This window comes from Cyanobium sp. WKJ7-Wakatipu (genome assembly GCF_024345355.1).
Classification (GTDB): Bacteria; Cyanobacteriota; Cyanobacteriia; order PCC-6307; family Cyanobiaceae; genus Cyanobium_A; species Cyanobium_A usitatum.
In genome coordinates, this window is sequence record NZ_JAGQAY010000005.1 from 1 (window position 1) to 186,482 (window position 186,482).

Here is a 186,482-nt window from a genome sequence, read left to right on the forward strand (position 1 = left end):
TGAGTTGGAGGCCACCGGTACCCGTGACGGCAAGCCCTTCTGTGCCACTCATCTGTTTCTCACGAGCCTGCGCACCACCCCAGAAGCCCTGATGCAACTGGTAAGAGATCGCTGGAGCATTGAGTGTTGGCACTGGGTCCGAGACACCCAACTCCATGAAGACGCCCACCGCTACCGAGGTAATGGCGCAGGGGCGATGGCCACATTGCGAACCGCAGCGCTCAACCTGTTGCGGCTGGCAGGCTTTCAATCGATCCGCACCGGGATGCAGTCGGTGATGCACGACATCACGGCGCTGATGGCGATGGTCATGCGCAGGACACAGCCCAACCCTTGCTAAGACTTTGAATCAGCCCTGCCTGGGGACTGGCCTTGAAGGTGTGGCTGGTGCCGTCCTCCCAGGCCGCAGTCCAGTTGATGCCACGGGCAATGAGGAGGGCTGGGCGGTAGCCCCGTGAACGGAGAGGGATGAACTCGTCATGGCGGAGTCCGGCGTGGGCAGTCATCTCCGGGCTGCACCAGAGCCAGACCGTCCCCTTATCGGTTTCGGCAAAGGACTTCCAGTAGACGATGTAGTTGTTCACTTCCCCTCCTCCCCCAGTGCAGGCAAGGCAAGCTGAACGGATTTGATCGTCACCTCTTGCCTCCCTCGTTTTGAACGCACCTAGGATGGGACTCGGAGAACATCGGAGTGCATAACCCATGGCCGCTGATAGTCCGCCGCTTCCGCGCCCACGTTCTGCCAGTGCACTGGGAAGCAAGGCCCTGGGATCCAATTTCCTGGGCTATTTCGGCGCAACGCTTCCTTTGGCCGCGGCTGTTGCTTCGGTACTTGGAGTTGCTTCGGTAGTTGGAGTTGCTTCTGTAGCTGGAGTTGGAGCTGCCAGGGCCCAGGAAAAGGGCTACGGCCAAACGATCAGCAGCCCCCAGCAGGAGCGGGAGCTCGATTACGGCACCGGAACCAATAAAGGTGGTTCGGCGCTCGATTCCGCCAACCCAATCGACTTGATGAACAAGCTGCGCAAGGCCACCTCCATGGATAACGCCACCAACCCTGGCGATGCGGTGGACGCGGCCCTCAGGGATTTCCACTCTCCGCCTGCAGCGCCGGCGTCGGCTGCCCCGGCGGCAACGGTGAAGGGTCCCTGAGCGGCGCCAATCCCCAGGCGGCGGCAACCTGATCCAGGCGCGGGTCGCTTGGGCCAGGTTTACGGGAGCGCGCTAACGCCAGCGACTCCTGGGCGCCTTTGATATCGCCGCGCTCCTGCTGCAGCATCGCCCGCGCCAGCAGGGGGCGTTGGTCGGTGGGGAATTCTGCGGCCAATTTGAGCAGCAGGGACTCGGCCTGGCCCGCCTGACCTCGCTTCTGCAGCAGGTTGGCAAGCAGCAGGCCGATCGGCAGGGCCTCCGGTTTCAGCTGGCGTTTGCTAGCCCTCTGCAGCGCCGCCTCCAGCTGGCTCTGGGCCTGGTCTCCACGCCCCATTTCCAGTTGCAGCAGGGCCATCAGCTGCAGGCCCTCGATCTGGTCGGGCCGCAGGTTGAGCAGTTGGCGCACCTCCCGCTCAGCGCCGCTGCGGTCCTGCTGGTCGCGGCGCAGCTCGGCCAGCAGCAGCCGCAGCGACCACTGCTGGGGTTGCTGGTCGGCAAGGCGCTCCAGCAGCGCTGTGGCCTCCGCTTTGCGATCTAGAGCTACCAGTAGCTCCAGCAGCCGCTGCTGTTCGGCCTGGCTGGCCTCGCCCTGGTTGAGCCGCCGCTGCAGGGAGGAGGCCTGACGCTCCAGGGCCGTGCGGGAGGGATCGGATCCAGCCGAACCGGCCTGCATCTGTGCCAGCCACCAGCCAGCGGCAATGCACAGCGCTCCTGCCCCCGCAATGGCGAGCCCAGTCCAGATCCCGGAACGGTTGGGAGCGGCGGGCATTGGCAAGCGGCCTGCGATGGGATGCCAGTCTGCCCTTTGTGCCTTTGCCCTGGGGCACTTAAAGTTCAGCCCATGCGCCAACACCCGATTTCTCCGGTAACCGAACCCACGCAATACCGGGCCATTGGCGTGGTGCGTGGTGTTTATGTGCCCACCGATGCCGAGCAGCTCACCCGGGGGGTGATTCGCACGGCTGATGGCACCGAGCTGGAGGCCGTGGTGCTGGGCCGGCTGCTCACTTTGATGCGCCGCCACATCAACCTCGAGGAGCCCCATCTCTGGGTGGTTTACCCCCGCTCGAGGGAGGAGGAGGGGTTGCACATGCAGATGGTGGGTGTGTGGGAGCCCAGCACCCTGGCTGCGGGCGAGGAAGCTGAATCTCCTGCTGCTGAATCACCTGCTACCGAGAGTCCTGCTGCCGATAGCCCTCAAGACGCATTGCCTGAGGGCGACGACTACTTCTCGGTGCGCGGTGAATTGATTTACACCCGCCCTGAAACCGGCGATCTGGTGGTGAAGGTGCGGGTGATGCCCCGCCCGGATGGCAGCCGGCCCGTGCCCTTCAAGCTGCAGCTGAAGGGTGATTTGCCCCTCGAGCATTTGCGCCACTTCGTGGCGCTCAACCTGCGCCGCCAGGCCCAGCAGCTGCAGTTGGAGAGCTTTGAAGTGATCGGTCCGGTGGCCCAGCGGGGTAACCGGGGCGGTAAGGGTCGACGCGATGGTGCCGCAAGCAAGGGCGGTAAGGGCGGCAAGGCACGGCCGGCGGCGGCTGGTCAGGGCGGCCCGCGCCGGCCATGACCCAACCCCTGGCGGCTGGCCTGGCCGTGGGCTTGATCAGCCTGGCGGCGATTCTTGGCCCCGCCCTGGGCCTTTCGCCTTGGATTGTGACCCTGATAGCGGGCCTGGGCTTGGGCGGCCTCACCTTGGATGCGGCCCGCTTCGGTGGCCGCGGCGGCCATGTGCTGGCCGAAGCCCTGCCCGGTGGCCGCGCCCGCCTGCGGCGGATTGCTATTCATGAGGCGGGCCACCTGCTGGTGGCGCGTCAGGAGGAGATGGCGGTGCGCCAGGTGCTGGTGGGTTCCCTGGCCTGCCTGCGGGCCGGCCTCAACACCAGCGGCAGCACCGAACTGGAGCCGCCGGCCCATGCCAAGTTGCCGGCCGAGGAGCTGCGGCGCTGGAGCCGGGTATTGCAGGCGGGCATGGTGGCCGAGCAGCTGATCTATGGCCAGAGCGTGGGCGGCAACGACGACCGGGCCCTGCTGGGGCGGCTATGGGGCCTGTCCGGCCAAGACGTTGACACCGCCCAGCGCGAACAGCGCCGGGCCCGCCGGGAGGTGGAGGTCCAGTTGCGCGCCAGTCAACAGCAATTACAGAGCGAGGCCGATGCCCTGCTGGCCTTGGCGCCAAGGCTCGGGCGCCCCCTGGCTGGGGAGGCCTGAGGCGGTGCTGGCGCTGCTGGACGCGCCCACGGGCCTAGCCGGCAACATGCTTTTGGCAGCACTGCTGGATCTGGGGCTACCGCAGGCGGAGATCGATAGCCCCCTGGCCGCCCTCGGCCTGGCCGGGACCTACCGCTTGGAGCTTGAAGAGCGCCGCAGCGGTGGCCTGCGCGGCCTGCATTTGGAGGTGGTGAGCCTGGAGCGCCAGCCGGCCCATCGGCTCTGGGGCAGCCTGCGCGGCCAACTGCAAGAAGCCGCTTGGCCCGAGCCCTTGCGGCAGCGGGTGCTGGAGGTGTTTGGCCTGCTGGCGGCGGCTGAGGCGGCAGTGCACGGCCACAGCCCCGAGCAAGTGCACTTCCACGAGGTGGGCGCCCTCGATGCCCTGGTGGACGTGGTGGGGGTGTGCGCCGGGCTGCTGCACTTCGGGGTGGAGCAACTGGTGTGCAGCCCGCCGCCGGCGGGTCATGGCCTGGTGGCAACGGCCCACGGCACCCTGCCCCTGCCGGCGCCTGCCGTATTGGAGCTGGCCCGCTTGCGGGCGATTCCCCTGGCCTCAGCCGAGGGCTTCCCCCCCGGCGAACTCACCACCCCCACCGGTCTGGCATTAGCGGCCTGCTGGGCGACGCGCTTTGGCCATCCCCCCACCCACGTGCCTAAGCGGGTGGGCGTGGGGCTGGGCTCCCGCAGCCTGGATCGCCCCAACCTGCTGCGACTCACCCTGACCGATTGCGGCGGCTCCGGTCCTGCCCAGCTCGAAACCGTGCAGCAAGAAACCGTGCTGGTGCAGCAGGCCCAGATCGACGACGCCACGGCGGAGGATCTGGCTTTTCTGGCTGAGGAGCTGCGCCAGGGCGGGGCCCTGGAGGTGTTCAGCCAGGCGATCGCCATGAAGAAAGGACGCACCGCCCAGCTGCTTACGGCCCTTGTCGCCCCCGAGCAGGCCGAGAGGTTGCGCCGGGTGTGGTGGCGGCAGAGCACCACCCTGGGGTTGCGCGAACATTCCCAGACCCGCTGGGTGCTGCCGCGCCGCAGCCTGGAGCTGGCCACTCCCTTGGGGCCCGTGCGGCTCAAGCAGGCCCAGCTGCCCGACGGCCGCTGGCGCAGCAAGCCTGAACACGACGACCTGGCAGCTCTTGCGCGCCAGCACACACTGGGGATCGATCAGGTGCGGTTGGTTGTGCAGCAGGCCCTCGAGGCCCAGCCTGACGCCAACTTGCCCAGCGAGCCCTAAGCCAACCAGCCCTAAGCATGCCGCCCTTTGCCCTCGCTCTGCTTCAGCGCTGCCGCCGCGGGCTGACTCGTTTGGTCGCCTGGTGGGAGGGCTTGCCGCCCCTGCCCGGCGGCTTGAAGCTGTGGATCAGCTTGCTGAGTTTCGGTTTTCTGTTGGCTGCCCTAGTGGGCCACGGGCGCCAGCTGCTGCAGCTCAGCCTCGATCGCCAGGGCTGGCTGTGGTTGCTGCTGGGGGTGGGCGTGAGTTTGCTGAGCCTGGTGGCCAACGGCCTGGCCTTCGGCGTGGTGTTGCGCTGGCTCGGGCTGCGCCCCCGCTGGGGCGAGCTGGTGCGGGTCTACCTCGATACCAACCTGCGCAAATTCCTGCCCGGTGGCATCTGGCACCTCAGCAGTCGCGTGCAGCTGTTGCGCAGCGCTGAGGCCCCCTTGGCGGCCCCTGCCCCGGGCGCTCTGGCCCTGGTGGCGGTGCTGCTGGACCCCTTGGTGGCAGCGGTGGCGGCCCTGGCGCTGATGTCTGCGGGCGGCTGGCAACAGGGCCTGGCTTTGTTGGGGTTGTTGCCCTTGGCCTTGCTCTGGCCCCGTTGGCTCAACCCCCTGCTCAATCGCCTGGAGCGCCGCAAGGTCTCGGCGCTGGGCATGGACATCGAGGCGGCCGCCACTGCGCCGATTCGCTCCTATCCCTGGCCGCCGCTGCTGGTGCAGTTTGGATTTGTGCTGCTGCGCTTTGGCGGCTTCGCCTGCTGCGTGCACGCCTTTGACCTCTCCTACAGCCTCAGCTGGGGCGGCTGGCTGGCGGGCTTCGCCCTGGCCTGGACCGCTGGCCTGGTGGTGCCCGGCGCCCCCGGCGGCCTGGGCGTGTTCGAGTCGGTGCTGCTGCTGCGCCTCGGCTTCGCCATCCCCGAGGCGCCGCTGCTGGCGATCGCCATCAGCTACCGGCTGGTGGTGACCATCGCCGATCTGCTGGCCGCGCTCACGGCGAGGTTGGATGGGCAGCGCCAGCCCCAGGCGTCGGCCTAGGGAGATGGGCTTGCTGCTGGCTGGATCGTTGGTAGAGCCGGTGGCCCGGGGCCTGCTGGGATCCATCTCCTGCAGCGGTGGCCCCACCGTGGAGCAGCGGCGTCTATTGCAGGCACTGCTCAACCACCTTTGGGAGCGCCCAGATCTACGCGTTTCAGCGCTGGAGCCGATCGCTCCCGAGGAACTGGCGGCAGCGCTGGATGATCTGCCGACGCGGCGGGTGGCCCATCTGCTGCAGATGACCCTCGAGTTTTGCCGCCATCCCCAGACGGATGCCCAGCTCGCGTTGGGCTGGGCCTATGCCGAGGCGCTGGGGGTCGACCAGGCGGCGGCGGATGTGGGCAGGATCTTCACCACCTTCCTGCCCTTGCGCAGTGAGCCCGGTCTGGCGGATCCTCTGGCTTCCGCTGACCAGCCAGAACCGGAGCTGGTGGCGCGGATTGAGGGCTTCGCCCAGCTCCCGGAGGCCAGCCTGGGTAGGGCGTTGCTCGGGTATTACGAGCGCTTCGGTTTCCCCCTGCCCGGGCGGGATGCCTGCGCCCTCAATCACCTCTACCTGGCCCACGACATGACCCACGTGATTGCCGGGATTGCGGCGACTAGTGCCGGCGAGATCGCTCTCAGCGCCTTTCAGTGGGCGATGCAGGACAACCCCATTAATGAGAGCGCCCTGCTGGCGTCCCTGGTGACCCACGAGGCGGGGTTTGTGAGCGCAAATCCCACCCTGGCGCCAGACCACTCCAGTCTGGACAGCCCCTCCGCGGCCTATCTGCTGGCTTCAGAACTCAAGCGTGGCAGTGCCTGCAGCGCTGATTTCTCCCTGGTGGACCATTTGGTTCTGGCACCCTTGCCATTAACGGAGGTGCGGCAGCAGTTCAACGTGTGCCGGCCCCATCGGCTCAGCTCGGTGGATCACTTGTTCTGGGAGGCCGAGGCGTCAGCAGCAGCTCCCTGAGTCGACTAGGCCTGTGGTTTCTTTGGTTGCGGCGACGCCAGTGAAGGGCAGGCTGCTGCCACAGCCGGGGAACAGGCCGAAGTGGCTGCTGAAGTCGCCGATGAAGGAGAAATGGGGCGCAAACCGCGTGGCCTGCAGCATGCGGAAGGTGTTGCCGCACACCGGAAACACCCGCCCGGTTTCGATGGCGTGGTGGCCATCGAGGTCGAAGCGGTGGGGGTGGTGGGGGATCGTGCCGCGGTAAATCACGGCCTGGCCATGGTCTTCGCAGGCATCCTCGAGTTCGGCGATGTGGAACAGGCGGTAGGTGGCGGCATAGAAGCGGGCCTCGCCCACCAGCGGCGCCAGGGCTGGCTCAGTGATCCGGAGCTCGCGGTCGCTCACCAGCCGCGGGTCGGGGAAGCCGGCGCCCTTGGCGAGGCGCAGGAAATCGTTCCAGTAGAGGGCTCCGCCTAGGCATTCGCCATAGAGCACCGGCTCGCGACGCACCGCCTCCGGCAGGCGCCGATCGACGTACACATCGGAGAAGTACATCTCGCCGCCCGGCTTGAGCAGCCGTTTCACCCCCTGCAGCACCGCCGCTTTGTCGGTGGAGAGGTTGAGAACGCAGTTGCTCACCACCACATCGAAACTGCCGGGCTCCAGGGGCAGCGCCTCGAGGGCTTCGATCGTGCCTTCCAGGAAAGTCACGTTGGCGTAGCCGAACTGCTCGGCATGGAAGGCCAGGTGCTCGCGGGCCACCGCTAGCTGCTCAGGCGTCATGTCGACCCCCACCACCGAGCCGCTGGGCCCCACCAGCTGGGCCAGGGCGTACACGTCCCTGCCCGTGCCGCAACCCAGATCAAGGATGCGGCAGCCCTCCAGCAGGGGCGGGCACACCAGGCCGCATCCGTAGTAGCGAGCCAGCACATCGGGGTGGATCCGGGCCAGCAGCGGGCGCAGCCAAGCCGGCACCGCATCGGCATCGCAGCAGGCGCTGGTCTTGAGGTCGGCCGTGCCGGTGAGCTCCTGGCCGTAATAGGCCTGAACGGCGGCTTGGGTGGGCATGGCAGCGCGCGGCCTGGGGAGATGGGTTCAGTTTGCCTTCGGCGCCGCGGGCACTGCGGCCGTGCAGGAGCGATCCAGGGTCTGCAGGTACCGATCCAGGGCTTCGCGGGCCATCAGGCGTGCCTCCGCCTCCCGCGGCCATTGGTCGGGCAGATAGAGCAGCTGCAGCTCGCGGCGATCCCGACGCCCCAGCTGGTGAAGCAGGGCATCGCTGCCCAGCAGGGGGGTGCCGCGCAGGCATAGCGACTGCACCGCATGCCAACCCTCGTGCAGCAGGGTTTCCAGCTGGTTACCCCTGGGGCAGACCACCACCTCGCGCCGGCCGCGCACGTACAACCCAAAGAGCTGCAGCTTGTCGCCCCTGGCGTTGGCCCCCAAGGGCTGCAGGAGCACCACTCCCAGCAGGGTGGCGCGGAACATCCCTGTACCCAGACTCCACCCTCGGCACGACATCTCAGTAGGTGTCGAACCGCATCGGCTTCAGCTGCCAGCTCGCCTCGCCCGGCACGAGCTTGTAGCTGATCTGCCGGGTGCCCCCAGTGGGCTTGGCATTGCTATCGCCAGGGCGGTAAATCGGGAATCGGCGGGCCAGGGTGAGCTCCACCACCGCGAATTCATCGTGGCCCTGGTAGCCCTGGGCCGCCTGCCCGCTGAGCTCCGGCATGTGAATCGTGGAGAGTGAGCGCCGCCCCTTGTTCAGGGCCCAACCCTCCACCGAGCCGTAGCTGCCACTGCCGGCACTGGTGATGAACACATACACCTCGGGCAGTCCGTTGGCATCGAGGTCGGCCACCTCCACACCGCTGACGCTGCCGAGAATCTCCTGCCGAATCGGGGCAATGGCCTGGGGGGTGCCGCTGGTAGCGATGGTGAGTTGGCGCACCGAGCCCTCCCCCTTGCTGCTCACTGTGAAGGTGACTCCTTGAAGGGAGGCCCGGGTGGGGTTGGCGGGTGCTGCCAGGGCAGCGGCTGGGCTGCCGATGGCCAGCACCGCGGCGATTGCGTAACCGAGCAGGCGCGGATGGGCGTGGGTCGTGGCAGGGATGCCGACTCCCTGCAGTGTTGTCGAGCCCTTGCGACCTTTCCTTCCTTGTGGGGCGTCAGGATCAGATTTGGCACCTCTTCGCAACTGCATCTATTGTTGAGAAGCCTGGGATCATGCTGTGACCGCCCGACTCAGCCCTGGAGCCCAGCCCGCGCCTGCAACCCTTACCGCTGGTGGAGATGGTCTGCGCTCCAGCCTGCACGATCGCGGCCAGAGGCTGACGCCTCAGCGCCAGCGGGTGTTGGCCCTGTTTGAGCGCATTGGTGAAGGCAGCCACCTGGGCGCTGAAGAGGTGCACCAGCGCCTGCTGCGTAGCGAGGAGCGGGTGTCGCTCGCCACCGTGTATCGCACCCTGCGGCTGCTGAGCTCCATGGGGCTGCTGCAGGAGCTGGAGCTCCCGGAGGGTGGTCGCCGCTTTGAGCTGGCCAGTGACGCCCACCGCGACCATCACCATCTGGTGTGTGTGCGTTGCGGCCGCACTGAGGAATTTGAAAATTCTGCGGTGCTCCAAGCTGGCGAGCGGGCCGCGGGCGGCTATGGCTTCCGCTTGCTTGAGTGCGTGCTCAACGTGAGGGCTCTCTGCCCCAGCTGTGCGGCGGCGGAGTAGTTCCCGCATACATCTGAAGGCAACCCCGAAGCGCAGCGTTTTGCAAATGCGTCAGCGCTGCAGACGTCAGCGGCAGTGCTCCTTAGCTTTGGGGTAGCGAATGCACCGATGCTTGCCAGTTGCCTTCGATGCCTAGCTCCGAGCCCAGCTTGATGTCTGTTTTTGATCAGGGACTGGCAACCCTGGCCATGGCCCTGCGCAGCGTGCTTGAGGCCCTCTCCCTGGGCACGGTGCTGCTCGGTTTGTTGATCACCCTGCGCCAAGCCTGGCAGGGCTGGCGTGTCCGGCGGCGCGGCCCCAGTGCCTTTCAGGCGGTGAGGCTCACCTTCGGCAGCTGGTTGGCGATGGCCCTGGAGTTTCAGCTCGGGGCAGATATCGTCGCCACCTCCACTTCCCCCACCGGTGCACATCTGGTGCAATTGGGCGTGGTGGCCGTGATCCGCACCTTGCTCAATGTGTTCTTGGCCCGTGATTTGGAGGCTGAAGCATCCCATCGATCCCTGAGCCCGGAGGGGCGCCCATGAATCTCACCAACGAACTTGCCAAGCAACGCAACCGTGATGCGGCCGAACGCACCCTCATGGCTTGGATCCGCACCTGTCTCTCGCTGATCAGCTTTGGCTTCGGCTTAGACAAGATCGTGGGAGCTATTGATCGTGCTGTCGGTGGCCAAGGTGCCCAGGTGGAGTGGGGAGTGCAGCTAGTGGCGGCGGCCTTCACGATCACGGGGATTCTCGCCATGGCGGGAGCCACGGTCCAATACCGCAAAGAGCTGCGCCGTCTCCATCAAGACGACTACACATACCGAGATAAGCCCCAAATAGCTGCCGCTACAGCTGTGATGCTCACTTTGATCGGTGTGCTGGCGCTGGGGCTGATTGCTGCCCGCGCCGGCAGCTAGGCCCTAGCCCGCTTGCTCCTTTTGATCTCCTGTTCCGCGTCTTGCTCCGATGGCTCAATCCCCGCCCCTGTTGGTTTCTGCCACCCTGTTTGCGATCATGTTTGCCCTGGGGGTGGGCTTGCCCCTCGATGGCTTAGGTCGCTGGCAGCAGCACCGGCTGCTGCTGTTGCGTGGTCTCATCGGCACCTGCCTGCTCGTGCCTGTGGCAGCTGCGCTGTTGCTGTTGCTGCCGCCCACCATGGCCCTCTCCCAGCCGGCTCGATTTTCTATCGCCCTGATGGCTGTTTGCCCTAGTGCCCCCCTGCTGATGCGCAAGGCAGGCAAGCAGGGGGGGGATCGGATCCTGGCCGCCCTGCTCCAAGTGGCCGCAGCACTGGCGGCGATCATCACCATTCCCCTGCTGGCGAGCGGCTTCACCCGCATCTTTGGAGTCGAGGGTTGGCAGGTTCAGTCGCACCATGTAGCCGCGCAGGTGGCCCTGGTTCAGCTGCTCCCCCTGTTGCTGGGCTTGTTAGTGAGGCGCTTCGCGCCCAGCTGGGCAAGCCGACTGGAGAACCCCCTCGATCGCCTCGCTAATGGGTTGCTGCTGCTGCTCGTGTTGGTGGTGTTGTGGAAAACGGCTCCGCTTTTGGTTACCTATGCGAGCGCCAATCTGATTGCCCTGCCGGTGATGGCGGCTCTGGTGTTGATCAGCCTGGCTTTGGGCTATGGCCTCGCTAACCGAGATCCCTGCCTGGGGGTCACCTTGGCATTAGTAACATCAATGCGTAACCCAGGTCTTGCGTTGTTGCTGGCTGGCATTTATGCCCCGGAAATGCCAGCCGTCAAACTTGGCATTCTGGTGTATCTATTGATAACTGTGCTGCTATCGATTCCATTTCTGAGATGGCAGCGCAGTCTTCAGTCCTGAAAAATGTTGGATTGCAATCCAACTGGCAAATTCGCTCCTAGCATTGATTCATTGCTTTTGCGCCAATATTTGCATTTGCGCAAATAAATTCTGGCCTGAATATCTTGGTGTGAAGAAGTGCATACGTTTCCAGCGATGTTCTGCAGCCATTCCATCCTTTAAGCAGGCGTATTCGTCTTCTTGCTTCCCATGCCAAACGGAAAACCCAACGTTCTCATCCTCTGGGGTGACGACATCGGCCAAAGCAATCTGAGTTGCTACAGCGATGGCTTGATGGGCTATCAGACCCCCAACATTGACCGCGTAGCAAAGGAGGGTGGTCGCTTCATCCACTACTACGCCGAACAGAGCTGCACCGCTGGTCGTGCGGCTTTCATCTCCGGTCAGAGCGTCTTCCGCACCGGTCTCAGTAAGGTGGGGCTGCCTGGCGCCGAAGCTGGCTTTAAAGCGGAAGATCCCACCATCGCTGAGCTGCTCAAGCCCCAGGGCTATCGCACCGGCCAGTTTGGCAAGAACCACTTCGGCGATCGCGATGAGCATCTGCCGACCATGCATGGTTTTGACGAGTTTTTCGGCAACCTCTATCACCTCAACGCCGAGGAGGAGCCGGAGCTGCGCGACTATCCCAAGCCTGAGGATTTCCCGAACTTCAAGGAGCGTTTCGGCCCCCGCGGTGTTTTGCATTGCTGGGCAAATGGTGATGGCAGCCAACGGATTGAAAACACCGGCCCCCTAACCCGTAAGCGGATGGAGACGGCCGATGATGAATTCATGGCTGAGGCAAAGCGTTTCATTCGCGATGCCGTTGCCTCTGGCGAGCCCTTCTTCGTCTGGTTCAACACCACCCACATGCACTTCCGCACCTATGCGCGTGCCCAGGATGTGGGCCGCAGCGGTCGCTGGCAGTCGGAGTATCACGACGTGATGATCTATCACGACGAGTGCATTGGTGAAATGCTCAACCTGCTCGACGAGTTGGGTGTCACCGACGACACCATCGTGATGTACGGCACCGATAACGGTCCCCACATGAACAGCTGGCCTGATGCCGGCATGACACCCTTCCGCAGCGAGAAGAACACCAATTGGGAAGGGGCTTATCGGGTGCCGGCCCTAGTGCGCTGGCCGGGGCACATCGCTCCAGGCACCATCTTCTCGGGTATCTGTAGCCACCTCGACTGGCTGCCCACTATCCTTGCGGCGGCGGGTGAGCCTGAGATCAAGGAGAAGCTCAAGGCGGGTTATCAGGTGGGTAACAAGACCTTTAAGGTGCACCTTGATGGTTACAACATGCTCGACTACTGGACCGGCCAGGCGGATAAGAGTCCCCGGGTTGAGTTCTTCTACTTCTCCGACGACGGTGACCTCACAGGCCTGCGTTACGACAACTGGAAGTTTGTGTTCATGGAGCAGCGCTCCCAGGGCACTTGCCAGATCTGGGCTGAACCGTTTACTGCCCTGCGGGTACCCAAGATCTTCAACCTGCTCACCGACCCCTATGAGCGGGCTGATGTGACATCAAACACCTATTGGGACTGGATGTTTGATCACATTTTCCTTCTGGTACCAGCCCAGACCTACGTGGCCCAGTTCCTCGCCACCTTCGCCGAATACCCACCTCGCCAAAAGGCTGCCAGCTTCTCGCTGCAGCAGGTGATGGAGAAGATGGTGAATACTGTCGGCGGACCCTGATCCTGCCGCCATGTCAGCCGGCACCGCCCGATCCCCCGGTCGTCCCCCATTCCCTGGAATGGTGTGGATACCGGCGGGCGGCTTCCGAATGGGGTCAGACCACCACTACCCCGAGGAGGCTCCGGCCCATGATGTCGAGGTGGCTGGCTTCTGGATCGATCGCACTCCCGTAACTAACGCCCAGTTTCGGAACTTTGTGAAGGCCACCGGCTACCGCACGCTGGCGGAGCAGCCAGCAAATCCCGCTCACTATCCCGGCGCCAATCAGGAACGATTGGCGCCGGCATCAATAGTTTTTGTGCCGCCCCCGGGCCCGCTTGGGCCTGGAAGCCACTACCGCTGGTGGCAATATCTCGCCGGAGCAAACTGGCGTCATCCGGAGGGACCGGGCAGCTCGATTAAGCGCCGCGAGCAGCATCCGGTGGTCCATGTCGCCTGGGAAGATGTTTTGGCCTACGCCAGCTGGTGCGGCAAACAGCTGCCTACGGAGGAGGAATGGGAGCGGGCTGCTTGGGGCGGCCTGTGCAATACCGAGTTTGCCTGGGGTGAAGAGCTCTATCCCGGTGGAGTGCCCCTAGCTAATACCTTTCAGGGTGATTTCCCCCACCACAACAGTCGCTTAGATGGCTACGAGCGCACCTCCCCTGTAGGTTCTTTTCCTGCCAACGGCTATGGGTTAGTTGACATGATCGGCAATGTGTGGGAGTGGACTAATAGCTGGTATGGCCAGCACCAGCAGAGCACGGGAGCCTGTTGCGCCGATGCCGCCCTAGCCAAAGCGCGTGAAGCAAGCATCGATAGCCACTCCCAGCACGGCGAGCAACCACGCAAAGTGGTTAAGGGTGGTTCTTATTTATGTGCACCTAGCTATTGCCGTCGTTACCGACCAGCAGCCCGCATGGCCCAGGGGCTTGATACCTCCACGGGCCATATGGGTTTTCGCTGTGTGGTGAGGCCCTCAGAGCTGGCGACGCTCTAAAGCTTCTGCCAGGTGGGTAGCGGCAGCAGCAAGTTGAGCCTGGGGGGATCGGGAGCGGGAGCGGAGATCGGTCGTTCGCCACGCTTCATGGCTTCAATGCCGCGCACGATCAGGAACACCACGAAGGCGATCACGATGAAATTGATCAGGGCCACGATTACAGCTCCTGCTGGCCAGGCGCTAATAGCGGATACATTGGCAGCTTTCAGGGCAGGAGCGAGCAGTGAGGTCATCACAAGACTGACGACCGCATCGACTACTTTGCCAAAAGCTCCACCGATAATCACGGCAACAGCGAGATCTACAACATTGCCTTTGTTGACGAAGTCCTTGAAGTCTGAGAGAAAAGTGCTGCGGCGTTTCAACGAATTAGAAGAAGAATTTCAGACCAATTTCAAAGCCATTTCGATAGCTGCTGTAGCCACTATCGGGAATGTCGCCAGTATTGTAGTTGATCCCCGCATACCGCCAGGAAATATTTAGATCTGTGTTGTTGCCCACAGCATAGCCAAGGCCAACTTGGGCGTTTCCGGAAAGATCTTCTGATCCACTCAGCCCAAAGCCACCGATGTCGGCGCGGGCAAATGCCCGTAAGCGGGGAGACATGAAAATCGTAGCCTGGGTTCCCAAAAGAGGTTGAACCCAGGTGCGTCCAAAGTTGCCTTGTCGTTGGAAACTGACTCGACCTCCGCTGCCTTGAATCTGGGCTCCAACATCCAACTGGGCATCGATTATGCGTATGCCGGCATAGGGGATTAGGCTGAATTGCCCCGGCTTGCCCACCGCAGCTTCTCGATCCCCAAAGCGATAGCGCAGGGCAAGGTCGTAAATACCCTGAGTAGCTGTGACGTCAGCACTCCCCGTGAAGATCCCACGCCGGCCGGTCGTTGATTCGTATTGACCAAGTTTGACGTAATCGAGATCGACCAAAAGACCAAGGCGATCCTTTTCGATGCTGCCGCGTAGGGAAGTGGCCCACTTCAGCTTTGATAGAACCTCATTAAGATTTAGATCGGTTTCGGCACTGAAGTTTCTTGTCCCATTTGAGACAGTAGTTGTTCCAGTAGTGCTGATCGGCGCAAAGCCATATAGCTCGATAGTGCCCGCCCAAGGCGAGGTGGGTTGCGCTGGCTGGTTGGTGGAGGCAGCGGGAGACTCTTCGGTAGGTCGATCACCAGGAGCGGGCTCAGGCTGCTGTGCGCGCAGCTCACTTGTGAGGCCACCCGTCAGGGTGAGGCCTATCAAGATGGGTATGGCTTTGGCCCGGTGCATGGCTTGCATTTTTGCCATCAAAATAATTGGATCTGCCGCTGCTAGAGCGACAGATCCATGGGTTGTTAGCCGCTTAAACCGATCCGTATGCCACTTGGCAGGCGGCATTTAGTAGTTCGGCTTCTTCGGCGTTGCTGGGCTCTTGACCATTTATTGTGCCCTGGTTGCAGTTGGCAGTCAGTTGGTAGTTGCTGCCATTGGCCTGCATTACAAAACTAACTGAATTACTGCCGGATGGTTGAACCGTTCCATATAGCAACTGGTAGTTTGTGTTGGGTACCACAATGTAAGTGGCATTGCTGCTAACAGCATTGTCAACGGCGTTGTTGATGACTGCTGCAGTGGCGAGAGTTGCCACGCCCCAGGCCGCTGCCCGAGCACCCCACCAGCCCCAAGTTGGGACGGGCCAGCCGCCGTACCAGCCGTGGTTCCAGGGCCGCGCTACTCCCCATCCTGCCCTTGCCCAGCCGGGACGAACGTTGACATTATTGATATTGACGTTGCGGTTCCAGTTGCGATTTACATCCCGGTTTACGTTCCGGTTTACATTCCGGTTTACGTCGCGATTTACATCGCGGTTGAGGTTGCGATTGCCATCGCGGTTGGCCATCCGGTCACCTCCCTGGCCAGCGCCTGGTAGCTGACGTGTGCCTGCCGCCGGTCGGTTAACGGTCGCTGGTCGGTTCAAGGAAGGTCCCCCGGCCCCACCTGCGCCAGCACCAACTCTTGCGTTGTTGCTCCAGCCACCTGCTGGTTTGGTCGAACCGCGGTTAAGGCCCGCTCCGGCATTGCTGAAGCCGCTGTTGCCACCGGCGCGCATGCCACTGCCACCGCCACGGGAGCCCCCGCCGCCAAGGGACCCGCCGCCACCGCCACGGGATCCACCACCGCCACGGGATCCACCACCACCTCCGCGCGCAAGCAGTTGGGCTGTGCCGCTATCCGGCATGGCGTTATTCATCATGGGCCTATCAATGGCCAATGCAGTGCCGATCGGTAGGGCCAACACTCCCGCCAGCGCCAGTCCGAGGCCGCTCCACGGTGTGTTCAGAGCACGGGTCATTTGCCCACCCCCTTGCAGCCGTCGTCGTAGCAGGTGAGATCTATGCGGCCATCAGCGCCGAACTGCACCTTGATCAGGTCGCGGCCCGCCATTGCGTCAGGGCGATCTTCCCTAACACTGTTGAGGTAATTGGGGTTGATCACGCACAGGTCACGCCCGTTGAAGCAGATCGTGTTTGTAGAGAAGCGGGCCGCGGCTGATTCGAGATTTTTCCAGGTTTTGGTGCTGTCAACCCAGACACTCATGCGTACTGGGCTATCGGTTACTCGAATTGTTTCGACGTTTTTGCCGATGCTGTGTCGGTAGAGGGTTGCCTTGCCCTCGTTTACTGCTTCCACTACGCAGGCCTGCGGTTCACCGCCTTTGATGCTGCACTTGGTGTCGAGTTTGTAGAGGGTTTCTGTTTGGGCTAGGGCTGGAGCTGCAGCCAGCAGGCTCGCGGCAGCGGCCAGCAGGCCGATGCGGCTGCACATGGGGTTGCGGTTCAACATGAAGGGAAAATCCCCAACGTCGGTGGGAAGCAGTTCCAGGATGCCTATGGCTGAGGATTTTGGCTGCAAGTTGTAGCCCACAGCTACAAATGCTGACTTTGCTTGCGCTACGGGATGCAATAGGTGAAAAAGTAGACAAAAAGCGCAATTGCAAGTGCGCTGGCCTGGGGCGCGCCCTGAGCTCGCTTGCAATTGCTAGTTGTTATTGAGAATCGCTTGCAAAAGGCGGCGTTCTTGTTTAGGTTGCGAGTCATTCGCAATAAGCCTTCTGCTGCGGCCATGAGTTTTCGCTTCCTGCCCGCCGATTCCCTTGCCGCCGTGCGCATGCCGGTTGGGCAAACCGTGCTGCTAAACCCCGCCCTGCTCCCCTCTGGCAGCTGCATTGAGGTGCTGTACGGTGTGGCTCGCGTCTATTGCCCCTGCGAGGAAACCGAGGGGATGACCTTGGCTTTCCTGCAGGCGGGGGATCAGCTGTGCACCGAGCGCCTCTGCAGTGAGGGCGTCTGCGTTGAGGCGCTCACGCCTTTGAGTTTCCGCAGTGACGCCGCGCTCCGTCAGGGCGATGGCTTTGATGCCGTCAATGAATGGACCTTGCAGCTGCTGCGCATCCGTCACTTAGGCAGCGCTGACCAACGGCTACACGCATTGTTTGGTCTGCTGGTGCGCCGACTCGGTCGTCGCTGCGGTAGTTGGTGTGATCTGCCGTTTCGTCTCACCCATGAACGGATCGGTGAATTGATCGGCACCACCCGGGTTACCACCACTCGGCTGATTTCACGGATTCGCCAGGCCCAGCTGCTCGAGGCTCCCATGGGCGAGGTCGGCATGCGCCTGGCACCGGAATTGGTTGATTCCGCCCCTTTGGCTGCCGCCTGATTTAGTCGCGCTGCTCCAGGGTGGGCACTAGGGCAAATGCCGCTAGCAAGCCAAACGCCATGATCATGACGGCGGGTGCCATTGCGGCACCCACCCGTTCGTCACTGGCGTATTGGAATACACGCACCGCCAGGGTGTCGAAATCGAAGGGCCGCAGGGCCAGGGTGATTGGCAGTTCTTTCACCACATCTACAAACACCAGCAGGGATCCCACCAGCAGCGGCCCCCGCAGCAGGGGCAGGTGAATCCGCCGCAATACCGCCAGCCAGTCGCAGCCCAGGCTGGTCGCCGTTTCGTCGATGCTGGGGGGTATGCGCTCAAGCGCAGCATCAAGCCCCTGTTTTGAAACAGCTATGAAGCGGTCGCCGTAGCCCCAGAGCAACAGCAGCACTGGGCTGAAGCCGAGGGGGCCGCCCAGCACGATCAGCCCGAGGGCCAGCACACTGCCGGGAATGGCGTATCCCAAGCCGGCGATAAAGCTGAGCTGTTGCACCAGCGGCTGGGGGCTCCAGCGCCGGCAGATGGCCAGCAGCAGCGAACCCAGGCAGGTCACCGCAGTGGCAAGCAGGGCAAGACCGAGGCTGCGGCTTGCCAGCTGGCCCAGTTCTGCGAACGATTCGCTCTGCAGCCCTTGCCAGCCCTGCTGAATCCAGAGGGCGGGAATGGCCACAGCGATAAGGGGTGGCAGCACACAGAACAACTGGGCTAGGGCGGCGCGCCAGCCCGCCAGATGCCAAACGTGGGCGCTGCCCGTTCCGCCTTCCAGGTTCCAGCGCCGACTGCGTTGGCGCAATTGACGTTCGCTGGCGATCAACACCGCCACGATCGCCAGAGCCACCAGTGATAGCAGCGCCGCACCCTGGGGATCGCCATCCACCTGCCAGCGATCGAGGATGCCGGCCGAGAGGCTGGGCACGCCGAGCAGTCGCACCGCGCCGAGATCGTTCACCACCTCCATGGCGCTGAGGGCAATGCCGGCGCCGATCGAGGGCAGGGCAATTGGCAGGGCGACGCGAAAAAAACTTCTCCAAGGGCCCACGCCGAGGCTGCGGCTGGCCTCCAGTAGCCGCCTGCCACTGACAGAGAAACTCTCGGTGCTCAGCAGAAATACATAGCTGTAGTTAGCCAGGGTGAGCAGCACGATGGCCCAGCCCAGGCCATGGATGCGCAGTCCCCGGTAGCTGCCCCAGTCGATCAGGCTGGCGGCCAGCAGGTAGGCAGGGAAGGCCATAGGCACCAGTTGGGCGATGCGCAGCCAGCGGCGGCCTGGGAAGCGGCAAACCGCGGTGAGCCAGCCGATGGCAGTGCCCACAACGGCACCTAAGAGCCCCTCCCCAGCAACCAGCAGCAAGGTGCCCCGCACCTGTCTGAGTCCGTCAAGTCCCAGCTCCAGCCTGCTTTCGCCCCTGTTGATCAACACGTCTTTCACCAGGGCGAGCAGGGGCAATAGGGCGAGCCCACTTGCCAAAATCACAACCAGTAAGAGCCAGGTCCGGCTGCTGGAGCGGCCCGGTCCCTGCCTTGGGGCGCCTTGTCCCTGCGCAGGGACGCCTTGGATCGTGGAGGGCGTCAACGCGATGCCAAGTCGTTACTCCCAGCCAGCCTGCGTCATCAGTTGCACCGCTTCGCGGTTGCGGCGTCCCAGCTGCTCCATGGACACCGGTGAAGCCTTAAAAGTGCCGAATGCCTTCAGGGTCGGATTGTTGCCCCAGCCCTTGAGTGGGTATTCGTTGTTGGCGGCGGCGTAGCCCGCCCCGGATTGGGGGGAAACCAGGAACTCCAGCAGACGTTGCGCGCCTTCGGGGTTGCGGGAGCTGCGGGTGACGCCACCGGCCGAAATATTGATGTGGGTGGGGTTGGGCCACACAACTTTCAGCTTCGAAGCGGTGCTGCGCTCAGTGCTGTTCTTGTCTTGCAGCATGCGCGCTAGGTAGTACTGATTGGCCACAGCAGCGCCGCACTGTCCCTGTCCCACGGCCCGCAGCATGGGGGTGTCGGAGGTAAAGAAGGGCCTTTTGGTGTTGGCGAGCATGCCCTGCAGCCATTGCTGGGTGGCAGGTTTGCCGCGCCGCACCAGCTCATCGGCCGTGAGCGACTGGTTGTAGACGCTGGCGCGGTTGCGTAGGCAGAGCTTGCCTTTGAGCTCCGGACGGCTGAGGTCGGCGTAGCTGCGGATCAGGCCGGGCTTCACGATTGCTGGGTTGACCATTACGGGGCGGGCCCGGCGGGTCAGGGCAAACCACTGGCCTTTGGGGTCCCGCAGGTTGGCCGGCACGTCCTTGTTGAGTTCAGCGGAGCGAATCGACCTAAACAGATTGGCCTCCTGGGCTCGGTAAATCCGGGCCGCATCCACCAGTACCAGCAGGTCGGCTTTGCTGTTGTTGCCCTCGCTCTTCAGACGCTGGATCAGCTCGTCATCTTTACCCTCCAGCAGGTTCACCTTGATGCCGGTGCGTCTGGTGAACTCGCTATAGAGCTGTTTATCAGTGTTGTAGTGGCGCCCGGAATAGACATTCACTTCCTCGGGGCGGTTCTGGGCCATGCCCGCTACCCCGATGGCACCAGCAAGGGTGGTAGCGGCCAAGGCACAAAAGCCAAGGTGTTGGCCCCAGGGGCGGGAGCCTAGGCGGCTAGCGCTGGGTGGGTGAGTCAAGTTGGAAATGGATCTGGCGTCGACAATGCACTCAGGCTACGAACGCTCACGCCTGCCCCCTGTGATCAATGCAAGCCTTGGACGTAACTATTGCTACGCCCAAGGTGGATTTGCTTCTAAATCAGAAGCGGAACTGGGTTTGAATCACTCCACCCCAGAGATCTTTGTTATTCACCTGGTTAGAACTGTTGGTGATGTAGAAGAGCCCTGGAGTGATTGAGATGTTGTCAGTTACCTGGAACTTGTAGAAGAGCTCAAGAGAGAGGGGATCGTCTACGCCGCTTCCAGCACTGGGGTTCTGGCCAATTGCCACGCCGGCGATGTTGCCCCTAACGAAGGCGTCATCCCACTGCAAGCCGACGTACCAGGACTGGGAATCGGCGGCTCCAGCTACGCCCCCTGATATATCAGTGAAGCCATAACCAGCGCTGATGGAGGGGATGATGCCGCTTTCAAGGGGCTGCCAGTAGCCAGCTACGGAGAAACTGTTGGAGCTCTGGCCAGAGCTCAGGTTGCTGTTTGCTGTGCCGTTGGCATTGATGGTGCGGGTGCCGGTGGTGCCGTTGCGGTACGCGATGGCTGCTCCCCAGTTGGGGGCCTTGTAGCCGATCTGGGCCGTGGTGTTGAGGCTGCCATCGCTGTCGAAGATGCCCTCGTTTGAAATCTCACCATCCTGGGCGATGTAGTTGAGCGAGGCGTTCCAGAAGCCCTGCCCTTTCGCTACCTGTTGCTTCCAAACAGCGCCAAATCCCTGGCCGGTCACTTTGTTGTAAGCACCAGGGGTGCCAGCCACTGCGAAGAAGTCGAGCAGCTGGGAGCGGTAGGCACTGGGAATAAAAGCGAGAATTTCAGTGTTGCGCACCAGGGCGCCGGCGGTAAGCGTGAATTGCTTGCCCACCGGGAACTGGTAATAGAGGCGATCGATCGACACCGTATCGATGCCACCAACGCCTGATGCTCCCGCATTAGTGCTGGAGGCCTTGTCCAACTTGAACAGACTGTCTCCAGCGTTGAAGGGGCTGAAGGCCGTGAAATTACCCGAGCGCAGGCGGGTTCTGAGCAGGTCCTTGCCGGTGAAGCTGGTATCCAGATTCAGGCGCAGGTCATAATTGAAGGTGGTGCGATCCTGGCTACCAACAGCAACGGGAGGAGTTCCCACCCTCGAGTCCGAGTTGTAGTCGGGTACTCCACCCAGGATGAAGTTCACCTCGCCTTTGAGCTTGGTGGTGGTGGAAAACTGCTGGGCTTCCAGGCTGCCCACCTTGGCCTCAAGTCCGTCGACGCGGCCCTTCAGCACAGCTAGTTCCTTCTTGAATTCATCCATCAACCTCTGCAGCTCGTCGGTCACTTCGGTGACACGGTCGAGGCAGGCATTCAAAAGGGCCGCCGCTTCAAAGCGGGTCATGGCCTGGCCGCCTTTGTAGGTGCCGTTGGGATAGCCGGCCACGCAGCCGTACTTTTCCACCAAGTTTGTCAGTGCTTGGTAAGCCCAGTCTGTGGGTCTTACGTCGGAAAACTGGTTGACGCTGGTGACTTGGTTGCGAGAGCGCCAAGCCTTGAGCTCGTCAATTTCTTGTTGCTCCATGTAGTCGTTGATTGCCTCTGCCTCCCGGCCATTCAGGGACGAGATTTCATTGGCAAAGGCGGTCTCTGGGGCGGCCAAGGCTGGCAAAACTACGCCAAAAATTGAAGGGGCCAGCAATAGGCGATGGAACTGATTCATGGACTCTTCACAACATAGTTTGTTGATGTCCACTGGGGACTCAACAAGCCATACTTCTATTGGATTGAGTCGATGGGCGTGGAGACTATTGATTCAGAATGATGTAATCAATGTCACCGGTTGTGCCTGACGCGCACTGGGACCAGCACGGGCTGCATCAGGCCGCCACCACCGTTGTCATCATCGGAATCAGTGGCGAGCCAAAAAGCCAAGCCAAACAAGGCGACAACGCCGGAGAAAAGGATTAGCTCGGCCATGGCGTTTTATTTCGCTTTGCTAAGCGTAGCCAGCTCAGCAAGGTGCTTGTGTAACAAAAGTGTCCGCTTAGGACGGTTCTCACGCCAACTGCGCAAGTGCTAGCAGCGCTCCGCCGATGCTGAGAGCACCTGCCAAGCGCCGTCCCCAACTGGGAGCCAGTTGGCGGATCACGGTGAAACTTGCACCCACCACGGCAGCTGAGCAGAGGCTTGCCCCTAGCCACCAGCCCAACAGGTCTGCGCTGCTGCCTGTTGCTTCCTGGCCATGCAGCATGGCGTGAATAGCCACTCCTCCTGCCAGCACTAAGGCCAGCACCTTGCCTTGGCGTGCAGCCAGAGCTAAGCCAAGACCAGACACCATCAAGGCTGCTAACACCTCGGCGCCTGGCAGGTTGCCCCCTAAGGCCCCATACAAGCCGCCAGAAATCGCAGCGGCTAGGGCCACAAGTAATAGGGATGGGCCTGCCACGGCCGCAGCACCGCCAACGCCAAGCAGCAACAGCAAGTGATCTAGCCCAAGCAGCGGGTGGCTTGCTCCTGCGGCCAGGCCAGCGCCTGCCAAGCCATGGGCACTTGCTGGCAGGGTCGACAACAGGCTGAGGGCCAGGCCAGCGGCGGCGGCCGGGGCCAGTTGGCGCAGGGTGGTGGAAGTCATGAAATTGGCTGGATCCGCTAAGTCAGTATCCCGTTCAAGCGAAGCCCTTGCCGGAATCTTTGGCAACACACACCTGCAGTTGCCGGCGCAACTGGGAGTGGTCGAGGTTTTTACCGATCAGCACGATCTGGTTCTTGCGTCCTGAGCCCTCTGGCCAGTCGGAATCGTCGATCGAGAAGCGCTTGCCAGCCAGGTGGAACACATGGCGGCGCTCACTTTCGTTGAACCAGAGGATCCCCTTGGCGCGAAACACTTCGGCGGGCAGCTGGTTGTCGAGAAAGTTCTGAAATTTGCGTAGGGCGAAGGGCCCCTCAGCCGCAAACGACAACGAGGTGAATCCCTCGATGGCGGCGTGGTCGGGGTGAGCGGCGTGATCGTGATTGTGGTGATCGTGCTCTTGGTGCTCGTGCTTGTGATCACCGTGATCGTGGTGCTCGTGTTCGCAGTGGCCGTGGTCGTGATCGCAGGAGCTGTGGTCTGGCTCGGCGCTGAGCTGTTGCTGGGCAACAATTTTGTCGCTTTCGAACAGTCCCACGCTGAGCAGTAGCGGCAGGGGCACGTCTCCCTTCACCGAGCGCAGGATGCGGGCATCGGTCTTGATCTCCCGCAACTGGGCCTCCAGGGCAGCCAGCCGCTCCTCAGCTACCAAGTCGCATTTGTTTAGCAACAGCATGTCGCTGTAAACGATCTGGGCCCGAGCCACCTCGCCTTCCAGCAGCTCGTCGCTGAAGTTCTCGGCGTCTACCAGGGTGATGATCGAGTCGAGCCTGGTGGCATCTCGCAGGTCGCTGCCGAGGAAGGTCATGGCCACCGGCAGGGGATCGGCCAGGCCGGTGGTCTCCACCACCAGATAGTCCACCGGATCGGGGCGCTCCAGGATGCGGTACACCGCCTCGAGCAGTTCGCCGTTGATTGAGCAGCAGATACAGCCGTTGCTCAGCTCCACCATGTCTTCGCCGGTGGCAACAATCAGGTCGTTGTCGATGCCGATTTCACCGAATTCATTTACCAGCACGGCGGTTTTGACCCCCTGCTGATTGCTGAGAATGTGGTTGAGCAGGGTGGTCTTGCCCGCCCCCAGAAAGCCGGTGAGGATTGTCACGGGCAGCCCCGTGGGGGTGGCACTGGCGGTCATGGAGTGGGGCATGGCTTGGCTGTGATGACACTAGGAACCCTTTGCCGCAATCCATTGGGGCAGGGGTTGGCTTGGCTCAGAACTGGAAGCTGGTTTTGATCAGGGCACCGAATTGATTGGCCCCACCCCCATTCCCTCCAGGATTGTTGAGCACGAAGATCGCCGGGGTCACGGAGATGGCATCGGTGACCTGCCACTGATACCACCACTCCCAAGCCCACACGCCGGATTCGCTGGCAGCCCCATTGCGGGTGGCGGTTGCAAAGGCGGGTTGGCCCACTCCCATGCCAAAGCTGTTGCCCTCAGCCAGCACATCGCTCCATTGCAGGCCCACCATCCACGACTGGCTGGTGCGCAGGTCTGAGCCGGAGCTGCAGTTGACGCCGTAACCAGCGCTGAGCGAGGGGATCCAGCCACTCTTGGCCGGCTGCCAGAAGCCGCTGATGCCAAAGGCATTGGTGTTGACGTCGTTCTCTTCGATCTGGGTGGTGATGAAGGGGGTGGCACCCGGCACACCCACGCCTGCCCCTACATAGGAGTAGATCGCTGCGAGGCCCCAGTTTTCCTGGCCGTAGCCCAACTGCACGGTGCTGGTGCCTGCTGAAGTGCTGCTGAACAGGCCCTGGGAGGAATCGGCCCCGTTGGCCGCCACGTAGTTAGCGCTCACACTCCAGCCGTTGTCTTGCCACCAGAGGCCAAAACCGGGGCCGAGGTTTTTGTTGTAGGCCAGCGGTGCACCGTTGAGGGTGAGCACGTTGAGGATGGTGTCGCTGGGGTAGGCGCTGGGCCAGAGGGCGAGCATGTCCTCCTGGCCCACCCGGCCGCCGAGGGTGGCGGTGAACTGGCTGCCAAGCGGGAACTGGTAGAAGAGCTTGTCGATGCCCACCACGTCGGGGCCGCCCTCCTCCTGGAAGGCGATCTCCAGGGTGGAGAGGCCGCCACCGAAGGCATTGCGATCGCCATCGAAGTTGCCAGCCCGCAGCACCGTGCGCAGCAGATCCTTGCCGCTGAAGCTGGTGTCGAGGTTGAGCTGCAGGTCGTAGTTGAACGTGACCTGCTCACCAGCGGGGTTGTTGCTCACCCCACCCACCACAAAGGTGGCCAGGCCGGAGAGCTTGGTGGTGGTGGAGAACTGACTGGCTTCCAGTTCCCCAGCCTTGGCCTCGAGGCCATCGACGCGGCCCTTGAGGATGGCGAGTTCCTTCTCGAACTCCGCCATCAGGCGCTTGAGCTCGTCGGTGACTTCAGTGACGCGATCAAGGCAGGCGTTGAGCAGGGCGGCGGCCTCAAAGCGGGCCATGGCCTGCCCACCTCTGAAGGTGCCGTTGGGGTAGCCGGCCACGCAGCCGTAACGCTCGACCAGGTTGCTGAGGGCCTGGTACGCCCAGTCGCTGGGGCGCAGATCGGTGAATTGGCTGATGCTGGTGACTTGCTCCTGACTGCGCGCTTGACGGCTATAGCGCTCGAGTTCGGCGTAGGCCCCATCTGCGGCACTGGCCGCCGTGGGCGTCAGTAGGGCCAAAAGGGAGAGCCCACAACAACCGGATGACCGGATTCGATCCATAGCCGAGCCCTCAATTGGCATGATTGCCGTAAAAATGATAATCCTTATCAGCGCAGGCACGGCGTTTGGCGCCTGTACTCCTGGTGGCTTCTATCCTCCTCGGCTTACAGCTGCTTTTGCAGCTGTTGCAGCTGGGCCACGCCCATCACGGCAGTGCCCGGTGGGATCGCTGTTGGGAAGGCCTGCAGCATGGCGGCGATGGTGCGTTGCTGTCCGCTCAGTTGGGCGGCGGCAGCCGGTTGGTTGGCCACGTTCTGGTCCAGCAGCCGCTGGGCCTCCAGCAGGAAGCCCCGGGCGTCCTGGTATTCGATTGCTTCAACCACGCGATCTCCCACTACTGCGGCTCCGTATTCGTCCACGGCTATCTCCGCCAGCTGTCGCACCACTGCCATCACCATTTGGGTGTCTGCGGCCTCGCCACCAGGCAGGGCCCTGGCTGCGGCGGCGATGGACTGCTGGGCCTTGGCTAGCTTCGAACCGGTGGAAGCGGCCTTGGGATTGAGCCGCACCTGCTGGCGCAGATCTTCCAGGATGGCGAGGAAGGGTGGGATCCTTTGGCGTTGCAGGGCTGGCTCCAGGGCGCCGTAGAGCTCATCGACGGGATGGCCCACATGGGGTTCCGCTGCGCTGAACTGCTGTTGTGTCAGCAGCTCCTGCGCCACCAGCAGATGGCCCTGCATCTGGGCCAGCACCACCAGCGCATCGAGGTCGGTCTGGGCAACCGCGGCATGGCCCGCTTCGCCTCCTTCGCCGCCCTCACCGCCCTGGGCGTGAAGGGCGCTGGTAGAGGAGTGATGTTCCTGCGAGAAGGCCGGATGGGCAGAGATCACTGAGGCGAGTACTCCAGCTGTAGCTCCCGCGTTGAGGAAGATCTCAAGGGCTCTGCGGGGGCGAGGCATCGGGCAAGGGATCGTTCAGTCCATGTTGGTTGACACTCGGCCTTGGGTGCGAATGGTTTGCGGCGGTGCGGGGTGATCAATGGCACAGGGGCGGGTGCCTCAGGCCGGTACCACCTCAAAGAAACCCATGCAGCCCCTTTCGGCGATCTGGTCCTGGTGGGGGTGAACCATGTAGCGGCCGGTGAAGGGGAAAGACCACTCCAGGATCTGTCGTTCGGCCACCCCCAGCGTCACCACATCGGTGGTGTCGATCCAACCCGGGCGGATCACCCGGAATTCGTTGGCATGGAGATGGAAGGTGAGCGGTGCCTCCAACTCAGTCATGTTGAGTAGGTAGAGCCGCACCAGCTGGTGCTGCCGGATGCGGATCGGTTGGTGCATGTAGGCATCAGGGATGCCATTGAAGGCATAGAGCTCGTTGCGACCGTCGTTGTTGAGGTCGTAGCCACCCAGCACCAGCACCAGCTCATCGGCGGGCGGCCGGGGCGTGATCGGATCCACCACCAGCAGCCCGAACATCCCTTTGCCCACATGCCGCGCCACCGGCCCCACATGGCAGTGGTAGGGATACAGGCCGGCCCGCGGCACCTCGAACTCATACACAGCGGTGCGCCCCTTGAGCACCGGCTCGATGCCATCCATGGCAGCGGGGTGAACGCCGTGAAAGTGCAGGCTGTGGGAGGTGCTGTCGCCGTTGCGGAAAAGCACGCGGATGCGCTCCCCCTCCTTGGCACGCAGTGTCGGTCCTGGCACTCGTCCGTTGAGGGTCCAGGCCTTGAACAGCACCTCACCGCCAAGGGGAAGGGTGATGCTGCGGGCTTCCACCTCAAAAACTCGAATCGGCTGGCCGTTCTCCTCCATCAGCCTGCCTCGCTCAAAGCTGCGCAGGCACTCCTGGGGATCGAAAGGCAAGGCCGGTGATTTCGCTGGCGATGCCATGGGCGATTCCATTGCCCGACCCCGGGCCCCCAAGCCTGCCCATAGCAGGCCGGCACTGGCCATGAGCCATCCCCCGGCCTGGAGCAGCTGACGTCGATGAAGAGTGTTGTGGATCGGCAGCACGCTGTTAATCCTCAGCCTTCGCCGCCTTCACCCCCTTCACCACCCTTTTCCGCTTGGCGATCTTTGGGCTGGTTGGGACTTTGCAGTTCCTGGCTGTCGGAGCCACCCTTCTCACCTGCCTCCGGTGTCTGGCCGCAGGCCACGGTGCCGCCGGCCAGGGCCAAAGTGCTTAAAAACAGGGCGATGCTGGAGCGATTCATCAGGCTGGATCCGATTAGATACTTCTTAGATCCTGAAGGGATTGCGGCCCATATGCATGGGTTCTCCAACCTGGTCACAGCTCTCCGTCGCAATCGTCACATCCCATGCGCTTTCTGATTGAGCCGCTGTTGAGTGCGGCGCAATGTCTGGCTATGGCCGAGCGGCTGCGGCGGGCTGGAGATGCCTGGCGGCCTGGCACTGAGACCGCCGGCTGGCATGCCCGGGAGGTGAAGGCCAACCACCAGCTCGATCGCCAATGCCCTCTGCATCAGGCCCTGGCCGCGGAGCTGCAGGATCAGCTGCGTCGCCATCCGCTGATGCATGCAGCGGCGTTTCCGCGCCAGATCCACAGCCTCCTGTTCAGCCGCAGCGGCGCGGGAGAGGGCTATGGGCGGCATGTCGACAATGCCTGGATGGCGGGGGGCCGCAGCGATCTCTCATTCACCCTCGCCTTGACGGATCCCGATGGCTACCAGGGGGGTGCCCTGGTGCTCGAATCGCCGAGCGGGGAGGAGGCATTTCGCCTACCTGCCGGACATGCCCTTGTGTATCCCAGCACCCTGCTGCACCGAGTGGAGCCGGTGACCTCTGGCGAGCGGCTGGTGGCGGTGGGCTGGATCGAGAGCCGCATCCGCCATGGCGACCAGCGGGAGTTGCTTTTTGAACTAGATACTGCGCGCCGGGCCCTGTTTGAGCGCAGTGGCAAAGATGAGGTGTTCGACCTGATCAGCCGCAGCTACACAAACCTGCTGCGCCGCTGGGAGTGTTAGCGGCCGATCGCCTGCCACCGATTTACCAGGGCCTGTTGGCTGGCCCGGTCGCAACTGCCCTCGAGACCGTTGACGATCAGGCAAGTGTTATCCGTGAGGGTTGCCACCAGGCTGCCGGCCCCATCGCTGGATGGGGCCAGGCCATCGGCCACCAGGGGGGCCGGGGCCAGGGGCACCCCGCTCAGAGCGCTGATGCGTTGCAGGGCCTTACTAGCCGGCAGCTGTTCCGCGAACAGCATCGGCACTTGATCTCGCTTCAGTTGGGCCACCACCGCCTGAAAGGCCTGGGGCCGCAGGGTGTCGCTGCTGCTACTGGCATCCACCAAAGGCAGCTCCTCGAGCTTGTAGGCCCGGGCCAGGCTGGCAAAGGCCCGGTGTCCGGTGGCCAGGGGCCTGGCGGTGGGAATGGTGGCAAATTGCAGGCGGTTCCAGTCGTCCAGCTGCTGCAGAGTCGCCGTCATCGCCTGGGCTCGGGCGGCAATGGGGGCTTGGGCGGCAGGCTTTAGCTCCTGAAGTTGTTGGGCCACCAGCAGCACCAGGGCGGCCGCCTGGGTTGGGTTGTGCCACACGTGGGGATCCCGGTCGCCATGGGCATGGTCCTCCTCCTGGGGCTGGCCATCCTCGTCGTGGTGCTGATGTGAATCGGCGCTTTTGGGCGGAGCAGCTTCTAGGACGGGGCTGTTGGGTACGGCCAGCTCAGCTAGGGCCACGGTTTTGGTCTGGCTTGTTCCCGGCTTGGTCAGTTCGGCGAGGGCAGGCGTGAGGCCGAAGCCGTTGATCAGTACCAGCTGGGCCTGGCTTAGCTCGCGGCTCTGCTGGGGCGTTAGCCGGAATTGATGGGGGTCGTCGCCCGGCTGCACAAGGCAGCTCACCCTTAGGTCGCTGGCGGCCAGGCGTTGTGTCAGGTCGCAAAGGACTCCGTCGGCGGCGATCACGTCGGCCGGCGGGGGAGTGCGGCAAGCCTGCAGTCCTGCGGCGGCTGCCAATGCCAGAGCTAAAGAGGCAGCGGCGGGAGCGGGGATGCGGGGCATAACTGGCGCGCCTGGTTCCGCGAATGATAATGGTTCTCAAAGAGTTGCTACGGGGGGGTGGCTCGTTCTGCCGCCCTCCAGGTGGGATTGTTGGAGTTGATGCCGCTGATCCAGGGCGTGGATCGTTCTGCTTTGACCAGGCCTCACGCCCTGCTGATGGCGGGTGTGCTGCTGTTTTTCTATCTCGATGCCTTCGTGCTGGGGGCTCCGGGCGGGATGGCGTTGGCGCTGCTGCTGCTGGCGCTGGTGGTTCTGCTGGGCTTTTTGCGGCATGCGGGTCATGGCCCCCCTGCAGCTATCCAGCCCGTGCCCGTGCTGCTGGCAGCTTTCGCTGCTCTGGTCGTGCTGGCGCTGAGCCGCGGAGCGCATGTCTCGGTGCCACTAGCTGCGGCGCTGGTGGGTGCTGCCGGCGGGCTGGTAGAGGCCATTGGCCATTCCAGCCGTCGTTGCCAGGGGGTGGCAGCCCCGGTGTATTGCGGTGCTTTTGCTGGGATGACCTCTGAGTTGGTGCTCGGTCATCCGGGCTGGGTGGTGCTGGCCGGGGTGCTGGCCGGACTGGCGTTGTCGCTCCTGACGAACAGCTGGAGTGGGATCGGCGGCAAGCTTGGAACCATCGCCTTTCTGGGGGGGCTCGGCGCCACGGGTCTGGCCCTGGTCTCCGGTGCGATCGGTGCCGGCGCCCCTCTGCATGCCTTTACCGGGGTAGAGCGCTGGTTGGTGCTGATCGCCTCCCTGCTCTCTCCGCTACTTACCCATAGGCTCAGCTACTACTGGGGCTTCGGGGTGGTGCTGGGCTCCGCCCTGCCCTCCCTGCTGGTGGCCCTGCTCCTGGCCCTGCTGCCCCCTTCTTTGGAGCTGGCGCCGGGGCCCTTGGCGGCCATGTGGCTGGGTGCCAGTTTCGTCGGTATGACAACTCCAGAGCGGCTCGCCCCGCGCCCGCTGCCCCTGCTGCTGGCGATGGGCCTGCTGTTCGCCCTGCTGAGCTTCAGCTTCGCTCCGCGATTGGCGGGGATCGGCGGTGACCTCGGGGCCACGGCGGCGGTGTCGGTGTTTGCCGTGCTGGGAGCGCGGGTGCTGGTGCGCGACCGTCGTTAGGTTTGCGGTTGCACTGACGGTGTTGCGTGTCGCTTGAGGTGAGTGAGCTGCGGGTGCGCCGCGGCGGCGAGCTGGCTCTCGACGGTGTGACTTTTGAGCTCGAGCCCGGCACGCTCACCGCCCTGGTGGGCCCCAACGGCGCTGGCAAAAGCACCCTGCTGCAGGCCATTGAGGGTCAGCTGCCAATCGAGAGCGGTTCGATCCGGCTCGATGGGGTGCCCCTCACCTTGGCCCTGGCGCGGCAGCAGTTGGCCCTGATGCCCCAGCGGGGGGAGATCGCCTGGCACTTTCCGATCAATGTGCGGGAGTTGGTGGCCCTGGGGCGGATGGCAGCCAAGCGTCCTGGCTGCTGCGATGTGGAAGCCGCCCTGCAGCGGGTGGGCTTGGCTGGGTTGGCGGGCCGGCGCCTGGATCAGTTGTCCGGTGGCCAGCAGCAGCGAGCCCTGCTGGCCCGCACCCTGGTGCAGCCAGCCAGGTTGCTGCTGCTGGATGAGCCCTGCGCTGCCATCGACCCCCCTTCACGCACCCAGCTGCTCAAGGTGATGGGCCAGCTGCGCGATGCCGGGCTCACCCTGCTGGTGAGCAGCCACGACTGGGGCCGCGACCTCGATGCCTACGACCGGGTGCTGGTGCTCGATCGCTCCCTGCTCGCCGACGGCAACCCCCAGCAGGTGCGCCAGGCCCTCGGCGACCTGCGGGTAGGCAACCACTGCTGCGGTTGATGGGCTGGCGCTAGCTGGCCTGGCGCTGTTGACAGCTTCCGCAGAGCCCGAAAAATTCCAGGGTGTGAAATAGCAGCTGGAAGCCTGCGCTCTGGCCGCCGTCTAGGTGCACGTCGTGCATGGGGCAGTTATTAAGAACCACCGTGGCGCCGCAGTCGACACAGGTGAGGTGGTGTTCGTCGCGCTCTGTGGGGGCGAACAGAGCCTCGCCGCTGGGCAGGTGGCGGCAGCGGATCCAGCCCCGCTGCTGTAGCTGGCGCAGGTGGCGATAAACCGTAGCCAGCCCCATGGGCTGGGAGCCTTGGCGCAGCAGGGCGTGCAGGTCCTGGCCGGAGAGTTCCCGGTCGGCTTGGCGCAACGCCGTAAGCAGCAGCTGCTGGCGGTCGCTTGACGCTGCAACCTGGGATGACATGGCCAGAGTGGCTGGGGCGTAGTTCGCTGATCCTATGGAGACTCTTTGGTGGCTGCTGCCCCTGGTGCTGGCGCTGGTGATCGGCGGCCTCTGCCCATTGGCCGGCACCTTGCTGCTGGTGCAGCGGCGCCTGTTCCTGGCCAATCTCGTGTCGCACGCGGTGTTGCCGGGTTTGGCGCTGGCGCTGGCCCTGCGGCTTGATCCGGGCCTCGGTGGGGTGATCAGCGGCCTGGCCGGTGCCCTTTTGGCGGAGCGGCTCAGCCGCGGTGATCGTTCTGGTGAAGGGGGCGATGAGGCGGTGCTCAACACCGTGCTGGCTGGCTTTCTCGGTTTAGGGGTGCTGTTGATTCCCCTGCTGCACATTCGGGTCGATCTGGAGGCGGTGCTGTTTGGCGATCTGCTGGCCGCCGCTCCTGCCGACCTGCTGCGCAGCCTGCTGGCCCTGGTGGCGGTGCTGCTGCTGCTCGCCTGGCGCTATCACCACTACGTGTATCTGGGGGTGGATCCCCTCGGCGCCGCCAGTGCTGGTTTGCCGGTGCAGCGGCTGCGGCTACTGCTCACCCTGGTGACGGCCTTCACGGTGGTGAGCGCCATGACCGCCGTGGGGGTGGTGCTGGTGATTGCCTTGATGGGTGCTCCGGCCCTAGTGGCCTTGGCTGGAGCCGCCAGCCTGCGCCAAGCCCTGGGGCGCTCAGCCCTGGTGGGTATGGGGATCAGCGGTGGCGGCTTTCTGTTGGCGATCCAGCCAGCTGTGAACCTGCCGCCCGGTCCCTTGATCGGGGTGCTGTGCATGGGCCTGCTGCCCCTGGCCTCCCTGCAGCACCGGCGCCCATCAGCCAGCGGGTAGCCACAGCGCCAGGCGCACCGGCTTGGCCAGGGGTTGCAGGCTAAGGCTGCTGCCATCCACCAGCACCGGCTTGGCGTGGCTGCCTGAGCGCAGGGTGAGCAGCAGCTGCTGGCGGGTGGGATCAAACAACATCGGCGCTCCCGGCTCCACCTCCCAGCCCTTCAAGGAGCGTTGCTTGAGCAGTTGGCCGCGGCGATCGAGGGCCAGCATCAGGGGCTGGGATCCCTGCGCCCAGTTGCTCACTACCAGCCAGACCCGATCCCCACCCCGGTCGCAGGCGCTGGCCAGGACGGCTTCGCTGCCGATCCAAAGCTGCCGCGGCGGTTGACCCGGCTCCACCAGCTCTAGGGAGCGCCGGTAGTCGGGCCAGTGCCTCACCAGCAGGGCGCGGCCGCTCACGGGGCAGAAACTGCTGAGCTCCCTACTGCCAGGCAGCAGCTGGCGCCGGAGGGGTTGGCCCGGCAGGTTGTGCAGGGTGAGGCCTTCAAGCTCAGGCACCACCACTCCGCCTCCCTCGGGGAGCAGCTGCATGGGGCCAGAAGCAGAGTGGTGCAGGGGCCATTGGCGCCCCTGGGCGGTACGCACACTGGTGCTCCCCGGATCCAGGGCGGTGGTGGACGATTGCACCAGCAGGTCGCCGCGTCGGTTGCTGCTCAGGTGGGCAAACAGCAGGGCTGCGTCGTCTAGGGGTTGAAGCCCACCCGCCACCGGTTCGGAGAGGCGCTGCGGTTCGCGCACCAGGTTGTGTTGCTGCAGCGGCAGCAGCCAGAGACGGTGGCTGCCCATGCCATCACCACTGAGCACGGCCACACCGGCCCCGTTGCCGAGGGGCTGCACTTGGGCCAGCTGCGGCCACACCGGGGTTAGCGCCTGCCAGCTGCCATCGCTTCGTTGCAGCTGCAGCTGTTCGCCGCCGGCCACGGGCACCACCGCCAGCAAGCGCGGCCGGGGGTCCCAGAGCCACTGCTGGCGGCCCAGGGGCAGGTTGCGGCGGTCGACCCCTGCCAGCAGCAATCGCAATGGTCCGGGGATGGTTTGGCCTGGAAGCAGCAGCAGGCGCAGGGGGTTGCTTTCCCCCAGCCACGTCCAGGCCAGCTGGGGTTGCAGGCTGCTGGAGCCCACCAGGCTGGATCTGCGCATCGGTCGGCTGAAGCGCAGGTCCAGGGCTGCTGGACCGGAGCTGGCGCTGCTTGACTCCAGTTCCAGCAGTCGTGGGGGGCGTCGTAGCAGTAGTTGTTGCTGCAGCAAGGCCAGGGCGACTCCTGCCGCCAGCACCAACGTGATCCGTTGCCCCGTTGCCGTCATGGTTCCAGGGGTCGCTTGGGCCGGGCAATCGGAGTAATTCGCTGCGCTACCACCACGCTGCGGTCCTGGCCGTTGCGTTCTTCAATAGCCATGGTGCCTTCCACCGCCAGCCATTGATCCGCCCGGGGCTGCCGGCCCGCCGGCCAGCGCACCGGCAGGCCCACCGGGGTGGCATCGGCGAGGCAACAGCGCACCAGCAGCCTGGCCAGCTGGGGGGGCTCACCCGGCTGGGGCAAGACAAAGCCGCTGATCCGCACGGGATCACCCGCGTAGAGGCTGGGGTCGGGTTGGCTGCGTAGCAAGCGCACCCAATCGGTGAGGCTGCGCTGGGCTGGCGGCAGCACGAAGCTCAGCTCAGTCTCATCGCCCAGCTCGGCGGGCCGGTTGGCGGCCAGGGTGCTGAAGGAGGGGTTGGGGGGAATCGCCAACACCAGCAAAGCCACTGCGGCGCTCAGCCACCAGGTTTTGGGGATGGCTTGGCGTCGCGATGGAGCTGGGCTTTCCTGGCGCCTTAGCGCCGGTTCAGCCAGCAGCAGGCCCGCCAGCAGCAGCAATGCCACACCGCTCAGCGCCACCAGTGGGTGGAAAACGCCGCTGAGCAAGAGATCCAGCCTGCCGCTGAGGCTGCTTTGCAGCAGCGCGGCTCCCCACAGCCCCAGAGCGAAGGCGCGCATCACAGCAGCAGCAAATTGACCCATTGCCCCAGCACCAGCACGGCCACCGCTGCGGCGGCACTGGTGAGGGCGATGGCCTTGGGCTTAAACAGCACCCGGAACAGTCCCAGCAGCTTCAGGTCGACCACCGGGCCCAGCACCAGAAAGGCCAGCAGCGCTCCCGGGGAGACCTGGGCAGCGAAGCCCAGGGCGAGGAAGGCATCAACGCTGGAGCAAACCGAAACCACCACCGCCAGCAGCATCAGGCTCAGCACAGAGATGGTTGGTGCTCCCCCCACCGCCAGCAGCCAGTTGCGCGGCAGCAAGGTTTGCACTGTGGCGGCGATGGCACAACCCAGCACCAGCAGGGCGGCCAGATCGAGAAATTCGCTGCTGCCGTGCTGGAGCACCTCCTGCAAGGAAGGCCGCGCCACCTGGACGGGCTGCACCTTGGCGCCGATGGCACCCACAAGCCCGCTGCGACGCTCCAGCAGCCCAACCTGGGCCAAGGGCTGGCTCAGCCGCCGTTCTTCGAGCAGCACTGGATCTAGTAATTCGGCCTCGGGCAGCAGGCGCAGCACCGTGGCCAGCAGCACCGCCAGCAGCAGGGCTGCTCCGGGGCGGGCCGCCAGCAGCCAGGGCTGGTTGGGGAAGGCGGCCCAGGTGCTGGCCAGCACGATTGGATTCAGCACCGGCGCGGCAAACAAAAAGCCCAGCGCCGTGCCAACCGGGGCACCACCGGCCAGCAGCCGCCGTGCCACCGGCACGTTGCCGCATTCACAAGCGGGTAGGGCAAAGCCAAGGGCGGCACCGGTGAGGGGCCCGAGCAGGGGGTGGGCGGGCAACTGCCGCAGCCAGGCACCTCCAGGCGCCAGCCAGCGGGCCAGGCTGGCGATACCGACGCCAATCAGCAGAAACGGCAGGGCTTCGAGCAGCAGACCCTGAAAAATCGCCCAGGCGGTGGCCAGCTGTGCCAAGAGCAATCCGCAGGGATCGACATCATGAATGCTGATTCAGGGTCTTCGGCTTTGCGCAGCTGGGGGTGGCTCGAGCTCGGGATGGGTGGCGCAGGGCATCCACAGCGAACCCATCGCATGGACGCCGTTGCAGCCCAGCTGTTTGGCTTTGATCAGGGCTTCCTGCTTGCTTGGGTAGGCGTAGAGGTTTGGGGAATGGGTCCCGGTTGCCGCTTGGTGGTGCTGGTGGGGGGAGCTAGTTCCGGCGTTCCAGATGCCCATCACGTTGACGCCAGCCACCACGATGCCCATGCCCACCACGCAGATATTGATCACCCCCATGCCCACGGCACCGAGGCTCAGCACGCCCATCGGCACCACCCCAATGCTCACTACCCCCATTGGCACGATGCCGATCGAGATGATGCCCAGGGGGGCGATGCCGATGGCCAGCAGTTTGGGTTTGTCGCCGCACTTCGCCATCAGTGGGCCGGCGTATGGCTGCCAGAGCCATCGGCGTGTTTGGCGCAGGGCATCCATTGATCGCCCATCTGGTGCGCTCCAGTGCAGTGGAAATGCTTGGCTGCTTTTTCGGCCGCGGCTTTAGTGGGGTACAGCGCCTGCACTCCACCACTACTCCCTGTGGGCTCAGCCAGGGCAGTAGTGGGCAGCAACAGGGCAGCGGTTAGTAGGAGGAGGGATCGGTCCATCGGGCGGTGCTAATGCATAGAGGGCCAATTTTGAAGCCTCACGCCCCGGGCCCACTCATTACTTGTCAGATATCAGGTTTTGAACCACCCCGGCAGGGCTTCAAAACAAGCGGCATTCTTCTCGTTTTCCCTCGCCTCCACCTTCCAGCAGCAGCTGCGGCCACTGTCGCGGCCGTGCAGCAGTTCGTTGGCCCAGCCCCAAACCAGCTCGGCGCTGGCCTCCATGCCCACATTGGCCATCACCCTCAGGTCGAGGGCGCCCTGGTCGTGCAGCTGGCGCCAGGTGGAGAGGAGGGGGTCATCGGCATTGGCCAGAAAGGTGTGGTCGAATTGATCTGCCAGCCGGGCTTCGAGCTGTTTCAGGCTGGAGAAATCCACCACAAAGCCACAGTCGTCGAGTTCAGTGGCCCGAAACCAGAAGCTAAAACTGCGGCTGTAGCCATGCACGAAGCGGCAGTGGCCCTGGTGGCGCCATTGGCGATGGCAACAGGGATAACCGCTGAAAGTTTTACTGCAGCTGTAGGCCGGAGTGGGCATGGGTGAGGATCGGGACAGCAGCAGCGCAAGGGCCTTGTCAGCAGTATTTCAGCCCCCAGACCCTCAATTCATTGGGGCATTGCGCTTCAACGAAGCTGGTTTGATCCCCGCGGTCGCCCAGGACTGGCTCGATGGCGCCGTGTTGATGGTGGCCTGGATGAACCGCGAGGCCATCGAGCACACCCTGGCCAGCGGCGAGGTGCACTACTGGAGCCGCTCGCGCCAGGAGCTATGGCACAAGGGGGCCACCAGCGGCCATATCCAGCAGCTCAAGGGCCTGCGCTACGACTGTGACGCCGACGTGCTGCTGCTCAGCATTGAGCAGAGCGGCGATGTGGCCTGCCACACCGGTGCCCGCAGCTGCTTCTACGACAACGGTCCCGAGCCCACGGCCGGGGGGGCATCGGCCGCTCAGCCGCCGGCAGATGTCTGCACCGAACTGATGCGGGTGATCGAAGGGCGCCGCGACCTTCCCGAGCCCGGCAGCTACACCAACAAATTGTTGGAGGGGGGCGACAACCGCATCCTCAAGAAGATCGGGGAGGAGAGCGCCGAATTCGTGATGGCCTGCAAGGACGACAACGGCGAGGAGATCGCAGGCGAAGCCGCCGACATCGTTTTCCACTTGCAGGTGGCGCTTGCTCACCACGGAGTCAGCTGGCGACAGGTGCAGCAGGTACTGGCCGCCCGCCGCGGCGCGCCCCGGCGGGACTGAGGGCCGCCTCAGCCTGTGCTGAGCATGGCCGCAGCAATCCAGATCACCAGGCCGGTGAGCACGAAGCCTCCAGTTGCCACGGTGTATTGCCAGACAGCTTGGACCCTTGGTGTGGGCTGGCCTTCCAGCCAGGCTGGGCGGGCCCAGCCGCCGCCGTCTGTCCAGGGATTTAATCCTCCAGCGGGTGCGCGCCTGGCCATCGCCTCACGCCAGTAGGAGTCGTAGCGGGGGGCTTGCTGGTTGAAGGGCATGGTGCCTACGGCCTGGCCGGGAAGTACCCGCGAGCGCTGAAAAGGCACCAGGTTGTCGCCGAAGTTGTCGCGGTATTCGTCTGAATTCAGTAGCGCGTCAACAAACTTGGGCAGCCCCTGCTCGGCGATCACGATCGACCAGGCGATCTGTTCAGCTTGGCCATGCACCGGTCGGCCAAATACCCGACCCACCACCTGTTCCACCACCCTGTAATTGCTATTGCAGCGGTAAAAATCCCTCTGAAACTTCTCCGAGAGCAGGAGTTGGCGGATGAAGTCGCGGGTGCTGATCTGGCCTGAGCGCAGCTGGGATTCCAGCACCGCATCACGGTCCACTTTGAAGGCGTGAAAGTAGATCTGACGGTAGGCCTGCTCAATCACAGCATCGGTGGCTGCCGGATCCCGCACCAGGCAAGTGGTGTCGATCTGGCGGGGGCTTTCCTCACCGGCGGCCAGAAAGCTGCTGACACGAGCGCTGTTGGTGAGTGGCTTGGTGGCCAGAACGGGCAAGGGCACAGGGGTGAAAAATCCTCAAGGCGAGCAACGTATAAGTTTTTTCAAGCGCTCTTTAAAAGATTCGTTGGATCATCAGACAACTTGACAATGCGCAACATTGCGCAATTAATGGCAGCCGACCTGGTCCCCGGCTGCAGTTGCGTCACTGCCCGGTAGGCCGGGCTGCTGTTGCAGCCACATAAAAGTGGCCCGATCCCGGGCCGTGAGTTGCAGCACGGGGGTTGGCCCGGGCACGCCCGCCATGGCGTCTTGGGGCTGATCACTGTGTCCCCACATTCCGAAGGCGTGGCCAAGTTCGTGCAGGGCCGTGGCCTGGATGGCGTCCGGTCGCTGCCCAGGGCTGATGCTCACCAGTACTCGCGGTTCGATTTTGGGGGGGTCGCCTGGCTTGTTCGTCGCCAGAGCTAGCTCGGCTCGGCCATGGCTGGCCCGGCCCCGCTGCAGAGGTGGCCGGCGCCTCAATATCTGTACTTGGGCCGATTCCCTGCTTTCGCTGCGGTGAATCGTGACCAATTCAGCCCAGCTTGCCAGCGCCGCTTCCACGGCTTGCAGCCAAAGCTGATCCCAGCGCGCGGCAGGCCCGTCGGCTGCGGCGGGCTCGATCCACACGCACCAGCTTTGACGCTTGGGCCAGCCGTGGGGTGTGGGAACCAGCCGCTGGCGGTAATCACCCCCAGCTGCTTCGGCTGTTAATGCCCTGGCTGGAAAAAGGGCCAGAGCAAGCACCAGGCCGCAAGCCGGCAAACTCGCTCGATTTAATCGCCGGCTTAATCGCCGCAGCATCAGGCAGGCAGGCCGACGCCGCGGGCCATCAAGGTGGCTAGTAGGGGCACAAGGGCAAAGCCCACCAACTCGATATTGAGAATCCAGCCCAGACGGGTGGCGAGAGCTTCGCTTACTTGGGGCAGCTCGCCCTTGCGCAGCGGGATAGCCCAGAGGATGTAGGTGATGGTGGGGTACAGCGACAGCCCTCCCACCCCTAGATAGAGCCCAACCTTCCACCAGAACAGGGGGTTCTCCGTATAAAACTCGCTTCCCTGGCCGAAGTACAGAACCCGCAGAATCCCGCTCACCAGCAGGGCAAGGGCTGCCAGTCCATACACCACATCGGTGATCACCATCAAGGTGGCATCGGCCTTGTTTGGATTTGGCTTGATCAAGCGCCGCTCCAGCACCAAGGCGCCAAAACAGAGCATGAAGCTCACGTAGTGCACGTAGGCCACCCCAGCGCGGGAGAGCACTTCAGGGGGGATGGCAGCCAAGCCAGGCATTTGTAGTAGGCAAATCTTGGCAACCGTAACCGGCCAGTCAGCTGGCCTGCTGCCCTGCTCAACAGGGAGCTGAAATCAGCAGCCATTGTGAAAGTTGAACAAGCACGGGAATTGCGATGGAATTTTGAAAGTCGGAAGCTTTTCTGTTAGTCCGTTTGTGCTTGCTGATTGCCCTTAGGTTCAATTCACTGCTTGGGTGATCCATGGCGAGCTCCTTGAGCGTCTTTTTAGGTGAAATTGGCCGTCATCAGTTGTTGACACCCGAGCAGGAGCTCACCTTGGGTCGCAAGGTGCAGGCCATGGCCCTTTTGCAGGAGCGCTGCCGTGATGCCGGTGGCTCGGGACCTGCTTGCGACTTCAATGATCTGGAGCGCTGCACCCTCAAGACCGGTGAGCAGGCCAAAAATCAAATGATCACGGCCAACCTGCGGCTGGTGGTCAACCTGGCCAAGCGCTACCAGAACAAGGGCCTAGAGCTGCTGGACCTAATCCAGGAGGGCACCCTTGGTCTCACTCGCGCCGTGGAGAAATACGATCCCAGCCGCGGGCATCGCTTTAGTACTTACGCCTATTGGTGGATTCGACAGGGTCTAACCCGCGCCCTATCCACCCAGAGCCGCACCATTCGCATTCCCGTCAATGTGAATGAAAAGCTCACAAAATTGCGGGCTGCCAAAGCTCGCTATCTCCAGGCCAACGGAGTTGCACCTAGGCCAGCCCAGTTGGCCCAGATGATGCATCTGCCCCAGGCGGCAGTGGATGATTTGCTGGGCTGCGAACTACGCAGCATCACCGTGAGCCTGCAGGGGGTGGTGAAATCGAAGTCTGATCCCTTTGAGCTGGTTGATGTGTTGCCCAGCCCGGAGCTGCCCCCGATGGAGCGCGTTGAGCTTGCCGAGCGCACGGCCGCGGTGTGGACCCTGCTCGAATGCGCCAACCTCACCCCCAAGGAGCTCACGGTGGTGATGCAGCGCTTCGGTCTCGATAGCAGCCACGAATGGCGGACCCTGGCTGAAGTGGCCCGCCAGCTCGATTGCAGTAGGGAATATTGCCGCCAGGTGCTGCAGCGGGCCCTGCGCAAATTGCGGAAAACCGGCATCGATAGCGGTTTGGTGGAAGCCGAGTAGCTGTCGTTTGCTCCTTGAATAAGCAGGTTGGCTGCAGTGCTGCCGTGACCGTGTTTGTAGATCCGACCTCAGTGGATGCTTCCGCAACGGATGCTCCCGTCGTTGATGCCCAGGTGCTGGAGAGCACCGAGGTGAATGAGGTGGTGTTGCTCAAGTTGTTGCGCCGAGCTGGCCGCACCCTGGCCAGGCCGGCCCTGGAATGTCTGGAGCTGTTGCTTGACCCCCAGACCCCTGCACCAGCCAAGCTCACCGTGCTGGCCGCGCTCACCTACCTGCTGGTGCCCCTAGATCTGATTCCAGATTTCATTCCGGCGGCGGGCTTCAGCGACGATCTTGTGGCCGTTACGGCGTTGCTTGGTTTGTGCAGTCGCCATCGCACTCCGGCGGTGCAGTTGCGGGCCCAGCGCAGACTGGATCAATGGTTTCCCCTGAACCGCTGATAGCGATGGCCAGCCTCACAGATGCAGAGCTCGATGATCTGCAGAGCTTTCTCAAAGACTGGCTGCGCCACACCGGACGCACCCAGGCGGATCTCAGGCGCGCTCTGCAAGCTGCTTCGATTCGGATGCCCGTCCTGCTTGAGGTGCTGCAACGCACTCACAACCGCGACGGGTTGCCTGGCCTCGCCCAGCAGCTGTGTGGCGTTGAGGAGCTCTGGCAAAACGAAGATGGAGCGGGCCAGAGCGAGGGTGCGGGTCGGCTGGGGTTGGAGGCTTCGCTGGGGCAGCTAGATCTGCTGTTGCAGGAAATTCGCCAAGACCAGCAAACCTGAGCTTGGCCGTTCAGAGTGGGGAAATAACAGCTATTGCTTCGATGCAGCTCCCAGGCGTTTCTTTGGCAATCCTTGCCGCCAGCACCTTGCTCACCGTGGCTCCGGTCTTTGCCCAGGCGGAAAGTTTTCTTTTGGGCCCTGGCAGCTCCGTGGGGCCATCCACCAAGGTCAAGCCCAAAAATTGCGTCACAGCAGCGGATGGATCCATCACTTGTGACACCCAGCTGGAAACCCCCCCCAGCGACACCCAAGCCCGACCTATCTATGAGCAGTTCAAGAATTAATTGGCGACTGTGATCAAAAAACTGCGCCGGCTCTGGCAAGACGCCACCTATCTCCAGCTGATCGATCGCAGCGAGCAATCTCTGGCCAAGCTGCTTGGCCTCGTGTTGCTGGTGGTGTTGGTAGCTGGCACCGTGCAGTTAATGATCGGTGTAACCGCGGCTGTGCTCCAGCCCGATACGCCCTGGCTCAGTAGCAAGATCAATGCGGTCTTGGGCGATCTGCTCACCCTGCTAATTGCGGTGGAGGTGCTCCAAAACGTGACCTCCTATCTGCGCCGTCATGTGGTGCAGATCGAGCTGGTGTTGCTAACAGCCATGACCGCTGTAGCTCGCAAGGTGATCGTGCTGCCCCCCGGGGCCGAAAACAAACCCGAGCTTCTCGGCGGGCTAGGTATTGCGGTGCTCGCCCTAGCGGCGGCGTTCTGGCTGGTTCGCGGCGTCAACATTCGCCAGCCTCCCGCCAGAACAGGGCCAGCCATACGGTCCCCGGAGCAGGATCCGTAGCGAGCAGCCTGTGCCGCCGGTGGGCTGGAATCAGCAGGCTGTCACCTCGGCAGAGATCTACAGGCACCGTCTCACCGTCGAGCTCAAGTACGGCGCTGCCCTGGAGCAGGGTTACCCACTCGTGTTCCTCTTGGTCGTACCAAAAACCCTCAGGACTGGCTGCTAGGCAGGAGTGGATCCGCTCAAGTCGCCAGTTTTTTTGATCCATTAAAACGACACTGATTTCCTGTCCCTTAAGAGGGCAGGGAGTAGCTAGGAGATTGGTTTCAGGTTGGCGGGGGGAATCGGTTTCACCCCAGCGCCGACCGATCTCGAAGCCCCGGCTGCGGGCTAGTTCCACCACCCCGTGGTGATTGCTGCAGTCCCGCAGGGCCTGGCGCAGGGATGGCTCGGCCTCGCTGAGGGCCACGAAGGCATTCAGCTGGCGTACCTTCTCGAGAAATTGCTGCAATTGGGCTTCAGCCATCGCGGCCCCTTTCGTTTTGCTGGCTCAGGTCTTTGATCATCCGCCATCGCTGGAAGGATTCCCCAGCAAATATCACCTTCTCTTCGGCCTCGATCTGCCAGCCGAGCTGGAGCAAAAGCGGCTTGGAAAGCTGGCTCGCCTCGGTGTGCAACTGGCGGCCCCCCTGTTGCCAGGCGTGGCTTTCAAGGGACTGCAGGATTAGGCGGCCCCTTCCCTGCCGGGAGGCCCTGCCGCGGCAATATAGAAGCGATAGCCGTTGCGGCGGATCAAGCACCCCAAAAGCTTCAATAATATTTTGGTTGTTGGCTGCGCAGCTGGCTAGGCCATAGCCCCTATGCAGGGCTTCGCGAACAGCATTGCTGGTGTGGGCATGGCTGGCCCATGCCGCAATCTGAGCTTGGCTATAAAGGCCTTTGGCCTGGCTGATCACGGCGTCGTGATACACCGCTGCTACTTGATCGAGATCGACGGGATGCAGCACCCGCAGGTTTTCCATCCCGTTGCTGGGTTCAGCCTGCTTTCTATCACCGCTGCCAGCCAGCATCGAAATGGGCTGAATGTTTAGGCATTGAATTGCCTGGCAAAGCTTGGCAGCTGCAGTTAATGGTGTAAATTCTGAATGTAATTCCCAGGGGCAAACCTCTTAAGCCCCGCCAATTCACCCACCAATCCCCTAAATCGATGCTCACAGGATCAGAACTGCTTGCCAAGGTCAAAGAGCTTGGCGATGTGGGTAAGTCGGAGATCGTCCGGGCCTGCGGCTATGTCTCCAATAAGAAGGACGGCGGCGAGCGCCTTAATTTCACTGCCTTCTATGAGGCCCTGCTTGAAGCCAAGGGCGTTGAGCTTGGCGGTGCTGGCAAGGTTGGCAAGGGCGGCCGCAAACTCAGCTACATCGCTACCGTGCAAGGCAATGGCAACCTGCTGATCGGCAAGGCCTACACGGCACTGCTTGATCTCAAGCCCGGCGATGAGTTCGAGATCAAGCTCGGCCGCAAGCAGATTCGTCTGATTCCCGCCGGTGCCACCGACGAAGACGAAGAGTGATAGCCGCGTCCCCATTTGACGCTGCTTAAGCATCTGTTAATTGTTTCCCCCGGCTGGTCCGGGGTTTTTTTTGTCTTGCCGCCCACGACTCTCTGGTCAGGCGGCTAGGGCGATTTCACTGCCAAGCTCGGCAGCCAGCGCCTGATAGTCATTCGGGTTGCAGGACAGCAGGATCAGTTGCATGCCGTGGTTGGCCCCTCGGCGCAGCATCTGCTGCAGCGCTTGCAGGCGCTGTTGATCGCTGTTGGCAAAGGCGTCGTCGAATATCAACGGCAGGCAATCGTCGTAGGCGGGTTGGAGCACCTCCGCTATGGCCAAGCGCAGGGCGGCGGCTAATTGTTCGCGCATGCCTCCACTTAGCTGCTCGAAGCCAAAGCGGTGTTGGCCCTGCTGAAGTTCGAAATTGCCAAACCCACTTTTGGGGTCAAAGTCCAGGCTTGCCTGGTGCCTGCCGCTTTGCAGGTAGTGGAGGTAGGGCCCAATGGCCTGCTCCAGCGGTTCGCTGTAGCGCTGGGAGAAATCCTGGCGGGTCTGGTGAAACAGGTTCTGCAACATCTGCAATGCCTGGGTTTGGAGCTCCAGCGCCTCCATATCTGCCTGGGCCGACTCCCAGGCGGCCTGGCGATGTTCCACTAATGCCGCTGGATCATCCGAGCTAAGAGTGAGGCAGCGTTGCTCGTTTTGGCCGCGGCTGGTGAGCAGGGCGTCTTTCTCGCTATCTAGCAGGCGTAGGCGCTGCTCGATGGCGCCGCCAGCTGGCAGCTTGTCGAGCAGTTCGTTATCCAGGGCAGACAACTCCGCCTCTTGGATGAGCAGGGCCTGGCGGCTGCTGTTCACCGCATCAGTTAGTTGCTGCGCATCACCGTGACTGGCTTGTAGGGCTAGTTGGCGTTCCGCCAAGGTGCTCAGGGAGCCCGTGAGTTGCTCGAGGTTTCGCTCCAGCTCCTGGCTGCTTCCGTGCTGCTGCTCCAGCTGCTGGCGCCAGCTTGTGCGCTCGGCTTCGGCCTGCTGCTGCTTTTGACTGAGCTCATTGGCTTGTCGCCGCAGCTCCTCGATCCAGGCCTCGAGCTCCGCGCGCCCCTGGGGCAGCTCGCCGCTTTCGGCCAGGCTCTGGCGCTGCAATTGATGGTGTGCCAGCCGGCTGAGCAGGCGCTGACGCCTCGGCTCAAGGGCGGCGATCTGCTCTTCCAATCGACTCCAGGGGATGGCGCTGGCCGCTTGGCGCAGGTTGGCCAGCTCGAGCTCCAGGGCCTGGCGCTGCTGGGCAATCACTTCTGCCGCTTCGCTGTTGGCCACGCCAATTGAGCTCTGCAGCTCGCGCAGGGCCGCACCGCTGTGCTGCAGGGCAGCCGCAGCTTGGGCGGTCGCCTCCCCTCCCCCAGGGCTGATTCGCAGCCTTACCCCGCAGCCCACCGCCAGCTCGGCGCTGCCATTGAGCTGAACCGTTTCTCCAGGGGTTAGGGGCTGGCCGGCGAGGCTTACGGGCTTATCCGCCTCAATCAAACAGATCGCTGTCGCCATGGCCTGGCTGCGGGCTTCGGCCTGGGCCCATTGCTGTTCGGCCTGCCGCAGGGCCTTCACAGCGGCGGCATCGATCGGGGCCAGCTGGGCAAGGCTCTGCTTGCACTGTTCCGCCTGGAGCTGGAGCCGCTGAAATTGCTGTTGATGCTCTAGGAGCTGCTGACCTTCCCGCTCGAGGTTGGCTAGATCGAGCAGTTGCTGGGCCAGCTCTAGACGCTCGACCTGTTGCTGCTGCTTGTTTTTCAGCTTCTGGCAGGCCTGCTCTGAGCTTTGGCAATTGGCTTCCAAGCTGCGGTTTTGCTGTTGCCGGCTGGCGCGTTGCAGCTGCCAGTCCTGCTGCTGCGCTCCTAGTTCGCCCAGCTGCTGCTGTACCGCTTGCAGCTGCGATAGGCCCTGTTCAAGATTGCTCAGTTGCTGGCGCTGGGGTTCGATCTGGGCTCGCCGCAGCCGCACCTGGGCCTCCAGCTGGAGAGCTCGCTGCAGCTGCGGTCGCTCCTGGGCTTCGATCAGCTGCAACCTTTGACCTATTTGGCGCAGCTGCTCCATGGCCGCTTCCAGCTCAGCTTGGAGCGATTGGGCCTGCTCCAGGTTCAGTAGGGCGCTTGAGCAGCGCTGGCGGGCCGCGGCCAGGGGGGAGCCGGCTTTCACCTTGCCTGTGGCCGTGAACTGCTGGTCGAGCCGCGCCTGCAGCTGCTCGCTTACCAGGCGGTCGAGGGGGGATTCCAGGGCTGCGGCCGCCGCGCCCCGCTGCTGCAGTTGCTGTACCAGCTGTTCAACGTCGTAGGCCTCGCTGGGGCTGCCCAGCAGGTTGGTGCCGGCCTCCCCCTGGCGCACCCAGAGGTGGGCCCAGCGCAGCGGCAACTGACTGTGGCGCCTGCCCTCGATTGGCCCATCCACTCCCAGTAGACGGGCCAGCTGCTCCTCCGCCGCCGCCCCCCGCAGGGCCAGGCCAGCATCGCTGCTGAGCTGGCAGGTGCCACTTGCCCCGGAAAAGCGCTTGCGTAGCTCCCAACGGGCGCCGGCCGCCTCAAAGCCCAGCTCCACCTCCGGCAGGCCGCTGTGCAGGCGGGAGCGCATTTCGTCTACCGCCCGGCCCGTGGCAGTGGCCTTCAGGAACAGCACCTTGTGCAGGGCCTCCACGACCGTGCTCTTGCCCGCCTCATTGGGGCCGCCCAGCAGGGTGAAGCGGGGATCGAACTGGAGCTCGAGCTGCTGGTGCAGGCGCACCTGGCGCAGGGTGGTGTGGAGCAGGCGCATGTTTACCCCTGCAACTGGGCCACGGTTTGGTGCAGCTCGCTGAGGGCTAGACGCACCACCGTGGGGTCGGCGTCGCCAGGGGCCTTAAGACAGCGATGCAGCTCTTGGGCAACCCGGGCAACCAGGGGATCGCCGGGGCGCTGGGTGAGCTCGGCTAGTTCGGCATCTCCGGGCGCCGCTTCACAGCGTCCACGCAGCTTCAGGCGCAGCAGCTGGGCATCCAGGCGCTCCAGCAGTTCCACGTAGCGGCGATGGCCAGCCAGGCTGAGGCTGCCGCCCATCTCCAGCAGCAGCAGGTCGCTGCCGATGCGCCCGCCAAGCAGGCGTTCCAGCTGGGCCTCGAGTCGCTCAAGGTCGCTGTCTTGCTGCAGTTGGATGCGCAGGGGATGCCAGCTAAGCGCTCCGGTGGCCAAGGGGCTCACCTGGGGCACCACGCCCCGCCCAAGCTGCACCTGCAACACCTGGCCGCAGCGGTAGTCGGCGCTGCGGGGAAAGCGATCTGCTTCGGGGGTGCCGCTATACCAAACCTTCTCTGATACCCGTTTGAGGCCGTGCCAGTCGCCTAAGGCCACATAGTCAACATGCTCCAACCAGGCCCCCTCCAGCCGCAGCCGGTTGCTGGCATCGCCGGGGTTGTCGTCGTCTGGCTCGCCAGCGGCATCAAGGTCGGTGGCACCAAAGCCGTGAACCGAGCCATGGGCGAGCACCAACCTGGGCTTGTTTTTAGGCAGCTCAGTCCAGTTGAGGCCGTTGAGCCAGCCGCAGGGATCGCTTGCATCAGTGCGACGCAGGAGCGGACAGGGCAGCACTACCACTCTCTCCAGTTCGATGGGTGTGGCCTCCAGCAACACCTGCAGGTTGGCGGCGCGGCGCCCCTGCTCCGCCTGGAAATAGGGCGTATGCCACACGCTGCCTGGGGCACCGTGGTCGTGGTTGCCGGGGATCACCAGCACGGCACAAGGGATCGTGCCGATGGCGGCACACACGGCACTCACATCCGCTGCACCAGGCGTGGGTGAGTCGAACAGATCCCCAGCTACCACTACCAAGTCAGCTGCTGTGACGGCGGCGTGGGTTGCGATACGGCCGATTGCCTGGAGCCGCACCTGGCGCAGCAGGGCGCGTTTGTCTGGATCGCTGACCCGGGCATAGGGCTTGCCGATCTGCCAGTCGGCGCTGTGCAGCAGGGTGACGGGTGGCAAGGGGTTAGCCAGGACCCAGGTGGCGGCGTAGGACCCTGTTTAGCGCCTGCAGGCGCACACTGGAATCATCGGCACACTGGAATCATCAATAGCAAGATTGCCAAGATGCTGCAGAAGTTGTTGCGGGGGTTGGGGTTGGCCAGGTTGAGATGGTTTGCCGTTGTGATGGCGGCGCTGGTAATAAGTGCTGGCCCGGTTTGGGCTGCCCCTGCGGCCGATGGGGCTGAGCTGTTTGACAACCATTGCGCTGGCTGCCACGTAAATGGTGGCAACATCATTCGCCGCGGCAAAAACTTGCACCTGGCTGCCCTGGAGCGAAATGGCATCGATGGTCCGGAGCGGATCGCCGTAATTGCCGCCGCCGGCCAGGGCCAGATGTCTGGTTATGCAGCCGTGCTTGGGGAAGGGGGAGCAGAGGCGGTGGCGGGCTACGTGTGGCAGCAGGCCCAGCTGGATTGGCCCAAGGTCTGAACTTGCTTCAGAAGGCCTGGATCCAGGGATACACCTGCACCTCAGTCCAGATGCCATTGCGCCAGTAGACATCTGCCTTAACCAGGGCTTCAACCTTCTCTTTGCTGTCGGCCTCGTAGATCCCGAACACATGGGTGCTGCCTTCGGTGGGTCCCAGGGTGATCAGGGTGCCGGCGTCCTTAAGGTCCTGCAGTCCGGCCAGGTGCTCTTCCCGATAGGGGCCGCGCTTTTCGAGGGCGTCATCGCAGTAGGTACCCCAGAGCACGAAGCGCATGGTGTTGGGAGTGATCGGGGCCTGACATTACGGGGTTACCGGCTTTCTGGGTGCCGATCAATGGTGTTAAGAAGGGTTCGACAAGTTTCCAAATAAACGTGCTTCGCTCCTGTCTCGTTCTTGCTAGCGCTGCCTTTTTCGCGGCTCCTGCCCAAGCCAACATGATCAAGCAGATCATCGTTGGCAAATGCTCCACTGCGATGCAGGATGAATTCAAGAAGGCAGGCAAAACACCACCTGCTGGCATGGTCAACGAGACCTGTGGCTGCATTGCCGACGGCTACGGCAAAGGCCAAAGCTTGGATCAGGCCAAGGCGACCTGCGTTAAGCAGTCAACTGCCAAATACAACCCTTGACCATTAGGGCAGTGAGCGATCCCGCTTACCCCTTGCCGGGCCCAAGCCAGAGGTTGGCGAAGGTATTAAGTCCAATCATTCCTGAGCTGGCTGCCCTGGTGCATCAGACCCCAGGCACCCTGTCGCTGGCCCAGGGAATGGTGGGCTGGGATCCGCCACCGGGCGTAGCCCTTGCCGTCGCCGAGGCTCTGGCTGCCGGGGGGCCAGCCCTGCACCGTTATGGGCCACTCCTGGGTGATCCAGAGCTGTTGGCGGCAATCACCGCCAAGCTCACCAACCAGAACGACCTCGATCTCATAGGGGCTGAGCTGCTGGTCACAGCCGGCAGCAACATGGCTTTCAACGCGGTAGCACAAGTGATCGCAGCGGGTCCCCCAGGGGAACCCAGCGAGGTGATCCTGCCTGTGCCCTTTTATTTCAACCACGTGATGGCGGTGCAGCTGGCCGGTGCGGTGCCAGTCCCGGTGCAGGCGGGCCTGATACCCGATCCAGAGCGGCTGGCGGCGGCAATCACCCCGCGCACCAGGGCCATCGTCACCGTGTCGCCAAATAACCCCAGTGGCGTGGTGATTCCGGCCCAGGTGTTGGCGGCGATCAACCAGCTCTGTGCGTTGCACGGCCTGTTTCACATCAGCGATGAGGCCTACGAGCAGTTCGTTTACGGCGAGGAGCCCCACTGGAGCGCCGGTTCCCTGCCGGGCAGCGCCGCCCACACCGTGTCGCTGCACTCGCTCTCGAAGGCCTATGGCCTGGCGGGCTGGCGGTTGGGCTACATGGCCGTACCGCAGGCGCTGCTGCCTTCCTTGTTGAAGGTGCAGGACACGGTGCTGATCTGTCCGCCCCGACTCACCCAGCACGCCGCCCGTGCCGCTCTAGCTGCCGGTCCGGCCTGGTGCGCGCCCCGGATCGCAGCCCTGGCGAAGCTGCGCCTGCAGCTGCTGGCTGCCGTGGCAGAGCAGCAGGCCCAGGGCTTGCCGGTGCGCTTGCTGGCCAAGCCCGATGGGGCCTTCTACGCCCTGCTGCAAGTTGCTGTGCCGTTGCCGTTCGATGCGGACACGCTGATGCGGCGGCTGGTGCTCGAGCACCGGGTGGCGACCCTGAGCGGCGGCAGCTTCGGGCTGGATTCAAGCGACGCTGGGCCGGTGTTGCGGCTCAGCTACGGCCTGCTCGACGCTGCGGATCTAGCTGAGGCCCTCGATCGGCTGTTCAGCGGCCTGAGCCGCCTACTGGCTACAGCTGGCGGGCTTAGGACGCTCCAGCACCAGCATTCGGTTGTTGGCCGGCAGGGGCAGATCGGCTAGGAGGTCGAGACCGAGGTTTTGGGCTTGCTGCACCAGCTCAATGGCATCACGCACCCCCATGGCTGGATCGAGACTGCGCAGGTGCTGGTCGAAGGCGGCGTTGCTGGCGGCAGTGTGTATGCCGCCGTCGTGGAAGGGGCCGTAGAGCAGCAGCAGCCCGCTAGGCCGCAACACCCGCGAGGCTCCGGCTAATAGATGGGTTACGGCCGCGGCCGACATGATGTGAGCCGTATTGGCACTAAATACAGCATCGAAGCTCTGGCATGGCCACTGCCCAGCGTCCGTGACATCCAGGGCGATGGCGGCTGGCAGCGTGGGGCTCAGGGCCTCCAGCTGGGCCTGCAGATCCGTGAGGCTCTCTTGGCGTTCACTGGTCTGCCAGGTAAGGCCTGCGATCTGCTGGCAGAAGAAAGCTGCGTGCTGGCCGCTGCCTGAGCCGATCTCAAGTACTTGGGCGTGAGCCGGCAACCACTCTTTAAGCACAGCCAGGATCGGCCCTTTGTTGCGCTCGCAGGCGGGGGAAAAGAGCATGAGGGGCTTAAGCGTAAGCGTCGAGTCCGGCCCGCAACTCGGCGCAGAAGCGCCCGGCTGCTGCGGCAACGTCGCCCTGCTGGCCATGGGCGGCCGCCATCACTTTCACTAGGGCACTACCCACAATTGCTCCATCGGCGCCCCAGTCGCGCACCTGACGGGCTTGCTCGGGGCCGGAAATGCCAAAGCCCACGGCGATTGGCGTATCTCCCAGGGTCTTGAGCTGGCCCACCAGATCGCCCACCCGGGATTCAAGGTTTGTGCGCACCCCGGTCACGCCGGTGACGCTCACCAGGTAGGTGAAGCCGCGGCTGGCCTGATGGATTCTTCCCATGCGCTCGGCTGGTGTGGTGGGTGCCACTAGCAGCACCAGATCGAGGCCGGCAGCTGCTGCGATTACTGAGAGTTTCTCGGCCTCCTCAAGGGGTAGGTCGGGCACCACCAAGCCGGCGGCTCCGGCGGCGGCGGCGGCGGCACAGAAGGCCTCCATGCCGCGGTTGAGCAAGGGGTTGCTGTAGGTGAACAGCACCACGGGCATGGTCAGTTCACCCTTGAGGGAGCTGAGCATCTCAAGCACCCCGGCAGGGGTGGTGCCAGCTTTCAGGGCTCGGCTGGCGGCGGCCTGGATCACCGGTCCATCGGCCAAGGGATCGCTGTAGGGAATGCCGAGCTCCACCAGGTCGGCGCCATTGGCCTGCAGGGCCAGCAGGCTGGCCCGGGTGTGGGCCAGATCCGGATCGCCCGCCATCAAAAACGGCATCAGGGCGCAACGTCCCTGTTGGCGAAGGGAGATGAAACGCTGCTGGATTTGGGTGGGGGCGGCAGACACAGCAGCGATAAGGGCTTCGGCCAGTGAGCCTATGTCTCGCCCTGGGGAGCTTCTGGCAGCTGGCCCGTTTCCCGCAGGAGTCGCTCCTGCTCTTCGGGGCTGAGGGCGTCAAACTTGCGCTGCAGAGCCTCAGTGGTGAAGGCGTCGTAGGCCTCGCGGTATTGGCGCCGCTGCTGGATAAAGGTCATTTTGCCTGTGACCACCCGAAACAGGTAGCTGCCCGTCCAGGCGATTACCAGCACCATCAGCAGGGCAGAGGCGGCGATACCAGCAGAAAAACCCTCAAAGCCCCCGGCCTGAAAAATCCAATAACCGCCGCCGCCCAAGCCAAATACTCCTAGGGCCAGCAGCAGGGCCCGACCGTTGGTCATGAGAGCACGTTGCCCTGACCTGCCATGCGCAGGTTGATGAAGGGAGCAAACAAGATCAGCCCAGGGAAAAACAGGAACACCAGCCCGTAGACCCCGAAGCGCTCGAGCTTGCCCATCACCGTCCAACGCTTGATCATCCAGGCGTAGAGAAGCAGGGGCACGGCCACTAGATAGGCGCCTGCGATCAGGGCATAGGCAACCAGTACCAGCAAAAGATCTGGCGATACGGATTGTAGAAACCCGGGCAGCTGCACGGCAAACCTTCTTGTTGCCACCAATTTAGGATGGCCAGGAAGGGGGCATGGCGGAATTGGTAGACGCAGCGGACTTAAAATCCGCAGACGGCAACGTTGTGGGGGTTCAAGTCCCCCTGCCCCCATTGATTTTGGTTGGATTTGCCCGGTGCTGATTTGAGAAGTTTTGAGTGGTCGCTGGAAGCTGCTGCTGCTGGTGAGTGCAGTGGCGATTGTGGTGCCGCCTGAGGCGGCGGGCCCTTTCAAGCTCCCCTATTTCCTGCTTTGCGGCCTCGCCCTGATCCCCCTAGCCCAGATCACAGCTGAGCTGGTCGATCGCCCTGACGGCCTTGAAAAGCGGCCTTTACGACCTGGTGGTGTTGAGCATTGCCGGTGCCGTGATCACCAACAGTCTGTTGGTGCTCGGAATCAGCACGATCGTGGCTGGGAGGCGGGAGTTGGTGGTGGATCTCAATCGCCACAGTCGTGGCCTAAGCACCCGCCAGTTGCTGATAAGTGTGATTTTGATGTCGGTCCCCTCGATCTTTTTCTGGGACTCGATGCACCCGATCACCGAGGGCAGCAAAGTATTTGATCTGTTTGCCGTCTACTCCCTGGTCGTAGCGGTGATTGTAATGCTGGCTTATCTGCTTTCCTACCTATATCAACTGGGTACCCATCGGCGGCTATTTGCTGTTGAGAGGGAGCTGGCAGAAGCTAGTGCTACCAGCGAGTCCCAGGCGTCCCTGCTGGCAATTGTGGGGGTGCTGGTTTTGGTGGCCCTGGCCATTGCCGGGGTTTCGGAACATTTGGTGGCTGGGCTCGAAGAACTGGTCAAAGGCAGTGCGGTCACCCCCCTATTTGTGGGCATGTTGTTGTTGCCGTTGTTTTCTGCAATTCCAGAAGCGCTGGTCGCCTTTCGGGCGGCCAGTCGAGGTCGCATGGCCCTGGCGATGGCCAGCACCGTCGAATCCAGTGTCCAGTTGATGTTGTTCGTATTGCCCGTACTGGTGCTGCTCGGACCGCTAATGGGGCGTTTCCTACACCTCACCTTCCCGCCCCAGGCCCTTGCCTGCCTTGGGGCCACCGCCTTTGCCGTGCACTGGGTGACGGAAGGGGATTCCCTGACCTGGTACCAGGGTTTGCTGCTGCTCAGCATCTATACGGCCCTATTCGTGGGTGCTTTGTTGCTCAAACCCATCATTTGAATTGCTCAAGCGAAGGGGTGCCTGCTCTCGGGCTATGTTGGAAGGGTCTGGCGGAAGCCGGCTAGCTCTAAGAGCTTGCGCAGGCCAGAACAAGCACCATGCATCCCCTGCGCTTCCTGGGGAAGGCCGATCAGTCTGCCAAGTCAGATCTGTTGGCCAAGTCAGCTCAGTCCAGTTTGATTGTTCTGCTTAGCGATTGCTCCGTGTGAATTCCCCATAGGGGAATGGCAATCCTTCGGTGCGAGATCCATATCGATTCACTTTTCCATGTTTATTGTTTCACCGTCCCCATCCCGCTCAAGCCGCACCAGCTATCCCAGCTGCCCGCTGCACTCCCGTCCCCAAGGACGTCCCCCCTCCCAACCGCTCACTTGGGAGGAGTTGCTAGGCCAGCGCTGAGCAGGGCCGCAAAGTGGCTGCCCTCGTCTCCAGGGGTGTCAGAGGTGTTTAACAGCACATCCAGATGCTCGCCCCAGCGCAGCGTCAACTCATGTAGTACGGCGTCTTGGTCAGAACCAGCCAGCCAGCTGGTGTTGAGAAATACCGTTTGGCTGCTTTCTGAAAAATGGCTGCGGGCCCCTGGCAATTCGTCGTCTGCCATCAACTCCACCGTTGGCAGACCACTGAAATCGCCCTGGGCTAATGCCTCAGCCAAAGCGGTCAGAGCCAATGGCTCCTTACCTAATCCCAGGGCATGGACAGCGGCGCTCACAAGTTCGCCGTTCTGGGCCCATGCCTTGACCTGCTGCTGCCAGAGACCAAGCAGAGCTTGGCGTTTGGTTGCGGTCATGGGGCCTGCAGGCGCTGCCGCTGCAGGTAGACACGAATCAACTTTTCGTCCATCAGCCCCTGGCGCGCCAGAGGCGCTTCATTGCAGCGCTCGAACAGTCCCAGCAATGTGGAGGCCTGGAAGTTGAAGCCCTGATTGGCGGCTATGGCCACCACATCGGGAGCTGATATCACATCGTTGAGCAGGTCGCGCAGGGCACCATCCTGCTGAATCTGGCCCAGAAAGCTAAAGAGGCTTTCGAGCTCATCGGACTGGGCCGAGGCAGCTGCGGCAATTGTGACGTCCGGATCAATCACTCGAAATGTCTGCCTAAGTTCTAGAGAAATCGTAGGTCGCAGTCCCCGGCTTGGCCCCTGTCGGCGGCTGGACCGTACAGAATCCCTATATCGATTCTTCGGCAGCCCCCACAGAGGCCACTTTGGCCAGTGGCGAGTTGTTTGTGAGCGGGTGGCTCCTCTGCCTTGCCCTTTTGTTGAGGACTTACAAGATTGTGATCGCCCCCACGGTGGTGTTTCTAGGCACCACCGTGCCAGGGCTATTTGAGAGTTTGATCTCCACGATTCAAGACTACGGCGATATCGCCATCAGCAAAATTCTGGGTAAAAATATTTTTAACGTCTTGGTGGTGGTCGGTCTTTGCGGTGTGGCCTCTGCTGGCGAGGGCCTCATGGTGGTTCCGTTAATAGTTAACCGCGATTTCCCGATTACGATGATCATTGTCCTAGCCCGGCTCGGTGGGCGTTGGGTGCCCCTGGATCGGATCCTCGAAGGGTGGGAGAGCAGCCAACTCGATTCAAGTAACGGTCTCTGACAATGGATCTCACACCGCAGCAGCGGCGCGCCGCCACCCTGGCCGCCCTGCTCGGCAATGCGCTCGAGTGGTTTGACTTTGCCGTTTACGGCTATGTGGCCACCCCACTTGGCCATGCCTTTTTCCCTGCCGAGGATCCGGGTCTTCAGGCCTTAGCCGCCTTCGGCGTGTTTGCGGTGGGTTACCTAATGCGGCCAGTGGGCAGCCTGGTGCTCGGCCCGATCGGCGACCTGCTCGGCCGCCGCAACATGCTCAGCCTCAGCATCGTGCTGATGGGTGCCGCCAGCCTGTTAATCGCCATCTTGCCCACTCATGCCCAGTGGGGTGCGGGGGCTGGGCTGGCTCTGCTGGGCCTACGCATGGTGCAAGGGTTTTCGGTGGGTGGTGAATTCACCGGTTCGATGACCTACGCCACCGAAGCGGCCCCCCCTGGTCAGCAGGGCTTGCTGGCCAGCCTGGCTACCGCCGGTGGCCTGGTGGGGTTCAGCCTGGGATCCCTCACCGTGGCCTTGCTGGCCCGCTCCCTCGGCGATGCCGCCATGGATGCCTGGGGCTGGCGGCTCCCCTTCGCCCTGGGTGGGCTGGTGGCTTTCCTGGGCCTGTGGATGCGGCGGCGCATGCCAGAAACCTTGGAGCCCCATCACAGCGATCCGCAACCTGCTGGTGCGGTTGGCTTGCTGCGGGCGATGGGGGGGCGGCTGGCGGAGGTGCGTCAGCAGGGTCCGCTGGTGCTGCGCATCATTGCGTTGGTTTCCTTCGCCAACGTCGTCTTTTATGTGCTGTTTGTCTACCTGGTCGACTACAGCGCTCACCAGCCCGGCTCAAGCTTGGCCCAGGCCAATACCACCTCTACCGTGATACAGACCATTGGCCTGCCCCTGGTGCTGCTGGGCGGCGTGCTGGCGGATCGCTGGGGCAAGTTGCAGGTCAACCGGCTCGGCACACTTCTGCTGGCCCTAGTTACTCCGATCGCCTTGCCTGTGGTGCAGTTGGCCGGCCCCAGCGGCCTAGTTATGGGTCAGCTGCTCGGGGTGTTGCCCGTGATGATGTCCATGGGCGGGCAGGGGGTGCTGGCGGTGGAGTGGGTGCCAGTGCGACAGCGGTGCACAGTTTTTTCGATCGCCTACAGCCTGGCTATGGCCCTATTTGCTGGCACCGCTCCAGTGATATGCAGCTGGCTGCTGGAGGAGCAGGGCTGGCAGTGGGGGCCGGCCCTCTATTGCTGTCTGTTTGCCCTGCCAGCTTGGTGGGCGCTGAAAGGGTCCAGCTCCAAGGGCCAAGGACCAAGAACCAAGGCCCTCACCTAGGAGTGGGGGGCTTTTTTGCCGCCAGCCACCAGCCAGGCGCTTAGGGCCAACAACAACACACTGCCGCTGAATACCAGCAGGTTGGTGGTGCTGTTATGGATTGGGAAGATCAACATGGCCTTGAAGGCGGACACGATCAACGCCACCACGATCACCTTCACCAACTTTTCCTTGAGGTCTTCGAGGCTGCGAATGTCGAGCAGGCCGCTGCCGCCGTCTTTGCCGTCCTCGTGTGCCGCTTCAATGTTGGAGATCAGCAGCTCATACACCCCGTAGCCAAAGATCATCAGGGCGATGCCGATCAAGTAGAGGTCGACTCCGCCCACCAACTTGCCCAGCTGCACGGCGATTGCGTAGCTGCTGTCGCCTGAGCCGTTGAGCAGCACTTTCAGGGCCCCAAGCACCTCCAGGGTGCCGGCAAGGTAAGCAGCTGCAGCACTTAGCAGGCTCATAACCACCGGCACAATCGCGATCAGCCGGAAGCGCCACAGCCAACGCTCAAATATCCACTCGAGGCGTTGTTGACGGTGAGCCATGGCTTTGATCAAGAGCCTGAGGCCGTCACACTAACCTTCCTGCAATACTGCGCCGATATCGGAATTATCCATGGTCCTGCTTCACCGGTTCACTGCCGCCGTCCCCCTGATCGCGTCCCTGGCCCTGGTGGGCTGCGCCAGTGATGGAGGTGGAGTTCAAAGTCAGAAAATGGCCGCAATTAAGGCTCGGGGTAGCTTGATCTGTGGTGTGGACGGCAAGCTGCCGGGTTTCAGTTTTGTGAGTCCTGACGGTAGCTACAGCGGCCTGGACGTAGACATTTGTAAGGCAACAGCGGCTGCGGTTTTATCGGATCCTGCCAAGGTCACTTACCGCGACCTCAGTGCCACCGAACGCTTTGCGGCTCTGAGCAGCGGTGAAGTTGACCTGCTTTCCCGCAACACCACCATGACCCTCAGTCGCGATGCGCCTGGCGGTAATGCTCTCGCCTTTGCCCCCACCACCTTCTTTGATGGCCAGGCCGTGATGGTGCCCGCCACCAGCGGCATTCGATCCCTTAAGGAAGTTGCCGGCAAGCCGATCTGCGTGGAGACCGGAACGGCATCAGAGCTCAACCTGGCCGACCGTATGCGGGAGCTCAATGCCACCTACACCCCACTCAAATTTCAGTCGGGAGATCAGACCTACGCGGCCTACCTGCAGGGCCGCTGCGTTGCCGTCACCACCGATCGCTCCCAGCTAGCAGCAAAGCGAACCGGTTTCCCGAAGCCCTCTGAACACATCCTGCTTCCAGATGTATTGAGCAAGGAGCCCCTCAACCCTGCCACTGTTAATGCCGATCCGGCCTGGGCTGATGCCGTGCGCTGGGTCGTCTACAGCCTCATTCAGGCTGAGGAGATGGGCATCACTGCCGCCAACATCGACGCAAAGGTGGCTGAGGCCAAGGCAAACAAAAACCTTGCCCAGCTTCGCCGCTTTTTTGGAGTGGAGGGCGATCTTGGCAAGCAGCTGGGGTTGCCTGCCGATTTCGTGGTTCGGACCGTGAAGGCTGTGGGTAACTACGGCGAGGTGTTCGAGCGCAATGTGGGCACGGGATCTCCCCTCAAGCTGGAGCGAGGTGTTAATCAGCAATGGCGTCAAGGGGGCTTGATGTATTCGCCGCCCTTCCTGTGAGGTCCATTAGCGCCGGCACACTGCCATGACGAGCCGATCTGAAGTCACCCCCTGGTGGCGCAACCGCCGCTACCTACCCTGGCTTGTTCAGGGGGCGGTGGCTCTGGTAATTGGGGTGGTGGTGGCATTTCTGCTCACCAACCTGCTGCTCAACCTCACCGCCCGGGGCCTGCTGCTCAGCTGGAGCTGGCTGGGGCAACCAGCGGGATTTGATCTGGCTGAAACAATCCTGCCGTTTGATGCCAGCCTTCCCTATTGGCGAGCCATGCTGGCGGGATTGGTCAACACCCTGCGGGTGGTGATCGCAGGCTTGGTGGGTGCGACTGTCCTAGGCACCCTTATCGGCACTGCTTCTTTCAGCAGCAATGGGCTGCTGCGGAGACTGGCTCGGGTGTATGTGGAGGTGATTCGCAATATTCCCCTGCTGCTGCAACTGATCTTCTGGTATTTCGTGGTTTTTCTGGCCTTGCCGAATGGCCGCGACGCTCTGCAACTGCCAGGGCTAGTGCTCGCTAAATCAGGACTGTTTTTAGGCTCCCCCGAATTGGTAGATGGGGTTTGGCAGGCCCCACTGCGCTTCACCGTTGAATTTGGGGCTCTGCTCACCGGGCTGGTGGTTTATACCGCTGCCTTTATCGCCGAGGTGGTGCGCGGCGGTATTGCCTCTGTGCCTAAGGGACAGTGGGAGGCAGCCACCTCATTGGGTTTTCCGCCCCTGCTGACCCTGCGGCGAATCGTTTTGCCCCAAGCCTTGCGCGTGATTGTGCCGGGGCTCAACAGCCAATACATTTCACTGGCCAAGAATTCCTCACTGGCAGTGGCCTGTGGCTTCACCGACCTCTATTCAGTTTCGGAAACCACACTCAATCAAACCGGCCGCGCCATTGAGGTGATGTTAATCCTGTTGGGTTCATATTTAGTGATCGACCTTGTGATTTCTGCACTGATGAACGGGCTCAATGGCCTGGTGCAGCTAAGAGAACGCTGAAATGGCAACTACTCCCCCTCTGGTGGTGCGAGCGAGTCCTTTGCGCAGATTGCAAAAGGAGCTCTTTGGCAGCCGACTCGATGGTCTGATTTCGATCGCCTTGCTGGCAGCCCTGCTGGCGGCGGGTTTGGGCTTTTTCCGCTGGGCGCTATTCCAGGCCCAATGGGCCGTGCTCAGTGCCAACAGCACCCTATTTGCTGTAGGTCGCTACCCAGTGGAGCAGCAGTGGCGCCTATGGCTGCTAACTACCTTGCTGGCCCTGGTAACTGGGTTTAGTTGGGGTTTGTTGAGGGCTTTTCCCGGCTCCGGCGCTGTTCGTGCTCTTTGGCCCCGCAACGACCGCTGGGCCGCCGCAATCCTGGCGGTGCTGGCCCTCTGGCGGCCCATGGCGCTACAGCTAACCCTTGCCATTCAGGTGCGCTGGTGGGGGATTGCGGGTCTGTTGCTGCTGGCCCGCTGGGCTGCGGGGCGCTATGGGCCAGCCATTCCGCAGGCTTGCCGCCGGCTGATTCCCCTGCTCTGGCCCCTGCTTTACCTGGTGGGCATGGTGCTGATTAGTGGCGGCCTGGGGCTGGTGCAGGTGCCGCCTTCCGAGTGGGGTGGCTTGCTGCTCACGGTGTTGATGGCCACCTTTGCCATCCTGTTGTGCTTTCCCCTGGGGGTGCTGCTTGCCCTTGGTCGCCGCAGCGAGCTGCCGCTGCTGCGCTGGGGCTCGGTGATTTACATCGAGTTCATCCGCGGGGCACCACTTATTACCCTGCTGTTTCTGGGGCAGAACATCCTCGGCTTCCTGCTGCCAGGCGGCCTGGCTCCCGATCGGGTTTGGCGGGCTGCCTGGGTGCTCACCTTCTTTGCTGCCGCCTATGTGGCTGAGGCGGTGCGATCAGGTTTGGTAGCGGTGCCAGCGGGTCAGTTGGAGGCGGCCCGTTCCCTGGGCCTGCCGGTGCCTCTGGCTCTGGTGCATGTGGTGCTTCCCCAGGCCCTGCGAGTTGCTCTGCCAGCCACGGTGGGCCAATTCATCACCCTGCTGCAAGACACCACCTTGCTCTCCTTGATCGGCCTGCTTGACCTACTCGGCACCGCCCGTACGGTGATGGCCAACCCAATGTTTCTCGGTAAGAACGCGGAGGTGTATTTAGTACTCGCCATTTTGTTTTGGAGTTGCTGCGCCGCCCTTGGGCTGGGCAGTCGCGCCTTAGAAACTCGTCTTAATCCCCATTCCCCCTCTGCGCCGCAGGCATGACCAGCTCCCCCGCCGTGATGATCGAGGCCCGTGGGGTCGAGAAGTGGTATCCCAACGGCTTCCATGCCCTGCGGGGAGTTGATCTTTGCGTCCACCAGGGCGAGGTGGTCGTGATCATGGGTCCGTCGGGCTCGGGTAAGAGCACCTTCTTGCGCACCTTCAACGCGATGGAGGATTTTCAGAAGGGCTCAATCGTGGTGGATGGCATTGAAATCAGCGACGATTTGCGCCGCATAGATGCGATCCGCCGGGAGGTTGGCATGGTGTTTCAGCAGTTCAATTTGTTTCCCCACCTCACGGTGCTCGACAACCTCACCTTGGCGCCGGTGAAGGTGCGCAAGCGCCCTAAAGCTGAGGTGGAGCACCAGGCCCTGGAGTTGTTGGAGCGGGTTGGGATCGCCGAGCAGGCCCACAAATTTCCAGGCCAGCTTTCCGGCGGCCAGCAGCAGCGGGTGGCGATTGCTCGCTCGCTTTGCATGGAGCCCCGCATCATGTTGTTTGACGAGCCCACCAGCGCCCTAGATCCCGAGATGGTGCAGGAGGTGCTGGCAGTTATGCAGGAGCTGGCCCGCGACGGCATGACCATGGTGGTGGTAAGCCATGAGGTGCGCTTTGCACGTAAGGTTGCAAGCCGAGTCGTGCTTATGGCTGATGGCGAGGTGGTGGAGGTGGCGCCGCCGCAGCAATTTTTTACTAACCCGCGCCATGAGCGCAGTAAGCAGTTCCTCAGCCAGATCAGCTGAGTCCTCCCTAATCATCAATTCCAACTACTTCTGATTTCATGACAACTCCCATGCCCCAGAACTGGCATGCCATCGATGGGCAATCCTGCCTGCAGGAGCTGCAGTGTGGGGAGGCTGGGCTGAGCACGGCAGAGGTAAGCCGGCGTCTGGCCGCTAATGGCCCCAACCGGCTTGAACTTGCAGCTGGTCGCAGCAACTTGCTGATCCTGTGGGACCAGTTCAGCAACGTGATGTTGATCATGTTGCTGGCGGTTGCTGCTGTTTCCGCCGGCGTGGCCTATGTGGAGCAGAAGTTCCCTAAGGATGCGATCGCGATTGTGGTGATCGTTGCTCTCAATGGCCTACTGGGCTATCTGCAGGAGAGCCGGGCCCAGAAGGCGCTGCTGGCACTGCGCGATATGTCCCAACCCCAAGTGCAGGTGCGCCGCGACGGCCAGTGGCAAAAGTTGTCGAGTGAGGAGCTGGTGCCGGGCGACCTGATCCGCCTCGAGGCCGGCGATCGGGTGCCGGCTGATGGGCGCCTACTCGAGACGGCTGATCTGGGAGTGAGAGAAGCCGCCCTCACTGGTGAGTCGGAGGCCGTGTTTAAGCGAGCCGAGCTGGTGCTGGATTCAGCCACACCGATGCTGGAGCGCCAGAACTGCATGTTCCAGGGCACCGAGGTGGTGCGGGGAAGGGGGGTTGCGGTAGTGACCTCTACCGGCATGGCCACTGAGCTGGGTCAGATAGCCACCCTGATCAACACCGCTGGCGGCGAGAGCACCCCCCTGCAGGAGCGGCTCGATGGTCTAGCCAAGGTGCTGGTTGGCACAGCCCTGGCCCTGGTGGCAATTGTTGTGGGCCTTGGGTTGCTGCTGGGTCAAGACCCGTTCGACCTGCTCGAAGTTTCCCTGTCGATGGCGGTGGCGATTGTCCCCGAGGGCTTGCCGGCCGTGATCACCGTCACCCTGGCGATCGGCACCCAGCGCATGGTGCGGCGTGCTGCCCTGATTCGGCGTCTGCCGGCGGTGGAGGCTTTGGGCTCTGTCACCGTGATCTGCTCAGACAAAACCGGTACCCTCACCCAAAATCGCCAGGTTGTTCAGGAGCTGCGCTTCGGCAATCAATCGGTGCTGGTGGGTGGCCAGGGCTACGAGCCCACCGGCGAATTCACGACAGCGCTCCTGGCAGCACCTGAGGCTCCCTTGGCCGGGGCCCATTCTGGTTTGCAGAATCTGCTGCTGCAGGCCGGTGTGCTCTGCAGTGATGCCGAGTTGCGCCAAGGAGAAGAGGGGGCCTGGGAGGTGCTTGGCGACCCCACGGAAGGAGCCTTGGCCGTGGTGGCTGGTAAGGCTGGTTTCGACGATTTCGAGCTCAGGCAGCGCTATGCCCGCAAGGCCGAGATTCCTTTCAGCTCAGAGCGTCAGTTGATGGCGGTATGGGTGAATGATCCGGATGGCAGCCTCCAGGCTCCCCTCGGGGCAGCGGCAGAAGGCTCCCATCAGCTGATGATCAGCAAGGGTGCCCCTGAAGTGATCCTGGCTAGCTGCAGCAGCTGGCTGGATGGTTCCGGGGTAGTGGCGCTCAGCCCCAATCAGCTCCAGTGGTGGATCGATCAGGCCCGCGACCTGGCGGCCTCTGGTTTGCGGGTGCTGGCCTTTGCCTGTGCTCCCCACCATTCCAGTCCGCAGCAAGACCTCTCTGGTTTGGTGTTGATTGGCCTGATGGCCCAGCTGGATCCGGCACGGCCCGAGGTCACTGAGGCGGTGGCGATCTGCCGCGGTGCTGGCATTCGGCCGGTGATGATCACCGGCGATCACCCGCTTACTGCCAGGGCCATTGGTTCAAAAATTGGTCTAACCACCATTGATGGTGAGGTGGTGCTGGGGCGGGAACTGGAAGCTTGCAGTGATGAGGAGCTGCGCGCGGTGGTAGCTCGCTGCAGTGTCTATGCCCGGGTGCCGCCTGAGCAGAAGCTGCGCATCGTTAAGGCCCTGCAGGCCAATGGCCAGGTGGTAGCGATGACGGGAGATGGGGTCAACGACGCCCCTGCCCTTAAGCAAGCCCATATCGGTGTAGCCATGGGCATCACTGGCACGGAGGTGAGCAAGGAGGCATCCGACATGGTGCTGCTGGATGACAACTTCGCCACGATTGTTAGCGCGGTTGAGGAGGGGCGACTGGTGTACGCCAATATTCGCCGCTTCGTTAAATACATTTTGGGTAGCAATGTCGGCGAGTTGGTCACGATTTCGGCGGCTCCCCTGGTTGGACTGATTGGCGTTCCTCTAACTCCTTTGCAGATCCTTTGGATGAATCTGGTCACAGACGGGGTGCCTGCCCTAGCGCTGGCCCTCGAGCCGGCGGAGGCCGGCCTGATGGACCGGGACCCTGCTCGGCCGGGTGAATCGATCTTTGCCAGGGGCATTGGTCGCTACATCGTGCGAGTTGGTCTGGTGTTCGGCTTAATGACGATTGCCATGATGGTGTGGTTTTACCGCACCCAAGGCGTTGATGGCCCCTGGAAAACCATGGTGTTCACCACCTTGTGCCTGGCCCAAATGGGTCATGCCCTTTCGGCTCGCAGTGAGCGCCCCTTGTTGCAAGTGAACCCCTTCAGTAATCCCTGGTTGCTCTGGGCTGTGGTATTCACCAGTGGCCTCCAGTTGCTGCTGCTTTATGTGCCCTGGCTCTCCCGTTTCTTTGGTACAGAGCCCCTGGCCCTTGTCGATCTGATGGTGTGCGTTGGGGTGAGCCTGTTGTTCTTCACCTACCTCGAGGCTGAGAAGGTTTTCCGGCAGTGGTGGAACCGCCGCCGGGCTAACACCCCTGCCGCAATGGGTTGATGGCCGAGCTGTCCGCCTTGATGGAGAAGCTTCCCCAGCTTCTCCTGGCGGCGGTGGACGCCAACCCGCTTCTGGGATATGGGGCAATTGCCCTGGTGATGTTGCTGGAAAATCTGGTGCCACCTATTCCTTCGGAGGTGGTGATGCCGCTGGCAGGCTTTCTGATCCAGCAGGGAAGGCTTCAGCTATTTCCTGTAGTGCTTGCAGGCCTGTTGGGCACGGTGCTGGGGGCTTGGTTTTGGTATGGAATCGGCCGTCTAATCAACGAGGAGCAGCTGGAGCAGTGGTTGGCAAACCATGGCCGCTGGTTTGGTTTGAGGCCTGCGGACCTGGCCCGCAGCCGCCGCTGGTTCAATCGCCACGGAGTAGCGGTGGTGTTTTGGGGGCGGATTATCCCCGGGGTCCGCACGCTGGTGTCGTTGCCAGCTGGCATCGAGATGATGCCCCAGCCTTTGTTTCTGATTTGGACTACGGCAGGCAGCCTGATTTGGATCCTGCTGCTAACCGTTGCCGGCAAGACGCTTGGCGCTGGTTACGAGGGTGTTGCAGCTGCTCTTAAACCATTTACCAGCGTTCTAGTTGGGATCCTTTTTGGGGCGGTAGTTGGCGGATTGCTGTGGCTGCTGTTGAGGTGGATTTGCAAGAAATTCCGCTGGCGCTAGTAGTTGCTGAATTAAGTGTTGGATCTAATTTCGCTTAGATCCCAAATTTGCGGCAGATCAGCCAGGGAACCACGATCGCCAGTCCGATGGTGAGTGGCGCCCCGTAGCGCGTCATGTCCAGAAAGCGATAGCGCCCAGGCCCGAACACCATCAGGTTGGTTTGGTATCCGATCGGGGTAAGGAAGCTCTGGCTGGCCGCGAAGGTAATGGCAAAGATGAACGCCATCGGTGGCAGCGAAAGCCCCTGGGCTATGGCGGTGGCGATTGGCATCAGCAATACAACGGTGGTGCCGTTGCTGAGGGCTTCGGTGAAGAGTTGGGCGATCACGAAGACCACGAACAGGACCCCGTAAGCCGACCACCCCTGAAGGCCATGCAGCAGATCCTGCGCCAGAGCCTCGGCCAGGCCGGTTTTCTGCATCGCTTCGCTGAAGCAGGAGAGCGAACCCAGCAGCAAGATCACGTCCCAACGGATGGATCGCTGCAGTTCCCCGGGTCGCAGGCAGCCGGTGGCCACCATCACCACCACTGCCAGAAGAACAGCGGCCATCAGGTTGAGCACTTTGAACAGAGGCAGGATGATCACCAGGGATGCAACCAGAACCGCCACCCATTTGCGGTTGGTGGTGGGCATGTCCTTTTCCAGTTCGTCCAGCAGCACCAGATCGTTGTTGGCCTGCAGGCCGCGAATGGCATCGAGGGGCGCCTGCAGTAGCAACACATCGCCGGCTTGAAGCACGACTTGACCGAGCAATTCACGCAGCACCTGATTGCCGCGACGTACCGCCAGCAGGGTGGCGTTGTAGCGCTGACGGAAGCGAAGGTCTCGCACGCTGGTGCCGGTGATCGTGGAGCCGTTCGGAAGAAGCACTTCCACCATGCGCATGCTGGTGACCGCGGGATGCTTCATTTCCTCAAGGGCCTCCTCTTGCTCCGCCGGCGGTGACAGCACCACCGTGTGCTCCTGCTGGAGACGCAGCAGGGTTTCCCGGTTGCAACGCAGCACAAGACGATCGCCTACCTGGAGGGTGCGGTCGGCCAAGGGGGCGCTGAAGATCTCGCTACCGCGCTGCATTTCGAGCACGTCTACGTCGTAGCGGCGCTGCAGACGGCTGTTGTGCAGCGAATGGCCCGCGAGCTCGGAGCCCTCCGGCACCAGTACCTCGGTGAGATAGCCCTCCCGGGCGAGGGATCCCAGCAAATCGCCGTCGTCGAGGCCGCGATCCGGCAGGAGCCGGTCGGAAGCCCACAACATGTAGAGCCCCCCCAGCAGCCAGACGGGGATACCGATGGCTGTGAAGCTAAACAGCTCGAGGGGACCAAAGCCGAGTTGGCTACTCACATCGCTGGCCAGCAGGTTGGTGGAGGTGCCCAGCAGGGAGATGGTGCCGCCCAACACCGTGGCAAACGACAGCGGCAGCAATACCTTCGAAGGGGATACGCCGCGCCTGTGGCACCAGCCCTCAACTACTGGCAGCAGGGTCGCCACGATCGGGGTGTTGGGGATAAATCCGGAGATCGGCGCCACCACCCCCACCATCAGGGCGATCATTCGTTTGGGACTCCGGATGGCATCGCTAGCGATCAGGGCCCTCAGCCGATCCAGGCCACCGCTGCGGAACAGGCCCGCCGACACGGCGAAGAGGCCCATCAAGGTGATCAGGGCGGGGCTGCCGAATCCCTGCACGGCCTCATCGGGCTTGAGCACTCGGAAGGTCACAAGCAGGGCTGCCGCCAGCAACCCAGTGACTTCAGGGGCTAGCCAGCCGGTCACGAACAGCAGGATCGCCAGGGCAAACACCGCCAGGGTGATGGCCCCAGAGGGCTCCATGGCGGCGGTAAGAAAAGCATTCATAAGGCACGACCCCAACACTCGAAAATATACATCGGTTACTAGATGGGATTTAGGGAGATTGAGGTCGGTTGGCCGGCCTCGGGCGTTTTTGCTCGCTTTCAGGCCCCGACAATTGATGTCATCGGCCAGCCAGCGGGTCTATGAGGCTTCAAGCTCATAGGGTTTGGGTACATCCATGGGCCGCCTGCTGCGCTATGTGCGTTTCCCGCTGCTGTGCTGTGCCGTGGGCCTGGTGGCAGTTTTCGTCAGCCATGGTGGTCTGAGCCCTGCGGGTCTTGAGTCCACCTGGCTCACCCTGGTGCTGCTGGCGCTGGAGATCAGCCTCTCCTTTGATAACGCGGTGGTGAATGCGCGGGTGCTGGAGCACCTCACCCCAGGCCAGCAGCGTTTTTTCCTCAGTTGGGGTCTGGTGATCCCGGTGTTTGGAGTGCGTTTTCTGGGGCCTTTGCTGCTGGTGAGCCTGGCTGGGGGGATCGGTCTGGGGCAAGCCCTCGACGCGGCTCTGCATCACCCCGAGGAATACCACGCGCTGCTGGAGTTGGCTGAACCGAGGATCCTCGCCTTCGGGGGGATGTTCCTGTTGATGGTGTTTCTGCGCTATTTCATCGATGAGGCCAAAACGCTGCACTGGGTGGAGGTGCTTGAGGTGCGTCTGAGCAGCGCCGGAAGGGTTCCCTCCCTGGAGGTTGCTCTGGCGTTGATCATTTTGATGGGTGTGGCCTTTGTCCTTCCTGGCAGTTTGCGCAGCGATGTTCTTTTTGCCGGTCTGATCGGCCTGGTGCTGCAGATCCTGAGCACTTCCCTGGCGGAATTCTTCGGCGGCGGAGATCCGGCGGCGGGAAGTATGGCTGCCAAGAGCGGTGTTGCCAGCCTGATCTACCTCGAGTTGCTTGATGCCTCCTTCAGCCTCGATGGCGCTATCGGCGCCTTTGCGATCACCACCGATCTGGCGCTGATCATCACGGGCCTTGGCCTCGGAGCGCTCTTTATTCGCTCGCTCACGGTGATGCTGAGCCGGGAGAAGGCCCTCGACCAGTTGATCTATCTGGAGCACGGCGCCCACTACGCCATCGGCGCGCTGGGGTTGTTGATGCTGGCCGGGATTCCCTTGGCCCAGCACAACGTGCAGGTACCCGAATGGTGCGCCGGGCTTATAGGCATCGGCCTGCTCGTCGTAGCTTTCTGGGATTCCATGCGTCAGAGGCAGCGGGCCTGAGACCGCTCGCTCAGGCGCTCACCACCTCATCGGGTGCAGGACTTCGAGCTACCAGAAGGATGTTGATCGGGCTGAAGGAAATTCCCAGACCCAGGGCAATCGTCTCGGTGAGCAAGTAGTGGCAAGTAAGCATCAACCGCCACGATCGCTGGAATGCAGTTAGAGATAAAAGCCGACTGTGGTGACCACTCGGGTGCCCTGGGCCCGCAGAGCAGTGCGCAGGGCAATCGTGCTCTGGTTGTGGAGCAGGTTCTCCCAGCGATGCCGGGTCACGAACACAGGCAGCACCACTGTGCAGAAGCGGTCGCGATCTTTTTGGTGCTGGATCTCAAACTGCTGCACAAACTGCACAACTGGATCGATCAGGGAGCGATAAGGAGAATCGAGCACCACCAGAGGGATCTCGGGCAACTGGCGCTGCCACTGCTCCTGGAAGGCCTGCGCTTTGCCAAGCCCGAGATCCACGTGAACGGCCACTAGATCCCTGGAGATGCTGCGGGCGTAGCGCACGGCCTCAAAACTGCCGCGGTGCAGCTGACCCACCAGCACCACCACCGGCGCTCCCCCACCGGCCGGAGCCGGAGGAAGGGTGAGCTTTTTATCCGTGGCCAGACGCAGCCGTTTGGACACGCTGCGGTAGTGGCTGTGGATGGTGAGGAACAGGCACACCAGCAGCGGCACGGCTACTACAACCAGCCAGGCCCCTTGGCTGAATTTGCTGTAGAGCAACACGCCGGTAACCACCGCCGTGACGGCACTGCCAAACCCGTTCACCAGGGCCTTGCTCAGCCAACCGCGGGTGTGTTCCTTCCACCAATGCACCACCATTCCGGCCTGGGACAGGGTGAAGCTGAGAAACACCCCAACTGCATAGAGAGGGATCAGCCGCGTCACGCTGCCGCCAAAAGCCAGCAGCAACACCCCCGCCAACCCACTGAGAGCCAAAATGCCGTTGCTGAAGACGAGACGGTCCCCCAGGGAGGTGAACTGGCGGGGCAAGTAGCCATCCTGGGCCAGGAAATTCACCAGTCGGGGAAAATCTGCGTAGGCGGTGTTGGCGGCCAGTAGCAGGATCAACAAAGTGGAGAGCTGCAGGATCAGCAGCAACGGTCCATTGCCGAACACCTGCTGTCCGAGCTGGTAGAGCAGGGTTGGTCCGTGCTCCACATACACCGCCCCTAGGTGATGGGCCAGCAGGCTGATGCCTCCAAACATCGTGGCTAACAGCAGCACCATCACGGTGAGTACGCGGCGGGCGTTCTTCCACTCGGTGGGGCGAAAAGCCATCACCGAATCGCTGATGGCTTCAATGCCGGTGAGAGCCGCACAACCGGAGCTGAAGGCCCGCATCAGCAACACCCCCCCCACGGCGATCAGCGCACCGCCGTGCTCCTTGGCCATTAGCAGGTTCTGCTCGTCCGCGGCCATGGAGGGCAACTCCCCGGCCCACACCTTCACGCCCCCGGCTAGCAGCAGGGTGAACACCGCGGCGATGAAGACATAGGTGGGCAGGCTGAGGATCTGGGCACTGGAGCGCACGCCCCGCAGGTTGGCCACCATCAGCACCACCACGGCCGCCAGACAGAGGGGCACGCGCAGGCTGTCTAGGCCAGGGAAATAGGAGGTGAGTGCGGCGATGCCGGCGGCTGTGCTCACCGCCACGGTGAGCACGTAGTCGATCGAGAGCGAGGCACCGGCCACCAGTCCGGCCAGGTCGCCAAGGTTTTCGTGGGACACCCGGTAGGAGCCTCCCCCCTGGGGATAGGCCTTGATGGTCTGCCGGTAGCTGATGGCCACGATCACCATCAGGGCGATGATCAGGCCTGTGACCGGCAGGGTGAAGCCCAGCCCCACCGCGCCAGCCATCCCTAGCACCAGCACGATCTCCTGGGTGGCGTAAGCCACGGAGGAGAGGGCATCGGAACTCAGGATCGCCAGGGCCTCTGCATTGGTGAGGCGCTCTTCGGCGTAGGCACTCGTGGGAAGAGGCTTCCCCACTAGGGCTGCCTTGAGCTGATCAAAAAGCAGACGCTTTTTCAATCCGACGACCTGCAAGTGACAGAAAACCTAGACAGGGATCCGAGCCAGCACCACAGTCCGGTCCAGGCCAGGAGGATGCCCGTTTTCAGCTGCCCGGCAGTTTGGCCAAGGCTTCACTGGCGCCCATCACCACCAGCAGCTCGCCCGCCTCGAGCACGTGGGAGGCGGGCGGGTTCACCGTGAGCTGGTTGTCAGGCCCGGCGGCAAGCACGCTCACATTGAAGTTCTTGCGCAAATTGATCTCGCGCAACGACTGGCCAATGAAGGCTTCGGGCACCCGAATCTCCTCGATGCTGTTGCGGTCGTCGAGGCGCAGGCGCTCCAACATGTTGGGCCGCACCAGTTCTATTCCTAAGCGTTGACCCTGCATCTTTGAGGGAAAAACCACCCGATCGGCGCCCACCCGCTGCAGCATTTTCACGTGTAGATCACTGGTCGCCCGCGCGACTACCTGCTTTACCTGGCTGCCGGGGCTGTCCTTAACGATCAAAGCAGCCGTAACGCTGGCCTCGATCGGCTCTCTCATGGCTATCACCACGGTGGTCATGTCGAGCACGCCGGCGGCCCTCAGGGCTTCTTCATCTGTGCAGTCCACAATCCGCGCCTCGATGGCTGGCTCGATTTGACGCAGCTCATCAATGGCCCGCTCGCTGAGATCGATCGCCAGCACTTCAGCCCCGGCCTTGATCAGTTCGCTGCATACGGCGGAGCCAAAGCGCCCCACTCCGATCACAGCGAAGCCACCTTTGATGGCGCCCTCAGACGGATTCCAACGCCACCAGTTCGTCATGGAGTCAACCTGTTCAGGGGATTCAGATGTAGATCTCTTCGCGGGGGTAGCCCACGCGGGGTTGGGGCCGGCTGCCGTAGATCGCCGAAAGGAGCAGCAGGATGCCCAGTCTGCCTACAAACATGCCCACCATCAGCACCAGCTGGCCCCAACGGTTGAGCTGGGCGGTAACCCCCAGATCCAGGCCCACGGTGCCGAAGGCCGACATGCAGGTGAACAGCTTTTCGAGGAAGTTGAAGGTGGTGCGGGTGGGCTCCCCGGAGGTTGTTGGGCCAATCCCCAGCAGCAGGGCCATCAGAATCACGAAGATTGCTGATGCCATGACGACCCCCACGGCACGCAGCACCACGGTGTCAGGGATCTGGCGCCGATGGATCACCACCTCCTCACGCCCTTGCAGGGTGGAGCGGGTAGCCCCCATCAAGGTGGCGAAGGTGGTGGTCTTGATGCCACCGCCGGTGCCGCCCGGGCTGGCACCAATAAACATCAGCACGATCAGCAGCAGCAGGCCCGCATCCGAGAAGGTCTTAACCGAGAGCGGCACGGTGTTGAACCCTGCCGTGCGCGCCGAGATCGACTGGAACAGCGTGACTTGAATATCCTGCCACCACTCCAGATTTTCGATTACGCCACCGGCGGCGAATTGTTCGGTGAACATCAGTCCCAGGGCCCCAAACACGATTAACAAGGCCGTGCTGCGCAGCACCAGCCGGGTATGCAGGCTGAGCCGGCGCAGCCCTTGCAGGCGGGCGCGATTGGTCCAGAGGTCGTTGATCACCCGCCAGCCGATGCCGCCCACCACGATCATCGAGGCGATCACGCCATTCACCACCGGGTTGTCCCGGTAGCGCACCAGATTGTCGCCCCAGAGGCCAAAGCCGGCGTTGTTGTAAGCGCTAATGCAGTGAAAAAGAGAAGCCCAGAAGCGCTCAAGCGGATTGGCGATGTCGGTGAAGCCAAAGGCGTAGAGCACCACCGTGCCGATCCCCATCACACAGAAGCCCGTGATCAGGATGCTGTTGAAGGTGGGGCCGATGCCGCCTACCCCGAATTCATCCAGGGCCCGGCCCTTGTCTAGCCGGTGGCGCAGCCCTGAATTTCCCTGCACGAAGCCCTGCAAAAATGTGGTGATCGCCATTAGGCCAAGGCCGCCGGTGATGATCAATCCCGCCAGTGTCAGTTGGCCTAAGGGCGTCAGATCGCGGCTCACATCGATGATCGAAAGACCAGTCACCGTGATTGCCGAGGTCACGGTGAACAGGGCTTGCCATAGCCCCACGTCATCGGTGGAGCAAAGCGGGCTTGCCAGCAGCACCGTGCCGACGGCGATCACCAGAGCACCGGTGACCACGGTGAATTGGGGCACCGTGAGGCGCTGGCGCCACGTCTTAATAGCGTTCCAGGGTGTGCTGGTCAGGCTGATGTTGCGTTGGTGATGCCTACCCTAAACACAGTCCTGTGCCGGGATTGCTCATTTGATTAAGCAGTTGATCGACGGGCTGCCAGACCTGATCAGCGCCGCGGTAGAGACCAACCCCCTGCTCGGTTATGGAGCGGTTGCTTTGGTGATGCTGCTGGAAAATCTCATTCCGCCCATTCCCTCAGAAGTTTTGATGCCCTACACGGGTTATCTGGTGCATGCGGGCCGGCTGCAATTTCTCCCCACGGTGGCTGCCGGACTGGTGGGCACCGTGCTGGGGGCCTGGTTTTGGTATGGCATCGGCCGCTGGATAAATGAGGAGCGGATCGCTGGCTAGCCAGGAGCCGTCGCTGGTTCAACCGCCATGGTTCGGCGGTGGTGTTCTGGGGACGACTGATCCCAGGGGTGCGGACCCTGGTGTCCGTGCCGGCTGGCATTGAATTAATGCCCCAGGCGAAGTTTCTCGCCTGGACAACCGCGGGCAGCCTGATCTGGACCACCTTGCTCACCCTGGCGGGCAGGGAGATGGGCCAGGCCTACGGCCAGGTGGAGGGGCTGCTGGCCCCCTGGGCCGGAGGGATCAAGCTGGTGTTGGAGATTGCGCTCGTCTGTGGAGTGCTGGCGCTGCTGCGGGTGTGGCAGCTGCGCAGCCGGGCCGCTGGCAGTGAGAGTTAGGGCCAAAACTCCGATGGACCTGGCTAGTTGATCTTTTCTATTTGAGATTCCCTACTTAGTGGTGTGGACGTGGAGCTAACCATGCCTGAAACCAGGGTGTGAAACACAGGCACTCCAGCCACCATCAACACAAACATAAGCGTGAAGAGATGGCGCCACTGGGAGGCAAGCTGATCAGATGATGGTTCGAGTGGGTGGCTGCAATCGCTGCAGATCAGCATCTGCTTGGAGCGCCCCACCTTGGTGAGTAGGCGGCAGCCGCACTTTGGGCAGGCCATAGTTTTTGCAAAGTGGAGAAGTTTTTACAGAGTGGAGGAGTATGGAGCTGAGAGGGACTCCGAGTGATCTCGACGATTGATAAGCACTTCTACTGACACCGATTGGATTTGATCTACTTTTGCCGCCCCAAGCCGATGCGTCTGTTTCTATCGTTACCGATCCGAAGACGTATTCGTCATCTTTCACATGCCTGAGCCGTTGAGATTTCTATTGCCTGGTTGACACGATGACTGTTGCTCTGCTTCAAACCGCCTGGTTGGTTCCTTTCTATCCCTTGCTGGCGGCCCTTTTGTCGCTGGCCTGGTCGCCGGGGTTGATCTCCCGCACCGGCCCGCGCCCCTGCGGCTACCTCAACTTGGCCATGGTGGCCGTGGCCTTCAGCCACAGCTTGCTAGCGCTAACGGCCTTGCACACCAATGCCGCTGCTGGGGCCCAGGCCCTCTATAGGCCCGTGAGCTTCAGCTGGACCTGGCTCGAGACGGCAGGGCTAAGGGTCGGCTTCGACGGGCTGGTGACCGAGCCAGTGCTGATCGCCATGACCGTGATCACCGGGTTGCACCTGCTGGTTCAGATCTACGCCATCGGCTACATGGAAATGGACTGGGGTTGGCCCCGCTTCTTTGGCTGCCTGAGCTTCTTTGAGGCGGGCCTGTGTGGTCTGGTGCTCACAGATTCGGTGTTTTTCAGCTATGTAATTCTCGAGTTGCTAACCCTGGGCACCTACCTGATCGTGGGCACCTGGTACAACCAACCCCTGGTGGTGAAAGGGGCTCGAGACGCCTTTCTCACCAAGCGCATCGGCGACCTGATCTTGTTAGCGGGGGTAATTGCCCTGTTGCCGGTGAGCGGCACCTGGAATTTTCATGGCCTGCAGGGATGGGCCGCCGATCTCACCAACAACGGCCAACCCCTGCCGGCTGGATTCACGTTGATCCTGCTAGCCCTGATCGCCGGCCCCATGGGCAAGTGCGCCCAAATTCCTCTGCACCTCTGGCTGGATGAGGCCATGGAGAGCCCCCTGCCCTCCACCGTGCTGCGCAATTCGGTAGTGGTGGTTGGTGGCGCCTGGGTGCTGCTGCGCCTGGAACCCCTCATCGAACTCAGCCCGCTGGTGCAGGCCGTGCTGGTTGCCGTTGGCGGCACCACGGCGGTGGTGGCCTCGCTGATTGCCCTGGCTCAGGTGGATGTCAAGCGAGCCCTCTCCTTCTTGGTGAGCAGCTGGCTTGGTTTGCTGTTTGTGGCGGTGGGTTTGGGTGGCACAGCGGTGGCCGATCACCTGCTGCTCGTTTACCCGCTGCCGATGGCCCTGATCCTGATGGCCATTGGCACCATCGTGATCAGCAACGTGACCCAGGACCTCACCCAGCTGGGTGGGCTTTGGAGCCGGCGGCCGCTGATGGGCCTGGCCTTCCTCACCGGGGCTGCTGGCCTGATGGGATTACCTCCCTTCGCCAGTTTTGCCGCCTTGCGCGAGCTGCTCGCTCTCACCGCAGCCAGCGGCCACCCCTGGTTGCTGGGCGGCTTGGTGCTGCTCACCAATTGCCTGATCAGCGCAGGCTTGATTCGTGTATTCGGCCAAATCTGGGGCGGTCGCCCCACACCCTTCACCCAGCGCTCCGCCGAGGTGTTGTGGTTGATGGTGTTGCCCACCACCGTGTTGATGGGTATGGAGCTGCACCTGCCTCAATTGTTGGTGCGCAATGGCGTCTTCAGCCTCACTCCCCTGCCCGGTTGGGGGCCGCTGGCCTGGCCTCTGCTGGTATCGACCCTGGTGGGAGGGGGCTTCTCCGCTGCCTTCTACCTGCGGCCCCACGGCCTGGCCCGGCTGCCCCAGGCCCTATCAGGCCTGCAGGAGTGGCTCGCCCACGACATGCAAACCGAGCGCTTTTATCACCGCACCGTGGTGGCCCTGGTGCTGGCTCTAGCCCGCTTTGGCGCCTGGAGTGATAGCCGCCTGGTGGATGGTTTCAGCGGTGGCACCGGGGCCGCAGCCATGGCTGGAGCCCGCCGGCTAAGCCTCACCACCTCCGGCCGCTCCCAGGCTTACGCCCTCAGCCTGGTGCTGGGGGTGCTGCTGATGGCTGCCTGGCTGCTGGCCAGCCCCGCACCCTTACCCCTGCCCTTGCTGCCGTGAACTCTTCCCCGCTGCTGCTACTGCTGCTGATCCCCGGGGTTGCGGGTTTGCTGCTTTCCCGATTGCCGGAGGGGCGTCCCGCCCTGGTGCGCTCCCTGGCCGCCCTGGCCGCCCTGGCCCAATTTTTGGTTGGGGTGTACTGCTGGCTGCATACCCCCGCAGATCTCAGCCTTACCTGGTTGCCTCGTCTGGGCCTTGCCCTGGAGCTCGGTCTTGATGGCATCTCCCTGCCCCTGGTGCTGCTCACTGCGCTGCTTACTGCCATGGCGGTGTTGGCCTCTCCTGCCGACCAGGGCCGCTCGCGCCTCTACTTCTCATTAATGCTGGCCACCAACTTCGGGGTGGTGGGGGCCTTCCTCGCCCGCAATGCCTTGTTGTTTGTGCTGGCATTTGAACTGGTGTTGATCCCCACCACGCTGCTGTTGGCTATCTGGGGAGGTGAGCGACGAGCAGGAGCTGCCACGCGCTTCCTGCTTTATGGCGCCGTTTCTGGCCTCAGCCTGCTTGCTGGGGTACTGGCCTTCGGTTGGTTGGGTCAGGGCGCGGCGAGCAGAACCGTGAGCTTCAGTTTTGAGGCCCTGGCGGCAACGCCCCTCGCTCCAGCTGCCCAGGCCTGGGTGCTGGCCCTGCTGCTGCTTGCTTTTGGCCTGAAGTTGCCCGTGGTGCCGCTGCACGGTTGGCAACCTTTTAGCTACAGCCAGGCACCGGCTCCGGTGGTGATGTTGCTGGGTGGGGCCGTTTCCAAACTTGGTGCCTACGGCCTGCTGCGCTTCGGTGTGGGCTTATTGCCAGACGCGTGGACCGCTTTTTCCCCCTGGATCGCTGCTGCTGGTGCCGTTAGCGCCGTGTATGGCGCCCTTAACGCCGTTGCGGCTACAGATATGCGCCGCCTGATGGCCTACAGCTCGCTTGGCCATATGGGCTTGCTGGTATTGGCTCTGGCTGCCGCCACCCCCTTGAGCCTGCAGGGGGTGATGGCTCAGGTGCTTGCTCACGGCTCAATAGTGGCCCTGCTATTTGCCTGCGTTGAGCTAATCCAGCGCAAGACCGGCACCACCGTTATTGCCGAGCTATCCGGCCTGCTCAATCCGATTCGGGGCCTGCCCTTCACGATGGGTTTGTTGTTGCTTGCCCTGATGGCCGCCGCTGGCATTCCTGGACTGGCTGGCTTCCCTGCAGAACTTCTGGTGTTTGAAGGCAGCTGGACCGTCTTTCCCAGGGCAACCTTGGTGTGCCTGGTGGCCTCTGGTTTTACTGCTGTTTATGCGGTGCGGCTATTCAATCGGGTTGGTTTTGGCCGGCTCGATAATTCCCGAGCTGACTGGCAGGGCACCAGCCTGGGCGAGAGATTGCCGGCTGTTGTGCTCACCCTGCTGGTGCTGCTCACCGGCCTATGGCCCCTAGGACTCACCGGCTGGAGTGAAACCGCCACCGCTGCCCTTGCCCTCCGCACCCAACTGCCCGTATGACACCCATCGTTTCGACCCCGGGTGTCCGCACACCCCTGATTCCTCCCTCAACCCATCCCTACGCAGAGGTGATCCACCGGCTTGAGGCGGGAGGATCAATGCTGCCTGATACCCCCGAGAACCTGCAGCAGATCATCGGTATCTATAAGGCCTACGCCGTGCCGATGGATTTTTATTGGCGCGATCTTTTATATATCGCTGAGCGGGTATTTCTCAATCCGCTTCCCGCATTTAAGTATTTTATTTCTAAGGAGTATCTCGATCTCCCCAATAGCTACGCCGGTGATCAATCCAAGCTGCGTATCTGGCGCGGCGGTGAAAAGGCCCATCCGGAGCTACTGGAGTTTATGGAGCGGGGTGAGACCCGCCGCATGCCCAAGCTGCTGCATCACCTTTGGCACGACCGGGTGAACATGGAATTCGCCGAGGCCTGCATGCAGGCCATGTTCTGGCACCAGGGCATGGGCGGCCGCTTCAACGACTTCCTGGAGAGCGATGTCTATAAGGCCAATGCGGATCGGGCGATCAAGGCCTACTTCAATGGCAATTTGGTGATGCTGGGGCTCTATAAGCTGTTCCCGGATATGTTTATGGAGCAGGTCAAGCAACTCTCCTTCTACGCCAACCTCGGCCTGTTTTGGGAGGTGATGGCACCGGTGTTCTTCGAGATGAGCGACCTCTACGACGAGGGGAAGCTCACCTCCGTTCCCGAGGCGATGGACTTCCTCGTCAACGGCATCTTCGCGGTGGCGGGGCGGCCGATCTACCACCATGTGTTCATCCGGGGCGAGTGCTTCGAGATCATTCCCAAGAGCGAGGGCTTCACCTGGCTCTATGAGGCTGCGTTGCCCTATGTGGAGGCGGTGTTTTACCGCACCTCACCGTTCCGCGGTACCAAGAGCTACAACGCCCAGGCCTATCAGGTGCCTGCCGATCAAGCCGACTTCCACTACGGCATCCTCTACGCCGATGTGTTCCCGGTGGGATCCGCCGGCATTCCACCCACCCTGCTGATGCAGGATATGCTTCATTTCCTGCCCCCCTATCTGCAGGAGCTCTACAAGCAGCATCGCCGCGGCGAAGAAGATCAACTGATCCAGTTGGGCATCACCTTCCAGCGCTCGATGTACAACGTCACCTCGGCGGTGATTCAGGCCCTGCGCTGTGCCCTGCTCTATCCCTTAGACGACACCGACCCGAAGCATCTTGCGGCCAACCGTCGCTTCTTTGAGGCCCAGATGGATCGCTTCCTGCGGCCCGAAGCGCGGCTTGCCGACATTCAAACCCAGGACTACCGCTAGGAGAGCTGCCATGGCCACGATTCTGGAAACCGCCCTCGCTGCCGGTTGCTTCAACACCCTGCTGGCGGCCGTCGATGCTGCCGGCCTGCGCGGCGCCCTGGAGGGCCCGGGCCCCTTCACGGTGTTCGCGCCGGTGGATGACGCCTTTGCGGCCCTGCCTCCCGGCACGGTGCAAACGTTGGTAGACAACCCACCCCAGTTGGCCCGGATCCTCAAATACCACGTGCTGGCTGGCGCCCATGGCCGCACCGACCTGGTGGCTCAGTCGGAGTGGCCGAGCCTGGAGGGGGCTCCGATCCCGATCCGTTGCAGCGAGCCGTTTGAGGTGAAAAACGCCACAGTGGTAACCGCAGACATTGCCTGCGACAACGGCATTGTGCACGTGATTGATCGCGTGATCCTGCCGGGCTGATCCACCTTCGCCACCCTCGCCCCGCTGGCTCCCTTGGGTTCCTCCCTGCTCACCACCCTGCTGTTGTTGTTGGTGGGTGCCCTGCTGGCCCGGTTGACGGCCACCCGGCTCGTCCGCTGGGCGGTGCCGGCGATCGTTCTGGAGCTGGGAGTGGGCTTTGCCCTGGGCAACACCGTGCTGCCATTCGAGCAGATCCGCTCCCTCTCCGGTCTGCTGGAGCTGGGGGTGCTCACTCTGTTTTTTCAGGTGGGTCTGGAGGTTCGCGGCGGCTTGTTGGGCTCCCGGCCGGCGGCAGTGCTGCGCACGGTGTTGCTCTCGGCGCTGACGCCGCTGCTGGCCTGGTGGCCGCTGCAGCAGGGCTTCGGTCTCTCCACGGCCACCACCTTGCTTTGTGTGGCCGTGCTCAGTGCCACCGGCACCGGGGTGACCCTGCGGGCCCTCCGCCAGCTCGGTGCCTTGAAAACCCCCTCCGGTCGCCTGCTGGTGGGTGTTTCGGTGCTAGACGATCTGCCTGCCATCGCCCTACTCACCGGCTCCATGCTCTTGGCGGGGGCCGGTAAGGGTGGTAGTACCGGTTTGGCCGGGTCAGGTTGGCTGGTGCTGCTCGGCCCGGTCCTGGCCCTGCTGAGCGTGCCGCTGTCGAGCTGGTGGTTGCGGCGCCACGGGCCCTGGCAGCCGGGGCCCCTAGGAATGTTGCTGCTGTTGATCGGCTGCAGCTGGATCGGTGAGGTCACCGGGGTGACCAGCCTGCTTGGGGCGCTCTGGGGTGGGGTGCTGTTCAATCGCCTGGCGCCGATGGGGGAAGGGAGCACCGAGGCCCGCGAGCTGCGGGGCAACCTGGCCCTGCTGTCGGAGGTGTTTCTGCCCCTCTATTTCCTAGGGGTGGGGATGCGCATCCAGGCGGGCACCCTGCTGCAGCCCTCGGCCTGGTGGCTGGCCCTGGTGCTGTTGCTGCTGGCGATTGGCTGCAAGTTGATCTGCGGGCTTGGCATCAGCGGCCGGGATCAGGCGGCCGGGGTGGATCGCTGGGTGGTGGTGTTTGGCCTTATCCCCCGGGGCCTGCCTGGTCTGGTGTTTGCCTCCACGGCCCTGGCCAGTGGGGTAATCACCGCCGCCCAGTTCTCCGCCCTGGTGCTCATGGTGAGTGGTACCACCGTGCTGGGCCTGCTGTTGCTGGGCCGGCGTCTGTCGACCCTGCAGGCTGGATAGCTAGGGGGTTCAGACCGGCATCAGCGCGTCCATTGCCTGCTTCACCACTGCGTAGCAGCGATCTAGCTGGTCTTCGTTGATGCCCAGGGGCGGCAGCAGATACACCACGTTGCCAAGGGGGCGTAGGTACACGCCCTGTTGTAGGCAGTGGCGCTGGATCTGCTTGCCCACGGGATTGAGGTAGCTGGCTTCGCCGGCGTCCACATCCCAGGCCGCCATGGTGCCGACGCAGCGGGGGCGCCGCACCAGCGGGTGTCGGGACAGAACTTCCAGCAGGGGCGTGTGGCGCACCTCGAACTGCTGGAAGCGCTCGGGGTTGGCCTGGAGCAGATCCAGGCTGGCCAGGGCCGCTGCACATCCCAGGGGATTGGCGGTGAAGCTGTGGCCGTGGAAGAAGGTGGCCTCCGGCCGTTCGCTGATGAACCCCTGGTAGAGGCGCTCGCTGGCCATCGTTGCCCCCATTGGCAGGAAGCCACCGGTGAGGCCTTTGGAGAGGGCCATCAGGTCGGGCTGAATACCGGCCCGCCGGCAGGCGAACAGGTCGCCGGTGCGGCCGAAGCCTGTGAACACCTCATCGGCAATCAGCAGGGCTCCGGCAGCCTGGACCCGCTCGGCCACCGCCCGCAAGAAGGCCGGCCGCACCACCCGCATGCCGCTGGCCCCCTGGATCAAGGGTTCGAGGATCACTGCCGCGGTGGGCGTCTCTAGGGCCTGTTCCAGCTGGCGAAGGGCGACCTGTTCTCTTTGCTCCACCGCGTCGTCGCCCCAGTGGCTGTGGGGCCAGGCCACCCGGGCTACGGCAAATAGCAGCGGCTCGTAGGGGTCGGTGAACAGAGAGCGCTCCCCCAGAGCCATCGCTCCGAAGGTGTCGCCGTGGTAGGCCCCCTCAAAGGCGATCACCTGGCGGCGTTCGCTGCCCTGGTTGCGCCACCACTGCCAGGCGATCTTGAGGGCCACTTCCACGGCGGTGGAGCCGTTGTCGGAGAAGAACAGCCGCTCGAGGCCCGTGAGCGCACTGAGTCGGGTGGCGAGCTGCTCGGCGGGTTCGTGGCTGAAGTTGGAGAAGATCACCTGCTCCAACTGCTGGGCCTGACGGGCGATAGCCGCCGCAATGGCTGGCTCGGCGTGGCCGTGCAGGGTGACCCACCAGCTGCTGATCGCATCAATCAGGCGGCGGCCATCGCTGAGCTCCAGCTCACTGCCCCGGGCCGCGCGCACTTGCAGCGGCTCTGGGCTGCTGGCCACCTGGGTGGTGGGGTGCCAGAGGTGGGGGTGCCAGGTCACAGGGTCAGGCTTCAAGGTGATCAATGAAGCGCACCGAAAGTCGCCGGATCGAGGCATTGGCTCGTCTCTCCCGCCCACGGGCCGTGTCTCGTGTGTCGCCCATCTGCCGGGCCGTGGAGCTCACGCTCAAAGGTTCGCCTGCTGCGATTCCGCAGCGCAATCGCAGCAGCTCGGCTTCCTGTTCTGGCAGTTCATCGAGCAGCTGAAGCCGCCAGGGCATTGTTGATGGCGTCGCGAATCAACCAGGTGGCGTAGGTGGAAAAACGGTAGCCCCGGCTGGGATCGAATCGTTCAGGTGGGGCGACCACGCCGAGATGGACTCTCCGCAGCTGATCCGCAGCCCTGCCCGTGGTGCAATCCCTGAGGAATGTCAGCCGTTGCTGGAGTGACCCGGTGCCCATTGCTGGATCAGCTGTTCGAGGCGTACCAGCTGGTAGCGGGTCTGCTCGTTGGGCTGATGGATGTAGGCGCTGCGCAGGTGATCCAGCTCGGCGTCGAGCGAGAGCAGCACGGGGTGGTTCTCGTTCACGGAGCAAATCCAGGACCTACCAGCAAATGCTAAGCCTTTATTAAATTTCGGGGATGGCCGGTCAGGCCCCGATTGGCTCAGGCTCCGATTGGCAGTGGGCCGTCCCGGTCGGAGCGGAAGGTGAGAGGCATGGATGGCACATGCCGCTGAATCAACTCCAGCAGCAGCTTGAAAACCTCGCGGGTGTGGGGGGCGGTAGTGCCCATGGCTTCGCGACTCAGGAGCACCAGCTCCAGCACCTTGCCATCTGCTTTTGATTGCACATCGGCGAAAAGCTGCATGCGCTGGGTTTCACCGCCGCCGCGGATCATGGCGCTGAGGTGGGCTGGTGTGCGGTGCTCGATCTCCGCTCTGAGCCCCTCTAGTACAGGCTGGAGGGCCTCCAGCATGGCGGCGGCGTCGAGCGGCACGCCGGGTTTGAGCACCACTAAAAATCGCGCCACGGCCACTCCCTTATCAATTCACGCTACCTGTTGCAGCCTGCCCAGCTGGTTGGTCCGGATCCAGAGGTAATCCCTGCATGGCCAGGGTGAGGCGCCGGGCCAGCAGCAGCACCGGGTAAAGGCGCTTTGCTCTTCCCGGTGTGGCGAGGAGCGGGCCGAGCAGCTGCAGCAGGGTGGCGCTGGGCTCCAGCCGGCTGCAAATCCACTGAATCGCCTCGGCTCCATGCAGCACCCGGCCCTCTGCCAACACCACGGCACCCCGGCTCAGGTCCCAGCCCTGCTGCCGCAGCTGCCGCCGCAGTTCGTGGTCGCTGCGGCCATCGCGGATCGCCAAGTTCGGGATGCCACTGCGCAGTTCCACCAGCTCAGCGAAATGGCGGCAGAAGGGACAGCCGCCGTCAAACACCAGTACCGGATGGTCAAGTGCCGTCATCGGCTGCAGCCTTGGAGATCGCTGTCATCCTGAAGGCCTAGCGGTTTAGTTGTTGTGTATGCCCAGCTCGGGCCCGGAATCCATCGCCGTGGTCGGGGCCGGGGTATCGGGCTGCGCTTTCGTTGCCCAGCTGCGCCGCTTGGGTTACACCGGAGCCCTCAGCCTTTGGGAGACAGGGCGAGGCCCGGGCGGACGGGCCAGCACCCGGCGCTCCCGCCAGGATCATGGGCTGCGCATCGATCACGGCGCGCCCCTGCTCAACATCACCGGCGCAACGGAGCCGCTGTTGTTGCAGCCCCTGCTGGCGGGGGGCTGGATTGAGCCTTGGCCTGGTTTGATCGCCCAGCTCCAGGGGGAAGCGACCCTGCGGCCAGGCCAGGCTGATGCCCTGGGGCTCGGCCAGCTCTACCGGGGTCGGGGTGGCATGGATCATCTCTGCAAAGGACTCTTGAGCCTGGCCGGCGAGGCTGGCGAAGCGTGGCAGCCCCACTACGGCACCCTGGTGCGCCACCTCGATTGGAAGGATGGTCTCTGGCAGCTGCTGGATCGGGAGGGGGAGTTACTGGGGCAGGCCCATTGGCTTGTGCTGAGCAGCACCCTGCTGGCCCATCCGCGCAGCAGGCAGATCTTTGGCTGGGAGGAGGTACCCCTCAAGCAGGCCGCAGAACGGCTGGGCGACCTCCGGCTGGAGCATGCCCTCACTGTGATCGCCGGCATCCGCGCTGAGGCCCGCAGCAATCTGCTGGTGCTGCTTGAGGCAGCCGCGGCAGGACCTTGGGCCAGTCTTCCTTTCAGCCTGCTCCATTTCGATGCGGCAGCCCAGCAGCGCTGGGGGCTGCAGCGGATCACCGTTCAGCCCTTGTCCGACGGTCGCTGCGCCGTGGTGGCCCATTCCAGCCACTCCTTTGCCGCCGATCACCTTGATGTCTATGGCACCCATTCCGCCGTGGCACGCATGCTTCAGCTGCCCCCCGATGAGGGCCGCGAAGATACGGTGATCGCTGCCCTCACCACCGCTCTTGAGCAGGTGATGGCCCCCTGGTTGCCTGGCCTAAACCTTGCCACGGCTGATCGCCAGCTGATGCGCTGGGGTGCCGCTTTTCCCCTGGCGCCCGGGCTGCCCTCCGAACTCAGTTGCTGCCCAAGCAGCCGGGTGGGATTCTGCGGCGACTTCATTGCGGGGGTGGGATTTGGGCGGATTGAGGGTGCCCTGCGCAGCGGCGAACAGCTGGCCCACGAGCTTTGTGCACTTGCCTAAAGCTCGGTGCTGCCGATCATTGCGATAGGTGCAGCCTTGCTACAGATCGCCCAAACGGTGTTGATTGCGATTGCAGTCATTGCTGCGGTGGGGCTATCAGTTGGGGGGTGAGACGTCTTGGATGTCTTGCAGGTGATCACCTTCCCGGACTGCGATGCGGCCCCTTTCACCACAAGCGGCACTCAGCAGTGCTGTTCACGGCCCGCCGCGCCGCTGCCGCTGCCTTCCTGTGGTTCCTGCCCAGCAACTTGAAGTGGTAACTCGGGCTGCCCACTACTTCGCCCATCATTTTTCCGAGCAGATCGAGCTGGAGGTGGTGGCTGATTCGATCGGGGTGAGTGCTGAGTGGCTCGATCTCTGCTTTGACCACTGCCGCGGTAAGACACCGTTTCAGACGCTCCAGCACATTCGACTCAGCCGGCTATTTGAGGGCATCGCAGCCCAACCGCAAACCACCCTTGAGCAGCAGGTGCACCGCTGTGGCCTGGCTTCGGTGATGGCAGCCAATCGGCTGTTTGAGGAGTTGTTCGGCATTGGCCTTGCACCCTTTCGTCGGGTTTGTCGTCGAGCCGAGGCTGATCGCTTGCTACGACAGCGGAGCTGCTGAATCCTGGGACCTTCCGCCTCCATATGGATTGTGCTGGCCAGTGGCTGGGGGCTGGTTTCTTGCCTTGGTCTGGCGGTGATGCTGGTCCTACTGGAGCGCAGCTTCAATGCGGCACCAGCTCTACAACCAGCTGCATCAGGAAGCTCCCTTGCCCCTACCTCCTGCACCGTGGTGGTGCCGGCTTACAACGAAGCGGACAACATCAGCGACTGCGTGCGGGCAATCCTCGCCAGCGAGGCGCCATGTGAGCACTGGTCACTGCTGGTGGTCGATGACGACTCAAGCGACACCACTGCGGCCCTAGCCCTGCAGGCGGGCGCAGGCGATCCACGCTTTGGCCTGCTGTCGGCGGGTGCCCGTCCCCCGGCAGAGCGCTGGGTGGGTAAAAACTGGGCCTGTTTTCGTGCCAGCAGCGAGCTCGAAAGCGACTGGTTGGTTTTCATCGATGCGGATGTGCGCGTCGCTCCGGGAGCGCTGCGGGCCGCCTTGACAGACGCGATTGCCCAAGGGGCAGATTTGCTCACCCTGGCGCCGCGACTCACCTGTGGCTGCCTGGCCGAGTGGCTGGTGCAGCCGATCATCGCCAGCTTGCTGGGACTGGGTTTTCCAATTGAGCGCGCTAATGATCCCCGCCATCCCCTGGCCTTTGCGGCGGGTCCGTTTCTGCTCTTCCGCAGCCAGGCCTACAGAGCCATTGGCGGCCACGCTGCCGTGGCCGGCGAGGTGGTGGAGGATCTTGCCCTGGCTCGGGCGATCAAAGGCCAGGGCTTCAGGCTGCGCTATCTGCTGGGGCTCGACTGGTTGACCCTGCGCATGTACCGATACTTGGCCTCTCTCTGGGAAGGCTGGACCAAAAACTGGCTGCTGGGCCTCGATGGTGATGTGGCGAAGGCCTTGGCGGCTGGTGCGGTGGTGGTGCAGCTCTACGCCATTCCCTGGTTGTTGCTGCCCCCAGCCCTTCTGTTGGCCTGGCGATCGCCCCTGCCCCTGTCCTGGTTGCCGGCCCTGGCGGCCCTGCTGGCCATCGCGCTGCAATTGGCGATCCGGCTCTGGAGTCGTCGCCATTTCGGCACTCCCCTCAACTGGTGGTGGTTGGCGGGTCTGGGTGGGCTGTTGATCGGCGCCATGGCCCCGGTGTCGGTGATCAAGACCCTCAGCGGCCGGGGCTGGACCTGGCGGGGTCGCTCCTTGCACATGTAGCAATAGCCCCATACGTTGAGTGCCCACCGCCAGCGGGGTTTCCCCAGGCATGCCCAGCCCATTCAACGAATGGATGCCCGAAGTGGTGGTGTTTCACCCCACCCGCTTCGAGGAGGCGCAGTGGATCGTGCACCACCTGCGCGAGCGCAAGACCGTGCTGGTGCACGCCGGGGCGATGGAGCGCAGCGAGGCCCAGCGGTTGATTGATTTCGTGGCGGGTGGTGTCAGCGCTATCGATGGACAGGCCGAATGCCTCGACGAGCTCACCTTCGTTTTCGTCCCAGAGATGGTGGCCCTGCGGCGGGATCCCGCACCGCCTTGATCCAGGCTGCACCGCTCTGCCTCCTAGGCTCAAAACCATTCTGGGAGTGGGCTGAGTGCCCCGTCTACGTCGCTTTCTGTACTCCCTCGGGCCCGTCCTGACGATTGCGGCCCACCTCGGCTGCCTGCTGCTCTTTTGGACCGGTCTCAGCCTCGGTGCGGCCCTTTGGGCTTTGGGGCTCTACATGGTGCGCATGCTGGCCACCACAGCCATCTATCACCGCCTGATCACCCATTCCAGCTACAAGGCGCCCCGTCCCGTTGCCTGGATCGGTGCCTTTGTGGGGGCTTCGGCAGGTCAGATGGGCCCTAGCTGGTGGAAGGCCCACCACCAAATCCATCACCGCCACGTCGACACTTGCTCCGACCCCCACACCCCCCTTGCTCCTTCAGCGGGATGGCGGGGCCTGTGGCGCTCCCAGGTTGGTTGGTTGTTGTCTTCAAGTTTTTTCCCCACAACCCTGCCGGCCGATGTGGAGGCCGATCCGGTGTTGCGCCTGATCGACAGGCTCCATTTTGTGCCCGTGCTGCTGCTGGCCGGCCTGTCTTGGCAGCTGGGGGGGCTGCCGTGGCTGGCGGCCTTCTGCCTAAGCACAACTGTGCTCTATCACGGGGTGGCCAGCGTTAATTCCCTGGCCCATCTGCAAGGCGATCAGCCCTTCGCCACCGGAGATGCCAGCCGCAACAACCTGTTTGTGGCCGTGATCACCCTGGGCGAGGGCTGGCACAATCTTCACCACGCTTTCCAAGCTTCGGTGCGTCAGGGAATCACCCTGCGGCAAGGGCGAGTGCGTCTTTTGCCGGATCCCACCTACCGCTTTATCCGCCTGCTGGAGCGTTGCGGCTGGGCCTGGGATCTAAGGATCCCCAGTAATCACGCCCTGCTTGCCCGCGGCGCTGAGAGCTAAAAAGCCCAGGCCACAAGGCTCAACTGCAGCCAGCAACCTCCTGGAGCCAGTTTTTCCACAACCACATTCTGGTGCCGATCGTGGGCTACCAAATGGGCGAAGGTTTCTGCGTCGTCTCTGGTGTTGAAGCGAGCTGCTTGCACCTGCAGCGGCACGCTTTGCTCGCGCTCTACGGCAGCGCGTACGCGATAACGACCCGAAGCGATGGGATCAGCCATAGGCGGATTCTGAATCCAATTGCTGGAAATTGCTCCAGCCTTCAGAGTTTCAGAGCAATTGATGGCTGGGGTGAGTAAGCCAGGGTGTGTAAGCCAGTTCAGGGGCGCAGCAATTCGGCAACCAGTGGCTCCAGCGCCGCGGGATGTTGCAGCAGCTGCTGGTGGGTGCGCACGGGCAAGGGCTGCCGCGGGCCCAGCGGTAATACGGCGCGCCAACCAGGCAGCACCATCAGGTCGGCAGCGCAGTAGAAGCTGCAGCACTCCACGCCGTCTAGCCCCTCGAGATTTGTGTTGAGCTGGCGCAGCAGCGGGCTGCCCCATTTCATGTCGGCAATGCCAGCCAGCAGCCAGCTTGGCCAGGGCTGAGCGGTGAGAGTGCCCTGCTGGGGGCTACCGACGCTGATGAAGCGGCGGGTGCGCGATCGGCCGCCCTGAAGTTGGATCCAGGTACGGCCGATCACGCCACCCATTGAGAAGCCCAGCAGGTCGATTTGGGTGTGGGGACCAAAGGTTGCTTCGATTTGGCGGCCCAGCCGGTGAGCTAACTCCAGGATCGGAGTGGCACCGAGGCGATTGGGTAGGTAGGGGATAAGCAGTGGAGATCGCCGCTCATCCAGCTGGATTTTGAGGCGATCAAACAGACGTGGCGTGTCCCACAGACCGTGCACCAGCACCAAGGGAGGAAGGCTTGCCATGGGCTCAGGCTAAGAAGCTGGTTGGTTTGCATCAAAAAGCCGCCCCCGAAGGGACGGCCAATGGATCACCGGAGTGACCAGGAAATCAGCTTTTGCGAGCGGGGCTCAGTAGCGGCTGCCGCCACCGCCGTAGCCACCACCGTTGTAGCCACCGCCACCGCCGAAGTCGCGGCGACCGCCGCCACCACCGCCGCCGCCGCCACCGCCGCCGCTGCCGCGGGGCTCAGCTTTGTTGACGCGGATGGCGCGACCCATCCACTCAACATCCTGGAGATCTTCAATTGCCTTGGTCTCTTCGGCCTCGTTGGCCATTTCGACAAAGGCGAAACCGCGCTTGCGGCCAGTGTCGCGGTCGAGGGGGAGGCTGCACTTGCTCACCTGTCCGTACTGGCTGAACAGATGCTGGACATCTTCCGCTTCCGCATCGAAGGAAAGATTGCCGACGTAAATGGTCATGAACTCAGAAACTATGAATTGATCCTTCGACGGCCCAACAGAAAGTGGTCAGCTCGCTAGAGAGAAATCTTTGAATCACTTTTACCATACACGGCCGCCTAACGCTTCGGTCGAAACTGCCCCTCATAGGATGTGCCTTGCCCAGCGGTGTGATGCCAAATCATCAAACCCTGGCTAGGGATGGGGTGTTCCAAGCCTTGCATTGCCATGTCGAAAGCCCAGCTCACAGCCTTCATGGTCAAGGTTGATGCCGATACGGCCCTAAGGGCCCGGGTTGATGCCGCCGACAGTGTCGACGCGGTCGTTGCGATTGCCCTGGAGCAGGGCCATGCCTTTTCTCCTGCTTCCTGGTCCCGCGCCCAGCGTCCCTGAGCGCAGTCGCGCCTGCTTAGGGCCAGGGCGTGAAGGTGGCGGGCTGGTATTTGACGATGCCGATCCGCCAGCGCCGCTGGGCCAGTTGCTTCAGGCTGGCTAGCAACTCTTCAGTTGTGCCACCGGCGATCCAGTCGGCCTTGATCAGTGGCAACCGCTCGCTCATCACTTCGAGCGGCATCTCCAACAGCAACAGGCTGTCTTCAGCAGCGGCCCGCCGCAGGGCACCCTCGTCACTGCGCTGCCACAGCCTCAGCAGCAGCTCCAGGGCAAGGGTGCGGCCTGCTTCGCCGGGTTCGCCGCCGCTGGCTTCCCTCTGGGACTTGCCGGTTAGGGGCAGGGCACGCTTGCCATCGAGTTCGACTAGGGCCAGGGCCACCAGGTATGGAGCGTCTGCCACGGAAATTTTTGTGAGTCGCCACACCATGGCGAGGGGCGCGGATTCAGTGTGGAAACTGACACGCATTAGGTCTTCTGTTGCCGTTGGCGGATGGGGCTGCCCCACAAGCATCTGCCGGGACTAAGTTTTCAGCCGTTCGCTCACAACTCCTTTCCAGGGAGCCAGCGCCATGTCGAGCATTGTTGACCAGTTGGTGACCTATCGCTCAGCTCTGGCGGAGGCCACGGAGCGGGGAGATCAGGCCGTTGCCCGCAAGATCGAGCAGCAGATCAAGGAGCTGCAGGATTTTCAGGTGCGCCATCCGGAGGAAACCGAGGCTCCAACGCCGTTTGAGGTGTTCTGTGACCTCAACCCATCGGATGTCAATTGCCTCGTCTACGACGATTGAGCCCTGGCTCAGTTGTTCGTTTTTGTTGATCTAACGGTTAGGTAGACATCACGTCCACACTTTTAAGAGCGGTGCCAAGCAGCCGGGTGAATAGGTCCAGCTGCTCCTGACTGCCCATCACAACAAGCATCTGGCCCGGGGCCAGGCGAGTGTCGCTACCGGGATTTGCCAGCAACTCCGGCCGCTGTTGGGAGTACTGGGAGCCCCGGTACTGCCTCTGCACATCGTTGGCTGCAGGCTGGGGCGGCACGATCGCCAGCACGAGGGCACCAGAGCGCGAGCCGAGCTGGAGCTCAGCCAGGGATGCCCCATTGAGGCTGCCCAGGTCGGCTGGGTCGCTACTCAGCAGAAATTCCTCCACCTCGCAACCAGAGCCAGCCAAAAGATCCATGAAGGTCACCGCCAGGGGGCGTAGGGCGGTGGCGGCCATGGTGCGGCCCCCACTGACGTACGGGCTCACCACTTGATCGGCGCCCGCTAGGCGCAGCTTGCGTTCCGCTTCTTCACTGTCGGAACGGGCTATGAGCCGGCAGTTGGGCGCCATCCCCCGGGCGCTCAGCACCACGTAGAGGTTGGATGCGTTGTTGGGCAGGGCCGCCACCAGGGCCCGGCAGCGGTGGATGCCTGCATCCAGCAGGGTTTCGTCGAGGGTGGCGTCGGCCATCAGCACGGCCAGCCCCCGCTCTTCGGCGGCCTCCCGCCGTTCCACATCCATCTCCACCACCAGCAGGGGAACGTTTTCCCTGGTGAGTTGTTCGGCGATTTCACGGCCGATGCGGCCATAGCCGCAAAGGATCACATGGTTGTGCATGGTGGATAGCCAACTGCGGAATCGGCGCTCGCGCAGGCGCCGGAAGTACCCGGATTCAGACAGACCCAGCACCGCTTGGATACTGATCTGCACCACCACCAGTCCGCCAAGTATCAGCAGGGTGGTGACGACACGCCCGCTGGCGCTAAGGGTCTGGGTGTCCCCATCACTGAACCCCAGGGTGCTGAGCGTGATCAGCACCATCCAGTAGGAATCCCCCCAGTCCCAACCCTCACTGAGGTGGTAGCCGATGGCGCCAGCATTCACCAGCATTGCCAGCGACAGGGGAGCTCGCCAGGATTTGCGCGCTCGCCGAGAGGGTGGTCGTCTGGGGACTATTGACCGGAAGGGCTTAGGCATGGGACCTGGACCCGGTGCTCCAGATCACGAATCCCAGATTATCGGCTGCAATTAGTTACGGCCTGTGGGCTGATCCCGAACATTTGTAGTCGTTGTCGACAGTTGGCCTGCCAGCTCCGTTAACCCTTAAAGGTTCTTTCCGCAGGGGTCGCCTGGATGGGCGCGTCTTCGGTGATTGGTGACATGACAACTGGTTTGGCTGAGCAGCCGCCCCTACAGCTGTTTAAGGAGAGCGGTCAGCGGGAGGTGTTCTGCGGACTCACCTCGATTGTCTGGCTGCACCGGCGCATGCCGGATGCCTTTTTTCTAGTGGTGGGCTCCCGCACCTGCGCCCACCTAGTTCAGAGCGCCGCCGGCGTGATGATCTTTGCCGAACCCCGCTTCGGCACTGCGATTCTGGGGGAGCGTGATCTGGCCGGCCTGGCCGATGCCAATGATGAGCTCGACCGGCTGGTGAAGGATCTGCTGGAGCGGCGCCCCGAAATCCGTACCTTGTTTCTGGTGGGCTCCTGCCCCAGCGAGGTGATCAAGCTGGATCTCGCTAAGGCTGCCGAGCGGCTCAATACCCAGCTAGCTGGCCGGGTGATGGTGCTGAACTACAGCGGCAGCGGCATCGAAACCACCTTCACCCAGGGTGAGGACCAAGCCCTGCTGGCGATGGTTCCCCTAATGCCCAGCAGCGAGGTGGATCAGCTGTTGATCGTCGGCACCTTGGCCGATGCGGTGGAAGACCGGCTGGTGCAGCTTTTTGGTCGACTGGGTATTCCGGTGGTCACGAGCCTGCCGCCGCGGCGCTCCACCGAGCTGCCCCCGATTGGTCCCGGCACCCGGGTGCTGCTGGCCCAGCCCTTCCTCTCGGCCACGGCAAGGGCCCTGGTGAGCCGCGGCGGCCAGCTGCTTACGGCTCCCTATCCGTTTGGGGTGGAGGGCAGTCGGGCCTGGATGGCGGCGGGCGCCGCTGCCTTCGGGGTGGCGCCGGCCCTGGTGGCCGAGGTGCTCGATCCGCTGGTGGAGCGGGGCCAGCGTGCCATCGCTCCCCACCGGGAGCTGCTGGCTGGTAAACGGCTTTTTCTGCTGCCCGATTCCCAGCTGGAGCTCTCCTTGGCGAGGTTCCTGCAGCGCGAGTGCGGCATGGAGCTGGTGGAGGTGGGCACTCCCTACCTCGATCGCCAGCTGCTCGATGCGGAGCTGGCCCTGTTGCCACCTGGCACCCGTATTACCGAGGGGCAAGACGTGGAACGCCAGCTGGAGCGGGTCCGCGCTGAGCGGCCAGATCTTGTGGTGTGTGGCCTCGGCCTGGCCAATCCCCTGGAGGCCGAGGGCATCGCCACCAAGTGGTCGATTGAGCTGGTATTCAGCCCCATCCACGGTTGCGACCAGGCCGGCGATCTGGCCGAATTGTTTGCCCGCTCCCTGCGCCGCCGCGCCGCACTCTCCTTTTCCTGACCACCCGTCTCACTAATCAGTCATGGAACTCACCCTCTGGACCTACGAAGGCCCCCCTCACGTGGGTGCCATGCGCATAGCCGCCTCGATGGAGGGGGTGCACTACGTGCTGCACGCCCCCCAAGGCGACACCTATGCCGATCTGCTGTTCACGATGATTGAACGGCGGGACCGGCGCCCGCCCGTTACCTACACCACCTTCCAGGCCCGGGACCTGGGTGGCGACACCGCCGAGCTGGTGAAGAGTTCGATCGCTGCAGCCGTGGAGCGCTTCCAGCCCGAGGCGCTGCTGGTGGGCGAGAGCTGCACGGCCGAACTTATCCAGGACCAACCTGGCTCCCTGGCGGCGACCATGGACCTGGGCGGCATCCCGGTGGTGAGCCTGGAACTGCCGGCCTACTCCAAGAAGGAAAACTGGGGTGGCGCTGAAACTCTCTATCAACTGGTGCGAGGCCTGCTCAAGGCCCAGGTGCCGCCGCCCGGCGAGCCCAAGCCCGATCCGACTCGCTGGCGTGCCGAGGGCCGGCGGCCCCGGGTGAATCTGCTGGGACCAAGCCTGCTGGGTTTCCGCTGCCGCGACGATGTGCGCGAGATCAGCCAGTTGCTGGCTGGCTACGGCATTGATGTGGCTGTGGTGGCGCCCCTGGGGGCCCGTCCGGCCGACCTCATGCGTATCCCCACGGCTGATGCCAATGTGAGCCTCTATCCCGAGCTGGCGGGCCCGGTATGCAGCTGGCTGGAGCGCAGCTTCGGCATGCAGACGGTGAAGACAGTGCCGATCGGTATCGGCGCTACGGCCGCCTTTTTGCGGGAGCTGCACGGGGTGCTGGGTTTGGAGCTGCCCGCTGAGCTTGAAACCGCAGCCGACGGCACCTGCGCCGCTGAACGGCGCTCGCGGTTGCCTTGGTATTCGCGCTCGGTGGATTCCACCTATCTCACCGGTAAGCGGGTGTTCATTTTTGGCGATGCCACCCACGCCATCGCTGCAGCCCGCATCGCCAGCCGCGAGCTTGGCTTCAAGGTGGTCGGCCTGGGGAGCTACAGCCGCGAGCAGGCAAGGGAGGTGCGGGCGGCCGCCCAGGAGCTTGGGCTGGAGGCGTTGATTTCAGACGACTACCTGGCCGTGGAGGCGGCGATGGCGGAGGCGGCTCCGGAGCTGGTGCTGGGCACCCAGATGGAGCGCCACAGCGCCAAGCGCCTCGGCATCCCCTGTGCCGTGATCAGCTCACCGCTGCATGTTCAGGATGTGCCAGCGCGCACCTCGCCCCAGATGGGCTGGGAGGGTGCAAACGTGATCTTCGACAGCTGGGTGCATCCGCTGATGATGGGTCTGGAGGAGCACCTGATCGGCATGTTCCGCCACGATTTTGAATTCGTGGATGGACACCTCAGCCACCTAGAGGGTGCCAGTGCCCCCGCCAAGCACCCCACTGCCACGGCCACTGCCACTGCCACGGCCACTGCCACTGCCCCTGCGCCAGCCAGCATTCCCGGCGATGGGGTGATCGTTTGGAGCCCGGATGGTGAAGCTGAGCTGGCCAAGATCCCCTTCTTTGTGCGGGGCAAGGTGCGTAAAAACACGGAGGCCTACGCCCGCGAGCAGGGCCTAGCTCTGATCGACAGTGAAGCCCTTTATGAGGCCAAGGCCCATTTCGCTCCATGATGGGTTGCATGGCAATAGCAGGCCCGCGCTGCGGGGGTGACTCTGACGCTCCTTCACTGATTCCAAAAGCCCAGGGCTAAGTCTTACGATCCTTAATTATTTAGCTAAGAGTTTCAGTTCCGATCTTTCCTGTTTCCCCAACTTCAATGACCACAACACTCAATCCTCCAGCCACTTCCAAGCCCGATGGCGAGGGCAGCGTGCAGGTACACCTTGATCCCACCATGGCTATAGAGGAGGGTGCCTTGGTGCTGGCGGTTTATGGCAAAGGTGGGATCGGTAAATCCACTACCTCTTCCAATCTTTCGGCGGCCTTCTCGAAGCTGGGCAAGCGGGTGCTGCAGATCGGTTGCGATCCAAAGCACGACAGCACTTTCACCCTCACCAAGAGGATGGTGCCCACCGTGATCGATATTCTCGAAACGGTTGATTTTCATACTGAAGAATTGCGGCCCGAAGACTTTGTGTTTGAGGGTTACAACGGCGTGATGTGTGTGGAGTCTGGTGGTCCGCCGGCGGGTACTGGTTGCGGTGGCTACGTCACTGGTCAGACTGTGAAATTGCTCAAGGAGCACCATCTGCTCGAAGAAACCGATGTGGTGATCTTTGATGTGTTGGGAGATGTGGTGTGTGGTGGCTTTGCTGCACCGCTTCAGCACGCCCACTACTGCCTGATCGTTACTGCCAATGATTTCGATTCGATCTTCGCGATGAATCGGATCATGCAGGCCATCAATGCCAAGGCCAAGAATTACAAGGTGCGTCTCGGTGGTGTGATTGCCAACCGCTCTGAGGAGACCGACGAAATCGACAAGTTCAATGCCCGTACGGGTCTGCGCACCATGGCCCATTTCAAGACCGTGGACGCGATTCGTAAATCCCGTCTCAAGAAGTGCACCATCTTCGAGATGGAAAGCACACCGGAAGTGGATGCCGTCCAGCAGGAATACCTCAATCTGGCCCGCCGGATGCTCGATGACGTCGAGCCCTTGGAGGCCGAATCCCTCAAGGATCGCGAGATTTTCGACCTGCTCGGCTTCGATTGATGGATGGGGGATCTACCCCACGCCAGCAGAGCTACGGCCATCTGCTGAGTATCTGCCTGCTGTTGCTGGTCACTTTCACCCTGCCCGAGCCATGGAATAACTTTTCCTCGCTGGGCTATCTGCTCTTGGCTCTGGTGATGATCCGGGGCCTGGGCAATCCCACCGGCAGCCTGCAGTTCGGCACCGTGCCGCGCCGGCTGTTCAAGGGGCTAGGGGTGGCGGCCATTGCAGTGGGCGTGCTCTGGTATCTCACCCCGCTCGAACTGCGTAGCACCGGCATCCCAGTGATTGCCCTCTGGGCCCTGTTCAGTGGTTGGAGTGCCATTCGCCTGATCCGGGGCCTGGCCCAGGAGCGGCGCGTGTCGGATGTGGTGTTGCGGGGCGCGCTGGCGGGCTACCTGATGTTGGGGCTGGCGGCTGGCTTGCTCTGTTGTGCCCTGGAGACCATCGATCCGGCCAGCTTTAGCAACGTAAACCTGTCGGCGCAGGATCTGGGCCATAGCAGCCCTGTGTGGGGCCTCAATTTCGTGCGACTCAATTACTTCGCCTTTGTGAGTCTCACCACGATGGGCTACGGCGATGTGATTCCCGAGAGCCCCCAGGCCCAGATGGTGAGCGTGGCCATCGCCATAGCGGGCACGTTTTATGTGGCCGCAGTGATGGGGGTGTTGATCAGCCGCCTTACGGTGCAAGAAAGCCAGCAGCCTTAGGGTTGCCCCGCTCCCAGCCCTTGATGATGCGATACATCACGGGAACAACAAATAGGCCCAGGAAGGTAGATACAAGCAACCCAAAGAACACCACCGTGCCGATGCTCACCCTGCCGCCTGAGCCGAAGCCATTGGCGAAGAGTAGGGGTATGCCTCCTGCAAGGGCGGCGAGGGCGGTGAGCAAGATCGGCCGCAGGCGGGCGATCGCCGCTCCGCGGATAGCCGTGTCCAGGTCGAGGCCTTCGGCCATGCGCTGGTTGGCGAATTCCACTATCAGGATGGCGTTCTTGGCGGTAAGGCTCACCAGCATCAGCAGGCCCATCTGGCCGTACACGTCCAGCGGCAGGCCCCGCAGCATTAGGCCGCCGACCGCTCCCAACATGGCCAGAGGCACTGTCACCAGAATGATGAAGGGGTCGGCGAAGTTTTCGTAGAGGGCTGCTAGCACCAGCACCATCACCAGGATTGCCAAGGCAAACACCCGAATGTTGCCGCCACCGGCGCGCGATTCTTCCCGAGCCAGGCCGGCCCATTCCAATTCGGTGCCGCCGCCGACCTGCCGCTGCACTTCCATCAGGCTGGCCATGGCTTGGCCACTGCTCACGCCAGGGCGGGGCAGGGCCCGGATGCTGATCGAACGCACTAGCCGGGTGTGGTTGATTGTGGTTGGGCCAGTGTTTTGTTCGATCCGCACCAATTGGGCCAGGGGGATCAGCTGGCCGTCGCGGGTTTTCACCTGCAGAGCGAGTACGTCATCGGCGCTGCGGCGCGAGGCGCCGTCAAGTTGCACGATTACCTTGCGCACCTGGTCGCTTTCAAAGCTGTCATTGACGTAGTCACTGCCGAAGCTGGCTCCGAGGGTGTCGACCACGGTGCTGAGATCCACCCCAAGGGAGGCCATCTGCAGCCGATCTGGCACCAGCTGCACCAGGGGGGCACCGGCGGTGAAGCGGGTTGAAACCCGTTCAAAGAGATTGGTGGCTTGAGCGGCGCGGATGAATGCTTGGGCTTGCTGCTCGAAGTCAGGCAGGCTGAGTTGCCCGTTGCTGTTGTCCAGTAGTTCAAGCTCGAGCCCCCCTTCTGAACTGAACCCCCGCACGGAGGGGGCCTCGCTTAACTGCACCACTGCACCGGTGATGCGACGGCGCAACTTGCTCTTGAGGCGCTCTCCCACGGCTCGAGTAGATGCTTCGGAGCTGCGGCGCTGCTCGATTGGCGCCAGGCGCAGGAAGAAGTTGCCCTTGTTGGGGCTGCTATCGCCAAAGGAGCGCCCCGCATAGAAATTGGCGCGGGTGATCAGGGGTTCTTCAGCCACCACCTGGCGCACCTGGTTAAGCACCCGTTGGGTCTGCTGCAGCCCCAGGCCATCGGCGAGGATGACAACCCCCCGCAGCTGACCGTTGTCTTCCTGGGGGATGAAGGCTTTGGGCAGGGCTTGCAGGGCGAATCCTGTGATCAGTAGGCCGGCCAGCAGTAGGGACACCACCAGGCGCCGTCGCTCCATAGTCCAGGCCAGCCAGCGCCCGTAGGGCACCTCCAGCCCCTCGAGCCAGCGCCGCGGCGGGTCGATCCAACGCAGCAACCAGGCCGGTTCGCGTTGCTGGGGTTTTAGTAGTCGGCTGCCGGCCACCGGCGTGAAGCTCAGGGCATTGAGGGTGGAGAAGGCAATGGCGCCGCTGATCGTGATTGCGATCGGGGCGTACAGCCGGCCCAAGCTGCCTCCCAGGCTGAGCACCGGGATGAACACCACCACCAGGGCTATTGAGGTGGACACCACGGCCCCGCCGAGCTCGGCCATGGCTTCGCGGGCGGCCTGCAGGGGTGGCTTGCCAGCCTCCAGGCGGCGGCCAATGTCCTCGCTCACCACGATGGCGTCGTCCACCACCAGCCCAGAGGCCAGCACCAAGCCAAACAGGGTGAGGGTGTTCAGCGATTGGCCGGCAAGCTTCAGCACGCTCAACGAGCCGATCAAGGCCACTGGCACTGCGGCAGCTGTGATCAGGGCCAGGCGGCTGTTGCCAAGGCCAAAAAGAAGCACCAAGAACACCAGCAACACCGCATCGCGCAGGCTGTCGAGGGTGCCCTGGATGCTGCCGCGCACAAAGTCGGCCTCATCAACAATCAGCTGCTGATCCACCCCCGGCGGAAATTGGGGTGCGAGCTCATCTAGGGCTGCATTCACCGCTTTACTCACGGTGATGGCGTTGCTGCCGTCGCGCTGGTATATCACTACTGCTACCGCTGGCCTGCCTTGCAGGTTGGTGGCGATCGTGTCGTAGCTCTCGCTGCCCAGGCTCACCCGGCCCACATCCCGCAGCAGGGTGACGCCGCCATTAGGGCTGCGGGCCACCACCAGCTGTTCAAATTCCGCCGGACTGCGCAGGCGCCCCTCCATGCGCAGCGGCAGGGTGAGCTCCTGGCCGCTGGGGCTGGGGGCTTCGCCCGTTTGCCCCAAGGCAGCCAGCACGTTTTGCTGCTGCAGGGCCGCGCGCACCTCGGCGATGGTGAGGCCGCGCTCCTCGAGTTGGGCCGGGTTGAGCCAGAGCCTGAAGGCCAGGCTGTTGCCACCTGAAAGGGTGACGTTGCCCACTCCAGGCACCCGCTGCAGCCTCTCTTTCACCACCTGATCGAGCCAACCGCTCAAAAAGGTTTCGCCATAGAGCTTGGGATCAGCACTGAAGCTCAGCACCATCAGCAGGTCGTCGGAGCTGCGCCGCACCTGCACCCCGAAGCGCGCCACCGGTGCCGGCAGCTGGCGGGTTATCACCGCCACTTCGTTCTGGGTGTTGATCTGGTTGAGCTCGGGGTCGCCGCCCTCGAATCCCAGGGTGATGGAGCTGCCGTTGGCGGAGCTGGTGGAGCGGATGCTGTCGAGCCGCTCGAGGCCATTTAGCTGTTGTTCCAGCAGGGCGGTGACCCCCTGCTCCACCACCTCTGGGCCGGCGCCTGGGTAGGTGGCCCGCACCGTGACTCGGCCGGGGGCAATCGGTGGCAGGTTTTCCACCTGCAGCAGCGGTAAACACACCAGCCCTATCAACAGCATCAGCAGGCTCACCACCAGGGTGAGCACGGGCCGGCGCAGAAAGGGATCTGAGATCGATTTCATGGGAGCCTTTGCGTTGCGCTGCTCGGGCCGGGATGAATGATCAGCCGAGATCGCGCTTCAGCACAACGCATAGATAGTCAGGTGCTTTATAGCGACTAGGCAGGCAGATATGAAGTTGCTCCAAGCGGCTCCAGCAGACGGTGCGTTGAATGGCGGCTACGGTTTTTCCTTCCTTTAGGAGCAGCCTTAGGGCCTTGCAATAAAGCGAATAATTGGCTTCGAGTTCCCCGATGGTGAGTCCCTGACTGCTGCTCATCGCACGGGTGGGCGTCCAAGAGTTGCAAAGACGCACTTATTACCCTACGGCTTCAGGTGGCGCCGAGATCAGGTTGAGCCGCCGGCAGAGCCGCGGCAGGGTGAGGCCTTGGGCTAGCAGGTTGATCAGCACTACAACGAACACGATGCTTTGGGCGTTGTGCGCTAGGGCAACGACGGAGCCTGGGTCGACACCGCGTAGGTGACTGATCTGATCGACCGCGCTGTAAGAGAGGGCCAAAGGCACTGCCCCCCTTAGGCCACACCAAGACACCAGCACGCTGTCTTTCCAGCGGAAGGGAGAGAGGGGTTGAAACACCAAGACGCTTATTGGCCGCACCACCAGCATCAACACCGCCGCGGTTATCAAGCCAACAGGCAGGGCGGGAAGCAGACTGCTTGGATTCACCAGTAGACCAAATATTAAAAAGATACAAATCTCGGCCATGGTATTGAAAGGCAGCAGCACCTCCTGAATCGATTCATGGTTGATATCGGCTTGGCGGTAGATCATGTTGGTCATCATCACTCCAGTGATGTACACCGAAATCAATCCGGATCCGCCTAGAAAGTAGCTGCAGCCATAGTCTACAAAGGCAATAGACATGGCCACAATCAGTAGCTGGGATCTGTCGTGGGCCAGCTCATTGATCACGAATTTGGCCACATAGCCAAACAGTGCCCCTATGACTAGGCCGCCGCCCACCTGTTGCACGAAGTTTCGCAGGCCGTTGAGCATCACCCCAACAGGTGCTGCTTGCTCGAGGCTGGCGCCGGCGCTGGAGGTGCTGAACAGCCCCACGATCAAGCCGAATAGCAGCAGGGCCGTTGGGTCATTGACCGAGGATTCGAATTCGAGCAGGTGCTTGAGCCGTTCTGGCACCAGGTGCCGCACCGAACTCAGCACGTTGATGGTGGCTCCGGCATCGGTGGAGCCCAGGCAGGCGGCAATCAGCAGGGCAGCCCCCAGGGGCATGGCGTCGCTGAGTCCCGGCGCTAGTTGGTTTCCACCAGCGGAAGAAAGCAGCCAGATCAGGGCGGCCAGCAGACCCGTGGCAATCGCCACCCCCCCTACCGCCAGGGCCAGGCCATATTCCAAAAAACCTCGGATAGTTTTGATATCCGTTTTCAGCCCCGCATAAAAAAGCAGCAGGGCCAGGGCGAATACATGCAGGCTTTCGGCCTGTTCATGGGTGACGTTGAGGCTTTGGATGTTGATCGCTAGGCCCAGCAGCAGCACCCCTAGAATCGCCGGGATCCCGATCTGGACCGAGAACCGGCTGATCGCCAACGTGCCTAAAAACAGCAGGCCGATGAACAGCAGCTGGCCCTCCAAGGGCACCCCATTAAGACCTGGTGCCTGAGCAAAGAGGGGTGCCTGAGCAAAGAGGGGTGCGATCACGACTGGACTGAGTCGTCGTGACTCGATCCGAGGCTCGCGGCCTGGGCTTCGCTGAGGCGGCCGGCCCCCTGCAGCACAGCGGTGATCTGGGCGATGTCCAACACGGAATGGCAGCTGTAGCCCGCCGCCGCCAGCCGCTCCCGGGCGCGGCGGTCATGGTCGCCGCCATGGTCGATGAACACCACCACGTCCTGCACCGTCAGGCCCGAGCTCTCCAGCTTGCCGATGCCCTCCAGGACGCTGCCGCCTGTGATCAAGATGTCGTCTACCACCACCACCCGGTCGCCCTCCTCAAAGTCGCCCTCGATCAGGCGCCGGGCGCCATGGGCCTTCACCTCCTTGCGGGGATAGATCAGCGGCTTGTGCAGTTGCAGTGAAAGCCCAGTGGCGGTGGGTAGGGAGCCGTAGGGGATGCCGGCGATGCGGTCAAATTCGAGGCCCTGCAGCTTGCCGGCATAGGCGTGGAGCACTCGGTGGAACAGGTTTGGGTCGGAGATGATCTGGCGCAGATCGACGTAGTAGTTGAAGACCGCACCCGAGGCTTGTACGTAATCGCCGAATAGCAGGCAGCCGATGTCGAATAGATCAACAATCAGGCTCTCGAGCGGGTCGGCTCTTGGTTGCTTCTCAGGTAGCCAGAGAGCACAGGTATCCGGGTTGCCCTTGTCGTGATTTTCCAACCACTGTTGCCGCTTGGCCGTGATCTGCTGCTTGAGCGCCTCGGCTCGGCTGGCCATGTCGTCCTCTACCAGCAGGTTTTGAGGTAGGGGCAGCAGCAGCCCATCGGCGGCGGCCCCCAGGCCGGCCTGCAGCATGGCGTCGAGCTTTTCCTCTTCCCCCCAGAGGCTGCGCAGGATCAAGAAGCGCTCCGGTGCTGCGGCCCGCACCCGCGCCAGGATTTGCGGATCACTGGTTCCCACCTCCAGCAACAGCTGGTCGGGGGTGGCCCACAGCTGGGTCTCGCGCACAATCTGCAGGTATAGGGGTGTCTCCTCATTTGGGTAGTGCTGGATCTGGCGCGCCGCCTGGTTTGAGCTGTGGCAGGTCATCACCACGGCCTTGTCTGGATAGAGCAGGAAGGGGGCTGCGATGTCCTGGCCAGCCAGGGGGGAGAGGGTCACCGCATCGGCGCCCAGATCTTTGAACAGGTAGTGGGCCAGGGCCGAGGAGGAGTTGAGATCGCCGTGTTTGGCGTCGATGATCAGGGGGAGATCGCGGGGCACCAGGTCCCGCACCTCCAGCAGCAGCTCCAGTCCCACCGGCCCAAGGGCCTGATAAAAACCAAGGCTGGGCTTGTAGGCGCAGACATGGGGCGCTGTGGCCTCGATCACCGCCTTGATCCAGTGGCGGGCCTGGCTGAGGAAGGAGCGGCCCGCCAGGCCCCGCCGCGCTGCCCAGCTCTGCAGCATCTCCGGGTTGGGATCAAGCCCGGTCACCAGCAGCGACTGTCGGTCGGCGATGGCGTCGGTGAGTTTGACGAAGAAGCCCATCGCCCGCAGGCTGTTAGGGCTCGTTGCTAAGTCAGCCGTTGGCCTGTCCGCCGGCTGGTGACACAGCTCTTTGCAATCAGCCGCACCATCAACCCTTCCTCATCGGCGGCCACCCGCAGCCAGCGCAGCCCCGGCAACCAGGCCAGGGCCTGCTCCAGTTCGGTGGCGAGGGCGTCGTCGTGTTCGCCGATGCCGCCGCTGAGGGCAATGGCCTCCACTCCACCCAGGCTGGCTGCCATGGCCCCAATCCCTTGCAGTAGCCGGTGGCGGAACACCGCGATTGCCAGCTGGGCGCCGCGGTGCCCCTCGCCAGCCTGGAGGCGCAGCTCCCGCATATCTCCGCTGAGCTCGGATAGGCCCAGCAGGCCGCTCTGGCGGTTAAGGCCCGTATCCAGTTCGGAGACGCCAATTCCCTGGCGCATTAGGTGCAACAGCAGCCCTGGATCGACGCTGCCGCTGCGGCTGGCCATCACCAGTCCCTCGAGCGGCGTGAAGCCCATCGTGGTGTCGACGCTGCGCGGCTGGCCCTGGGGATCGATTTCGATCGCGCAGAGGGAGCAGCCGGCGCCGAGCTGACAGCTGATCAGGCGGCGGATGTCTGGATCTCGGGCCGCGACCGTTTCGCCCACGTGCTGGTGGTTGAGGCCGTGGAAGCCAAAGCGGCGCAGGCCCTGCTGGCGCCAGCTTGCCGGGATGGCGTAAGTGGAGGCGGCTTCGCTGAGACTGGCGTGGAAAGCGGTGTCGAAGCAGGCCCACTGCTGGATGGCGCTGCCCTCTAGCTGGCCCTGCAGCTGGTCTTGCAGCCAGTTGATTGCCTCCAGCGCTGGGCCGTTGTGCAGTGGGGCCAGGGGCACCAGGTTTGCTAGCTCCGCCAGCACTTGCGGGCTCAGCAGGGTGGGAGCGCTGAAGTGGGCACCACCGTGCACGATCCGGTGAATTACAAGCTGGGGTAGGGGCTCAAGGGCAGCGAGCAGGGGGGAGAGCCACTGCTCCAGCAGTTCAGCTAGTTGCTGGCTGCCCGAATCGGCCTGGGAAAGCCCCCAGCTGCGCTGCTCTTGCCAGAGCCGTCGGCCGCTCGAATCGCAGAGGGCCAGCTTGACGCTGGAGCTGCCCGTGTTCACCACCAGGGCGTGGGTCATGCGATCGGGTGCAGGCCTGTATTGGCCATAGCGTTGCAAGTCTTGCCCAAACACTGCCGGCAGCTGCTCGGCCTCCAGTTTGTCCTGGGCACCATCTTCGGCGCCAACAAAGCCTCACTAAAGCCGGATTCTCAGGGCTGCAACAATCGCCAGGGCAGGGTTTCTCCAGCATGGAAGGGCACCAGTTCGACGGCGGTGCCGGCCGCATCATTGAGGTGGAGCCGGCTGGGCACCTCCAGGGGCTGCCGCTCCAGGGTGACCGTGGCCTCGTTGAGCGGTAGCCCGTAAAACCGGGGCCCAAACTCCGAGGCGAAGGCCTCTAGCTTCTCCAGGGCATTCTCCTGCTCAAACACCGCCGCGTAGCTCTCCAACGCAAATGGGGCATTGAAAATGCCAGCGCAGCCGCAGGCGGCTTCCTTGGCAGTGCGGGCGTGGGGTGCGGAATCGGTGCCCAGGAAGAACTTCGGGTTGCCGGAGGTGGCGGCGCCCCGCAGGGCGATGCGGTGCAATTCCCGCTTGGCCACAGGCAGGCAGTAGAAGTCGGGCCGCAGGCCGCCGGCAAACATGGCGTTGCGGTTGATGTGCAGGTGGTGGGGCGTGATCGAGGCCGCCAGGTTGGCCGGGCCGCTGCGCACAAAATCAACCGCATCACTGGTGGTGATGTGCTCAAGCACCACCTTCAGGCCGGGGTGGCGCCCCAGTAGGGGTTCCAGGTGGCGCTCGATAAATACCGCCTCCCGATCAAAAATGTCGATATCGGCGCTGGTTGCTTCGCCGTGGATCAGCAGGGGCATGCCGATGCGCTCCATGGTCTCAAAGACGGGCGTGATTGCCTCGATTGAGCTGACGCCAGCGGCCGAATTGGTGGTGGCATGGGCCGGGTAGAGCTTGCAGGCCACCCAGGCCCCCTGGCGGAAGCCCCGTTCGATTTCGGCGGGATCGATGGCATCGGTGAGGTACGCCGTCAGCAGTGGTTCGAAGCGACTGCCGTCGGGCAAGGCTTCGCGGATGCGGCGGCGATAGGCCTCGGCTGCCGCCGCCGTGGTTACCGGCGGGCTCAGATTTGGCATCACGATCGCCCGGGCGAACTGGCGGGCCGTAGCCAGGGCGACGGCCTGGAGCATGGAGCCATCGCGCAGATGCACATGCCAGTCATCGGGTTGACGCAGGCTCAGCTGCTGGCTTGGCATGGCGCGGGATCGGTTGGGGGCAGAACTGGTAAGGATTCGTGTCTTGACGGCATTTCTTGACGGCATTGTTGCCGCGGGCACACAGCCTTCTGTTTAGCGTTGTATTTAGCTCGCCGGCGGGCTTCCTTCCGAACTTTCCCAGCATGACCGTTGCCCCCAAGCCCACGATCGGAGAATTGGAAGCTGGTTACTCCGGCTGCTGCAAGGCCCTGCGGCTACTGATCCGGGAAGGGCGCAGCTTGGAGGCGATCAAGCGCACCGTGGCCTGGGACCGACTCAGCCTGCTCCACTCCTGCCTACCCACCCGCTACAAGGCACCCGACTATCTCTACGCCCTGCTCAAACGTGAGGTGACCGAAGCGGTGTGAATCCTTAGAGGTTTAAAAACATAGAGGTGTGAATCCTTCGGGCTTGTCCATTTGACGCTTCCCGTCTAGAGCGGGAGGAATGGCATCCAGCCGCTGCTCCACCAGCGGCCCTTTTTATGGCCCATCACCAAGTTTTGATTGTCGGCGGCGGCGCCGCCGGCATCACCGCCGCCGCCCAGCTGAAACGGGCCCGTCCGGCCCTTGCGGTGACGATTCTCGAGCCCTCCAGCGATCACTACTACCAACCGGGCTGGACCCTGGTGGGTGCAGGTGTGTTCAGCCTTGAGGAGACTCGCCGCGCTGAGGCCGATCTCATCCCAGCGGGGGTGACCTGGATCCGCGATGTGGTTGCTGGTTTCGATCCGGATCGCAACCTGGTGAGCACGGCCAGCGGCCAGAGCCTCAGCTACGACGTGCTGGTGGTGGCCACCGGCCTGCAGCTCTGCTGGCACAAGATCAAGGGCCTGCCCGAGGCCCTTGGCCGGGGCGGGGTGTGCAGCAACTACAGCCAGCACCACGCCGCTTACACCTGGGACACGCTCCAGGCCTTCAAGGGCGGCCAGGGGGCGGCCGGCAACGCCGTGTTTACTTGTGCGCCGATGCCGATAAAGTGTCCGGGGGCGCCCCAGAAGATTGCCTATCTGGCTGCCGATGTTGTTGCCAAGAAGCGACTGGCGGCAAAGGTGATCTATGCCACCGCCACGCCTGGCATCTTCGGGGTGCCCGTATATGCCGCACCGCTGCGGGAGGTGGTGAAGCGCAAGGGTATTGATGCCCGCTACAACCACGTGCTTACGGAGGTGCGTCCCCAGAGCCGGGAGGCGGTGTTCAAGGTGACTGAGGGCGAAACCAGCCGCGAAGAAGTGATCGGTTACGGGATGCTGCACGTGACGCCGCCGATGGCTGCCCCCCGGGTGGTGGCAGATAGCCCCCTGGCAGCGGCGAGCGGCTTCGTCGAGGTCGACAAGTTCAGCCTGCAGCACACCCGCTACGCCAACGTGTTTTCGCTCGGCGATGTCAGTGGCATGCCGAACTCCAAGACGGCCGCGGCGGTGCGCGGCCAGGCGCCGGTGCTGGTGGCCAACCTGCTTGCCCTGCTTGATGGCCAGCCCTTAGCGGCGGCCTACGACGGTTACAGCTGCTGCCCCCTGATTACCGGCTATGGCAAGGCGATCATGGCTGAGTTCAATTATGAGCAGCAGCCGGTCCCCTCCTTCCCGCTCGACCCCACTAAGGAGCGCTGGAGCATGTGGTGGATCAAGCGCAAGCTGTTGCCGGGGCTTTATTGGAATCGCATGCTCACCGGTGCCCAGCACGAGCGGCGTTTTATCCCCGGGCTGAAGGGCTAGCCGTGTAGGCGCCGCCCTTCACGCAACATCTCTGAGGGGCGAATGCCATAGGTGTTGTGGAAGTCTCTGCTGAAGGCGGAGAGGTTGCTAAAGCCCAGTTTTGAGGAGATGCCGGCCACGCTGTCGCTCGGCGAGGGGTTGAGCAGGTGCTGGCGGGCCAGGCCAAGGCGCTGACGGCGGACCCATTGGATTGGTCCGCAACCGAAGCGTTGGCTGAAGGCGAGCTGCAGGTTGCGCCTCGAGTAGCCGCTGCGCTGCTCCAGCTGCGTGAGGTTGATTGGTGATTGCAGATTGGCCCCAATCCACTCCAGCAATTCTTCGAAGATCAGCTCCCTGGAGAGCCCCTCGCCATGCCAGCTACCCCGCTGCTCGAGTTGGGGGCAAAGGGCTAGGGCCAGGATGCGATAAATGAGGTCGTCGAGCTGCAGCACCTCCAGATCGCCACGGGCTTGCAGCTCCGGCGCATCGAGCAGGGCAAAGGCCCGGCGCATGGTGAGCAGCAATTTGGCCTGCCGCTCCTCGGTCGTTGAGAGCACCTGGGGACGCTGCAGATCGGGGGCAAAGCGTCGACCGGAGAGCCCCATGCCGCCGATGGCAGCGGCCGTGTCCTGCAATCGCTGTAGATCTACGTGCAGCACCAGCCCGTTGTAGTGCCCACTTGCGTAGGTGTAAGAGAAGCCTGGGTTGAAATAGAGGGGTGCTTCAGCGTGAATTTGGAAGATGTTCCCATCCACTCCGTAGGAAGATTCCCCCTGATAGCAGATGTTGATTGCGCCTACGCCTGGGTTATCACTGATGCAGCCATGGATAGGGCTTGTATATCCACAGGTGAGGGTGAGGTCTCCCGCTACGGCAGTGCTGGCCCGGTGCCGAAACGGGTTGAGCAAGGGGTTGCGAGGGGCAAAATCCTGGAGAGGAAAGTGCTGGGCCAGCTTGGTCGCCAGGGCCTGGGGATCTAAATCCACCACCGCTTGCTGGTCGTGGAACACCAGGGGGAACTGGGAGACAGGATCCAAGCCAGGCCAAAATCGATGCTCACACCCTATGGAAAGCCGGCTGCAGCGCCAGTAGCTGGGAAGCAGTATTAATGCTTAGTGGTTTAGGGCTCAGCCCTGCTCCGGGAGATTGAGCAGGGTGTCCTTGCTTTCCTTGAGATCGTTCCAGATGCGGCGGATTTCGTCGTAGGCCTGCTCCTGACTCATCTTGCCATTGCTTTGCAGGCCCACCACAAGCCCGACCCTCTCGGCAAATGATTCGAGGTTTTGGTGGAACATCAAACGCTCGGGAGTCCAATCGGAGCCCCGGTAGGCGGAATGGGATTCAAAAGGCGAGCTAATGCCGTTGGCTATGCCTTGCGGATCGGATGGGGTGGGCCTGGGCTCCGCACTGGACACTGAGAGCATTCATATCTCAGCCAACTTAGAAGAATTGGATTAAGGGGCGTTGAAGGGCGCTTCGGTGTCGTCAGGAGCACCGGCGGTATTAGGTCGGCGGCCGCAACATGCCAAACCATTAGATCTGCGCTCTCATGGATCAGTCCACGGGTAGTAGGTGGCTACAGGTTGTGATGTGTCTGCTGATCCAGGCCAGCATCATTGCCGGTGGTCAACTCTTGATCCGCTGGCAGGCTCCTGAACTGAACCCAACGTGCTGCGCCCCACCCCTGGTGCTCTGAATTCCCACCTCCTGGAGGAGCGGCCGGCCAATTTGCCAGCCCACCTATACGTCTCTGGCGGGCGGCACCGCAGTTGTTTCAGTGCCGTGTTGTTTGAGCCAGACGGCCCCCGGCTGATATTCCTGCACGATCCTGCTGAACTTTTGCCTCTGCAGGCGCTTGGCTATCCCATCTGGCTGAGGGTGATGGGCCTGGGGGATCCAGGGGCAGTTGAGGCCATGCTCGACATAGTCAAGGTGCCTCGCATGTTGCTGCCTCCCCTGCTGGAGGTACCCCAGCGCTCACGGGTCGACGGGCTAGGGGAAGCCGTGATTGTGGTGCTGCACCGGCTTAGCTTTGCCCGTGATCCATTTCACCTGCTCAGCTCCCAGGTGGGTCTGCTGCTGCTGCCCAACCTGCTGGTCACCTTTGAGGAGGCGCCGGCGGGGGAGTCGTTTCCGGAGCTCACCGCTTGGCTGGAATCCAGGGTGGGTGAGGTGGAACATCGCGACCTTGATGACATTCTCCACTTCCTGGTGGATGAGTTGCTCGATGCCCTCTTCCCCATGCTTGAGCAGATCGCCAATCGCCTCGACGATCTGGAAGAAGCTGCCTTGCGGGACCCCAAACCGAAGTTATTGGCCCGGGCTTTTGTGTATCGCAGCAACCTGCGCACGATTCGCAACCAGGTGTGGCCCCTGCGCCACCAGATCCGGGTGCTGCTGCGCCAAAGGCAGCAGCTACTAGGCCCCGAAGCCCTGGTTGGCTTTCAGGAGATGGCAGATCTGGTGGAGTTGCTGTTTGAAAACTGTGAGTTGTTGCGCCACCAATGTGATGCCATCACCCAGGCCTATGCGGCCAGTGTGGGCAACAGGATGAACCAGGTGATGAAAACCCTCACCATCCTCACCAGCATCTTCGCGCCGCTCACCTTCATCGCCGGGATCTACGGAATGAACTTCGAGAATATGCCGGAGCTGCGTTGGCATCTGGGCTATCTCTACTGTCTGTTGTTGATGTCAATCGTGGCGGTGATACAGGCCTACTGGCTGTGGCGCCGTGGTTGGTTTGCGGATTGGACGGCACCGCGCTGAAGCCACAACCTGGCCTTAACCCCCAGAAGCCCTCCGATCACCCAAAGTTCCGTTGTGGTTGTGATCGTTATGCGCCCTACCTTGCGCTTTGCCTGGCTTGCCCCGATGGTGTCCCTCCTGCCGGTGGGCGCGCTGGCAGCACCGGAGCCGATCCGCATCGGCGGTTCGAGCACGGTGTTCCCTGTGATGCAGGCGGCGATCGCGGGCTATCAGAAGGGCGGTGCCAATAGCCAGGTGCGCTTTGAGCTCAAGGAAACCGGCACCTCGGCGGGATTTCGGCAGTTTTGCAGCGGTAAGTTGCCCCTGGCCAACGCCTCGCGTCCGATCAATGCCAAGGAGCTCAAGGCCTGCGCGGCCAACGGGGTGACCTTCCTGGAGCTGCCGATTGGCTTTGATGCGATCACTGTGGTGGTGAACCCCGGCAACACCTGGGCTTCCAGCATCACCACCCGGGAGCTCGCGCGTATCTGGAGTGCGCGGGCGGCTGGATCGGTGAAAACCTGGAGTCAGGTCAACCTAGATTGGCCCAACCGGCCGATTCGACTGTGTGGTCCTGGTAAGGACTCTGGTACTTATGATTATTTCAATAAGGCCATAAATGGCGATGAAGACAATTCGAGGTCGGATTATTTTTCCAGTGAAAAAGATAATGAACTGGTTGCCTGCGTAGCCAACAATCCAGATGCCCTGGGATATTTTGGATTTGCTTACTACCAGGCCAACGCCAAGCGGTTGAAAGCCCTCAGTGTTGTTGGGCCAAAGGGCGCTGTGCTTCCTTCGCTGGCAACGGTTCAAAAGGAAGCCTATGTTCCTCTGTCTAGACCCCTGTTTATTTACGTTAACGACAAGGCCCTGCGGCAACGCCCGGAGCTGCAGAAATTTGTGAACTACACCATCAATAATGGCCTCACTCTGGTGAAGCAGGCTGGGTCTGTGCCCATCCCCTCCAGTACCTATAGGTTGGTGGAAAATAAGTTGCATCAAAAGGTGATAGGCACCGCTTTCGGCGGCGATATCCCCGTAGGACTCACCACCAGCCAGGCGCTGCAGCGCAGTCTCGACAGCATCAAGAAACCGGAATTCCGCTGAGCTCGCCATAGTGTTTGTGCCTGCCTCCCACCCCCTCAGCAATGGCCGGTTTGCCCGGGATCTGCTGCAGGGGCAGGTCGCCAAGCTGGTGCAGTTGCAGACACCGGTTTCCGAGGGCAAGGGTGCCGAGCCGTTGCATCAGATGAGGGTCACCATGAGGCGGCTGCGCACCACCGTGCTCCAGTTCGAACCAGCCCTGCAGCTGCCCTCGGCCATCAATGACCAGCGCCTGGCTAAATGGGTGCGGCGACTGGGTCTGGCCCGGGATCTCGATGTGCTGCGGGAGCGACTAGAAGAGGGCTTCCTGCCCCAGCTGCCGCAGGCCGAGGTGAAGGCCCTCCGGCCCGTGCTCAAGCAACTGCGCCGGGAGCGGCAGTTGGCCTACGGCCATGTGGTGGAGGTGCTGCAGAGCCGCTCCTATCTGGAGGGATTGGCCCAGTTGCAGCTCTGGTTGAAGCAGCCGCAATACACGCTGTTGGGGGATCAGCCGGTAAGGGAGTGGTTGATCGAATGGCAGGGGCCCTGCCTGGCCAGCGTGTTTCTCCATCCGGGCTGGCAGGTCAGTAGTGCTGAGGGCGAGGTGGAGGTGCTGCACGAGCTGCGGCGGCAGATCAAGCAGGCTCGCTATCGCCTGGAAAATCTCTCCGCGCTGGAGGGCGTTCAAACTGCCGCCTGCATCGACAGCCTCAAGCAGGGGCAGGAGCTGCTTGGTGAATTCAACGATCTGCAGGTGCTGCAGTGCGCCATCAACGATCAGGTGCCAGGTCGGTTGGAGGAGGTGCTGCCCCAGCTGGAGTGGCTGCTGGTGCAGCATCAACGCCATTGCTGGGAGCAGTGGCGCGAGCTGGTCTGCGATGTGCTGCCGAGCAGGCGGCGGCAATCTCTCTGGCGGGCGTTGCTGCCGCGACCGCGGATGTGGCGCCCCTGGTGTTTACTGAAGGACAGGTAAAAGCGGGCTGTCGCCGCTTCCTCTAAGGGTTGAAGAGCTGGCATTGACTCGACCCAGCACATGAGCATCAGACATGCCGCATGCGCTGTGTCCTGGAACACCCAACGCATGTAGTCTGCTTGCTCGTAGTTGCCAAGCACCCTCGATAGGTTGCCCGCGACTTCCTTTGTGAAGTCACCCCTATCGGTGTGAGGACCCGATGAATCTTTCCAAAAAACTGCTGCTGGCTCTTGCCGGCGCCAGCATTTCAGCCCCCCTAGCCGCTCCTGCCCAAGAAGTGGCCTCGTTGAACGGCTCGGCCGCCATCAACGACTACATGCAGCAGCAAGACGTTGATCGCTTCCGCGCCTGGGAATCGAAAAACCAGGTGACCAGCGTCAATCAATTCTCTGATGTGCAGCCCACCGACTGGGCCTATCAGGCACTGAGCAACTTGGTGGAGAAGTACGGCTGTGTGGCCGGCTACCCCAACGGCAAGTTCAAGGGCGGCAACGCCATGACCCGTTTCGAAGCGGCTGCCCTGCTTAACGCCTGTCTCGATCGCGTCTCCGAGGTGACCGACGAGCTGCAAAAGTTGCTCAACGAGTTTGACTCCGAGCTCACCGTGCTCACCTCCCGGGTGGATGGCCTCGAGTCGAAGGTGGGCCAGCTGCAGGCCCAGCAGTTCTCCACCACCACCAAGCTGCGTGGTGAAGCGAGCTTCGTGATCGCGGGAACTCCCAACTTTGACACAAGAGCTGTAATCACCACCGCCGAGGTTAAAGAAGTCAAAGGCACACAACTTAACGCAGCAGGTGCTGTAGTATTTGATAAGGGCAAAATTAAAACTTGTACGCCTGGCAGTACAAACTGCTTGGGTGGAACTGCCGCCGCTGCTGCCAAGGGATCTAGCCCTAATAACACCACCTTTAATTACGACGTTCGCCTAGCCTTTGATACCAGCTTCACCGGCAAGGATCTGCTGCGCACACGGCTGAGAAGCGGTAACTTCAGCAACTTGCCCTTCGGTAGCGGCAGTCAGGTCTTCAAGCTTGATAAGGCTGAATCCCAAGGCACTGGCACAAACTCCGTTTGGATCGATCGCCTCTTCTACACCTTCCCTGTGGGCGATGAGATCAAGCTTACCGCCGGTGCTCTGGTGCGTAACACTGAGATCCTTACCTTCATCCCCAGCGCCTACAAGGCCGACATTCTCGACTTCTTTAATCTGGCTGGTGTCTCCGGTACCTATAACAAGGCAACCGGTGCTGGCTTCGGCTTTAACTGGAAGCAGAAAGTAGCCAAGGGCAAGCCCTTCTTCGCCTTTGATGCTAACTACGTTTCTCAAACTAGCTACGAAAATTCCACTATTGGCGCCTTCGATTCCGATGGCGGTATCAACGTTTTAACCCAGTTTGGTGTGCGCGGCCCCAACTACGGTGCTGCGATTGCCTATCGATATGGTTCGGTTAACTCCAGCCTGAGGGATGCCAACCTGGCATATTCCAGAGTGGTTTCAAACAACAGCCTTAATGGTGTCTCCATTGCTGGCTTCTGGGAGCCAATGGATTCCGGCTGGATTCCTTCGATCAGCGCTGGCTACGGTTATTACGATGGTGGCACCGGTATCAAGGATGCTAACTCCACTCAAACTCTCACCACCCAGTCCTGGATGGTGGGCTTGCAGTGGAAGGATGTCTTGCTGAAGGGCAACAACGCGGGCTTTGCCTTCGGCCAAGCACCGTTCTCGACTGACAGCGGCTTGGGAGTGTCAAGCTCCCAGTCCATGATGTACGAGTTCTTCTACAAGTATCAAGTCTCCGACAATATCTCCGTTACTCCGGCCATTTTCTGGGTTAACGATTATCAGCAAAACGCAGGCTCTTACACCTGGGGTGGCGTGATTCAAACCACGTTCCGCTTCTGATCCCTGGTTAGCTTCTTCAGCTCCTCACGCAGTCCTCGGCTGCCCATCACACACTTCCAAAGCCTCCCCATTTCGGGGAGGTTTTTTTGTAGTTTCCGTTTGCCTATTCAAGGCGATCATCACCCATTGCTTTGCCGCCTCTTAATGGCCTCATAACGTTGAGCAGAGAGGTGGGTTGCTATTATTTTTTTGGAACTGTCTTCTACTTAATGACTTTCCTGAAGCGATCTTTTACTGCTCTGGTTTTTGCTGGGCTCATCGGTGGAGCAGCTTCCCAGGCTGCCGTGCGCTTGGCTGGTGCCGGTGCAACATTCCCTGATGCGATTTATACCCGCTGGTTTTCCATGCTGGCCAAATCGGGTGGCCCTAAAGTGAATTATCAGGCCATTGGCTCTGGTGGTGGCCGCAAGGCATTCATCAACGAAACCGTTGCTTTCGGTGCCAGTGATGACCCGATCAGCGAAAAGGATATCAAGAGCGTGTCACGCGGTGTGGTTCAGATCCCCACCGTGGGCGGCTCAATCGCTGTGGCCTACAACAAGTCTGGTTGCTCCCTGAAGCTCACCCAGAAGCAGGTTGTTTCGATCTTCATGGGGTCGATCAACAACTGGAAGCAGCTCGGTTGCGCTGATGGCAAGATCACCGTGGTGCACCGTTCCGACGGCTCTGGCACCACCGCGGCTTTCACCGAATCCCTGCAGTCATTCTCGAAAGAATGGACTCTCGGTAACGGCAAATCCGTGAACTGGAAAGTGGGCGTGGGTGGCAAGGGTAACGATGGTGTTGCCGGTACGCTCAACACCACACAAGGGTCTATTGGTTATGTGAACCAGGCTTTTGTTAAGGGTAGTCTTAAGGCCGCTGCCGTGCAGAACAAGGCTGGTGAGTTCGTGCTCCCCACTGCCGCTGCCGGTGCCAAGGCTCTGTCCAGCATCAAGCTCGATAAGAACCTGGCTGGTGGCAATCCCAACCCGTCCACCCCTGGCGCTTACCCGATCGCCACGCTCACCTATCTCCTCTTCTATGCCAAGGGGAATGGTGCCAAAGCAGAGTCCCTGCGTGAAATGGCGACCTTCATCCTGAGTGAAAAGGCCCAAGCCATTGCCGACGACCTCGGCTACGTGCCCCTGCGCGATTCGATCCAGGCTTCAGCTCAGAAGGCTGTCGCACGGATTAAGGAGTGATCGTCTGGATCTTGTGATCCATTTTCTAAGGGGGCTCAATGAGCCCCCTTTTTTAATGGGCTGCGATCGGCGTGGAAGCGCCATTTTGCCCAGATTCCGCCGCGGTCAGCCCTGGTGTGTATTTATGCTGTGCCAGCGAAGGGCATCGACGGCTGGATTAATTCCCCGTCAGCGCAGGAGTCAAAAGTTCTAGCAACTGGGATTTGCTATCCCTATCACTTGACTGGCTATTGCTTAAAACCAGCCTAAGTATCAATTGCAATCGATGCATATTCTGTTGCGCGAATTATGCTTTGGCAATGCTTCGTCGGCCAACTCCCGTTTCGCTGCTGTCCTTGCCACAATATGTCCAATAAGGGACAATGGATCTTAATTGCGACTACATATGCCCTGGTCGTCTTCCGCTATCGGGCAGAGAGCAAGTGCTGTATTTATTCTTCTGAATATAAGAGTTGCATCCTTGTCTCCAAATTGTTGGCCCTGGTTGGATATTTGTGCCGAAAAAAAGGAGCGTGGCCAATCCGCTGGATTTTGGCGAAAAATCATTAACTCAGCTCGGTAGATTTCAGAATTAGCTGGTTTCTATAAGTTGCCGCGGCGGCGTTGGCAGGCGAGTGCTCACTAAGGCAGCTACCGCTACCATTATGGCCGAGCTCCACAGGCAAGTCTGAAGCCCTCCCAGCATAAATAGGGTTCCAGAAAGCACGGTGCCGAGTAGGCGGCCTGCTGCGTTTGCCATGTAATAGAAGCCCACATTTAGGCTCACAGATTCAGTGTCGGTGTAAGCCAGCACCATGTAGCTGTGGATTGATGAATTCATCGCAAAAACTACGCCAAATACAGCTAATCCCCCCACTACTGCTACCCCAGGCTGGCCAACCTCCCGCCACAACGCAATTGCAATCAGAGCTGGAATAGCGGTGAGGACCGCACTCCAAAACTGCACTGCTGCTACTCCTGGAGGTGCGCTCTGGCCCCAGGCCCTGCGCAGGGCTGGTGCCGACCCCTGCACGATTCCGTAGCCGATCACCCACAGGCCCATGAAGCCGCCTACTCCCCAGGAGCGCCAGCCCAGGGTGCTCTGCAGAAATACGGGTAGGGCCACCACAAACCAAACGTCGCGAGCTCCAAATAGGAAGAAGCGTGCCAGCGACAACACGTTGATGCCGCGGCTCTTGGAAAACAGCGCTGTGAAGCCCGGCTTCTGTTTCATCTTGCCGATTTCTGCTGGCAGCACCAGGGTCACCAGGAAAGCTAAAAACAATCCGGCCGCCATCGCTGCCACCGCAAGGTTGAAGCCGATTGTGGTGAGCAACACTCCGCCAAGAAAGAAGCCCACACCCTTGAGGGCATTTTTGGAGCCGGTGAGAATCGCTACCCACTTAAAAAGTTGACCCTCTCCCTTGCTGTGGTCTTCCGGAGTTTCAGGCACCACGGTTTTAATGGCGCTCTTGGCACTCATTTTGTTGAGATCTTTGGCTATGCCGCTGATCGCCTGGGCCATCATCACATAGGCCACGCTCCACCATTTGGGCCAGTCTTCAGCCACTGGGATCAGCATCAGCAGTGCTGCCACCTGCATTAAGGTGCCGCTCCAGAGGGTTAGCCGCAGACCAAAGCGAGCTCCCAGCCAGCCGCCATAGAGGTTGGTGATGATGCCAAAAAACTCATAAAAAAGAAACAGAAAGGCGATCTCAAGGGTGCTGTAGCCAAGCTCGTGGAAGTGGAACACCACGAGCATGCGCAGGGCGCCATCGGTGAGGGTGAAGGCCCAGTAATTGGCCGTCACGATCATGTATTGCTGCAGGGCTGAAAGGGCGCGGCTCATGGCTCTGGCTCAGCGCTCGTCGATCAGGGCCACATGGCTCACCAGATCGGCCATGCGAGAGCTGTAGCCCCACTCATTGTCATACCAGGCGTACACCTTGAGCTGGGTGCCATTAACGACCATGGTCGAGGCGGCATCGACGATGGCGCTGCGATCATCATTTACATAATCAACTGAGACCAGCGGCCTGGTTTCGTAGCCAAGAATGCCGCGCAGTGTTCCGTTGGCAGCGACTTCAAAGGCGCTGTTTACCTCCTCCACTGTCACCTCGCGCCTTAGTTCAAATACCGCATCGGTGAGTGAGGCATTTAGCAGTGGCACCCGCACGGCATGGCCGTTTAGTTTTCCTTGCAGTTCTGGAAAGATCATTCCAATCGCCTTGGCTGATCCCGTGGTGGTGGGGATCAGGCTCTGCATGCAGGAGCGGGCCCGGCGCAGGTCACTTTTGAAGCCATCCACCACTACCTGGGTGTTGGTGACGTCGTGGAGGGTGGTGATCGAGCCGTGCTTGATGCCAAAGCCCTCGTGAATCACCTTCACGACAGGTGCCAGGCAGTTGGTCGTGCAGGAGGCGGCCGTGAGCAGACGGTGCTGCTCCGGGTCGTAGAGCTGGTGATTGATGCCGAATACAACGTTGAGGGCCTCGGCCCCGGCGATCTCACCCTTCACTGGGCAGGCCACCACCACTCGCTTGAGGCCCACCTGGTCGAAGTAGGGCTGGAGTGTTTCCGGTGTTTTGAACTTGCCGCTGCACTCCAGCACCATCTCCACGCCAGCTTCCTTCCAGGGCACGGCGGTGGGATCGCTCTGGCGGGTGTAGCTCACCGCCTGGCTACCCACGAAGAAGCCGCGCGTATTTCCTTGCACCGCCTGTTGCCAGCGGCCATGAACGGAGTCGAAGGCGAGCAGGTGGGCGGCGGTTTGAGCATCACCGCCGCAATCGTTGACGTGGACAAGCTCAATGCCGGGACGGCCCCACAGGGCCCTAAACACCAGGCGGCCGATGCGGCCAAAGCCGTTGATGCCGATTTTCATGGCGCAGAGCCGACAATGGCGGTATGGATCGTCAGACCTTAAATCAACATCAGTTGATTGATCAACTAAAATTGGTGCATGAGTGTTCTAGGTCACCCTGTGGCGCTTGATCCCACCAAGGCTCGGGCCCTGCTTAAGGCCATGGCAGATCCCCTCAGGCTCCAGGTGCTTGAAGCCTTGGGGGTTGGTGAGCGCTGTGTTTGTGAGCTCACCAGTGAGCTGGGCCTGGCCCAATCCAAGCTCTCTTTCCATCTCAAGGTGCTGCGAGAGGCTGGTTTGATTGAGGCCCGAGATGAGGGCCGCTGGGTGTACTACAGCCTGCGCACCGATGCGATTGAGCAGCTGCGCGGCTGGCTAGGGGATTTGGCTGCCAAATGCTCAACTCCTGCCCCCTCTTGCCGATGACCTCCCCTGCTCAAGAGCCCGTTTTGGCTCGACTTTCTTTACTTGATCGGCTTTTGCCGTTGTGGATCCTTTTGGCAATGGCGAGCGGCCTGTTGCTTGGTCGTCTGTTGCCTGGTCTTCAGTTGCTACTTGGCACCGTGCAGGTAGGCCACACCTCCCTGCCGATTGCGCTGGGGCTATTGATGATGCTGTATCCGGTGCTGGCTAAGGTTCGCTACGGGGAGCTCGCGCGGGTGGCCAGCGACCGCAAGCTGCTGGGACTGGCGCTTGGCTTGGTTTGGGGTTTGGGACCCTTGCTGATGTTCTGCCTGGCTTGGTTGTTTTTACCTGATCAGCCCGAATTTCGCACCGGTTTGATCCTGATCGGCATTGCCCCGTGTATTGCGATGGTGTTGATCTGGATTGATCTGGCTGGGGGCGATCGGGAAGCGGCTGCTTTGCTTGTGGCTATTAATTCCGTTATTCAGGTGCTCGCTTACGCCCTGCTTGGCAGCTTTTACCTTCAGATCCTGCCTGGCTGGCTTGGTCTTAATAGTGAGGCGGTGAATTTTTCGCTTTGGGAGATCGCCAAGGCGGTGATGATTTTTTTGGGAGTTCCTTTGCTTGCGGGCTTTCTCACCCGACGCATTGGCTTGCGAACTAAGGGTGTGCGCTGGTACGAAAAAACCTTTTTGCCACGGCTCGCTCCCTGGGCCCTTTATGGCCTGCTGTTCACGATTGTAGTGATGTTCGCCTTGCAGGGTCAGGCAATTACATCTGATCCGGTTCAAGTGTTGTGGATAGCCATGCCACTGTTCATTTATTTCGTTCTGATGTGGAGCCTGGCCTTTGTTATTGGCCGCTGTAGTGGCCTCGACTATCGCCGCACCTCGTCGCTCGCTTTCACTGCCGCTGGCAACAACTTTGAGCTGGCAATTGCCGTCAGTATCAGTGTTTGGGGTGTCACTTCCCAGCAGGCTCTGGCCGGGGTCGTTGGCCCCCTGATCGAGGTACCCGTTTTGGTGGGCCTGGTTTATGTCGCGCGGGCTTTGAGGCGCTGGTTCCCTGTGGTTTATAAGAATTGAGCGCTTTCCCCTTCTCAGGATCTTCACCGCACTGCTTCGGCTTTTGTGGCAACCACAAGCAACGGTCCTGGCGGGGGAACGGTACCGGCAGGGGACCGCTCACGGCGGGGCGGCTGGCGCGCCAGACTGTTAGGTAACGAACCATCACAGTGATGCCAAAGCCTCTTTGGCTGGTGCGTCCCCGCCCAGACGGGGGCTGCGATTACGTGAGTTTCCTGCCCTCCCAGGGACCTATTGGTGCGACCACTGTTGAGATGCGGGAAGGTAGCCACTTGCCACCCCAGCTTCCCCTTCTCAAACACCGCAAGCGACTCGGGGCTGAGGAAGCAGAGAGCTGCAGCCGCCGACTGCAACTTGAGTCTGGATTTCTCTCCTGTGAGCCCCTGTTTTAGTCACGCCTCGATACCCTGTTTCCAGGGAATGATTTGTGATCCCCTCTGTGCCGTTCCGCGGCTTGTCATGACCCAACGCTCCGACCAGCCATCACCTGCTGCTGACCCCTCTGGCCCTTACGAGCTGCTGGGCGTGCCTGCTGATGCTGGCTTCGACGAGGTGCAGGCGGCCAAATTGGCCCGGCTCGACGAGGTGGGTGACGACACCATGGCGCGCTCGCGGATTGAGGCTGCCTACGACGCTGTCTTGATGGAGCGACTCAAAGAGCGTCAGCAGGGTCGCGTCAGTAGTGCGGCTAAGTCCGCCTCCCAGCGGGAGCAACTAGCGCCGCCGCCGCCCAAGCTGGCAGTGCCGGCCCTGCCTCAGCTTCAGTTGCCCAGGGTTTCCGCTCCCCAGCTCAGGCTTCCTGGCTTGGCACTAGCCACTGGTCGGGAGCTCTGGTTTCCCTTGGCTACATCTGGGGCTTTACTGCTCCTGCTGCTGCTTGCTCCAGGCTTCCCCCCGGATCTGGTGCTGGCCTTTGCTACCGCAATGGCAGTTATCAACCTGCAGTGGCGTAACCGCCGCTTCCTGGCTGCGGTGGGCTGGGGCTTCGCCCTTCTCTGCGCCGGGTTGCTGGTGGGCGCGATTTTGGCCGGTGCTCTCTCTAGCACCTTGCCGCTGGGGTTGCCACTGAGCCTTACCCAGGTGCAAAGCCTGCCGGCTCTGCTGCTGTTGTTGCTTGGCGCCCTGCTTATTGGTTGATTGGGTTAATCATTTAACCAGCTAATATATTGAACGATGGAGCAGGTCAGGGCTTGTTATCTATAGAGAAGAACCAAACTCTGCGATTAGCTCGCTAAGCTCTGCTGCCCCAACCGTGTAGATCTCATTACAGAAGTGGCAGGTAAGTTCGGCATGGCCGTCTTCCACTAAAATTGAATTCAGTTCGGCGTGGCCAAGCAGTTTCAGGGCGCTGACGCTGCGCTCCCGGCTGCATGGGCAGTGGAACCGCACCGGCGTACAGGCCTCAGCATCTTCCAGGGGCTGGGGATCGAGGTCTGGGAAAATATCTTCGAGCAGGTTTTGTAGCTGGCCTTCGCACTTGGCTAGTCGTTGGCTGAAGTGCTGCACCTCGCGGCAGCGCTCCTCGAGAAGGGCCACTAGGGCTGGTTCGCGGGCGGCCTTTGGCATCACCTGCACAAGCACGCCGCCACTGCAAACCACACCACTGTTGTCGAGCTGCTCGCCCACGAATACCGCTGAAGGGGTCTGCTCGGAGTGCAGCAGATAGGAGGCCAGGTCTTCGCCGATGCCGCCGCTTACCAGCTCCACCGTTGAGCTGAAGGGCTCGCCTTCACCCAGATCTCGCACCACGTGCAGATAGCCGGTGCCGCAGGCGGTTTTGAAGTCAAAGTGGGCCAGGCCTTCTGGATCTTTCAGCAGCTCCAGCTCCAAACCCGGATAGCCCACATGGCCGCGCACGGTGCCGTTGCGGCCCGCATCCACCATCAGGCCCTTCAGGGGGCCATCGGAGGCAATGCGCAGGTTGACGCGGCCATGGGCCACCTTCATCGAGCTGGCCAGCAGCAGCCCAGCCGTCATGGCTCGGCCCAGCAGTGCACTGGCGAGAAAAGAGAGCTGGTGGCGCTCCCTGGCGGTGCGGCTGGCCTGGGTGGTGCTGACCGCCACCATGCGGATGCCGCCGCCGGCGGCCGTGGCCCGGAGAAGTTGGTCGCTCAAGGCTGGTTTCCCTGGGGTGTGGCAATCGTTGGGGCCATCGTAGGCAGCGCGCCGAGGGGTTCCAGCTGGCCCCGCTCCAGCCGCCAGCCGCCATCGATCACGCCGCCAAATAGCTCCGGCTCGTGGGTGACCACCAGCACGGCCCGCTCTTGGGAGAGGACCGCTAACAGCTCCAGGATTTCGCCACGAACGGCCCAGTCGAGGCCTGCGGTGGGTTCATCCAGCAGCAGCACCCGGGGGTTGCGCAGTAGCTGCACTGCCAGGGCCAGGCGCCTTTGCTGGCCGCCGCTGAGCTGCTCCGGCGCCTGCTGCAATGACAACCCCTCCATACCCACCAGCTGCAGGGCTGCCTGGGCCTCTTCTGCTGTGAGCCGGCGGTGACCGAGCTTCAGCTCCTGTCCCACGCTGAGGCCGAGGAAATGGCGCTCCGGAAACTGAAACACCAGGCCGCATAGCCAGCGCAGCTGGCGACCATTGAGCCGCTCACCCTCCCACAGCACCTGGCCGCTAGAGGGCTCGGCCAAGCCGCTGATCACCTCCAGCAGGGTGGTTTTGCCACTGCCACTGCGGCCGGCCACCAGGGAAGCGCGGCCCACGGCCAGGGTGAGGCTGACGCCGCAGAGCACCGGTGCCACCGCCGTGGCCGGTTGGTAGCTGACGTTGCGGAGCTCAAGCATCCCCCCAGCATGCCGGCGGGCGTGTTTGATTGAGCCAGTTCTCTGTTGCAGCCAATCCGCCATGGAGGTGCGTTTCCGCGAATTCAATCCCTTCAACTGCTGGATCTGGATGCGTTTCCCCCACCCGGTGGGTTCGGGTGAGCGCGGCTACTTGGAAACCGCCTTCGATAGTTGGTTTTACCTGGGCAAGTTGGGGGGCTTCAATGCCGAAAACCTCCAGGCCCATGAGGAGGGCGCGGAGCTGGGCTGGATGGCCTACAGCCACGAAGCTGCTGCAGGCTCCCTGCCAGCCCTGATGCACAACATGGGCCCTATGGAATATCAGGAGGAGTGGGCGCGCTGCTGGGTGGATCTCGGCACAAGTGATGCCTTCGCCCTCGACGTGTTGATCAATGCCCTGGGCCAGCTCAACAACGACGTGCTCGAAATTGAGGAGTTGCTGATTGGTGGCCTCAACGACGACTGGCCGATCGAGGAGCAACCCGATGCCCTGTTCCCTGGCCTCGATGAGCTTGAGGATGAAGACAACGACGAAGACGACGAAGACGAAGACGACGAAGACGATGGTGAAGCTGGCGAAGATTACGCAGACCCCCAGTCCCGCGACTAGGAAGCAGCGTGACTCGGGATCTGCGCCGTCTGCTAATTACCCCCGGTCGCTTGCCCGCCGGCCCCTCTGCTGGCGCTGAGCTGGAGCTGGATCGTCAGGAGCTCCACTACCTCACCCGGGTGCTGCGCTTGCGCCCCGGTGATCGCTTTGCGGTGGTGGATGGGGCAGGCAGTCTCTGGACTGCCCTGTTGGGTCCTGCCGATCAGGCTCTGCTGGAGCAGCCCCCCAGCTCCCCCCTGGCGTTTGAGCCTTCACCGGCGCCGCCACTGCAGCTGGCGGTGGCCCTGCCAAAGCGCGATGCCGACGTGTTGTTGCGCATGGCCTGTGAACTTGGTGTGGATCGGTTCACCCCTCTACAGGCCCAGCGCAGCGTTGCCGCCGACTCCCTGAAGCCGGAGCGAGCAGAGGCGATCCTGCGGGAGGCGGTGGAGCAGTGTGAGCGCCTGTGGCAACCCCAGCTGGAGTCGCTGCGGCCAGCCGCCGAGCTGCTGGGGGCCCGGCCGCCCGGTGGTTCAGGCCGGGGGCTGCTGTGCACCGCCAGACGGCCGGGCCTGGCCCTGCTTGCCCAGGCGCTGGAGCGCTTGGGAGGGCCGCCTGGGGCCAGCGAGCTCACTGTGGCTATTGGCCCGGAGGGGGGCTGGACTCCAGGGGAGGAAGCCTTGGCGCTGGCCCACGGCTGGCAAGCCGTGAGCTTGGGCACCACGATCTTGCGTTGCAGCACCGCTGCAGTGTCGGCAGCAGGGCTGCTCAGCCACTGGCGTGCCCAGCAGATTGGCGCGCCCAGCTGAGTTAGTTGCGGAACATGCCAGAGGCCATCGCCTTATAACCAGCCAGGTTTGCGCCGGCTAGGCGACGGCGGCTTGGCAGGGCGTTGGCAGGGTTGAGGCAGTCGGGGGCGAAGGTGATGTTGCTGGGTGGGGGCAGGGCCTCCTGGGCGGCCCGCAATTCGGCAGCGATCGCTTCTGCAGTGGTGGCTGCCGTGCCTGCTGGAGCTGGGCTCGCTGGCGTTGCTGCAGCAGCAGCATCTGGAGTGGACGAGCCAATTCCTATTTGGAAAGTTGCCGCTTGGCTGGCTTCCGGTTCGCTGGGATCGGGCTTGGCCTCGGCGATCGCCACCTGCGCTGGTGTGGCCCCTTCGCTGCCTAGATCTAAGAAGAAGGAGGCCTTGCGGTTGAACACCATCACGGCAGCAGCGTCGTAATGGGGATTATCCGTTGCTGCGCTGCCCTCTGACGCTGCTGCCACGCTGTGCAACACACTTTGTTGGCGCCGCTGCTGCCCTGTGCTGATGTCTGCCGCCGCACTCGTCGCCCCCCAGACCTGGAGCCACTGGCTCCTGGCCGTGGCCCTCAATGCGGTGCTGATCTTCCTTGCCCAGCGCCTGCCCCTGCTCACCCGCGCTGGCTGGGTGCATGCCGGCATCCTTGGCAGCTTGCTGTGGGGTTGCCTCGGCCTGCGGGGCTGGCTGGCGGTGGTGATCTATCTGGCTCTGGGCTCCCTGGTGACGCGCCTGGGCTTTCGCACCAAGCAGGCGCGGGGATTGGCGGAGGCGCGGGGCGGGTTGCGAGGGCCGGAGAACGTTTGGGGTTCGGCCGCTACTGGTGCCCTACTGGCTGGCGCCGCCGCCCTGGCGCCGGCAGCGGCGCCGCTGTTGCTGGTTGGTTTTGCTGCCAGCTTCGCCGCCAAGTTGGCCGACACATTCGGCAGTGAAATCGGCAAGCGCTGGGGGCGCCACACGCTGCTGATCACCACCTTGCGTCCGGTGCCCCCCGGCACGGAAGGGGCGATCAGCTTGGAGGGCACCGCCGCCAGCCTGGCGGGCAGTGCGCTGATGGCGGCCCTGATGCTGGCCCTGGGGCTGCTGACTGGCAGCGGCGCCTGGCTGCTTGTGACCCTGGTGGGACTGGGGGCCACCTTGATCGAAAGCCTGATCGGAGCCAGCTTCCAACAGCGTTGGGGCTGGCTCAGCAACGAGCTGGTGAACGGGCTTCAGACGGCGATCGCGGCGTTGCTGGCGATGGCGTTCTCCTGAAGACAGGCCAGCAGAGCCTCGCCACGCTGCCGGGCTTGGCGGCTGCTGAGCTTGTGCTCAAGGGCCAGCTCGCACCAGCCCAGACCCTCGATCCAGTGACCCAGCAGCAACCGCTGCTCGATGCCGCCCAGCCGGCTTAGCTGAGCCTGCAACCAGTGGGCCTCTAAAACCCTTTCGCCAGCCGTCAGATCTTCGCTCGGATCGTCGCCTGCGCTGGTTGCGGCTGTTGACCGTGCTGCCAGCTGGTCGAGCAGGGTGCCCGCCTGCTCGCCTTCGCCGCTGAGCGGGGCATCGAGACTGCGCACCTGCAGGGCCCGCTGCACCGCGCTGGCCTCCTCAAGTTGGGCGGTGTTGCAACCGAGCTCTAAGGCCAGATCTGCGGCGGCAAGCGGTGCAAGGCCCTGGCTGCGGCGCTGCTCCTGCCGCCGCCGGGCCCGTTGCTGCAGCTCCCGCAGCCGCCGGGGGGTATGCAGCGGCTGGCCGTGGTCGCGGACGTCGTGAAGCATGGCGCCGCGGATGAAGGGCACCGCATAGCTGCTGAGATTGCAGGTTTGGCGCAGGTCGAAGGCCTCCACGGCCCGGATCAGCCCCAGGCAGCCTGCGGACACCAGATCATCAAAAGGTTGACCCGTGCGCTGGCTCTGGCGCTGGGCCACCATGCGCACCAGGGCCAGGTTGTGCTCCACCAGTGCGTTGCGCCACCAGAGCTTGGTTGCGGCGTCCGGGCTGGCGGCCATGGCCTCAAGCCAGCTGCGGTTGCGGGTGTGCAGCTGGGAGGGGCCCAGCTCGGCCTGGGCTGGATTGGCTTGGCCGCTGCGGCGCTGGCGGGCAGATGTTTTCGAGTGGGCAGATGCCATGGGGTGGAGGCGTCGGTGTTTTTACCTTCGCCGCGGTGCCCATGGGGCTGGCTCCCCCAGGGCGGTGAAGCGCTATTACCCGAATGGGTGATATGTAATTGCTGCTTAGTAGCCCAAGCGGGTGGGCTCTTGGCGCAACTGCAGATCGGCCCAGTCCAGAAGGGCCGGCCAGGAGCGCACCCGCTCAAATACCCGGCGATGCCCCTCACTGTTGAGGTGCAGGCCGTCGTTGCTCAGCCATAGGGGCCAGTCGGAATCGGCCAGCAGCCCCTCCAGTAGAGGCAGGAACGGCACATTCGCCTCCAGGCAGGCCTCTTCCAGCAGGGCCTCGTAGCGACGGATGTCTGCCAGGGAATACCAGAGCGCCCCGGCATAGGGCATGGCGCTCTCCTCCACCGGGGTGAGGCCGATCACATGCACCGCAGCGATCTCCTTGGCCTTGTGCAGCAGCTGCTGCAAGCCAAACAAAAAGCCTTCGGCATCCAGTTGGGGTCGCCCATCAGGTCGCCCCACCCGGGCGGTGTCGTTGAGGCCTATACCGAGCAGGATCCCTTGCGGCAGCTGGCGTCGTAGCTCACCGCGGCAGCCAACCTCAGCGCTGAGGCGAGCCGCCAGTCGCTCCAGGCCATCGCCACGCACGCCGAGGTTGTAGAGCACCGGGCCGCCCGGCAGTTCCATCCAGTGGCGCCGTAGCCGCTCGCACCAGCCCCCCTCAAGGGGATCACCCCAGCCAAAAACGCCGCTATCGCCAAGTGCCACCAGCTTCCTGGGGATGGCCATCACCATGGGGGGTCTCCAGCAGCCACTGGCGTGCGCGGTCGCTGAGATCTTCCCCCAGCAAGGTCAGCAGCGCATAGGCCAGCACAAGGGCCAGCAGTTGGTCGCCGGCAAACGAACTCAGGGCTTCCAGCAGCTGGCAGCCCAGGCCCGTGGCCCCAACCAGCCCGACTACCACCGATTCGCGCAAAATCACATCAGCCCGGTAGGCGCCATAGGCCAAGTAGGGACGGGCCAGGCCGCTGAAGCGGCCGTAGAGCAGGGCCAGTCGCGGACCCACCCCTGCGGCCAGCAGGGCTTGCTCCTTGTTGCCGCCACTGGTTTCGGCGGCTTCTAGTAGCAGGCGTCCGAGAATGCCCAGGTTGTGGAAGCCCAGGGCTAGGGCACCTGTAAGCACCCCGGGCTGGAGCACAAACAGAAGCAACAGCGCCGTTAGCGGTGGCGGCCATAGCCGGCCCAGGGCCCAAAGCCCCCGCACTAGTGCGCCCGCCGCCGGCCAGGGCGTCGCAAGCAGCAGTAGCAGCGGCGCCAGCCCCACAGCTAGGGCCGCTGCCACCAGGGTGAGCACCAGGGTGTTGCCTATCAGTCTCGGCCAGGGCAGGGCGGCCACGGCTCCCCAGTCGGCGGCGCCCAGCGGTGGCAGGCCTTGCCACTGCAACAGGGTGGCGGGCTGCACCTCCAGGCGCCATGCCACCAGCACCAGCACGGGCAGCATGGCCATTGCCACAGCCACCATCTCCTGGCCCTGGCTGCCCACCCCCCGCTGGCTCAGCCCCAGCCGTGCCGGCATGGCCCAGCGACGCCGCAGCCAGCCCATCAATGCCTCCAGCACCAGCATCACCGCCAGTAGTAGCCAAAGGCCGCTCCAAAGCTCGTTGAAGGCCAGCGATTGCAGGGTGAGGCGCAGCTCGGTGCCCAGCCCGCCCAGGCCAAATACTCCCAGCAGGGTGGCGCTGCGCAAGGCGCATTCGAGCCGGTAGCCGCTGTAGCTGATCACCTGGGGCAGCAGGGGCGGCCCTAGGGCCGTTAAAAGGGCGGTTGGGGCGGGGCTGCCGCCGCAGCGCAGGGCCTCCAGGCTGGCGGTGGGCAGGGCATCCAGCAGGTCGCTGACCACCCGGGCTACTAGCGCTCCAAATGGAATGGCGATTGCCACTACCGCCACCACTGGTTGCAGCCCGACCACCTGCAGCAACAGCAGCCCCCAGAGCAGCTCGTGAATCGAGCGCGGTAGGGCTAGTAGGCGGCGTATCCAGCTAGCTGGAGCGGCGCTGCCGTAGCAGGTGCGCCACACCACCCTTGAACTAGCGATTCCCAGCACCAAGCCCAGCACCAGGCTGCCGGCCCAGCCCAATAGGGCCATGCCGGCTGTTACGGCTAGGCCGCCTACCAACGATCCCAGCACTATGGGATCAAGGGAGGGCCGCAGGGCTGCGGCAGCAAATTGCCCCACCAGCTCCCAGCCACCGCCATGGCTGATTCCCGGCAGCAACGCCAGCAGCGGCAGCACGATTAGGGCGGGCAGCAACACCCACAACGGCGCCGCTGGTCTCATGCCCCTGGGGTCCCGGCGTAAAGCTCCTCGAGCTGGCCTGGCTCAAGGCTGGCCATGGGTTGGTCAAAGACAAGGCGCCCGGCCCGCAGCCCCAGCACCCGATCGAAACCAGCCAGCAAATCGGGACGGTGCAGGCTCAGCAGCAAGGCCCGAGGCGGGTTGGCGAGCTCCAGCAGCAGGTTTAACAGTTCGCTGGCCAGGCGGGGATCAAGGCTGGCTACGGGTTCATCGGCTAGTAGCAGTTCGGGCTCCTGTCGCAGTAGTCGAGCTAGGGCCACCCGCTGGCGCTGGCCGCCGGAGAGGGCGGAGACGGGCTGGTTGAGCAGGGCTGGATCGAGATCAAGCCGTTGCAACATCGTTGTGCAGGCCTTGGTCTCTAGGGGCATCAGCAGGTTGAGCAGGGCCCGCGGCCAGCCCCAGACCGCTAGCCGGGCGGCGTTGAGGTTTTGCTGCACGGTGAGCTCCTCGATCAGGCGCAGGTCTTGCCAAAGGGTGCCGATCCGGGCTTGCTGCCGTCGTAGGGCCCGTCCGCTGCGGGCCCGTGCCTCCCCCTGCCAAAACACCCTGCCCTGCTGCGGGGTCAGCAAGCCATTGGCCACGGCCAGCAAGGTGCTTTTGCCAGCTCCGCTGGGACCCAGCAGGGCGATCCGTTCACCGGCATCAACCTGCAGCGACACCCGATCAAGGCGAGGCTGGCTGCGGCCCTTGACGGTGATGTCTTGAAGTTTGAGCAGTGCAGACATGCCCCCCTTCAGACCAGGGTGAGGCGGTAAACGATCAGCGCCAGGATCAGAGCCACTAGGGACACCTCAATTAGATCAGGGCCGCGGGGATTCATTGACGTTTAAGGTGCGCCGCCGGTCCAGGCTGGCCGCTGAGGGCAGGGCCAGGGCTAGGGCGAGGGCGGGAATCTCAATCAGCAGTTGGCCGTTGCCGAAGGTGATGAAGGCCAGATCAAGAAAGGCGATGCTGCGCAGAAACAGGGACCAAGCCTCATCGCCTTCATTATTGGCGCGGCTCCAAAGCACAAAGCCGGCCAGCAGCAACACCAAATCAATCAACCAGACCACGGATCTGAGGCGCTGGAGAGAGTTGATTCTGAATGCTGCTGGACCCAAACGCCGGCCTGTGTCAGCGGATCTTGCCGATTTGCCGCCCCACCTGCTCGATCTGCTTGTATTCGCCCGGTTTCACCGTGGTGAATTGCTGGGCACCAAACAGGCTCAAGATCTGCTTTTGCTCTGGGTCAGTGGGTCGCCAGCTGATGATCGACTGGCGCAGCTTGGCGCTGAAGCCCTTGCCGAAGCGCTGGTCGAGGTTGGGCTGGCCCAGCCAGAGGTAGTCGGGGTAGCTGGGGGTGCGCCAGATCTGCACCACCTTGCTCCGGTTGGCCTTGCCGCTGCGCAGGTTGCTCTTCCACACCTGCTCATTGACGGCGCCAGCGTCGTAGGTGCCGCTCTGTACCAGGGCGATGGTGGCGTCGTGGCTGCCACTGAAGCCGGGGGCTCCGCCTGCGAAATCAGCCAACTTGACGCCGGCCTGTCCGAGGAAGTACTGGGGCATCAGCCGGCCGGAGGTGGAGCTTTCCGAGCCAAAGGTGAAGCGCTTGCCTTTAAGGGCCACTAGCCCCTTCTGGTTCTGGATCGGCTTGATGCCGCTGCGGGCATTGGCGATAAACACGGTGTAAAACTGCGCATCGATGTCTCGCTGGGCAAGCATCTGGGCACCGGGTTTCTGCAGGCTTGCCTGCACACCGGTGAGCCCGCCAAACCAGACCAGATCAAGACTGCCGGTGCGGAAGGCACTGACAGCAGCTGCGTAATCGGTGACGGGTACATAGCTGACCTTGACACCCAGTTGCTGACTGAGCTCATCGGCCACCAGGCCGTAAAGGCGATTCAGCTTTTCAGGGTTCTGGTCGGGGATTGCACCGATGCGCAGCACCTGCTGGGCTTCGGCCGCCGGCAGCAGGGAGGCGGGCACTGGGGGGAGGACCGCCGGTAGCAGGGCCAGGCAAAGCCCCGCAAAAGCGGCGGTCCAACGTTCTCGGGTAGGCATGGTCGGGGTGGGAATCAGAGGGCGGCCAGAAAGCGCTGCAGGCGCTCGAGACCATCCTCGATCGTGGCAGGTGACGCGGCACAGGAGAGACGAATGCAGCGATCGTCGCCGAAGGCAACTCCAGGCACCACCGCTAGGCCCACCTCATCGAGCAGGCGGTTGCACAGGGTCATGGAATCGAGGCCGAAGCCGCTTACATCGGGGAAGGCATAGAACGCCCCCTCCGGCGGCAGCAGTTTCAATCCTTCGATTGCCATCAGCCCCGCACTGAGCAGGCTGCGGCGCTCGTTGAACTGGGCCGCCATGGCGTGCACGCAGTCGCGGGGCGCTTCGATCGCAGCCAGGGCTCCGAACTGGGCAAAGCTGCAAACGTTGCTGGTGCTCTGGCTCTGCAGGGCGCTGGCGGCGGCCACCACTGGCTGGGGGCCGGCCAGCCAGCCGATGCGCCAGCCGGTCATGGCCCAGCCCTTGGCGAAGCCATTCACCGTGAAGACGCGATCGGCCAGGTCTGGTGCCACGGCGGCAAAGCTGTGGTGGGTGTGGCCTGGGGCTAGCAGGAATTCATAGATCTCATCGCACACCACGGCCACCTGGGGATGGCGGCGCAGCACGGCGGCGATCGCGTCCAGCTCAGGCCTGCTCAGCACCATGCCGGTGGGATTGCCGGGGCTGTTGAGCACAAGCAACTTGCTGGCTGGAGTGATGGCTGCCTCCAGTTGGGCCGGATCGAGGCGGAAGCCTTGGGCCGCTGAGCTGGGCAGCATGGTCACCGTGGCGCCGGCCAGCTTGGCGATCTCTGGATAGCTGAGCCAGTAGGGCGCCGGCAGCAGCAGCTCGTCGCCCGGCTCGAGCAGCACCTGGAACAGGTTGTAGAGCGCCTGCTTGCCGCCGTTGGTGACCACCACCTGCCGGGCGGTGGTGGGTATGCCGTTTTCAGTGCTGAGCTTGGCGGCTATCGCATCGCGCAGGGCAGGCTCGCCGGCGGCCGGGCCGTAGCGGGTGTGGCCTGCCTCCAGAGCAGCCGTGGCGGCCTGGCGGATGAAGGCCGGGGTGTCGAAATCAGGCTCGCCGGCGCTGAGGCTGCAGATGTCCTGACCATCGGCCTTGAGGGCCTTGGCTCGGGCGGCAATGGCCAGGGTGAGGGAGGGCTGGAGGGCCCGGGCCCGGGCAGAGAGGGCCGGAGTGGTGGTGGGCGCGGCGTTCATCCCTGTGTCCGGCATCAGGACGCGCGGCTTCAGCACTAACTGTCATCCTGCCTTACGGATTTGCCGCGTACGGTTCAAAGGGGCACGAAATGGCCAGCTAGTTACACGTTGATGGTTTTGCCGTGACGACGTCTACCCCTGCAGCGCCCGATCCCCTGGGGCAGTTGCTGCTCGATTGCGCAGCCTGTCGCCGCTGTGATCTGGTGGCGGAGAGGCAGCAGGTGGTGGTGAGTCGGGGCAATCCCGCCGCCCGGCTGATGCTGATCGGCGAGGGACCAGGCGCTCAGGAAGACAGCGCTGGCTTGCCTTTTGTGGGTCGCTCCGGCCAGCTGCTCGATCAGCTGCTGGCGGCCGCTGGCATCGACAGCAACCGAGATGCCTACGTGGCCAACGTGGTGAAGTGCCGCCCCCCCGGCAACCGCAAGCCCACGGCGGCGGAGATGGCCGCCTGTCGCCCCTGGCTAAATCGCCAGATCGATTTAGTGAATCCGGCCGTGATCCTGCTGCTGGGGGCTACGGCGCTGGAGGGGGTGCTGGGTATTAAGGGCGGTATCACCAGCCTGCGGGGCCAGTGGCGCGCCAGCGAGATAGAAATTTTGCGTGGCCGCCGCCTGATGCCGGTCCTGCATCCCTCCTATCTGCTGCGCTTCAACTCGCAGGCCCCGGGATCGCCCCGCGCGCTCACGGCAGCCGACTTCCAGGAGGTACGCCGATCCTTGCTGGCCCTCTAAGGGAGTGATGGCGAAGCCCCGAGGCCTTAGAGGCGGCTGGCAGGGATCCAGCCCTCTCCTTCATCTGCAGAGGCATCAGCGTTCCATCCGAATTCGTGTCGCGCGCCAACCCCACCCGTCTTGCTGAACTGCTCAATGCGTTTGACGCCCTCGTCGCTTGAGCGGCTTTTGTGACAGGCTTTGCCCTTCCCGGCCCCCCGCTTCACCCAGCCATGACCGGCACCTCGGCTTCCTACGACAGCGTGGCTCGCTACGACACCTTGATTCACCGGCGCCAGACCCGCAGCGTGCGGGTGGGAGATATCTGGATCGGCAGCGATCACCCGGTGGCGGTGCAGTCGATGATCAACGAGGACACCCTTGATATCGAAGGGGCTACGGCCGGTATCCGGCGGCTGCACGAAGTCGGTTGCGAAATCGTGCGACTTACGGTGCCTTCCCTGGCCCACGCCAAGGCGGTAAAAGAAATTCGCCAGCGGCTTGAAGACACCTACCAGCCGGTGCCATTGGTGGCCGACGTGCACCACAACGGCATGAAGATTGCCCTGGAGGTTGCCCAGCACGTCGACAAGGTGCGGATCAACCCGGGTCTGTTCGTGTTTGACAAGCCCGACCCAAATCGCACCGAATTCAGCCCCGAGGAGGTATCCGCCATCGGTGAGCGCATCGCCGTAACATTTGAACCGTTGGTTCAATTGCTCAAGCAGGAGGACAAGGCCCTGCGCATCGGGGTCAACCATGGCTCCCTGGCTGAGCGGATGCTGTTCAGCTACGGTGACACGCCCCTGGGCATGGTGGAGAGCGCCATGGAATTCATCCGCATCTGCGACCGGCTCGACTTCCACAACATCTTGGTGTCAATGAAGGCCTCGCGGGCGCCGGTGATGATGGCCGCCTACCGCATGATGGCTGACCGCATGGATGCGGAAGGCTTCCCCTACCCCCTGCATTTGGGAGTCACCGAGGCAGGCGATGGCGACTACGGGCGAATTAAAAGTACCGCCGGCATTGCGCCCTTGCTGGCTGAGGGTCTAGGCGACACGATCCGGGTGTCCCTCACTGAGGCCCCCGAGAAGGAAATTCCTGTTTGCTACTCGATCTTGCAAGCCTTGGGGCTGCGCAAGACGATGGTGGAATACGTGGCCTGCCCCAGTTGCGGCCGCACCCTGTTCAACCTGGAGGAGGTGCTGCATCAGGTACGCAACGCCACCTCCCATCTCACTGGCCTCGATATTGCCGTGATGGGTTGCATCGTTAATGGCCCGGGCGAAATGGCCGACGCCGACTACGGCTATGTGGGTAAAATCCCCGGCACCATCTCTCTCTATCGGGGTCGGGACGAGATCCGGCGGGTGCCGGAGGCCGAGGGAGTGGCAGCCCTGATCGCCCTGATTAAGGAGGACGGTCGCTGGGTTGATCCCTGAGTGCCTGCTCACTTCCGGTAACCCGCCCCGGTTGAGGTTGGATAACGGCGCTAGCTTGAGAGGACCTTTCCCGGGCCCTGAAGGCTCTTCCAGATGCCCAGCTCCCGCGCCAGCATGCTTGTGCTGGTTGGCATAGGCGCTTGTGCGGCCACGGCGGTGGTGGCTAGGGAAGTGGTGACCCCTCCCGGGGGCTCATCCCTCATCAGCGACAGTCCCAAGGAAGTAATCGACCAGACCTGGCAGATCGTCTTCCGCGACTATCTGGATATCAACGGCAAGTACAAGCCAGAGCAATGGCGCAGCCTGCGGCGTGACGTGCTCGCCAAGAGTTACGGCAGCCCTAAGGAGGCCTATGAAGCGATCCGGGGCATGCTCGGCAGCCTTGATGACCCCTACACCCGTTTTCTCGATCCAAGGGAATTCAAGGAGATGCAGATCGACACTTCCGGAGAACTCTCCGGGGTGGGAATTCAGCTGAGCCTGGATAAGGAAACAAAAAATCTGGTGGTGGTTTCACCGATTGAAGGTTCGCCCGCTTCGCGAGCTGGCGTTCAGCCCAAGGATGTGATTGTGGCGATCGACGGCAAGTCGACCAAGGGCATGAGCACCGAGGATGCCGTCAAGCTGATCCGTGGTCAGGCCGGCACCAAGGTGACCCTCACCCTCAAGCGCAAGGCTCAGACCCTGGAGTTGCCCCTTACTCGGGAGAGCATCGAACTCCATGCCGTCGACCACCAGATCAACACCAGTGCTGATGGCGTCAAGGTGGGTTATATCCGCCTCAAGCAATTCAATGCCACCGCCACCAAGGACATGCGCCAGGCGGTGAAGGACCTAGAAGAAAAGGGGGCCCAAGGTTATGTGCTCGATCTGCGCAGCAACCCAGGCGGCCTGCTGATGGCAAGCGTGGAGATTGCCCGCCAGTGGCTAAACGAAGGCACGATCGTTTCCACCAAAACCCGTGACGGCATCCGGGATGTCAAGCGCGCCAACGGCCGTGCCCTCACCACCAAGCCCATGGTGGTGCTGGTCAATGAGGGTTCAGCTAGCGCCAGTGAAATTCTCTCCGGCGCCCTGCAGGACAACAACCGGGCGGTGCTGGTGGGCCAGAAAACCTTCGGTAAGGGCTTGGTGCAGTCGGTGCGGGGTCTATCCGATGGCTCCGGGATGACTGTGACCATCGCCAAATACCTCACCCCCAGTGGCCGCGACATCCACAAGCACGGCATCGACCCTGATGTGACGGCAAAAATGACTGAGCTCGAGGCCCAGCGCCTCAAGCTCGAGGATCTCGGCACCAAGAAGGACAGCCAATACCGGGTGGCGGAATCCACGCTGGTGAAACGACTTCGCAATGCAAATAGCGTGGAGAAGGCCTACAACCCACGCAGCGCCAATGTGCCGGCGGCTTTGGCCCCTCAGGACTCCAGCGCGCCATAGGCGCTGTAGCGCCTGCGAATTTCCAGATGAATACCCGGTTCGGGCTGCCAGCACAGGGCTACCTCTTCTGGCACCCCAGACTGCCGGCGATCCGCCGTTTGGAGGGTTACGCCTAAAGCTGCCGGCAGGCCCCAGGTCAAGCCTGGGCCAGTGGGGGCCGAGCAAGCTAGGGCCTGAAGCGGCGCGGGAGGTAATGGTTCCTCCATCCCTGGCCTCGCCTCGCTTACAACCACCAGCGATTCGAGCCGTTCGCTGCCATGGCGAATCACGGCGCGGCGGCGGCGCTCGCCCCACACCAAGCAGAGCTCGCTCAACCAGGGCCAGGCACCGATGCGATCGGGGCCCAGGCTCCAGTGCCCCTCTGGGCTGATTTGCATTTCCGCCGGAGGCTCAGCAAAATCCATTGAGCGCACCTGGCCATTGCTGACGTTGGTTAACGCAGCCACTACTTTGCCGCCCTGGTGTTGCACTGAGAGCTGGCTTTTGAAGCGCTCCTGCTCCAGGCCACGGCCATCACAGCGAATGAAGCAGCCCTGCCAATCGCCAGAGTTGCGGGAGAGCAAGGTTTCACGCCGCATCTGGGCAGTAAGCGGCGAGAATGGCGTGTTCATATAGAAATTTGGTGGCTGTGCCGCTTGATTCGCCCCCAGCTCAAATGATCCACCCTGCATCTATTTGGGAGATCAAGCCATGGTGGTGCCAGCCCTGGAGCATCTTGCTCACCGGTGCAGTTGTGGTGGCAGGAAGCTGGTTGCTACTTCAGCGCTGGTGGATCACCGCGCCTATAGCCATTGGGGTGCTGGCTTGGTGGCTGCTTTTTCTGGTTGTGGTGCCGGCTGGTTATCAGGCCGAACTCCGGGCTGCTGAAGAACCTGAAAAGACTTGAAATCCGCTTGATTTAAAGCGCCTAACTAGGCGAAGTCAGGCCACCGGCTGCATCAGTCCACCGCCTGGGCCGGAATCGTCGTCATCGTTGTTGTTGCCGGGACCCGGTTGAAGCAGGGCATACATGCCGATCGCCAGGAGGCTCACCACCCCAGAAACGAGGCTGAACCCGCCCCCTAAGCCCGAACCTGCCCCGATCACTTCGCCCATGGATCGCCGTTACACAACTTCTCATGAATGTAACGGATTTTTGCGGGACCCGGTCGGATTAAGGGGCCTTGGGCCTTAGAGCAGCTCGCTTGCGGCGCCTACACCGCCAGCACCTCTTCATTGCGGGCCTTGAGCTGCTCGCGCCGCTGGGCTTCGGTGAGGCCATCGCTGCCTGGGATCTGCTCCGCCATTTGGTTGAGCCAGCCCATCAGCTCCTCGAGCTGCTTCTCAGCAGGCAGCACCCCCAGGCCCCGGGCCAGCACCTTGGCAGTGGCGCCCGATCCGGGCTGAAACACCAGGCGGCCATGGAGGTGCTGGGGCAGGCCTTGGCGCAGTAGGCGGAAGGCGGGCTCCTCCATGGGGGTTTCCAGGGCGATGTTGGGTTTTTCCGGCTTGATGCGGGAGAAGCCGCAGCGCTTGGCCACCAGCTTCAGCTCCATCAGCTGCAACAGCGAGATCACCGGCGCCGGAATGGCGCCATAGCGATCCACCCAGCCGGTGGCCAACTCCAGCAACTCCTCCTTGCCGCCGCATTCGGCGGCGGCCCGGTAGGCGGCGATCTTCTCGTCGTTTTCCGTGATCCAATCGCCTGGGATGAAGGCGGTCACAGGCAGGTCGATCTGGGTGTCTTCCACCACTGGGATGTCCTGGCCTTGGATTTCAGCCAGCGACTCCTGCAGCATCTCCATATAAAGGTCGAAGCCGATGGTTTCCATCTGGCCGCTCTGCTCCACCCCCAGCAGGTTGCCGACGCCACGGATCTCCATATCGCGCATGGCCAGCTGGTAACCAGATCCCAGCTGGGCGAATTCCTGAATCGCCCGCAGCCGTTGCCGTGCCGCTTCGCTCAGGGAGGCATTGCCGGGATAAAACAGCCAGGCATGGGCCTGGATACCGCTGCGGCCCACCCGGCCCCGCAGCTGATAAAGCTGGGCCAGGCCGAACTTGTGGGCGTCCTCGATCAGGATCGTGTTCACCCGGGGGATGTCAAGGCCGCTCTCCACGATCGTGGTGCAGAGCATCAGGTCTGCTTCGCCGGCGTTGAAGGCCACCATGGCGCTCTCCAGCTCGCCTTCGGCCATCTGGCCGTGGGCGACCAGCAGCCGCAGGCCCGGGATCATTAGCCGCAGGCCGGAGGCCACGTCTTCGATACCCTCCACCCTCGGCACCACGTAAAAGATCTGGCCGCCGCGGTCGAGCTCCTGGCGGATGGCGCTGCGCACCGCCTCCTCGTCGAGGGCGGCCAGGTGGGTCTTGATTGGCCGGCGCAGCGGTGGTGGTGTGGTGATCAGGCTCATCTCCCGCACACCGGAAAGGCTCATGTAGAGGGTGCGGGGGATCGGCGTGGCTGAAAGGGTCAGCACGTCTACGTCTTTTCTCAGCGCCTTGATCTTTTCTTTCTGGTTGACGCCAAAGCGCTGCTCCTCATCCACCACCAGCAGACCCAGCTGCTTGAAGCCAGTGCTTTTGGACAGCAGCTGGTGGGTGCCCACCACCACATCGACCGTGCCTTCGCCCAATCCTTCCAGGATTGTTTTGCGTTCGGCGGTGGTGCGGAAGCGGTTTAGCAGGCTCACCTTCATCGGGTAGGGCGCAAAGCGCTCCGAAAGGGAGCGCCAGTGCTGCTGCGCCAGCACCGTGGTGGGGGCCAGCATCGCCACCTGTTTGCCCGCCGTGACGGCCTTGAAGATGGCCCGGATCGCCACCTCGGTTTTGCCGAAGCCCACGTCGCCGCACACCAGCCGGTCCATCGGTTGGGGCTGCTCCATATCCCGCTTGACATCGGCGATGGCCTTCACCTGGTCGGGGGTGGGCTCGTAGGGGAAGGAGTCTTCGAGTTCGTGCTGCCAGGGGCCGTCGGCGGGGAAGGCGAAGCCCGGTGCCTGGTGGCGCTCGGCGTAGAGCTTGACCAGATCCACCGCCACCTTGCGCACGGCCTTTTTGGCGCGCTCCTTGGCCTTGGCCCAGGCCGTGCCGCCCATGCGGTTGAGCTCTGGAGGCGCATCGGTGCTGGCGCGGTACCGGCCGAGGCTGCCCAGCTGGTCGGCGGCAACCCGCAATAGGCCGTCGGCGTATTGCACCACCAGGTAGTCGCGGGATTCGCCGCCGATCGCCAGCTTTTCCAGCTTCAGAAACTTGCCGACGCCGTGGTTGCGATGCACCACGAAATCGCCCGGCTGCATCTTGCCCGGATCCACGGTGCGGCTAGCAGCCTTGCGGCGCCGGCGCACGTAGCCGCTGGCGGCCAGGGCGTGCTGGCCAAAGAACTCCCGGTCGGTGATCAGCACCAGCCGCCAGGCCGGTAGCTGCAGCCCTTCGAGCTCGGCGGTGCCCTTGGTTTTCAGGGCCACCGGCGTGGCCTGCTCCACCAGTCGGTCGATGGCCGGAAAGTCGGCGGGATTGGGCACGAAGCGGGTGACGCAGTCGTGTTCCTCCAGCAGGGCTACCGCTCGGCTGGGCTGGGCCGACAGCAGCCAGACCGTGGCTTTCTCGGCCACAAAGCCCTTCACCAGGCCGGCCAGCTTGCCGAAGGCGTTGGGGTAGGCCGGCACCGAGCGGGAGGCCAGGTCAAAGCTGTTGGGGTGCTGGTCGGTTTCGTGTAGCTCGGCCAGATCGAAACCGGCAAACACCTCCGCCTGCTCCAGGGCGTCTGCCGCCGGGCGATGCAGGAGTGGCGGCAGGATGGTTGGCGCCGCGCTGGCATCTAGTCCCAGCTCCTTCACTACGTCGGCGTAGTGGTCGCAGGCATGGTCAAACCACTGCTGGCCATGGGAGAGGCAGTGGCGCCGCTCATCGATGGCGATCAGGGTGTGGGCCGGCAAATAATCCAGCAGGGAGGCCGGCTGCTGCCAGGCCAGGCCCATCAGCCGCCGCATGCCCTCCGGGGTGCCCCCTTCGAGTAGCTGCTCAAGGGCTTCTGGGCTGAGCATTTGCTCGAGCCCATCGGGCATCGACTCGCGCAGGGCATCGGCGATCAGGGGGCCGTAGCCGGTGGGTGTGAGGCGCACCACTTCGATGGCGTCTAGGGAGCGCTGGGAGGCGGGATCGAATTCCCGCAGTTTCTCCAGTTCTTCGCCAAACAGCTCCAGCCGCACGGGCAGCTCGGCACTCACTGGAAACACATCAACGATGTCGCCGCGCCGGCTCCAGCTGCCCTCCTGCTCGATGGTGGGCACCCGTTCGTAGCCGAGCCGGCTGAGGGTGGTGGCGAGCTGTTCAAGGTCGATCGTGTCGCCCTTACGCAGGCTCAGGCATTGATCCCGCAGGCTTTCGGGAGGCGGCAGGTGCGGCTGCAGGGCCCTTTCCGTTGCCACGATTGCCAAGCGGCGGGGGGCATCCAGCAGTTCGCTGAGCACCTGCAACTGGCCCCAGGTGATTTCGCTGGTGGGGTCAAAGGGCTCGTAGGGGCTGCCCTCGCTGGTGGGGTAGAGCTGGCAGCTGTTCCACCCCATCAGCTCCAGCAGCGCTGCCCAGCGGCCCGCTTCCTCCAGGGTCGGAACCAGAACAAGCAAGGGCGCCTCTGCAGCCCCGGCCAGGGCGCTGCTCACCAGGGCCCGCGCACTGCGCCCCGCCCCATTGAGCCGCAGGCGGTCGGCCCGCTGCAGACGCAGCAAAACCTCGCCGGTGAGGGGCACCTGCTGCAGCTGGCGCACCAGGGCGGTGAGGGGCATGGGGTCAGGGAATCTCAGAAGGCTCCGATCTTCGCAACTGGTACCAGAGTGGTGTTGGTTGCCACCAACTTCTGCTTCGACTTCACTGTCTGTCCAAGCCCAACAGCCTGTCCAACCCCAACAGCCTGCGCAAGGCGCCAGCCGTGTTGGCGCTGGTTGGCTTGCTGGCTCTGCTGGGGGCTTGCTTGGCAAGCGAGCCTGCGCGCCCAACGGCCCAGGCGGCAGGCCTGCTGCCTGAACAGGAGGCGGCTTTGCTGCAGCGACTGGCTACAGCTGATCGTCAGTGGCTGCCGCGGGCTGAAACCCTACCCAGTGGTGCAATGCGTTACCACTACCGGCGCCGGGCAAACGAACCCAGGCTGTCTGTGGCGGAGCTGCGGGCCCTGATCGCCAACCCGCCCAGCTTTGGGGCCGAGCGCCTGGCGATCGGTGAGCTGCTCATGGTGCTGGCCAAAGCAGGGGTGCGTCTGGAGCTGGGTAAGCCCCGCAAGCCTGGGGCGGCGGGGGAATGGGACCCGGCAGCACGCACCATGCGCATTCAGCCCCGGGTGGTGGCGAAGGGCAGTGTGGAGTTTGCCCGGGTGCTCAACCATGAGGCGATTCACGTTGCCCAGAGCTGCAGCAACCGGGGATTGCGTTCCCGCCCCCGGCCCCTGGGTCTGCCCTCGGCCTTGCCCGATCACCTAACTGGGGTGCTCAATGAATCCGTCTACAGCCAGGCATCGGAGCAGGAGCGGCAACTGGAGCGGGAGGCCTATGCCAATCAAACCCGCTTGGGCTTGGGGGCCCAGTTGGTACGCCGCCATTGCTAATTCGAGCGTCGTCTCTTTCAAGGTGACGTCCCTGGCGCATCATTACGGGCGAGCCACTCACTTTCCAGCAACATATTAAATTGCAGTAGTTGGCTGTCGCTAAGTAGTTGGCGGCTGGCTAACGCAAAGTGTTCCTCAAGGAAGGCACGACCCTGGCCCGGATCCCACTGCAACTGGCTAAGCAGCTCCTCACACTGGCTGAGCAGCTCCTTGCGCCGTAAGGGGGGTGGTGCGCTGGCGGGTTCGCTGCCATCGGCAAAGCCTTCTAGGGCTTGTAGGTAGGCCAGCAGGTCCCCATAGCTGGTGAGTCGGTTGCGGTTGGGGTGGCCGAATACCCGCTCGAGATAGACGGCCTCCTGCTCGCGATTCCAGCCGAGCCGCTGCAGCTGTAAATCCAGTCTTGCCAACTCGCTGCTCCAATCCTCCGGGTCGGCCGGCGGTTCTTCGATCGCCTGGGCCGGCGGGGGGCTTGGCGCCGCTGGGTGCTCGGCTTGGGGTTTGGGCTGAACCTGGGGGGGCGGACTACTTATCCGGACGGGCGTGGGTGCGCTCGCAGTGGGTGGTGCGGCCACTGGAAGGTGTTCACCCAGGCGTTGGCGGGCTCGGTCTTCTGCAGCCTCGGCGGTCGCTGCTTCGCCCAGGGCCGCGTCGATTACCTGGCCAGCACGGCTTATTTGCACCAGCACCACTCGGCTGCCTGGTTCGGCATGGAGCAGCTGGACGTTTAAATGCAGTTCGCCTAACGGATGCTCCAACCAAGCTTTCTAGAGTGGATCCCATCTTGACCCGCTGCAGCCCGTGGAAGCGGAGTCGATCCAATCCCTCACCCCCCTGCTGAACCAGGCAGACCAGTGGCGTGAGGTGCTGTTGTTGCTGCCCCTGTTGGTGGCCTTAGAGGCGGTGCTCTCCGCTGACAACGCGATTGCCCTGGCGGCGATCGCCCGGGGCTTGGAGGATCCGGCCCGTCAGCGCCAGGCCCTCAACATCGGCCTGGCCTTGGCCCTGGTTTTTCGGCTTGGTTTGATCGTTGCTGCCCGCTGGGTGCTCAATTTCTGGCCGCTGCAACTGGCGGCGGCGGCCTATTTGCTGTGGCTTTGCGGGCGCCACCTGCTGCTGGTGTGGTCTGAGCCCGAAGAGGGGGCCGGCGCGGCTGGTGCTGCTGATGGTGCAGCCACCGCAGGAGCCAAGCCCGGCTCGCTGCACCACGCCGGGCTTGGCTCAATTGTGGCCACCCTGGCCCTTACCGATCTGGCTTTTTCGCTTGATAGCGTTGCCGCAGCGGTGGCGGTGAGTGATCGGCTGTGGCTGGTGATGGCCGGTGGGGTGATCGGCGTTATCGCCCTGCGACTCACCGCAGAGCTGTTTATTCGTTGGCTTGAGGTCTACAAGCATCTGGAAACGGCCGGCTACCTGGCGGTGGGGCTGGTGGGTATGAAGCTGCTGCTGCGCCTGGGCCTGCCCCAGGTGGTGCCGCCGGAGTGGCTGCTGCTGCTGCTGGTGGCTGCTTTGTTTACTTGGGGCTTTTCGGTGCGCCTGCCTCTGGCGCCGAAACCGCTGGAGCCATGAGGGTGGAGCTGCGCCAGATCGGCAGCGATCGCCTGCTCGATTGGCTTGAGGTGCCAGAGCTGGCTGAGGTGCCCCATCCGGGCCGTTGGCTTGAGGCTGGCGGCCGCAGTTTTTTGGTGCTGCAGCGGCGCCACCGCTATCAATTGCGCAATGGGTGCTACGAACTTGCCAGTGTGGCTCTGCAGGTGAAGCCCCAGCGCCAGCCCACCGATGCCCGCTGGTGGCAAAACCAGTGGGTGATCGGGAACCCCGATTGCCGTTTCAACGCCCGCAGCCCGCTGCTGCGCTGTGCCGTGCTTCCCGATGGCCCATGCGAGCGCTGTAGCCACTTCGCTGGTCCCTAGGGTGGGGGATCACGCAACACCTGCAATCCGTCAGCCCTCTCCACGATCCGGCACAGAGGTTGCCGATTCCAGTCCGGCGGCGGTGGACGCTGCTGCGCTCAGCAGCGATGCTCCCGAGCTGCTTGACTTTGCATCGTTTGGGCTGGGTGAGCCGATCTTGAAGGCGGTAACCGAAAAGGGTTACACCAAGCCCTCACCGATCCAGGGCCAGTGCATCCCGGCGGTGCTGGCGGGTCACGACGTGATGGCGGCGGCCCAGACCGGCACGGGCAAGACCGCCGGTTTCACCCTGCCGATGCTGGAGCGCCTGCGCCACGGCCCCCCCGCCCGCGCCGGCATTGTGCGCTCCCTGGTTCTCACCCCCACCCGCGAGCTGGCTGCCCAAGTTGGCGAAAGCGTGCGGGCCTACGGCCGCTACCTCGATTTGCGCAGCGACGTGGTGTTCGGCGGGGTCAAGGTGAATCCCCAGATCTCCAGGTTGCAGCGCGGCACTGACGTGCTGGTAGCCACCCCGGGCCGGCTGATGGACCTTTATCAGCAGAAAGCCCTGCGGCTCGACCGGGTCGAGATCCTGGTGCTCGATGAGGCCGACCGGATGCTGGATATGGGCTTCATCCGCGATATCCAGAAAATCCTGGCCCTGCTGCCGCCCAAGCGTCAAAACCTGCTGTTCTCAGCCACCTTCTCTGGGGATATTCGCCGCCTTGCCACCGGCCTGCTGCACAATCCCGTGCAGCTCCAGGCCACTCCTGAAAACCGCACCGCTCCCACGGTGGAGCACCTGCTCCATCCCTGCGACATGGATCGCAAGGGTGATCTGCTCAGCCACTTGATCAGCAGCAACAACTGGCAGCAGGTCCTGGTGTTTTCACGCACCAAGCACGGCGCCAACCGCATGGCCGAGCGACTCACCCGCGAGGGGATGTCGGCTTCGGCTATCCATGGCAACAAGAGTCAGGGAGCTCGCACCCGAGCCCTGGCCGACTTCAAGGCTGGTTCTTTGCGGGTGCTGGTGGCAACAGACCTGGCTGCCCGTGGCATTGACATTCACCAGCTGCCCCACGTGGTCAACCTGGACCTGCCGAACCAGGCGGAGGACTACGTACACCGGATCGGCCGCACCGGCCGGGCCGGCCACAACGGCCACGCAATTTCCCTGGTGGCAGCTGAGGAAAGTGAGCTGCTGCGGGCCATTGAGCGCATGATCGGCACCCGTCTGCCGCGGCAGGAGGTGCCCGGTTTTGAGCCCAAGGTGCTCTCTGCTCCACCCCTGGATCTCAGCGGTGGTCGGGGTAAGGGCAGGGGCGGTGGTGCCCGCAGGGGTGGCCCCCCAGCCGGACCCTCCCGCAGCGGCAGCGATGGGGGCCGCCGGGGTCGCTACAGCTCTGGGCGTTGATCAAAGCCCTAACGGCAGCAATCGACACACCGGCTAAGGGTTGTCTCCGCTCGGATGGGGACGTTGATATCTCCCTCAATGCCCTACGAGCCCGGATCCCCTGAATGCCGCGTCCTGATCGACTGCAAGGTTCAGATCGAGTCGATGCTGCTGGCCCTGGGGCGCATCGACAACAGCCAGCACATCCTCGACCAGCTGTTGTCTGTGCATAACCAACTTGAGGGGCTGCACGCAATCCACCGCAAGGCAGTTGCCGCTCCCCTGGCTGCGGGCGAGCCTTGAGGATCAACCAGCTGCCTGGGCAGCTAGGAGCCCGCTGTTCTGTCGCCCCATTTCAAAACCGTGACAGGTGGCATAGGCGCTGGCCAGGTTTGCTACCCGGTGGTGCAAGTGGGGCTGTTGCTCATGGCTGACCACGTAGCGGCCTGTCGTTTCCCTGTAGATCAAGCAACCATTGCCGGTTTCGCCGACATAGGACAGTTCGTCTCCCATGGTTGCCGAGCAAGGTCTCCTTCCTCTCTAGCTGCGGTTACTAGCGCCGAAAAGTGAGGGAGACCTAGCAACACAGAACTTAAGTTGGGTCTAGGTGATCCCAAGCTGATCACCTGCGCTGCAGCCCAGTTGTTGCAGCAAGCTCTGGCCTTGGGCAGGTGACTTGCCCTCCAGTTGGGCTGCTCTTACCAGCAATGGGCAGCCAGCAGTGCCAACCACGAGGCCCGCATCGGCAGCGAGCGCCAGCACGGTTCCTGGTGCCGCTGCTGCCGACAACGATCCCTTCGACAACACTCCTGGCTCCGCTAGTAAGTAGCGGGCTTCTGGGCTCAGTTGAGAAGCGAGCCTGGCGACCAGAGGTTCGGTGGCTAGAAGTTTCAGCCGCTTGCCCTGCCACTGGGTGACGGCGCCGGGGTACAGGCCCATCACCCGACGATGAATTTCCAGAGCCGACTGGTTCCAGTCGACTAACAAGTCGTCTTTGGTGAGCATCCGGGCGTAGCTAAGGCCCACTTCTCCCTGGACACGAACCCCGAGCCGGGCTAGCCGTTCGGTTTCTGGTCCCGTTCCGGCGGTTTCGATGCGCGGCAGGGCCTCTACCAGCAGCTCGGCGCTGAGCTGGGCGAGCCGCTGCCCCAGCTGCTGGGCGTTCTCCAGCAGGCCAATGGAGATAGAGCGCTCCAGCAGCACCGGCCCGGTATCGAGGCCCTCCTCCATGGCCATAATCCCGACGCCGGTGCTGCTGTCGCCCTGCAGTAGGCACCACTGGATCGGTCCGGCGCCACGCCAGCGGGGCAGTAGGGAGCCGTGGGCGTTCCAGCAGCCCAGGGGGGGCTGGGCCAGCACCTCTGGCGGCAGGATCTGGCCAAATGCCACCACAATGGACACATCGGCGCCGAGGGCGCCAAGCCTGGCCTGGAGCTCGGGCTCGCGGCGGATCCGCTCCGGCGTGAATATCGGCAGGCTTAGCTCAAGGGCGCGTGCCTTGACAGGACTTGGCAGTAAGTCCTTGCCCCGCCCCCGCCGCCGATCAGGCTGGGTAACCACCCCCACCACCTCGTGCCCTGCCGCTACCAGCCCATCAAGGCTGGGCACCGCGTAGGCGGGGGTGCCCCAAAACAGAATCTTCAAGGACAAGGATCTTCAACGACAGATGATCAGGCCTCGCCGGTGATCGAGAGCCCTTCCACCCAGACGTAGGGGCAGAGGCCATCTGGGGTGATCTTGGCTAGGCCTTCAAAGCCGACGATCGCCTTCATCACGGTGCGGATGTCGCCGGCGACGGTGGCGGCTTCGATCGAGCGGCTGACCCCACCCTCAACCAACCAGCCGTCAAAAGGCAAGGAGAAGGAACCCTGGCTGGCTTTAACTCCAGCATGCAGGGCTGATAGGGAGTCGATCACCACAACGGGGCCGGAATGGTTTAAGCGATCTAGACCCTGCTGGCCGCCGTCGCTGCCAGGGGTAGCCCCAATCTCGAACCAATCGGCCCCCACAGACACCTTTGCTCCCATGCCGGCATGGCCGGTGGGCGCCACCCCAAATGCTCGGGCCGTGGCCTCCGAGTGCAGGAAGTTTTTCAGCACGCCCCCAGCCACTAGGTCTAGGGGCGCGGTGGGGGTGCCCTCGCCATCGAAGGCAGAGGCGCCCACATTGCCGGGGTGCAGGCCGTTATCGCGGATGCTCAGAAAGGGCACGGCAACGCTGTCGCCGAGGGAGTCGCGGTGGCTGAGGCTCACCCCATCGAGCACGGCCCGGGCATTGAACAGGCTGCTGAAGGCCCCGATCAAGTCGAGGAAGGCTTCCGGGCTGAAAACACAGGTGTAGTAGCCAGTTTCGATCGGTGCGTAGTCAAGGTGGGCGATCGTGCGCTCGGCGGCCTCTTCGATGCAGCCGGCGATGTCGAGTTCGGTGGTGCCGTAGGCCAGGCGCACGGCACCGGAACTGCGTGGTTTGCGACCGGCTTCCTCTGCCCTGGCGTAGAGGTAGAGGCTGGCGGTGGTCAGGGTCTGGTGGCGGCAAGCCCCCTCGCTGTTGAGATAGAGGCGCTCGCTGCTGCGCTGGGCCAGGCCGTTGTAGGGAACTGTGCCGATGGCTATGTGGCGATCAAGCAGTTGCCGTTCGGCCTGTTTGAGGGTGTCCAGCAGGCTGAGGATCGGCTGGGGTTGATGCAGCGGTTGATCTAGTGGGGCCAGGGGTGCGGTGGCCAGGGTCGAGAACGCCGGGGTTTCCTCCGCATTGCCAAAGGCGCTGGCGTCGCGGGCGCCGCTCAAGGCCCGGGCCAGGCCGGAATCGCTGAGGTCTGAGGTGCTGGTAATGCCAACTAGGCCGTCGCCGTTCCACACCCGCAAGGTGATGGCGCTGCGTTGGGCCCCTTTCATCTGTTTGGCTTCGCCGCGGTCTACCTGCACGGAGGTGTCGGTGCTGCAGGAGGCGCCGAGATCCCATTGCTGGATGCCGGCGCCTTGGGCGAGTTGCTGGAGCCGGCCGCTGAGGGCCTCGGCGTTCAGGGTCTGGATGGTGGGCTGGGTCATGGTCAGCGTCCTCCCACGGTGATTGAATCCACCTTGATGTGGGGCTGGCCGACGGTCACGAAGATGCTGCCGCTCACGGAGCCACAGAAGCCCGCTGCTAGTTCCAGGTCGTTGGCGCACATCGAAATGCGCGGCATCACCTCCTTGGCTTCGCCAATCAGGGTGGCCCCCTTTACCGGTTTGGTGAGCTGGCCGTTTTCAATCAAGTAGCCCTCCTCCACGGCGAAGTTGAACTGGCCGGTGGGGCCGACGCTGCCGCCGCCCATCGATTTGCAATAGAGCCCCTTGTCGACGGAGCCGATCAGCTGCTCGGGGGTGTGGGGGCCGGCGGCGATGAAGGTGTTGCGCATGCGGCTGGCAGCAGCAAAGGTATGGCCCTGGCGCCGGCCGCTGCCCGTGCGGCTGTGGCCGGTGCGCAGCTCGCCGGCTCGATCGCTGAGGAAGCGCTTGAGAACCCCGTTTTCGATCAGCACGGTGCGCTGGGGCTCCATGCCTTCGTCGTCCATGGAAAGGGAGCCGAAGGCGCCGTCGCTGAGGCCTTCATCGATGGCCGTGACGGCTTCGTGGGCAATGGATTGGCCGACCATTTCGGCAAAGGGGGTGGTGCCCCGCTCCACCTGGGTGGTTTCCAGCAGGTGGCCGCAGGCCTCATGAAAAATCACGCCGCCGAAGCGGTTGGCCAGCACCGCAGGCATCTGACCGGCTTCGACGTAATCGGCGTAGAGCATGGTGCCCACACTCGAGCACACCTCCTGGGCGGCGGCGTCCGCGTCCCATTGGCGCAGGTCATCGGGGCGATCGGAGGTGCCGTAGCGGCGGCCGAGGCCGGCGCGGTGGTCGCCGTCGGCGGCAAGCACGTTTAAACCGAGGGACTGGTGCAGGCGGATATCGCGGGCAAAGGTGCCATCACTGGCAGCAACCAGCACCGACTGCCAGTCGCGGGAGTAGCTGCCGCGCCTGGCCTGTAGGTGGCTGCCGTGGTGATCGAGGCGGCAGGTGCCCTCCAGCAGCTTCAAGGTGGCTTCAGCCAGGCAAGGGCAGCTATCAAGCCAGTCCAGCTTGGCGGCGGCGAAATCGCGCATCACCTGCAGACCTTCGAAGGGGCTGGAGTTGCTGCTGCTGTGGCTCAATCCGAGCATGCCGAGGGCTTGCTCAAGGGCCTGCATCAGGCCGCGTTCACTCAGGTCGTTGGTGCTAACAAAGCCATCGCGGTCGCCCAGGAACACCCGAATACCAGCGCCCATGCCGAAGGCAGGGCTGACGCTGGTTATGGTGTCCTGCTCAGCCAAGATGCCGAGGTGGTCGGTGCGCTCTAAGAAAATCTCAACTAAATCGGCACCTGCTGCCCTGCCGCTCGCCAGTAAGGCCTCCAGCCGCAGCATCCAGCTTTGATCAAATGCATCTGCCGCTACCACTGCCGGCTGGGCTGCAGCCGACTGGAGAACAACTGGTTTGGAGGCAACCAAAAGAACTCAGCGAAGGAATGATGTAACTGCAGGCCAGGCAAAGGCAGGCCAGGCCCAAGAAAAAAATCAGCGCACTTGCTCAGCGAACTTGCTCAGCGAACTTGCTCAGCGCACTGAGGGCTGGAATTGCTCGCTGCGGATAGCAGGGGTGAAATAAAGCTTGGCCATTTCTGCGCCATTGGCGATCCAATAAGGCAGCTTGCGCAATACTTTTATTGCTCCAGGAGCACCGCTTGCGTCGGCCTCGCTGAGCTTGGCGTTGTTGCTAACCAGACGTTCTAGGCGGGTGTAGAACTTGGGATGGTCAACATTCAGCACCACGGGGAACACTCTGGCGGAGGTCTCGTTGGTTTTAGCAATCACGACCTTGTCGTATTCGCGAGCATCGAGGCCCAGGGCTTCGTAGAACTCTTTGCGAGCAACGTCTCGGACATACATGGTGGCAAATACTGCCAGCAGGAAGAAGCGGCACCAAAGCCTGGCAGTGAAGCCGCGCACGGTGTCTGGCTGAGCCTTCATCAAGGCATCAAAGAAATCGCCGTGGCGGTTCTCGTCTTGGCACCAATTCTCGAAGAAGTTAAAAATCGGGAAGATCTTGCTTTCTGGATTTTTCTCTAGGTGGCGATAGATGGCGATGTAGCGCCAGTAGCCAATCTTCTCGCTCAAGTAGGTAGCGTAGAAGATGAATTTAGGCTTGAAGAAGGTATACGACTTGCTGGCGGTCAAGAAGCCCAGGTCCAGTTGCAGCCCAAAATCTCCCATGGCTTTATTGAGGAAGCCGGCATGGCGGGCCTCATCGCGCGCCATGTGTGCAAAGCACTCGGCAAGCAGCGGATTTTTGGTTTTGATGCGGCGGCTGAGCTCCTTGTAGAGCAGGAAGCCAGAAAATTCAGAGGTGCAGCTCTGCTCAAGAAACTCAACGAAAACCCTGCGGGTGTCAGGATCTAGCTTCTCGGCTGCCCCCTCAAACTCGCCGTTGCGCACGAAGTGGTGACGGTTGTAATCCTTGCGGAACTCCTCGCATATGGCCTCAAGCTCCACCTCATTTGGCCGCAGATCCATCGCCGCCATGGCGTCGAAATCTGTGGTGTAGAAGCGGGGCGTCAGGATCGTGTCTTTGGCCGGATCTTTGACGGCTGGTGCACCGGACGAGCCCGCAGAGGCTTGACTGGGGCTGGTGGTAGCGCTGGCAGTTGCGGCTGGAGGCACCATCGAGGCTTGCGGCTTACGGCAGTTCCTGCATCGTAGAGGGCGTGGCAGTCAGTTCGGGCCGAGCCATTTCTGACCGTTGAGCCGCTGCACCAGCCGCGATACCAGCAGCGCCAGGCTCATCTTCTTCTCGTCGATCAGAAACGACTCCAGCAGGCTTGGCTGGCCGCCTGCCTCTGCCAAAGCCACCGTTTTGGCTGAACTGATATCTGGTTTGGTGAAGCACAGCCAGAAGCGACGCCGACCCGGCAGCTCCCCTTGAATCATCCAGCACTCCGACCCCACCACGGGCATGGCTCCTTGAACAAAGGCCAGTTCGGCAGCAGCTCCTCCGTAGCCCTGGATCTCTTTGGCCAGGGCCGGGATCAGTAGCTGAGGCACAAAGATCTCAAACGGCTGGTCTTCCACTGCAGGCGGTTTGGCCTTTGCGGGTTGATCTTTGGCGGCTGGCTGGGCGGATTCGCTCACCGTTGCAGGCCCCTTTCGGCATCGTCCTTGGACTTTACGCAGGTTGCCAGGCAGTTAGCTCACCAGTCGTCACTGCTGGGGATGTCCCAGCCATCACCCACGGCAGCGGCCTGGGCCACCACCGGTTCGCCTTCTGAAGCTGGATTGCTGCCTTTGCGAATCACCCGGAAGGGCACGGCAACGGTTGGGGCTGGTTCGCCAGGGGGTCTCTGCGGCCCGGCTGCGGCTCGAGGGGCTGGCCTTGCTGGCTCGCTTTGGTTTTGCTGCTGCGGCTGCCTCCAGTTCTCCTCGGGGGCACTGGCGCCGCCGCGCACTTGACGGCGCAGGGTGAGCGGCCCAGTGCGCAGGGCTAGGGCGGCTCCGGCGGCGCTCAGCCCGGCTCCCGCGCTGGCGGCCAGGGCTATCCAGGCTCCGATTGGCAGGGCCGGGCTGGTCCAAACCAGCAGGCGCAGGGCCGCATTGGGTCGGGGGTTTAGGGCGCCTACCAGCAGCACCAGCAGCAGGGGAGCCAGCAGGGGGAGCAGCAGCAGGCGTTGCAGCAGGGCCAATGGATCGACTGGGGTGAGGAGGGCGGCCTAGGGGGAAGTAGACCCGGCGGCTGGTGCCCCAGGGGATCCTGGCTGGTGCGGCGGCCCCTGCCAACGGCGCAGGTTGCCGAGCTCGTAGCCGAGCACGTCAAAGACGCGGATCACCAGAAAATCCACCATGTCTTCGATCGATTGGGGTTGGTGATACCAGGCAGGCACCGGCGGGGCGATGCGGGCACCAGCCTCGGCCAAGGCCGTGAGGTTGCGGAGGTGCACCAGGCTCCAGGGGGTTTCCCTCGGGCAGATCACAAGGGGGCGACCCTCCTTGAGGTGAACATCGGCGGCCCGCTCCACGAGATCCAGTGCTACCCCAGAAGCGATGCGCCCCACGGTTCCCATGGAGGCCGGCAGGATCACCATGCCGCGGGTTTTGAAGCTGCCACTGGCAATGCCAGCGGCCTGGTCGTTCCAGCGGTGGCAGCGCAGCTGCCCGGTGCTGACAGCGGTGCGTTCCCGCCAAAAGGCTTCCTGGGCATCAGGTTCTGAGGGCACCCTCAGTCCCAGTTCGGCCTGCCAGACGCCAATGGCTCCTCGCGAGGTGACCAGCTCCACCGCTTCTCCGGCCTCCAGCAGCAATTGCAGGGCCCGCTGGGCGAGGGGCTGGGCAGAGGCGCCAGAAACGGCCAGCACCACCGGCCCCGTTCCGGAGCTGGTTCCGGATGGCCGAACCATGGCTCAGACCTCGCTCAGCACCGCGATGGGCGCGAAGGGGTCGATCTCGTCATGGTCCTGGTTTTGGTACTGGTTTTGGTCCTGGTTTTGGGGATAGGAGTCGGCCGTCTCGCTCTCGTAGCCCTCGGGCAGCACCACGGCCAGGTCGATCTGGTGGCGCAGGGCATCCACCTTCTGGATCTCCACCTGCACCTGGTCACCCAGCATGTATGTGCGACGGTTTTTGCGTCCCACCAGCCGGTTTTGGCGGGAGCGGTACTCGTACCAGTCGTCCTTAAGGGAGCTGACGTGCACCAGGCCTTCCACCTGGGAAGGGGGCACCTCCACGAAGAAGCCGTAGCTCTGCACACCGCTGATTACCCCAGGAAGCACCTGCCCCACTAAGGGCTCGGCTTGGCGGGCCTGCAGCATGGCCAGCAGGTCGGCCTGTAGTTCAGATAAAAAGCGGCGCCGGCCATTGAGACGCTGCACCAGCCCATGCTCCTGCACTTCCAGGTAGGGAGTGAGCTGGCTAGGGGCCAGCAGCGGCCAGTCGATGGCGCCGTGGCAGGCATCCGATGCCAGATCGACGGTGGTTTTGTGGCGCACACTGGGGCGGTCCTTGCCCTCGGTGAGCAGCAGTACCAGCAGTTGCTGGTTCCAGAGGTCGGCGTAGTGCAGGGTTGGGCAGCACCAGGGGGCTAGGGCCGCCCCCTCTTCCAGCAGGCCGGCCAGGGCATGGGGTCCGGGGCTGGTGCTGAGCTGGATCGGTTTGAGGATGGCCTGCAGTTGCTGCTGCAGGGCCCGGCTGCGGTCGGTGCCAGCGAAGGCGGCGGCCAATTCAGCCGCACTGGCATTGCCCTCTTCGCTCAGCTCCAGCGGGATGTCGAGGGCCAGAGCAGCCCGGGCAACGTCGTTGAGGTCGCTGGGGTCCGCCAGGGCATTGGTGGCATATATCGCCGGCAGTTCCAAAGTTGCCAGGTGCTGGCCTAGGGCCTGATCGGCTAGCAGCACCGCTTCGCGCATCAGGGCCAAGGGATGGTGGGGCTCCAGGCTCACAAGCCAGCCAGCTAGGGCGCTGTCGGGGCCGGGCACAGCCAGATCTCCCAGGCTGTCGATGGCGGGCAGGGGCAGGTTGAGGTCGAGGGATCCTGCCGCTTGCCGCCTTTGGCGCAGCAGGCCAGTGACAGCGATGAGCTGCTCCAGCAGGCCCAGCTGCTCCTTCAGCCCCTTGAGCGCTGCTGGCACGGTGCGGCTCTTGGGTTTGCGCTCCGCCAGGGCATTTAGTGCTTCCAAACCGACTGCCGCCACGGGATTGATCTGGCTGCGGCTAAAGCGGTAGTGCTCAAGGCTGCCGTCAGCGCCCAGCTCCAGGGCCACCGACAGGGCTTCCTGCACCTCTCCGACCTTGAAGGAACTGGCCTTGGCCAGGGCTGGACTCAGCAGCGGTAGCCACTGGTTTCCGGTGCAGTAAGCGTCAGCCTGGTTGCGAAGCCAGGTGTCCAGGGTGCTGCCGGCGCTGAAGCGCTCTGCGATGGCCGGGGTGTGCACCCACAGGGTCCAGCCGCCGTCGCGCTCCTCAATGCCCAGGGCTGGCAGAGCGGGGGCTTCCTTGCCGCTCCATGGTTCAAGCAGCAGGGTGGCTTGGGCCGTGAGGTCGATGCGCTCCTTGGCGGCCAGGGTTTTGAGGGTTGCCCGTGGTGGCTGGGGGCGGCTGTGGAGCCGGTGCTTGGTCAGCAGCAGGTCTAGGTCGGCTGCTTCCCCCCCGTTTACAGGCAGGCTGCGCGCCACGTGACCCTGAGGGGCAAATTGCCCCACCGGATAGCGGTCCACCAGCACTTCCACCACCGATGCCTGTTCGCCATCGAGATGGGCGGCGTCGCCAGCCGGCAGCTCCACCGCCGTTAGCAGGCGGTCGTCTAGGGGGGTGGCCACCAGACGCTCATCCTGCTGCTCGACCTGGGCCAGCAGCGAGGTGGTGTGGCGCTCAAGAACGCACTGCACCCCGCCCTCGGGTGAGCGGCGACGGCCGCCTTCGCGGGTCACCTTGACCAGCACTCGGTCGCCATTCCAGGCGTGGTTGAGCTGGTGATCGCGGATGTAGATGTCTTCGCCGCCGTCTTCGCGCAGGGCAAAGCAAAAGCCTTTGCTGGAGCAACGCAGCCGTGCTGCGATCAGTTCAGGGTCTTCGCGGCGGGCGACGCCGTCCTCACTGACCTCCAGCAGGCCAAGGCGGCTGAGCCCGTCGAGGCCGATCTGAAGCTGCTGCTTTTCAGCTTTTTGGCTGATGCCCAGGGCTTTTTCCAGCTTTGTCAGCGGCAGGGCTTCCTGGGCGGGCAGCTGGTCGAGCAGGTCGGCGACCGTGAACTTCATCGATGGGAGGGCTGGTTGGCAGGGGGCCGCCCCGGAGAACCCGGGGTGCAGGGGCGGTGGCTGGACTGAAGCCGGTTGATGGCGGACTGGACTCGGAGCGATGCCCACGGCCGCCAAGGCCTTCATTTGCTGATATTAATCAGCTGACGATTCTTCGGCTTCCGGGCTGCTCGATCGCTGGATCAGGCGTGCGCCGATCACCAGAAAGCCAACCGAGGCTGCCAGCTGCAGGGCATTGGTGGGGATCACGGCGGATAGGGAGCCGCCTGCGGCTGCGCCCAGCAGGCTGGCCAGCACCAGGGCAGCGGAACTGCCAGCAAACACCGCTCCAGGGCGGGTTGAGGTGCCACTGATGGTCACGATGGCCAGCTGGGTTTTGTCTCCCAGCTCAGCCAAAAACACTGTGGCGAAGGTGGAAGCGAGCAGGGCGAAGGGCATGGCGTAGCGCTGCGGTTAGGAGAGGGGAAGGTCGGAGGGGCTGGGAACCAGGCCCAATACGGCTTGCCGGCCCAGCCACAGGCCCAGGGCCACCATCAGGATTCCCGCCAGGCGCTCCAACTGCTGTGGCGGCATCACCTTGGCCAGCCAGCGGCCCAGTAACACCCCCACCAGGCTGGAGCTAATGAGGGCCAGGGAGGCGCCAACAAACACGACAACTGGCCTGCCTGATTGGGCAGAGAGCAGGAGGGCGGCGAGCTGGGTCTTGTCCCCAAGCTCAGCCAGGAAGACCGTGGTGAAGGTGGTCAGGAAGGCGGCACCCCAACTGCCTGCCCGGTTGGCGCTTGGATCGGGTTCGCTGCTCATAAACGCTTCCGTATGGCACGCCTAAAGCGCTTCATTACCCTGCCACGGCCTCCGTATTCACTGCGGATCTGTTGCAGGCAGCAGCCAATAGCCAGGCGGTCGCCGGCGCCTGGATCGTCAACCGTGCCAAACAGCTGCACCAGGTTGGCCACGTTGCAGAAGTCAGGTCGGTCCGCATAGATGCGGCAAATACGCGCGCCGGTGTTGAAGTTGATGCACCAGCCATCGGGGCCAACCATGGCCAGATACTGCTCCTGCTGCTCTGGGCTAAGCGCCTCGATTGCTTCCTGACGCAGACTGGGATCCAGCCGACAGCAGGCTCCGCAGCCGCTGATGCATCCCCAATGGGCCCGATCGTCCCTGGCCATCCCCCTGCAGCGATTAACTCCATTCAGCCACAGCTCAAGGCTTTACTGCCGCTGTGACAAGCCGTCACAGAGCCTGCCGGCAGTCATGGGCCGCTGGGATCGACCCCTAACCTGTGTCCACAGCGACTACTGCTCTGCGGCAGCAATCTCCATGGGTATCGACTTCCACCTGATCGCCAATTTTGCCGCCCTGGCGCTGATCACCCTGGCTGGTCCTGCCGTGATCTTCGTGCTCTTCTACCGCCGCGGCGCACTCTGATCGCCACTTCGGCCGAGGTTCCAGAGGGCGTGATAAATCGGCTCAGGCTGGATCTGGCGGCCCACATAGGCACCCACCACGGCGCTCAGCAGGATGCCGAAGAGCCACTGCTGATCCCCTGCCATGCGCAGGGCAAACAGCACCGTCATCAGGGGCAACTGGGTAGCCCCGGCTAGGGCTGCCGCCATACCTAGGGCTAGGCCAAGCTCGCTGCTGTCCCCAAGCAGCTCCAGGCTGCCGCTGCCAAACAGGGCCCCAATGGCGAAGGCTGGATCAATCAGGCCCCCGGGTATTCCCGCTGCCAAGGCCAAAATCGGTGCCACCAATCGGGCTGCCACCACCAGCAGCCAGCCGATCACGCTGAGGGGCGAGCCGGGCACCGGCAAGCTGCCGCGACCTTCAAGCAGCTGAGCCATCAGGGCTTCGCCATCACCACCGCTCCAGCCACCGCTGGCCACGGCGATCAGGCCAAGGGCCACTCCCAGCCCCAGCCCCCAGGCCAGGGGCCGTTGTCGTACTCGCTGCCGCAGCAGGGCCGAACTCCGCCAGAGGATGCGGCTGAACAGGCCGCCCAGCAGGCCGCCACCCACCCCGACCGGCAGGGCCCATAGCAGTTGCTGCCATTCCGGCTGGGTGGTCTGAACCATGCCCAGGGTGAAAAGTGGTGTGCCAGCGAGATTGCTCACCAGGGCTGCTGCTGAGCAGACCACTACTGCCGGCCACAGCACGGCTGTTTGGAAGCGTCCGGTGAGTTCTTCCACCACAAACACAGCTCCCATCAGCGGGCTGTTAAAGCCCCCCGCTAGGCCGGCGCCGGCGCCGATTGCCATCAGACTCTGGGTGCTGAGTTTGGCCAGCAAGCGGGGGAAGCGTTGCCGCAGGGCGTAGGCCACTGCCGCTCCCAACTGCACCACGGGCCCCTCGCGGCCGAGGGGCATCAGGGCCAGGCTGGCCGCCGTCCAGAGGCAGAGCCGCGCCACGGTGGCGAAGGGTGCCATCAAAGCAGCGGCCTGCTCGGGATTCTCGAGGCTCTCGATTGTTTGGGGTATGCCCGAGCCCGAACCCCGGCCCCAGGGGCCGGCCTGAAGCCAAAGCAGGGCTGGCATCACCAGCACCGGCGCCAGGGCTATCGCCAGGCCCTGCAGCGTCCAGGCCCCGCCGGCAAAGTTGGGCAAGCGCTGCAGCAGCAGCTCCTGGGCGTGGTCCACCAGATTCAGGGGCCAGCAAGCCAAGCCCACCAGCAGCCCTAAAAGCAGGAGCTGCAACAGGAAGTGGAGCTGGCCGCGGTTTAGGGGTAAGGACATCTCAGGCGACCAGGCCCAAGGCCAGGGCAGCATCCTGCATCAGGCCTCGTACGTAGGGGTGGTCGTGGCTGGCGCCCTCGGCGCTTGTGAGTTCGTCGCCGGCCGCATTGCGCACCACCAGCCCAGCCCCCTCGCGGCGACACCAGTAGGTGCGGTTGTGGTGCTGCAACACCACCTCACCACCATCAACGGCTCCACCAGCACTGGCTCGCAAGCCCACCAGCTCCAGCTGTAGCCGCTCCTCCCCCTGCCAGGAGTCGAGCCGCAGGCGGTAGGCCACATCCAGCAAGGCCGGCAGGTTGGTTTCACCCTGCCAGCGCCAGCCCATGGCGCGCAGGCTCGCCTCGCCCTGGCGCAGCTCCAGTTGCAGGTGGCCGCCGCGCAACAGCTTCTGGGTCGCAACCTGGCAGCCCTGGCTCCAGAACACGGGCTGGGGGTGGCCGATGCCGAAGGGCTCGAGCCGTTGCAGCTGGCGGTAAAAGCTGCGGTTGATCTGCTCGAAGCTGAGCAGGGCTTCCGGTTCTACCGGGGTGCCATGGCCTGCCTGCTGCAGCCAGGTTTGGGCCAGTTGGTTGAGTTGCTCGTGCAGGGCTGCCACCTGCTCGGCGCGCACGGTGAAGCCCCCGGCGGCGGGGTGGCCGCCGAAGCGCTCCAGCAGGGACGCGCACTGCTGCAGGGCCCCGTCCACCGCAAAGCCCCGGGGAGCCCGCACAGAGGCCCGCAGGCGGCCGTTGCCCTCGCCAGCGAGCAGGGCGGCGGGCAGGCCGAAGCGCTCCACCAGCCGGGCGGCCACGATGCCGATCACGCCGTGGTGCCAGTGGTTCTGGGCCAGCAGCAGGAAGGCCGGGCGCTGGGGACCATCGGCCTCGAGCAGGGCCAGGGCCTCCGCTTCGATGGCGGTGCAGAGGTCGCGGCGTTGGCGGTTGAGCGCCTCGCAATCGCGGGCCAGGGCAAGCGCCCGGCTTGGATCTTCGGTGGTGAGCAACTCCACCACCAGCTGGGGATCACCAAGCCGGCCGACGGCGTTGATCCGCGGCGCGATCTGGAAGCCCACCGCCTGGGCATCGAGGGGCGTCTCGTCGAGGCCAGCTAGCTGTTGCAGGGCCTGGAGCCCCACCAGGGGGCTGCGGCCCAGCTCGGGCAGGCCATCGATCAGCCAGCGCCGGTTTACCCCCACCAGCGGAGCCATGTCGGCGATCGTGCCGATACAAAACAGATTGAGAGCAATCTGCTGGCCGTCGGTGTGCCGCAGGCTTTGGCAGAGCGCCGCCGCCAGCACATAGGCCAGTCCAACCCCCGCCAGGCCCCGATAGGGGGATCCGGGCGGGGTGCGCTGGGGATGGAGCAGGGCCAGGTGCGGTGGCAGCGGATCGGGAATCGTGTGGTGGTCCGTGAGGATCGCTTCGACGCCAAGGGCTTTGGCCCGCTCCAGGGCCTCAAGGGCAGACACCCCGTTGTCGACGGTCACCAGCAGGGCGACCCCCTGCTCCGCCAGCTTCTCCACCATGGCGGCGTTGAGGCCGTAGCCTTCATCCATGCGGCTGGGGATCGCCGCGATCGGCCTGGCGCCAAGGCGCTGCAGCACCCCCACCAGCAAGGCCGTGCTGGTCATCCCGTCGGCGTCGTAGTCGCCGCAGATCGCCACCGCTTCCCCCTGGCTGCAGGCGCGCTTCAGCCGCGCGACGGCCTTGGCCAGGTCGGGGAAGTGACGCCCGGCAGCCGGTGCCGCCTCCGGATCCAGCAGGGCGGCGATGGCCTCCGGGCTAGTGAAGCCCCGGCGGCTGAGCAGTGCCAGCAGTGGTTCGGGCAGGGGATCGCTGGCCGGCGCTGCCTGCAGGGCGCCAGGCGCCAATGGAGCGGGCAGGTGCCAGCGTTGCTCTTGGAGGGCTGGCAGCAACTACTTAACAACCGGTACCAAGTCATTGTGCGGGACCTGCTGCTAGGCCGCATCCCCCAGAAGCGATGAGCCCTAGCCTGATAAGTCCTGGTGCGAGCAGCTGATGGCCCTGCAAGCCCTGCTCTGGGATGTCGACGGCACCCTGGCGGAGACCGAGCGGGATGGCCATCGCTTGGCCTTCAACCGGGCCTTTGCCGACGTTGGTGTGCCCCTGCATTGGGATGCCGCCCGCTATGGCGAGCTGCTGGCCATCAGCGGTGGCGGGGAGCGGATCACTGCTGCTCTCGCGGAGCTGCTGGGGGAGCCGCCGCCGCCCGAGATGGTCGCTGAGCTGCAGGCCCGCAAGCAACACCATTACGGAGCTCTGGTGGCCGCCGGCGAGCTGCGGCTACGCCCCGGGGTGGCCGAGCTGATCGCTGCTGCTGGAGCAGCTGGCCTGAGCCAGGTGATCGTGACCACCAGCGCTCGCGCCGCGGTGGCGGCCCTGGCGGAGCACTTGCTGGGGGGGCTCTGCCAGCATTTCGCCTTCTGGGTGTGCGGTGAAGATGTGGCCCGCAAGAAGCCCGATCCGGAGGCCTACCGGCTGGCCCTGCAGCAGCTGGGCTGCCCCGCCAGCACGGCTCTGGCCCTGGAAGATTCCGGCAACGGACTTGCGGCCGCCGCCAGCGCCGGACTGGCCTGCCTGCTCACCCTTAGTCACTATGGCAGTGCGGAACCGCCGCAGCGCTTTGCGCGGGCGCGGGCGGTGGTGGATCAGTTGGGCGCCGGGGCGGCCGTGCTGCGGGGGCCCGCTTGTCAAGGCGGGCAGATCACGCTCTCCTATGTCCAGGCTTTGCTGGAGGATTCGCCAACGTGACGCGTTCGAACCTGCAGCCCACCCGCTTCAATCGGGCTATCGAGCGGCTAGGAGCCCAGCTGCTGGGCAATCTGCGAGGCAATTGGCGCCTCCGCAGCAGCGTGGTTTTGGCCCTGCTGCTGGGCTTCTACGCCGGCAGCAACCTCACGGCATACGTGCTGCTGGAGATGCCCGGTGGGCGCCCGATGGCGGTGCTCACAATGGTGCTGCTGGTGGAGCTGGTCGTGCGCTTGCGCGGCCGTTTGGTTCGAGCCACGCCCGGACTCGGCTGGGTGCTGGTCGACAACCTGCGCATTGGCATGGTGTACGCAGTGGTTATTGAGGCCTTCAAGCTCGGCACCTGATGGATTCCCAGCTAGATCGCAGGTTTGTGCAACCCCTGCTGGCCCAGTTGCAGCTGCTGGGCCGCAGGGGCCAGCGCGCGGTGCTGGCCCTCAATGGGCCGGTGGGTGCTGGTAAATCCACCATGGCTCGAGTGCTGCAGCAACGGGCCGCCGGCCTAGGGCTGGGGCTGGCGGTGGCCTCAATCGACGACTTTTACCTGCCCTGGGAGCAGCGGCAACGTGCGCTTGAAGGCAACCCTTTTGGCGTATCCCGGGTGCCGCCGGGCTGTCATGACGTGACCCTGGCTCTGGATTGTCTCGACGCCTGGCAGGCCGGCGGCGCCCTGCGCCTGCCTCGCTTTGACAAGACCCTGCGGGGTGGCCTGGGTGACCGCTCTGCTGAGGAGCTGGTGGAAGCGGAGGTGTTGCTGCTGGAGGGCTGGCTGCTCGGTTGCCGCTCGCTGGGGAGTGAATCCCTTGCCACTATTCAGCCCCCGGCCGGGCTCAACCCCGAGGAGCTGGCCTGGCTGCCCCACTGGGACCTAGCTCTTGAGGCTTATCAGCCGCTTTGGCAGCGCTGCGCCCAGCTATGGCTGCTGCGTCCCCAAAGCTGGCAATCACCGCGCCGTTGGCGCCTGCAGGCGGAAGCGAAACAGCGCCGCCGCGGCGATGCCTGGTTGCCGGCGACTGAGCTGGATCGCGTGGTGCGCGCCAGCCTTTGTTCCCTGCCCCCATCCCTCTATCAGGATCCCCTGCTTGATCTAGCCAGTGGCTACGCCGTGCTGGACAGCCGCCGTCGCTGGACTGGCGGCAGCTGCGTTAGCTCAGAGTCGTAATTGAGGATTTGGGACGATCAGCTTTCGCCGTCGTCGCCCTCCTCATCCACCGGATAAATGAAGCCCTGGGCCTTGCCGCTCAGCACCGCCTTACCGATGGAGAGAGCTTTCTGAGCTGCCACAGCCGCCTTGCCCTTCCAGGTGGCATGGCGCTGATTGCGCTTGCCCTGGGAAGTTTTCTTCTTAGGAACAGCCATCCTGGCCCACTACATCAAACCAAGATCTTCCGTTGTCGCCTGGCCTTTCGTCAAATCGCTAAGCTCAGTGCAAAGAAAGAACCTAGTGAGCGACAGCATTTCTCCAATTGGGCAATCCATGCGGTTGAACGGACTATCGACTCGCGACCCCGCTCCCTCCTACAGCCAGTTGCTGAAGGATCTGCGGGCGGGCAAGGTCAAGGATCTGGAGTTGTCGTTGCGGCAGCGGGAGGTGCGGGTGCGCTTCGACGACGGACGCCAGGCCACGGTGCCGGTATTCAGTAATGACCAGCTGCTTTTGCGCACCGCCGAGCAGGCGAAGGTGCCCCTCAACGTGCGCGATGACCGGGCTGATGGCGCTACGGCTGGTCTGGTGGCTAACGGCTTGTTGGTGCTGTTGCTGTTGGCTGGACTAGCCCTCCTGATCCGTCGCTCGGCCCAGGTGGCCAATCGGGCCATGGGCTTCGGCAGCAGTAAGCCCCGGTTGCAGGAGGAGGGCGGCGTGGCGGTGCGATTTGAGGATGTGGCCGGTATCGGTGAGGCCAAGGAGGAGCTGCAGGAGGTGGTCACCTTCTTGAAGGAGCCAGAACGCTTCACCGCTGTGGGCGCCAAGATCCCCAAGGGTGTGTTGCTGGTGGGGCCACCAGGCACTGGCAAAACCCTTTTGGCCCGAGCCATTGCCGGCGAGGCCGGCGTGCCGTTTTTCTCGATGGCCGCTTCCGAATTCGTTGAGATGTTCGTGGGGGTTGGTGCCAGTCGGGTGCGAGACCTATTCCGCAAGGCCAAAGCCAAAGCGCCCTGCATCATTTTCATCGACGAAGTAGATGCGGTCGGTCGCCAGCGAGGTGCTGGTATCGGTGGCGGCAACGATGAGCGGGAGCAGACCCTCAACCAGCTGCTCACCGAGATGGATGGTTTCGCGGATAACTCCGGCGTAATTCTGCTGGCGGCCACAAACCGACCTGATGTGCTCGATAGCGCCTTGATGCGGCCCGGTCGTTTTGACCGCCGCATCACCATTGACTTGCCAGATCGCCGCGGCCGTGAGGCGATCCTTGCGGTCCATGCCCGTAGCCGCCCCCTGGCTGGGGCGGTGTCGCTTTCGGCCTGGGCCAGCCGCACCCCGGGTTTTTCTGGGGCCGATCTAGCCAACCTCCTCAACGAGGCAGCCATCCTCACGGCACGCCATCACCAGAGCGAGATCGACGACGGCGCCCTAGCCGGTGCCCTCGAACGCATCACCATGGGCCTGACGGCGGCACCGCTGCAGGACAGTGCCAAAAAGCGGTTGATTGGCTATCACGAGGTGGGCCATGCCCTACTCACCACCTTGGTGCCGAAGGCCGATCCCCTCGACAAGGTGACCCTGCTGCCGCGCTCAGGCGGAGTTGGCGGCTTTGCCCGAATGATGCCGGACGAGGAGATCCTCGACTCCGGGTTGATTAGCAAGGCCTACCTGCAATCCAGGCTTGTGGTTGCTTTGGGTGGCCGTGCAGCTGAGCTGGTTGTTTTTGGTCCCGCTGAGGTAACCCAAGGTGCCAGTGGTGATCTGGATATGGTCACCCGCATCTGCAGGGAGATGGTGACTCGCTACGGCTTCTCCAGTCTTGGCCCGGTGGCCTTGGAGGGGGATGGGGCTGAGGTTTTCCTCGGCCGCGACTGGTTGCGTTCCGAGCCGCCCTATTCGCGAGAAACCGGCAATCGCATCGATGGCCTGGTGCGCGAACTGGCTAGCTCAGCCCTCGACCAGGCCGTGGCCTTGCTGCAGCCACGCCGCGCCCTAATGGATGAGCTGGTCGAAATGCTGATCCGAGATGAAACCATCGAGGGTGAGGCTTTCAGATCGGTGGTGACAAGCCATGATGCGGCCCATCCGCAGCCGGCTGGCTCAGCCGTTGCCCTGCAGGCCCCCGGAAAAGCGGATGTCGAGGCTGCGCAAGTAGGTGTGTAGCGCCGCATCCTGAATCGGCAGCAACCGGGACATCCGCTCGCTGCTGTTGACATGGGCGTGCCAGTAGCCCGGCGGTGTGATGAAGGCCCCACCGGACTGCCAGTCGATGCGTCGGGGATTGGCGATGGCGCCGCTGGTATCGAGCTCCGTGCCCACCAGGGTGTAACAGCCCGGGTCGCAATCGATGATTAGATCAAGGGCAACCGACTGGTGGCGGTGCGGTGGCTGGATGGCGCCAGCAGGCACCACTCCGAGCATGGCCCAAAGGGTGTGGGTCACGGTGCGACTTTGGGGCAGATCGCTGTTAGCCAGCAGCAGGCTCAGCCGGTTGCTGCGAGCAGAGCTGGGATCGGCGAGTAGCTGATCTAGTTCGCGCTGCAGCATGGCGGCGGGGTAGTGGGTTGGCTCGAAGCGGGCGGTGCTGGCCTCGACGCCGAGGTGGCTGAGCAGGGGGCCGTCGTGCACCCAGTAAAGAACGCTGGTGGCCTTTGCAGTTAGCAGGGGGGGCTCGCCAGCCGGCAATACAAAAAGATCTCCAGCGCTCCAGTCAAGCTGCGGCGTGCCAGCACGCTTGAGGCTGCCCGATCCGTGCAGCACATAAAACAGCAAGCTGGTGGCGTTCGCCGCTGCCTTGAGGCCTTCACCCGCTTCGATGCGCACAAAGTTGGCCGCTAGGCCAGGGCTGGTGGCCGGGGCGCTACAGCCGAGCTCGTTGCTGAGATCGAGAGGCACAACCGCCGTGGGCCCTGACTGGTGCAGGGCTGGGTCCCATTGGCGCAGGGGGATAGGTTCGGTTAGCCCTGCTCGCACCGGATTGGCAGCCTGGCGGTAGTCGAACAGCTCTGCCTTGGCTTGCCACTGGGCAGAGCCGGTAGTGGGGATCGACTGGATCGAGGCCTGGGTCATTGCTCTGGCTCCTCGCGGGATCTGAACACTATTAGGAGTTGGCTCGAGCCCGGAGGCTTCGGTCAGCCGCCGGCCACGGCGGGAACAATCGAAACCTCATCGCCGTCGCTGAGGCTGGTGGCCTGGTTGTCGAGGAAGCGGATGTCCTCACTGTTTACGTAGACGTTGAGGAAGCGGCGCAATTTGCCGGCCTCATCGCACAACCGACCCTTAATCCCTGGATAGCGGCCCTCGAGGGCATCGATCAGGCCATCCACGCTGGATGCATCTAGATCCACGCTGGCCTCGTCGTTGGTGAATTTCTGCAGGGGGGTGGGGATCAGAACCTGAACTGCCATGGCGGGGATTGGAGGGGCGTGGGGAATGGTTGGGGTGATCAGTGCTACTGGTGATCAGTGCTGGTGGGAGGCTTGCGCTTTTGCCCAGGCCGCTTTGAAGCTGTCGAGCTGGGCCTCAATCAGGTAGGGCTCACCGATGGAGGAGGCGATCGCCTCAGTCGTCTTGAGACCGTTGCCGGTGATGTAAGCCACGGTGGTTTCTTCAGGATTGATCTTGCCCTGCTCCACCAGCTTCTTCAGCACTGCGATGGTGGTACCGCCTGCCGTTTCGGTGAAAACGCCCTCGGTTTCAGCCAGCAGCTTGATGCCCTCGATGATCTCGTGGTCGCTGACGGCGGCGATGCTGCCGTTGGTCTTCTTGGCGATGTCGATGGCGTAGGGGCCGTCAGCCGGGTTGCCGATGGCAATCGACTTGGCGATCGTGTTGGGCTTCACCGGAGTGATGAAGTCCCGGCCTGCCTCGAAAGCCTGGGCGATCGGGGAGCAGCCCTCGGCCTGGGCGCCGCTGAAGCGCACGTGCTTCTCCTCTACCAGCCCCACCTTGATGAACTCGTCAAAACCCTTGCGAATCTTGGTAAACAGGGAGCCCGAGGCCAGGGGCGCCACGATGTGGTCTGGCAATTGCCAGCCCAGCTGCTCGATCACCTCGTAGCCCAGGGTTTTTGAGCCCTCGGAGTAATAGGGGCGCAGGTTGATGTTGACGAAGCCCCAGCCGAAGGTGTTGGCCACCTCGGAGCAGAGGCGATTCACCTGGTCGTAGTTGCCATGCACCGCCATCAAGGTGGGGTTGTAGATCAAGGTGCCCAGCACCTTGCCCAATTCCAGATCGCTGGGGATGAACACGCAGCAGTCGAGGCCGGCGTGGGCGGCGATGGCGGCGGTGGAGTTGGCCAGGTTGCCAGTGGAGGCGCAACTCACCGTGGTGAAGCCCAGCTCCCGGGCGCGGGTGAGGGCCACACTCACCACCCGGTCCTTAAACGAGAGAGTCGGCATGTTGACGCCGTCGTTCTTGATGTAGAGGCTCTTGAGGCCGAGTCTCTTGGCCAGGTTGCCGGCTTTGAGCAGTGGCGTAAAGCCCGTGCCTACATCAATTGGATCGCCTTCAATCGGCAGGAATTCGCGGTAGCGCCAGATAGAAGCGGGCCCGGCCTCGATCGTGGCCCGGCTAACCCGATTTTTGATGGCCTCGTAGTCGTAGACAACTTCGAGCGGTCCGAAGCAGACGTCTTCGCAGACGTGGCGAGCGCTCGCTTCGTAGGGATGGCCGCATTCCTTGCAGCGCAATCCGGTGAAGGTGGAGCGGGAGAGGGTGGCAGTCACAGTCACGCTCAGGATTGATAGGAAGTTAGCAGCGGTGGAACCGGGACTTCTTAATATCCGATCTTGGAACTCGGGTATTGCCTCTTCCTTCTGGGCCCCTTGACCTGGGGGGTTCACTTCTTAGCCTCCGATGGTGACAGCACCCTCCCCGCGCTTCTCCGCTGAAAGCCTCTTCGGTGCTCTGCGCTGGCTGGCCGCCCTAGCCCTGCTGTTCGGCTTGCTGCTCTTGATTGCCAGGCTCGGCATTGAGAGGCTCTGGTTTGCCCAGTTCGGGGCTGAGATGGTGGTGATGCGCCGCTGGCTGCTCCAGCTGCTGGGCTTCGCCGTTGTGATGGGCCTGGGTGTTCCTCTTCAGCTGCAACAGCTGAATCGCTGCTGGCGTCTGCGTCAGCAGGCAGCCAGCAAAGAACTGCCCAAATCCCCCCTAGTTGTGCTCGGGCAGAGGCGGCTGCTGCTCGTTCTTGGAGTCTTGCTTTTGCTGCTGGCGGCAGGACTCACCTATCTGATGGTGCAGGCCAGGGACCTCATTGCCGCTCCCTTCAGTGGCCAGGTGATCACAGGCATTCCCGTGTTGGCCGATCTCAGGCCTCTGGTCGTGGTGGCCCTGGCGGCGGGGCTGCTGGTGCCGTTGCTGCTTTGGCCCCTCACCACTCTGCGGATCAGCTTGGCCACGGCCCTGGCCGGCTCTGCCACGGCGCTGGCTCGGGGTTGGAGCCTCTGGCTGCCTGCTCTCCTGGCGGTGCCTTTCCACGAGGTCGACCCAGTTACGGGATTTGATCTGCGCTTTACCGTGCTGCAGCTGCCGGCGTTGCATCTGCTGATCAGTGTGGTGATGGCCCAGGCCGTTGTTGGCCTGGCTGGCTGTCTCTGGCTGACCTGCACAGAGGGCACGAGCCTCTCGGAGCTCCGCTTTCCAGGACTCAGCTCCCTGCAGCAGCGAGTGCTGCAGCCCCAGTTTGCGGTGCTGGCTCTGATGGCGGCCTTCAGCAATGCTCTCTCGCCCTTCGATCTGATGGTGCAGGGCAGCGGGGTGGCCTCGGGAGCGGGATTTGTGGATCTGCATGTGCGCCTGCCCCTGCGTCTGCTGTTCAGCGGGCTGCTCCTACTCACGGCCCTTGGGCTGCTGGTGCCGCTGCCCAAGGGGTGGCTGCGTCGTGGTGCCCTAATTCCGCTGGCGTTAACGGCCCTGGCCGTGCCGATCACCGAGTGGATTGTGGCTCCCCTGGTGCAGAGGTTCTTGGTGCAGCCGCGGGAGTTGGTCCTTGAATCCCCCTATCTGGCGCGGTCCATTGCGGCCACGCGGCAGGCGTTCGGCCTTGAATCCGTTCAGACGCGCACCCTCCAGCCCCGCCAAAACCTCACCGCCGTCGATCTGGCGCAAGCGCCGGGCACCCTGGCCAACATCCGCTTGTGGGACAGCAAGCCCCTGCTGGAGGCCAACCGCCAACTCCAACAGCTACGCCTCTACTACCGCTTTCCCTCCGCGGCCGTCGATCGCTATCCCCTGGGCAGCGATCCGGCCCGCCAGGGCTCCCAGATGGTGTTTATCGCTGCCCGTGAACTCGATACTGGAGCCCTACCTAAGGACTCCCGCACCTGGTTGAACCGCCATCTGGTTTTCACCCATGGCTACGGCTTCACCGTCAGTCCCGTGAATGCCTTCGGTCCCGACGGGCTGCCGCTGTATTTCGTCAAGGACCTGGGGCGGAGCGGCAGGGTGCAGGGCATCCCCCAACTGGGCCTGCCTGACTCCACCGTGCGCCAGGCTCTGCCTGTGGGACGGCCCCGCCTGTATTTCGGCTCGGCCAAGGCGCCCTATGTGATTGCCCCCACCAAGGTGCGGGAGTTCGACTACTCCGAGGGGGAGCTGAACATCTATTCCCACTACGGCGGTGCCGGGGGCGTGGCCATTTACGGTCCCCTGGAGCGTCTGATGGCAGCGGCCTATCTGCCAGAGCCGCGGCTGTTGTTCACGGGGTCTTTGCAGCCAAATTCGCGGCTGCTGCTCCGCCGCCAGGTAAGTGAGCGCCTTGCAGCTCTGGCGCCGTTTCTGCGCTTCGAGAGCCAGCCCTACCTCGTCACGGCCAGGGTCCCGTCCACCCCCGGCTACGACCCCGATCAGCACCAGTACTGGCTGCTCGATGGTTTCACCAACAGTCGCAGCTACCCCTACAGCGATGCCAACCCCTCCGGTATTCGTTATTTACGCAATCCGGTGAAGGCCGTGGTTGACGCCCATAGCGGCAAGGTTTGGCTCTATGTAAATGATCCCAGTGATCCGATCCAGCGCACCTGGCAGAAAGCGTTCCCTGAGCTGTTCAGACCGCTCTCAGCCATGCCGAAGTCGCTGCTGGCCCACATTCAGGTGCCTCAAAGCCAGTTTCAGGTGCAGGCCGAACGGCTGCTGCGTTACCACGTAACCGATGTGCGCACCTTCTACAGCGGAGATGACGTCTGGTCGGTGCCGCTGGAGATCTACGGATCCTCGAATACGCCGGTGCGCCCGTATCACGTGACGGTGCAGCTGCCGGGAGAAAGCAAGCCGGAATTTGTTTTGCTGCTCCCCTTCTCGCCCTTGAAGCGTCCCAACATGGTGGGTTGGTTGGCTGTCCGCAACGACCCCCCCAACTACGGCCAGCAGCTGCTGGTTCGCTTCCCCCAGCAGCGTCTACTTCTGGGGCCGCAGCAGATCTCCTCACTGATCGAGCAGGATCCCGCCATCAGCTATCAGTTCGGCCTTTGGAACCGGGCTGGCTCCAGCGTGATCCACGGCAATCTGCTCGTGCTGCCGGTGGGTCGGGGGCTGTTGTATGTGGAGCCCATCTACCTGCAGAGCAAGAACAACAACCTGCCCACGCTGGTGCGGGTGGTGGTGACGGACGGCACCAACTTCGTGATGGAGCGCAATCTTCAGGATGCCCTGGCCAAGCTCGTGAGCAGCAAGAATGGGGTGGTAGCTGGCCGCTCACTGACCCTGGCCGGTACTGCTGGCCGGCGCCAATAAAAAAGGGGCCCCGTGTGGGGCCCCTGGAATCCGATCGCTGGCCAGATCAGGCTGCGACTGCTGCCTTGGGGTCAAGGGCGCCCTTGGCGTAGAGGCCGGCGTAGTAGTTGATGTCGCGCTGCTTGATCTTGCTGGCGTTGCCTGCACACCAGAACTGCTGATAACGATCCAGGCAAACCTGCTTCATGTACTGGCGGGCAGGCTTGTTGAAGTGGCGGGGATCGAAGTTGGCGGGATCCTTGAAGGCCGCTTCCCGAACAGCTGCGGTGAAGGCCAGGCGGTTATCGGTGTCGATGTTCACCTTGCGCACGCCATTGCGGATGCCCTCCTGGATCTCTTCGACGGGCACGCCGTAGGTCTCGGGGATAGCGCCGCCAAACTTGTTGATCATGTCCAGCCACTCCTGGGGAACCGAGGAGGAGCCGTGCATCACCAGGTGGGTGTTGGGGATCGCTTTGTGGATCTCAGCAATGCGGCTGATGGCCAGCACTTCACCGGTGGGCTTGCGGGTGAACTTGTAGGCGCCGTGGCTGGTGCCGATGGCGATTGCCAGGGCGTCAACTTTGGTTTTGGCGACGAAATCCGCTGCTTCGGCGGGGTCGGTGAGCAACTGGCTGTGGTCGAGCTTGCCCTCAAAGCCATGGCCGTCCTCGGCCTCACCCATGCCGGTTTCCAGGGAACCCAGGCAACCCAGCTCGCCTTCCACACTCACGCCGATGGCGTGGGCCACGTCCACCACTTCTTTGGTGACAGCCACGTTGTACTCGTAGCTGGCGGGGCTCTTGGCGTCTGCCATCAGCGAGCCGTCCATCATCACCGAGGTGAAACCGTTGGCGGCAGCACCAAAGCAGGTGGCAGGGCTATTGCCGTGGTCCTGGTGCATCACCACCGGGATGTCGGGATAGGTTTCGACTGCGGCCAGGATCAGGTGGCGCAGGAAATTTTCACCGGCGTACTGGCGGGCACCGCGGGAGGCCTGCAGAATCACCGGAGAGTCGGTCTCACTTGCCGCCTCCATGATCGACTGCACCTGCTCCAGGTTGTTTACGTTGAAGGCAGGGATGCCATAGCCGTTCTCAGCGGCATGGTCGAGCAGCAGCCGAAGCGGAACGAGCGCCATGGGAAAACCTCTCGGGGTCGGGAGTTGAACTGGCGCCGACTCTAGGTGATGCCCCTTGGAGTGCCCTGGGCTGCTCCTAGGCGGGCCAAGTCGCAGCAGCGCTGACTCAGCACTGCCTCGCCCAAGCCAGGCAGCATCGGCCGGCCCTCGCGCACCGCCGCACTCCACCAGCTGTGGATGCGCTCCACCGGCGCAATCCGGCCATCGGCCCAGGTGCGAGCAAAGCTCCAGCGGTCATCAGCCTCCACCTGCCGCAATGGCTCTCCCGCCTGGGAGTGCCACAGCCCAAAGCCATGCACGTAGTCGGCCTGGTTGTCTGAGCCCAGCACGGCGGTGCCTTCGCGGCCGTAGAGCTCCAGCCAGCAGCCCCGGCCCCTGCGGGCCACGGAGGCCAGGTTGAGCTGGGCCGGCACCCTCTGCCCCAGTGGTGTTTCCAGCTCCAGCTGCACCAAGGCGATGTCTTCGGCATCCACCCTGGCCAGGCGACCACTGCCATCGGCTAGGCGACCACTGTCATCGGCCAGGGGCCGCTGGGTAATTGCCGTGCTCAATTGGGCCCTAAGGGAGTGGCTTGGACCCACCAGCCAGTGCAGGGTGTCAAAGGCATGGGTGCCCAGCGCTCCGAGCACCCCGCCACCTTCGGCTGCCTGGGAATACCAGCTCCAGGGGCGCGAGGGGTCAGCTCGGCTGCCCATCAGCCAGTCGTATTTCACTAGCACCAATTCACCGAGGACGCCGCTAGCCAGCAGGTCGGCGAGCTGCTGAAACAGGGGAACGGCCCGGTATTCAAAGTCGACCGCCACGGTTAGCCCCCGCTGCAGGGCCAGCCGTTGCAGGCTCTCGATCTGCTCGGCGTTGAGGGCAACGGGCTTCTCCAGCAGCAGGTGCTTGCCCGCTTCCAGGGCGCGCCTGGCTAGATCAAAACGCGGCCCCGGCGGGGTGGCGATCACGATCGCCTCGACGGCCGGATTGGCCAGCAGCCCATCGAAGTCGCTGTGGCCAGGCAGTTCGGCGCTGCGGCAGGCGGCTTCCAGTCGCTCGGGGCGCGGGTGCCAGAGAGCCACCGGCTCGGTGCCGGGGCAGGCGCGCAATGCGGGTAGGTGCACGGCCTCGCCAAAGCCCAGGCCAGCAATGGCGACCTTCAGCGGGGGAGCGCTCATGAGAGGCCCTCGGCTGCGGTGGCACAAACTTCGCCGATCACGCTGCTGATCAGGTTGTCCCCCGATGCCGGCTGCCATTCAGCTCTGAACTGGGGTAGGCCGTTGATAGAGGTGTCGCGGAACAGCTCCTGGCCGCAGTCGATTTCCATCACGTAGAGATCGGCAAGGGGCCTGGGTTGCTCCTCGCTGACGGGTTTTTGGAAGCGTGTCAGCACCGAAATATTGCCGCCGCGGCTGGTGCGCAGGCTGCCGCCGTCCCACCACTGACGTCCCTCGCTGGTGCTGGCCACCTCATGCCAGTCGACCGGGCCAGCTAGGGCCCTTCCAGGCGTGGCGGCCAGGATCCCCACGACCAGCAACATCAGCAGCAGGGAGTGAGCTGCCCGGCGCAGGCTGCTCATGCCGCCACCGCTTCACGGCAGCCGTGCATGGTCAGCAGGCTGGCCAGGGTTGCCTTGAATTCAGTGCGATCCACGATCGCGTCAACGAAGCCGTGGTCGCGCAGGTATTCGGCGGTTTGGAAGCCCTCGGGTAGCTTTTCGCGCAGGGTCTGCTCGATCACCCGGCGGCCGGCGAAGCCGATCAGGGCCTTGGGCTCGGCCAGGATTAAGTCGCCCAACATGGCGAAGCTGGCAGTTACACCCCCTGTGGTGGGGTAGGTAAGCAGGGGCAGATAAAGCAGCTCTGCCTGGCGGTGCCGCTCCAGGGCGCCGGAGATCTTGGCCATCTGCATCAAGCTCAACATCCCCTCCTGCATGCGGGCACCACCGGAGGCGCAGACAATCAGCACCGGTATGCGCCGGGCGGTGGCGGTTTCGATCAGGCGTGTGAGCTTCTCGCCCACCACCGAACCCATCGAACCGCCCATGAAGCGGAAATCCATCACTCCAAGGGCCAGGGGTAGGCCACTGGTGCGGCAGATACCGGTAACCACGGCGTCGCGCAGGCCCGTGCTCTGCTGGCTGTCGCGGATGCGATCGGCGTAGCTACGCCGGTCCTTGAAGGCGAGGGGGTCGGCGGGAGAGAGGCCGGTATCCATGGGCTCGAAGCTGCCCGGGTCGGCGATCAGGGCGATGCGCTCAGGGCTGTCGATGCGGTTGTGGTGGCCACATCCCTTGCAAACGCTGGCGTTAGCCACCAGGTCTTTGCGATACACCACCAAACTGCATTCCGGGCACTTGCTCCAGAGACCATCGCCCTCCTCCGGCTCCTGGGTGACCCGCACGGTTGGGGCATTTTTCTGGCGATCCGCAAACCAGTCGAATAGCGACATGCGGCGTTTACCAACAGCTCAACCTATTTAAGGCGCTTCACCACACCAGCCCCAGCACGGCCAGCCATAGGTCGTTGCCTAGTAGCCACACGGCGGCTCCTCCAGCTGCAAGGAAGGGGCCAAAGGGAAAGGGCTGGTGCTTGCCCAGCAGGCCGCTGAGCCGGCCGATGCTGCCCAGCACCGCCCCAGCAAACACGGCCAGGATCACGGTGATGCCAAGCCCGGTGAAACCAAGCCAAGCCCCCAGCAGGGCAGCCAGTTTGGCGTCTCCCAGGCCCAGGGCTGGACGGCCGATTGCCTTGTGGGCCAAGGCACTGACCGTTTCAAAGCCAACCAGGCCAACTCCAGCGGCCACCAGATGGTGAAACAGCAGCTCTCGGCCGATTCCGTCACCCTGCTGGAAGCCGATCACTGCTGTCACCGCCAGGCCTAGTAACAGGCCAATTCGGCACAGGGGTTCGGGCAACCAGAGGCGATCGAGATCGATCAACACCAGCGGCAGCAGCCAGCTCAACAGCAGCCAGCCTGCGGCTACCAGCAGCCAGGGCTGGGGCTGGCTGCCCATGGCGCTCGGCTGGGCCAGCAGGGCCGCTACCCAGAGCCCGGCGCTAAGCAGCTCCACCAGGGGGTAGCGGCAGGAGATCGGAGCACCGCAGTGGCCACAGCGTCCCCGCAACAGCAACCAGCCCAGTAGGGGCACATTTTCAAACCAGCGCAGCCGGCTGCCGCAACGGGGGCAGTGGCTGGGTGGCAGCACGACCGATTCCTCCCGAGGCAGGCGCCAGGCCACCACATTGAGAAAGCTGCCCACGCAGGCCCCAAGTAGCGCCACAACAACGGGCACGGCTGGGGAGCTGGCAAGCAGCGGAGCAAGGGCGCTCAAACGGGCCTCAGGCGAGAGGGGGTGAGGACGGTTTGCGGGGTAGACGCAGCCTGGCTGCACCGCTCCGTGCCAGGCGGCCCCGGATCAAATCAATGGGCACAAATTGCTCATCGGGCAGCAGCACCGGCTGGTCGAAAACAATCCTGCCCTGCAATATTGGCTTGCCATTGAGAACCACGCCGGATGGTTCGTGGCCGGCGTGGCCGAGCTCCAAAGACTGAAACAAGATGCGGCGAGCTGCCTGAATCACCAGGCTGCTGTTGATCTGGTCGAGACGCAATGATTCTGCGGCCTTGGTTTTGGCAGCCCCCGGAATCAAAAACGACGGGGAAGGATTCTTCGTGGGTGTGGCGAAGGAGATCGGCCTCACCAAAACGAATGGCAACCCCAGAATAGGGGTTGCCATTGCAATCAGGACAGCTTCTTCTTCTCTTCGATCATGCGATGGATGATCGGCGTAAGGATCAGCTCCATGGCGAAGCCCATTTTGCCGCCATCTACCACGATCGAGGTGGGGCTCGACATGAACGAGTCGTGGATCATGTCGAGTAGGTAGGCGAAGTCGATGCCCCACTTTTCGCGGGCCCCCTTGCGGAAGTGGATGATCACGAAGGATTCATCCGGCGTGGGGATCTCCCGGATCATGAAGGGGTTGGAGGTGTCCACCGTGGAAACCCGCTGGAAGTTGATATCGGTGAGGCTGAACTGGGGGCAGATGTGGTTGATGTAATCCGGCATGCGGCGCAGGATCGTGTCCACCGTGGCCTCGGCCGGATAGCCGCGCTCCTTGTTGTCACGAGCGATCTTCTGGATCCACTCCAGGTTCACGACCGGCACCACGCCAACGAGTAGATCAGCCAATCCGGCTACGTCGTAACCCTCGCCCTTGACGCCACCGTGCAGACCTTCGTAGAAGAGCAGGTCGGTGCCGTTGGGGATGGCTTCCCAGGGGGTGAACTGGCCGGGATCCAGGTTGGTGCCGAGGCGGGCGTTGTGCTCGGCGGCTTCATCAAGGGAGTGAAGGTAGTAGCGCTTCTGGCCACTGCCGGTTTCGCCGTAGGTCTTGAACAGCTCCTCGAGCTTCTCAAACAGGTTTGCTTCGGGGCCGAAGTGGGAGAAGTTTTCACCATTGGCCAAGGCGGTGGCCATGGCTTCCTTCATCGGGCCACGCTCGTAGCGGTGGTAGCTGTCGCCCTCCACCACTGCAGGGGTGATTCCTTCGCGCTTAAAAATGTGCTCGAAGGCGCGCTTGACAGTGCTGGTGCCTGCGCCGGAGGAACCGGTGACAGAAACAACCGGGTGACTCTTCGACATGCGCAGGAATCAACGAAACTGACCGAGAGTTTGGCAGGTCGCCGGCGCCTACCCCGCCAGGGCAGCTAGCAGCTGCTCTCCCATGGCGCGGCAGCCCAGCTGGGTGCAGCCCTCGCCCATCAGGTCGCCGGTGCGGTAGCCAGCGGCCAGCACCCGGTCGACGGCGGTTTCTAGGGCGGTGGCAGCGGCGTCTTGCTGCAGGCCGACCCGCAGCATCATGGCGGCGCTGAGCACCATTGCCATCGGGTTTGCCTTGTCCTGGCGGGCGATGTCGGGGGCGGAGCCATGGATCGGCTCGAAGAGGCCAGGGCCGCTGGATCCCAGGGAGGCGGAGGGCAGCATGCCGATCGAGCCGCTCAACATGGCGGCCTCATCACTGAGGATGTCGCCGAAGAGGTTGCTGGTGAGCAGCACGTCGAATTGGCGGGGATTGCGCACCAGCTGCATGGCGGCGTTATCAACGTACATATGGCTGAGTTCCACCGCCGGGTAGTCGGCCGCCATGGCGGTGACCTGGTCGCGCCAGAGCTGGCTCACATCGAGCACGTTGGCCTTGTCCACGCTGCAAAGCCGGCCGCTCCTGGCCACGGCCAACTCGAATCCCACCTTGGCGATGCGGTCGATCTCGTCGTCGAAGTAGGCCATGGTGTTGAATGCCCGCACCCGCCCCTCAGCCTCGACGCGTCCCTTGGGGGTGCCGAAATAGACGCCGCCGGTTAGCTCGCGCACCACCATCAGATCCACCCCTTCGATCACCTCGCGCTTGAGGGTGGAGGCATCGATCAGGGCCGGGATGATCTTCACCGGCCGCAGGTTGGCGAACAGGCCCAGCGCTGATCTCAGCCCCAGCAGGCCCGATTCAGGGCGCTGCTCCCGGGGCAGGCTGTCGTATTGGGGCGAGCCGATGGCGGCGAGCAGCACCGCATCGGCGGACTTGCAGGCCTCGAGGGTGCTGATGGGCAGGGGCTCGCCGGTGGCGTCAATGGCAACGCCGCCCATGGGTTGCACGTCGTAGACGAGGCTGAAGCCATGGCTGCTGCTGACCGCATCCAGCAGCTGGCGGGCTACCGCCATGATTTCCGGGCCGATGCCGTCGCCGGGAAGCAGGGTGATTCGGTAGCTGGTCGTCATTGGGGGGTGGGGCGCCGCCGGCGAGGCTAGGGCTTGGCCTGCTTCTCCAGCTGCCGCAGGGCTTTAGCTAGCTCAGGCAGCTTGTTGAATATGGCCGAGCTGCGCAGCCAGAGGCGGTTGGAGATGGCCGGATAGCCGCTCACTACCTCGCCGGCGGCCACCTCGCCATGTACCCCGGATTTGGAGCTGGCGATGGCTCGGTCGCCCATCACCGCCTTGTTTGCCAGCCCCACCTGGCCCGCCAAAATCACGCCATTGCCGAGGCGGGCCCCGCCGGCGATGCCCACCTGGGCCGCCAGGGCGCAGCCCTTGCCGGTGCTGACGCCATGGCCGATATGCACCAGGTTGTCGATCTTAGTGCCGGCGCCGATGCGGGTTTCACCTACTGAGGGTCGGTCGATGGTGCTGCCGCAACCCACCTCAACCCCCTCCTCCAGAACTACCTGGCCGGTCTGGGGCATCTTGCGCCAGCCATTGGCGGTGGGCACGAAGCCAAAGCCCTCGCTGCCCACCACGGCATTGGAGTGCACGACGCAGCCCCGGCCCAGGCGGCTGCCGGGGTGAAGAACGGCACCGGCGTGCAGCTCGCAGTCGTCACCGATCTGCACGTCTTCGTAGAGCACCACCTGGGGGTGGAGTACGCAGCTGGCGCCGATCTGCACGTTGGCGCCGATCACGACCAGGGGGCCTAGGTGGGATCCCATGCCAACTACGGCGCTTGGATCGACCACTGCACTGGGGTGGATTCCAGCGGCGGGCTGGCGGCGGGGGTGGAGAGCAGCGAGGGCCTCGGCAAAAGCAAGGCGTGGATCAGCAAGGGCGATCCAGGCCAGGCCCCGCTCCAGGGCCAGCTGCTGCAGGGCTGCGGCCTCGTCGCCGCGGGCTGGCAGCAGGATGGCTCCGGCGTTGCTGCCGGCCAGGGCAGCAGCTAGGGCGTTGCCTGGTTCCAGAAAAGTAAGCTGATCAGCCTGGGCCTGATCTAGGGCTGCCGCCCCGTGTAGCTCGGGGTCGTCAGCGAGATGCCGCAGGCTGGCATCCGTAACTTCACTGAGCTGGCTGAGCAGTTCGCTGAAGCGCATGCCAGGGAAGAGAAGCGGGGCGAATCGTAGGTCCGGCCTTAACGGCTGGTGAGCACCAGCTGGTCGCGGTGCACCACCTCAACGCCGGAGCTGCCCATCAGCTCTCGCAGCTCCGTGCTGCTAAGGCTGGCCAGACCCCTACCCAGTTCGCGCCCATCACTGGCCAGCAGGCGCACCGCCTCGCGGCGCTCGAAATCGCCAACCACCGCTTGCACTCCCACGGCCAGCAGGGAGGCGCCCTGCTGGGTTAGGGCCCTCTCGGCGCCGGCGTCTAGCTGGAGGCTGCCCTTGGGCAGGAGCGCGTGGGCCAGCCAGCCCTTGCGGTCGGGAAGGGGGGTGGGGCTGGGCTGGAACAGGGTGCCGACCCGCTCGCCGGCCAGTAGGGCATCGAGCACGGCGGGGTCACGGCCGTCAGCCAGGCGCACCCGGATGCCGCTGGAGGTGGCTATGCGGGCTGCAGTGAGTTTAGTGGTCATGCCGCCAGTGCCCCACCGACCTCCGCCGCTGGCCACCGATTGCAGGCTGTCGAGCTCGGCCAGGCTGGCCACCTCCTCGATCGGCCGGGCCTCGGCGTCGCTGCGGGGGTCGCCTGAATAAAGACTGTCCACATCGGTTAGCAGCACTAGCTCATAGGCGCCTATCGCCACTGCCACCAGGGCGGAGAGGGTGTCGTTGTCGCCGAAGCGCAGTTCGTCGGTGGCCAGGGTGTCGTTTTCGTTGACCACCGGCACCACTCCCCAGGTAAGCAGCTGCTCGAGGGTGCGGCAGGCGTTCTGGTAGCGGCGGCGGGAGGCCAGATCGCCGCGGGTCAGCAGCACCTGGGCTACCGCCAGCCCACGCACGGCGAAAGCGTCTTGGTAGAGGGCCATCAGCCGGCCCTGGCCCACGGCGGCGGCGGCCTGGAGTGCCACCACTTCGCTGGGGCGCTGCCCCAGGCCAAGGGCTTCGCAGCCCAGACCCACGGCCCCACTGGTAACCAGGGCGATGGTCTCGCCCTGGCGCCGTTGGCGGCTGAGACTGGCAGCCAGATCGGCGATCACCACTGCCGTGGGACGGCCGGCGCTCCCCCGTAGCAGGCTGGTGCCCACCTTGATCACTCGGCGCATGGAGTGGGATGGGGTTGCCATCAGCCCAGGCTGGTGCCCACCAAGTTGGCCAGGCGCAGCTCCAGTTTTTGGAGCCGATCCCGCTTGCAGGGGTGGCCTTGGGGATCGATCGGTTTCACCAGCACGGTGAATAAGCCAAGCCGGTTGCCGGCGATTACGTCCGTAAACAGCCGGTCACCGATCAGGGCGACCTCCTGGTGGGGCAGGTTGAGCTCGGCCAGCACCCGACGCAGGGCGCTGCGGCGTGGTTTGCCGGCGGAAATTGTGTAGGGCAGGTCGAGCTGGGCCGCCACAGCTCCGATCCGCTGGCGGGAGGGGTTGTTGCTGAATAGGTGGATAGGCACCTGCTGCTGCGCCTGCTGCAGCCAGCGCAGGGCGCTGGCGGGCAGCTCCGCCTGGCGGCGGGGCAGCAAGGTGCGATCGACATCGAGCACCAGGGCCCGGATCGGTTGGTCGAGCAGCTCCTGCAGTGGCAGCTCGGCCAGGGTGCACTCCCGCAGCCAGTTAGGGCGCAGCAGCTGGCGCAGCATCAGTCGTCGCCCTCGCGCTCTTCCAATTCAGCCTCGATTCGGGGCTGTACCCGCTCAAACTCCTCGCCTTCCACCAGCAAGGCGCCGTCGCCATTCATGCGGGCCACCACGAAGAAGGGATCTAGGGGGATGTACAACCCGTATTCCAGATCGTCTACGAGGAAGCTCACCAGCAATTCGTAGGTCTCGGAGTCGTCATCAGCGTCTTCGTCGTCATCGAGCTCATCGGGTTCGGGCTCGTCCAGTTCGCCGCTGACGGTGAGGGTGACGGCAGAGCGCACCAGGGTGAGGTCGTGCTCCTGCAGCACCACATCGGCAACCGACAGGATCGGCTCGGTGGCATCGATGGTGTCGATAAGTTCTGGGTCTTCGTCGCCGTCGAGGCGGAATAGGCAGACAGGGGTGTCGACCGGGGTGAGCAGCACGTAGTCGTGGCCATCGAGGGGGATCAGCTGCTCGAGGAAGCAGAGCAGCTGGCGGCCGCGGCTGTCGTGCACGAGCACGGTGGGCACATCGGCGGGGATCTCCGAGCTGGACTGGGAAGGGGGTTCGGAACTCATGGGCTGGAATTGAATCTCTTCAGGATGCTGCAGCGTCGGCCGTCTGGCAGCGTTCGATGGTCGCCGGGAGCACCGGATCGGGGCCGTCCTGCAGCCATTGTTCGAGCAGCAGGGCCGCGGCGGCGCTGTCGAGGGCACCGCTGCGGTCGCCGTGAAGCCCGTGGCGCTCGCCGGCGGCCCAAGTGCTGGCATGCTCATTTACCCAGGCCAGGGGTAGCTGCAGCCGGCGGGCCAGGCGCTCGCCGTAACGCTGGCAGTGCAGGGCCTGGGCGGTGAGCTGCCCAGCCGCATCTAGCGGCAGGCCCACCACCAGGGCCAGCACCCGCCGCTGCTCCACCAGGGTGTTCAGATGCTCTAGGTCGCTGGCGAAGGAGCCCCGGGCCAGGGCCCGCAGGGGGGTAACGGTGAGGCCGAGGGGGTCACAGCCCGCCAGGCCGATGCGCCGTCGCCCAACGTCGAGGGCCAGCACTGAGCGGGGCTGCGGGGCGCCTCTTGATCGGGTCGCGCTCACAACGGCGGGGCCCGGGGGGGTGGGGGGGGCAGGGGTCGGGGGGGGGGGTGCCACTGCTCCCGCAAGGCATCGATTCGCTGGGCGGCCCGTGCCGGGGCCTGCAGCCCTTGACGCCGCCAGACGCTGCGCGCCATCAGCACGCGCTCGCCTTGCTCCTGAGCTCCCAGGTCAGCCAGCCAGCGCTGGCGAGCTTCATCGCGCAGGTCACAGCGCAGCCAGAGGGGTTCGCCGGCGCCGAGGCCGGCTTGGGCCTGGTGCAGCAGCAATTCGGTGGCGGTGCCCACCAGGTGTTCCCAGCCGGGATGGACACTCAGCTCCACATCGTGACCGCCGCCTGGGTGCTCGCCGATCCAGCGCACGGCTGCCACCGCCTGCTCTCGGCTGGGATCCACCAGCATCCAGCCACGGCCGTGGCTCTGGTCGAGCAGATCTTCGACGCGGCGATCGAGCAGCTGACGCAATTGGGCCGGGCAGGCGGCCTGCTCCAGGTGCCAAAGCAGGGTGGCGCTGCGGCGGTTGAGGGGTGTGAGCTGCAGCTCTGCCGGTGCGGGGCTGCTGGCCGAGATAGGGCCGCCGCCGGCAGGGGAGCCAGGCCAGCACCACAGCCGGTCGCTGCGCAAGGGCTGAAAGCCCTGCTCGCGCAGCATTGCCAGGCGGGTGTCATCGAGGGTTGAGGCCGCAGCAATCCAGCTGGCCGCTCCCCGGGCCCGTTGGATTGCTGCTCGCAGCAAGGTGCTGGCCAGTTCATGGCGGGCGGCGCTCGGGGCCAGGCGCAGGTGCTGCATCTGCCAGCAACTGCCACTGCGGTTGAGCCGGCGGCAGATGATCAGCCCGAGCGGCTTTTGGCCGCTGAGAGCCACCAGCACCTGGGGTGCGAGCGAGGGTCTAGCCAGAAGCGCCTGCATAAGCCGCTCGGGCAGGCCCAGCAGCACGGCCCGCTGCAGTACCGGTTGCAGGGGCAGAAAGGCGGGATCGGTGAGTAGGGGTAGGTGCCAGCCAGCCAGGGTTTCGAGCCGCCAGCTATCTGGCCCCGGAGGCTCGGGTGGTGCCGGAAGGGCAGAGGGCGGCTGCAGGATCCCGAGCATGGGGGCGTAACCAGTCAGCCGGGTAGCCCAACTGTATCGGCGCCAGAGTTGGTTGCGGCTTGGCTGGGAGTTAGCCGTGCTGGGGGTCAGCTGGGGCGCACCAGCACCAAGGGGGTGCGCTCGTTGGCATTACCAGCCGGGTTGGGACGCAGGGCCCGCTCCAGCAGGGCTTCATCGCAGCCGGGGCTGGAGGCCAGCACCTTTACCCTGCCCAGATCGTTGACGTCTACCACCGCCACGGCCACGCCCAAGGAGCGGGCCATGGCGGCGCAGAAGGCGGCGGGCTGTAGGGGCCCGAGCACAATCGTTTGGTCGTAGGGGGGCGTGGTGCCGGTGATGTCGTCGATCAGGCGGGCCTGGTCGCCGGCAAGGCGATAAAACCAGCCCTTACTGCCCACCAGTTTCAGGGCCAGGCCAATCAGCCAGGCGCCCAGCACCTGGGCCGGACCGACCACATCGATCAAGGACTGCAGACCGCAGGCGGTGGCCAGGGAGCTGGTGGGGTGGAACCCACGACAGAGCAGCCGGGCCAGGGCGCTGGGTTGAACGGTGGCCGGGTGGTGATAGCGACCCTGCATCACCGCCAGGGGGGTTTCGCCGATGGTGAGCACATCGCCGGGCTGGATCAGCTCGCCGGCGTAGCGGCGCAGCACAGCTTCTGGGTCGTCGAGCACGCCGAGCAGGTGGGTGCCAACTGGCAGCACGCGGCAGCGGTCGCCGTCGCGCCAGCGCGCTGCCTCCGGCGAGATTGGAGTGGGTTGCTGCAGCGGCACCAGCACGCCATCGCGGCGATGGAGGCGGCCGAAGGGGCCGTAGTTGACCCAGAGAATTTCCAGCCAGAGGGTGTCGAGCAGCTGGTCTAGGAACTGGCCCGGGGCGCCGTTCAGGCTGATCTGGATGCGGGCGCTGGTGCTCTTGCGCCCCTTGACTATGTAGGCGGCCCAGTAGCCATCAGGGCGGGCTTCCTCATCCGGATGCAGGGCCTCGATCCGACTCGACACCGTGACGCCTGCCAGGTCGCCCCGACCCAGCAAGGTGGGCCGCAGCTCGATCTCCGGCACCATCACCTCCATGCGCTGGTGGGGGTTGTGGATCGTCACCATGCCGGAGACGGTGAGGCCATCGCTGCCAGCTTCGACGCGGAAGTCTTCAGCGCGCAGCCGCAGCGGCGAGGCGGGGCGCAGGCGATGGCGAAGCTCCAGCACTACCAGGGTGAGGCCCAGCAGCAGGGCCAGCACCAGCAAGAGCTTGAGCAGAACCAGGGCGGCAAGCGAGGAGGCCATGGGCGAAGGCGCCAATTGCGACGAGGCACGAATCGACGGAGCGTAAATGGCCTAGTGGTCTTAATTTCGCGCCATCACGGAATTGGTGATCGGCATGCGCAAGACCTTCGTGCTCGACACCAACGTGCTGCTGCACGATCCGGCAGCCCTGACCCGCTTTGAAGACAACAACATCCTGATCCCGATCGAGGTGGTCGAGGAGATCGACCGCTTCAAACGTGATCCAGCTGAAAAGGGACGCAATGCCCGCCAGGTGTCGCGGTTGCTGGACGCTCTGCGCGCCCATGGCAACTTGGCCGATGGGGTTCCCAATGGCGAACAGGGCGGCACGCTCAAGGTGGTGTTTTGCCGGGCCGAAACCCTCAGCCAGCTGCCGCCCGAGCTCAAGGGCGGCAGCGGCGACAACAACATCCTGGCGGTGGCCCTAGAGGAGCAGCGCCTGCAGGCGGTGCTGGGTAGCCAGCCGCCGGTGGTGCTCGTTACCAAGGACACCAACCTGCGCATCAAGGCTGATGCGGTGGGCTTGATCGCCCAGGACTACACCAGCGATCGGGTTGACATCGGCGACCTATACCCCGGCTTCTGTGAGGTGTGGGTGGATGCGGAGCAGATGGATCGGGTCAAGCTGCCGCCAGGATTGGCGGTGGAGGGCCTGGTGCTGGAGACGCCTCTGCAGGCCAATGAGGGCGTAACCCTGATCGATCGGGCCCAGCCGGCCCACACCCTGCTGGCTCGCTACAACGCCGCCACCGCCAGCCTGCAGCCGCTGCAGCGAGCGCCCAAGGCCAAGCTCGGCCGCATCCAGCCCCGCAACCGGGAGCAGACGTTTGCCCTTGATCTGCTGCTGGATCCCAGCATCCAGCTGATCACCCTTGTGGGCAAGGCCGGCACCGGTAAAACCCTGCTCGCCCTGGCCGCTGGGCTGCACCAGGTGGCCGACGAGCGGCTCTACGAGCGCCTGCTGGTGACCCGCCCGGTGATTTCCCTCGGCAAGGAGATCGGCTTTCTCCCAGGCGATCTGGACGAAAAAATGGGTCCCTGGATGCAACCAATCATCGACAACCTCGACTTTCTGCTCGGTGGCAGTGAGGAGGAGGGGCGGGGTGCTGCTCGGGCTGGCGGCAGTCACCGCGGGCCGCGCAGCAATTGGACCGACCTCAAGGGCATGGGCCTGCTCGAGGTGGAGGCGATCAGCTACATCCGCGGTCGTTCGATTCCGCGCCAATTCATGGTGGTGGACGAGGCCCAGAACCTCACCCCCCACGAGGTGAAGACGATCGTGACTCGGGTGGGCGAGGGCACCAAAATTGTGCTTACCGGGGATCCTTACCAGATCGACAATCCATATGTGGATGCTGAAAGCAACGGCCTCACTTGGCTGGTGGAGCGCTTCAAGGGCCAGCGGCTCGCCGGCCACGTGACCCTGCTGCGGGGTGAACGCAGTGAACTGGCCGAGCTGGCTGCCAATTTGCTGTAGCGCGGCCAGTTTCTTTTACTGGGGCTGGAAGACGACGTTCCAATCCTGCTTCATATCCACAACTAGCCAGCCCTGCTGGGGCGCCTCTTTTAGGGCTTCTACAAGCTTGCCTGTGCTGTTCGTCTTGGCGTCGTAGGCATACTCACGTTCAGCATCGGTGTGATGGACGATCAGCCCTAAACTGGGGCGAGGATTATTGATCGTGGTGTACTGCAACATGGCGTGATCGCCATCACTGTTGCCACAGCAAATCACAGGTCTGCGGCCGATAAACTGATGGATGCCAACTGGCTTGCCGGCCTTATCGTTTACAAACAAATAATCGAGGGTTTTGGTGATTACTGGTTTGCCGTCCCGTAGTTCGAATACGGCCCGCGATGTTGAGCCAACTACTTGTTCTGGTGGTATGCCGTAAACCTGTTCCACCCAAGCCCGCATAAAGTCGGCGCCGCCACCTGAAACAATGAAGTTCTTAAAGCCGTTATCGCTTAGATAGCGAAGGAGCTCCTGCATGGGTTGATAGGTGAGCTCGCCATAGGCCTTGCCATAGCGCGGATGGTTGGCCGATGTAAACCATGCCTGCACGGCATCTCGAAATTCTTCTACTGTCATGCCTGCATGGGTGATCGCCAGGATCTGCATCAGGCCATCGAAATGTTTGCCTTCCAGAAGTTTTGCAAGATCGCCATCCAAGGCAGCTTGCACCATGGGGTTTGAAGTAAGGCTCGGCTCGGTGAGGATGCGCTGTCTCAGTTCGTCGATGGCAAAAGCCACCTGAAAAGGCAGCGGATTTTCTGGCCAGAGTGTGCCGTCATTGTCATGCACTGCAATGCGTTCGGCTGGAGGCAGGTATGCGGGTGAGTCTTTATTTATGACTTTAGCGATGAATGCAACGATAGCTTGTTTGACCTGCCCTTCATTCCAGGAGGGCAGCGGATCTGCTTGGCGAGAGACGTCGTATAGTTTTGTTTGGGCTACACCGTAATCGCCTATTTGGTAAAGGCTCACGGAGGCTGTTTGGATGCTAAAAGACTCAAATGGCTCTGCAATTAAAGCGTCAACAAAATCACTTGTGGCAATGCCTAGGGTCAGATGGGGCTGGTAGTTCGGGCCGGTTCGCGTATCGCTAAAGTTGTTCACGTAGTCAATAGTTGCCTGGCTGATTGCGCCGCCGTCAAGACGAGGCGCAAAGGCATCACTTGTGCCGTATTTCACGGCAAATGGCGCGATGGCAGCGATGATTTTTTGCTGGAGTCGGTGCTGCTCGGGAGTCGCCTCGATGTTGAATCCCACTAATTTTAGATTCTCGCTGGCTATTGCAAAGTAGCCAGTTGCTTTGCCCTCAATATTGATCGGCGGCTCACTTCGCAGCAAGTTGGTCACGGCATCTGCTACTTGGCCCAGATCTACAGCTTTTATAAATAACTGGAGAATGGTGATGTGAGGGGCGTGGTTGGCATCTAGGGGGAAGCTGGCTGGGTAGTTTTCTCGCAGCCGCGCGTTTATCGCCTTTGCTTTCTCAACCGTGGCAGCATTTGGTTCCAGCAGGACGTTGATTGCAATCAGGGGCATCGGCGCAGTACTGCGAGTAGCAGTCAAAAGTTTGAGCCTATTTTCGCCGGCCGCTCGCCTGGCTCAACAATCCAGGCAAGCGCGGCGTTCAGTGTCGCTGATATCACCGCGCTCGCGCTGCCATTGGCGCCGGCGCAGCTTTTCGTAGGCCTGGCAAAACTCTTCGCCCAGGGCCTGGCGCAGGGCCGAGTCTGCCTTGAAGGTATCGAGGGCCTCGCCGAGGTTGACCGGCAGCCTGCCGCAGCTGCCGGGCTCCAGGGGGTTGGCGTAGTTGTCGTTGTCGCTGCGGGGGCCAGGATCGAGCTGACGCTCAATGCCATCGAGTCCAGCCGCCAGGATTGCTGCCTGCAGCAGGTATGGATGGGCGGCACCATCGGGCAGGCGCAGCTCTAAGCGCTGGTCGTCGGGGATGCGCACCATGTGGGTGCGGTTGTTACCGGTGTAGCTGATGCCGCCCGGACTCCAGGTAGCCCCAGAGGTGGTGGGTGGGGCAGCGAGGCGCCGATAGCTGTTCACCGTGGGGTTGCTCAGGCAGCTCAGGGCCGGCGCATGGGCCAGCAGGCCAGCCAGGAAGTGGTACGCAAGCGGCGATAGACCGAGCTCGCCGCTGGGATCGTGGAACAGGTTGCGGCCCGCTTGCGAGCTGCCAGCGGCGCCCCACAGGGAGAGGTGGGTGTGGCAGCCATTGCCGGTGAGGGCGGCGAAGGGTTTGGGCATGAAGCTGGCCCGCAGCCCCTGCTGCTCCGCCAGGGACTTCACCATCACCTTGAAAAAGGCGTGGCGATCGGCGGTGGTGAGGGCGTTGGCGTAGGTCCAGTTGACCTCAAATTGGCCGTTGGCATCCTCGTGATCGGCTTGATAGGGCCCCCAGCCCAGCTGTTCCATCGCCTCGAGCAGGGGGCCGATCAGGGGGTAGCGGCGCATTAAGGCCAGTTGGTCGTAGCAGGGCTTTTCCTGGCTGTCGGCGCTATCGCCGATCCGCTCGCCGCTGGGATCGAGCAGGAAAAACTCAGCTTCCACGCCGCTGCGTAGCTCCAGCCCCCGCTCAGCGGCCCGCTCCAGCTGGCGCCGCAGCAGGCGGCGGGGGCACTGCTCCATCGGCTGGCCATTGAGCTGGAGCTCGGCCGCCACCCAGCCCACCCCCGGCTGCCAGGGCAGGGGGGTGAGGCTGGCCGCCGCCGGGATCGCCATCACGTCGCCATCGGCTGGTGAGAGATCCAGCCAGGCCGCAAAGCCGGCAAAGCCGGCCCCATCGCGGGCCATTGCGTCCACAGCCGAGGCCGGTACGAGCTTGGCCCGCTGGATGCCAAACAGGTCGGTGAAGGAGATCAGCAGGAAGCGGAGCTGCAGCTCCTGCATTCGCTGGGCGAGATCAGACATGGGAGGGCTGCTGGAGGAGGGTTTCAACGATGCGGCTCAGCTGCCGCTGCTCGGCAGGACTGCTGTGGGGGTTGCCGGCCCGGTGGCCGAGCTCCGAGGGGATTACGTGCAGCTCAGCGCCGGGGATGGTATCGGCGTCGGCGGCAAGGTCGTCGAGCGGGAAGTAGAGGTCGTGGCTGCCGGCCACCACGGCGGTGCGGGCGGTGATGCGGCCCAGGCTTGCGGCTAGGTCGCCGCCGGCGGCCACGTCGTGGGCCAGCCAGGTGTCGAGCATGGCGATCAGATCGCGGGGGTCATGGCGTTGGTAGTGGGGCAGCCAGTGCTGCTCCACGTGGTCTTCCACTAGCTCGGCGAGGCTGCGGAAGAAGGGCTGGCTGGCGGCCCAGCTGGCGTAGATCAAGGCATAGGTGAGCAGCCCCTGCTCCGGCGTCGCGTTGAAGCCGCTGCCATTCCAGTGGCGATCGGCGGTGAGTGCCTGGCGCAGGCTGAGCAGGAACAGGCGGTTGTGGGGGGAGGTGCGGGCCGTGCCGCACACGCAGCAGATCCGCTCCACTGCCTCCGGGTGATCGACGGCCCACTGGTAGGCCTGCTGGGCCCCCATCGACCAGCCGTAGATCAGGGGGAGCCGTTCGACGCCGAACACCTCCGCCAGCAGTCGCCGTTGGGCGGCGACGTTGTCGCGGTGGCTCACCACCCAGCCCTGTTCGGCCAGGCCCATGGCGCCGTGGCTGGGGCTGCTGGAGGCGCCGTTGCCAAATATGCCGGCGATGACGATGCACCAGCGCTCTGGATTCAACACGGGCCCCGCCAGCCAGGCCAGATCCTCGGGCCTGGCCCCATAGGAGGTAGGCACCAGGATCAGGTTGGAGCGCTGGGCGTTGGGCTCACCGATCTTGAGGTAGCTGAGCTGGGCCGCAGGCAGGGTGTGGCCGCAGGCCAGGGGAAAGTCACCCAGGCAGTGCTGGCTGGCGCTCATGCCGGCAGTGCGAGGGCTGGCAGGTTGCGCAGCAGGCGGCGGTGCACCGCCAGGTAGCCCCGATCGCAGTGGCGCAGGTGCGGGGCGATGGGGCCGTGGGCGGCGGGCAGGGCGTGGAAGGGGAGGGAGGGGTAGAGGTGGTGTTCGGCGTGGAACGGCATGTTCCACATCAGCCAGCGCATGGCGGGGTTGGTGCGGGTGGTGCGGGTGTTCTCGGTGCCGTCGCTGCTGAAGCTGCAGCCGCTGTGTTCAGCCAGCAGCAGAACCCGCAGCAGGGGCTGGCCCAGCGCCAGGGGCAGCAGCCAGAACCACAGCAGAAAGCCCGTGCCGCTCAGCAGGGAGGTCAGGGCCAGGGCTGCGTAAACGGCGAACTGCAGCCGCACCGAGCGGCGCACCTGGGGAATGGCCTCAGGGCTCAGGTAGCTCAAGTTGCTTAGGTCTCCCCACAGCAGCCGGGCGTAGCCGCCCCACTTGCCGCTCCACCAGTTCCAGCCACTCACTTCGCGCAGGTAGGCCCAGGGATTGGTGGGCACGGGATCCTCCAGTTCGGGATCGAGTCCCGGTTGGTGGGTGTAGCGGTGGTGCCACTGGTGGTAGCGCCGGTAGTAGGTGGAGTTGTAGAAGCTCAGCAACCCGGCGAACCAGGCCACGGCGTCGTTGACGTGGCGGCTGCGGAAAGCCGTGCGATGGCAGCACTCGTGCAGGGGCGCGAAGCAGGTGGCCAGGCCGATGCCGCACACCAGCAGCCCCACCAGCCTCAGAACCAGGGGCCAGGGTTGCTGGCTCCACACCAGGCCGCCCGCCAAAGTCATCAGCAGGTGGCTGGCTAGGCGCACGGCTGCGGGGCCATCACGCAGCTGGTTGAGGCTGGCAAGCGCATCGCGCTCCAGCAGGGGTGGGTTGGATTGGGCCATGGGCCCTATCCCACCAGCCCGGGGGCCCCGGCTTCGGTAGGCGATGTGACCGTTTGAGGGTCTTGCTGGGCGCCCTGGGGTTGGAGGCTTTTAATCTCCCCGACGTCCCGGGAGGGGCCGAGGAAGGCCCCCTGGCCCAGGCGTACCCCCATCGCCAGCAGTTCCTGACGGGTCTCCTGGTCGCCCACGAACTCAGCCACCACCAGGGTCCCGAGTCCCTTGGCCAGCTTCACCACCGCCTCGATGATCAGGCGGTCGGCGGGGTCGTGTTCCGTGCCCAGGCCGCGCACGTATTCCCCGGCTATTTTGAGCAGATCGACGGGCAGATGTTTGAGGTAGTAGAAGCTGCCGAAGTCGGCTCCGAAGTCGTCCAGCGCCAGCCGGCAGCCGAGTTTGGTGAGCACCCGGCCCAACTGGCGGGCCCGTTCGAGGTTGGCCATCGCCACCGATTCCGTGAGCTCAAAGATCAGCAGCTCGCGGGGGAAGCGGGTGCCTGCCAGGTGGGTTTCGAGGAACTGGGCGAAACGATCCCCCTGCAGGGATGCGCCACTGATGTTTACCCCTAGGGCGATGGGTTGGGCCTGGTTCATTTCCTCCAGCAGGGTGATGGCTCGCCCGGTGACCCACTCATCGATGTCGATGGCCATGCCGAAGCGTTCGGCCGTGTAGAGGAATACCGCCGGGGGAATCAGGATGCCTCCGGGGGCCCGCAGCCGGATCACCAGCTCGTAGAAGGCCACCGCATCTGTTTGCAGATCGATCACCGGTTTGGCGTGCAGCACGAAGCCGTCGTGGTCGAGGGCTTCTCGGATGCGCTCCGACCACAGCAACCGGGCCGTCACCTTTTCGTGCAGGCCGCTGTCGGTGGCAAATACCTTGACGCAGCCACGGCCCGATTCCTTGGCCTGGTACAGGGCCAGGTCGGCGTTTATCAACACGTCGTCGGCGCACTGGCCATCGTCGCTGTGGAAACTTGCCACCCCGCAGCTGGCGGCCACGGTGATGCCTTGGCCTGCCCCCTCCACAACCACAGCACCTATGGCCTGGAGTAGCTTTTCGGCGTGGGTTTCGGCCTCGTTGAGGCTGGATTCCGGTAGCAGCACGGCGAATTCATCGCCCCCCAGTCGGGCCACCAGATCGGTTTCGCGCGAGTTGCCGGTGAGTGCGGCGGACACCGCGATAATCAGGGCATCGCCGGCGGCGTGGCCGTACTCGTCGTTGACGCTCTTGAAGTTGTCAAGGTCGAGCATCAGCACGGCGCCTCCGCCGCCATGGCGGCGGTCTTAGGCCAGTTGGCGGTCGACGTCGATGCGGAAGCGGCGCTGGTTGTATAGCGAGGTGAGCGGGTCGTGGTCGGCGAAGTATTCCAGCTGGCCGACGAAATGCTTGCGCTCGGATATGTCGTGCACCTGCACCACCCAGGTACCCTGGCGGCTGCCATCAGTGTCGTGGCCCTGGGCAACCGTTACTAGGAGCGTGTTGCACATAGATCAGGGCAAGGCCTCTCCACAGACGCCCTGAAATCTGCCCAGATCCCAGTGTCAGCAATGAATCAGGACGAGAGAATGGGTCATGGTCAAGCCCAAGTCCTTCCG

204 protein-coding genes, 1 tRNA gene and 4 pseudogenes are annotated in these 186,482 nt (G+C 63.3%); 86 read left to right on the forward strand and 123 right to left on the reverse strand.

Annotation, left to right across the window (positions count from 1 at the left end):
• Positions 1–340: pseudogene (locus KBY83_RS04290) on the forward strand (transposase); the annotation flags it as partial.
• On the opposite strand, the gene KBY83_RS04295 reads toward KBY83_RS04290, so the two are convergent.
• Complete coding sequence (locus KBY83_RS04295; RefSeq protein WP_255018453.1) at positions 309–584, reverse strand: hypothetical protein; 276 nt, start codon at positions 582–584, stop codon at positions 309–311. The pseudogene KBY83_RS04290 and the gene KBY83_RS04295 overlap by 32 nt on opposite strands.
• A 118-nt stretch (positions 585–702) precedes the next feature.
• On the opposite strand from KBY83_RS04295, the gene KBY83_RS04300 reads away from it, so the two are divergent.
• Positions 703–1,149: a hypothetical protein gene (locus KBY83_RS04300; protein WP_255018454.1), complete on the forward strand. Its 447-nt coding sequence runs from the start codon at positions 703–705 to the stop codon at positions 1,147–1,149.
• Here the strand turns inward: KBY83_RS04300 and KBY83_RS04305 are convergent.
• Positions 1,079–1,918, reverse strand: a complete 840-nt coding sequence (locus tag KBY83_RS04305; protein WP_255018455.1) for a hypothetical protein — start codon at positions 1,916–1,918, stop codon at positions 1,079–1,081. The genes KBY83_RS04300 and KBY83_RS04305 overlap by 71 nt on opposite strands.
• Positions 1,919–1,990: 72 nt before the next feature.
• On the opposite strand from KBY83_RS04305, the gene KBY83_RS04310 reads away from it, so the two are divergent.
• Genes KBY83_RS04310 through KBY83_RS04330 form a run of 5 tightly spaced genes read left to right on the forward strand, consistent with a single transcriptional unit; the run spans position 1,991 to position 6,559 of the window.
• Positions 1,991–2,716, forward strand: coding sequence for a hypothetical protein (locus KBY83_RS04310; RefSeq protein WP_255018456.1), 726 nt, complete (start codon positions 1,991–1,993; stop codon positions 2,714–2,716).
• A complete protein-coding gene (locus tag KBY83_RS04315) occupies positions 2,713–3,357 on the forward strand; it encodes a hypothetical protein (RefSeq protein WP_255018457.1) in 645 nt (214 codons plus the stop codon). Before KBY83_RS04310 ends, KBY83_RS04315 begins: the two co-directional genes overlap by 4 nt.
• Entirely contained in the window at positions 3,302–4,588 is a 1,287-nt protein-coding gene (gene larC / locus KBY83_RS04320) for a nickel pincer cofactor biosynthesis protein LarC (protein ID WP_255018458.1), read from the forward strand. The genes KBY83_RS04315 and larC overlap by 56 nt, the downstream gene beginning before the upstream one ends.
• Before the next feature lie 17 nt (positions 4,589–4,605).
• Entirely contained in the window at positions 4,606–5,604 is a 999-nt protein-coding gene (locus KBY83_RS04325) for a lysylphosphatidylglycerol synthase domain-containing protein (RefSeq protein ID WP_255018459.1), read from the forward strand.
• A 4-nt stretch (positions 5,605–5,608) separates the two neighbouring features.
• Positions 5,609–6,559, forward strand: a complete 951-nt coding sequence (locus tag KBY83_RS04330; protein WP_255018460.1) for a hypothetical protein — start codon at positions 5,609–5,611, stop codon at positions 6,557–6,559.
• On the opposite strand, the gene KBY83_RS04335 is transcribed toward KBY83_RS04330, so the two are convergent.
• Genes KBY83_RS04335 through KBY83_RS04345 form a run of 3 tightly spaced genes read right to left on the reverse strand, consistent with a single transcriptional unit; the run spans position 6,542 to position 8,741 of the window.
• The gene (locus KBY83_RS04335) at positions 6,542–7,606 is read right to left on the reverse strand and encodes a methyltransferase domain-containing protein (protein ID WP_255018461.1); all 1,065 of its coding nucleotides are present in this window, start codon (positions 7,604–7,606) and stop codon (positions 6,542–6,544) included. The two genes, KBY83_RS04330 and KBY83_RS04335, sit on opposite strands and share 18 nt — an antisense overlap.
• A gap of 27 nt (positions 7,607–7,633) precedes the next feature.
• Positions 7,634–8,026, reverse strand: coding sequence for a hypothetical protein (locus KBY83_RS04340; protein ID WP_255018462.1), 393 nt, complete (start codon positions 8,024–8,026; stop codon positions 7,634–7,636).
• A 34-nt stretch (positions 8,027–8,060) separates the two neighbouring features.
• On the reverse strand, positions 8,061–8,741 hold the full coding sequence (locus tag KBY83_RS04345; RefSeq protein WP_255018463.1) for a hypothetical protein: 681 nt from the start codon (positions 8,739–8,741) through the stop codon (positions 8,061–8,063).
• A gap of 94 nt (positions 8,742–8,835) precedes the next feature.
• Between KBY83_RS04345 and KBY83_RS04350 the strand changes: the two genes are divergently transcribed.
• From KBY83_RS04350 to KBY83_RS04375, 6 genes are all read left to right on the forward strand, one after another.
• Positions 8,836–9,258, forward strand: coding sequence for a Fur family transcriptional regulator (locus KBY83_RS04350; protein ID WP_193486229.1), 423 nt, complete (start codon positions 8,836–8,838; stop codon positions 9,256–9,258).
• 152 nt (positions 9,259–9,410) lie between these two features.
• The gene (locus KBY83_RS04355; RefSeq protein ID WP_255018464.1) at positions 9,411–9,782 is read left to right on the forward strand and encodes a DUF1622 domain-containing protein; all 372 of its coding nucleotides are present in this window, start codon (positions 9,411–9,413) and stop codon (positions 9,780–9,782) included.
• On the forward strand, positions 9,779–10,159 hold the full coding sequence (locus KBY83_RS04360) for a YidH family protein (RefSeq protein WP_255018466.1): 381 nt from the start codon (positions 9,779–9,781) through the stop codon (positions 10,157–10,159). Before KBY83_RS04355 ends, KBY83_RS04360 begins: the two co-directional genes overlap by 4 nt.
• A gap of 49 nt (positions 10,160–10,208) precedes the next feature.
• A complete protein-coding gene (locus KBY83_RS04365) occupies positions 10,209–11,069 on the forward strand; it encodes a bile acid:sodium symporter (protein ID WP_255018467.1) in 861 nt (286 codons plus the stop codon).
• Positions 11,070–11,258: 189 nt separating this feature from the next.
• Complete coding sequence (locus KBY83_RS04370; protein WP_255018468.1) at positions 11,259–12,761, forward strand: arylsulfatase; 1,503 nt, start codon at positions 11,259–11,261, stop codon at positions 12,759–12,761.
• A gap of 10 nt (positions 12,762–12,771) precedes the next feature.
• Positions 12,772–13,740: a formylglycine-generating enzyme family protein gene (locus KBY83_RS04375; RefSeq protein ID WP_255018469.1), complete on the forward strand. Its 969-nt coding sequence runs from the start codon at positions 12,772–12,774 to the stop codon at positions 13,738–13,740.
• Here KBY83_RS04375 and mscL read toward each other — a convergent pair.
• From mscL to KBY83_RS04400, 5 genes are all read right to left on the reverse strand, one after another.
• Complete coding sequence (gene mscL / locus KBY83_RS04380) at positions 13,737–14,105, reverse strand: large conductance mechanosensitive channel protein MscL (protein WP_315858937.1); 369 nt, start codon at positions 14,103–14,105, stop codon at positions 13,737–13,739. The genes KBY83_RS04375 and mscL overlap by 4 nt on opposite strands.
• Positions 14,106–14,109: 4 nt before the next feature.
• Positions 14,110–15,012 (reverse strand): hypothetical protein, encoded by a 903-nt coding sequence (locus KBY83_RS04385; protein ID WP_255018470.1) that lies wholly within the window; start codon positions 15,010–15,012, stop codon positions 14,110–14,112.
• Between the two features lie 73 nt (positions 15,013–15,085).
• Positions 15,086–15,622: a hypothetical protein gene (locus tag KBY83_RS04390; protein WP_255018471.1), complete on the reverse strand. Its 537-nt coding sequence runs from the start codon at positions 15,620–15,622 to the stop codon at positions 15,086–15,088.
• Positions 15,623–15,696: 74 nt separating this feature from the next.
• On the reverse strand, positions 15,697–15,933 hold the full coding sequence (locus tag KBY83_RS04395; protein ID WP_255018472.1) for a hypothetical protein: 237 nt from the start codon (positions 15,931–15,933) through the stop codon (positions 15,697–15,699).
• 138 nt (positions 15,934–16,071) lie between these two features.
• On the reverse strand, positions 16,072–16,566 hold the full coding sequence (locus tag KBY83_RS04400) for a hypothetical protein (RefSeq protein WP_255018473.1): 495 nt from the start codon (positions 16,564–16,566) through the stop codon (positions 16,072–16,074).
• Positions 16,567–16,845: 279 nt separating this feature from the next.
• On the opposite strand from KBY83_RS04400, the gene KBY83_RS04405 reads away from it, so the two are divergent.
• On the forward strand, positions 16,846–17,442 hold the full coding sequence (locus tag KBY83_RS04405) for a Crp/Fnr family transcriptional regulator (protein WP_255018474.1): 597 nt from the start codon (positions 16,846–16,848) through the stop codon (positions 17,440–17,442).
• Position 17,443: 1 nt separating this feature from the next.
• On the opposite strand, the gene KBY83_RS04410 is transcribed toward KBY83_RS04405, so the two are convergent.
• The 10 genes from KBY83_RS04410 to KBY83_RS04455 form a co-directional block, all read right to left on the reverse strand.
• A complete protein-coding gene (locus tag KBY83_RS04410; protein WP_255018475.1) occupies positions 17,444–18,916 on the reverse strand; it encodes an iron ABC transporter permease in 1,473 nt (490 codons plus the stop codon).
• Positions 18,917–19,030: 114 nt separating this feature from the next.
• Positions 19,031–20,026, reverse strand: coding sequence for an extracellular solute-binding protein (locus tag KBY83_RS04415; RefSeq protein WP_255018476.1), 996 nt, complete (start codon positions 20,024–20,026; stop codon positions 19,031–19,033).
• A 190-nt stretch (positions 20,027–20,216) separates the two neighbouring features.
• Positions 20,217–21,818: an iron uptake porin gene (locus KBY83_RS04420; RefSeq protein ID WP_255018477.1), complete on the reverse strand. Its 1,602-nt coding sequence runs from the start codon at positions 21,816–21,818 to the stop codon at positions 20,217–20,219.
• 113 nt (positions 21,819–21,931) lie between these two features.
• Positions 21,932–22,075 carry a hypothetical protein gene (locus tag KBY83_RS04425; protein WP_255018478.1) on the reverse strand — a complete coding sequence of 48 codons (144 nt, stop codon included), beginning with the start codon at positions 22,073–22,075 and terminating at the stop codon, positions 21,932–21,934.
• A gap of 79 nt (positions 22,076–22,154) precedes the next feature.
• Positions 22,155–22,730, reverse strand: a complete 576-nt coding sequence (locus KBY83_RS04430) for a HupE/UreJ family protein (protein WP_255018479.1) — start codon at positions 22,728–22,730, stop codon at positions 22,155–22,157.
• 34 nt (positions 22,731–22,764) lie between these two features.
• Positions 22,765–23,865 (reverse strand): CobW family GTP-binding protein, encoded by a 1,101-nt coding sequence (locus KBY83_RS04435; RefSeq protein WP_396093461.1) that lies wholly within the window; start codon positions 23,863–23,865, stop codon positions 22,765–22,767.
• 76 nt (positions 23,866–23,941) lie between these two features.
• Positions 23,942–25,429 (reverse strand): iron uptake porin, encoded by a 1,488-nt coding sequence (locus KBY83_RS04440; protein WP_255018481.1) that lies wholly within the window; start codon positions 25,427–25,429, stop codon positions 23,942–23,944.
• Positions 25,430–25,533: 104 nt separating this feature from the next.
• The gene (locus tag KBY83_RS04445) at positions 25,534–26,328 is read right to left on the reverse strand and encodes a hypothetical protein (RefSeq protein ID WP_255018482.1); all 795 of its coding nucleotides are present in this window, start codon (positions 26,326–26,328) and stop codon (positions 25,534–25,536) included.
• A gap of 99 nt (positions 26,329–26,427) precedes the next feature.
• The gene (locus KBY83_RS04450; RefSeq protein ID WP_255018483.1) at positions 26,428–27,267 is read right to left on the reverse strand and encodes a multicopper oxidase domain-containing protein; all 840 of its coding nucleotides are present in this window, start codon (positions 27,265–27,267) and stop codon (positions 26,428–26,430) included.
• Positions 27,268–27,401: 134 nt separating this feature from the next.
• Positions 27,402–27,590, reverse strand: a complete 189-nt coding sequence (locus tag KBY83_RS04455) for a hypothetical protein (protein ID WP_255018484.1) — start codon at positions 27,588–27,590, stop codon at positions 27,402–27,404.
• Between the two features lie 105 nt (positions 27,591–27,695).
• Here KBY83_RS04455 and KBY83_RS04460 point away from each other — a divergent pair, with 105 nt between their 5' ends.
• On the forward strand, positions 27,696–28,361 hold the full coding sequence (locus KBY83_RS04460) for a Fe2+-dependent dioxygenase (protein WP_255018485.1): 666 nt from the start codon (positions 27,696–27,698) through the stop codon (positions 28,359–28,361).
• On the opposite strand, the gene KBY83_RS04465 is transcribed toward KBY83_RS04460, so the two are convergent.
• Positions 28,358–29,392 carry a metal ABC transporter substrate-binding protein gene (locus KBY83_RS04465; protein WP_255018486.1) on the reverse strand — a complete coding sequence of 345 codons (1,035 nt, stop codon included), beginning with the start codon at positions 29,390–29,392 and terminating at the stop codon, positions 28,358–28,360. The two genes, KBY83_RS04460 and KBY83_RS04465, sit on opposite strands and share 4 nt — an antisense overlap.
• 57 nt (positions 29,393–29,449) lie before the next feature.
• On the opposite strand from KBY83_RS04465, the gene KBY83_RS04470 reads away from it, so the two are divergent.
• Positions 29,450–30,487: a hypothetical protein gene (locus KBY83_RS04470; protein WP_255018487.1), complete on the forward strand. Its 1,038-nt coding sequence runs from the start codon at positions 29,450–29,452 to the stop codon at positions 30,485–30,487.
• Positions 30,488–30,513: 26 nt separating this feature from the next.
• A complete protein-coding gene (locus KBY83_RS04475) occupies positions 30,514–31,209 on the forward strand; it encodes a metal ABC transporter ATP-binding protein (RefSeq protein WP_255018488.1) in 696 nt (231 codons plus the stop codon).
• Between the two features lie 10 nt (positions 31,210–31,219).
• On the opposite strand, the gene KBY83_RS04480 is transcribed toward KBY83_RS04475, so the two are convergent.
• Entirely contained in the window at positions 31,220–31,621 is a 402-nt protein-coding gene (locus KBY83_RS04480; RefSeq protein ID WP_255018489.1) for a Fur family transcriptional regulator, read from the reverse strand.
• 34 nt (positions 31,622–31,655) lie between these two features.
• Here KBY83_RS04480 and KBY83_RS04485 point away from each other — a divergent pair, with 34 nt between their 5' ends.
• Positions 31,656–32,468: a metal ABC transporter permease gene (locus KBY83_RS04485; RefSeq protein ID WP_255018490.1), complete on the forward strand. Its 813-nt coding sequence runs from the start codon at positions 31,656–31,658 to the stop codon at positions 32,466–32,468.
• Here the strand turns inward: KBY83_RS04485 and KBY83_RS04490 are convergent.
• The 6 genes from KBY83_RS04490 to KBY83_RS04515 all read right to left on the reverse strand — a co-directional run bounded on the left by KBY83_RS04490 (position 32,454) and on the right by KBY83_RS04515 (position 36,629).
• The gene (locus KBY83_RS04490; RefSeq protein ID WP_255018491.1) at positions 32,454–33,773 is read right to left on the reverse strand and encodes a hypothetical protein; all 1,320 of its coding nucleotides are present in this window, start codon (positions 33,771–33,773) and stop codon (positions 32,454–32,456) included. The two genes, KBY83_RS04485 and KBY83_RS04490, sit on opposite strands and share 15 nt — an antisense overlap.
• Positions 33,770–34,447 (reverse strand): TIGR03943 family putative permease subunit, encoded by a 678-nt coding sequence (locus KBY83_RS04495; RefSeq protein ID WP_255018492.1) that lies wholly within the window; start codon positions 34,445–34,447, stop codon positions 33,770–33,772. The genes KBY83_RS04490 and KBY83_RS04495 overlap by 4 nt, the downstream gene beginning before the upstream one ends.
• A complete protein-coding gene (locus KBY83_RS04500; RefSeq protein ID WP_255018493.1) occupies positions 34,447–35,403 on the reverse strand; it encodes a permease in 957 nt (318 codons plus the stop codon). Before KBY83_RS04500 ends, KBY83_RS04495 begins: the two co-directional genes overlap by 1 nt.
• 36 nt (positions 35,404–35,439) lie before the next feature.
• A complete protein-coding gene (locus KBY83_RS04505; protein WP_255018494.1) occupies positions 35,440–35,865 on the reverse strand; it encodes a hypothetical protein in 426 nt (141 codons plus the stop codon).
• Positions 35,865–36,092, reverse strand: coding sequence for a DUF3721 domain-containing protein (locus KBY83_RS04510; RefSeq protein WP_255018495.1), 228 nt, complete (start codon positions 36,090–36,092; stop codon positions 35,865–35,867). The genes KBY83_RS04505 and KBY83_RS04510 overlap by 1 nt, the downstream gene beginning before the upstream one ends.
• Positions 36,093–36,164: 72 nt before the next feature.
• A complete protein-coding gene (locus KBY83_RS04515) occupies positions 36,165–36,629 on the reverse strand; it encodes a 6-carboxytetrahydropterin synthase (protein WP_255018496.1) in 465 nt (154 codons plus the stop codon).
• Here KBY83_RS04515 and hisIE point away from each other — a divergent pair.
• Entirely contained in the window at positions 36,628–37,344 is a 717-nt protein-coding gene (hisIE, locus tag KBY83_RS04520) for a bifunctional phosphoribosyl-AMP cyclohydrolase/phosphoribosyl-ATP diphosphatase HisIE (protein ID WP_396093406.1), read from the forward strand. The genes KBY83_RS04515 and hisIE overlap by 2 nt on opposite strands.
• An 8-nt stretch (positions 37,345–37,352) precedes the next feature.
• Here hisIE and KBY83_RS04525 read toward each other — a convergent pair whose 3' ends face one another.
• The 3 genes from KBY83_RS04525 to KBY83_RS04535 all read right to left on the reverse strand — a co-directional run bounded on the left by KBY83_RS04525 (position 37,353) and on the right by KBY83_RS04535 (position 39,373).
• A complete protein-coding gene (locus KBY83_RS04525) occupies positions 37,353–38,111 on the reverse strand; it encodes a phycobilisome rod-core linker polypeptide (RefSeq protein WP_255018497.1) in 759 nt (252 codons plus the stop codon).
• A 105-nt stretch (positions 38,112–38,216) separates the two neighbouring features.
• A complete protein-coding gene (locus KBY83_RS04530) occupies positions 38,217–38,894 on the reverse strand; it encodes a peptidase (RefSeq protein ID WP_255018498.1) in 678 nt (225 codons plus the stop codon).
• Positions 38,894–39,373 carry a DUF2214 family protein gene (locus KBY83_RS04535; RefSeq protein ID WP_396093408.1) on the reverse strand — a complete coding sequence of 160 codons (480 nt, stop codon included), beginning with the start codon at positions 39,371–39,373 and terminating at the stop codon, positions 38,894–38,896. The genes KBY83_RS04530 and KBY83_RS04535 overlap by 1 nt, the downstream gene beginning before the upstream one ends.
• A 212-nt stretch (positions 39,374–39,585) precedes the next feature.
• Here KBY83_RS04535 and KBY83_RS04540 point away from each other — a divergent pair, with 212 nt between their 5' ends.
• The 5 genes from KBY83_RS04540 to KBY83_RS04560 all read left to right on the forward strand — a co-directional run bounded on the left by KBY83_RS04540 (position 39,586) and on the right by KBY83_RS04560 (position 42,069).
• Positions 39,586–40,509 carry a sigma-70 family RNA polymerase sigma factor gene (locus KBY83_RS04540; RefSeq protein WP_255018499.1) on the forward strand — a complete coding sequence of 308 codons (924 nt, stop codon included), beginning with the start codon at positions 39,586–39,588 and terminating at the stop codon, positions 40,507–40,509.
• Positions 40,510–40,580: 71 nt separating this feature from the next.
• Entirely contained in the window at positions 40,581–40,949 is a 369-nt protein-coding gene (locus KBY83_RS04545) for a DUF1232 domain-containing protein (RefSeq protein ID WP_255018624.1), read from the forward strand.
• Between the two features lie 5 nt (positions 40,950–40,954).
• A complete protein-coding gene (locus KBY83_RS04550; protein WP_255018500.1) occupies positions 40,955–41,281 on the forward strand; it encodes a hypothetical protein in 327 nt (108 codons plus the stop codon).
• A 41-nt stretch (positions 41,282–41,322) separates the two neighbouring features.
• Complete coding sequence (locus KBY83_RS04555; RefSeq protein WP_255018501.1) at positions 41,323–41,565, forward strand: hypothetical protein; 243 nt, start codon at positions 41,323–41,325, stop codon at positions 41,563–41,565.
• Positions 41,566–42,069 (forward strand): phosphate-starvation-inducible PsiE family protein, encoded by a 504-nt coding sequence (locus KBY83_RS04560; protein WP_255018502.1) that lies wholly within the window; start codon positions 41,566–41,568, stop codon positions 42,067–42,069.
• On the opposite strand, the gene KBY83_RS04565 is transcribed toward KBY83_RS04560, so the two are convergent.
• Both KBY83_RS04565 and KBY83_RS04570 read right to left on the reverse strand, forming a co-directional pair.
• Positions 42,005–42,535, reverse strand: coding sequence for a Nif11 domain/cupin domain-containing protein (locus tag KBY83_RS04565; RefSeq protein ID WP_255018503.1), 531 nt, complete (start codon positions 42,533–42,535; stop codon positions 42,005–42,007). The genes KBY83_RS04560 and KBY83_RS04565 overlap by 65 nt on opposite strands.
• Positions 42,528–43,079 (reverse strand): GNAT family N-acetyltransferase, encoded by a 552-nt coding sequence (locus KBY83_RS04570; RefSeq protein ID WP_255018504.1) that lies wholly within the window; start codon positions 43,077–43,079, stop codon positions 42,528–42,530. The genes KBY83_RS04565 and KBY83_RS04570 overlap by 8 nt, the downstream gene beginning before the upstream one ends.
• Before the next feature lie 137 nt (positions 43,080–43,216).
• Here KBY83_RS04570 and KBY83_RS04575 point away from each other — a divergent pair, with 137 nt between their 5' ends.
• Complete coding sequence (locus tag KBY83_RS04575) at positions 43,217–43,582, forward strand: AbrB family transcriptional regulator (protein ID WP_106502848.1); 366 nt, start codon at positions 43,217–43,219, stop codon at positions 43,580–43,582.
• 96 nt (positions 43,583–43,678) lie between these two features.
• On the opposite strand, the gene KBY83_RS04580 is transcribed toward KBY83_RS04575, so the two are convergent.
• The gene (locus tag KBY83_RS04580; protein ID WP_255018505.1) at positions 43,679–46,360 is read right to left on the reverse strand and encodes an AAA family ATPase; all 2,682 of its coding nucleotides are present in this window, start codon (positions 46,358–46,360) and stop codon (positions 43,679–43,681) included.
• A gap of 2 nt (positions 46,361–46,362) precedes the next feature.
• Entirely contained in the window at positions 46,363–47,562 is a 1,200-nt protein-coding gene (locus tag KBY83_RS04585) for a DNA repair exonuclease (RefSeq protein WP_255018506.1), read from the reverse strand.
• Between the two features lie 105 nt (positions 47,563–47,667).
• Here KBY83_RS04585 and KBY83_RS04590 point away from each other — a divergent pair, with 105 nt between their 5' ends.
• A complete protein-coding gene (locus KBY83_RS04590; protein WP_255018507.1) occupies positions 47,668–48,033 on the forward strand; it encodes a c-type cytochrome in 366 nt (121 codons plus the stop codon).
• Between the two features lie 7 nt (positions 48,034–48,040).
• On the opposite strand, the gene KBY83_RS04595 is transcribed toward KBY83_RS04590, so the two are convergent.
• Positions 48,041–48,307, reverse strand: coding sequence for a YciI family protein (locus KBY83_RS04595; RefSeq protein WP_255018508.1), 267 nt, complete (start codon positions 48,305–48,307; stop codon positions 48,041–48,043).
• Between the two features lie 161 nt (positions 48,308–48,468).
• On the opposite strand from KBY83_RS04595, the gene KBY83_RS04600 reads away from it, so the two are divergent.
• Both KBY83_RS04600 and KBY83_RS04605 read left to right on the forward strand, forming a co-directional pair.
• Complete coding sequence (locus tag KBY83_RS04600) at positions 48,469–48,663, forward strand: hypothetical protein (RefSeq protein ID WP_255018509.1); 195 nt, start codon at positions 48,469–48,471, stop codon at positions 48,661–48,663.
• Positions 48,660–49,964 carry an aminotransferase class I/II-fold pyridoxal phosphate-dependent enzyme gene (locus tag KBY83_RS04605; RefSeq protein WP_255018510.1) on the forward strand — a complete coding sequence of 435 codons (1,305 nt, stop codon included), beginning with the start codon at positions 48,660–48,662 and terminating at the stop codon, positions 49,962–49,964. The genes KBY83_RS04600 and KBY83_RS04605 overlap by 4 nt, the downstream gene beginning before the upstream one ends.
• On the opposite strand, the gene KBY83_RS04610 is transcribed toward KBY83_RS04605, so the two are convergent.
• From KBY83_RS04610 to KBY83_RS04625, 4 genes are read right to left on the reverse strand one after another with little or no spacing between them, the layout of a single operon-like run.
• Entirely contained in the window at positions 49,887–50,495 is a 609-nt protein-coding gene (locus tag KBY83_RS04610) for a DUF938 domain-containing protein (protein ID WP_255018511.1), read from the reverse strand. The genes KBY83_RS04605 and KBY83_RS04610 overlap by 78 nt on opposite strands.
• A gap of 7 nt (positions 50,496–50,502) precedes the next feature.
• On the reverse strand, positions 50,503–51,324 hold the full coding sequence (gene trpA, locus KBY83_RS04615; RefSeq protein WP_255018512.1) for a tryptophan synthase subunit alpha: 822 nt from the start codon (positions 51,322–51,324) through the stop codon (positions 50,503–50,505).
• Between the two features lie 29 nt (positions 51,325–51,353).
• Positions 51,354–51,695 (reverse strand): DUF3007 family protein, encoded by a 342-nt coding sequence (locus tag KBY83_RS04620; protein ID WP_255018513.1) that lies wholly within the window; start codon positions 51,693–51,695, stop codon positions 51,354–51,356.
• The gene (locus tag KBY83_RS04625) at positions 51,692–51,949 is read right to left on the reverse strand and encodes an NAD(P)H-quinone oxidoreductase subunit L (protein WP_254941772.1); all 258 of its coding nucleotides are present in this window, start codon (positions 51,947–51,949) and stop codon (positions 51,692–51,694) included. Before KBY83_RS04625 ends, KBY83_RS04620 begins: the two co-directional genes overlap by 4 nt.
• 41 nt (positions 51,950–51,990) lie before the next feature.
• On the opposite strand from KBY83_RS04625, the gene KBY83_RS04630 reads away from it, so the two are divergent.
• Positions 51,991–52,074 (forward strand) — tRNA-Leu (locus KBY83_RS04630).
• Positions 52,075–52,278: 204 nt separating this feature from the next.
• Positions 52,279–53,136, forward strand: coding sequence for a calcium:proton antiporter (locus KBY83_RS04635; protein WP_255018514.1), 858 nt, complete (start codon positions 52,279–52,281; stop codon positions 53,134–53,136).
• 367 nt (positions 53,137–53,503) lie between these two features.
• On the opposite strand, the gene KBY83_RS04640 is transcribed toward KBY83_RS04635, so the two are convergent.
• Entirely contained in the window at positions 53,504–53,926 is a 423-nt protein-coding gene (locus KBY83_RS04640; protein ID WP_255018515.1) for a hypothetical protein, read from the reverse strand.
• The gene (locus tag KBY83_RS04645) at positions 53,923–54,222 is read right to left on the reverse strand and encodes a Nif11-like leader peptide family natural product precursor (RefSeq protein ID WP_255018516.1); all 300 of its coding nucleotides are present in this window, start codon (positions 54,220–54,222) and stop codon (positions 53,923–53,925) included. Before KBY83_RS04645 ends, KBY83_RS04640 begins: the two co-directional genes overlap by 4 nt.
• A gap of 143 nt (positions 54,223–54,365) precedes the next feature.
• Between KBY83_RS04645 and KBY83_RS04650 the strand changes: the two genes are divergently transcribed.
• Both KBY83_RS04650 and KBY83_RS04655 read left to right on the forward strand, forming a co-directional pair.
• The gene (locus KBY83_RS04650; protein ID WP_396093416.1) at positions 54,366–54,737 is read left to right on the forward strand and encodes a hypothetical protein; all 372 of its coding nucleotides are present in this window, start codon (positions 54,366–54,368) and stop codon (positions 54,735–54,737) included.
• Positions 54,738–54,739: 2 nt separating this feature from the next.
• Complete coding sequence (locus tag KBY83_RS04655) at positions 54,740–56,044, forward strand: MFS transporter (protein WP_255018518.1); 1,305 nt, start codon at positions 54,740–54,742, stop codon at positions 56,042–56,044.
• On the opposite strand, the gene KBY83_RS04660 is transcribed toward KBY83_RS04655, so the two are convergent.
• Positions 56,041–56,580: a YqhA family protein gene (locus tag KBY83_RS04660; RefSeq protein WP_255018519.1), complete on the reverse strand. Its 540-nt coding sequence runs from the start codon at positions 56,578–56,580 to the stop codon at positions 56,041–56,043. The genes KBY83_RS04655 and KBY83_RS04660 overlap by 4 nt on opposite strands.
• 70 nt (positions 56,581–56,650) lie before the next feature.
• On the opposite strand from KBY83_RS04660, the gene KBY83_RS04665 reads away from it, so the two are divergent.
• From KBY83_RS04665 to KBY83_RS04690, 6 genes are read left to right on the forward strand one after another with little or no spacing between them, the layout of a single operon-like run.
• A complete protein-coding gene (locus KBY83_RS04665; protein WP_255018520.1) occupies positions 56,651–57,712 on the forward strand; it encodes an amino acid ABC transporter substrate-binding protein in 1,062 nt (353 codons plus the stop codon).
• A gap of 25 nt (positions 57,713–57,737) precedes the next feature.
• On the forward strand, positions 57,738–58,700 hold the full coding sequence (locus tag KBY83_RS04670; protein WP_106502864.1) for an ABC transporter permease subunit: 963 nt from the start codon (positions 57,738–57,740) through the stop codon (positions 58,698–58,700).
• Between the two features lies 1 nt (position 58,701).
• Entirely contained in the window at positions 58,702–59,943 is a 1,242-nt protein-coding gene (locus tag KBY83_RS04675) for an amino acid ABC transporter permease (RefSeq protein ID WP_255018521.1), read from the forward strand.
• A complete protein-coding gene (locus KBY83_RS04680; protein ID WP_315858942.1) occupies positions 59,940–60,686 on the forward strand; it encodes an amino acid ABC transporter ATP-binding protein in 747 nt (248 codons plus the stop codon). The genes KBY83_RS04675 and KBY83_RS04680 overlap by 4 nt, the downstream gene beginning before the upstream one ends.
• Before the next feature lie 38 nt (positions 60,687–60,724).
• The gene (locus KBY83_RS04685) at positions 60,725–63,511 is read left to right on the forward strand and encodes a cation-transporting P-type ATPase (RefSeq protein WP_255018522.1); all 2,787 of its coding nucleotides are present in this window, start codon (positions 60,725–60,727) and stop codon (positions 63,509–63,511) included.
• A complete protein-coding gene (locus KBY83_RS04690; protein WP_255018523.1) occupies positions 63,511–64,173 on the forward strand; it encodes a DedA family protein in 663 nt (220 codons plus the stop codon). Before KBY83_RS04685 ends, KBY83_RS04690 begins: the two co-directional genes overlap by 1 nt.
• Before the next feature lie 34 nt (positions 64,174–64,207).
• Here the strand turns inward: KBY83_RS04690 and KBY83_RS04695 are convergent, their stop codons facing one another.
• Positions 64,208–66,028 (reverse strand): SLC13 family permease, encoded by a 1,821-nt coding sequence (locus tag KBY83_RS04695; RefSeq protein WP_255018524.1) that lies wholly within the window; start codon positions 66,026–66,028, stop codon positions 64,208–64,210.
• A gap of 175 nt (positions 66,029–66,203) precedes the next feature.
• Between KBY83_RS04695 and KBY83_RS04700 the strand changes: the two genes are divergently transcribed.
• Positions 66,204–67,244 (forward strand): DUF475 domain-containing protein, encoded by a 1,041-nt coding sequence (locus KBY83_RS04700; protein ID WP_255018525.1) that lies wholly within the window; start codon positions 66,204–66,206, stop codon positions 67,242–67,244.
• A gap of 10 nt (positions 67,245–67,254) precedes the next feature.
• Here the strand turns inward: KBY83_RS04700 and KBY83_RS04705 are convergent, their stop codons facing one another.
• The 4 genes from KBY83_RS04705 to KBY83_RS04720 all read right to left on the reverse strand — a co-directional run bounded on the left by KBY83_RS04705 (position 67,255) and on the right by KBY83_RS04720 (position 71,491).
• Positions 67,255–67,377 (reverse strand): hypothetical protein, encoded by a 123-nt coding sequence (locus KBY83_RS04705; protein WP_255018526.1) that lies wholly within the window; start codon positions 67,375–67,377, stop codon positions 67,255–67,257.
• A gap of 26 nt (positions 67,378–67,403) precedes the next feature.
• On the reverse strand, positions 67,404–69,284 hold the full coding sequence (locus tag KBY83_RS04710) for an APC family permease (protein WP_255018527.1): 1,881 nt from the start codon (positions 69,282–69,284) through the stop codon (positions 67,404–67,406).
• 85 nt (positions 69,285–69,369) lie between these two features.
• On the reverse strand, positions 69,370–70,074 hold the full coding sequence (locus tag KBY83_RS04715) for a TrkA family potassium uptake protein (protein ID WP_255018528.1): 705 nt from the start codon (positions 70,072–70,074) through the stop codon (positions 69,370–69,372).
• Positions 70,075–70,096: 22 nt separating this feature from the next.
• Entirely contained in the window at positions 70,097–71,491 is a 1,395-nt protein-coding gene (locus tag KBY83_RS04720; protein ID WP_255018626.1) for a TrkH family potassium uptake protein, read from the reverse strand.
• 58 nt (positions 71,492–71,549) lie between these two features.
• Between KBY83_RS04720 and KBY83_RS04725 the strand changes: the two are divergent.
• From KBY83_RS04725 to KBY83_RS04750, 6 genes and pseudogenes are all read left to right on the forward strand, one after another.
• Positions 71,550–72,169: pseudogene (locus KBY83_RS04725) on the forward strand (DedA family protein).
• Between the two features lie 505 nt (positions 72,170–72,674).
• On the forward strand, positions 72,675–74,582 hold the full coding sequence (locus KBY83_RS04730) for an NAD(P)H-quinone oxidoreductase subunit F (RefSeq protein WP_255018529.1): 1,908 nt from the start codon (positions 72,675–72,677) through the stop codon (positions 74,580–74,582).
• Positions 74,579–76,051: an NADH-quinone oxidoreductase subunit M gene (locus tag KBY83_RS04735; RefSeq protein ID WP_255018530.1), complete on the forward strand. Its 1,473-nt coding sequence runs from the start codon at positions 74,579–74,581 to the stop codon at positions 76,049–76,051. Before KBY83_RS04730 ends, KBY83_RS04735 begins: the two co-directional genes overlap by 4 nt.
• Positions 76,048–77,352, forward strand: coding sequence for a CO2 hydration protein (locus tag KBY83_RS04740; protein ID WP_255018531.1), 1,305 nt, complete (start codon positions 76,048–76,050; stop codon positions 77,350–77,352). The genes KBY83_RS04735 and KBY83_RS04740 overlap by 4 nt, the downstream gene beginning before the upstream one ends.
• A gap of 10 nt (positions 77,353–77,362) precedes the next feature.
• Positions 77,363–77,764, forward strand: coding sequence for a fasciclin domain-containing protein (locus KBY83_RS04745; RefSeq protein ID WP_255018532.1), 402 nt, complete (start codon positions 77,363–77,365; stop codon positions 77,762–77,764).
• A 33-nt stretch (positions 77,765–77,797) separates the two neighbouring features.
• Positions 77,798–78,973: a cation:proton antiporter gene (locus KBY83_RS04750; RefSeq protein WP_255018533.1), complete on the forward strand. Its 1,176-nt coding sequence runs from the start codon at positions 77,798–77,800 to the stop codon at positions 78,971–78,973.
• 9 nt (positions 78,974–78,982) lie between these two features.
• On the opposite strand, the gene bioA is transcribed toward KBY83_RS04750, so the two are convergent.
• The 6 genes from bioA to KBY83_RS04775 form a co-directional block, all read right to left on the reverse strand.
• Positions 78,983–80,257, reverse strand: coding sequence for an adenosylmethionine--8-amino-7-oxononanoate transaminase (gene bioA, locus KBY83_RS04755; RefSeq protein ID WP_255018534.1), 1,275 nt, complete (start codon positions 80,255–80,257; stop codon positions 78,983–78,985).
• A 4-nt stretch (positions 80,258–80,261) separates the two neighbouring features.
• The gene (locus KBY83_RS04760; RefSeq protein ID WP_255018535.1) at positions 80,262–80,477 is read right to left on the reverse strand and encodes a sigma factor-like helix-turn-helix DNA-binding protein; all 216 of its coding nucleotides are present in this window, start codon (positions 80,475–80,477) and stop codon (positions 80,262–80,264) included.
• Positions 80,449–80,565 carry a sigma factor gene (locus KBY83_RS15395; RefSeq protein ID WP_315858943.1) on the reverse strand — a complete coding sequence of 39 codons (117 nt, stop codon included), beginning with the start codon at positions 80,563–80,565 and terminating at the stop codon, positions 80,449–80,451. The genes KBY83_RS04760 and KBY83_RS15395 overlap by 29 nt, the downstream gene beginning before the upstream one ends.
• A gap of 62 nt (positions 80,566–80,627) precedes the next feature.
• Entirely contained in the window at positions 80,628–80,786 is a 159-nt protein-coding gene (locus KBY83_RS04765; protein ID WP_254959587.1) for a hypothetical protein, read from the reverse strand.
• 77 nt (positions 80,787–80,863) lie between these two features.
• Positions 80,864–81,229 carry a hypothetical protein gene (locus tag KBY83_RS04770; protein ID WP_255018536.1) on the reverse strand — a complete coding sequence of 122 codons (366 nt, stop codon included), beginning with the start codon at positions 81,227–81,229 and terminating at the stop codon, positions 80,864–80,866.
• Between the two features lie 13 nt (positions 81,230–81,242).
• Positions 81,243–81,662, reverse strand: coding sequence for a DCC1-like thiol-disulfide oxidoreductase family protein (locus tag KBY83_RS04775; protein ID WP_255018537.1), 420 nt, complete (start codon positions 81,660–81,662; stop codon positions 81,243–81,245).
• Between the two features lie 58 nt (positions 81,663–81,720).
• Here KBY83_RS04775 and KBY83_RS04780 point away from each other — a divergent pair, with 58 nt between their 5' ends.
• The 5 genes from KBY83_RS04780 (at position 81,721) to KBY83_RS04800 (ending at position 85,956) form a co-directional block, all read left to right on the forward strand.
• Complete coding sequence (locus KBY83_RS04780) at positions 81,721–82,920, forward strand: NAD(P)-binding protein (protein ID WP_255018538.1); 1,200 nt, start codon at positions 81,721–81,723, stop codon at positions 82,918–82,920.
• A 154-nt stretch (positions 82,921–83,074) separates the two neighbouring features.
• Positions 83,075–83,527 (forward strand): hypothetical protein, encoded by a 453-nt coding sequence (locus tag KBY83_RS04785; protein WP_255018539.1) that lies wholly within the window; start codon positions 83,075–83,077, stop codon positions 83,525–83,527.
• 78 nt (positions 83,528–83,605) lie between these two features.
• The gene (locus tag KBY83_RS04790) at positions 83,606–84,727 is read left to right on the forward strand and encodes a glycosyltransferase family 2 protein (RefSeq protein ID WP_255018540.1); all 1,122 of its coding nucleotides are present in this window, start codon (positions 83,606–83,608) and stop codon (positions 84,725–84,727) included.
• Positions 84,728–84,776: 49 nt separating this feature from the next.
• Positions 84,777–85,049 carry a cell division protein SepF gene (locus tag KBY83_RS04795; protein ID WP_106501508.1) on the forward strand — a complete coding sequence of 91 codons (273 nt, stop codon included), beginning with the start codon at positions 84,777–84,779 and terminating at the stop codon, positions 85,047–85,049.
• Between the two features lie 55 nt (positions 85,050–85,104).
• The gene (locus KBY83_RS04800; RefSeq protein WP_255018541.1) at positions 85,105–85,956 is read left to right on the forward strand and encodes an acyl-CoA desaturase; all 852 of its coding nucleotides are present in this window, start codon (positions 85,105–85,107) and stop codon (positions 85,954–85,956) included.
• Here the strand turns inward: KBY83_RS04800 and KBY83_RS04805 are convergent.
• The 3 genes from KBY83_RS04805 to KBY83_RS04815 all read right to left on the reverse strand — a co-directional run bounded on the left by KBY83_RS04805 (position 85,953) and on the right by KBY83_RS04815 (position 87,325).
• The gene (locus tag KBY83_RS04805; protein ID WP_106501510.1) at positions 85,953–86,174 is read right to left on the reverse strand and encodes a hypothetical protein; all 222 of its coding nucleotides are present in this window, start codon (positions 86,172–86,174) and stop codon (positions 85,953–85,955) included. The genes KBY83_RS04800 and KBY83_RS04805 overlap by 4 nt on opposite strands.
• A 98-nt stretch (positions 86,175–86,272) precedes the next feature.
• On the reverse strand, positions 86,273–86,869 hold the full coding sequence (locus KBY83_RS04810) for a triacylglycerol lipase (RefSeq protein WP_255018542.1): 597 nt from the start codon (positions 86,867–86,869) through the stop codon (positions 86,273–86,275).
• Positions 86,870–86,974: 105 nt separating this feature from the next.
• Positions 86,975–87,325: an RNA-binding protein gene (locus KBY83_RS04815; RefSeq protein WP_255018543.1), complete on the reverse strand. Its 351-nt coding sequence runs from the start codon at positions 87,323–87,325 to the stop codon at positions 86,975–86,977.
• Between the two features lie 207 nt (positions 87,326–87,532).
• Here KBY83_RS04815 and KBY83_RS04820 point away from each other — a divergent pair, with 207 nt between their 5' ends.
• Positions 87,533–87,697 (forward strand): Nif11-like leader peptide family natural product precursor, encoded by a 165-nt coding sequence (locus KBY83_RS04820; RefSeq protein WP_106501513.1) that lies wholly within the window; start codon positions 87,533–87,535, stop codon positions 87,695–87,697.
• A 16-nt stretch (positions 87,698–87,713) separates the two neighbouring features.
• Here the strand turns inward: KBY83_RS04820 and KBY83_RS04825 are convergent, their stop codons facing one another.
• Positions 87,714–88,097 (reverse strand): hypothetical protein, encoded by a 384-nt coding sequence (locus KBY83_RS04825; RefSeq protein ID WP_106501707.1) that lies wholly within the window; start codon positions 88,095–88,097, stop codon positions 87,714–87,716.
• Positions 88,098–88,266: 169 nt separating this feature from the next.
• On the opposite strand from KBY83_RS04825, the gene KBY83_RS04830 reads away from it, so the two are divergent.
• Complete coding sequence (locus KBY83_RS04830) at positions 88,267–88,485, forward strand: CP12 domain-containing protein (RefSeq protein ID WP_106501514.1); 219 nt, start codon at positions 88,267–88,269, stop codon at positions 88,483–88,485.
• A gap of 37 nt (positions 88,486–88,522) precedes the next feature.
• Here KBY83_RS04830 and KBY83_RS04835 read toward each other — a convergent pair whose 3' ends face one another.
• Complete coding sequence (locus KBY83_RS04835; RefSeq protein WP_255018544.1) at positions 88,523–89,656, reverse strand: TrkA family potassium uptake protein; 1,134 nt, start codon at positions 89,654–89,656, stop codon at positions 88,523–88,525.
• A 183-nt stretch (positions 89,657–89,839) separates the two neighbouring features.
• Between KBY83_RS04835 and KBY83_RS04840 the strand changes: the two genes are divergently transcribed.
• The 4 genes from KBY83_RS04840 (at position 89,840) to KBY83_RS04855 (ending at position 94,521) form a co-directional block, all read left to right on the forward strand.
• Positions 89,840–91,102, forward strand: coding sequence for a ferredoxin:protochlorophyllide reductase (ATP-dependent) subunit N (locus KBY83_RS04840; protein WP_106501516.1), 1,263 nt, complete (start codon positions 89,840–89,842; stop codon positions 91,100–91,102).
• Positions 91,103–91,172: 70 nt separating this feature from the next.
• On the forward strand, positions 91,173–92,765 hold the full coding sequence (locus KBY83_RS04845) for a ferredoxin:protochlorophyllide reductase (ATP-dependent) subunit B (RefSeq protein ID WP_396093464.1): 1,593 nt from the start codon (positions 91,173–91,175) through the stop codon (positions 92,763–92,765).
• A 146-nt stretch (positions 92,766–92,911) separates the two neighbouring features.
• Complete coding sequence (bchL, locus tag KBY83_RS04850; RefSeq protein ID WP_255018546.1) at positions 92,912–93,811, forward strand: ferredoxin:protochlorophyllide reductase (ATP-dependent) iron-sulfur ATP-binding protein; 900 nt, start codon at positions 92,912–92,914, stop codon at positions 93,809–93,811.
• Positions 93,811–94,521, forward strand: coding sequence for a potassium channel family protein (locus KBY83_RS04855; protein ID WP_255018547.1), 711 nt, complete (start codon positions 93,811–93,813; stop codon positions 94,519–94,521). The genes bchL and KBY83_RS04855 overlap by 1 nt, the downstream gene beginning before the upstream one ends.
• Here the strand turns inward: KBY83_RS04855 and KBY83_RS04860 are convergent.
• From KBY83_RS04860 to pyrC, 6 genes are all read right to left on the reverse strand, one after another.
• Positions 94,493–97,627, reverse strand: coding sequence for an efflux RND transporter permease subunit (locus KBY83_RS04860; RefSeq protein ID WP_255018548.1), 3,135 nt, complete (start codon positions 97,625–97,627; stop codon positions 94,493–94,495). The two genes, KBY83_RS04855 and KBY83_RS04860, sit on opposite strands and share 29 nt — an antisense overlap.
• Positions 97,628–97,667: 40 nt before the next feature.
• Positions 97,668–97,883, reverse strand: coding sequence for a DUF3136 domain-containing protein (locus KBY83_RS04865; protein WP_094561403.1), 216 nt, complete (start codon positions 97,881–97,883; stop codon positions 97,668–97,670).
• A 39-nt stretch (positions 97,884–97,922) separates the two neighbouring features.
• Positions 97,923–99,284, reverse strand: coding sequence for a cation:proton antiporter (locus KBY83_RS04870; protein WP_255018549.1), 1,362 nt, complete (start codon positions 99,282–99,284; stop codon positions 97,923–97,925).
• The gene (locus KBY83_RS04875; protein WP_255018550.1) at positions 99,281–100,774 is read right to left on the reverse strand and encodes a bifunctional orotidine-5'-phosphate decarboxylase/orotate phosphoribosyltransferase; all 1,494 of its coding nucleotides are present in this window, start codon (positions 100,772–100,774) and stop codon (positions 99,281–99,283) included. The genes KBY83_RS04870 and KBY83_RS04875 overlap by 4 nt, the downstream gene beginning before the upstream one ends.
• Positions 100,775–100,800: 26 nt before the next feature.
• Positions 100,801–101,913, reverse strand: coding sequence for an acetate/propionate family kinase (locus KBY83_RS04880; RefSeq protein WP_255018551.1), 1,113 nt, complete (start codon positions 101,911–101,913; stop codon positions 100,801–100,803).
• Positions 101,914–102,044: 131 nt separating this feature from the next.
• On the reverse strand, positions 102,045–103,103 hold the full coding sequence (gene pyrC, locus KBY83_RS04885) for a dihydroorotase (RefSeq protein ID WP_255018552.1): 1,059 nt from the start codon (positions 103,101–103,103) through the stop codon (positions 102,045–102,047).
• 143 nt (positions 103,104–103,246) lie between these two features.
• Here pyrC and KBY83_RS04890 point away from each other — a divergent pair, with 143 nt between their 5' ends.
• Together KBY83_RS04890 and KBY83_RS04895 are read left to right on the forward strand one after the other, a co-directional pair.
• The gene (locus tag KBY83_RS04890) at positions 103,247–103,471 is read left to right on the forward strand and encodes a DUF3136 domain-containing protein (RefSeq protein ID WP_106501525.1); all 225 of its coding nucleotides are present in this window, start codon (positions 103,247–103,249) and stop codon (positions 103,469–103,471) included.
• Positions 103,472–103,587: 116 nt separating this feature from the next.
• The gene (locus tag KBY83_RS04895) at positions 103,588–104,820 is read left to right on the forward strand and encodes an FAD/NAD(P)-binding oxidoreductase (RefSeq protein WP_255018553.1); all 1,233 of its coding nucleotides are present in this window, start codon (positions 103,588–103,590) and stop codon (positions 104,818–104,820) included.
• On the opposite strand, the gene KBY83_RS04900 is transcribed toward KBY83_RS04895, so the two are convergent.
• Both KBY83_RS04900 and KBY83_RS04905 read right to left on the reverse strand, forming a co-directional pair.
• The gene (locus KBY83_RS04900) at positions 104,817–105,836 is read right to left on the reverse strand and encodes a helix-turn-helix transcriptional regulator (protein WP_255018554.1); all 1,020 of its coding nucleotides are present in this window, start codon (positions 105,834–105,836) and stop codon (positions 104,817–104,819) included. The two genes, KBY83_RS04895 and KBY83_RS04900, sit on opposite strands and share 4 nt — an antisense overlap.
• A gap of 90 nt (positions 105,837–105,926) precedes the next feature.
• A complete protein-coding gene (locus KBY83_RS04905) occupies positions 105,927–106,223 on the reverse strand; it encodes a hypothetical protein (protein WP_255018555.1) in 297 nt (98 codons plus the stop codon).
• Between the two features lie 244 nt (positions 106,224–106,467).
• Between KBY83_RS04905 and KBY83_RS04910 the strand changes: the two genes are divergently transcribed.
• The 5 genes from KBY83_RS04910 (at position 106,468) to pstS (ending at position 112,696) form a co-directional block, all read left to right on the forward strand.
• Positions 106,468–107,568 (forward strand): magnesium and cobalt transport protein CorA, encoded by a 1,101-nt coding sequence (locus tag KBY83_RS04910; RefSeq protein ID WP_255018556.1) that lies wholly within the window; start codon positions 106,468–106,470, stop codon positions 107,566–107,568.
• Positions 107,569–107,637: 69 nt separating this feature from the next.
• Positions 107,638–108,657 carry a PstS family phosphate ABC transporter substrate-binding protein gene (locus KBY83_RS04915; protein WP_255018557.1) on the forward strand — a complete coding sequence of 340 codons (1,020 nt, stop codon included), beginning with the start codon at positions 107,638–107,640 and terminating at the stop codon, positions 108,655–108,657.
• A gap of 16 nt (positions 108,658–108,673) precedes the next feature.
• Positions 108,674–109,606 (forward strand): CHAD domain-containing protein, encoded by a 933-nt coding sequence (locus tag KBY83_RS04920; RefSeq protein WP_255018558.1) that lies wholly within the window; start codon positions 108,674–108,676, stop codon positions 109,604–109,606.
• A gap of 199 nt (positions 109,607–109,805) precedes the next feature.
• Entirely contained in the window at positions 109,806–111,512 is a 1,707-nt protein-coding gene (locus tag KBY83_RS04925) for an iron uptake porin (RefSeq protein ID WP_255018559.1), read from the forward strand.
• Between the two features lie 209 nt (positions 111,513–111,721).
• Positions 111,722–112,696, forward strand: a complete 975-nt coding sequence (pstS, locus tag KBY83_RS04930) for a phosphate ABC transporter substrate-binding protein PstS (protein WP_255018627.1) — start codon at positions 111,722–111,724, stop codon at positions 112,694–112,696.
• Positions 112,697–113,267: 571 nt separating this feature from the next.
• Here the strand turns inward: pstS and arsJ are convergent.
• Together arsJ and KBY83_RS04940 are read right to left on the reverse strand one after the other, a co-directional pair.
• Positions 113,268–114,524, reverse strand: a complete 1,257-nt coding sequence (gene arsJ, locus KBY83_RS04935; protein ID WP_255018560.1) for an organoarsenical effux MFS transporter ArsJ — start codon at positions 114,522–114,524, stop codon at positions 113,268–113,270.
• 9 nt (positions 114,525–114,533) lie between these two features.
• Positions 114,534–115,559 carry an ArsJ-associated glyceraldehyde-3-phosphate dehydrogenase gene (locus tag KBY83_RS04940; RefSeq protein WP_255018561.1) on the reverse strand — a complete coding sequence of 342 codons (1,026 nt, stop codon included), beginning with the start codon at positions 115,557–115,559 and terminating at the stop codon, positions 114,534–114,536.
• A 78-nt stretch (positions 115,560–115,637) separates the two neighbouring features.
• Here KBY83_RS04940 and KBY83_RS04945 point away from each other — a divergent pair, with 78 nt between their 5' ends.
• From KBY83_RS04945 to KBY83_RS04960, 4 genes are all read left to right on the forward strand, one after another.
• Positions 115,638–115,964, forward strand: a complete 327-nt coding sequence (locus KBY83_RS04945) for an ArsR/SmtB family transcription factor (protein ID WP_396093436.1) — start codon at positions 115,638–115,640, stop codon at positions 115,962–115,964.
• Positions 115,961–117,028, forward strand: coding sequence for an ACR3 family arsenite efflux transporter (arsB, locus tag KBY83_RS04950; RefSeq protein ID WP_315858944.1), 1,068 nt, complete (start codon positions 115,961–115,963; stop codon positions 117,026–117,028). Before KBY83_RS04945 ends, arsB begins: the two co-directional genes overlap by 4 nt.
• A 152-nt stretch (positions 117,029–117,180) precedes the next feature.
• Positions 117,181–117,420: a hypothetical protein gene (locus KBY83_RS04955; protein WP_255018563.1), complete on the forward strand. Its 240-nt coding sequence runs from the start codon at positions 117,181–117,183 to the stop codon at positions 117,418–117,420.
• A 67-nt stretch (positions 117,421–117,487) separates the two neighbouring features.
• Positions 117,488–118,165, forward strand: a complete 678-nt coding sequence (locus tag KBY83_RS04960; RefSeq protein ID WP_106501536.1) for a CPP1-like family protein — start codon at positions 117,488–117,490, stop codon at positions 118,163–118,165.
• 60 nt (positions 118,166–118,225) lie between these two features.
• Here KBY83_RS04960 and hslO read toward each other — a convergent pair whose 3' ends face one another.
• Complete coding sequence (gene hslO / locus KBY83_RS04965; protein WP_255018564.1) at positions 118,226–119,143, reverse strand: Hsp33 family molecular chaperone HslO; 918 nt, start codon at positions 119,141–119,143, stop codon at positions 118,226–118,228.
• Positions 119,140–119,820, reverse strand: a complete 681-nt coding sequence (locus KBY83_RS04970; RefSeq protein WP_255018565.1) for an ABC transporter ATP-binding protein — start codon at positions 119,818–119,820, stop codon at positions 119,140–119,142. The genes hslO and KBY83_RS04970 overlap by 4 nt, the downstream gene beginning before the upstream one ends.
• Positions 119,821–119,881: 61 nt before the next feature.
• Between KBY83_RS04970 and KBY83_RS04975 the strand changes: the two are divergent.
• Together KBY83_RS04975 and KBY83_RS04980 are read left to right on the forward strand one after the other, a co-directional pair.
• Positions 119,882–120,325, forward strand: a pseudogene (locus tag KBY83_RS04975) (DUF3531 family protein); the annotation flags it as partial.
• A 113-nt stretch (positions 120,326–120,438) separates the two neighbouring features.
• Positions 120,439–121,218 carry a 16S rRNA (uracil(1498)-N(3))-methyltransferase gene (locus tag KBY83_RS04980; protein WP_255018566.1) on the forward strand — a complete coding sequence of 260 codons (780 nt, stop codon included), beginning with the start codon at positions 120,439–120,441 and terminating at the stop codon, positions 121,216–121,218.
• Between the two features lies 1 nt (position 121,219).
• Here the strand turns inward: KBY83_RS04980 and KBY83_RS04985 are convergent, their stop codons facing one another.
• Positions 121,220–121,675, reverse strand: a complete 456-nt coding sequence (locus tag KBY83_RS04985; protein ID WP_255018567.1) for a hypothetical protein — start codon at positions 121,673–121,675, stop codon at positions 121,220–121,222.
• A gap of 43 nt (positions 121,676–121,718) precedes the next feature.
• On the opposite strand from KBY83_RS04985, the gene KBY83_RS04990 reads away from it, so the two are divergent.
• Positions 121,719–122,462, forward strand: coding sequence for a TIGR00297 family protein (locus KBY83_RS04990; RefSeq protein WP_255018568.1), 744 nt, complete (start codon positions 121,719–121,721; stop codon positions 122,460–122,462).
• On the opposite strand, the gene KBY83_RS04995 is transcribed toward KBY83_RS04990, so the two are convergent.
• From KBY83_RS04995 to KBY83_RS05025, 7 genes are all read right to left on the reverse strand, one after another.
• Positions 122,420–123,319: a sigma-70 family RNA polymerase sigma factor gene (locus KBY83_RS04995; protein ID WP_255018569.1), complete on the reverse strand. Its 900-nt coding sequence runs from the start codon at positions 123,317–123,319 to the stop codon at positions 122,420–122,422. The two genes, KBY83_RS04990 and KBY83_RS04995, sit on opposite strands and share 43 nt — an antisense overlap.
• Before the next feature lie 105 nt (positions 123,320–123,424).
• The gene (locus KBY83_RS05000; protein WP_255018570.1) at positions 123,425–124,105 is read right to left on the reverse strand and encodes a GDSL-type esterase/lipase family protein; all 681 of its coding nucleotides are present in this window, start codon (positions 124,103–124,105) and stop codon (positions 123,425–123,427) included.
• A complete protein-coding gene (locus tag KBY83_RS05005) occupies positions 124,062–125,648 on the reverse strand; it encodes an ABC transporter permease (RefSeq protein WP_255018572.1) in 1,587 nt (528 codons plus the stop codon). The genes KBY83_RS05000 and KBY83_RS05005 overlap by 44 nt, the downstream gene beginning before the upstream one ends.
• Positions 125,645–126,391 carry an ATP-binding cassette domain-containing protein gene (locus KBY83_RS05010; RefSeq protein ID WP_255018573.1) on the reverse strand — a complete coding sequence of 249 codons (747 nt, stop codon included), beginning with the start codon at positions 126,389–126,391 and terminating at the stop codon, positions 125,645–125,647. Before KBY83_RS05010 ends, KBY83_RS05005 begins: the two co-directional genes overlap by 4 nt.
• Positions 126,392–126,466: 75 nt before the next feature.
• Positions 126,467–126,718: a hypothetical protein gene (locus KBY83_RS05015; protein WP_255018574.1), complete on the reverse strand. Its 252-nt coding sequence runs from the start codon at positions 126,716–126,718 to the stop codon at positions 126,467–126,469.
• Positions 126,719–126,779: 61 nt separating this feature from the next.
• The gene (locus tag KBY83_RS05020) at positions 126,780–127,706 is read right to left on the reverse strand and encodes a putative selenate ABC transporter substrate-binding protein (protein WP_255018575.1); all 927 of its coding nucleotides are present in this window, start codon (positions 127,704–127,706) and stop codon (positions 126,780–126,782) included.
• Positions 127,707–127,720: 14 nt separating this feature from the next.
• The gene (locus tag KBY83_RS05025; RefSeq protein ID WP_255018576.1) at positions 127,721–128,911 is read right to left on the reverse strand and encodes a pyridoxal phosphate-dependent aminotransferase; all 1,191 of its coding nucleotides are present in this window, start codon (positions 128,909–128,911) and stop codon (positions 127,721–127,723) included.
• Positions 128,912–129,033: 122 nt separating this feature from the next.
• On the opposite strand from KBY83_RS05025, the gene KBY83_RS05030 reads away from it, so the two are divergent.
• From KBY83_RS05030 to KBY83_RS05040, 3 genes are all read left to right on the forward strand, one after another.
• Entirely contained in the window at positions 129,034–129,642 is a 609-nt protein-coding gene (locus tag KBY83_RS05030) for a uracil-DNA glycosylase family protein (protein ID WP_255018577.1), read from the forward strand.
• 212 nt (positions 129,643–129,854) lie between these two features.
• Complete coding sequence (gene ispG, locus KBY83_RS05035; RefSeq protein ID WP_255018578.1) at positions 129,855–131,066, forward strand: (E)-4-hydroxy-3-methylbut-2-enyl-diphosphate synthase; 1,212 nt, start codon at positions 129,855–129,857, stop codon at positions 131,064–131,066.
• Positions 131,067–131,159: 93 nt separating this feature from the next.
• A complete protein-coding gene (locus tag KBY83_RS05040; protein ID WP_255018579.1) occupies positions 131,160–132,506 on the forward strand; it encodes a S41 family peptidase in 1,347 nt (448 codons plus the stop codon).
• Here KBY83_RS05040 and KBY83_RS05045 read toward each other — a convergent pair.
• The gene (locus KBY83_RS05045) at positions 132,485–133,117 is read right to left on the reverse strand and encodes a DUF3598 family protein (RefSeq protein ID WP_255018580.1); all 633 of its coding nucleotides are present in this window, start codon (positions 133,115–133,117) and stop codon (positions 132,485–132,487) included. The genes KBY83_RS05040 and KBY83_RS05045 overlap by 22 nt on opposite strands.
• A gap of 44 nt (positions 133,118–133,161) precedes the next feature.
• Between KBY83_RS05045 and KBY83_RS05050 the strand changes: the two genes are divergently transcribed.
• A complete protein-coding gene (locus KBY83_RS05050; RefSeq protein WP_255018581.1) occupies positions 133,162–133,392 on the forward strand; it encodes a DUF6737 family protein in 231 nt (76 codons plus the stop codon).
• A gap of 35 nt (positions 133,393–133,427) precedes the next feature.
• Here the strand turns inward: KBY83_RS05050 and KBY83_RS05055 are convergent, their stop codons facing one another.
• Both KBY83_RS05055 and mfd read right to left on the reverse strand, forming a co-directional pair.
• Positions 133,428–133,601 (reverse strand): hypothetical protein, encoded by a 174-nt coding sequence (locus KBY83_RS05055; RefSeq protein WP_193486056.1) that lies wholly within the window; start codon positions 133,599–133,601, stop codon positions 133,428–133,430.
• Between the two features lie 98 nt (positions 133,602–133,699).
• Positions 133,700–137,272 (reverse strand): transcription-repair coupling factor, encoded by a 3,573-nt coding sequence (mfd, locus tag KBY83_RS05060; protein WP_255018582.1) that lies wholly within the window; start codon positions 137,270–137,272, stop codon positions 133,700–133,702.
• A gap of 143 nt (positions 137,273–137,415) precedes the next feature.
• Between mfd and KBY83_RS05065 the strand changes: the two genes are divergently transcribed.
• Entirely contained in the window at positions 137,416–138,084 is a 669-nt protein-coding gene (locus tag KBY83_RS05065; RefSeq protein WP_255018583.1) for a hypothetical protein, read from the forward strand.
• A gap of 17 nt (positions 138,085–138,101) precedes the next feature.
• Here KBY83_RS05065 and KBY83_RS05070 read toward each other — a convergent pair whose 3' ends face one another.
• A complete protein-coding gene (locus tag KBY83_RS05070) occupies positions 138,102–138,839 on the reverse strand; it encodes a hypothetical protein (RefSeq protein ID WP_255018584.1) in 738 nt (245 codons plus the stop codon).
• 43 nt (positions 138,840–138,882) lie between these two features.
• Here KBY83_RS05070 and KBY83_RS05075 point away from each other — a divergent pair, with 43 nt between their 5' ends.
• From KBY83_RS05075 to KBY83_RS05090, 4 genes are all read left to right on the forward strand, one after another.
• Positions 138,883–139,650 carry a TerC family protein gene (locus KBY83_RS05075; protein WP_255018585.1) on the forward strand — a complete coding sequence of 256 codons (768 nt, stop codon included), beginning with the start codon at positions 138,883–138,885 and terminating at the stop codon, positions 139,648–139,650.
• Positions 139,647–139,994: a DUF6464 family protein gene (locus KBY83_RS05080; RefSeq protein ID WP_106501557.1), complete on the forward strand. Its 348-nt coding sequence runs from the start codon at positions 139,647–139,649 to the stop codon at positions 139,992–139,994. The genes KBY83_RS05075 and KBY83_RS05080 overlap by 4 nt, the downstream gene beginning before the upstream one ends.
• A gap of 118 nt (positions 139,995–140,112) precedes the next feature.
• Positions 140,113–141,390 carry a DEAD/DEAH box helicase gene (locus KBY83_RS05085; RefSeq protein ID WP_396093466.1) on the forward strand — a complete coding sequence of 426 codons (1,278 nt, stop codon included), beginning with the start codon at positions 140,113–140,115 and terminating at the stop codon, positions 141,388–141,390.
• Positions 141,391–141,468: 78 nt separating this feature from the next.
• Positions 141,469–141,672 (forward strand): hypothetical protein, encoded by a 204-nt coding sequence (locus tag KBY83_RS05090; protein WP_255018586.1) that lies wholly within the window; start codon positions 141,469–141,471, stop codon positions 141,670–141,672.
• A 3-nt stretch (positions 141,673–141,675) separates the two neighbouring features.
• On the opposite strand, the gene KBY83_RS05095 is transcribed toward KBY83_RS05090, so the two are convergent.
• The 12 genes from KBY83_RS05095 to KBY83_RS05150 form a co-directional block, all read right to left on the reverse strand.
• Positions 141,676–141,882, reverse strand: a complete 207-nt coding sequence (locus KBY83_RS05095; protein ID WP_255018587.1) for a hypothetical protein — start codon at positions 141,880–141,882, stop codon at positions 141,676–141,678.
• A 90-nt stretch (positions 141,883–141,972) separates the two neighbouring features.
• Entirely contained in the window at positions 141,973–143,013 is a 1,041-nt protein-coding gene (gene fmt / locus KBY83_RS05100) for a methionyl-tRNA formyltransferase (protein WP_255018629.1), read from the reverse strand.
• A gap of 26 nt (positions 143,014–143,039) precedes the next feature.
• Entirely contained in the window at positions 143,040–144,416 is a 1,377-nt protein-coding gene (locus tag KBY83_RS05105) for a TldD/PmbA family protein (RefSeq protein WP_255018588.1), read from the reverse strand.
• Between the two features lie 2 nt (positions 144,417–144,418).
• Complete coding sequence (locus KBY83_RS05110) at positions 144,419–145,798, reverse strand: TldD/PmbA family protein (protein WP_255018630.1); 1,380 nt, start codon at positions 145,796–145,798, stop codon at positions 144,419–144,421.
• Between the two features lie 189 nt (positions 145,799–145,987).
• On the reverse strand, positions 145,988–147,094 hold the full coding sequence (gene acsF / locus KBY83_RS05115) for a magnesium-protoporphyrin IX monomethyl ester (oxidative) cyclase (RefSeq protein WP_255018589.1): 1,107 nt from the start codon (positions 147,092–147,094) through the stop codon (positions 145,988–145,990).
• Positions 147,095–147,142: 48 nt separating this feature from the next.
• A complete protein-coding gene (locus KBY83_RS05120; protein ID WP_106501563.1) occupies positions 147,143–147,559 on the reverse strand; it encodes a DUF2996 domain-containing protein in 417 nt (138 codons plus the stop codon).
• Positions 147,560–147,618: 59 nt separating this feature from the next.
• Positions 147,619–148,107: a hypothetical protein gene (locus KBY83_RS05125; RefSeq protein WP_255018590.1), complete on the reverse strand. Its 489-nt coding sequence runs from the start codon at positions 148,105–148,107 to the stop codon at positions 147,619–147,621.
• A 27-nt stretch (positions 148,108–148,134) separates the two neighbouring features.
• Positions 148,135–148,818: a flavin prenyltransferase UbiX gene (locus KBY83_RS05130; RefSeq protein WP_255018591.1), complete on the reverse strand. Its 684-nt coding sequence runs from the start codon at positions 148,816–148,818 to the stop codon at positions 148,135–148,137.
• Between the two features lie 3 nt (positions 148,819–148,821).
• Positions 148,822–151,170 (reverse strand): RNB domain-containing ribonuclease, encoded by a 2,349-nt coding sequence (locus tag KBY83_RS05135; protein ID WP_255018592.1) that lies wholly within the window; start codon positions 151,168–151,170, stop codon positions 148,822–148,824.
• A gap of 135 nt (positions 151,171–151,305) precedes the next feature.
• The gene (locus KBY83_RS05140; RefSeq protein ID WP_106501567.1) at positions 151,306–151,608 is read right to left on the reverse strand and encodes a TMEM165/GDT1 family protein; all 303 of its coding nucleotides are present in this window, start codon (positions 151,606–151,608) and stop codon (positions 151,306–151,308) included.
• Positions 151,609–151,623: 15 nt separating this feature from the next.
• Positions 151,624–151,974: a TMEM165/GDT1 family protein gene (locus KBY83_RS05145; protein ID WP_106501568.1), complete on the reverse strand. Its 351-nt coding sequence runs from the start codon at positions 151,972–151,974 to the stop codon at positions 151,624–151,626.
• Positions 151,971–152,342, reverse strand: a complete 372-nt coding sequence (locus KBY83_RS05150; RefSeq protein ID WP_255018594.1) for a YkgJ family cysteine cluster protein — start codon at positions 152,340–152,342, stop codon at positions 151,971–151,973. Before KBY83_RS05150 ends, KBY83_RS05145 begins: the two co-directional genes overlap by 4 nt.
• Positions 152,343–152,427: 85 nt before the next feature.
• On the opposite strand from KBY83_RS05150, the gene psb30 reads away from it, so the two are divergent.
• The gene (gene psb30 / locus KBY83_RS05155) at positions 152,428–152,601 is read left to right on the forward strand and encodes a photosystem II reaction center protein Ycf12/Psb30 (protein ID WP_255018595.1); all 174 of its coding nucleotides are present in this window, start codon (positions 152,428–152,430) and stop codon (positions 152,599–152,601) included.
• On the opposite strand, the gene KBY83_RS05160 is transcribed toward psb30, so the two are convergent.
• Positions 152,580–153,905: a chloride channel protein gene (locus KBY83_RS05160; protein ID WP_255018596.1), complete on the reverse strand. Its 1,326-nt coding sequence runs from the start codon at positions 153,903–153,905 to the stop codon at positions 152,580–152,582. The genes psb30 and KBY83_RS05160 overlap by 22 nt on opposite strands.
• 1 nt (position 153,906) lies before the next feature.
• Entirely contained in the window at positions 153,907–155,802 is a 1,896-nt protein-coding gene (gene recJ, locus KBY83_RS05165; RefSeq protein WP_255018597.1) for a single-stranded-DNA-specific exonuclease RecJ, read from the reverse strand.
• A gap of 103 nt (positions 155,803–155,905) precedes the next feature.
• Here recJ and KBY83_RS05170 point away from each other — a divergent pair, with 103 nt between their 5' ends.
• From KBY83_RS05170 to KBY83_RS05180, 3 genes are read left to right on the forward strand one after another with little or no spacing between them, the layout of a single operon-like run.
• Positions 155,906–156,658, forward strand: a complete 753-nt coding sequence (locus tag KBY83_RS05170; RefSeq protein WP_255018598.1) for an HAD-IA family hydrolase — start codon at positions 155,906–155,908, stop codon at positions 156,656–156,658.
• Positions 156,655–157,002: a DUF565 domain-containing protein gene (locus KBY83_RS05175; protein ID WP_255018599.1), complete on the forward strand. Its 348-nt coding sequence runs from the start codon at positions 156,655–156,657 to the stop codon at positions 157,000–157,002. The genes KBY83_RS05170 and KBY83_RS05175 overlap by 4 nt, the downstream gene beginning before the upstream one ends.
• Positions 157,002–157,817 carry a hypothetical protein gene (locus tag KBY83_RS05180; protein WP_255018600.1) on the forward strand — a complete coding sequence of 272 codons (816 nt, stop codon included), beginning with the start codon at positions 157,002–157,004 and terminating at the stop codon, positions 157,815–157,817. The genes KBY83_RS05175 and KBY83_RS05180 overlap by 1 nt, the downstream gene beginning before the upstream one ends.
• A 17-nt stretch (positions 157,818–157,834) precedes the next feature.
• On the opposite strand, the gene KBY83_RS05185 is transcribed toward KBY83_RS05180, so the two are convergent.
• Positions 157,835–158,014, reverse strand: a complete 180-nt coding sequence (locus KBY83_RS05185; RefSeq protein ID WP_106501574.1) for a 50S ribosomal protein L32 — start codon at positions 158,012–158,014, stop codon at positions 157,835–157,837.
• 118 nt (positions 158,015–158,132) lie between these two features.
• On the opposite strand from KBY83_RS05185, the gene ftsH reads away from it, so the two are divergent.
• Positions 158,133–159,965, forward strand: a complete 1,833-nt coding sequence (gene ftsH, locus KBY83_RS05190) for an ATP-dependent zinc metalloprotease FtsH (protein ID WP_255018601.1) — start codon at positions 158,133–158,135, stop codon at positions 159,963–159,965.
• On the opposite strand, the gene KBY83_RS05195 is transcribed toward ftsH, so the two are convergent.
• The 3 genes from KBY83_RS05195 to thrC all read right to left on the reverse strand — a co-directional run bounded on the left by KBY83_RS05195 (position 159,903) and on the right by thrC (position 162,529).
• Complete coding sequence (locus tag KBY83_RS05195) at positions 159,903–160,871, reverse strand: cupin (protein ID WP_255018602.1); 969 nt, start codon at positions 160,869–160,871, stop codon at positions 159,903–159,905. The genes ftsH and KBY83_RS05195 overlap by 63 nt on opposite strands.
• 62 nt (positions 160,872–160,933) lie before the next feature.
• Positions 160,934–161,209 carry a MoaD/ThiS family protein gene (locus KBY83_RS05200; protein ID WP_106501577.1) on the reverse strand — a complete coding sequence of 92 codons (276 nt, stop codon included), beginning with the start codon at positions 161,207–161,209 and terminating at the stop codon, positions 160,934–160,936.
• Positions 161,210–161,263: 54 nt separating this feature from the next.
• Positions 161,264–162,529, reverse strand: coding sequence for a threonine synthase (thrC, locus tag KBY83_RS05205; protein ID WP_255018603.1), 1,266 nt, complete (start codon positions 162,527–162,529; stop codon positions 161,264–161,266).
• A 130-nt stretch (positions 162,530–162,659) separates the two neighbouring features.
• On the opposite strand from thrC, the gene KBY83_RS05210 reads away from it, so the two are divergent.
• On the forward strand, positions 162,660–165,533 hold the full coding sequence (locus KBY83_RS05210) for a UPF0182 family protein (protein ID WP_255018604.1): 2,874 nt from the start codon (positions 162,660–162,662) through the stop codon (positions 165,531–165,533).
• Positions 165,534–165,579: 46 nt separating this feature from the next.
• Here KBY83_RS05210 and fba read toward each other — a convergent pair whose 3' ends face one another.
• From fba to KBY83_RS05285, 15 genes are all read right to left on the reverse strand, one after another.
• Positions 165,580–166,653, reverse strand: coding sequence for a class II fructose-bisphosphate aldolase (fba, locus tag KBY83_RS05215; RefSeq protein WP_106501579.1), 1,074 nt, complete (start codon positions 166,651–166,653; stop codon positions 165,580–165,582).
• 41 nt (positions 166,654–166,694) lie between these two features.
• Complete coding sequence (locus KBY83_RS05220) at positions 166,695–167,813, reverse strand: Gfo/Idh/MocA family protein (protein ID WP_255018605.1); 1,119 nt, start codon at positions 167,811–167,813, stop codon at positions 166,695–166,697.
• Positions 167,810–168,214 carry a hypothetical protein gene (locus tag KBY83_RS05225; protein ID WP_241518080.1) on the reverse strand — a complete coding sequence of 135 codons (405 nt, stop codon included), beginning with the start codon at positions 168,212–168,214 and terminating at the stop codon, positions 167,810–167,812. Before KBY83_RS05225 ends, KBY83_RS05220 begins: the two co-directional genes overlap by 4 nt.
• Positions 168,211–169,086, reverse strand: coding sequence for an acetyl-CoA carboxylase, carboxyltransferase subunit beta (gene accD / locus KBY83_RS05230; protein ID WP_255018606.1), 876 nt, complete (start codon positions 169,084–169,086; stop codon positions 168,211–168,213). The genes KBY83_RS05225 and accD overlap by 4 nt, the downstream gene beginning before the upstream one ends.
• Positions 169,087–169,123: 37 nt before the next feature.
• Positions 169,124–169,930, reverse strand: a complete 807-nt coding sequence (locus tag KBY83_RS05235) for an A24 family peptidase (RefSeq protein WP_255018607.1) — start codon at positions 169,928–169,930, stop codon at positions 169,124–169,126.
• 46 nt (positions 169,931–169,976) lie between these two features.
• A complete protein-coding gene (locus KBY83_RS05240; RefSeq protein WP_255018608.1) occupies positions 169,977–170,375 on the reverse strand; it encodes a hypothetical protein in 399 nt (132 codons plus the stop codon).
• A gap of 5 nt (positions 170,376–170,380) precedes the next feature.
• A complete protein-coding gene (locus KBY83_RS05245; protein WP_255018609.1) occupies positions 170,381–171,283 on the reverse strand; it encodes a phosphoribulokinase in 903 nt (300 codons plus the stop codon).
• Positions 171,284–171,331: 48 nt separating this feature from the next.
• Positions 171,332–172,414, reverse strand: a complete 1,083-nt coding sequence (gene leuB / locus KBY83_RS05250; protein WP_255018610.1) for a 3-isopropylmalate dehydrogenase — start codon at positions 172,412–172,414, stop codon at positions 171,332–171,334.
• 26 nt (positions 172,415–172,440) lie between these two features.
• Positions 172,441–173,493, reverse strand: coding sequence for a UDP-3-O-(3-hydroxymyristoyl)glucosamine N-acyltransferase (gene lpxD / locus KBY83_RS05255; protein ID WP_106501584.1), 1,053 nt, complete (start codon positions 173,491–173,493; stop codon positions 172,441–172,443).
• A 38-nt stretch (positions 173,494–173,531) separates the two neighbouring features.
• Positions 173,532–174,620: a glutamate 5-kinase gene (proB, locus tag KBY83_RS05260; protein ID WP_255018611.1), complete on the reverse strand. Its 1,089-nt coding sequence runs from the start codon at positions 174,618–174,620 to the stop codon at positions 173,532–173,534.
• A complete protein-coding gene (locus tag KBY83_RS05265) occupies positions 174,620–175,129 on the reverse strand; it encodes a YqeG family HAD IIIA-type phosphatase (RefSeq protein ID WP_255018612.1) in 510 nt (169 codons plus the stop codon). Before KBY83_RS05265 ends, proB begins: the two co-directional genes overlap by 1 nt.
• Entirely contained in the window at positions 175,129–175,689 is a 561-nt protein-coding gene (locus KBY83_RS05270) for a DUF3727 domain-containing protein (RefSeq protein ID WP_106501587.1), read from the reverse strand. Before KBY83_RS05270 ends, KBY83_RS05265 begins: the two co-directional genes overlap by 1 nt.
• Positions 175,690–175,708: 19 nt before the next feature.
• The gene (gene ruvX / locus KBY83_RS05275; RefSeq protein ID WP_241518083.1) at positions 175,709–176,200 is read right to left on the reverse strand and encodes a Holliday junction resolvase RuvX; all 492 of its coding nucleotides are present in this window, start codon (positions 176,198–176,200) and stop codon (positions 175,709–175,711) included.
• On the reverse strand, positions 176,197–177,285 hold the full coding sequence (locus KBY83_RS05280; protein WP_255018613.1) for a GNAT family N-acetyltransferase: 1,089 nt from the start codon (positions 177,283–177,285) through the stop codon (positions 176,197–176,199). Before KBY83_RS05280 ends, ruvX begins: the two co-directional genes overlap by 4 nt.
• A gap of 86 nt (positions 177,286–177,371) precedes the next feature.
• Positions 177,372–178,568 carry a F420-0:Gamma-glutamyl ligase gene (locus tag KBY83_RS05285; protein WP_255018614.1) on the reverse strand — a complete coding sequence of 399 codons (1,197 nt, stop codon included), beginning with the start codon at positions 178,566–178,568 and terminating at the stop codon, positions 177,372–177,374.
• A 94-nt stretch (positions 178,569–178,662) separates the two neighbouring features.
• Here KBY83_RS05285 and KBY83_RS05290 point away from each other — a divergent pair, with 94 nt between their 5' ends.
• Positions 178,663–180,045 carry a PhoH family protein gene (locus tag KBY83_RS05290; protein WP_255018615.1) on the forward strand — a complete coding sequence of 461 codons (1,383 nt, stop codon included), beginning with the start codon at positions 178,663–178,665 and terminating at the stop codon, positions 180,043–180,045.
• Between the two features lie 15 nt (positions 180,046–180,060).
• On the opposite strand, the gene KBY83_RS05295 is transcribed toward KBY83_RS05290, so the two are convergent.
• The 7 genes and pseudogenes from KBY83_RS05295 to KBY83_RS05320 all read right to left on the reverse strand — a co-directional run bounded on the left by KBY83_RS05295 (position 180,061) and on the right by KBY83_RS05320 (position 186,374).
• Positions 180,061–181,617 (reverse strand): haloacid dehalogenase-like hydrolase, encoded by a 1,557-nt coding sequence (locus tag KBY83_RS05295; protein WP_255018616.1) that lies wholly within the window; start codon positions 181,615–181,617, stop codon positions 180,061–180,063.
• Positions 181,618–181,680: 63 nt separating this feature from the next.
• Positions 181,681–182,997 carry a type III glutamate--ammonia ligase gene (gene glnT / locus KBY83_RS05300; RefSeq protein ID WP_255018617.1) on the reverse strand — a complete coding sequence of 439 codons (1,317 nt, stop codon included), beginning with the start codon at positions 182,995–182,997 and terminating at the stop codon, positions 181,681–181,683.
• The gene (locus tag KBY83_RS05305) at positions 182,990–183,973 is read right to left on the reverse strand and encodes an alpha/beta fold hydrolase (RefSeq protein ID WP_255018618.1); all 984 of its coding nucleotides are present in this window, start codon (positions 183,971–183,973) and stop codon (positions 182,990–182,992) included. Before KBY83_RS05305 ends, glnT begins: the two co-directional genes overlap by 8 nt.
• The gene (locus tag KBY83_RS05310; protein ID WP_255018620.1) at positions 183,970–184,887 is read right to left on the reverse strand and encodes a fatty acid desaturase; all 918 of its coding nucleotides are present in this window, start codon (positions 184,885–184,887) and stop codon (positions 183,970–183,972) included. The genes KBY83_RS05305 and KBY83_RS05310 overlap by 4 nt, the downstream gene beginning before the upstream one ends.
• Before the next feature lie 5 nt (positions 184,888–184,892).
• Positions 184,893–185,729, reverse strand: a complete 837-nt coding sequence (locus KBY83_RS05315; RefSeq protein WP_315858946.1) for an EAL domain-containing protein — start codon at positions 185,727–185,729, stop codon at positions 184,893–184,895.
• Between the two features lie 42 nt (positions 185,730–185,771).
• Positions 185,772–186,146 (reverse strand): annotated as a pseudogene (locus KBY83_RS15400) (GGDEF domain-containing protein); the annotation flags it as partial.
• Positions 186,147–186,170: 24 nt separating this feature from the next.
• Positions 186,171–186,374 carry a hypothetical protein gene (locus tag KBY83_RS05320; protein ID WP_255018622.1) on the reverse strand — a complete coding sequence of 68 codons (204 nt, stop codon included), beginning with the start codon at positions 186,372–186,374 and terminating at the stop codon, positions 186,171–186,173.
• Positions 186,375–186,482 lie beyond the last annotated feature (108 nt).

Coding starts and splice junctions, on each gene's coding strand:
- KBY83_RS04300 (WP_255018454.1), top strand. CDS start 703: ATGGCCGCTGATAGTCCGCCGCTTCCGCGCCCACGTTCTGCCAGTGCA.
- KBY83_RS04305 (WP_255018455.1), bottom strand. CDS start 1,918: ATGCCCGCCGCTCCCAACCGTTCCGGGATCTGGACTGGGCTCGCCATT.
- KBY83_RS04310 (WP_255018456.1), top strand. CDS start 1,991: ATGCGCCAACACCCGATTTCTCCGGTAACCGAACCCACGCAATACCGG.
- KBY83_RS04315 (WP_255018457.1), top strand. CDS start 2,713: ATGACCCAACCCCTGGCGGCTGGCCTGGCCGTGGGCTTGATCAGCCTG.
- larC (WP_255018458.1), top strand. CDS start 3,302: ATGCCCTGCTGGCCTTGGCGCCAAGGCTCGGGCGCCCCCTGGCTGGGG.
- KBY83_RS04325 (WP_255018459.1), top strand. CDS start 4,606: ATGCCGCCCTTTGCCCTCGCTCTGCTTCAGCGCTGCCGCCGCGGGCTG.
- KBY83_RS04330 (WP_255018460.1), top strand. CDS start 5,609: ATGGGCTTGCTGCTGGCTGGATCGTTGGTAGAGCCGGTGGCCCGGGGC.
- KBY83_RS04335 (WP_255018461.1), bottom strand. CDS start 7,606: ATGCCCACCCAAGCCGCCGTTCAGGCCTATTACGGCCAGGAGCTCACC.
- KBY83_RS04340 (WP_255018462.1), bottom strand. CDS start 8,026: ATGTTCCGCGCCACCCTGCTGGGAGTGGTGCTCCTGCAGCCCTTGGGG.
- KBY83_RS04345 (WP_255018463.1), bottom strand. CDS start 8,741: ATGCAGTTGCGAAGAGGTGCCAAATCTGATCCTGACGCCCCACAAGGA.
- KBY83_RS04355 (WP_255018464.1), top strand. CDS start 9,411: ATGTCTGTTTTTGATCAGGGACTGGCAACCCTGGCCATGGCCCTGCGC.
- KBY83_RS04360 (WP_255018466.1), top strand. CDS start 9,779: ATGAATCTCACCAACGAACTTGCCAAGCAACGCAACCGTGATGCGGCC.
- KBY83_RS04365 (WP_255018467.1), top strand. CDS start 10,209: ATGGCTCAATCCCCGCCCCTGTTGGTTTCTGCCACCCTGTTTGCGATC.
- KBY83_RS04370 (WP_255018468.1), top strand. CDS start 11,259: ATGCCAAACGGAAAACCCAACGTTCTCATCCTCTGGGGTGACGACATC.
- KBY83_RS04375 (WP_255018469.1), top strand. CDS start 12,772: ATGTCAGCCGGCACCGCCCGATCCCCCGGTCGTCCCCCATTCCCTGGA.
- KBY83_RS04385 (WP_255018470.1), bottom strand. CDS start 15,012: ATGCACCGGGCCAAAGCCATACCCATCTTGATAGGCCTCACCCTGACG.
- KBY83_RS04390 (WP_255018471.1), bottom strand. CDS start 15,622: ATGGCCAACCGCGATGGCAATCGCAACCTCAACCGCGATGTAAATCGC.
- KBY83_RS04400 (WP_255018473.1), bottom strand. CDS start 16,566: ATGTTGAACCGCAACCCCATGTGCAGCCGCATCGGCCTGCTGGCCGCT.
- KBY83_RS04405 (WP_255018474.1), top strand. CDS start 16,846: ATGAGTTTTCGCTTCCTGCCCGCCGATTCCCTTGCCGCCGTGCGCATG.
- KBY83_RS04420 (WP_255018477.1), bottom strand. CDS start 21,818: ATGAATCAGTTCCATCGCCTATTGCTGGCCCCTTCAATTTTTGGCGTA.
- KBY83_RS04425 (WP_255018478.1), bottom strand. CDS start 22,075: ATGGCCGAGCTAATCCTTTTCTCCGGCGTTGTCGCCTTGTTTGGCTTG.
- KBY83_RS04430 (WP_255018479.1), bottom strand. CDS start 22,730: ATGACTTCCACCACCCTGCGCCAACTGGCCCCGGCCGCCGCCGCTGGC.
- KBY83_RS04435 (WP_396093461.1), bottom strand. CDS start 23,865: ATGACCGCCAGTGCCACCCCCACGGGGCTGCCCGTGACAATCCTCACC.
- KBY83_RS04440 (WP_255018481.1), bottom strand. CDS start 25,429: ATGGATCGAATCCGGTCATCCGGTTGTTGTGGGCTCTCCCTTTTGGCC.
- KBY83_RS04445 (WP_255018482.1), bottom strand. CDS start 26,328: ATGCCTCGCCCCCGCAGAGCCCTTGAGATCTTCCTCAACGCGGGAGCT.
- KBY83_RS04450 (WP_255018483.1), bottom strand. CDS start 27,267: ATGGCATCGCCAGCGAAATCACCGGCCTTGCCTTTCGATCCCCAGGAG.
- KBY83_RS04455 (WP_255018484.1), bottom strand. CDS start 27,590: ATGAATCGCTCCAGCATCGCCCTGTTTTTAAGCACTTTGGCCCTGGCC.
- KBY83_RS04460 (WP_255018485.1), top strand. CDS start 27,696: ATGCGCTTTCTGATTGAGCCGCTGTTGAGTGCGGCGCAATGTCTGGCT.
- KBY83_RS04465 (WP_255018486.1), bottom strand. CDS start 29,392: ATGCCCCGCATCCCCGCTCCCGCCGCTGCCTCTTTAGCTCTGGCATTG.
- KBY83_RS04480 (WP_255018489.1), bottom strand. CDS start 31,621: ATGTCATCCCAGGTTGCAGCGTCAAGCGACCGCCAGCAGCTGCTGCTT.
- KBY83_RS04485 (WP_255018490.1), top strand. CDS start 31,656: ATGGAGACTCTTTGGTGGCTGCTGCCCCTGGTGCTGGCGCTGGTGATC.
- KBY83_RS04490 (WP_255018491.1), bottom strand. CDS start 33,773: ATGACGGCAACGGGGCAACGGATCACGTTGGTGCTGGCGGCAGGAGTC.
- KBY83_RS04495 (WP_255018492.1), bottom strand. CDS start 34,447: ATGCGCGCCTTCGCTCTGGGGCTGTGGGGAGCCGCGCTGCTGCAAAGC.
- KBY83_RS04505 (WP_255018494.1), bottom strand. CDS start 35,865: ATGGCGAAGTGCGGCGACAAACCCAAACTGCTGGCCATCGGCATCGCC.
- KBY83_RS04510 (WP_255018495.1), bottom strand. CDS start 36,092: ATGGACCGATCCCTCCTCCTACTAACCGCTGCCCTGTTGCTGCCCACT.
- hisIE (WP_396093406.1), top strand. CDS start 36,628: ATGGGTGAGGATCGGGACAGCAGCAGCGCAAGGGCCTTGTCAGCAGTA.
- KBY83_RS04515 (WP_255018496.1), bottom strand. CDS start 36,629: ATGCCCACTCCGGCCTACAGCTGCAGTAAAACTTTCAGCGGTTATCCC.
- KBY83_RS04530 (WP_255018498.1), bottom strand. CDS start 38,894: ATGCTGCGGCGATTAAGCCGGCGATTAAATCGAGCGAGTTTGCCGGCT.
- KBY83_RS04540 (WP_255018499.1), top strand. CDS start 39,586: ATGGCGAGCTCCTTGAGCGTCTTTTTAGGTGAAATTGGCCGTCATCAG.
- KBY83_RS04550 (WP_255018500.1), top strand. CDS start 40,955: ATGGCCAGCCTCACAGATGCAGAGCTCGATGATCTGCAGAGCTTTCTC.
- KBY83_RS04555 (WP_255018501.1), top strand. CDS start 41,323: ATGCAGCTCCCAGGCGTTTCTTTGGCAATCCTTGCCGCCAGCACCTTG.
- KBY83_RS04565 (WP_255018503.1), bottom strand. CDS start 42,535: ATGGCTGAAGCCCAATTGCAGCAATTTCTCGAGAAGGTACGCCAGCTG.
- KBY83_RS04570 (WP_255018504.1), bottom strand. CDS start 43,079: ATGCTGGCTGGCAGCGGTGATAGAAAGCAGGCTGAACCCAGCAACGGG.
- KBY83_RS04575 (WP_106502848.1), top strand. CDS start 43,217: ATGCTCACAGGATCAGAACTGCTTGCCAAGGTCAAAGAGCTTGGCGAT.
- KBY83_RS04580 (WP_255018505.1), bottom strand. CDS start 46,360: ATGCGCCTGCTCCACACCACCCTGCGCCAGGTGCGCCTGCACCAGCAG.
- KBY83_RS04590 (WP_255018507.1), top strand. CDS start 47,668: ATGCTGCAGAAGTTGTTGCGGGGGTTGGGGTTGGCCAGGTTGAGATGG.
- KBY83_RS04595 (WP_255018508.1), bottom strand. CDS start 48,307: ATGCGCTTCGTGCTCTGGGGTACCTACTGCGATGACGCCCTCGAAAAG.
- KBY83_RS04600 (WP_255018509.1), top strand. CDS start 48,469: ATGATCAAGCAGATCATCGTTGGCAAATGCTCCACTGCGATGCAGGAT.
- KBY83_RS04610 (WP_255018511.1), bottom strand. CDS start 50,495: ATGCTCTTTTCCCCCGCCTGCGAGCGCAACAAAGGGCCGATCCTGGCT.
- KBY83_RS04620 (WP_255018513.1), bottom strand. CDS start 51,695: ATGACCAACGGTCGGGCCCTGCTGCTGGCCCTAGGAGTATTTGGCTTG.
- KBY83_RS04640 (WP_255018515.1), bottom strand. CDS start 53,926: ATGACCGCAACCAAACGCCAAGCTCTGCTTGGTCTCTGGCAGCAGCAG.
- KBY83_RS04655 (WP_255018518.1), top strand. CDS start 54,740: ATGGATCTCACACCGCAGCAGCGGCGCGCCGCCACCCTGGCCGCCCTG.
- KBY83_RS04660 (WP_255018519.1), bottom strand. CDS start 56,580: ATGGCTCACCGTCAACAACGCCTCGAGTGGATATTTGAGCGTTGGCTG.
- KBY83_RS04665 (WP_255018520.1), top strand. CDS start 56,651: ATGGTCCTGCTTCACCGGTTCACTGCCGCCGTCCCCCTGATCGCGTCC.
- KBY83_RS04670 (WP_106502864.1), top strand. CDS start 57,738: ATGACGAGCCGATCTGAAGTCACCCCCTGGTGGCGCAACCGCCGCTAC.
- KBY83_RS04675 (WP_255018521.1), top strand. CDS start 58,702: ATGGCAACTACTCCCCCTCTGGTGGTGCGAGCGAGTCCTTTGCGCAGA.
- KBY83_RS04680 (WP_315858942.1), top strand. CDS start 59,940: ATGACCAGCTCCCCCGCCGTGATGATCGAGGCCCGTGGGGTCGAGAAG.
- KBY83_RS04685 (WP_255018522.1), top strand. CDS start 60,725: ATGACAACTCCCATGCCCCAGAACTGGCATGCCATCGATGGGCAATCC.
- KBY83_RS04690 (WP_255018523.1), top strand. CDS start 63,511: ATGGCCGAGCTGTCCGCCTTGATGGAGAAGCTTCCCCAGCTTCTCCTG.
- KBY83_RS04695 (WP_255018524.1), bottom strand. CDS start 66,028: ATGAATGCTTTTCTTACCGCCGCCATGGAGCCCTCTGGGGCCATCACC.
- KBY83_RS04700 (WP_255018525.1), top strand. CDS start 66,204: ATGGGCCGCCTGCTGCGCTATGTGCGTTTCCCGCTGCTGTGCTGTGCC.
- KBY83_RS04705 (WP_255018526.1), bottom strand. CDS start 67,377: ATGCTTACTTGCCACTACTTGCTCACCGAGACGATTGCCCTGGGTCTG.
- KBY83_RS04715 (WP_255018528.1), bottom strand. CDS start 70,074: ATGACGAACTGGTGGCGTTGGAATCCGTCTGAGGGCGCCATCAAAGGT.
- KBY83_RS04730 (WP_255018529.1), top strand. CDS start 72,675: ATGACTGTTGCTCTGCTTCAAACCGCCTGGTTGGTTCCTTTCTATCCC.
- KBY83_RS04740 (WP_255018531.1), top strand. CDS start 76,048: ATGACACCCATCGTTTCGACCCCGGGTGTCCGCACACCCCTGATTCCT.
- KBY83_RS04745 (WP_255018532.1), top strand. CDS start 77,363: ATGGCCACGATTCTGGAAACCGCCCTCGCTGCCGGTTGCTTCAACACC.
- KBY83_RS04760 (WP_255018535.1), bottom strand. CDS start 80,477: ATGCCCTGGCGGCTTCAGCTGCTCGATGAACTGCCAGAACAGGAAGCC.
- KBY83_RS04775 (WP_255018537.1), bottom strand. CDS start 81,662: ATGACGGCACTTGACCATCCGGTACTGGTGTTTGACGGCGGCTGTCCC.
- KBY83_RS04780 (WP_255018538.1), top strand. CDS start 81,721: ATGCCCAGCTCGGGCCCGGAATCCATCGCCGTGGTCGGGGCCGGGGTA.
- KBY83_RS04785 (WP_255018539.1), top strand. CDS start 83,075: ATGCGGCCCCTTTCACCACAAGCGGCACTCAGCAGTGCTGTTCACGGC.
- KBY83_RS04790 (WP_255018540.1), top strand. CDS start 83,606: ATGCTGGTCCTACTGGAGCGCAGCTTCAATGCGGCACCAGCTCTACAA.
- KBY83_RS04795 (WP_106501508.1), top strand. CDS start 84,777: ATGCCCAGCCCATTCAACGAATGGATGCCCGAAGTGGTGGTGTTTCAC.
- KBY83_RS04805 (WP_106501510.1), bottom strand. CDS start 86,174: ATGGCTGATCCCATCGCTTCGGGTCGTTATCGCGTACGCGCTGCCGTA.
- KBY83_RS04810 (WP_255018542.1), bottom strand. CDS start 86,869: ATGGCAAGCCTTCCTCCCTTGGTGCTGGTGCACGGTCTGTGGGACACG.
- KBY83_RS04815 (WP_255018543.1), bottom strand. CDS start 87,325: ATGACCATTTACGTCGGCAATCTTTCCTTCGATGCGGAAGCGGAAGAT.
- KBY83_RS04820 (WP_106501513.1), top strand. CDS start 87,533: ATGTCGAAAGCCCAGCTCACAGCCTTCATGGTCAAGGTTGATGCCGAT.
- KBY83_RS04830 (WP_106501514.1), top strand. CDS start 88,267: ATGTCGAGCATTGTTGACCAGTTGGTGACCTATCGCTCAGCTCTGGCG.
- KBY83_RS04835 (WP_255018544.1), bottom strand. CDS start 89,656: ATGCCTAAGCCCTTCCGGTCAATAGTCCCCAGACGACCACCCTCTCGG.
- KBY83_RS04840 (WP_106501516.1), top strand. CDS start 89,840: ATGACAACTGGTTTGGCTGAGCAGCCGCCCCTACAGCTGTTTAAGGAG.
- KBY83_RS04845 (WP_396093464.1), top strand. CDS start 91,173: ATGCGCATAGCCGCCTCGATGGAGGGGGTGCACTACGTGCTGCACGCC.
- bchL (WP_255018546.1), top strand. CDS start 92,912: ATGACCACAACACTCAATCCTCCAGCCACTTCCAAGCCCGATGGCGAG.
- KBY83_RS04855 (WP_255018547.1), top strand. CDS start 93,811: ATGGATGGGGGATCTACCCCACGCCAGCAGAGCTACGGCCATCTGCTG.
- KBY83_RS04860 (WP_255018548.1), bottom strand. CDS start 97,627: ATGAAATCGATCTCAGATCCCTTTCTGCGCCGGCCCGTGCTCACCCTG.
- KBY83_RS04865 (WP_094561403.1), bottom strand. CDS start 97,883: ATGAGCAGCAGTCAGGGACTCACCATCGGGGAACTCGAAGCCAATTAT.
- KBY83_RS04875 (WP_255018550.1), bottom strand. CDS start 100,774: ATGGGCTTCTTCGTCAAACTCACCGACGCCATCGCCGACCGACAGTCG.
- KBY83_RS04880 (WP_255018551.1), bottom strand. CDS start 101,913: ATGACCCACGCCCTGGTGGTGAACACGGGCAGCTCCAGCGTCAAGCTG.
- pyrC (WP_255018552.1), bottom strand. CDS start 103,103: ATGCCAAGCCAGCAGCTGAGCCTGCGTCAACCCGATGACTGGCATGTG.
- KBY83_RS04890 (WP_106501525.1), top strand. CDS start 103,247: ATGACCGTTGCCCCCAAGCCCACGATCGGAGAATTGGAAGCTGGTTAC.
- KBY83_RS04895 (WP_255018553.1), top strand. CDS start 103,588: ATGGCCCATCACCAAGTTTTGATTGTCGGCGGCGGCGCCGCCGGCATC.
- KBY83_RS04905 (WP_255018555.1), bottom strand. CDS start 106,223: ATGCTCTCAGTGTCCAGTGCGGAGCCCAGGCCCACCCCATCCGATCCG.
- KBY83_RS04915 (WP_255018557.1), top strand. CDS start 107,638: ATGCGCCCTACCTTGCGCTTTGCCTGGCTTGCCCCGATGGTGTCCCTC.
- KBY83_RS04925 (WP_255018559.1), top strand. CDS start 109,806: ATGAATCTTTCCAAAAAACTGCTGCTGGCTCTTGCCGGCGCCAGCATT.
- pstS (WP_255018627.1), top strand. CDS start 111,722: ATGACTTTCCTGAAGCGATCTTTTACTGCTCTGGTTTTTGCTGGGCTC.
- arsJ (WP_255018560.1), bottom strand. CDS start 114,524: ATGAGCCGCGCCCTTTCAGCCCTGCAGCAATACATGATCGTGACGGCC.
- KBY83_RS04940 (WP_255018561.1), bottom strand. CDS start 115,559: ATGAAAATCGGCATCAACGGCTTTGGCCGCATCGGCCGCCTGGTGTTT.
- KBY83_RS04945 (WP_396093436.1), top strand. CDS start 115,638: ATGAGTGTTCTAGGTCACCCTGTGGCGCTTGATCCCACCAAGGCTCGG.
- arsB (WP_315858944.1), top strand. CDS start 115,961: ATGACCTCCCCTGCTCAAGAGCCCGTTTTGGCTCGACTTTCTTTACTT.
- KBY83_RS04955 (WP_255018563.1), top strand. CDS start 117,181: ATGCCAAAGCCTCTTTGGCTGGTGCGTCCCCGCCCAGACGGGGGCTGC.
- KBY83_RS04960 (WP_106501536.1), top strand. CDS start 117,488: ATGACCCAACGCTCCGACCAGCCATCACCTGCTGCTGACCCCTCTGGC.
- KBY83_RS04970 (WP_255018565.1), bottom strand. CDS start 119,820: ATGCTTGAGCTCCGCAACGTCAGCTACCAACCGGCCACGGCGGTGGCA.
- KBY83_RS04990 (WP_255018568.1), top strand. CDS start 121,719: ATGTCTGCCGCCGCACTCGTCGCCCCCCAGACCTGGAGCCACTGGCTC.
- KBY83_RS04995 (WP_255018569.1), bottom strand. CDS start 123,319: ATGGCATCTGCCCACTCGAAAACATCTGCCCGCCAGCGCCGCAGCGGC.
- KBY83_RS05000 (WP_255018570.1), bottom strand. CDS start 124,105: ATGGTGATGGCCATCCCCAGGAAGCTGGTGGCACTTGGCGATAGCGGC.
- KBY83_RS05005 (WP_255018572.1), bottom strand. CDS start 125,648: ATGAGACCAGCGGCGCCGTTGTGGGTGTTGCTGCCCGCCCTAATCGTG.
- KBY83_RS05010 (WP_255018573.1), bottom strand. CDS start 126,391: ATGTCTGCACTGCTCAAACTTCAAGACATCACCGTCAAGGGCCGCAGC.
- KBY83_RS05020 (WP_255018575.1), bottom strand. CDS start 127,706: ATGCCTACCCGAGAACGTTGGACCGCCGCTTTTGCGGGGCTTTGCCTG.
- KBY83_RS05025 (WP_255018576.1), bottom strand. CDS start 128,911: ATGAACGCCGCGCCCACCACCACTCCGGCCCTCTCTGCCCGGGCCCGG.
- ispG (WP_255018578.1), top strand. CDS start 129,855: ATGACCGGCACCTCGGCTTCCTACGACAGCGTGGCTCGCTACGACACC.
- KBY83_RS05040 (WP_255018579.1), top strand. CDS start 131,160: ATGCCCAGCTCCCGCGCCAGCATGCTTGTGCTGGTTGGCATAGGCGCT.
- KBY83_RS05045 (WP_255018580.1), bottom strand. CDS start 133,117: ATGAACACGCCATTCTCGCCGCTTACTGCCCAGATGCGGCGTGAAACC.
- KBY83_RS05050 (WP_255018581.1), top strand. CDS start 133,162: ATGATCCACCCTGCATCTATTTGGGAGATCAAGCCATGGTGGTGCCAG.
- KBY83_RS05055 (WP_193486056.1), bottom strand. CDS start 133,601: ATGGGCGAAGTGATCGGGGCAGGTTCGGGCTTAGGGGGCGGGTTCAGC.
- mfd (WP_255018582.1), bottom strand. CDS start 137,272: ATGCCCCTCACCGCCCTGGTGCGCCAGCTGCAGCAGGTGCCCCTCACC.
- KBY83_RS05080 (WP_106501557.1), top strand. CDS start 139,647: ATGAGGGTGGAGCTGCGCCAGATCGGCAGCGATCGCCTGCTCGATTGG.
- KBY83_RS05090 (WP_255018586.1), top strand. CDS start 141,469: ATGCCCTACGAGCCCGGATCCCCTGAATGCCGCGTCCTGATCGACTGC.
- KBY83_RS05095 (WP_255018587.1), bottom strand. CDS start 141,882: ATGGGAGACGAACTGTCCTATGTCGGCGAAACCGGCAATGGTTGCTTG.
- KBY83_RS05105 (WP_255018588.1), bottom strand. CDS start 144,416: ATGACCCAGCCCACCATCCAGACCCTGAACGCCGAGGCCCTCAGCGGC.
- KBY83_RS05110 (WP_255018630.1), bottom strand. CDS start 145,798: ATGCTGCGGCTGGAGGCCTTACTGGCGAGCGGCAGGGCAGCAGGTGCC.
- acsF (WP_255018589.1), bottom strand. CDS start 147,094: ATGGTGCCTCCAGCCGCAACTGCCAGCGCTACCACCAGCCCCAGTCAA.
- KBY83_RS05130 (WP_255018591.1), bottom strand. CDS start 148,818: ATGGTTCGGCCATCCGGAACCAGCTCCGGAACGGGGCCGGTGGTGCTG.
- KBY83_RS05135 (WP_255018592.1), bottom strand. CDS start 151,170: ATGAAGTTCACGGTCGCCGACCTGCTCGACCAGCTGCCCGCCCAGGAA.
- KBY83_RS05140 (WP_106501567.1), bottom strand. CDS start 151,608: ATGCCCTTCGCCCTGCTCGCTTCCACCTTCGCCACAGTGTTTTTGGCT.
- KBY83_RS05145 (WP_106501568.1), bottom strand. CDS start 151,974: ATGAGCAGCGAACCCGATCCAAGCGCCAACCGGGCAGGCAGTTGGGGT.
- KBY83_RS05150 (WP_255018594.1), bottom strand. CDS start 152,342: ATGGCCAGGGACGATCGGGCCCATTGGGGATGCATCAGCGGCTGCGGA.
- psb30 (WP_255018595.1), top strand. CDS start 152,428: ATGGGCCGCTGGGATCGACCCCTAACCTGTGTCCACAGCGACTACTGC.
- KBY83_RS05160 (WP_255018596.1), bottom strand. CDS start 153,905: ATGTCCTTACCCCTAAACCGCGGCCAGCTCCACTTCCTGTTGCAGCTC.
- KBY83_RS05170 (WP_255018598.1), top strand. CDS start 155,906: ATGGCCCTGCAAGCCCTGCTCTGGGATGTCGACGGCACCCTGGCGGAG.
- KBY83_RS05180 (WP_255018600.1), top strand. CDS start 157,002: ATGGATTCCCAGCTAGATCGCAGGTTTGTGCAACCCCTGCTGGCCCAG.
- KBY83_RS05185 (WP_106501574.1), bottom strand. CDS start 158,014: ATGGCTGTTCCTAAGAAGAAAACTTCCCAGGGCAAGCGCAATCAGCGC.
- ftsH (WP_255018601.1), top strand. CDS start 158,133: ATGCGGTTGAACGGACTATCGACTCGCGACCCCGCTCCCTCCTACAGC.
- KBY83_RS05195 (WP_255018602.1), bottom strand. CDS start 160,871: ATGACCCAGGCCTCGATCCAGTCGATCCCCACTACCGGCTCTGCCCAG.
- KBY83_RS05200 (WP_106501577.1), bottom strand. CDS start 161,209: ATGGCAGTTCAGGTTCTGATCCCCACCCCCCTGCAGAAATTCACCAAC.
- KBY83_RS05210 (WP_255018604.1), top strand. CDS start 162,660: ATGGTGACAGCACCCTCCCCGCGCTTCTCCGCTGAAAGCCTCTTCGGT.
- fba (WP_106501579.1), bottom strand. CDS start 166,653: ATGGCGCTCGTTCCGCTTCGGCTGCTGCTCGACCATGCCGCTGAGAAC.
- KBY83_RS05220 (WP_255018605.1), bottom strand. CDS start 167,813: ATGAGCGCTCCCCCGCTGAAGGTCGCCATTGCTGGCCTGGGCTTTGGC.
- KBY83_RS05225 (WP_241518080.1), bottom strand. CDS start 168,214: ATGAGCAGCCTGCGCCGGGCAGCTCACTCCCTGCTGCTGATGTTGCTG.
- accD (WP_255018606.1), bottom strand. CDS start 169,086: ATGTCGCTATTCGACTGGTTTGCGGATCGCCAGAAAAATGCCCCAACC.
- KBY83_RS05240 (WP_255018608.1), bottom strand. CDS start 170,375: ATGGCAACCCCTATTCTGGGGTTGCCATTCGTTTTGGTGAGGCCGATC.
- KBY83_RS05245 (WP_255018609.1), bottom strand. CDS start 171,283: ATGTCGAAGAGTCACCCGGTTGTTTCTGTCACCGGTTCCTCCGGCGCA.
- leuB (WP_255018610.1), bottom strand. CDS start 172,414: ATGACGACCAGCTACCGAATCACCCTGCTTCCCGGCGACGGCATCGGC.
- lpxD (WP_106501584.1), bottom strand. CDS start 173,493: ATGCGCTTCAGCGAACTGCTCAGCCAGCTCAGTGAAGTTACGGATGCC.
- proB (WP_255018611.1), bottom strand. CDS start 174,620: ATGGCAACCCCATCCCACTCCATGCGCCGAGTGATCAAGGTGGGCACC.
- KBY83_RS05265 (WP_255018612.1), bottom strand. CDS start 175,129: ATGCTGCGCCAGCTGCTGCGCCCTAACTGGCTGCGGGAGTGCACCCTG.
- KBY83_RS05270 (WP_106501587.1), bottom strand. CDS start 175,689: ATGAGTTCCGAACCCCCTTCCCAGTCCAGCTCGGAGATCCCCGCCGAT.
- KBY83_RS05280 (WP_255018613.1), bottom strand. CDS start 177,285: ATGCTCGGGATCCTGCAGCCGCCCTCTGCCCTTCCGGCACCACCCGAG.
- KBY83_RS05285 (WP_255018614.1), bottom strand. CDS start 178,568: ATGGCCTCCTCGCTTGCCGCCCTGGTTCTGCTCAAGCTCTTGCTGGTG.
- KBY83_RS05290 (WP_255018615.1), top strand. CDS start 178,663: ATGCGCAAGACCTTCGTGCTCGACACCAACGTGCTGCTGCACGATCCG.
- KBY83_RS05295 (WP_255018616.1), bottom strand. CDS start 181,617: ATGCCCCTGATTGCAATCAACGTCCTGCTGGAACCAAATGCTGCCACG.
- glnT (WP_255018617.1), bottom strand. CDS start 182,997: ATGTCTGATCTCGCCCAGCGAATGCAGGAGCTGCAGCTCCGCTTCCTG.
- KBY83_RS05305 (WP_255018618.1), bottom strand. CDS start 183,973: ATGAGCGCCAGCCAGCACTGCCTGGGTGACTTTCCCCTGGCCTGCGGC.
- KBY83_RS05310 (WP_255018620.1), bottom strand. CDS start 184,887: ATGGCCCAATCCAACCCACCCCTGCTGGAGCGCGATGCGCTTGCCAGC.
- KBY83_RS05320 (WP_255018622.1), bottom strand. CDS start 186,374: ATGTGCAACACGCTCCTAGTAACGGTTGCCCAGGGCCACGACACTGAT.